The organism is Nonomuraea guangzhouensis (assembly GCF_019396345.1).
In the GTDB taxonomy this organism is placed as follows: Bacteria; Actinomycetota; Actinomycetes; order Streptosporangiales; family Streptosporangiaceae; genus Nonomuraea; species Nonomuraea guangzhouensis.
Window position 1 is genome coordinate 1 of record NZ_JAHKRM010000012.1, and the last position, 230686, is coordinate 230686.

The 230686-nt window shown below is 69.3% G+C and carries 187 protein-coding genes and 3 pseudogenes (1 of these 190 cut by a window edge); 107 read left to right on the forward strand and 83 right to left on the reverse strand.

What is annotated here, in order from left to right:
* The 5 genes from KME78_RS24820 to KME78_RS24840 all read left to right on the forward strand — a co-directional run.
* A partial coding sequence (locus KME78_RS24820) for a condensation domain-containing protein (RefSeq protein ID WP_246651833.1) occupies positions 1 to 3146 on the forward strand: 3146 nt, incomplete at its 5' end.
* A complete protein-coding gene (locus tag KME78_RS24825) occupies positions 3143 to 3994 on the forward strand; it encodes a 3-hydroxyacyl-CoA dehydrogenase family protein (protein ID WP_219531684.1) in 852 nt (283 codons plus the stop codon). The genes KME78_RS24820 and KME78_RS24825, both read left to right, overlap by 4 nt.
* Positions 3991 to 4242 carry an acyl carrier protein gene (locus tag KME78_RS24830; RefSeq protein WP_219531686.1) on the forward strand — a complete coding sequence of 84 codons (252 nt, stop codon included), beginning with the start codon at positions 3991 to 3993 and terminating at the stop codon, positions 4240 to 4242. The genes KME78_RS24825 and KME78_RS24830 overlap by 4 nt, the downstream gene beginning before the upstream one ends.
* Positions 4235 to 5332 (forward strand): acyl-CoA dehydrogenase family protein, encoded by a 1098-nt coding sequence (locus KME78_RS24835; protein WP_219531687.1) that lies wholly within the window; start codon positions 4235 to 4237, stop codon positions 5330 to 5332. Before KME78_RS24830 ends, KME78_RS24835 begins: the two co-directional genes overlap by 8 nt.
* Positions 5329 to 6408, forward strand: a complete 1080-nt coding sequence (locus tag KME78_RS24840) for an HAD-IIIC family phosphatase (RefSeq protein WP_308127123.1) — start codon at positions 5329 to 5331, stop codon at positions 6406 to 6408. The genes KME78_RS24835 and KME78_RS24840 overlap by 4 nt, the downstream gene beginning before the upstream one ends.
* 195 nt (positions 6409 to 6603) lie before the next feature.
* On the opposite strand, the gene KME78_RS24845 is transcribed toward KME78_RS24840, so the two are convergent.
* From KME78_RS24845 to KME78_RS24855, 3 genes are read right to left on the reverse strand one after another with little or no spacing between them, the layout of a single operon-like run.
* On the reverse strand, positions 6604 to 7326 hold the full coding sequence (locus KME78_RS24845; protein ID WP_219531691.1) for a sulfotransferase-like domain-containing protein: 723 nt from the start codon (positions 7324 to 7326) through the stop codon (positions 6604 to 6606).
* Positions 7327 to 7331: 5 nt separating this feature from the next.
* Positions 7332 to 8315 carry an aldo/keto reductase gene (locus KME78_RS24850; protein ID WP_219531693.1) on the reverse strand — a complete coding sequence of 328 codons (984 nt, stop codon included), beginning with the start codon at positions 8313 to 8315 and terminating at the stop codon, positions 7332 to 7334.
* The gene (locus KME78_RS24855) at positions 8308 to 9519 is read right to left on the reverse strand and encodes an argininosuccinate synthase domain-containing protein (RefSeq protein ID WP_219531695.1); all 1212 of its coding nucleotides are present in this window, start codon (positions 9517 to 9519) and stop codon (positions 8308 to 8310) included. Before KME78_RS24855 ends, KME78_RS24850 begins: the two co-directional genes overlap by 8 nt.
* A gap of 802 nt (positions 9520 to 10321) precedes the next feature.
* On the opposite strand from KME78_RS24855, the gene KME78_RS24860 reads away from it, so the two are divergent.
* The 9 genes from KME78_RS24860 (at position 10322) to KME78_RS24900 (ending at position 23318) form a co-directional block, all read left to right on the forward strand.
* Positions 10322 to 13402 carry a non-ribosomal peptide synthetase gene (locus KME78_RS24860; protein WP_281428853.1) on the forward strand — a complete coding sequence of 1027 codons (3081 nt, stop codon included), beginning with the start codon at positions 10322 to 10324 and terminating at the stop codon, positions 13400 to 13402.
* Positions 13403 to 13407: 5 nt separating this feature from the next.
* The gene (locus tag KME78_RS24865) at positions 13408 to 13584 is read left to right on the forward strand and encodes an MbtH family protein (protein WP_219531699.1); all 177 of its coding nucleotides are present in this window, start codon (positions 13408 to 13410) and stop codon (positions 13582 to 13584) included.
* 17 nt (positions 13585 to 13601) lie between these two features.
* The gene (locus tag KME78_RS24870; protein WP_219531700.1) at positions 13602 to 16895 is read left to right on the forward strand and encodes a non-ribosomal peptide synthetase; all 3294 of its coding nucleotides are present in this window, start codon (positions 13602 to 13604) and stop codon (positions 16893 to 16895) included.
* A complete protein-coding gene (locus tag KME78_RS24875) occupies positions 16895 to 17725 on the forward strand; it encodes a thioesterase domain-containing protein (RefSeq protein WP_219531702.1) in 831 nt (276 codons plus the stop codon). The genes KME78_RS24870 and KME78_RS24875 overlap by 1 nt, the downstream gene beginning before the upstream one ends.
* On the forward strand, positions 17722 to 18858 hold the full coding sequence (locus KME78_RS24880; RefSeq protein ID WP_219531704.1) for an acyl-CoA dehydrogenase family protein: 1137 nt from the start codon (positions 17722 to 17724) through the stop codon (positions 18856 to 18858). Before KME78_RS24875 ends, KME78_RS24880 begins: the two co-directional genes overlap by 4 nt.
* Positions 18855 to 19871, forward strand: a complete 1017-nt coding sequence (locus KME78_RS24885; RefSeq protein ID WP_219531706.1) for an acyl-CoA dehydrogenase family protein — start codon at positions 18855 to 18857, stop codon at positions 19869 to 19871. The genes KME78_RS24880 and KME78_RS24885 overlap by 4 nt, the downstream gene beginning before the upstream one ends.
* 55 nt (positions 19872 to 19926) lie before the next feature.
* Positions 19927 to 21258 (forward strand): aspartate kinase, encoded by a 1332-nt coding sequence (locus tag KME78_RS24890; RefSeq protein WP_219531708.1) that lies wholly within the window; start codon positions 19927 to 19929, stop codon positions 21256 to 21258.
* Positions 21221 to 22651, forward strand: coding sequence for an MFS transporter (locus KME78_RS24895; protein WP_219531710.1), 1431 nt, complete (start codon positions 21221 to 21223; stop codon positions 22649 to 22651). Before KME78_RS24890 ends, KME78_RS24895 begins: the two co-directional genes overlap by 38 nt.
* A 61-nt stretch (positions 22652 to 22712) precedes the next feature.
* Entirely contained in the window at positions 22713 to 23318 is a 606-nt protein-coding gene (locus KME78_RS24900; protein ID WP_219531712.1) for a CGNR zinc finger domain-containing protein, read from the forward strand.
* Between the two features lie 25 nt (positions 23319 to 23343).
* Here the strand turns inward: KME78_RS24900 and KME78_RS24905 are convergent, their stop codons facing one another.
* Entirely contained in the window at positions 23344 to 23928 is a 585-nt protein-coding gene (locus KME78_RS24905; RefSeq protein WP_219531714.1) for a GNAT family N-acetyltransferase, read from the reverse strand.
* Positions 23929 to 24060: 132 nt separating this feature from the next.
* Between KME78_RS24905 and cysD the strand changes: the two genes are divergently transcribed.
* From cysD to KME78_RS24960, 11 genes and pseudogenes are all read left to right on the forward strand, one after another.
* A complete protein-coding gene (cysD, locus tag KME78_RS24910) occupies positions 24061 to 24993 on the forward strand; it encodes a sulfate adenylyltransferase subunit CysD (protein WP_219531715.1) in 933 nt (310 codons plus the stop codon).
* 8 nt (positions 24994 to 25001) lie between these two features.
* Positions 25002 to 25604: pseudogene (locus tag KME78_RS68045) on the forward strand (GTP-binding protein); the annotation flags it as partial.
* A gap of 88 nt (positions 25605 to 25692) precedes the next feature.
* On the forward strand, positions 25693 to 26841 hold the full coding sequence (cysC, locus tag KME78_RS67280; RefSeq protein WP_219531716.1) for an adenylyl-sulfate kinase: 1149 nt from the start codon (positions 25693 to 25695) through the stop codon (positions 26839 to 26841).
* 121 nt (positions 26842 to 26962) lie between these two features.
* Entirely contained in the window at positions 26963 to 28066 is a 1104-nt protein-coding gene (locus KME78_RS24925) for an enolase C-terminal domain-like protein (protein ID WP_219531717.1), read from the forward strand.
* A gap of 11 nt (positions 28067 to 28077) precedes the next feature.
* Complete coding sequence (locus KME78_RS24930) at positions 28078 to 29649, forward strand: ABC transporter substrate-binding protein (protein ID WP_219531719.1); 1572 nt, start codon at positions 28078 to 28080, stop codon at positions 29647 to 29649.
* 9 nt (positions 29650 to 29658) lie between these two features.
* Complete coding sequence (locus tag KME78_RS24935; RefSeq protein ID WP_219531723.1) at positions 29659 to 30606, forward strand: ABC transporter permease; 948 nt, start codon at positions 29659 to 29661, stop codon at positions 30604 to 30606.
* The gene (locus KME78_RS24940; protein WP_219531725.1) at positions 30606 to 31478 is read left to right on the forward strand and encodes an ABC transporter permease; all 873 of its coding nucleotides are present in this window, start codon (positions 30606 to 30608) and stop codon (positions 31476 to 31478) included. The genes KME78_RS24935 and KME78_RS24940 overlap by 1 nt, the downstream gene beginning before the upstream one ends.
* Positions 31475 to 32203 (forward strand): SMP-30/gluconolactonase/LRE family protein, encoded by a 729-nt coding sequence (locus KME78_RS24945; RefSeq protein ID WP_219531727.1) that lies wholly within the window; start codon positions 31475 to 31477, stop codon positions 32201 to 32203. The genes KME78_RS24940 and KME78_RS24945 overlap by 4 nt, the downstream gene beginning before the upstream one ends.
* A gap of 1 nt (position 32204) precedes the next feature.
* Positions 32205 to 32945 carry an SDR family NAD(P)-dependent oxidoreductase gene (locus tag KME78_RS24950; protein ID WP_219531729.1) on the forward strand — a complete coding sequence of 247 codons (741 nt, stop codon included), beginning with the start codon at positions 32205 to 32207 and terminating at the stop codon, positions 32943 to 32945.
* On the forward strand, positions 32942 to 35011 hold the full coding sequence (locus tag KME78_RS24955) for an ABC transporter ATP-binding protein (protein ID WP_219531731.1): 2070 nt from the start codon (positions 32942 to 32944) through the stop codon (positions 35009 to 35011). Before KME78_RS24950 ends, KME78_RS24955 begins: the two co-directional genes overlap by 4 nt.
* A gap of 8 nt (positions 35012 to 35019) precedes the next feature.
* A complete protein-coding gene (locus KME78_RS24960; protein ID WP_219531733.1) occupies positions 35020 to 36240 on the forward strand; it encodes an ROK family protein in 1221 nt (406 codons plus the stop codon).
* Here the strand turns inward: KME78_RS24960 and KME78_RS24965 are convergent.
* Complete coding sequence (locus KME78_RS24965; RefSeq protein ID WP_219531735.1) at positions 36213 to 37430, reverse strand: ROK family transcriptional regulator; 1218 nt, start codon at positions 37428 to 37430, stop codon at positions 36213 to 36215. The genes KME78_RS24960 and KME78_RS24965 overlap by 28 nt on opposite strands.
* A gap of 78 nt (positions 37431 to 37508) precedes the next feature.
* A complete protein-coding gene (locus tag KME78_RS24970; RefSeq protein WP_219531736.1) occupies positions 37509 to 39500 on the reverse strand; it encodes an alpha-L-arabinofuranosidase family protein in 1992 nt (663 codons plus the stop codon).
* Between the two features lie 178 nt (positions 39501 to 39678).
* On the opposite strand from KME78_RS24970, the gene KME78_RS24975 reads away from it, so the two are divergent.
* Entirely contained in the window at positions 39679 to 41643 is a 1965-nt protein-coding gene (locus KME78_RS24975) for a sulfatase-like hydrolase/transferase (RefSeq protein WP_219531737.1), read from the forward strand.
* 170 nt (positions 41644 to 41813) lie between these two features.
* Entirely contained in the window at positions 41814 to 44396 is a 2583-nt protein-coding gene (locus tag KME78_RS24980) for an ABC transporter substrate-binding protein (protein ID WP_219531738.1), read from the forward strand.
* 191 nt (positions 44397 to 44587) lie between these two features.
* Here the strand turns inward: KME78_RS24980 and KME78_RS24985 are convergent, their stop codons facing one another.
* The gene (locus KME78_RS24985; protein ID WP_219531740.1) at positions 44588 to 45703 is read right to left on the reverse strand and encodes a methyltransferase domain-containing protein; all 1116 of its coding nucleotides are present in this window, start codon (positions 45701 to 45703) and stop codon (positions 44588 to 44590) included.
* Positions 45704 to 45756: 53 nt separating this feature from the next.
* Between KME78_RS24985 and KME78_RS24990 the strand changes: the two genes are divergently transcribed.
* A complete protein-coding gene (locus KME78_RS24990; RefSeq protein WP_219531742.1) occupies positions 45757 to 46056 on the forward strand; it encodes a hypothetical protein in 300 nt (99 codons plus the stop codon).
* Between the two features lie 181 nt (positions 46057 to 46237).
* On the opposite strand, the gene KME78_RS24995 is transcribed toward KME78_RS24990, so the two are convergent.
* The 4 genes from KME78_RS24995 to KME78_RS25010 form a co-directional block, all read right to left on the reverse strand.
* Entirely contained in the window at positions 46238 to 46762 is a 525-nt protein-coding gene (locus KME78_RS24995; protein WP_219531744.1) for an NUDIX domain-containing protein, read from the reverse strand.
* 40 nt (positions 46763 to 46802) lie between these two features.
* Complete coding sequence (locus KME78_RS68530; protein ID WP_504740163.1) at positions 46803 to 47513, reverse strand: NsdA family TPR-like regulatory protein; 711 nt, start codon at positions 47511 to 47513, stop codon at positions 46803 to 46805.
* A gap of 20 nt (positions 47514 to 47533) precedes the next feature.
* Complete coding sequence (locus KME78_RS25005; protein WP_219531748.1) at positions 47534 to 47950, reverse strand: ATP-binding protein; 417 nt, start codon at positions 47948 to 47950, stop codon at positions 47534 to 47536.
* A gap of 74 nt (positions 47951 to 48024) precedes the next feature.
* A complete protein-coding gene (locus KME78_RS25010; protein ID WP_219531750.1) occupies positions 48025 to 48336 on the reverse strand; it encodes an STAS domain-containing protein in 312 nt (103 codons plus the stop codon).
* 333 nt (positions 48337 to 48669) lie between these two features.
* On the opposite strand from KME78_RS25010, the gene KME78_RS25015 reads away from it, so the two are divergent.
* The 7 genes from KME78_RS25015 to KME78_RS68050 all read left to right on the forward strand — a co-directional run bounded on the left by KME78_RS25015 (position 48670) and on the right by KME78_RS68050 (position 58185).
* Positions 48670 to 49719, forward strand: a complete 1050-nt coding sequence (locus KME78_RS25015) for a LacI family DNA-binding transcriptional regulator (RefSeq protein ID WP_219531752.1) — start codon at positions 48670 to 48672, stop codon at positions 49717 to 49719.
* A gap of 111 nt (positions 49720 to 49830) precedes the next feature.
* A complete protein-coding gene (locus KME78_RS25020; protein ID WP_219531754.1) occupies positions 49831 to 51984 on the forward strand; it encodes a CBM35 domain-containing protein in 2154 nt (717 codons plus the stop codon).
* Positions 51985 to 52494: 510 nt separating this feature from the next.
* The gene (locus KME78_RS25025; RefSeq protein ID WP_219531756.1) at positions 52495 to 54606 is read left to right on the forward strand and encodes a glycoside hydrolase family 36 protein; all 2112 of its coding nucleotides are present in this window, start codon (positions 52495 to 52497) and stop codon (positions 54604 to 54606) included.
* Between the two features lie 17 nt (positions 54607 to 54623).
* Positions 54624 to 55946: an ABC transporter substrate-binding protein gene (locus KME78_RS25030; protein WP_219531758.1), complete on the forward strand. Its 1323-nt coding sequence runs from the start codon at positions 54624 to 54626 to the stop codon at positions 55944 to 55946.
* 14 nt (positions 55947 to 55960) lie between these two features.
* Complete coding sequence (locus KME78_RS25035; protein ID WP_219531760.1) at positions 55961 to 56839, forward strand: carbohydrate ABC transporter permease; 879 nt, start codon at positions 55961 to 55963, stop codon at positions 56837 to 56839.
* Positions 56836 to 57708, forward strand: a complete 873-nt coding sequence (locus KME78_RS67285) for a carbohydrate ABC transporter permease (RefSeq protein WP_219531762.1) — start codon at positions 56836 to 56838, stop codon at positions 57706 to 57708. The genes KME78_RS25035 and KME78_RS67285 overlap by 4 nt, the downstream gene beginning before the upstream one ends.
* A gap of 24 nt (positions 57709 to 57732) precedes the next feature.
* On the forward strand, positions 57733 to 58185 hold the full coding sequence (locus KME78_RS68050; protein WP_372454941.1) for a cupin domain-containing protein: 453 nt from the start codon (positions 57733 to 57735) through the stop codon (positions 58183 to 58185).
* Here KME78_RS68050 and KME78_RS25050 read toward each other — a convergent pair.
* Both KME78_RS25050 and KME78_RS25055 read right to left on the reverse strand, forming a co-directional pair.
* Entirely contained in the window at positions 58081 to 59064 is a 984-nt protein-coding gene (locus tag KME78_RS25050) for an MvdC/MvdD family ATP grasp protein (protein WP_219531764.1), read from the reverse strand. The two genes, KME78_RS68050 and KME78_RS25050, sit on opposite strands and share 105 nt — an antisense overlap.
* 167 nt (positions 59065 to 59231) lie before the next feature.
* Positions 59232 to 59627, reverse strand: coding sequence for a hypothetical protein (locus KME78_RS25055; RefSeq protein WP_219531766.1), 396 nt, complete (start codon positions 59625 to 59627; stop codon positions 59232 to 59234).
* Between KME78_RS25055 and KME78_RS25060 the strand changes: the two genes are divergently transcribed.
* Positions 59626 to 59856: a hypothetical protein gene (locus tag KME78_RS25060; RefSeq protein WP_219531768.1), complete on the forward strand. Its 231-nt coding sequence runs from the start codon at positions 59626 to 59628 to the stop codon at positions 59854 to 59856. The two genes, KME78_RS25055 and KME78_RS25060, sit on opposite strands and share 2 nt — an antisense overlap.
* A gap of 111 nt (positions 59857 to 59967) precedes the next feature.
* Entirely contained in the window at positions 59968 to 61107 is a 1140-nt protein-coding gene (locus tag KME78_RS25065) for a tetratricopeptide repeat protein (RefSeq protein ID WP_219531770.1), read from the forward strand.
* Here KME78_RS25065 and KME78_RS25070 read toward each other — a convergent pair.
* From KME78_RS25070 to KME78_RS25115, 10 genes are all read right to left on the reverse strand, one after another.
* Positions 61089 to 62948 carry an ABC transporter ATP-binding protein gene (locus tag KME78_RS25070; protein ID WP_308127124.1) on the reverse strand — a complete coding sequence of 620 codons (1860 nt, stop codon included), beginning with the start codon at positions 62946 to 62948 and terminating at the stop codon, positions 61089 to 61091. The two genes, KME78_RS25065 and KME78_RS25070, sit on opposite strands and share 19 nt — an antisense overlap.
* An 87-nt stretch (positions 62949 to 63035) precedes the next feature.
* Positions 63036 to 65438: an ATP-binding protein gene (locus tag KME78_RS25075; protein WP_219531772.1), complete on the reverse strand. Its 2403-nt coding sequence runs from the start codon at positions 65436 to 65438 to the stop codon at positions 63036 to 63038.
* Positions 65439 to 65751: 313 nt separating this feature from the next.
* A complete protein-coding gene (locus KME78_RS25080; protein ID WP_219531774.1) occupies positions 65752 to 66030 on the reverse strand; it encodes an SbtR family transcriptional regulator in 279 nt (92 codons plus the stop codon).
* Positions 66027 to 66380 (reverse strand): TetR/AcrR family transcriptional regulator, encoded by a 354-nt coding sequence (locus KME78_RS25085; RefSeq protein ID WP_219531776.1) that lies wholly within the window; start codon positions 66378 to 66380, stop codon positions 66027 to 66029. The genes KME78_RS25080 and KME78_RS25085 overlap by 4 nt, the downstream gene beginning before the upstream one ends.
* A 400-nt stretch (positions 66381 to 66780) precedes the next feature.
* Positions 66781 to 68124 (reverse strand): alpha-L-fucosidase, encoded by a 1344-nt coding sequence (locus KME78_RS25090; protein WP_219531778.1) that lies wholly within the window; start codon positions 68122 to 68124, stop codon positions 66781 to 66783.
* Positions 68121 to 71162, reverse strand: coding sequence for a glycoside hydrolase family 2 TIM barrel-domain containing protein (locus tag KME78_RS25095; RefSeq protein ID WP_219531779.1), 3042 nt, complete (start codon positions 71160 to 71162; stop codon positions 68121 to 68123). The genes KME78_RS25090 and KME78_RS25095 overlap by 4 nt, the downstream gene beginning before the upstream one ends.
* Positions 71155 to 71982 (reverse strand): carbohydrate ABC transporter permease, encoded by an 828-nt coding sequence (locus tag KME78_RS25100; RefSeq protein ID WP_219531780.1) that lies wholly within the window; start codon positions 71980 to 71982, stop codon positions 71155 to 71157. The genes KME78_RS25095 and KME78_RS25100 overlap by 8 nt, the downstream gene beginning before the upstream one ends.
* Positions 71982 to 72983, reverse strand: coding sequence for a carbohydrate ABC transporter permease (locus KME78_RS25105; RefSeq protein ID WP_219531781.1), 1002 nt, complete (start codon positions 72981 to 72983; stop codon positions 71982 to 71984). Before KME78_RS25105 ends, KME78_RS25100 begins: the two co-directional genes overlap by 1 nt.
* 16 nt (positions 72984 to 72999) lie before the next feature.
* Entirely contained in the window at positions 73000 to 74289 is a 1290-nt protein-coding gene (locus tag KME78_RS25110; RefSeq protein WP_219531782.1) for an ABC transporter substrate-binding protein, read from the reverse strand.
* A 2-nt stretch (positions 74290 to 74291) separates the two neighbouring features.
* Positions 74292 to 75272: a carbohydrate kinase family protein gene (locus KME78_RS25115; protein WP_219531784.1), complete on the reverse strand. Its 981-nt coding sequence runs from the start codon at positions 75270 to 75272 to the stop codon at positions 74292 to 74294.
* Between the two features lie 142 nt (positions 75273 to 75414).
* On the opposite strand from KME78_RS25115, the gene KME78_RS25120 reads away from it, so the two are divergent.
* From KME78_RS25120 to KME78_RS25130, 3 genes are read left to right on the forward strand one after another with little or no spacing between them, the layout of a single operon-like run.
* On the forward strand, positions 75415 to 76167 hold the full coding sequence (locus KME78_RS25120) for a DeoR/GlpR family DNA-binding transcription regulator (protein ID WP_219531785.1): 753 nt from the start codon (positions 75415 to 75417) through the stop codon (positions 76165 to 76167).
* A complete protein-coding gene (locus KME78_RS25125; protein ID WP_219531787.1) occupies positions 76164 to 77504 on the forward strand; it encodes a 6-phospho-beta-glucosidase in 1341 nt (446 codons plus the stop codon). The genes KME78_RS25120 and KME78_RS25125 overlap by 4 nt, the downstream gene beginning before the upstream one ends.
* Positions 77505 to 77512: 8 nt before the next feature.
* Complete coding sequence (locus KME78_RS25130; protein ID WP_219531788.1) at positions 77513 to 80572, forward strand: alpha-mannosidase; 3060 nt, start codon at positions 77513 to 77515, stop codon at positions 80570 to 80572.
* Positions 80573 to 80607: 35 nt separating this feature from the next.
* Here the strand turns inward: KME78_RS25130 and KME78_RS25135 are convergent, their stop codons facing one another.
* Positions 80608 to 81177 carry a carboxymuconolactone decarboxylase family protein gene (locus KME78_RS25135; protein WP_219531790.1) on the reverse strand — a complete coding sequence of 190 codons (570 nt, stop codon included), beginning with the start codon at positions 81175 to 81177 and terminating at the stop codon, positions 80608 to 80610.
* A gap of 79 nt (positions 81178 to 81256) precedes the next feature.
* Here KME78_RS25135 and KME78_RS25140 point away from each other — a divergent pair, with 79 nt between their 5' ends.
* The 3 genes from KME78_RS25140 (at position 81257) to KME78_RS25150 (ending at position 83651) form a co-directional block, all read left to right on the forward strand.
* Positions 81257 to 81598 (forward strand): winged helix-turn-helix transcriptional regulator, encoded by a 342-nt coding sequence (locus KME78_RS25140; RefSeq protein ID WP_246651835.1) that lies wholly within the window; start codon positions 81257 to 81259, stop codon positions 81596 to 81598.
* 257 nt (positions 81599 to 81855) lie between these two features.
* The gene (locus tag KME78_RS25145) at positions 81856 to 83340 is read left to right on the forward strand and encodes an RCC1 domain-containing protein (protein ID WP_219531791.1); all 1485 of its coding nucleotides are present in this window, start codon (positions 81856 to 81858) and stop codon (positions 83338 to 83340) included.
* Positions 83341 to 83402: 62 nt separating this feature from the next.
* Entirely contained in the window at positions 83403 to 83651 is a 249-nt protein-coding gene (locus KME78_RS25150; RefSeq protein WP_219531792.1) for a hypothetical protein, read from the forward strand.
* A 120-nt stretch (positions 83652 to 83771) separates the two neighbouring features.
* Here KME78_RS25150 and KME78_RS25155 read toward each other — a convergent pair whose 3' ends face one another.
* A complete protein-coding gene (locus KME78_RS25155) occupies positions 83772 to 84263 on the reverse strand; it encodes a TetR/AcrR family transcriptional regulator (protein WP_219531793.1) in 492 nt (163 codons plus the stop codon).
* A gap of 85 nt (positions 84264 to 84348) precedes the next feature.
* On the opposite strand from KME78_RS25155, the gene KME78_RS25160 reads away from it, so the two are divergent.
* On the forward strand, positions 84349 to 85407 hold the full coding sequence (locus KME78_RS25160; protein WP_219531795.1) for an FAD-dependent monooxygenase: 1059 nt from the start codon (positions 84349 to 84351) through the stop codon (positions 85405 to 85407).
* 69 nt (positions 85408 to 85476) lie between these two features.
* On the opposite strand, the gene KME78_RS25165 is transcribed toward KME78_RS25160, so the two are convergent.
* Complete coding sequence (locus KME78_RS25165) at positions 85477 to 88623, reverse strand: S8 family peptidase (RefSeq protein WP_219531797.1); 3147 nt, start codon at positions 88621 to 88623, stop codon at positions 85477 to 85479.
* 256 nt (positions 88624 to 88879) lie between these two features.
* Positions 88880 to 89626, reverse strand: a complete 747-nt coding sequence (locus tag KME78_RS25170; RefSeq protein WP_219531798.1) for a phosphotransferase family protein — start codon at positions 89624 to 89626, stop codon at positions 88880 to 88882.
* A gap of 194 nt (positions 89627 to 89820) precedes the next feature.
* Here KME78_RS25170 and KME78_RS68055 point away from each other — a divergent pair.
* A pseudogene (locus KME78_RS68055) lies at positions 89821 to 89952 on the forward strand (IS5/IS1182 family transposase); the annotation flags it as partial.
* A 112-nt stretch (positions 89953 to 90064) separates the two neighbouring features.
* Here KME78_RS68055 and KME78_RS25180 read toward each other — a convergent pair.
* Positions 90065 to 90595, reverse strand: a complete 531-nt coding sequence (locus KME78_RS25180) for an NUDIX domain-containing protein (RefSeq protein WP_219531799.1) — start codon at positions 90593 to 90595, stop codon at positions 90065 to 90067.
* A gap of 55 nt (positions 90596 to 90650) precedes the next feature.
* Between KME78_RS25180 and KME78_RS25185 the strand changes: the two genes are divergently transcribed.
* The 3 genes and pseudogenes from KME78_RS25185 (at position 90651) to KME78_RS25195 (ending at position 92757) form a co-directional block, all read left to right on the forward strand.
* Positions 90651 to 90860, forward strand: coding sequence for a hypothetical protein (locus KME78_RS25185; RefSeq protein WP_219531800.1), 210 nt, complete (start codon positions 90651 to 90653; stop codon positions 90858 to 90860).
* Positions 90861 to 91013: 153 nt separating this feature from the next.
* A pseudogene (locus KME78_RS25190) lies at positions 91014 to 92186 on the forward strand (ISL3 family transposase); the annotation flags it as partial.
* Positions 92187 to 92475: 289 nt separating this feature from the next.
* Entirely contained in the window at positions 92476 to 92757 is a 282-nt protein-coding gene (locus tag KME78_RS25195; RefSeq protein ID WP_219531802.1) for a hypothetical protein, read from the forward strand.
* 251 nt (positions 92758 to 93008) lie between these two features.
* Here KME78_RS25195 and KME78_RS25200 read toward each other — a convergent pair whose 3' ends face one another.
* Positions 93009 to 93998: a hypothetical protein gene (locus KME78_RS25200; RefSeq protein ID WP_219531804.1), complete on the reverse strand. Its 990-nt coding sequence runs from the start codon at positions 93996 to 93998 to the stop codon at positions 93009 to 93011.
* A gap of 362 nt (positions 93999 to 94360) precedes the next feature.
* Between KME78_RS25200 and KME78_RS25205 the strand changes: the two genes are divergently transcribed.
* The 11 genes from KME78_RS25205 (at position 94361) to KME78_RS66315 (ending at position 110934) form a co-directional block, all read left to right on the forward strand.
* Positions 94361 to 95098: a DUF6461 domain-containing protein gene (locus KME78_RS25205; protein WP_219531806.1), complete on the forward strand. Its 738-nt coding sequence runs from the start codon at positions 94361 to 94363 to the stop codon at positions 95096 to 95098.
* A 522-nt stretch (positions 95099 to 95620) separates the two neighbouring features.
* Positions 95621 to 96535 (forward strand): hypothetical protein, encoded by a 915-nt coding sequence (locus KME78_RS25210; RefSeq protein ID WP_219531808.1) that lies wholly within the window; start codon positions 95621 to 95623, stop codon positions 96533 to 96535.
* Positions 96536 to 96903: 368 nt separating this feature from the next.
* Positions 96904 to 97716 (forward strand): SAM-dependent methyltransferase, encoded by an 813-nt coding sequence (locus KME78_RS25215; protein WP_219531810.1) that lies wholly within the window; start codon positions 96904 to 96906, stop codon positions 97714 to 97716.
* Positions 97717 to 98432: 716 nt separating this feature from the next.
* Positions 98433 to 99305, forward strand: coding sequence for a Sco1979 family transcriptional regulator (locus KME78_RS25220; protein ID WP_219531812.1), 873 nt, complete (start codon positions 98433 to 98435; stop codon positions 99303 to 99305).
* 80 nt (positions 99306 to 99385) lie between these two features.
* Positions 99386 to 99631: a DUF6192 family protein gene (locus KME78_RS64610; protein ID WP_219531814.1), complete on the forward strand. Its 246-nt coding sequence runs from the start codon at positions 99386 to 99388 to the stop codon at positions 99629 to 99631.
* 190 nt (positions 99632 to 99821) lie between these two features.
* The gene (locus tag KME78_RS25230) at positions 99822 to 102143 is read left to right on the forward strand and encodes a TIM-barrel domain-containing protein (protein ID WP_219531816.1); all 2322 of its coding nucleotides are present in this window, start codon (positions 99822 to 99824) and stop codon (positions 102141 to 102143) included.
* Entirely contained in the window at positions 102140 to 103447 is a 1308-nt protein-coding gene (locus KME78_RS25235) for an ABC transporter substrate-binding protein (protein ID WP_219531818.1), read from the forward strand. Before KME78_RS25230 ends, KME78_RS25235 begins: the two co-directional genes overlap by 4 nt.
* On the forward strand, positions 103437 to 104303 hold the full coding sequence (locus KME78_RS25240) for a carbohydrate ABC transporter permease (protein WP_219531819.1): 867 nt from the start codon (positions 103437 to 103439) through the stop codon (positions 104301 to 104303). Before KME78_RS25235 ends, KME78_RS25240 begins: the two co-directional genes overlap by 11 nt.
* Positions 104300 to 105112 carry a carbohydrate ABC transporter permease gene (locus tag KME78_RS25245; protein ID WP_308127125.1) on the forward strand — a complete coding sequence of 271 codons (813 nt, stop codon included), beginning with the start codon at positions 104300 to 104302 and terminating at the stop codon, positions 105110 to 105112. The genes KME78_RS25240 and KME78_RS25245 overlap by 4 nt, the downstream gene beginning before the upstream one ends.
* Before the next feature lie 10 nt (positions 105113 to 105122).
* The gene (locus KME78_RS25250; protein WP_219531820.1) at positions 105123 to 108050 is read left to right on the forward strand and encodes a glycoside hydrolase family 3 protein; all 2928 of its coding nucleotides are present in this window, start codon (positions 105123 to 105125) and stop codon (positions 108048 to 108050) included.
* Positions 108051 to 108228: 178 nt separating this feature from the next.
* Positions 108229 to 110934 carry a cellulose binding domain-containing protein gene (locus tag KME78_RS66315; RefSeq protein ID WP_219531821.1) on the forward strand — a complete coding sequence of 902 codons (2706 nt, stop codon included), beginning with the start codon at positions 108229 to 108231 and terminating at the stop codon, positions 110932 to 110934.
* Positions 110935 to 110976: 42 nt separating this feature from the next.
* Here the strand turns inward: KME78_RS66315 and KME78_RS25260 are convergent, their stop codons facing one another.
* The 3 genes from KME78_RS25260 to KME78_RS25270 are packed head-to-tail and all read right to left on the reverse strand — an operon-like array spanning position 110977 to position 114525.
* A complete protein-coding gene (locus tag KME78_RS25260; protein ID WP_219531822.1) occupies positions 110977 to 111873 on the reverse strand; it encodes a carbohydrate ABC transporter permease in 897 nt (298 codons plus the stop codon).
* On the reverse strand, positions 111870 to 112886 hold the full coding sequence (locus KME78_RS25265) for an ABC transporter permease (protein ID WP_219531823.1): 1017 nt from the start codon (positions 112884 to 112886) through the stop codon (positions 111870 to 111872). Before KME78_RS25265 ends, KME78_RS25260 begins: the two co-directional genes overlap by 4 nt.
* Positions 112873 to 114525 (reverse strand): type 2 periplasmic-binding domain-containing protein, encoded by a 1653-nt coding sequence (locus KME78_RS25270; protein WP_219531824.1) that lies wholly within the window; start codon positions 114523 to 114525, stop codon positions 112873 to 112875. Before KME78_RS25270 ends, KME78_RS25265 begins: the two co-directional genes overlap by 14 nt.
* 303 nt (positions 114526 to 114828) lie before the next feature.
* Here KME78_RS25270 and KME78_RS25275 point away from each other — a divergent pair, with 303 nt between their 5' ends.
* The 3 genes from KME78_RS25275 (at position 114829) to KME78_RS25285 (ending at position 120098) form a co-directional block, all read left to right on the forward strand.
* On the forward strand, positions 114829 to 116013 hold the full coding sequence (locus KME78_RS25275) for an ROK family transcriptional regulator (protein ID WP_219531825.1): 1185 nt from the start codon (positions 114829 to 114831) through the stop codon (positions 116011 to 116013).
* Positions 116014 to 116169: 156 nt separating this feature from the next.
* Positions 116170 to 119031, forward strand: coding sequence for a glycoside hydrolase family 3 C-terminal domain-containing protein (locus KME78_RS25280; RefSeq protein ID WP_219531826.1), 2862 nt, complete (start codon positions 116170 to 116172; stop codon positions 119029 to 119031).
* On the forward strand, positions 119028 to 120098 hold the full coding sequence (locus KME78_RS25285; RefSeq protein ID WP_219531827.1) for a LacI family DNA-binding transcriptional regulator: 1071 nt from the start codon (positions 119028 to 119030) through the stop codon (positions 120096 to 120098). The genes KME78_RS25280 and KME78_RS25285 overlap by 4 nt, the downstream gene beginning before the upstream one ends.
* An 8-nt stretch (positions 120099 to 120106) precedes the next feature.
* On the opposite strand, the gene KME78_RS25290 is transcribed toward KME78_RS25285, so the two are convergent.
* Both KME78_RS25290 and KME78_RS25295 read right to left on the reverse strand, forming a co-directional pair.
* A complete protein-coding gene (locus tag KME78_RS25290) occupies positions 120107 to 120754 on the reverse strand; it encodes a TetR/AcrR family transcriptional regulator (RefSeq protein ID WP_219531828.1) in 648 nt (215 codons plus the stop codon).
* Positions 120755 to 120798: 44 nt separating this feature from the next.
* The gene (locus tag KME78_RS25295) at positions 120799 to 121986 is read right to left on the reverse strand and encodes a cytochrome P450 (protein WP_219531829.1); all 1188 of its coding nucleotides are present in this window, start codon (positions 121984 to 121986) and stop codon (positions 120799 to 120801) included.
* A gap of 216 nt (positions 121987 to 122202) precedes the next feature.
* On the opposite strand from KME78_RS25295, the gene KME78_RS25300 reads away from it, so the two are divergent.
* Both KME78_RS25300 and KME78_RS25305 read left to right on the forward strand, forming a co-directional pair.
* A complete protein-coding gene (locus tag KME78_RS25300) occupies positions 122203 to 123591 on the forward strand; it encodes a glycoside hydrolase family 43 protein (protein WP_219531830.1) in 1389 nt (462 codons plus the stop codon).
* A gap of 25 nt (positions 123592 to 123616) precedes the next feature.
* Positions 123617 to 124876 (forward strand): hypothetical protein, encoded by a 1260-nt coding sequence (locus KME78_RS25305; protein ID WP_219531831.1) that lies wholly within the window; start codon positions 123617 to 123619, stop codon positions 124874 to 124876.
* A gap of 38 nt (positions 124877 to 124914) precedes the next feature.
* Here KME78_RS25305 and KME78_RS25310 read toward each other — a convergent pair whose 3' ends face one another.
* The 6 genes from KME78_RS25310 to KME78_RS25335 are packed head-to-tail and all read right to left on the reverse strand — an operon-like array spanning position 124915 to position 133412.
* A complete protein-coding gene (locus tag KME78_RS25310) occupies positions 124915 to 126417 on the reverse strand; it encodes an Ig domain-containing protein (protein ID WP_219531832.1) in 1503 nt (500 codons plus the stop codon).
* Positions 126417 to 128327 carry an Ig domain-containing protein gene (locus tag KME78_RS25315; protein ID WP_219531833.1) on the reverse strand — a complete coding sequence of 637 codons (1911 nt, stop codon included), beginning with the start codon at positions 128325 to 128327 and terminating at the stop codon, positions 126417 to 126419. The genes KME78_RS25310 and KME78_RS25315 overlap by 1 nt, the downstream gene beginning before the upstream one ends.
* Before the next feature lie 12 nt (positions 128328 to 128339).
* Positions 128340 to 129242: a carbohydrate ABC transporter permease gene (locus KME78_RS25320; protein ID WP_219531834.1), complete on the reverse strand. Its 903-nt coding sequence runs from the start codon at positions 129240 to 129242 to the stop codon at positions 128340 to 128342.
* Complete coding sequence (locus KME78_RS25325) at positions 129239 to 130120, reverse strand: carbohydrate ABC transporter permease (RefSeq protein ID WP_219531835.1); 882 nt, start codon at positions 130118 to 130120, stop codon at positions 129239 to 129241. The genes KME78_RS25320 and KME78_RS25325 overlap by 4 nt, the downstream gene beginning before the upstream one ends.
* Positions 130120 to 131484, reverse strand: a complete 1365-nt coding sequence (locus KME78_RS25330; protein ID WP_219531836.1) for an ABC transporter substrate-binding protein — start codon at positions 131482 to 131484, stop codon at positions 130120 to 130122. The genes KME78_RS25325 and KME78_RS25330 overlap by 1 nt, the downstream gene beginning before the upstream one ends.
* A 14-nt stretch (positions 131485 to 131498) precedes the next feature.
* Positions 131499 to 133412 carry a glycoside hydrolase family 127 protein gene (locus KME78_RS25335; protein ID WP_219531837.1) on the reverse strand — a complete coding sequence of 638 codons (1914 nt, stop codon included), beginning with the start codon at positions 133410 to 133412 and terminating at the stop codon, positions 131499 to 131501.
* Between the two features lie 115 nt (positions 133413 to 133527).
* Between KME78_RS25335 and KME78_RS25340 the strand changes: the two genes are divergently transcribed.
* Positions 133528 to 134541 (forward strand): LacI family DNA-binding transcriptional regulator, encoded by a 1014-nt coding sequence (locus tag KME78_RS25340; protein WP_219531838.1) that lies wholly within the window; start codon positions 133528 to 133530, stop codon positions 134539 to 134541.
* A 285-nt stretch (positions 134542 to 134826) separates the two neighbouring features.
* Here KME78_RS25340 and KME78_RS25345 read toward each other — a convergent pair whose 3' ends face one another.
* Together KME78_RS25345 and KME78_RS25350 are read right to left on the reverse strand one after the other, a co-directional pair.
* Positions 134827 to 135171: a histone-like nucleoid-structuring protein Lsr2 gene (locus KME78_RS25345; protein ID WP_214643165.1), complete on the reverse strand. Its 345-nt coding sequence runs from the start codon at positions 135169 to 135171 to the stop codon at positions 134827 to 134829.
* Between the two features lie 124 nt (positions 135172 to 135295).
* Entirely contained in the window at positions 135296 to 135772 is a 477-nt protein-coding gene (locus KME78_RS25350; RefSeq protein ID WP_219531839.1) for an Lrp/AsnC family transcriptional regulator, read from the reverse strand.
* A gap of 156 nt (positions 135773 to 135928) precedes the next feature.
* Between KME78_RS25350 and KME78_RS25355 the strand changes: the two genes are divergently transcribed.
* Together KME78_RS25355 and KME78_RS25360 are read left to right on the forward strand one after the other, a co-directional pair.
* Complete coding sequence (locus KME78_RS25355; RefSeq protein WP_246651837.1) at positions 135929 to 139510, forward strand: indolepyruvate ferredoxin oxidoreductase family protein; 3582 nt, start codon at positions 135929 to 135931, stop codon at positions 139508 to 139510.
* On the forward strand, positions 139507 to 140646 hold the full coding sequence (locus tag KME78_RS25360; RefSeq protein ID WP_219531841.1) for an acyl-CoA dehydrogenase family protein: 1140 nt from the start codon (positions 139507 to 139509) through the stop codon (positions 140644 to 140646). Before KME78_RS25355 ends, KME78_RS25360 begins: the two co-directional genes overlap by 4 nt.
* A gap of 1567 nt (positions 140647 to 142213) precedes the next feature.
* Here KME78_RS25360 and KME78_RS25365 read toward each other — a convergent pair.
* From KME78_RS25365 to KME78_RS25380, 4 genes are all read right to left on the reverse strand, one after another.
* Positions 142214 to 142759, reverse strand: a complete 546-nt coding sequence (locus KME78_RS25365) for a hypothetical protein (RefSeq protein WP_219531842.1) — start codon at positions 142757 to 142759, stop codon at positions 142214 to 142216.
* A 130-nt stretch (positions 142760 to 142889) separates the two neighbouring features.
* Positions 142890 to 143561 carry a DUF4276 family protein gene (locus tag KME78_RS25370; RefSeq protein ID WP_219531843.1) on the reverse strand — a complete coding sequence of 224 codons (672 nt, stop codon included), beginning with the start codon at positions 143559 to 143561 and terminating at the stop codon, positions 142890 to 142892.
* Positions 143562 to 143566: 5 nt separating this feature from the next.
* Positions 143567 to 144652: an AAA family ATPase gene (locus KME78_RS25375; protein WP_219531844.1), complete on the reverse strand. Its 1086-nt coding sequence runs from the start codon at positions 144650 to 144652 to the stop codon at positions 143567 to 143569.
* A 199-nt stretch (positions 144653 to 144851) separates the two neighbouring features.
* A complete protein-coding gene (locus KME78_RS25380; protein WP_246651838.1) occupies positions 144852 to 145799 on the reverse strand; it encodes a helix-turn-helix domain-containing protein in 948 nt (315 codons plus the stop codon).
* Between the two features lie 111 nt (positions 145800 to 145910).
* Between KME78_RS25380 and KME78_RS25385 the strand changes: the two genes are divergently transcribed.
* Positions 145911 to 146966 (forward strand): saccharopine dehydrogenase family protein, encoded by a 1056-nt coding sequence (locus KME78_RS25385; protein WP_219531846.1) that lies wholly within the window; start codon positions 145911 to 145913, stop codon positions 146964 to 146966.
* Positions 146967 to 147316: 350 nt separating this feature from the next.
* Here the strand turns inward: KME78_RS25385 and KME78_RS25390 are convergent, their stop codons facing one another.
* From KME78_RS25390 to KME78_RS25425, 8 genes are all read right to left on the reverse strand, one after another.
* The gene (locus KME78_RS25390; RefSeq protein WP_219531847.1) at positions 147317 to 148366 is read right to left on the reverse strand and encodes a VWA domain-containing protein; all 1050 of its coding nucleotides are present in this window, start codon (positions 148364 to 148366) and stop codon (positions 147317 to 147319) included.
* On the reverse strand, positions 148367 to 149335 hold the full coding sequence (locus KME78_RS25395; protein WP_219531848.1) for a VWA domain-containing protein: 969 nt from the start codon (positions 149333 to 149335) through the stop codon (positions 148367 to 148369). It abuts the gene before it with no gap.
* Positions 149336 to 149407: 72 nt separating this feature from the next.
* A complete protein-coding gene (locus KME78_RS25400; RefSeq protein ID WP_219531849.1) occupies positions 149408 to 150292 on the reverse strand; it encodes a DUF58 domain-containing protein in 885 nt (294 codons plus the stop codon).
* A gap of 3 nt (positions 150293 to 150295) precedes the next feature.
* Positions 150296 to 151285 carry an AAA family ATPase gene (locus tag KME78_RS25405; RefSeq protein WP_246651839.1) on the reverse strand — a complete coding sequence of 330 codons (990 nt, stop codon included), beginning with the start codon at positions 151283 to 151285 and terminating at the stop codon, positions 150296 to 150298.
* An 80-nt stretch (positions 151286 to 151365) separates the two neighbouring features.
* On the reverse strand, positions 151366 to 152160 hold the full coding sequence (locus tag KME78_RS25410; RefSeq protein WP_219531850.1) for a S1C family serine protease: 795 nt from the start codon (positions 152158 to 152160) through the stop codon (positions 151366 to 151368).
* Between the two features lie 120 nt (positions 152161 to 152280).
* A complete protein-coding gene (locus KME78_RS25415; protein ID WP_219531851.1) occupies positions 152281 to 153891 on the reverse strand; it encodes a hypothetical protein in 1611 nt (536 codons plus the stop codon).
* A gap of 214 nt (positions 153892 to 154105) precedes the next feature.
* Positions 154106 to 155101 carry a hypothetical protein gene (locus KME78_RS25420; RefSeq protein WP_219531852.1) on the reverse strand — a complete coding sequence of 332 codons (996 nt, stop codon included), beginning with the start codon at positions 155099 to 155101 and terminating at the stop codon, positions 154106 to 154108.
* 59 nt (positions 155102 to 155160) lie between these two features.
* A complete protein-coding gene (locus KME78_RS25425) occupies positions 155161 to 155889 on the reverse strand; it encodes an SDR family NAD(P)-dependent oxidoreductase (protein WP_219531853.1) in 729 nt (242 codons plus the stop codon).
* Between the two features lie 82 nt (positions 155890 to 155971).
* Between KME78_RS25425 and KME78_RS25430 the strand changes: the two genes are divergently transcribed.
* Positions 155972 to 156901 (forward strand): AraC family transcriptional regulator, encoded by a 930-nt coding sequence (locus tag KME78_RS25430; RefSeq protein ID WP_219531854.1) that lies wholly within the window; start codon positions 155972 to 155974, stop codon positions 156899 to 156901.
* Positions 156902 to 157025: 124 nt separating this feature from the next.
* On the opposite strand, the gene KME78_RS25435 is transcribed toward KME78_RS25430, so the two are convergent.
* Positions 157026 to 158204, reverse strand: coding sequence for an extracellular catalytic domain type 1 short-chain-length polyhydroxyalkanoate depolymerase (locus KME78_RS25435; RefSeq protein ID WP_219531855.1), 1179 nt, complete (start codon positions 158202 to 158204; stop codon positions 157026 to 157028).
* A gap of 150 nt (positions 158205 to 158354) precedes the next feature.
* Positions 158355 to 158957: an AAA family ATPase gene (locus KME78_RS25440; RefSeq protein WP_246651840.1), complete on the reverse strand. Its 603-nt coding sequence runs from the start codon at positions 158955 to 158957 to the stop codon at positions 158355 to 158357.
* A 228-nt stretch (positions 158958 to 159185) separates the two neighbouring features.
* Between KME78_RS25440 and KME78_RS25445 the strand changes: the two genes are divergently transcribed.
* From KME78_RS25445 to KME78_RS25455, 3 genes are all read left to right on the forward strand, one after another.
* Positions 159186 to 159953, forward strand: a complete 768-nt coding sequence (locus tag KME78_RS25445; protein WP_219531857.1) for an alpha/beta fold hydrolase — start codon at positions 159186 to 159188, stop codon at positions 159951 to 159953.
* A 194-nt stretch (positions 159954 to 160147) separates the two neighbouring features.
* Positions 160148 to 160660 (forward strand): RNA polymerase sigma factor, encoded by a 513-nt coding sequence (locus KME78_RS25450; protein ID WP_219531858.1) that lies wholly within the window; start codon positions 160148 to 160150, stop codon positions 160658 to 160660.
* Positions 160657 to 161553, forward strand: a complete 897-nt coding sequence (locus KME78_RS25455) for a hypothetical protein (protein WP_219531859.1) — start codon at positions 160657 to 160659, stop codon at positions 161551 to 161553. The genes KME78_RS25450 and KME78_RS25455 overlap by 4 nt, the downstream gene beginning before the upstream one ends.
* A gap of 62 nt (positions 161554 to 161615) precedes the next feature.
* On the opposite strand, the gene KME78_RS25460 is transcribed toward KME78_RS25455, so the two are convergent.
* Together KME78_RS25460 and KME78_RS25465 are read right to left on the reverse strand one after the other, a co-directional pair.
* Positions 161616 to 161957, reverse strand: a complete 342-nt coding sequence (locus tag KME78_RS25460) for a hypothetical protein (protein ID WP_219531860.1) — start codon at positions 161955 to 161957, stop codon at positions 161616 to 161618.
* 42 nt (positions 161958 to 161999) lie between these two features.
* Positions 162000 to 162260, reverse strand: a complete 261-nt coding sequence (locus tag KME78_RS25465; protein WP_219531861.1) for a hypothetical protein — start codon at positions 162258 to 162260, stop codon at positions 162000 to 162002.
* A 418-nt stretch (positions 162261 to 162678) separates the two neighbouring features.
* On the opposite strand from KME78_RS25465, the gene KME78_RS25470 reads away from it, so the two are divergent.
* The 12 genes from KME78_RS25470 (at position 162679) to KME78_RS25525 (ending at position 174976) form a co-directional block, all read left to right on the forward strand.
* Positions 162679 to 163725 (forward strand): SDR family oxidoreductase, encoded by a 1047-nt coding sequence (locus KME78_RS25470; protein ID WP_219531862.1) that lies wholly within the window; start codon positions 162679 to 162681, stop codon positions 163723 to 163725.
* Positions 163726 to 163832: 107 nt separating this feature from the next.
* Positions 163833 to 164816, forward strand: coding sequence for a TIM barrel protein (locus tag KME78_RS25475; protein ID WP_219531863.1), 984 nt, complete (start codon positions 163833 to 163835; stop codon positions 164814 to 164816).
* Positions 164816 to 165703: a transketolase gene (locus tag KME78_RS25480; RefSeq protein WP_219531864.1), complete on the forward strand. Its 888-nt coding sequence runs from the start codon at positions 164816 to 164818 to the stop codon at positions 165701 to 165703. Before KME78_RS25475 ends, KME78_RS25480 begins: the two co-directional genes overlap by 1 nt.
* A complete protein-coding gene (locus tag KME78_RS25485; RefSeq protein ID WP_219531865.1) occupies positions 165700 to 166653 on the forward strand; it encodes a transketolase family protein in 954 nt (317 codons plus the stop codon). Before KME78_RS25480 ends, KME78_RS25485 begins: the two co-directional genes overlap by 4 nt.
* Positions 166646 to 168151, forward strand: coding sequence for an FGGY family carbohydrate kinase (locus KME78_RS25490; protein ID WP_219531866.1), 1506 nt, complete (start codon positions 166646 to 166648; stop codon positions 168149 to 168151). Before KME78_RS25485 ends, KME78_RS25490 begins: the two co-directional genes overlap by 8 nt.
* On the forward strand, positions 168148 to 168792 hold the full coding sequence (locus tag KME78_RS25495; protein WP_219531867.1) for a DUF2291 family protein: 645 nt from the start codon (positions 168148 to 168150) through the stop codon (positions 168790 to 168792). Before KME78_RS25490 ends, KME78_RS25495 begins: the two co-directional genes overlap by 4 nt.
* The gene (locus tag KME78_RS25500) at positions 168789 to 170303 is read left to right on the forward strand and encodes a sugar ABC transporter ATP-binding protein (RefSeq protein WP_219531868.1); all 1515 of its coding nucleotides are present in this window, start codon (positions 168789 to 168791) and stop codon (positions 170301 to 170303) included. The genes KME78_RS25495 and KME78_RS25500 overlap by 4 nt, the downstream gene beginning before the upstream one ends.
* A complete protein-coding gene (locus KME78_RS25505) occupies positions 170300 to 171406 on the forward strand; it encodes an ABC transporter permease (protein WP_219531869.1) in 1107 nt (368 codons plus the stop codon). Before KME78_RS25500 ends, KME78_RS25505 begins: the two co-directional genes overlap by 4 nt.
* Before the next feature lie 28 nt (positions 171407 to 171434).
* Positions 171435 to 172448 (forward strand): D-ribose ABC transporter substrate-binding protein, encoded by a 1014-nt coding sequence (locus tag KME78_RS25510; RefSeq protein ID WP_219531870.1) that lies wholly within the window; start codon positions 171435 to 171437, stop codon positions 172446 to 172448.
* Between the two features lie 122 nt (positions 172449 to 172570).
* Positions 172571 to 173524 carry a sugar-binding transcriptional regulator gene (locus tag KME78_RS25515; RefSeq protein ID WP_308127126.1) on the forward strand — a complete coding sequence of 318 codons (954 nt, stop codon included), beginning with the start codon at positions 172571 to 172573 and terminating at the stop codon, positions 173522 to 173524.
* Between the two features lie 86 nt (positions 173525 to 173610).
* A complete protein-coding gene (locus KME78_RS25520; RefSeq protein WP_219531871.1) occupies positions 173611 to 174105 on the forward strand; it encodes an ATP-binding protein in 495 nt (164 codons plus the stop codon).
* 109 nt (positions 174106 to 174214) lie between these two features.
* Complete coding sequence (locus KME78_RS25525) at positions 174215 to 174976, forward strand: maleylpyruvate isomerase family mycothiol-dependent enzyme (protein WP_219531872.1); 762 nt, start codon at positions 174215 to 174217, stop codon at positions 174974 to 174976.
* Positions 174977 to 175019: 43 nt separating this feature from the next.
* Here KME78_RS25525 and KME78_RS67290 read toward each other — a convergent pair whose 3' ends face one another.
* Both KME78_RS67290 and KME78_RS25535 read right to left on the reverse strand, forming a co-directional pair.
* Entirely contained in the window at positions 175020 to 176921 is a 1902-nt protein-coding gene (locus tag KME78_RS67290) for an LCP family protein (RefSeq protein WP_308127127.1), read from the reverse strand.
* A 135-nt stretch (positions 176922 to 177056) separates the two neighbouring features.
* Positions 177057 to 178040, reverse strand: coding sequence for a neutral zinc metallopeptidase (locus tag KME78_RS25535; protein WP_246651843.1), 984 nt, complete (start codon positions 178038 to 178040; stop codon positions 177057 to 177059).
* A 576-nt stretch (positions 178041 to 178616) separates the two neighbouring features.
* On the opposite strand from KME78_RS25535, the gene KME78_RS25540 reads away from it, so the two are divergent.
* Complete coding sequence (locus KME78_RS25540) at positions 178617 to 179486, forward strand: LysR family transcriptional regulator (RefSeq protein ID WP_219531874.1); 870 nt, start codon at positions 178617 to 178619, stop codon at positions 179484 to 179486.
* Between the two features lie 75 nt (positions 179487 to 179561).
* Here the strand turns inward: KME78_RS25540 and KME78_RS25545 are convergent, their stop codons facing one another.
* Both KME78_RS25545 and KME78_RS25550 read right to left on the reverse strand, forming a co-directional pair.
* On the reverse strand, positions 179562 to 180908 hold the full coding sequence (locus tag KME78_RS25545) for a sensor histidine kinase (RefSeq protein WP_219531875.1): 1347 nt from the start codon (positions 180906 to 180908) through the stop codon (positions 179562 to 179564).
* The gene (locus KME78_RS25550; protein ID WP_219531876.1) at positions 180901 to 181575 is read right to left on the reverse strand and encodes a response regulator transcription factor; all 675 of its coding nucleotides are present in this window, start codon (positions 181573 to 181575) and stop codon (positions 180901 to 180903) included. Before KME78_RS25550 ends, KME78_RS25545 begins: the two co-directional genes overlap by 8 nt.
* Before the next feature lie 127 nt (positions 181576 to 181702).
* Between KME78_RS25550 and KME78_RS25555 the strand changes: the two genes are divergently transcribed.
* From KME78_RS25555 to KME78_RS25565, 3 genes are read left to right on the forward strand one after another with little or no spacing between them, the layout of a single operon-like run.
* A complete protein-coding gene (locus KME78_RS25555; RefSeq protein WP_219531877.1) occupies positions 181703 to 182866 on the forward strand; it encodes a LolA family protein in 1164 nt (387 codons plus the stop codon).
* Positions 182863 to 183846, forward strand: coding sequence for an ABC transporter ATP-binding protein (locus KME78_RS25560; RefSeq protein ID WP_219531878.1), 984 nt, complete (start codon positions 182863 to 182865; stop codon positions 183844 to 183846). Before KME78_RS25555 ends, KME78_RS25560 begins: the two co-directional genes overlap by 4 nt.
* The gene (locus KME78_RS25565) at positions 183833 to 184816 is read left to right on the forward strand and encodes an ABC transporter permease (RefSeq protein WP_219531879.1); all 984 of its coding nucleotides are present in this window, start codon (positions 183833 to 183835) and stop codon (positions 184814 to 184816) included. Before KME78_RS25560 ends, KME78_RS25565 begins: the two co-directional genes overlap by 14 nt.
* Before the next feature lie 51 nt (positions 184817 to 184867).
* On the opposite strand, the gene KME78_RS25570 is transcribed toward KME78_RS25565, so the two are convergent.
* The gene (locus KME78_RS25570) at positions 184868 to 185596 is read right to left on the reverse strand and encodes a YcnI family copper-binding membrane protein (protein WP_219531880.1); all 729 of its coding nucleotides are present in this window, start codon (positions 185594 to 185596) and stop codon (positions 184868 to 184870) included.
* Positions 185597 to 185646: 50 nt separating this feature from the next.
* Entirely contained in the window at positions 185647 to 186201 is a 555-nt protein-coding gene (locus tag KME78_RS25575) for an MFS transporter (RefSeq protein ID WP_308127128.1), read from the reverse strand.
* Between the two features lie 146 nt (positions 186202 to 186347).
* Between KME78_RS25575 and KME78_RS25580 the strand changes: the two genes are divergently transcribed.
* On the forward strand, positions 186348 to 186785 hold the full coding sequence (locus tag KME78_RS25580) for a hypothetical protein (protein ID WP_308127129.1): 438 nt from the start codon (positions 186348 to 186350) through the stop codon (positions 186783 to 186785).
* Here the strand turns inward: KME78_RS25580 and KME78_RS64625 are convergent.
* The 5 genes from KME78_RS64625 to KME78_RS25600 all read right to left on the reverse strand — a co-directional run bounded on the left by KME78_RS64625 (position 186779) and on the right by KME78_RS25600 (position 189879).
* Positions 186779 to 187219 (reverse strand): MarR family winged helix-turn-helix transcriptional regulator, encoded by a 441-nt coding sequence (locus KME78_RS64625; protein WP_308127130.1) that lies wholly within the window; start codon positions 187217 to 187219, stop codon positions 186779 to 186781. The genes KME78_RS25580 and KME78_RS64625 overlap by 7 nt on opposite strands.
* Positions 187216 to 187428: a hypothetical protein gene (locus KME78_RS64630; protein WP_246651844.1), complete on the reverse strand. Its 213-nt coding sequence runs from the start codon at positions 187426 to 187428 to the stop codon at positions 187216 to 187218. Before KME78_RS64630 ends, KME78_RS64625 begins: the two co-directional genes overlap by 4 nt.
* Before the next feature lie 66 nt (positions 187429 to 187494).
* Positions 187495 to 188256, reverse strand: coding sequence for an ABC transporter ATP-binding protein (locus tag KME78_RS25590; protein WP_219531883.1), 762 nt, complete (start codon positions 188254 to 188256; stop codon positions 187495 to 187497).
* A 2-nt stretch (positions 188257 to 188258) separates the two neighbouring features.
* Positions 188259 to 189047, reverse strand: coding sequence for an ABC transporter permease (locus KME78_RS25595; RefSeq protein WP_308127131.1), 789 nt, complete (start codon positions 189045 to 189047; stop codon positions 188259 to 188261).
* Positions 189040 to 189879: an ABC transporter permease gene (locus KME78_RS25600; RefSeq protein WP_219531884.1), complete on the reverse strand. Its 840-nt coding sequence runs from the start codon at positions 189877 to 189879 to the stop codon at positions 189040 to 189042. Before KME78_RS25600 ends, KME78_RS25595 begins: the two co-directional genes overlap by 8 nt.
* 166 nt (positions 189880 to 190045) lie before the next feature.
* Here KME78_RS25600 and KME78_RS25605 point away from each other — a divergent pair, with 166 nt between their 5' ends.
* Positions 190046 to 191020, forward strand: coding sequence for an alpha/beta hydrolase (locus KME78_RS25605; RefSeq protein WP_219531885.1), 975 nt, complete (start codon positions 190046 to 190048; stop codon positions 191018 to 191020).
* 156 nt (positions 191021 to 191176) lie between these two features.
* Positions 191177 to 192010, forward strand: coding sequence for a siderophore-interacting protein (locus KME78_RS25610; RefSeq protein WP_219531886.1), 834 nt, complete (start codon positions 191177 to 191179; stop codon positions 192008 to 192010).
* A gap of 63 nt (positions 192011 to 192073) precedes the next feature.
* Here the strand turns inward: KME78_RS25610 and KME78_RS25615 are convergent, their stop codons facing one another.
* Positions 192074 to 192532 (reverse strand): hypothetical protein, encoded by a 459-nt coding sequence (locus tag KME78_RS25615; RefSeq protein WP_219531887.1) that lies wholly within the window; start codon positions 192530 to 192532, stop codon positions 192074 to 192076.
* A gap of 89 nt (positions 192533 to 192621) precedes the next feature.
* On the opposite strand from KME78_RS25615, the gene KME78_RS25620 reads away from it, so the two are divergent.
* Together KME78_RS25620 and KME78_RS25625 are read left to right on the forward strand one after the other, a co-directional pair.
* Complete coding sequence (locus KME78_RS25620) at positions 192622 to 194856, forward strand: serine/threonine protein kinase (RefSeq protein ID WP_219531888.1); 2235 nt, start codon at positions 192622 to 192624, stop codon at positions 194854 to 194856.
* A gap of 2 nt (positions 194857 to 194858) precedes the next feature.
* Complete coding sequence (locus KME78_RS25625) at positions 194859 to 196805, forward strand: serine/threonine-protein kinase (protein WP_219531889.1); 1947 nt, start codon at positions 194859 to 194861, stop codon at positions 196803 to 196805.
* Positions 196806 to 196898: 93 nt separating this feature from the next.
* Here KME78_RS25625 and KME78_RS25630 read toward each other — a convergent pair whose 3' ends face one another.
* On the reverse strand, positions 196899 to 198524 hold the full coding sequence (locus tag KME78_RS25630; RefSeq protein ID WP_219531890.1) for a DHA2 family efflux MFS transporter permease subunit: 1626 nt from the start codon (positions 198522 to 198524) through the stop codon (positions 196899 to 196901).
* A gap of 307 nt (positions 198525 to 198831) precedes the next feature.
* Positions 198832 to 199236: an ArsI/CadI family heavy metal resistance metalloenzyme gene (locus KME78_RS25635; protein WP_219531891.1), complete on the reverse strand. Its 405-nt coding sequence runs from the start codon at positions 199234 to 199236 to the stop codon at positions 198832 to 198834.
* A gap of 85 nt (positions 199237 to 199321) precedes the next feature.
* On the opposite strand from KME78_RS25635, the gene KME78_RS25640 reads away from it, so the two are divergent.
* The 3 genes from KME78_RS25640 to KME78_RS25650 are packed head-to-tail and all read left to right on the forward strand — an operon-like array spanning position 199322 to position 200876.
* Positions 199322 to 199705 carry an ArsR/SmtB family transcription factor gene (locus tag KME78_RS25640; RefSeq protein WP_219531892.1) on the forward strand — a complete coding sequence of 128 codons (384 nt, stop codon included), beginning with the start codon at positions 199322 to 199324 and terminating at the stop codon, positions 199703 to 199705.
* On the forward strand, positions 199702 to 200430 hold the full coding sequence (locus KME78_RS25645; RefSeq protein ID WP_219531893.1) for an aquaporin: 729 nt from the start codon (positions 199702 to 199704) through the stop codon (positions 200428 to 200430). Before KME78_RS25640 ends, KME78_RS25645 begins: the two co-directional genes overlap by 4 nt.
* A gap of 8 nt (positions 200431 to 200438) precedes the next feature.
* On the forward strand, positions 200439 to 200876 hold the full coding sequence (locus KME78_RS25650) for an arsenate reductase ArsC (protein ID WP_308127132.1): 438 nt from the start codon (positions 200439 to 200441) through the stop codon (positions 200874 to 200876).
* 137 nt (positions 200877 to 201013) lie between these two features.
* Here KME78_RS25650 and KME78_RS25655 read toward each other — a convergent pair whose 3' ends face one another.
* Positions 201014 to 201187: a hypothetical protein gene (locus KME78_RS25655; RefSeq protein WP_219531894.1), complete on the reverse strand. Its 174-nt coding sequence runs from the start codon at positions 201185 to 201187 to the stop codon at positions 201014 to 201016.
* Positions 201188 to 201871: 684 nt separating this feature from the next.
* Positions 201872 to 203158 (reverse strand): isocitrate lyase, encoded by a 1287-nt coding sequence (gene aceA, locus KME78_RS25660; protein ID WP_219531895.1) that lies wholly within the window; start codon positions 203156 to 203158, stop codon positions 201872 to 201874.
* A gap of 267 nt (positions 203159 to 203425) precedes the next feature.
* On the opposite strand from aceA, the gene KME78_RS25665 reads away from it, so the two are divergent.
* From KME78_RS25665 to KME78_RS25685, 5 genes are all read left to right on the forward strand, one after another.
* Complete coding sequence (locus KME78_RS25665; protein WP_372454937.1) at positions 203426 to 204907, forward strand: helix-turn-helix domain-containing protein; 1482 nt, start codon at positions 203426 to 203428, stop codon at positions 204905 to 204907.
* A gap of 461 nt (positions 204908 to 205368) precedes the next feature.
* Positions 205369 to 205650: a metal-sensitive transcriptional regulator gene (locus tag KME78_RS25670; RefSeq protein WP_219531896.1), complete on the forward strand. Its 282-nt coding sequence runs from the start codon at positions 205369 to 205371 to the stop codon at positions 205648 to 205650.
* 18 nt (positions 205651 to 205668) lie between these two features.
* Entirely contained in the window at positions 205669 to 205881 is a 213-nt protein-coding gene (locus KME78_RS25675) for a heavy-metal-associated domain-containing protein (RefSeq protein WP_219531897.1), read from the forward strand.
* Positions 205878 to 206822, forward strand: a complete 945-nt coding sequence (locus KME78_RS25680; RefSeq protein ID WP_219531898.1) for a DUF8832 domain-containing protein — start codon at positions 205878 to 205880, stop codon at positions 206820 to 206822. The genes KME78_RS25675 and KME78_RS25680 overlap by 4 nt, the downstream gene beginning before the upstream one ends.
* A 29-nt stretch (positions 206823 to 206851) precedes the next feature.
* On the forward strand, positions 206852 to 209083 hold the full coding sequence (locus KME78_RS25685; protein WP_219531899.1) for a heavy metal translocating P-type ATPase: 2232 nt from the start codon (positions 206852 to 206854) through the stop codon (positions 209081 to 209083).
* 211 nt (positions 209084 to 209294) lie between these two features.
* Here KME78_RS25685 and KME78_RS25690 read toward each other — a convergent pair whose 3' ends face one another.
* A complete protein-coding gene (locus tag KME78_RS25690; protein ID WP_219531900.1) occupies positions 209295 to 209882 on the reverse strand; it encodes a TetR/AcrR family transcriptional regulator in 588 nt (195 codons plus the stop codon).
* A 79-nt stretch (positions 209883 to 209961) separates the two neighbouring features.
* Between KME78_RS25690 and KME78_RS25695 the strand changes: the two genes are divergently transcribed.
* Together KME78_RS25695 and KME78_RS25700 are read left to right on the forward strand one after the other, a co-directional pair.
* Positions 209962 to 211293 carry an MFS transporter gene (locus KME78_RS25695; protein WP_219531901.1) on the forward strand — a complete coding sequence of 444 codons (1332 nt, stop codon included), beginning with the start codon at positions 209962 to 209964 and terminating at the stop codon, positions 211291 to 211293.
* A 136-nt stretch (positions 211294 to 211429) separates the two neighbouring features.
* Positions 211430 to 212638 (forward strand): acyl-CoA dehydrogenase family protein, encoded by a 1209-nt coding sequence (locus KME78_RS25700; protein ID WP_219531902.1) that lies wholly within the window; start codon positions 211430 to 211432, stop codon positions 212636 to 212638.
* Here KME78_RS25700 and KME78_RS25705 read toward each other — a convergent pair.
* The 4 genes from KME78_RS25705 to KME78_RS25720 all read right to left on the reverse strand — a co-directional run bounded on the left by KME78_RS25705 (position 212635) and on the right by KME78_RS25720 (position 216457).
* Positions 212635 to 212937, reverse strand: a complete 303-nt coding sequence (locus tag KME78_RS25705) for a cytochrome P450 (RefSeq protein ID WP_246651845.1) — start codon at positions 212935 to 212937, stop codon at positions 212635 to 212637. The genes KME78_RS25700 and KME78_RS25705 overlap by 4 nt on opposite strands.
* The gene (locus tag KME78_RS25710; RefSeq protein WP_219531903.1) at positions 212934 to 213083 is read right to left on the reverse strand and encodes a hypothetical protein; all 150 of its coding nucleotides are present in this window, start codon (positions 213081 to 213083) and stop codon (positions 212934 to 212936) included. Before KME78_RS25710 ends, KME78_RS25705 begins: the two co-directional genes overlap by 4 nt.
* A gap of 212 nt (positions 213084 to 213295) precedes the next feature.
* Complete coding sequence (locus KME78_RS25715; protein WP_219531904.1) at positions 213296 to 214750, reverse strand: non-reducing end alpha-L-arabinofuranosidase family hydrolase; 1455 nt, start codon at positions 214748 to 214750, stop codon at positions 213296 to 213298.
* 93 nt (positions 214751 to 214843) lie between these two features.
* Positions 214844 to 216457: a glycoside hydrolase family 43 protein gene (locus KME78_RS25720; protein ID WP_219531905.1), complete on the reverse strand. Its 1614-nt coding sequence runs from the start codon at positions 216455 to 216457 to the stop codon at positions 214844 to 214846.
* A 359-nt stretch (positions 216458 to 216816) separates the two neighbouring features.
* Here KME78_RS25720 and KME78_RS25725 point away from each other — a divergent pair, with 359 nt between their 5' ends.
* Complete coding sequence (locus KME78_RS25725) at positions 216817 to 217872, forward strand: LacI family DNA-binding transcriptional regulator (protein ID WP_246651847.1); 1056 nt, start codon at positions 216817 to 216819, stop codon at positions 217870 to 217872.
* A 165-nt stretch (positions 217873 to 218037) separates the two neighbouring features.
* Here KME78_RS25725 and KME78_RS64635 read toward each other — a convergent pair whose 3' ends face one another.
* Both KME78_RS64635 and KME78_RS25735 read right to left on the reverse strand, forming a co-directional pair.
* On the reverse strand, positions 218038 to 219915 hold the full coding sequence (locus KME78_RS64635) for an RICIN domain-containing protein (protein WP_246651848.1): 1878 nt from the start codon (positions 219913 to 219915) through the stop codon (positions 218038 to 218040).
* Positions 219916 to 220060: 145 nt separating this feature from the next.
* Positions 220061 to 222013: an alpha-L-fucosidase gene (locus tag KME78_RS25735; protein ID WP_219531906.1), complete on the reverse strand. Its 1953-nt coding sequence runs from the start codon at positions 222011 to 222013 to the stop codon at positions 220061 to 220063.
* Between the two features lie 590 nt (positions 222014 to 222603).
* Between KME78_RS25735 and KME78_RS64640 the strand changes: the two genes are divergently transcribed.
* The 3 genes from KME78_RS64640 to KME78_RS25755 all read left to right on the forward strand — a co-directional run bounded on the left by KME78_RS64640 (position 222604) and on the right by KME78_RS25755 (position 227173).
* Positions 222604 to 223731, forward strand: a complete 1128-nt coding sequence (locus tag KME78_RS64640; protein ID WP_246651849.1) for an SGNH/GDSL hydrolase family protein — start codon at positions 222604 to 222606, stop codon at positions 223729 to 223731.
* A 139-nt stretch (positions 223732 to 223870) separates the two neighbouring features.
* A complete protein-coding gene (locus KME78_RS25750) occupies positions 223871 to 225439 on the forward strand; it encodes an RICIN domain-containing protein (RefSeq protein ID WP_219531907.1) in 1569 nt (522 codons plus the stop codon).
* A 345-nt stretch (positions 225440 to 225784) separates the two neighbouring features.
* The gene (locus tag KME78_RS25755) at positions 225785 to 227173 is read left to right on the forward strand and encodes an endo-1,4-beta-xylanase (RefSeq protein ID WP_246651892.1); all 1389 of its coding nucleotides are present in this window, start codon (positions 225785 to 225787) and stop codon (positions 227171 to 227173) included.
* 68 nt (positions 227174 to 227241) lie between these two features.
* Here KME78_RS25755 and KME78_RS25760 read toward each other — a convergent pair whose 3' ends face one another.
* Positions 227242 to 230022 (reverse strand): glycosyl hydrolase family 95 catalytic domain-containing protein, encoded by a 2781-nt coding sequence (locus tag KME78_RS25760; RefSeq protein WP_246651850.1) that lies wholly within the window; start codon positions 230020 to 230022, stop codon positions 227242 to 227244.
* Between the two features lie 212 nt (positions 230023 to 230234).
* Positions 230235 to 230686, reverse strand: partial view of an RICIN domain-containing protein gene (locus KME78_RS25765; RefSeq protein WP_219531910.1) — the 3' end only. 568 nt of this gene lie beyond the right edge of the window; the window shows 452 of its 1020 coding nt (coding positions 569–1020); its start codon lies off the right edge, out of view; its stop codon occupies positions 230235 to 230237.

Here is a 230686-nt window from a genome sequence, read left to right on the forward strand (position 1 = left end):
GCGCGCGCATGTTCCGCAGCGGGGACCTGGCGCGCCGGCGCGCCGACGGCTCGCTGGAGTTCGCCGGCCGGCGCGACGGGCAGGTGAAGATCAGGGGCCTGCGCATCGAGCTGGGCGAGATCGAGACGGTGCTGTGCCGGCACCCCCACGTCGCGCAGGCCACGGTCGTCGGCGGCGAGGACGGCCGAGGCCTGGTCGGCTACGTGGTGCGGCGCCCGGGCCGCTCCGTCGACCCGGGGGAGTTACGCGAGCACGTCGCCGCCCACCTGCCCGGCTACATGGTGCCCACGTCGATCGTGGCGCTGGCCGTGATGCCGCTGACCCCCAGCGGGAAGGTCGACCGCGCGGCGCTGCCCGCTCCGGAGCCGGCAGCCGCCGCCGGACGCGGGCCGGCCACGCGGCGCGAACGTGTCCTGTGCGAGTTGTTCGCCGGTGTCCTCGGGGTCGCCGAGGTCGGCGCGGACGACGGCTTCTTCGCCCTCGGCGGCGACAGCATCATGGCCATCCAGCTGTCCAGCCGGGCGCGGGCCGCCGGGCTCGGTTTCGCGCCGAGCGACGTCTTCCGGCACCCGACCCCGGCCGGACTGGCCAGAACAGCCGGGAAGAGCGCCGCACGTCCGCCCCTCCGTGACCGGGCCGGCCACGTCGGGCCGACGCCGATGATGCGGTGGCTACGGCGCCTCGGCGGCTCCATCGACGAGTTCAGCCAGGCCATGCTGTTCGAGGTGCCGCCCGGTATCGGCGGGGACGACCTGGCGCTGGCCGTGCGACACGTCCACGATCACCACGACGCGCTCCGGATGCGACTGCTGGACGACTGGTCGGTGGAGATCGCTCCGCCCGGCCGGTCGCCGCACGTACGCCGGGTGGACGCCGCCAGCGCCGACCTGCGCGAACTGGTGTCCACGGAGGCCGCCCGAAGCAGGGCGGAACTGAACCCCCGTACCGGGGACATGCTGCGGGTCGCGTGGCTGGACACCGGCCCGGGCGAGCCGGGACGCCTGCTCGTCACCGTGCACCACCTCGCCGTGGACGCCGTGTCGTGGCGGATCCTGCACGAGGACCTGTACCAGGCGTGGCGTGCCGTCGCCGCCGGGGAACGTCCCCGGCTCGAACCGGTCGGCACGAGCTTCCGTGCCTGGGCGGCCGATCTCGCCCGGCCGGACGCGCACGCGGCGAAGCAGGACGAGCTCCCGCTGTGGCGCTCCATGGTGGAACCCGCGCGCGGCGGGCTCGACCCGGAGCGGGACACCATGCGCGACGCACGAACGATGTCCTTCGTCCTGCCCGCTGACCTGACCGAGCCCCTGCTGACAACCGTGCCGGCCACCCTGCGTGCCGGCGTCGACGACGTGCTGCTGACCGCACTGGCCCTGGCGGCCGGCGAGATCACGGTGGATGTGGAGCGCCACGGCCGGCACCAGTTCGCGGACCTGTCCAGGACCGTCGGGTGGTTCACCGTGATCCACCCGGTACGGCTCGATCCCGGTGCCGGCCGCGATGCCGGCACGGCGCTGCGTTCGGTCAAGGAACACCTGCGTGCGATCCCCGATCACGGCATCGGCTACGGTCTGCTCGCCGACACCGATCCGGTGCTGGCCGCCGCGGGCGCGCCACCGATCGGGTTCAACTATCTCGGCAGGCTGGACACGGTTGGCGGCAAGGACGGGTGGCGGCCGGCCGCCGAGTCCGACGCGCTCGGCAACGGAATGCCACCGGACATGCCTTTCCCGCACGCGCTGGAGATCAGCGCGGCAGTCAGGGAGGGGCCCGAACTCGTGGTCACGCTGATGTGGCCGGAACGGGTCCACTCACCCGACGGGATCCGGGAGTTCGCCGACGCCTGGCGGGCCGCGCTGGCCGAACTCGTGCGCTACTCCGCGCACCCGGACGCGAGCGGCGCGGTGCCGTCGGACTTCCCGCTGGCCGACCTGACCCGGCCGGAGCTGGACCACGTCCTGGGCCAGATCGGTGATCCCGCGGACATCCTCCCGCTCTCCCCGCTGCAGCAAGGGATGCTGTTCCACCACCGGATGAGCGCCGCGTACGGCCCGGACGCGCCTGACGTGTACGCCACCCGGCTCCACATCGACCTGTCCGGCTCCCTGAACCTCCCGGCGCTTCGCGACGCCGCCGACGCGTTGCTGACCCGGTACCCGAACCTCGGCGCCGCGTTTCTCCACAAAGGACTCGACCGCCCGGTGGCCGTCATCCCGAAACAGGTCTCGGCGCCGTGGGGCGCGGCGCGGCCGTTCGATCCGACGTGCCCGCCGCTGCTCCGCTTCGATCTGGCCGGACTCGGCGGCGACCGGCACCGGCTGACGCTCGCCATCCACCACATCCTGTTCGACGGCTGGTCGATGCCGTTGCTGGTGCGCGATCTCTTCCGGCTGTACGCCGGGCACCGGCTCCCGTCCGTGGCGCCGTACCGGGACTATCTGGCGTGGCTGGCCTGTCAGGACCACGCCGCGGCGGAGACCGCCTGGTCGGCCGCGCTGGCCGGCGCCGAGCCGACCCTCGTGACGGGCGGATGCGATCGCGCGCCCTGCCTGCCGGTCCGGCGCACCTTCGAGTGCCCGGCCGAGGAGACGGCCGCGCTGAGTGCTCATGCCCGCCGGGCCGGGGTGACCGTGAACACCCTGGTCCAGGTGGCGTGGGGAAAGGTGCTCGCCGAGGCGACCGGCAAGGACGACGTGCTGTTCGGGGCGGTCGTGTCCGGGCGGCCACCTGAGTTGCCCGGCGTGGAGACCATGGTCGGCCTGTTCGCGAACACGGTGCCGGTCAGGGTACGGGGCGGACCGGCACGGCGGCTCCAGGAGGAGCAGGCGCGGTTGCAGCCACACCACTACCTCGGACTGGGCGAGATCCACCGGCTCATGGGGACCGCGGAGCTGTTCGACTCGCTCGTCGTCTTCGAGAACTACCCACTCTCCGACCTTGCCGCACCGCAGGAGTGCGGGGTGCGGATCACCGCGGTGGACGGCCTCGACGCGGCGCACTACCCGCTCACCCTGATCGTGTCACTCGGCACGACGCTGCGGGGCAGGTTCGAGTTCCGGTCCGACGCCGTCACCGAGGACGCCGCGGCCCGGCTGCTCGATCGGTTCCTGGCCCTGCTGCGGCCCGACAACGGGGAGGTTCGATGACCGGCGACCGAATCGCGGTGCTGGGCGCCGGCGTGATGGGCACCGGCATCGCCACCCTGGCGGTCGGCCGGGGCCTGCCCGTGGTCCTGGTGGATGCGGACCCGGACACGGTCGCCGCGGCGCGAACCCAGGTGTCACGGCAGCTCCGGCTGGCCCGGCTGATGGGACACCTGCCGAGGGAGGAGACCGCGGGCGAGCTGACGACCACGACCCGCGTCGCGGACGTCGCGACGGCGACGGCGGTCATCGAGGCGGTCACCGAACGGATCGGGGCGAAGACCGCGGTGCTGACCGAGGCGGCCGCCGTCACGCGCCCCGGCACGCCGCTGATGTCGAACACGTCGGCGATCCCCATCGGCGAACTCGCCGCATCGGTGCCGCGGCCGGCGGATGTCCTCGGCGTGCACTTCATGAACCCGCCCTATCTCATCAGGACCGTCGAGGTGGTCCGCGGCCCGCGCACGGGGGAGGAGACGATGGCGAAGACCACCGCGCTCCTGGCCGCGCTCGGCCAGGAGGGGGTGATCGTGGGGGACGGGCCCGGGTTCGTGATCAACCGCATCCTGCAGCGCATGATCAACGAGGCCGCCCGGATCGTCGAGGAGGGCGGAGCGTCGCCGGAGTCGGTGGACACGCTCTTCCGGCGCTGTCTCGGACACCGCACCGGCCCCCTGGCCACGGGCGACCTCATCGGCCTCGACAACGTCGTCGACGCGCTGCGGGTCCTGCACGAACGAACCGGCGACGACGGCTACCGCCCGGCCGACCTGCTGCTGGCCAAAGTGCGTGCCGGAGAGTACGGACGCAAGACCGGGCGGGGGTTCTTCGACCACGAAGGGACACCATGACGGACACGCAGATGATCAGCGACGCCCTGCTCGCATTCCTCGACCGGCGAACCGGAACCACCTGGACCGAGGACGCCGACCTGTTCGACTCCGGTGTCGTCTCCTCGCTGTTCGCCCTCGAACTGGTCCTCCACATGGAGAAGAGCTTCGGGGTCAGCGTCGGCGGCGCGGATCTGGCGGTGGAGAACTTCCGCACGGTGAACGCGATGACCGCGCTCGTGCTGCGGCTGCGTGATCCGGATGAGTGAAGTGGCGGACAGCGAAGTGGCGGACATGGTCACCGCCGTCGTGGGTGACCGTGCGGACGGCTGGGACCGGGCCGGACGGCTGCCCGGCGACGTCCTCCGGGAACTCGGCGCGAAGGGCGTGCTGTGTCCGCAGGTCCCGGCCGAGTACGGCGGTCTCGGTCTCACGAGCTTGTGCGCCGGCGAGCTCACCGCGTACGTGGGCAGCCTGTGCGGGTCGCTGCGCAGTGTGATGACCGCGCAGGGCATCTCCGCGTGGACGGTCCAGCGGTTCGGCTCGCCGGCGCAGCAGGCGGCCTACCTGACCAGGCTGGCCTTCGGGGAGGTGGCCGGCGTCGCGTTCAGCGAGCCGGACGCGGGTAGTGATCTGTCCGCGATGGTCACCCGTATCCGCGACGACGGTGACTCCGTGGTGGTCGACGGGCACAAGGTGTGGGTGACCGGTGCGGCCTACGCCGACCTGCTGGTGGTGTTCGGCAGGTACGGTGGCGGCGCGGCCGCCGTCGTGGTCCCGACCTCCGCCACCGGTGTGGCGGTCGAGCGGGTGCCCGATCCGCTCGCGTGCCGTGCGGCAGGGCACGCCGACGTCCGGCTGGACTCGGTGCGCGTGCCGGCCGACTGCCTGCTCGGCGGTGTCGGCCTGGTGGACTCCGCGTTGACCTACGGCAGGTTGTCGGTGGCATGGGGATGCGTCGGCATCCTGCGGGCCTGCCTGTCGGCCACCGCCCGGCACGCGAAGTCCAGACGCCAGTTCGGCAAGCGGCTCGCCGACCACCAGCTCGTCGCCAGGCAGCTGGCCGAGCTGTTCGTCGCCGAGCAGGCGGCGACTCGGGTCTGCGAGCACGCCAGCCGGTGCTGGGACGCCGGTACGCCGGACCTGGTGACGGCCGCGCTGCTCGCCAAACACCTGTGTGCGGGCCACGCCGCTCGCGGCGCCTCGTCGGCCGTGCAGGTGCTGGGGTCGGCGGGCGTCCGCGACGGCGGTGCGGTCGCGAGGGCGTACCGCGACGCCAAGGCCATGGAGATCATCGAGGGCAGCAACGAGATCTGCCAGCTGGCCCTGGCCGAACACGCGTTGGGAGTGTGGTCGTGAGCGGCCTGGTGAAGTGCCTGGTCTGGGATCTCGACCAGACCTTGTGGCGCGGTGTGCTGCTCGAGGACGGCGAGGTCGAACTCCCCGAGGAGATCCGCGCGGTGATCGTCGAACTGGACGCCCGCGGCATTCTCCAGTCGGTGGCCAGCCGGAACGATCACGACAAGGCGTGGGCGCGGCTCGCGGAACTCGGCATCGCCGACTTCTTCGTACTGCCCCGCATCGGCTGGGGACGCAAGTCCGATGCCGTGCGCGAGATCGCCGACGCGCTCGGCTTCGCATACCGGACGATCGCCTTCATCGACGACCAGCCCGCCGAGCGCGCGGAGGTCACCCACCACCTGCCCGACGTCCGGAGCTACCCGGCGGAGCGGGCGACGGGGCTGCCGGCGCTGCCGGAGTTCACACCGCCGGTGGTCACGGCCGACGCCGCCGCCCGGCGCCGGAGGTACCAGGCCGGTTTCCGGCGCGAGGCGGCGCGGATCGCGTTCACCGGCCCCGACGAGGAGTTTCTCCGCACTCTGGACATCGTCCTGCGGCTCAGCAGGGCGACTCACGCGGACATCGCGCGACTCGAGGAGCTGACCTTACGCACCAGCCAGATGAACGCGACCGGCGTGCACTACTCCGAAGAGGCGTTGCGGGAGCTGGTGACCGACCCGGGACATGAGGTCCTCGTGGCCACCATGACCGACCGGTTCGGCGCACACGGTCCAGTCGGCGTACTGCTCGTCGGGAAACACCCCTCGGTGTGGCACCTGAAGCTGCTCGCCACCTCCTGCCGGGTGGTGCCGTTCGGTGCCGGTGCGGTGCTGTTGAGCTGGCTCACCGACCAGGCGGCCCTGGCGGGCGTCCACCTGCTCGCGGATTTCCGGAAGACCGACCGCAACCGGATGATGGAGGTCGCCTACCGGTTCGCCGGCTTCGCCGAGCAGCCGTGCGACTGCCGCACCACCGTCGGACACGACGCCGGCGGCACTCAGCGGCTGCACCTGACGCCGACCAGGCAGCCCCAGCCAACGACGATGCGCGTTGACGCACCCACTCTGAGCAACGACGCCGGCCGGACGAAGTAATGGGGCGGACAGACCGCCGGCGATGCCGAAGAAATGTGCCGGTCTCCCTGGAGGAGGCGGCTCAGGTGGACGGGTGCGGCCGGATCCGGGCGTTCCGCGCGGTCGACAAGCAGGATGTCGCGCTGCCGTTTCCGCCCAGGCGTGAACGCCCGCGGGTCCACGACAGATCGCGCTGAACACGCCGAAACCCCACGCTCAGCGTGATATTCCCAGGCGATGGCGGGCGAGCGAGTCGTAGAACGGTTGGTGGTGCTCGGCGACACGGCGCAGATGCTCGTTCGTGTCGGGCGTCTCACGCCGCTTGGGCGCCTGGGCCACGACCCCACTACTCTCGGCCACCTCCGCGTGCCATCGGGTCGTGCTCCGCCAGTTTTCCCGCTGACCGGGATCCCAGCGCATCGCGTCGGCCTTGAACTCGAGCCCGACCCGCTCGCAGTATGCCCGGACCATCGGTTCCGGATCGGCTACGAGGTCGTCGCCATCGATCACCAGCGGGGCCTCGCCGGTGGCCGACCGTACGGCGTCGAAGATGACGTGCAGGTATTCGAAGCCGTACTCGTCCAGTGTGGCCTGGGGGTTCTTGGCGTAGTGCGAGGAGATCGCGCCCCGCGGCTCCCGGATCATGAACGTGTTGGTGACGTCGCGGAACAGGCGCTCGTCTTTGAGCAGCGGTGTGTAGGTGTAGTCGGAGGTCTCCTTGGCGAACACCCGGCGCTCTTTGGCGTTGACCTCGAGCATCGTGTCGAGCAGTTCGATCGGCGAGGTGACGTGTCTGCCCGCGAGCTCGAAGTGGCCGTCCGTCTGCAGGTACGAGAACGGCTCGTGGGCCACCTCGAGATCGCCGCGCTCGAGCATGATGCGCAGGAACGCGGTGGACCGCGATCGAGGCACCGCCCACAGCATGATGGGCTTCGGCACGGCACTCATTGCGACCACGCGGTGGGCCGGCGGTCCCAGCGATGTTCGCGCAACCGCGCCATCAGCTCCTCGCTCAGTGGTTCGGCGTCGCCGGCGGCGACGTTGGCCCGTACGTGCTTGAGGTTGCGCATGCCGGGGATCACGGTGGCGACGTCGGGGTTCTGGAGGATGAAGCGCAGCGCGAGTTCGGGCATGGTCATGCCCTCGGGCACGATCTTCGCCAGCCGTTCGGCGCGCTCCACGCTCGGGATGAGGTTCTCGGGCACGAAGTAGGTGTTGCGCCAGTCGCCTTCGGGCCAGCGGGTGTCGCGGGTAAGGGTGCCGGTGAGGGTGCCTTCGTCGAAGGGCACCCGTGCGATCACCGCGACGTCCAGCTCACGGCACGCCGGGAACAGTTCGTCTTCGGGGGCCTGGTCGAAGATGTTGTAGATGACCTGCACCGAGTCGATCAGTCCGGTGCTCAGGGTCTGCAGGATGTTCCAGGGTTCCCATCGGTTGACGCTGATCCCGACGCCTTCGATCAGCCCGCGTTCCTTCATCTCGGAGACGGTGTCCTGCCAGGCCGCGTCGTGTGCCCAGGCGTCCTCCCAGACGTGGAACTGGAACAGGTCGATGGACGGCCTGTCCAGCCCTTCGAGGCTGCGGTTCAGGTATTCCCACAGGTGATCCGGTGGGTACACATCGGCCAGTTGGGAGTCGCGGGTGGACGGCCAGGTGCGATCCTTGGGCGGGGGCTTGGTCGCGAGGTGGAGGCGGCGGTCCGGGTGCCGCTTGACCAGCCGCCCGAGCATCTCTTCGCTGTGTCCGCGGCCGTAGATCCAGGCGGTGTCGAAGAAGTCGCACCCGTACCGTACGGCCTCGTCCAACGCGGTGTCGCCGGCCTCGTCGTCGACTCCCGTCCATCCGCCCTCGCCGCCGGCTATCCCCCACATCCCGTAGCCGACGTCGCTGACCTTCCACCCCAACCGGCCGAATCGACGCTCACGCATCCCTTTGCCCCTTCCCTGTCTGTACGGCGGTCTGTACGGCGGTCTGTACGGCGGCTGCCTGGCTCCAGCGGTTTCCGCCCGAGCCGAACCGGGTCTGCCGCACCACGCCACCGGCGACCTTCATCCGCTCGCCCTGGACGACGCCCCGGTGGACGGACAGCGTCACGCTGCCGCCGACCTCGCCGACCAGCCGGTCGATCGCCTCCCGTGCCGCCTGCGCGGCGGGCTCGAGCCATCGCGCCTCGTACATCGCGGCGCCCAGAACGGTGGCCATCCGGTCGTAGAGTTCGCGGCTCGCCGCGTCGAGGCTGGCCTGAAGGAGACGGGTCCACGCGCGGCCGAGCAGTTCCAGCCCGGGCGCCTCGTAGATGCCCCGGCAGACCGTGCCGATGATGCGCCGCTCGACCACGTCGCGGAGCCAGACGCCATGCCGCGCACCGATCTCGTTGGCCCGCGTCATCCACTCGACCGGCTCGGGCCCGCTGCCGTTGACGTCGGCGACCCGTCCGTCGCGGAAGGTGACCGTGACGATCTCCGGCTCGTCCGGGGTCTGCCCAGGCCACTTGCTCCACCGTGGATCGAGCCGGGTGACCGGCGTTTCGAGGTCTTCCAGTTCGGCCGACTCGTGCGAGATGCCGGCGAGGTTGGCGTCGGTGGACCGCTCGGCGCTGCTGCCCGGGTCGAGGTGCAGTCCGTGCTCGACGACGGCCGCGAGCATGGTCTCGCGATCGGGGAAGCGCTCAAGCGCCCGCGCGTTTGTCCACGGCTCGATGATGGGCAACTCCGGTGCGACCTGGGCGCCGTAACGCGCGAAGCGGCGCTGGTCGTTGCCCCCGCCTACACAGCCATGAGCGAGCGTCCGGCATCCGTCCGCCCGCATCACCGGCGCGACCTCGCTGACCAGCACGAAGCGCGCCGCACCGGTGGTATTCCAGTAACCGCCGTCGTGGCAGGCGCGATACCGCAGCAAATCCGATGCCACGGCGGCAATGGAAGATCGTAAATCCATGACGACGGCTTCGGCGCCGAACTGTCGTAACGAAGAAGCGAGCGCGGCCACCTCCGCGGGAGCCGCCTGGCCGATGTCGGCTATATAGTGCCTCGTCGGAGTGGACAGTTCATGAAGCCAGACCCCGACGGCCAGGGCGGAAAGTCCGCCCGATTGGAATATTCCGACACGTGCGTTGTCATTGGCTTGCCGCACAGCCTTCCCCTAACGCTGGTGGATGGGATGCGATGCCGGGATCAATACGCCGACCGCCCCGGGCCTACCCACGGACGGCGCGTTCTCACACTTGCCGCGCAAAGGATCTCAGAATCGAAGTCCGCTGCTCCGGTCGGTGCTGGTAAGGGCTGATTCGGCCTATCTGGAAATCCTTATTTCCCCCTTCTCGAGGGTCGCCAGGTGATCATTTTCTATTCTTGATCAGGTTGCCCCGATGAACACGTCCGTGGATTGACAGGAGTTTGCCGGGGTAAAGCCGGGCATGCCTCTCGCGCCTTCTCCAGGCTGCGGTCCTGGACTCGCCTTTTGTCCTGCCGGAGCCGCACTCCTTTTGCGCCGCAGGCCAAGCGATCAGCCCGGGAACTCGTCGGCCGCACGCAGATCCGCGTGCGAATCAACGACATATCCTCGCAGGCCATAGCCCCTGACGCGGAGGTCTCCGCGCCGACTGCGGCGGCACTCGGGGTTGCGAATCCCGGCGACCTGTTCCAGGATGAAAGTAACCTGTAAGACGCCTGATACCAGTTAGTCGATATGACGCAACATCCACGTCGGCCGAGTTGGAAGGGAGGAACTTCGGTCATCGAGGCGCATTAAGCGCTCCCGCCTGCGCACATTCACCGGAGCCCGGGAACCAGCGTTTCACGCGGCCGCCAATACTTCTTGGACACCCTCGTCATGCTCGCCGAGGGCCGGTCCAGGCCGCCTGAAACTCACAAACCTGAATAGTGACCGAGCTGCCCGCACCAGGATCTGTTGCCGGTCGAGACTACGGAGCACGATGCCACGCCATCAGCAGACGCACCTGAGCGAACACGTTCTAACCGCCATTAACTTATCGCTGGGACCGCAGCATGCGTTCCCCCGGCGCAGCACAGTCCTCGACCTGTTCCGCGAACAGAAAGAGGCCGGACCCGACCGTCCCGCCCTCCGCTACCGGGGCACGTCGATGAGCTACGCCGATCTCGATGCCGTGGCCAATATCACGGCCCATCGACTGATCGGCAGCGGCGTATTGACGCGACAATTGATACCCGTACTCATAGCGGACGGGCCCGAATTTCCGGCATCACTCTTCGGGGTGATGAAGACAGGATCGGCGTTCGTGCCGTTGGATCCGGCTTGGCCGATCGACCGTCTCAGCGCGATCATGGCCGAACTGTCGCCGCCCGCCATCGTGGTGTCGCCGACGACCGTGGCAGCCATCGCCGAGCTGGAACCGGCCCTTCCCACGGTCATCGTCGACTGCGCGGAGCCGGGCGATCCGGCTGAGCGGACACCCCCGCCGACGGACCGCGAACCCGGACCCGAAGACCTGATCTACGGGTTTTACACCTCCGGCTCGACCGGCACGCCCAAGTGCGCGATCAACCATCACCGCGGTCTGGTCAACAGGCTGACCACGATGTCGCGCCGGTTCGGTGACGGGGCCGAGCACGTGACGCTGCAGAACAGCCGGTCTACGTTCGACTCCTCGATGTGGCAGGTGTTGTGGCCTCTGGTGTCCGGTGGGCAGGTCGTGCTGCCGCACCGCGACGGGATCCTCGACCTCGAGGAAACCGCGATGACCATCGGCCGCTATGGCGTCACGATGACCGACTTCGTACCGTCCGTGCTCGAGGCGTTCGTGTCGCTGCTGGAGGTGCGCGAGGACCTGCGTGACGCGACGTGCGGCCTGCGGCGCATGCTGATCGGTGGGGAGGCGGCCGGCCCCGGCCCGGTGCACCGGCTGCGCGCGCTGTTGCCCCACCTCAAGGTCACCAACACGTTCGGGCCGACGGAGTGTTCGATCGGGTCGGTGTTCCACGAGGTCACAGACGCCGACGCCGATCGGATCCCCATCGGGCGCGCCATCGACAACACCGCCGCGATCGTGCTCGACGACGACCTCAACCCCGTCCCGGTGAACACGCCCGGCGAGCTGTATCTCGGCGGTGAGTGCGTCGGAGGCGGCTACCTCAACGATCCCGAGCGCACCGCGCGGGTGCTCGTGGCCAACCCCTTCCCTCAGATCCCCAGTGAAGAGCTCTATCGGACAGGAGATCTGGCGCGGGTCGGCGAAGACGGCCTGCTGTACTTCATCGGCCGGCTCGACGAACAGGTCAAGATCAATGGGGTACGGGTGGAGCTCGGTGATGTCGCATCGGCCGTGGCCGGCCATCCGCTCGTCGGCAACGCGGTGGCGGTCGTGCTCGGTGAGCCGCCCGAGTCCACCTTGGCCTGCTGCGTCACGCCGCGATCGCCGGCCGATTCACCGGCTCCGGAGCAGCTCCGCGAGTATGCCGCGGAGAAACTGCCGGCCGAGCAGGTCCCGCACCAGATCGTGGTGCTCGACGCGCTTCCGCTCAACCACAACGGCAAAGCGGACCGCAAGGCGTTGGCCGCGCTCATCGTGGCCGAGCCGGCAGGCAAGCCCCGCCGGGACGAGCAGGTCGAGCCGCCGGCCAACCCGATGGAGGAACTGGTCTGCTCGGCGTGGCGCGAAGTGCTCGAGCTGGACCAGGTCTCGGTGGTCGTACCGTTCTCCGCCTACGGGGGCACCTCGCTGATCGCCTACCGGCTCACCGCCGCCGTCGGCGAGCGGCTGGGCAGGCCGGTACGTCCCAGAGATCTGCTCGTCGCCTCCACCGTGCGCGCCCAAGCGGAGCGGCTGACCGAGAGCGTCGATGACGACAGCGCCGAATTGGCCTACATCAAGCACGACCTGGCCTGGCGCCCGCCGCAGACCCTGCTGCTCACCGGCGCGACCGGTTTCGTCGGGGCGCACATCTTCGCCGAGTTGCTGATGTGCTCCGATGCCGGGCTGATCTGCCTGGTACGGTGCTCCGACCCCGCTGACGGAGCCCGGCGGCTGGCCGAGGCCCTCGAGCAGTACGGGCTGACGACCGCCTGGCAGCAACTGCCCACGGCGCTCAGGACCGGACGGGTCGAGGCGGTCCCCGGCGACCTGGGCGGCGAGCTGCTCGGCCTGCCGCAGTGGCGATTCGACGCGATCGCGTCGGCCGTGTCCGGTGTCGTCAACGCCGCGGGCGCGGTGAACTTCCTGTCCGACTATCTGGACCACCGCCCCGCCAACGTGCTCGGCGTACAGGAGCTCATCAGACTCGCCTCGGGCGGCGCCCGCGTGCACACCCTGTCCACGTTGAGCATCTTCCCGCCCGCCGGGCCGGCCGCCCCGCGCATCACCGAGGACCAGATTCCGGAGACGGAGCAGGTCGCCGCGGACGGCTACAACCGATCGAAGTACGTCGCGGAAAGCCTGCTCGCCGACGCGCACCGGCGTGGCGTCAGCTCGGTGGTGTACCGGCTCGGCGAAGTCTGGCCGCATCGGGCGACAGGCATGGCCAACCCGGATTCGCTGGCGCACAACCTGCTGTACGCGTGCGCGCGCACCGGATGCGTGTTCCCGACCGAAGCCGAGACCGACGTGACGCCGGTGGATGTGGTCGGCCGGTTCGTGGCCCGCGCCGCCACCGGCGACATCAAGGTGCCCGACGGCGCGATGCACGTGCTGTGGCCGGCCAGGCTGCGCTTCGCCGAGGCGTTCGGCGTGCTCGCCGACCGGTGCGGGCTCGACCGGGTCGGCTATGGGCGGTTCCGCGGCCGTCTGGAGGCCATCGCCGAGCCTGACAAGAGGCTCTCCGGGTTGTGCGCGCTGCTGCCGCCCGCGGCCGCCGACCATGACGCGGCGCCGGCCGAGTTCGACCGGCTGTTCACCGACGGCTCGCGGTACTTCGACACCCAGCGGTTCAGCCGGCACGCGGGCTCGTTGGCGCCGCCGCGGGCGGACGGGCTCAAGGTGCTCGACCGCTACCTCAGTGAGCTGACCGGCATCCACGCCTTCGTACCACAGGAGAGGTAGACGCAATGGAAGAGCGATTCGCCGTGGTCGTCAACCACGAGGAGCAGTACTCGATCTGGCCCGCCGGCCGGGAGATTCCGACCGGCTGGCGCGCGGCCGACGTCGAGGGTGGCAAGAGCGAATGCCTGGACCATATCGCTCGGGTGTGGACGGATCCGCGCCCGCTGAGCGTGCGACGGTAAAGGAGGAGACCGAGATCATGTCCACACCCGACAAAGGTAATGTCGCCGAGATCCGGCGCGCCCTGCTGGAGCGGAAGGTCCGCCAGCGGGTGGCGGAGAAGGCCGAGCGGGAGCGGATCGTGGCCGTCCCGCGTACGGACAAGATGGCCATCGCCGAGCAGCAGCGCTTCCTGTGGTTCCTGCACCAGATGGTCGCGGGCGCCCCGGTCTACAACGTGCCGTTCGCGATGCGCCTGCGCGGCCCGCTCGACGTGGACGCGCTCTCCGAGGCGCTGCGCGGGATAGTCGCGCGGCACGAGAGCCTGCGCACCCGGTTCGGCGACGAGCACGGCGTGCCCTTCCAGCGGGTCGATCCGCCACCCGAGACGTGGGACCTGCCGGTGACCGACGGGACCGAGGAGTCCGTGCAGGACTGGATCGACGGGCAGGTGCGGGAGGAGTTCGATCTGCGCAACAGCCCGCCGTACCGGTTCGCCCTGTTGCGCCTGGGCCCGGATGACCACGTGCTGTCCATCGTCTGGCATCACATCGTCATCGACGGATGGTCCTCGCGTCAGTTCGCCGAGGAGCTGACCGCCCGCTACAGCGATCCGAGCGGCGCGGAGTTCCCCCCGCTGACCCTGCAGCCCGCCGACTTCGCGGCGTGGCAGCGGCTCTGGCTGCTCAGCGAGGAGCCGGCCAAGCAGATCGACTACTGGCACGCCGCGCTGGACGGGATGGAACCGCTGGAGTGGCGCACCGACCGGCAGCGCCCGTCGGCACCCACCGGGGCCGGCCGTATCCACGAGACCCGCCTGCCCGACGATCTCGCACGGAAGATACGCGATCTGGCCCAGGCCGAGGGCGTCTCCCTGCTCGCCCTGACGATGGCCGGGTACCAGGTCGTGCTGAACCGCTACACCGGCCAGAACGACATCGGGCTCGGTTCGGTCCTGTCCGGACGGACGCGCTCGGAAACCGAACCCATGATGGGATTCTTCGCCAACACGGTGGCGGTCCGCGGCGACCTCGAGGGCAATCCCGTGTTCCGCGACCTGGCGCACGCCGCCAACGACAACATCCTCGAGGCGATGGCCCATCAGGACGTGCCGTTCGGCCGCCTGGTGGAGGAGCTCAAGCCGGAGCGGCTGCCAGGACGGAACCCGCTGGTCGCGCACCTGTTCACGCTGCTTCCTGAGTCGATGATCGCGCGCTGGCGCCTGCCCGGCGTCGAGGTCGAGATGCTGACCCCGCAACCGGGCACGACCCGCTTCGACCTCACGTTCCAGATCAACGACCTGCCGGACGGCGGCCTGGGCGTGTGGATCGAGTACTCCTCCGAGCTGTTCGACCACGAGCGGGTCGAGCAGTTGGTGGAGCACTTCACCACGGTCATGTCCGACGCGCTGTCCAGGCCGGACGCCCGGGTGGACGCGCTGGACATCATGCCCAACGACGAATACCTGCACGTGCTCACCGAATGGAATCCCGCGCCCGGTGAGCTCGACGAGCGGCTGCTGCATGAGCTGTTCGCGGCGCGCGTGGCCGAGGCGCCGCACGCGGTCGCGATGCGGTTCGCGGGAGAGGACCTGACCTACGCGCAACTGGACGAGCGGTCCAGCCGGCTGGCGCACGCGCTCGTCGAGGAGTTCAAGGTGGCGCCAGGGCACGTGGTCGGCGTCCTGCTCGAACGCGGCTTCGACCTGCCGGCCGCCGAACTCGGCGTGCTCAAGGCGGGCGGGGCCTGGTTGCCGCTGGACCCGCAGTACCCGCCCGAGCGGCTGGCCTACCAGCTCGGCGACGCCGACGTGGTGGCCGTGGTGACGACGTCGGATCTCGTCGAGCGCGTGCCCGCGGACGTGGGACGGATCCTGCTGGACACGGACGCGCTCGACGGGCGGCCGGACTCGGCTCCTTCGGTGCACGTGGCCCAGGAGGACACGGCATACGTCATCTACACCTCGGGCTCGACCGGTACCCCCAAGGGGGTCATGATCCCCCACCGGGCAGTGGTGAACTTCTGCACCACTTTCCAGCGGATGTTCTCGGTGACGCCGGACGACCGGATCCTGCAGTTCTCCAACCCTGCCTTCGACGTGAGCGTGTCGGACGTGTTCTCGACGCTGACCGCCGGCGGGACCATCGTGGGCGCGCCGCGCTCCGAGCTGCTCGACCCGGAGACGTTGCAGCGGCTGCTGGCCGGCGAGCGGGTGACGATGGTGGACATCCCGCCCGCTGTGCTGGGGCTGCTCGATCCGTCCACTCTGGACGATCTGAGAGTGTGCTTCATCGGCATGGAGCCGTTCGGCGCCGACCTGGTCAACCGGTGGAGCAAGCCGGGGCGCGAGTTCCACAACGGATACGGGCCGACAGAGGTCACGGTCACCTGTGTCGACTACCTGTGTCCGCCGGAGCCGTTGGACGGACCGCCGCCCATCGGCCGGGCGATGGCCAATCAGCGAGCCTACGTGCTGGACAAGGGACTGCGGCCCGTACCGGTCGGCGTGCCCGGCGAGCTGCACATGGCGGGCGCCGGTCTGGCCATCGGCTATCTCGGGCGGCCCGACCAGACCGCCGAGAAGTTCGTGCCCGACCCGTTCGCCGTCACGCCGGGCGAGCGCATGTACGCCACCGGCGACCTGGTGCGCTGGAACGCCGACGGCAACCTGGAGTTCCTGGGCCGGGTCGACCGCCAGGTGAAGCTTCGCGGGCTGCGCGTGGAGCTCGGCGAGATCGAGCACGCCATCGAGAGCTTCGCCGGCGTGCGGCAGTGCGTCGTGACCGTACGCGACGCGGGCACGGCCTCGGCCTGGCTGGCCGCCTTTGTGGTCGGCGAGTTCGAGCCGGACGAGCTGCGCGAACATCTGAGCGGGCTGCTGCCCCTGCACATGGTGCCCACCGACTACGTCCGGCTGGAGCAGCTTCCGCTGACCTCGACCGGAAAGGTGGACCACGCGCGGTTGCCCGATCCTCGCCCCGACGGCGGCGTGGGACAGGTCGAGCTGACCACCGAGACGCAGCGCCGGGTGGCCGGGATCTGGCAGAGCCTGCTGAGCCTCGACCCCGACAGCATCGGCGCGCAGGACAACTTCTTCGTCCTCGGCGGCAACTCCCTGCAGGTGACCCAGATGATCTCGCGGGTGCGCGACACCTTCCAGGTGACGCTCGACCCGCGGCGGCTGTTCAGCTACCCGTTGCTCAGCCAGTTCGCCGCCCAGATCGACGACGCGCAGCGCGCGCTGCTGGGCGAGGAGGAGGTGGCGCGGCTGGAGGCTCAGGTCGCCGATATGCCGGAAGAGGAGATCGATCGGCTGCTGAAGGAGTCGAGCTGATGACCGGCTCGCCCCCCTCCGCTCTGGAGGAGAAACGGCGCGAGCTGCTGCGCCTCCGGCTACGGCACAGAAGGGAGGAGGCCCTCGCACGGCGGAGTGCCACCTCCGCCACGCCGGAGGGACGGCCACCGTGCTCCGGCCGGCTGCCGATGTCTCCGCTGGTGCCGCTCAGGTCCGCGGGCACGAAACCGCCGCTGTTCCTCGTGCACGCGGCCGGCGGCTCGGTGGCGCCCTATGTCGCGCTGGCCGCGCTGCTGGGCGACGACCAGCCCGTCTACGGGCTGGAGGATCCGGGCCTGCACGGCGGCACGATCGGCGAACGTCCCATGGCCGGCCTGGCGGACACCTATCTGGCCGCGGTCCGTGAGGTTCAGCCCGACGGGCCGCTGCGGGTGGGCGGCTGGTCGGTCGGCGGAGCGGTGGCACTCGAGATGGCGCGCCGGGACGGCGATGTCGCGTTGACGTTGGCACTCGACACCGCCATCCCAGACGAGCCCTCCCGCCCCGGCGACGACGAGCTGAGGGCGTGGTTCGCCGCCGACGTCGCGGAGATGGGCGCGGAAGCGAGCCAGGACGAGCTGGCCGAGCGGTTTCCGGTGTTCGCCGCGAACGTACGTGCGCTCCTGATGTTCCGCCCGTCGCGGGTGGACGGGCGGGTGGTGCTGCTGTGCGCCGAGGACTCCGAGCCTGGACGGATCGACCGATGGCCCGCCTACGCCGATGAGATCCAGGTGGTGCGCGGCGACCACTACACCATGCTCCAACCCCCACACATCGAGGCGCTGGCGGAAGCCATGCGCGACAGACTAGGCGAGGTGAGTGTCCGATGATGCCGGCCTTCACGCCGAAACAGGACAGCTTCCGGGAAGAGATCCGCGAACTGCTGCGCGAGGACGCGGTGCGCGCGGAGATCGCACAGTCCCGCCGGATGCCGTACGGGCAGGAGAGCGGCCTGCTCGCCGTGCATCGGCGGCTGGGCAAGCTCGGCTGGCTCGCGATCAACTGGCCCGAGCGTTACGGCGGAGCGGACGCCACGATCGTGGAGAAGGCGATCCTCACCGAGGAGATGATCCGCCACGGCGTGCCCGACAACGTGCACTCGCTGGGCATCGACATCGTCGGGAACGCCATCCATCTGTTCGGCACACAGGAGCAGAAAGAGCGATACCTGCCCGGCCTCGCACGTGGCGAGACCACGGCCAACGTGCTGTTCAGCGAGCCGGACATCGGATCCGACCTGGCGTCGCTGACCACGCGCGCCGAGCCGGACGGCGACGGCTGGCGCCTGTACGGCCGGAAGATCTACAACATGAAGGCGCAGCACAGTGATTTCGCGCTGTGCGCGGCCCGCACGTCGACCGGCCCGGTGAACTTCGCCGGGATCACCCTGTTCCTGATCCCGCTGCAGAGCATGGGCGTGGTCATCGAGCCGGTGTGGAACCTGTCCGAGGAGCGGTTCGACCTGGTGACGCTCGACGGGATCCGGGTCGGACGCGAGAACGTGCTCGGCGAGCTCGACGACGGGTGGCAGGTGCTGGGCAAGGTGCTTCCGCTGGAGCGCACCGGACTGGACCACTCCGCCAAGGCGGAGCGCACGCTGGCCGCGCTGCGTGAGCACGCACCGCCCGGCTGCGAGCAGCGGCTGGTGCAACTGGAGACGCGGGTACGCGCGGCGCGGCTGCTGGCGTGGCGGTGTGTGGCCAACCTGCACGATGGCCGGCCCGACGAAGTGCACTCGGCGACCGCCAAGTGGTACACGTCGGAGACGGCCAAGGAAGTGTCGGTGGCGGCGGTCGAGCTGCTCGGACCGCGGGCGCTGCTGGACGCACGCGACCCCGAGGCGATCGCCGAGGGGGTCTTCGACGCCGCGCTCCGGGAGGCTCCGGGGCTCACGCTCGCCCAGGGCTCTTCGGAGATCATGCTCTTCTTTGTCGCCACGTCGAAATTGGGGCTGCCGTCATGACCGCAGTGAAGACCACGACGATCGCCGGCTTCTTCGACGAGGACCTGGCGCCGCTGGTACGGCGGATGGCCGATCGGCCGCGTGCGGAGGGCGGGGACGGCGACCAGGACAGTCGTGAGATCCGTGCCATGGTGTGGCAGGGGCTGGCCGGGCTCGGTGCGCTCGACGCCGCCAACCCAGCCGCCAACCCAGCCGCAGACCCAGCCGCAGACCCAGCCGCAGACCCAGCCGCAGACCCAGCCGCAGACACCGTGCGGCTGGCCGAGCTGCTCGGGTCGGTGCTGTATCAGGGGCCGCTGCTCGACACGCTCACCGCGCTGGAGCTGTTCGGGAACGACGACATCGGCCAGGCGCCGGTGGCGCTGGCGGTCGCGGACGAGCCATGGTCGTCCGGGCCGGACGGTGCGATCTCCGCGCGGCGGGCCTTCGTCGGTTTCGCGGCGGAGGTGGACTACTTCGTCGTGGGCGGCGCCGACACCGGCGGACCGCGCCTGGCGCTCGTACGTGCCGGCCATCCGTCCATCACGATGCGGCGATACGAGGAAACGAGCCGGGGCGAGGCGTACGAGGTCGAATTCACGGACACCCCCGTGGCCGCGTGGGCCGCCACCGGCTGGGAGGCGGCGCTGGCCAACGCGCGGGTGCGCCAGGCGGCGTATCTGGTGGGGCTCGCCCAGGCGGCCCTCGATCACGCCGTCGGCCACGCCAAGACGCGCCGCCAGTTCGGCCGGCCCATCGGTAAGTTCCAGGGCCTGGCGTTCCGGCTCAGCGAGTTGTCGATGCACATCGACGCGACGCGCCTGCTGGTCCACGACCGCGACGCGGCCGCGCACGCGGCGGCCGACCTCGCGGCGGCCTCGGATCTGGCCCGCACCGTCACGACGCAGACCATGCAGGTCAACGGTGCCGCGGGCATGCGGTCCGACAACGACGCCCAGTTGTACTACAGGTGGGCGGCGGTCGAATCGGTGCGGCTCGGCACGCCGTCCCAGCTACGACGCGAGAGCTGGTGACAGAAGGCGCGGCGAACGTCCGGCCGACCATGGCCGGACGGTTTGGAGTAAACCAATGAACCTGGTGATTCACAAGTACGGCGGAACATCACTAGGTGACCCGACTAAGATCGCTCGCGCGGCGGAGCGCATAGCCGCCGCGGACGAGTCCGTGGTCGCCGTGGTCTCCGCGATGGGCAGGACCACGGACACCATGCTCGACCTGGCGCGCAACCTCACCGACACGCCACACGAGCGGGAACTGGACCTTCTGCTCAGTACCGGTGAACAGGCCGCCGCGGCCGCACTCGCCATGGCGCTGCACGAACGGGGCGTACCTGCCCGCTCGTTCAGCGCCCGCGACGGCGGCATCATCACCGATGGAGTGCACGGTTGCGCTCGTATCGTCAACGTTGATCCAGTGCGCATCCGCGAATGCCTCCAGAACGGCCTCGTCCCCGTGGTGACCGGTTTCCAGGGCATCGCCGCGGACAGCGGCGAGCTCACCACTCTGGACCGAGGCGGCTCCGACACCACCGCCGTCGCCCTGGCGGCGGCGTTACGGGCCGAGGCCTGCGAGATCTTCACCGATGTCGAGGGCGTGTTCACCGCCGATCCGCGACACGTCGCCGACGCCCGCAAACTGGACCACCTCTCCTACGAGGACATGGCCGAGCTGGCCGCCTGTGGCGCCACGGTGCTCGCCCATTCCAGCGTGGAGTACGCCAGCACCCATCGCGTTCCCCTCCACGTCCGGTCCAGCACGACCGAGACCGCCGGCACCTGGGTGACCTGCTTCCGCTCGGCCGCCCCCCTCGACGGCGAGCGATTCACCGCCGTCGGCGTCGCCCATCGGACCGGTCAGCTCGGCTGCCGGCTCGACGGAGTCGCCCCCACCGCCCTGACCGCGATCGCCGCCGCCCTGGCCGATCCGATGGCGCCCGTGGACATGCTCGACCACCAGAGCGCTGACACCGCTTGTTCGCTCCGGTTCATCGTGAACGCCACCGATCGGGACCAGATCGACGGGGTGCTGGCCGGCCTGTACGCGGCCAAGGCCTTCACCGGTCGCCACTGGTCCGGGCCCATGGCGAGAGTGTCGTTGGTGGGCCGCGGTTTCCGCACCCACCATCCCCAGGTGCGACTCCTGCTGGACACGCTCAAGACCCACGGCGTCACCGTGCGGGACGTGACCGTCCATGCCCGGCGAATCTCCATCACGTGCGCCGAGCACGACGTACTCCATGCCGTAACACACCTTCACCGCATATTTCTTGGCTCCGGCGCCCACCCGCGTAAAGGTCACCGCCCCGCGGAACCCCACGCTCCCGCATCGAGACCCCAGCGGGCAGAAGCGAAAGGACTGCGAAATGAAGGAAGCCTCGCCGGGCGCGACCGGAACGCTTGAGAGTACATTCCGGTCCCGGCAGTTCTGGCAGCTCACCGTCATCTGCGGCACCCAGTTCCTGGTCGCTCTTGACTATTCAATCATCAACGTCGCCGCCCCGAGCATTCGCGGGTCCATGGGCTTCTCCTCGGGGGGCGGCGTCGCCTGGGTTCTTTCCGCCTATCCACTCGCCTTCTGCGGTTTCCTTCTCCTCGGGGGCAGGATCGCCGATCTGTACGGAAGAAAGCGGGTGTTCATCTGGAGCCTGTTCGGTTTCCTGCTCGCTTCGCTCCTCGCGGGCCTTGCCTGGTCGCCGGCGACTCTCATCGCGGGCCGCGCCCTGCAGGGGGTCGCCGCCGCGTTCATCGCTCCGGCGGGTCTGGGGCTGCTCCAGGCGGCCATCCCGGAAGGATCGCCACGCGAACGTGCTCTCGGCATCTACGGGTCGGCACTGTCGGCGGGGTTCGTGTCCGGCATGGTGCTCGGAGGCGTGCTCACCGAGTATGTCGGCTGGAGGTCCGTCTTCCTGATCAACGTGCCTGTCGTTCTGGTCTTCGGCCTGCTCGCGAGGGCCCATCTCGATGAGAGCCGGGACAGGCACGCGTCCCGCCACCTCGACCTCGCCGGTGTCGCCTTGGCGACCATGGGCATGGTCGCGCTGGTGTTCGCCCTCACAGAAGGGGAGGAGTACGGCTGGTCGTCGGTTCCGATCCTGCTCTCCGCTGTGATCGCGGTGCCTGCCGTCGCCCTCTTCGGCTGGGTGGAGTCCCGGAAGGACAACGCCCTCGTGCCGATCTCCATCTTCCGCAGAGCCGCCATCGGCGCGGCCAATCTGGTCAACGTCCTGTTGATCTGCTCCTACGGTGGAATGCTGTTCATTCTCACCCTCTACCTGCAGACACATCTCGGTTTGGGGGCGCTTCCGACCGGCTTGACGTTCTCGCTCTCCGGCGCGATCGCGATCGTCACGGGGATCTATGCGGGCAAGCTCGTCGAGCGCTTCGGGCTCTATCGGGTTCTCCTTTCCGGGATCGTCATCGAGACGTTCGGCATCCTGATCATGGTGGGTCTGCCGGAGGAGCAGGGGCTCGCTCTCGTCTTGATCGGCACCTCCGTGAACGCCTTCGGCCACATCATCGCTCTGATCACGACGAGCATCGCCGGCACGAATGGCGCCGAGGAGGGGCGGCAGGCCACGGCCGGCGCTCTGATCAACGTCTCCCAGCAGCTCGGGCTGGCCGTGGGCGTGGGAGTAGTGACATCGGTGGCGGCTCACTTCGCCGCGGCCTCCGGTGGAGCCGCCGCCACCCTCGAGGGCTGGCGCTGGGCTCTTTGGTGCTCGGTCGTGTTCGCGGTCGGGGCGATCACCACGACGGTCCTTCTCCGGAAACGTTTCAAGGGAGAAGTCACGTAGCTCGAGCTGTGGCCGACCTGAGCGCTGGCCAAAGGCCGAGAAACCATTTACATTAGGTAAAATGGTTACTCTGGCCATCAAGGCCCAGGCGCCCTGGCAGGACGCCCATTTCATCGGCGGCCACCCGGTCCTGGACCTCACGAACACCGTCTTCGATCGGACACAGCCGGCGGAGGACGGCGAGCTGCTGAGAACGCCCTCCGACATTGTGACGTGGTGCGCGTCCGCGGGTCTGTTCGAGGAGATCCCGACTTTGGCGGCGGCGTCCGTGAGTGGTCTCGTGCCAGAGGTTCAGGCCGTTCGCGAACAGGCGTGGGCCGTGTTCAGCGCGATCGCCCATGGTGAACCGGTGCCGACCGCGCCTTTCGGTGCTCTTCTTGAGCGGGCCGGGAAAGGTGTGCGAGCCGACCGGGTTCAGCGGATCGGTGCCGCGCTCGACCGCCTCACCGTGGACTGGACCGCGCCGGGAGCGATTCCCGCGGCCCTGTCGTTGCTGGTGGTCCATGCGGTGTTCACTCTTCCGCCCGACCGGATCAGAGCATGCGGGAGATGCGGCTGGTTGTTCCTGGATTCCTCACGGGGCGGACGTCGCCGCTGGTGCAACATGAGTATTTGCGGAAATCGCGAGAAAGCGCGCCGTCACCGTCAGGGGCGAACGCACCGCTGATCGGCCGGGCGCTTTCTCGTCGGCCTTACTTACCGAGCTTCCGCCGCATGATCGGCCGATTCTCACGCGGGCGGGCCACCTCGGAGAATCCGGCGTCGAGGAAGGCGCTGGCTATTCCCGTCATGGCCGTGTCCGCGCCCGCGCGTTTCCCGGCGGCGGGCTCGATCGGATAGCCCTCGGCGGTGGGGTAACCGGCGGCGGCCGCGTACTCGCAGACGGCCTCGAGAAGGGTCGGCAGCATTCCGGAGCCACGATGCTTCTTGTGGACGAAGACGCACGCGATCGCGCAGACCGGCTCGTCATCGAGGCCGGAGAGGAGCGGCGAGCGTTCAAGTCTCGGGAACGAGGAACGTGGCCCGAGCGAGCACCATGCCACCGGCGTATCGCCCTGATAAACGATGACGCCGGGCGCCGGTGCACGCTGGGCGAGACGGCTCATGGCCTTCTTGTTCCCCTCGCCCTTCCCCTCCGTCCATTCCGCGATGGACAGCCGCCAGTGCATGCACCAGCACCCGCGGGCACCTCCGTTGTTTCCGAGAACCGCCTTGAAGTCGCTCCAGGTCTTCTCGGACAGCTCTTTGACCGTCAGGGACCCGGACGCTTTCCGCATGCTGCGAGCGTTCATCGCCGTACCGCCGATCTGGTTGGAAGGCTTGATGTGCTTGAGCTCTTCCCCGGACGGCTTGGATAATCACCCAACTAATAACCGTTATGAGGTTTTTATAGGTTACTGCAGGGCAGCATGACCGCGACTTGCCAAGCGACGACGACGGAGGGCCGTGACGTGGCCGAAGAAGACGTCCTGGACATGCTCGAAGCCGAGGCGATCCACGTGCTGCGCGAGGTCGCCGGCGCGTTTCGCCGGCCGGTGTTGCTGTACTCGATCGGCAAGGACTCCTCGGTGCTGCTGCATCTGGCGATCAAGGCGTTCGCGCCCGGCCGGATGCCGTTCCCCGTGCTGCACATCGACACCGGCTGGAAGTTCCGCGAGATGATCGCCTTCCGGGACGAGACGGCCAGGCGGCTGGGGCTCGACCTGCGGGTACACACCAACCCGGAGCGGGCGACGCCGTTCACCCACGGCGCGCACGAGTACACGCGGATCATGAAGACCGTCACACTGCGCCGAGCGCTCGATGACAGCGGGTTCGACGCGGCGATCGGCGGCGCTCGGCGCGACGAGGAGCGGTCGCGCGCCAAGGAAAGGATCTTTTCGCTGCGTGAGCCCGGCCATCGCTGGGAGCCGCGCTCGCAGCGTCCGGAGTTCTGGTGGCGGGCGAACACCGAACTGGCCGACGGCCAGTCGATGCGGGCGTTCCCGCTGTCGAACTGGACGGAGCTGGACGTCTGGCGCTACATCAGACGGGAGGGCATCCCGGTGGTACCGCTGTACTTCACCGCACCACGCCCGGTGGTCGAGCGCGACGGTTCGTTGATCATGGTGGACGACGAGCGTCTACCCCTGTCGCCCGACGAGCAGCCGCAGCGGCGCTGGGTACGGTTCCGCACGCTCGGCTGCTACCCGTTGACCGCGGCCATCGAGTCGAAGGCCGGGAACGTCGATGAGGTCATCGATGAGATGCGGCTCGACCGCAGGTCCGAACGCGCCGGCCGGCTCATCGACGGTGAAGGTGGCACATCCATGGAGAGCAAGAAGTCGGAGGGGTACTTCTGATGATTTCGATGCTTCGAGTGGTCGCGTGCGGCTCGGTCGACGACGGCAAGTCCACCCTGATCGGCCGGCTGGTCGCCGGCACCGGCGGCGCCACGGAGGATCAGCTCGATTATGCGCGGCGGACCAGGCGCGGCGGCTCCACGATTCCGGCCGGAGCGGTGGACTACTCGCTGCTGACCGACGGGTTGGAGGCAGAGCACGAGCAGGGCATCACCATCGACGTCGCCCACCGCTTCCTGGACCTGCCGTCCGGCCGCCGGGTGATCATCGCCGACGCCCCCGGACACGAGCAGTACACCCGCAACATGGCGGTCGCGGCGTCCACCGCGGACGTCGCCGTGTTACTCGTCGATGCCACCAAGGGGATTCGCGAGCAGACTCACCGGCACCTGACGATCTGCGCGCTGATGGGCGTGCGGGCCGTCCTCGCGGTGGTCAACAAGCTGGACGCGGTGGATTACGACCAGGCGGTGTTCGACAAGCTCGCGGGCGAGGTACTGGCGGCGGCGGCCGGCCTGGACATGGTGGCGGACGTGATCCCGGGCAGCGCGCTGAGCGGCGACAATGTCGCCGAACCAGCGCCGAACCTGCCCTGGTACGACGGGCCGACGCTGCTCGGCGCGCTGACGGCTTGGGAACCGGCCGGCCGGCCGGTCGCGACCGGACGATGCCGGCGAATACCGGCTGCCCGTCCAGTACGTGATCCGGGCGGACGACTTCCGCGGTTTCGCGGGCACGGTGGTCGGCGGCCCGGTCCGACCGGGGGACACCGTCGCGGTCGCCGGCAGCGGCGTCGTTTCGACGATCGATCGGCTACTCGGCCCCGGTGGCGGCACGTTCGACGAGGCCGGCCCCGGCACTCCGGTGACGGTGACGCTGGCCGACGACGTCGACGTACGACGCGGAGACCTGCTGACCACGCCGGGCGCCCTCGGCAACGGGCTCTCCCCGGCGAAGGCATACTCCGCCACGCTGGTCTGGACCTCCGAGGAGCCGCTGCGACATGGCCGCTCCTACCTGCTGCTGGCCGGGTCGCGGACCGTACCCGCTGTGGTCACGACGGTGCGCGGCCGGCTGGACGTGGTGTCCGGCAAGCAACTCGCCGCGCGTACTCTCGGCCTCAACGACATCGGCACGGTCGAGCTGACCACCGACACCCCGGTCTGTCTGGACCGCTACCAGGAGTGCCGGGACACGGGCAGCTTCCTGCTCGTGGACCGGGCCGGCAAGGAGACCGTGGCGGCGGGCATGGTCCGGCACGCGCTGCGGCGCGGCCGCAACGTCGTTCCGCACGCGTACACCGTCGACCGGGACGCGCGGCAACGGCTGAAGGGGCAGCAGGCCAAGGTGTTGTGGCTGACCGGCCTGCCGGGCGCCGGCAAGTCGACGATCGCCAACGCGCTGGAGCGCCGGCTGCACGCCATGGGACTGCACACCTACGTGCTCGACGGCGACAACGTCCGAAGCGGACTGAACAAGGACCTCGGTTTCACCCTGGGCGACCGCGCGGAGAACGTGCGTCGGGTCGCCGAGCTGACCCGCATCCTGCTGGACGCCGGCCTGATCGTGATCGTCGCGCTGGTCTCGCCGTTCCGGGCGGACCGCGCGGTGGCCAAGAGCCTGTTCCAGCCGGGCGACTTCGCCGAGGTCTGGGTGAACACCCCCGCCGAGGTGTGCGCGCATCGGGACCCGAAGGGCCTGTACGCCCAGGCGAAGGCCGGCACGCTGCCGAACATGACGGGGCTCGGCCAGGCCTACGAGCCGCCGGAGCATCCCGACATGGTGGTCGACGGCTCCGGTTCGCTCGATGACGTGACGGACGAGCTGTGTGCGCTGCTGCAGGGCTGAGGCCTTCTGGCCGGTCGAAGAGGAGGCCAGGCACACCAGGCGACCTTGACCCGATCGCGTGACCATTGACACCTCCCGTATTTAGTTTCTACTGTTTAGCAAATCGGGAGGTCATGTGAGGATGCGGCGCACGTTGGAGCTGGTCGAGGCTGAGGTCAGCGCGAGGAGCCGATGGCACTTCCTCGTCCTGCGACACGGCGATCGTGTCGCGGTCGGCGAGTGTTCGGACGCGGGGCACCCCGCACGGCTGCTCGAACAGGTGGCCGCCGTACGTCGCCGCCTCGCCGGCCGGGACCTGGTCGCCGACCGTCAGGAGGTTCTCGCCGACCTGGCGGACCAGGTGTCACAGTCGGACCCGGACGACAGGCTCGTCGTTGCCACGCTCATGGGCGGGCTCGAGCAGATGATGGTCGACCACGCCGCACAGGCGGCCGGCGAGCCGGTGTGGAAGTGGCTCGGCGGCTCGGCGCCCGACTCCATCCCGGTGTACGCGAACATCAACCGCATGCCGGGCGGCCGGTCTCCCGAGGACGTCGCCGCGATGGCCCGCCGCGCGGTCGCCGCGGGATTCACCTCGGTCAAGTGCGCGCCCTTCGACGTCAGCGTTCCGGGGGAGCCGCTGGCGGCCACGGGGATGGCCCGGCTCAGGGCGATCCGCGCCGCCATCGGCGACGAGGCCGAGCTGAAGGTCGACTGTCACGAGCGCCTCCCCGCCGAAGAGGTGCACCGGCTCCTCCCCGGTCTTGAGGACCTGGGGATCGCCTGGTTGGAGGACGCCGTCAGCATCGGTTCGGTGGCGGAGCTGCGTGCGCTTCGAGCGGCGACCACCCTTCCGCTCGCCGGCGGGGAGCTCATGTTCGAGCCCGAGGAGGCCCGCGCCGCGGTCACCGGCCGGCTGATCGACGTCCTCATGCCGGACGTCAAGCACGCCGGAGGCGTGGAACGCGTGCTGCGCATCGCCCGCACGGCTCCGGATCTGGCGATCTCCCCGCACAACCCCTCGGGGCCGGTCGCCACCGCGGCCAGCGCCCACGCGTTCGCCGCATGCTCCAACGCCACCGTGCTGGAGTACCAGTTCGGCGAGACATCATGGCGCTCCGAGCTCGTCAGCGGGCTCGAGCGCGTCGTGAACGGACGGCTCTACCTGAACGACCGTCCCGGCCTCGGAGTCACCCTCCAGCCGAACCATCCCAGTTGTCGAGTCCTGTGGTCCGCAAACATCTAGGACGGCCATCGATGCCCCAGCAGTTCATCCCTCGTCTCCGCGGCCGATCCAGTCTGACGATCACCGCACTCGTCGCCTGCGGCGCGCTCGCCCTCTCGGGCTGCCGGTCGGCGGTCAACACCGCGCCGGACGTCTCCGGGCCGCAGAAAGGCGGCGTCCTGAACATCGTGCAGAGCGCCGACATCGCGCCCGCGACCTTCCTGTCCCAGAACAACCCGAACTTCAGCGTCATACGGTCGGTCTTCAACATGCTCACCGCCTACGACCATCGCTCCCTCCAACCCCAGCCCGAGCTGGCCACGAGCTGGAAGATCACGCCGGACAAGAAGACCGTGACGCTGAAACTGCGGGACGGCGTCACCTTCCACTCCGGCCGCCCGTTCACCGCCGACGACGTCATCTTCACCCTCGAAGCCATGACGCGCCAGGACGTGCCGTCGCAGCTCAAGCACGTGGCCGCCGCCATCACCGAGATGAAGGCCGACGACGCGCACACCGTGACGCTCCGGCTGGCACAGCCCGTGTCCAACCTGTTCGACCTGTTCGAGGTGATGCCGATCGTCGACAAGGACACCTTCGACGACCTCCTCGCCGGGAAGAAGTTCGTCGGCACCGGACCGTTCCAGGTCGAGAAGTACACGCCCGGATCCGGTGCCGATCTCAAGAGGTACGCCGGTTACTGGCAGCAGGGCCGCCCGTACCTGGACGGCGTGCACATCAGTGTGCAGAGCCAGTCGCAGTCGATGCTCGCCTCGCTGCGCTCGGGGCAGACCCAGCTCGCCCTCGACCTGGCGCCCCTGGACACCGCCGCGATCAAGAACGATCCCGCGTTCGAGGTCATCGCCTCCGACGCGAACGACGCGACGTACTACGTGGGCTCGAACGTCAAGATCGCCCCACTCGACGACCGTGAGGTCCGGCAGGGCATCGCCTGGGCGATCGACCGGAACCGCATACTCAAGCAGGCTCTCGGCGACATCGGACGGACCGGTTCCCTGCCGTGGTCATCGTCCTCACCAGCCTTCGACCAGGGGAAGGCCGGTACCTACGCGCAGGACCTCGCCAAGGCAAAGCAGCTCATCGACCGGGCCGGGGCCACCGGCAAGACGGTCCAGGTCGCCTTCAACTCCGGGTTCGCGACGAACAAGGCCATCGCCGAGATCGTCCAGTTCGACCTGAAGGCGGCCGGCCTGCGAGCACAGCTCGTACCGCTTCAGGCGCCCGACTTCTTCGCCAAACTCGGCAGCGGCGACATGCCCGGCCTGTTCGTCAACGTGCACGGCTTCGGCCAGCTCAGCCCCGCGACCCTCGTCAAGGGCGCCTTCCCGTTCAACGCCGACAAGAACGCCTCCAGCTTCGACTCCGACGAGTACCGCGCCATCGCGAAACAGCTCTGGACGCCGGCGGACGACGCCGCCGCCAAGGCCGCCTACACGCGGATCAACGACTTCCTGCTCGACCAGCAGTTCGTCAGCGACCTCGTCGTCAGCGCGCACACCTTCACCATCTCCACGAAGCTCAAGGGCCTGCGGTACACCATGTACGACTACCTCGACCTCGACGACGCCTACCTGACGAAGTGATGCCGACCGATGATCAGATACGCACTGAGGCGTGTCCCATCCGCTCTCCTCGTGCTGGTCGTGGCATCGGTGCTCGTCTTCGCCGTCCCCCGGCTCGCGTCGGGCGACGCCGCGGACGTCCTGGCGGGCCCCGACTCCACGGCCGCCACCCGGGAAGCGGTCCGGCACGACCTCGGCCTCGACCAGAGCCCCTTCCTCCAATACGCGCAGTGGGCCCGGGGCCTGCTGACCGGCGACCTCGGCACCTCCTACATCCGCAAGGAACCGGCGTCACACGCGATCGGCGCCGCGCTCGGCCAGACGGTCACCCTGACCGTGGCCGCGCTGATCCTGGCCGTCGTGCTCGGCGGCCTCGCGGGCGTGGTGCTCGGCACCGGCCGGCGCCGGCTCGTCACCCGACCGGTCGGCGCGCTGGTCTCCCTGGCGTTCGCGCTCCCGCCGTACGTCAGCGGCGTCCTGCTGGTGCTGCTGTTCGCCGTCACGATCCGGCTGCTACCGGCGACCGGGTACATGCCGCTGTCGCAGAGCCCCGACCTCGCGGTGCAGTACCTCCTCATGCCGGCGCTGTGCCTCGCGCTGCCCACCGCGGCCACGCTCGCCCGCTTCCTGGCCGCCTCCGTACGGCAGGTGAACGACGAGGACTACATCCGTACCGGCGTGGCCAAGGGCCTGACCTCCTCTCGCCTGGTCCGCGCGCACGTCGTCCCGAACGCCCTGCCGCCGGTGCTCACCGTGCTGGGCATCCAGATCGGGCAGCTGCTCGGCGGCGCCATCGTGGTGGAGGCCATCTTCGCCTGGCACGGCATCGGCGACCTGCTGGTCAACTCGGTGCTGGACCGTGACTACGTCCTGGTCCAGGACCTCCTCCTGTTCGCTGTCGCGGTGTTCGTGGTCGTGCAGACCCTCACCGACCTCGTTCACGCGGCGATCGACCCCCGCATCCGGCTGGAGGCCTGATGACCGCCATGTCCACCGCGGCTCCCACGGCGGCTACAGTCGCCTCCCGGCCGCAGCGTTCCCGCTGGTCGCGGGCCCTGAGATTCCCCGAGACCGGCGCGGGGCTCGCCATCGTCGCCGTCCTGTTCGTGCTCGGCGCATTCGCTCCCTGGATCGCGCCGTACGGCTTCGACGCGCAGAGCAGTGACAGCTTCGCCGGGGTCAGCGCCTCGCACCTGCTCGGCACCGACGAGTTCGGCCGCGACGTGTTCACCCGGGTGCTGTTCGGCATCCGGCAGGACGTCGTGGTGGCCGGCCTCGCCGTACCGATCGGCGGGTCGCTGGGCGTCGCCCTCGGTCTGCTGTGCGGATCGCACCGGATCGTGGACGCCATCGTGCAGCGGATCTTCGACGTGCAGCTCGCCTTCACCGCTCTCGTCCTCGGCGTCGCGGTGTCGGCCACCGCCGTCGGCCCCGGGATGACGGCCATCGTCGTCACCTGCGTCGTCGTCAACGTCCCGCTCTTCGGGCGGCTCACCCGGTCGGCGGTCCAGGCGCAACGTTCGCGCGACTACGTGGTCGCGGCCGAGGTCGTGGGCGCGAGCCGCGGCCGTGTCCTGCTGCGCCACATCCTGCCCAACGCGCTGGACACGCTCATCGTGCAGGCCGCCCTCAGCCTGTCGACGGCGGTGTTCATCGAGGGCGCGATGAGCTTCGTGGGCATCGGCATCCGCCCGCCGTCCCCGTCGCTGGGTTCGCTGCTGCGGACCAGCGTCAACTTCCTCGACCAGAATCCCTGGTACGCGCTGGGCCCCATCATCGTCGTCACCGCTCTGGTGCTGGGCTTCAACCTCATCGCGGACGGACTGAACAGAGGACTGCTACGCCGATGATCTCGACTCCACAACCCGTAACCGGCGCGGGCTCCCTGCTCGGGGAGGGCCCGATCTGGGACGAGGACGCGTACCGGCTGCTCTGGGTCGATATCTGGGGCGGCCTGTTGCACGCCACCTCCCCCGAGGGCGAGACCACCTCCACCGACCTGGGCGCGCCCTTGTCCTCGGTGGTGCTCAGCACGCGGGGCACGCGCGTCGTCACCGCCGGGCTCTGCGTGCTCGAGTTGACCGGCGAGGGTGCTCGCCACCTCGCCGACATCCCGGAAGACCCGTGCATGCGGGCGAACGACGCGGCCGTCGACCCGGCCGGACGCCTCTGGATCGGGACCATGACGATGCCCCACCGCCCCACCCGCCCCGGCGGTCTGTGGCGGCTCGACCCCGGGAGCCACGTCCCGGTCCGGATCCTGGACGACGTCCGGCTCGCGAACGGACTCGCCTGGAGCCCGTCCGGCGACACCCTCTACTTCGTCGACTCCCTGCGCCAGGAGGTGAACGCCTACGCGTTCGACCCGGCCGAGGGTTCGATCGGCGCGCTGCCCACCCGCTTCCCGATGAGCTGCGCGTTCGGCGGCCCTGACCTGCGAGAACTTTTCATCACCACGGGATCGCGGCCCGTCGCGCCGGACGAGAGACCGGGGGAGATCTCCCGGGGCGCCGGTGCGCTCTTCCGGTTCGGCACCGGCGTACGCGGCCTGCCGGCCTCCCGGATGGAGCTCTGACATGCCGACCGTGAACGTCGTCACTGGCGCGGCCCGTGGCATCGGACGTGCCATAGCGATGCATTTGCGCGCTTTGGGCGGTCACGTCGTGGCCGTCGACATCGACGAAGCCGTCGCCGGACCCGACGACGGCCGGTCGTGGCGCGCGGTCGTCGGCGATGTCACCGACCCGGCCGTCCAGGACGTGTGCCTGGCCGCGGCGCAGTCTCTGCCCGGCGACCTCGGTGTGCTCGTGAACTGCGCGTTCACCGAGGAAAGGGCCCCCCTGCTCGACGGGACCACGACGGGATGGGACCGCACGCTCGCCGTGTCGGTGGGGGCCCCGGTCGAGCTGAGCCGCAGGTTCGTGACGGCTCTGGACTCACGGCCGGGAGCGATCGTCAACGTCGTGTCCGTGCACGCCTTCCGCGCGGCACCCGAGTTCGGTGCCTACGCCGCCGCGAAGGCGGCACTGACCGCCTTCACCCGGACCGCCGCGGTGGAGTGGGGCCCGCTCGGCGTCCGGGTCAACGCGGTCGCCCCCGGATTCATCGCCGTGGAGCGCAACGCCCACATCTCCCGCGATCCCGCCCGTCTCGCCGCGGCCATCGGCGGGGCAGCGCTGCGACGCCCCGGCCGCCCCGAGGAGGTCGCCCGATGTGTGGCCTTCCTCGCCGGTCCCGACGCCTCGTACGTCACCGGAGCCGTCCTCGCCGTGGACGGAGGCGTCCTCGCACGACTCCCGGAAGGAGATCGGCCATGAGCCAGTCAGTCCTCCAGGTCCGTGACCTCGTCACGCGCTTCGACTCCGAGCGCGGACAGGTACGGGCGGTGAACGGCGTCTCCTTCGACGTCCGCGCCGGTGAGACGCTCGCCATCGTCGGCGAGTCCGGATCGGGCAAGTCGGTGACCGCCATGTCCCTGCTCCGGATGGTGCGTCCACCCGGCCGGATCGAGTCGGGGGAGATCCGCTTCCAGGGCCGCGACCTGCTGACCTTGGACGAGAAGGAGATGCGCGAGGTCCGCGGCGGCGGCATCAGCATGATCTTCCAGGACCCGATGTCCTCGCTGAACCCGGTGATGAAGATCCGCACCCAACTCGTCGAGGCGATGCTCAGCCACGGCAAGTTCACCGGATCGCAGGCGCGCGGGCGCGCGGCCGACCTGATGGGACGGGTCGGCATCCCGGACGCCGACGCCCGCCTCGCCGACTACCCGCACGCCTTCTCCGGCGGGATGCGGCAACGCGTCATGATCGCCATGGCCCTGGCCAACGACCCCGAGGTCGTCATCGCCGACGAACCCACCACGGCCCTGGACGTGACCATCCAGGCGCAGATCCTCGACCTCCTCGCCGAGCTCAACCGCGACCTCGGGACCGCGATCGTCCTGATCACGCACAACCTCGGTGTGGTCGCCCGATCGTGCCGGCGCGTCGCGGTGATGTACGGCGGGCACATCGTCGAGGAGGCGCCGGTGGACGAGCTCTTCACCGCCCCCCGCCACCCCTACACCCGAGCCCTGCTGGCCGCGACCCCACGCCTGGCCGCTTCCCGCCGGCTGCCGCTCGTGCCGATCGAGGGCCGCCCGCCGGACCTGGTCGCGCCGATACCCGGTTGCCCGTACGCGCCACGTTGCGACGTGGCGGAGGAACGCTGCCACGAAGAGCACCCGCCGACCTACTCCGACGAGCGCGCGGGCCGGGACTGGAGGTGCTGGGTCGCCGGACCGGACGGCGGGCTGCCGCCGGCCGCCGAGCCTGACGCGCCCGCGTCGCGGGAGCACCCGGCAGGGCCTGAGACTCCGCTGCTCGAGGTCGACGCGCTGGTGAAGACCTTCCCGGTCAAGCGGCGCACCTCGCCGTTGCGCCGGACCACGCGGTACGTCAGCGCCGTCGACGGCGTCAGCCTGTCGATCGCGCCCGGCGAGACGGTGGGGCTGGTCGGCGAGTCCGGCTGCGGCAAGTCGAGCGTGGCCAAGGCGCTCCTCGGCATCCACCCGGCCACCTCGGGCACCATCCGGTTCGACGGCCGGGACGTCGGAGTCCTGCGGGGCGCCGACCTCGCCTGGTATCGCAGCCAGACGCAACTGGTGTTCCAGGACCCCATGTCCTCGCTGAACCCCCGCCTCACGGTCGGCGACGCCGTACGAGAACCCCTTCTCGTCCACGGCCTCGCCAAGGGGGAGCGGGCGCGGCACCGCGTCGCGGAGCTGCTGGAACTCGTGGGTCTCGACCCGGCGGTGGCCGCCCGCTATCCGCACGAGTTCTCCGGCGGCCAGCGACAGCGCATCGTCATCGCGCGCGCTCTCGCGGTCGATCCCCGGCTGCTCGTCTGCGACGAAGCGGTGTCGGCTCTCGACGTCTCCCTGCAGGCACAGATCATCAACCTCCTTCAGGATCTGCAGCGGCGGCTCGGCCTGTCCTACCTGTTCATCGGGCACGATCTGGCGACCGTCCGCTACATCTCGCACCGCATCATGGTCATGTACCTCGGACAGATCGTGGAGTCCGGCCCGTCCGAGGAGATCACCGCCAACCCCCAGCACCCGTACACCGCCAGCCTGCTGTCCGCCGTGCCGGAGCCGGATCCCGCCCGCGAGCGGCAGCGGGAACGCATCGTGCTCGGCGGTGACGTGCCCAGCCCGATCGACCCGCCCCCGGCGTGCCGTTTCCACAGCCGCTGCCCGATCGGGCCGCTGACCAACCCCGGCCGCACCGTCTGCGCCACCGAGCGGCCGCCCCTCCGGGAGGTCGCCCCGGGCCAGTACGCCGCCTGCCACTTCCCCGGCGAACTACGCCGAAGCGGCCTCGACAGCGCGGCCCGGTGAGCGGGCTCGTGAGCGGGCTCGAGAGCCTGCGCCGCAGGAACACGGCGCAGGTCGCCCGGGCACTCCTCCATCACGGCGCCTGTGGCCGCGCCGAGATCGCCCGCATGACCGGACTCAGCGCCACCAGCCTCACCAAGATCACTGCGTACATGATCCGGATGCGCATGATCCGCGAGCTGTCCGTCGTCACGGGAGGAGAGACCGGCCGCCCACGGGTACCGGTCGCGCTCGACACCTCTCACTACCGCTTCATCGGCCTGCACATCGGACTGCGACGGACCACCGGCGGCCTGCTCGATCTCGCGGGCGACGTCGTCGTGGAGCATGCCGTCACGCACCGCCGGCCGACCCGCTCCGGCATTCTCGCCGAGGCACGGGACCTGCGCGCCGAACTGCAGGCGGCCGCCGGGGGAGCCGACCGGGTGCTCGGTACCGGCATCGTGACGGGTGGACGCGTCGACCCGGCCCGGGGGGTCGTCGTCGAGCATCCGCTGCTGGGCTGGAGAGACGTGCCGCTCGTGACGGAGGTAGGGCCGGCCGGTCATCCCGTCCTGGTGGACAGCAGCGTTCGTGGCCTGGCCCTGGCCGAGACCTACCTCGGTGCCGCGCGCGACACGGGTTCGTCGGTCTTCCTGTTCATCGGCAACATCGTCGGCGCCGGGCTCATGATCGACGGCCGGCTGAGGAACGGCCGGGACGCCGCGGCCGGCACCATCGACCATCTGCCGCTCGGCGCCGACGAGTCCGGCGAACGGTGCCGCTGCGGCCGTCACGACTGCCTCGCGACGCTGGCCAGTGACGTCGCCGTCCTGGCCAAGGCGCGCAGCGCCGGTCTGGTACAGCCACACGCCTCGTTCGAGTCACTGGTCAAGAAGTCACGCTCCGGCGATCCGGCGGCGGCCGGCCTCCTCCGGACCCGCGCCGAACTGGCCGGAGTGACCGCGGCCACGCTCCTCGACCTGCTCGACCCCGACCTCCTCGTGCTGGGCGGCGGCCTGCTCCAGACGCCGGAGCACCTTGGCGCCCTGCGCTCCGCCGCCGCTCGCCGGCTCACCCGTCCGGACGCCGCGGACCGCATCGTGCCGACCGGTCTGGGCGAGGGCTCCCTCGTACGTGGATCGGCCAGTCTCGTCCTGCACGCCTTCTTCACCGACCCGGTCGGCATGCTGCCGGCTCAGCCGGCCGGAGTGGCGAGCGACGGCTATGGCCGGGCGAGAGGATCCGCGTAGAAGGCATCGAGCACCGGGGTCGCCGCGCCCTGGACGAGCCCCGACGGCCCGATGAGGACCGCGGGCTGGATCGGGGTCGGCTCGCGCCCGCCGACCACCCGCCCGCGGGCCGCCGACACGACCTGCTCGAACCGCTCGGCGGACGAGACGACCTCCCCGCCGCCGATGATCGCGAGGTCCGGGTCGTGCACGTCGATCAGCGCGGCCACGGTCGTGCCGACGCGCGTGGCCCTGCGTTCGAGCATCCGGCGCGCCGTGCGCTCCCCGGAGATCTTGACGAGGTCGTCGATGGTCGTGCCGTCCGGCAGCAGCCCGCGCCGCTGCGCGTCGAGCGTGAGCGCGGCGTCGCTGGCCACCGCCCACAAGCAGTCATGGCGCCCGCACATGCACGGGACGGCGGACCGGGAACCGGAGCTGACGTGGTCGATGAGCCCGGCCGCGTCGTGCTGTCCGCGCGCGATGTCCCCGTGCACCACGTGCGCGCACCCGATGACGTTGCCGACGAAGACGTAGAGAACGTTCCGCGCGCCCTCGGCCGCCGCGAGCCGGGCCTCGGCCAGTGCCAGCGCCCGAACGGTGGACTCGACGCGTGGCAGGGGAAGGCCGTCGACCCGGAGCCCCTCGGAGAAGGCCACGTCGTGCCAGCCCAGTCCCTCGAAGGCGCGGACGGCGCCGGACTCGGGCGGCACCCAGCCGCCCGTGCAGGCGCCGTAGCCCACCACGTCCTCATGTCGTACGCCGGACTGCTCGATCAGCTCGCCCACCAGGCGGGTGGCGGCCGACAGCACGGTCCGGGGCGCGGCGCCGCCGTGCTTGCGGGACCGTAGCGCGACCACCTGGCCGGCCAGGTCGACGAGCCCGGCGGTGACCCTCTGCAGCCCGACGTGCACGCCCACGAACCGATGGCGGTCCAGATCGAGGGTGAGAGGCCGGCGTGGCCGGCCCCGCCCCCGCGCCTGCGTCGACGCCGGCTCGGTCTGCGGAGCCTCAGTGACGTACTCGGCGCGCTCCAGCTCGATGATGATCTTGGTGATGGCGGCGGCGCTGAGCCCCACGCCGGCCGCGATCTCCGAGCGTGACACCGCGCCGCGGGCCCGAATCTCGGACAGGACCGCGGCGGCGTTACCGCGCCGAAGACTGTCGAGCTGCTGGCCCAGCTGGCGGCCCTCCACCGGCGTTCGCGTCGTCACGAGGCTCCTTCCCGCACCGGCCGGACCCGTTGATCCTATGTGTGTCCGGAACCCCGGAAGGCGCAGGTCCGGGCGAGCTCAGGAACCGCAGGCACGCCCCTGCCCGGTGAACCGCAGCAGCGTCACGCTGTGCGGCTCGAACTCGTGGCTCAGGACGCCCTGGTCGGCTTTCTCCCGCGACACGCGCACGCTGATGTCGCGCGGATGATCGGGGGCGTTGTACGACTCGACCGAAGCGCCGTTCACCGTCGACACGCTCACCGTGCCGGTGACGCCTTTGCCGGGCAGTGCGACGTCGGCCGGCACGGTGTGCTCGGCGTCGCGGTTGACGACCATGGTGCGGATGACGCCGCCGTTGCACGTGGACACCACGCGCAGTGCGGCGTACGTGCCCGCCGGCGCCGTAAGGGCCGGGTTGCCGGTGACGGCGCTCTTGACGACGTGACCGCCGGCCATCGTGGCGTACAACCCCAGCATGTGGGCCCGGCCCGTCATGAGGAAGTCCGGCGGGCTGCCGAACAGATTGGCCGGGTCCGGCGACCCGTCGTCCTGAGGCAGGTCGGCGGTGTTGGAGTTGATCGACACCCGGACGTCGTTCTCCAACTGGCCGGCGACCTGCGCGGCCAGGTACAGGACGTGAGCGAGCCGTGCCTCGTAGGCGGGCGCGGGCGTGTTGAGCGTCCCGTACTCGGTGACGAGCAGGTCCGGCCGGGTGGCGGCGTCAGGGAAGTGACGCGCCATCCGGTCGCGCAGGTCACTCAGGTCGGCGTCCCGCCGCGCGGCCGCGACCTGCAGATTGCCGTAGCGCGTGAGCGTGCCGTCCGCCAGGGGCGTGCTGTAGGAGTGCGTGCCCAGGCAGTCGTACGGGCGCGAGCCCATCGCCTCGACGAACTCCGGGCGGCCCCAGCCGGAGCAGACCTCGATCGAGGGATCGACCGCCTTCATCGCCTTGCGGAAAGCGACATAGCCCTGGTGGATGCCGCTGGTGTACTCGATCGACAGGGATGCCCCCGCGGGCGGAACGGCTCCGTGGGTTCCGTCCCCGAACCGGACGATCCCGTCGGCCTTGCCGACGGTGTAGACGTGCGCGTCAGACGCCTGCCCGGCGAGACTCGCGACCCGCTGCCAGGGGCTGCCCGCGACACGGAGCACAGGCTCGGCGATCGGCCCGTCGCCGACGCCGGCGGCACCCTCGTCGTCACCGGGCAGCGCGATGGGAGCGAACCTGACCCGGTACTCCTGGTTCGGCTCACCCGTGCCCTGGCGGCGAGTCGCCAGGTCGCAGCCGCGGAACAGGCCGTCATTGTCCTGGTAGGAGGCGTCCTTCGCGGTCTGCCGCTGCCAGCCGCCCTCGATGAACTGCTGGAGGCGGGCCGTCGCCTCACCCGACCACCAGTAGTGCTGGCCGACGAGGTACGGCTCGTTCCCGAACTCCCAGTAGCGGATGCCGTAGGGCTTGGGGTGGCCGTTGCGCGCGCGTACGTCGCCCCAGTTCACGCCGCCGTTCGGATTCGTCCCCTTGCCGTCGGCGGGAGCGTTCATGTACTCGACGAAATCGGCGGCGTCGGCGGCGGACTGGTTGATCGCCGACACCATCATCATCGTCTCACCGCCGATGGAGCGGACGTACTTCTCGTTCTCATCGGGACCGAACCGGCTGTCGGTCGAAGCGAAGCGGCCGTTCGCGAAGCCGCCCGACGTCTGGCACTTCCGCTGGTCCTGCGGGCCGATCGCCCGCCTGAAGTCGAAGAGGTTGGCGACCGTGCCACCGGGATAGCGGAGCATGTCCAGGCCCGCCTGTTCACTCAGCCGGACGATCCCGTCGGCCGCCCGCCCGGCGGCGGAGTTCCAGATCCCTTTGCCGTCGTCGGGCCACCGCTGGTTGGCGCCGACGATCGCCGCGGGAACCTCCCCGACCGGGCGGCCGTCCGTCGTCACGTAGCGCTCCTGGGAGACGGTGATCCTCGTCGCCGCCGTACCCGTCCTTTCCGAGTGCGCTTGAGCCGGGGACGACGGAAGCCCGGCCACACCGGCCAAGGCGATGAGCACGGCCGCGGCCGGCAGGCGCACCGATCGATGCGGTCGCCCCCGAGGACTGTCTTCGAGATTCCCGAACATGTGTTCCTCTCTTGCCGCCTCCGTTGCGTGGAGGCGGATCAGCCGACGCCGGCCGGCGCCGATGGGTCGACTTTAGAGAATTTATTCAATAGTGTGAAGTAAATAGCGATGCCTGGTGGTGACCTGACCCGTGAACCGCACCCGAACCGGCGCCTTGGCCGCCGGCCTGCTCGCCGCGTCCCTGACCGGCGTCCCGGCCAAGGCCGCGACACCGCCGAACATCGTCCTCGTCGTCGCCGACGACCTCGGCTACGACCAGACCTCGCTGTACGGCCGCTCCGGCGCGATCGCCACGCCCAACCTGGAAGCGATGGGCGACGACGGAGTGCGCGTGAGCCAGGGCTACGTGGCCTCCCCGGTCTGCAGCCCGTCCCGCAGCGCGCTGCTGACCGGACTGGAGCCCGCTCGCGTCGGCGCGGACAGCAACCAGCTGACCCGGTCCCGCCCCGAACGCATGCCGACCGACACGATCATGAAACAGCTACCGGCGGCTTACACGTCGGCGGCCATCGGCAAGTGGGACCTCGCCGGAGCGCAACCCTTCGACGCCAAGCACCTGCCGGCCGCCATGGGCTTCGACGTCTTCTACGGATTCTTCGGCGGCATGCACGACTACTGCCCCGGCACCGAACTCAGGCAGTACGACCCCGGCACCCAGACGTACGCCAACCGGTCGAGCGCCCGCTATCTGACGCAGGAGTTCACCGACCACGCCGTCGACTACATCGGCGACCACGCGGCGAACCCGTTCTTCCTGTACCTGGCCTACAACGCGCCGCACACGCCGCTGGAGACGCCCACATCGTGTGCCGGCGGGGCCCAGCAGTCCGACGAGGAGCGCTTCGCCGAGATGGTCCGCACCATGGACGACGGCATCGGCCGGGTCCGCCAGGCCCTGGAGGACAACGGCGTCGCGGACAACACGCTGCTCGTGTTCCTGTCGGACAACGGCCAGCAGTCCGACTACTTCACCGGACCGACCCGCGGCGGCAAGTACAGCCTCTTCGAGGGTGGCATCAAGGTGCCCTTCGCCCTCACCTGGCCCGCCGCTCTCCCGTCCGGCACCACCTACACCGGGCCGGTCAGCAGCCTCGACCTCCGCCCCACGATCCTCGCCGCCGCGGGCAGCGCGGCTTCCGCACCGCCCGGCGCCTCGGGTGTGGACCTGGCCCCGTATCTCACCGGCGGGCGGACCGGACCGCCCCATTCCCAGCTGAGCTGGCGCTATGTCGTCGACAAAGCAGAAGAGGGACACCAGGGCACCGTCATCGCGGCCCAGAGGTCAGGCGACCTCAAGTGGATCAGCAGCACCACGCCCGCCACTGCCCCTGTCACCACCGACTATCTCTTCGACCTCGCGGCCAACCCCGGCGAGGACGACGACGGAAATCTATGGCCCGACCCGGTGACGAGCGGCCCGATCGTGGCCGCGCACAACGCCTGGAACGCCGCGAACCGAGTCACGGAGAGCTTCGAGAACCCGCGCTCGGCAACGGACATCCGGGCGAACAAGCCCGACGGGTACATCGAGGCCGGCGGGACCTGGACCGTGGTCGACACCGGCTCGGGGGACAAGTCATACCGCGGCGCATCAACCGGTACGGCCGGCAGAAGCATGCTGGAGCTGAGCCACTTCGACGACGTGAAAGCCTCCTCCACCGTGCGGCTGCAGGACCCGGGGCAAGCCGGGGTGATCGTACGTGGCAGCGGAGCCGGGCAGAGCTTCAACGGGTACACGGCCTCGATCGCCATCCCGCAGAACGGCAGCGCGTGCGCCGGACCGGCCCCCCAACCGGGCGGCGGCAGCGCGCGGCTGGTCCTGTCCAAGGTCGCCGACGGGGCCGGGACACAGGTCGCCTGCAAGGACCTCCCGCTGACGACCGGCACGGACCACACCATCGTCGTCCGCGCCATGGGCCCGAGCATCTCGGTCGACCTGGACGGCACTCGGCAGCTCGCGTGGTCGGACACCGCCGCATCCGCGTTCTCGGGCGGACGCGTCGGGCTACGCGTGGCCGGAACGTCGCAGGCGCAGCCCACCCGCGCTCTGTTCGGGACGTTGAACGCGGTGGCCTGCTCCGGGAGCTGCCCCTGATGCCGTCGGTTGAATTCACGGACTTGGAACAATCGCCCGCAAGTTCGATTTCTTGGCCTTTTTTGGAGATATGTGGACGTGCCAGGCGGAAATTAAAATTGTCGATGTAGCCAGCAAATCCGCAGCCTATAGTGCCAACAAACTTGACCATCCGTTAACCGGGAGAACAAGTGTTGGACAAGGTGCTGGCGCAGCTGACCTTGCGGCGCAGGTTCACCCGGAGGGCGGTCCGGTTCGAGCGCGGGCGCGGGGCGCTGATCCTCCAGATCGAAGGTGATCCCCCTCAGGTCACGCCGTGGCTTCGCGCGCTGTTCAAGAGCTACCGGGCCGTCGTACCCGTCAACAACCCCAGCGGGGTGCAGACGGAGCAGTCCGAGGATCTGCAGGTCCTGGAGCAGTTGCAGGCGATCGTCGAAGGATGCGGCTACGGGGGCAGGGTGGCCCGCGGCCTGCCCATCGTCTTTCCCCGGTTCGCGGCGGCCCGCACGGCGCTCTACGACTGGCACTCCACGGAAAGGCTGCCGCCCAGAAGGGCCAGAGACCTGAAGAAACACATCAAGGACGCCATCATGGCCGAGCGGCAGCACACCCTGCAGGACGTTCGTCCGCGCGTGGCCCCGCTGGTGGAAGACGAGTTGGTCACTCGGCAGTTCGGCGGCGCGGTCGGCCTTGGGCTGAAGGCGGCCAATATGCTGCGATTCCCTTACTACAGGACCGTCCGCTGGAATCGCACCAGGCGATTCCCCGACGCGCGTACCTTCGACGTGGTGTGTGAGCGGCTGGACGAGATGAATCGGGCCTCCGCGCGGGGAAAGCAGCTCCTGCTGGTCGAGGCCCTGCTCGCCGATATCGACGCGCATTACCGCCTCTTCCGCCGTCTCAACAGGGCACGCCGCCCGGTCATCCTGCTGCCGGACGTGGACCGGGTCCCCGCCCGGCGGATCATCAGGGACCGTCTGCTGGAGGCCTTCGACGACCCTGCCCAGGATGTGTACGTGTACCCGGTGGTCATCACGACCTCCGAGCCTGACCGAGCCACGCCCGCCAGGGGCGCGCGGGACGCTGTACAGGCAGAGGATCTCGCGCGGGCCATAGCCGACCGGTACCAAGAACGCGAAACCCTCGCCGAGCTGCGGGCGCAGGGGAAAACGGATGAGCCGCTGCCCAGCCGGCTCTTACGCGTCAGCTTGGGGGAGGTTCCGGAACCCCGGGCGAACAGCGGGAGGAGGATCCTGGGGCCGGTGACGCTGCTCACCTCGGTCGCGGTCCTCGCCACCGCCGGTTTCGTCGTGTCCCGCATGCCGGAGAGCTGCGGTGACGCCCTGGAGGTCAAGGATGGCGAGTGCGTCGGCGTCTCCGACGGCTCCGACGTGTTCATGCCCGCGGTCCGCGGCATGAAGGAGGTCTCCGCCCGTATCGCCGAGCAGAACAGGGCAGTCGAGGGGCAGACGCACGCGACCGTGGCGCTCATGATCCCCACGGAGTCGGACAACCCCGCCGTACAGCGGCAGATCCTCAGCGAGATCCAGGGCGCCTTCCTCGCTCAGGCCGAGGTCAACCAGCCGGCCTCGGCCAAACCCGCCATCCGGCTTGTCCTGGCCAACCCCGGTCGCGGCTACGGCCACTGGGGGTTCACGCTCGACAAGCTGGTCGAGCGTGAGCCGGACCTGCGGGTCGTGGCCGGCTTCAACCTCAGCCTGACGGCGACCAAGCAGGCCCTCACGTACGTGACCAACACGCTGAAGATCCCGGCCGTCGCGAGCGTGGTGACGGCGGACGACTTCGCCAATCCCGAGGACAAGGATCCCGCCCCGTTCCCCGGCCTGGCCCGCGTGGTCTCCACCACCGCGGACCAGGCCCGCGCGTTGCTCGCCTTCGACTCGAGCCTGGCGGGCGCCGAGACCGCCCTCGTCGCGGACGAGCGGCCGGACGACAACTACAACCGGTCTCTGCGGGACGCCTTCGCCGCGGCCAGGCGGAAGCAGGGCGGCGGCGCCGTACAGGACATGCTGTTCGATTCGCCGGGCGTGGAGATGGCGGGCTATACACCGAACGAGTTCGAGGACTTCGCCGGCAACATCTGCCGGTCGAACGCGAGTGTGGTGTACTTCGCCGGCCGGGCCCTGCACCTGAAGCTCTTCATCGAGAAGCTGGCCGGCACCTACTGCCGCGAGAAGAAGTCGTACACGGTGATCACCGGCTCCGACGCCACGACCCTCGACGAGCGGCTGACACCCGCGGACCGAGCCCTGCTCAAGGGAGATTCCGGATCGGGCAAGCCGGCGGTGACCATCCGTTACATCGCTCCCGCACACCCCGGCGAATGGAGCGCCGCACCGGGTAAGTCGCCCGCTCCGCCGTACGTCACGGAGTCCCGGGACGCGATGAACAGCTTGCAGCGCGGCATCGAGGCCAATGGCCCCATCGGCCCGGTGAGCCTCAACGACGGGCGGACCATCGTCACCCACGACGTCATCCTGACAGCCTCGCGGGCCCTGGCCCGCGCGGTCCACACCAGCGGGCAAGAGGTGCCCTCAACCGACCGGATCCGGCGGGACCTGCGCAAGCTCAACTCCGACCTGCGCGTGCGCGGCGCAAGCGGATGGATCTGTCTCAGCAACGCGGGCAACCCGTACAACAAGGCGCTGGTCGTGGTCCGCCTCGAGCCCGGCGCGAGCCGGCTGACGCTGGAGGGCGTGGCGTGGCCGACCGGGCATCCCCCGAAGCGGGACGACCAGTGCGTCGTTCACTGAGCGAAGAGCTGACAACAGGACACCGGTCGACGCATTCGCCCATCGTGCAGACGACAAAGAACCCGCTCGGTGGCGGGCCATCGGGTCTCCGCTGATCACAGGATCGCGTTCGCGAAGGTCAGTGCCAAGCGCCTCATCCAGGAAACGACTCGGTGATCATGTCGTCGTGGTTGACGTTCAGGTCTGATGTGTCACGCGGCGGCCGACCGTCGGCGCGGGCCGATCGTGGCCTCGGGTGCGTCGAGCCAGAGCTGCTGGCCGTCGGAGGTGACGGTCATGCCGAACCGATCGAGGCCCGGCTCACCCCTGCTCACCCACGCGAAGTAGGCGTTGGTGACCTCTTCCCAGAGGTGACGGTCGCCGAGCTCGTACACCCACGGTTCGCCGTCGGGCTCATAGCCGGCGGCGCCCCACCGACCAGGGTCGCCGGGGTCGACGAGGAACAGCCTCTTCTCATCGTCGAGCCGCATACGCAGACCAGTCAGGGCCGACATGACCAGGCCCGCGCCGGCCGGTGCGTACGTGATCGTGCGGGGATCCACGGCGGTGGTGAACCGTCGTCCGCTACCGTCGTCCGGGGCGCCCGGCGTAGCGCCCTGGGAGCGCATCATCATGTACGAGGCGTAGCCCGGGAACCTCCCGACAGCGCTGCCATCCGGCATGACGACGAGCCGTAGCGAATGGTCGGTGTCGAACCCGGGCGAGTACGGCGTGACGATGACCGCGCCGGGACGGCATTGCTCGATCCAGGCGTACGGAACGGTATGGACGGCGCACGTGACGTGCACGCGGTCGTACCGGGTTCCCGCTGGCCAGCCGGCCGCCCCATCGCCAACGATCAGGTGCGGGTGCACGCCGGCTGCGGCCAGCGCCTTTGCCGCCTGCTCGCCGACTGCCGGATCGACCTCCATCGATGTCACGCGAGCGGCGTCGCCGACCAGGTGGGACAACAGCGCGGCCGTCCACCCGGTACCGGTGCCGACCTCGAGTATGCGGTGCCCGGGATCGGGATCGAGCAGCGTGAGCAGGTCGACCACTGTGCCCGGGGCCGAGTTGGAAGAGGTGTAGCGCCCTTCCACGTCGCGGATGTCCGTTGCACCCTTGTCGAGTTGCGTCACGATGGCGGATGGTCCGTACACGGCCGCCCACCATGCCTCTGGGTCGCGGCGCCGGTCGATCAGCTTGGGGCCTGCGTGGGTCAGAGCCACCCCCAACGAGGGCACGTACAGGTGCCTTGGCACCGCATGTAGCGCGTTGGCGATCGTGCCACGGATCGGGGCCCGAGTCCCGCTGATCGCAGCGATCATGCCGTCGACGCTTGCCTCGAGGTCGGGCATCACTTTTGCTTTCCGTCCCCCTCATGCTTGCCGCCACTGCCGTCCCCATCGCCCGTGTTCTTGTCATGCTTCGGGAGCTCGAGCGGTTTCGACTTGGGCTTTTCGCCTTCGTGCTTGCCCATGCGGAGAGCCTTTCCTCGCTCGAAAAGAACCGTCTCCGCGACCATATGACTACCATCCGTTATCGACAAGTGACCAACATGGCCACCGCCGCCAGCAAGGAGCTGGATCTCGACCCCGCCAACTACTCCGACAGCGTCAAGATCTGCGACCCTGAGCCTTTCTGTCCGTACTGCATCAAGGGAGCCGGACAGAAGGCCTAGTAACAGGACGCTGGCCGACGCATTCGACCGGAAAGCGCCCCTGCCACCGATCGCCTTGTGGCAGGGGCGCGGTCGTCCAGGCCGGGAGCCGGGCGCCACGGAGATCACTATCCATCGCTTACCGTGCTGGCTCAAATACACGAAGCGGTTTGAGGGTCTGCGGCACCACGGCCGTGAGCCGCTATGCCTCCGTGAGGACGTAGAGCAGGGCGTTCATGCTGGTTCCGCTGACGAGGTCGCGCTTGTCGATCAGGCGGCGGATGTCGGTGAGTGGCACCCACTCGATGCGCTCGGCCTCCCATGCCTCGGTGGGCGGCCCGATGTGCTGGGCGCTGTCGGCGCGGAAGATGTGGTGCGCGGAGTCGGAGATGCCGTTGGTCGGCTGGGTGTACAGCAGCGGCCGCAGGGGGCCGGGCCGCCAGCCGGTCTCCTCTTCGACTTCGCGGGCGGCGGCTGCGATCGGCTTCTCGCCCTCCTCGATCTTGCCGATCGGGATCTCCCAGCCCCAGGTGTCGGTGATGAAGCGATGCCGCCAGATCAGCAGCACCCGGTTCTGCTCGTCAGTGACGACTGCACCGGCTCCGGGCGCGGTGCGGATGAGCCGATGATCGAGATGCCGTCCGTCCGGCAGTTCTACATCGGCCACGCGGACGTCGAGCCAGCGGTCGGTGTAGAGCGGGTCTTCCGAGTGGACCTGCCAGCGCATGCGGCTGCTCCCCTGGGTGGATGCCTGGACCGGCACCACGTTACAAGGGGATACCCGCCTGCTGCCTCGCGCGAGCGACGAACGCCTTGACCGGCTGCGTCTCGTAGGCGCTCAGCGCGGTTGTCACGGACTCGATGCGCTCGGCAAGGCGCTCGGACTCCATGCCTTCGGTGCGGTCGAGCATGCTTTCCGCTGTGGAAGCGGCCTGTTCGAGCTCTCCGCGCTCGGCCAGGATCAAGGCGAGAGTGGCCTGCCGGTGAGCCTGGCCTCTCAAATGGCATGTGCCCGCCAGACGCAGAGCTTCCTCCGCGTACTCCTGAGCAGGCGCCAGGTCCCCGAGCCGCCGCCGGGTTTCCGCGTGTTGGCACTCGAGCAGGCCCGGTTGTACGTAGCCGGTCTCCGGAGGCTCCGCTCCGTGTCGGATCTGCCCTGCCGTGGCCTCCGACAGGCGCATGTGTGCGTGGCAGTTCGCTCGATCGCCGGCGCGGGCGTATGCCTTCGCCTGGAGAATGTGCAGGTCTGTCGAGAGAGCAGGACTCAGGTGGCCGCGCGCTCCCCGCAGAGCCGCCCCCTGCCGATCTGCGGCTGGTCTCTGCCGTTCGCACTGACCTCTCGGCGCGCCTGCGCCCGATGCGCGGTTTTGCTGGCGCCTCTGTCTTGACCACCGCACACGAGCCCTGACCGACCGCTGGATCGACGCACGGCCAGGCCGTCCCCGCCCCCGATGATTATCTTCACCAAGCCCCACCACGCATCGCTAAAGGATCTTGCTCAGCGGTGGTCCGGCTGCGGCGCGGCGGCCTCCAGGGTGACGCTGGTGCCGTTGGAGTCGCTCTCGATGGTCAGGCGGTTGACCCACTGCCGGGCCAGCCACAGCCCCCGGCCGCTACTGCTGCCCGGCGGCACGGGACGATGGCCGTGCTCGTACGGCCGAGGCAGGCCGGGTCCGCTGTCGGTGACCCGGCAGTAGAGCCGGCCGTCGGCCTGCCACAGGCTCAACCGCCCGCCCCCGCCGCCGTGACGCACCGCGTTGGTGGTGATCTCGTTGACCGCGACCACGAACCGGTACAGGTCCGGCCCGGCGAGCCCATGTCGCGCCGCGTACCGGTTCACCAGTCGCCGCAGCATGACGAGCGTGCCGAAGTCGAAGTCGTACTCCAGCTTCGGGGCTTCGTCGGGCTCACTCATCGGCGCGTTCCTCCGGAGCGGCGCCGGGCGGGATGGTGCCGCAGGGCAGAGGCCACAGTGGCACTCAGCCGCCCTCAGCCCAGGCCGAACGCGGTGAGCAGCCCCGTTATGCGCAGTTGGTCGAACACCCGGGGAGTGGGATGCCCCACGCTGAAGGCCGCGCCGACCTCGGTGGACGCCTTCATCGCGTCCACCAGCACGCCGATCCCGGAGGAGTCGAGGAAGGCCACCTCGCCCATCTCGATCCGCACCACGGAAGGACGCTCGTCGATCACGGCGGAGGCCACGGTCTTCCGCACCCAGGCCGCGTTGGTGAAGTCGATGTCCCCGCGCAGCACCACCTCCAGCAGACCATCGGTTACGGTGCCGACCGACACCACGTCCATGCACATGTCCTTCCTCTGCCGAGCACGGCGGGCTCACCCCGTGACGCACTCCGGCCCGCCGGTCGGGTATGGCCGGCTGCTCGCACGAACCATTGTCCCGGTATATACGGGTATCTATCACCGGCTCGCCCGCCACGCCACCCACCGGACGGTTCTCAGCGACCTGTTCACAGGCGCCGTCCGTCCGGCTGCGGATCCGCGGGCGGGCGAGCCGGGTCGGCTGTGGGGCCGTCCGGCAGGCGATCCGTGGGCGGCGGAGTCGCCGTTCGGCGGACGATTCCCGACGGGCCGAGCCCGGCGGAGGTGTGGTTCGGGGCGGCTTACCATGTGATCGTGAGTTTCAGCCCCCGGCGTGAGCCGCGCTCCGGCGCCCGCAAAGGGGCCGTGCCCAGCATCCGCGACGTCGCGGCCGCGGCGGGCGTCTCGTACCAGACCGTTTCGCGGGTGCTCAACGACTCGCCCCGGGTGCGCCCCGACACCAGGGCCGCGGTGCTCGCGGCCATCGAGACGCTGGGGTTCCGCCCCAACCGGGCCGCGCGGGCGCTCGGTCTCGGGCGCGCTCCCGGCATCACCGTGGTGACCGCCAACACCATGCTGTACGGCTACGCGTCCACGCTGCAGGGCATCGAGGAGGCCGCGCGGACCGAGGGCCTGGCCGTGGGCGTCAGGGTCGTGGAGTCGGACTCGCTCGCCGAGGTCAAGCAGACCGTCGACTACGTGAGCGACCCGAGCGCGGGCGGACTGATCATCATCGCGTTCGACCCGGCGGGCACCGCGGTGCTGGGGGCGCTGCCGCCGGACATCCCGGCGATCGCCGCGACCGAGCCGGTGGCGCCCGACACGGGCAGGGTCGCGATCGCGCTGGACGAGCGGCGGGCCGCCGCCGACGCCACCGAGCACCTGCTGGCGCTGGGCCACCGGACCGTACACCATGTGGCGATCCCGTCCGAGGGGCGCTCCAGCGGCAGGCAGGCCGGCTGGTGCGACGCGCTGTCGCGGGCGGGCGCCGAGATCCCCGAGGTGATCGGCTCCGGCTGGGACATCCGCGCCGCCTACCTGGCCGGGCAGCGGCTGGCCGGTGATCCGGACGTCACGGCGGTGCTGTGTGGCAACGACGACATCGCCCAGGGGGTGCGCCGCGCCCTCTACGACGCGGGCAGGGACGTGCCCGGTGACGTGAGCATCGTCGGGTTCGACGACATCCCCGGTTCGGCGTTCTGGATCCCCGCGCTGACCACCGTGCGGATGGACTTCGTCGGGCTGGGCCGGGCGTGCTTCCTGGCGGCGGTGGCCGAGCTGACCGGGCAGCCGCAACCGGAGCCCGAACTCACCCCGCCCCGCCTCATCGTGCGCGAATCCACCGCCCCGCCACGCCACGCCTGAAATCGGCACGTAACAATCCGGCAAAGGACCCTTCCGTTCACGGCATGTGACCGCTCACACTCCATGTGACCGGTCACATGACCGCCCCTCTCCCGGCAGGAGGTACTCCCGTTGACATCGCTCCGGCTCCTGGGTGTCACGACCATCGTCTGCACGCTGCTCTGCGCCGCCGTCCCCGCGCGGGCCGCGTCCCCTGCCCTCGTCGTCGACCTCGCCACGGACACGGGCCCGCTGAAGTACGGCGCGACCGGCTTCCTGTACGGCCTGGGAAACGACGGGATCCCCACCGACACCATGCTGGCGGCGCTCAAGCCCCAGGTCACCGCGCAGAAGGCGCCCGACGGCCTCCAGCACCCCAACGGCGACGCGCTCCAGGTCGCGCCCATGTTCAAGCGCGCCGGCGGCCGTGACATCCAGGTCTACATGCAGGACATCTACCGCGAATGGCCGTACGAGAACCTCGGCATCGACGACTACCTGGCCAAGGTCGACACGATGGCCCGCAAGATCGTCGCGGACCCCTACCGGACGTCGTACGTGTACGTGCCGTTCAACGAGCCCGACCAGATCTGGTACCAGGGCAACCTCAACGGCCTGCTCGACGCCTGGAAGCGCGTCTACCAGAAGATCCGCTCGATCGACCCCGCCGCGCGCATCGCCGGCCCGAACTTCGCCTCCTACCGCGCGGCCGACTACCGCACGTTCTTCACCTACGCCAAGACCAACAACGTGCTGCCCGACGTCACCACCTGGCACGAGCTCGGCAACGACTTCTTCACCAGCTGGTACGACCACCACGCCGACTACCGGGCCATCGAGACGAGCCTCGGCATCAGCCCCCGGCCGATCGCGATCAACGAGTACGCCCGCTTCTCCGGCGACCTCGGCGTGCCCGGGAACCTGGTCCAGTACGTGACCCGGTTCGAGAACAGCAAGGTGGACGCCTGCCTGGCCTACTGGACCACGGCCGGAGCGCTCAACGACCTGGTGACCAGGAACAGCCAGGCGACCGGCGGCTGGTGGCTCTACAAGTGGTACGGCGAGCTGAGCGGCCACACGGTCACCGTCACCCCGCCCACCAGGAACGGCTCCCTCCAAGGGCTGGCCGCCCTGGACCCGGCCAGGAAGCAGGCCCGGGTGATCTTCGGCGGCTCCCTCAACGTGACCGACACCTACTCCACCGACGTCGTGGTCAAGAACATGGGTGCGGCCTCCTACCTCGGCGGCTCGGTCCACGTGACGGTCTGGGGGGTGAACAGCACCGGCCTCAACGCCTCCCCGGGCCCGGCCCTGATCCACGAGGGCGACTACACCGTCTCGGGCGGCCAGATCACCGTCCCGCTCACCGGCCTGAACGGCGCCGCCGCGTACCAGCTCATTGTCACCCCGAACACCGACCTGACGCCCGCCGGCCCGGCCACCCGCTACCAGGCCGAGTACGCGGCGCTCGGCGGGACCGCCCGCGTCACTTACGGCCCCAACACCGGCTACTCCGGCACCTCCTTCTCCGAGGGCTACGGCGGCAGCAGCACCGCCGCGACCACGTTCGTGGTGACCGCGCCCGGTGACGGCTACTACAACCTGGGCCTGCGTTACTCGGCGGGCCCGTACACCGGCGCGCCGCAGAACCGGGCCGCCCGCCTGGTGCTCAACGGCAGCGCGCTGACCGACCTCACCCTGCCGGGCACCGCCGACTGGAACACCTGGAACACGGTGACGACCAAGGTGTTCCTGCAGGCGGGCGTCAACCGGATCGGCGTGCACGCCTTCACCACCGACGACCGCGACGCCGTCAACCTCGACTATCTGGACGTGACGGCCACCACCGGCACCATCACCGCCTACGAGGCCGAGAGCGGCGCCAACGTCCGTGGCGGCACGGCCGTGATCGGCGCCAACAGCGCCGCGTCCGGCGGCTCGTACGTCGGCTACATCGGCAAGGGCGCCGCCAACATCTTACGTTTCACCGGCGTCAACGCTCCGGCCGCCGGGCGCTACCGCGTGGTGATCACGTACGCCAACGGGGAGCTGGGGGAGGGCGCGACCAACTACAACTCCAACATCGTGGACCGCTACGCCGACGTCAGCGTCAACGGCGGGGCGGCCACCCGGGTCTACTTCCGCAACACGCTGGGCTGGTCGAACTTCCGCACCACCGTGATGACCGCCGACCTCAGGGCCGGCGCCAACACGATCGAATTCGGCAACACCACCGCGTACGGCCCCGACGTCGACCGAATCCAGATCGCCGCGGCACTCGGCTGACCCACCCCGCCCGCGCCCAAAGCGCCGCGAATGATCGACCCGCCAGATCCGCCGGCCCCAACCCGACCCGCCCGACCTCGGCCCGCCCGGCCTGCTCGACCTGACGGACCTGCCTGACCTGGCGGACTCGCCGGACCCGCCAGGTCCGCTGGCCCCCGACCCGCCCGACCTCCGACCCACGTGACCCCCGGACCTCTTGGCCTCCGGACTCCCGGGACCGGCGCCCGGGACCCGGATCCCCTGGACTGCGCCCTCGGGACCGGTGCCCCGGACCGGACCTGCAGGCCAGACCCCCGAGGCCGGACTTCCCGGACCGCCTCTCGGGACCGGCCCCAGGACCCCGCCTCTCGGGACCGACCTCGGGACCGACCCCAAAAGCCAGACCTCCTGACCAAACCCCCGTCCGATCCCCGGGATCGGATCTCCCGGTCCCCCTGAAGATCCCCGCAGATCGCGGCCGACCTCTATGCCCGCCCTGCGGACACCCGCACACCCGAAGGAGATTCCTTGATGCCTGTCGACGTGGTCAAGACCCTGCGCTGGGGACATGACGCCCTGGCGGCGGTGGTGGAGATCCACCCGGACCGGCCGGTGGCCCTGCAACGGCTGGGCCCGCCCGGCGAGCAGCCGCGAAGGTTGTCGCAGCCGCTGGTCGAAGTGCTGATCCCCGGCGAGGGCCGGGCCAAGGCGTCCCAGCGCCTGTCGGAGACGGCCGTCGGCTGCCGGTTGCGGTACGCGGGTGCCGAGCAGGGCCGCGACGGCGGCTGGCACACGCTGCGGATCGCGCTCAAAGACGAGGTGTCCGGGCTGGCGGCCGAGGTGACGCTGCGCTCGTTCGACGGGGTCGCCGCCTGTCAGATCCAGGTCAAGGTGACCAACCAGGGCACCGACCCGGTGCTGCTGCTCGCCGTGTCCTCCTTCGCCGCCGGGTTCCTCGGCCGTCCCGTGAGCGAGCTGGACGTCCTGTCCGCCGACAGCGAGTGGCTGGGTGAGAGCAGGTGGAGCAGGCGGCCGCTCGGCGACCACATCGCCGACCTCAACCTGGCCGCGCACGGCCAGCACGGGCGCGGCCGGTACGCGCTGAGCAGCTCCGGCACCTGGTCCAGCGGGCGGCACGTGCCGATGGGTGGCCTGGCCGACCGGCGTACCGGCCAGACCTGGCTGTGGCAGATCGAGCACAACGGCGCCTGGGGCTGGGAGACCGGCGAGCGGCTGGACGGCGTGTACGTTGTGGCCACCGGCCCGACCGACGCCGACCACCAGTGGAGCCAGACCCTGGCAGCGGGGGAGTCCTTCACCACCGTGCCGGTCTCAGTCGCGGTCTCCGCCGAAGCCGACGGCGACGGCGACGGCCTGGAGCGTGCCGTCGCCGCGCTCACCGCGCACCGCCGCGCGCTGCTGCGCCCGCACCCCGACAGGTCGACGCTGCCGGTCGTCTTCAACGACTACATGAACACCCTGATGGGCGACCCGACGACGGCCAAGCTGCTGCCGCTGGTGGACGCCGCCGCCGCGGCCGGGGCCGAGATCTTCTGCATCGACGCCGGCTGGTACGACGACGACGGCGCCTGGTGGGACAGCGTCGGCGAGTGGGAGCCGTCCCGGACCCGCTTCCCCGGCGGCATCCAGGAAGTGCTCGATCACATCAGGGAGCGCGGCCTGACACCGGGGCTGTGGCTGGAGCCCGAGGTGATCGGCGTACGCAGCCCGATGGCGGACAAACTGCCCCCGGAGGCGTTCCTCCAGCGCGGCGGCCACCGCCTGACCGAGCACGGCCGCCACCACCTGGACCTGCGCCACCCCGCGGCCGTCGCGCACCTGGACCAGGTGGTGGACCGGCTGGTGGAGGAGCTCGGCGTCGGCTACTTCAAGCTCGACTACAACATCAACCCGGGCGTCGGCACCGACCGGGACGCCGACAGCGCGGGCGCCGGGCTGCTGGCCTGCAACCGGGCCCACCTCGCCTGGCTGGACGGCGTTCTGGACCGGCACCCCGGGCTCGTCCTGGAGAACTGCTCCTCGGGCGCGATGCGCATGGACTACGCGCTGCTGTCGCGGCTGAACCTGCAGTCGACCAGCGACCAGCAGGACTTCCTCCGCTACCCGCCGATAGCCGTGTCCGCGCCGCTGTCCATGCTGCCGGAACAGGCCGCGAGCTGGGCGTACCCGCAACCGGAGATGACGGACGAGGAGCTCGTCTTCACCATGTGCACCGGCATACTGGGGCGGCTCTACCTGTCCGGCAACCTGCACGCCATGAGCGCCGCCCAGCTCGACCTGGTGCGGGCGGGCGTGCGCGCGCACCGCGACCTGCGCGCCGACCTGGTGCGCGCGGCCCCGTGCTGGCCGCTCGGCCTGCCCGGCTGGGACGACCCCTGGCTCGCCCTCGGCCTGCGCGCCGGGGACACCACCCATCTCGGACTGTGGCGCCGCCCCGGCGCCGCCGAGACCGCGGTCCTGTCCCTGCCGCACCTGGCCGGGCGCCCGCTGCGGATCGAGACCGTCTACCCGGGGTACGCGGAAGGCTGGGGGCACTCCTGGGATCCGTTGACCGCCGAGCTGTCCGTGACCAGCGCCATCACCGGACCGACCGCCCGAATCCTGAAAGTCACCCCCCGATGAACAAAAGGAAGCACACCGTGAAAATCACCGCGATCACGGCCGCGGCCGCCACCGCGTTCCTGGCCCTCACCGCCTGCAGCGACCCGGCCTCCGGACCGGCCGCCACCCCGGCGGGGAGCGGGCAGCCCGCCGCCTGGGCCGCGCCCACCGGCAAGCTCGACGGCACCACGCTCACCATCTGGGCCGCGCAGAACAGCAACACCGTGCCCAAGCAGGTCATCGACGGGTTCACGAAGGCCACCGGCGCCAAGGTCGACGTCGTCACCATCCCGGACCCGTACGAGCAGGGCGTGCAGACCAAGGTGGCCACCGGCGACAAGCCCGACCTGGCCTTCTGGCAGCCGACCGCGTCCATGCTCACCGCGCTGAACGCCAGGACCAACCTGCAGCCGCTGGACGGCGCCCCCTGGATCGCTTCGATGACGCCCGAGCTGCGCGACATCACCGGCCTGCTGGACAAGACCCGCTACGCCGCCCTCGTCACCAGCCCGGCCGTCGAAGGCGTCTACTACAACAAGGAGGTCTTCGCCGCCAACGGCGTCACCGCGCCGCCCAAGAACTTCGACGAGATGGTGGAGATCGCCCGCAAGCTCAAGGGCAAGGGCGTCACCCCGTTCTTCGAGATGGCCGGCGACAAGTGGGCCACCCAGTGGTGGGTGCAGGTGCAGCTCGCCGACGCCGCCCGCGACGGCCTGTGGGACCGGGTCAACACCGGCAAGGAGACCTTCTCCGACAAGACCATCCTGGACGCGATCAAGAAGTACAAGGCGCTGATCGGCGAGGGCCTGTTCAACTCCGACATCAAGACGGCGACGTTCGAGGACCAGGGCGCGGCGCTGCTGTCCGGGAAGGCGGCGATGGCCGTCCAGGTGAACTCGTTCTTCGGCCAGCTCCAGGCCAAGGCCGACACCGCGACGCTGGACAAGAAGATCGGGTTCTCCCCCATCTCGCCGTCCGGCAACGTCGGCACGTTCATCCCCGACCAGAGCAACGCGCTGGTGGTCTTCAGGACCGGCGACGCCAAGCGCGAGGCGGCGGCCCGGCAGCTGCTGTCGTACTGGATGGGCCCCGGCTACCAGAGCTTCATCGCCGACCGGAAGACCGTCTCGCTGCGCGCCGACGTGCCCAGCCCGGCCGGGGTGCCGCAGGCGCTGCTCGACGTGCACAAGTCGCTCGGTGACGCGGTCGGGTCGATGCAGGCGCTCGCCGTGGCCAACCCCGACCTGTACCTCAACCTGGCCGACATGATCACCGGCAGCCTGACGCCCGAGCAGGTGGCCGCCGCGACCCAGAAGCAGTTCGCCCAGCTCGCGAAGGCTGCCGGCGCCTCCGGGTTCTGACGGGTCCTGACCACATGACCGACACCAGCGCGCGCCGTACGCATCCGATGTGGTTCCTCGGCCCGGCCTTCGCGATCCTGTTCGTCTTCTTCTTCCTGCCGACCCTGTTCAACTTCATCTACGCCTTCACCGACTGGTCCAGCTTCAAGAGCGAGATCCGCCCGGTGGGGCTGGACAACTTCACCGACCTGCTGTCGGACGGCACGCTGTTCGCCGCGCTGCGCATCACGGTCGTGTACGCCGTCCTGGTGGCGTTGTTCCAGAACCTCTTCGGGTTCGGCCTGGCCGTGCTGCTGGAGCGCGACACCTGGCTGAACCGGGTCGCGCGGCTGTTCTTCCTCATCCCGGTGCTGATGTCGGCCCTGGCGGTCGGCTACGTCTTCCAGGCGCTGCTGAAACCCCACGGCAGCCTGAACGGCCTGCTCGGCGGCCTGCTCGGCCACCCGGTCAGCATCGCCTGGCTCGGCGACACCACCTGGACGCTGGTCGTGGCCTCGGTCATCCACGCCTGGAAATGGATGGGGCTGTCCATGCTCATCTACCTGGCAGGGCTGAAAACCGTACCGGAGGACATCACCGAGGCGGCCAGGATGGACGGCGCCTCGCCCTGGCAGGCGTTCTGGTCGATCCGCTTCCCCTTGCTCGCGCCCGCGGTGACCTTCAACGTGGCCACCGCGCTGCTCGGCTCGATGAACGGCTTCGACATCGTCCAGGCCACCACCGGGGGCGGGCCGGCGCGCAGCACCGAGATCCTCAACATCTTCATCTACCGCACCTTCGGTCAGGGCCTGTTCGCGCAGGCCACGACCATGAGCCTGGTGCTGTTCCTGCTGGTCGGGCTGCTGGCCTTCCCCGTCATCCGGACCCTGCGCAAGCGAGAGGAGATCCTGTGACCATCCCCGCGTACGGCGTCCGGAGCCGCCGGGTCCGGCCGCCCCGGGCGACCGGCCTGGCGGCGCGGCTGCGGCCGTTCGCCGTCGTCGCGCTCGTCGTCACCGTCATGGGCGTGCCGCTGTGGCTGATCGTCTCGACGGCGGCCAAGTCGCAGGCCGAGGCGCTCTCGCCGGACCTGTCGCTCCCGTCGCGCTGGCGGCTCTGGGAGAACCTCGCCCAGGTGTGGACCCAGGGCGACATCCCGGCGGCGTTCCTCGGCAGCGTGCTGATCGTGGTGCCGGCCGTCGCCCTGGTGCTGACGTTCGGCTCCATGGCGGCGTGGATCCTGGCCCGCCGGGCGAGCCGGCTCACCGCCGTCCTGTACGCGCTGGCCATCAGCGGCATCGTGCTGCCACCCGCCGTGGTGACGATCGTGCTGCTGCTGCGCCAGCTCGGCCTGGCCGGGACCCTCACCGGCATGATCGGCGTGTACGTCGGCATCTACCTGTCGACCGTCGTCTTCTTCGTCACGGGCTTCGTGCGTACGGTGCCGCTGTCGATCGAGGAGGCCGCGCGCATGGACGGCGCAGGCCCGGTGCGGGTGTTCGTCTCGGTCATCCTGCCGATGTTGCGCCCGGTGCTCGCCACCGCCACGATCCTCATCTGCCTGTACGTGTGGAACGACGTCTTCTACGCGTTCTTCGTCATCGGCGGACGGATGGACACGTTGCCCCTGAACCTCTTCCAGGTGGCCAACGCCGGGCTCTACCTCAACAACTGGCACTTGATCTTCGCCTACATCATCCTGATGAGCCTGCCGCTGCTGGTCGTCTTCGCCGTGGCGCAGCGGAAGATCATCTCCGGGATCACCGGGGGCGCGGTGAAGTGACTGCAGAGGGCTACGAGATCAGCCCTGCCACGCTCCGGCGGTGGCCGCCTCCTTCACAAAACGGGCGACGCCTTACCGGACATCCTCGTCATCGCCGACGACGAATGTTGTTTTCCCCTGGTCACCTTGGTGGCGGCGGAAGTGGTAGGGGACAGGCCGGGCCAGCGGGCGGCGGTCAACCGCCTGCTGGACCTGATGCTCGTCACCACGTTGCGCGCCTGGTTCGACCGCCCGCAGCGGCACGCCCCCGTTTGGTACCGCACAAGGTCGGCTACGCAGCCAGATGTCTTGAAGCTCCGTCAGGCGCAACTCCGCCGGGAAAGCGCCCGACGGCGGAGGCAGCGGATCGCTCGCCGTCGATCGGAACGTCCGTCATCCCCGCCCGGCGCTGAGGTACTTCGCCATCCGTTCGGAGAGCTGGATGCCCGGGACCTCGTCGTCCAGCCACGCGAACTGTCCGGACGGATTGACCTCTAGGAAGTAATGCTCAAGATCATTGGTTACGGCCATGTCGACCGCTCCGTACTCGAGACCAAGTAGGTTCATGAGCGTGAGGAGCCTATCGGCTATGTCACCGGGAAGATCATACCCGCTGTAGCCGATCTCGCCTTCGATCTGCCCGCGCCAGTCCGTGGCGGAAACCGGGCCGGTGTCGATTCGCACGGAAGTGATCGAGGACCCGATAATGGTCACTCGCAGGTCGAATGCTTTGTCGACGTACTTCTGAAATATGCATGGCGCATACCGCACGCGGGCGAGAAGTTCGTCGCTCAATGAGATCATCCTGGTTGTCAGCAGTCCACCCGGCCACCCCCCGGGCTCCTCGATCAGACCGCTCCCGAGCGCCTTGTAGATGATCGACCCGTCGAACTTGTCATAGAACGAGCGGACCTTACCGGGCTCGTTGGTGATCAGGGTCTCCGGAATGAGCAGACCGATTTGATGCGCCAGTCGCAACTGCAGCGGCTTGTAGTCGGCGCGCGCCTCCAGATCGGGCCGGTTCACCCACAGTGCCGGTATGCCCAGAAGTACACCGCCAAAGGCATGGGCGGACTCGCGCATCACGAATTCCCGATGGGTCGCAGACAGTGAACCGTCTGGCCTGAACGCCGTCGGCCTCCGGTACCAGATAGAGGTGACATTCTCGAGATCCACGGACCGTTGATCGTACTTGTTGTCGGTGAGCACGGTCGCCCAGCCGATCGGAGCACTCTCATACGAGAGGGTGGAGTCCGCCGGAAAGTAGCTGGTGTCGTAACGAAAGACCCGCACGGCCATCTCGTTCAATACCTTGACAACGCAGTCCGCGGTCAGATCGAACTCTTCGGTAAGGATAAGGACGGTGGACGCGGTCATGTTCGCAAATCCCCTTTGCAACCGTTGGATGCTCTTTTACTGGTAAGCGACAAGAAGCCCCGGGCATGCTGCTCCCGAAAGCGCAATAGTTCATCCCCAATTGCTGCGTCGTATCCGCAATTCAAATGATCGCGGATACGACGAATTGGGCCTATCGGTTCACGCTTCTAGCAATTCGCGTCGATCGGGTTGTCGAAATGGGAGTCTGGGCCGGTCGTCGGGCAGGTGGCCGTCAAGTGCGGAGTTCTGATGGCGATCCCTCCCATGTTGATGCCGAAGTGCGACGTCGCCCAGATCTGGGCGTACGGATCGTAGCGATATTCTCTCGCCCCGCTCAGGATCGCCGACTCCACGGTCATCGATTCTTCGGGATCCACGATGGTCTGGAACTCATACCCGAACGGCTTTGTCTCGTCCGGCATCATCGCGAACGCGTGACGCTGGCGGGCGATGTCTTCGAGAGAGTAGAGCCTGTCGAGCTCCAACAGGGAACGCCCCAGCCTGAACGGTGGCTGGTAGAGAGCCCTGGCGCTTTTTTCCTGCACCACAAGGTCGAAGGCCATGACCATTCCTTTCTGGTTGGCGTCTGAGACGCCTGCCGATTATTCGACCGATTCGTTTACCGGCGGCCCTCTTTGCCGCCACCCTAGGATGATCATTTTCTATGGACGGAACACCGGTGCCGCAACCTATGATCTCAATTCGGATGTCGAGTTCGTGAACTTCCGGACAAACCTGGACAAGTCTGGACGGGCCTGGCCGAAGCACGTCTGGCATCGTCCGCCGCTATGAACGGCCCGGTGCGACAACTTAGTCGCCGATTAGGGTGGTTCCCGCACCGAGACGAGTGGACCGAAACAACCGTACGAACACCCTCGACAGAGCGAACCGGGAAGGAATGTAATGAACGATCGGCAAGACGCGAACTCCTGCCTGCCGGGCGATAAATCATCGTTGTCGGCTATAGAAATTCTCTATACCGAAAGTCACTCTGGAGCGGAACTCGACTCCGAAGAGGAGCTCTGCCGTACGGGGCTCGAACTGGCAGGCTCGACAGACCCCAAAGGACAGGCCGAGTGGCTGTGGCGTCTGGGCCTGATCGCGCAGAACAGAAAGGATCAGCTGACCGCGCAGGTCCTCTACAACCAAGCCCTGAAACGCTTCTCCGCAGAGGCTGACGTACGCGGAATCGCGAGATGCCACCACCAGCTCTCAATGATTCTGGAGACGCTCGGAGACTTCCCCGGAGCCCTTCAGCACATCCGCCGATCTCACATCCTTTTCCGCGAGATCGGTGATCTGCAAGGCATGGCAACGAACCTTCACGAGTTGAGCATGATCCACGAAGGTCTCGGCAACCACCGGGAGGCGGCCGATCACGCGAGACAAGCCCTTATGCTCTTCGAGCAACTCGGCGAGCCCAGGAACATCGTCGTCGGCCGCCGCCGGCTCGGCAGCCTGGCACAGAACGCGGGCGACCTGGGGGCGGCCGCAGGCCACCTGCGCGCTGCTCTCGACGTGCTCGGCCCTGATGGCGACCGGCGCAGCGTGGCCACCCTCCACCACAACCTCGGTCTGATCGGCTACGCCGCCGATGACCATAGACGGCTCAGTGATCACTTCCAACAAGCTCTGGACATCTTCGACGAGGTCGGGGATCGGAGTGCGGTGGCCAGAGTCCTCCACGAACTCGGCATGATCCACTTGGTTCTCGGTAATCACAGTAAGGCGACCGACTGCACGACGCGTGCGCTGGAAATCTTCGAGCATCTCGGCGACTTACCGAGTATGGCCACAGGTCATCGCCAGCTTTCGGCTATTTTCACGCTGAGCGGCCGTATTGACGCTGCGACGGCCAGCGGGACAATCGGCCTGGAAATGTCGAGGCAGCTGGGCCTGCCGATCAAAGAAGACCTTTTCTGGTTGCGGAGGCAGGCTGAACTGGTCGGCAGGACGGCATTTCAGCAGAACCTGCAGCAGGCGGGATCTGAGCAGATTCTCCCGTTGGTCTTCGGTGACGGTTATCACGAAGACGAATCCTGATAACCGTTGGCCTGCAATGTGAACAGGCGCGCATAAACCCCTTTGGCCGCCAGCAGACTCGAGTGATCTCCCCGCTCGACCACTTCGCCCTCCTCCAGCACTATCAACAGGTCGGCGTCGCGGACAGCGCTGAGCCGATGGGAGATCAGCAGGCTGGTCAGGCCCGACCGGTGGGTACGCAGTGCGGTGTGGATCTCGACTTCCGCCACAGCGTCGAGGCCGGAACTCGGTTCGTCCAGCACAAGCAGGTCTGCCTGGTCTCGCAGCAGCGCACGAGCCAGAGCCAGCCGCTGCCACTGCCCGCCGGACAAGACCACCCCGTCCCCATCGCCATCGGAAAGACCGAAGAAGATGCGGGTGAGCGGAGTGTCATAGCCGCTCGGCAGGCTCGCCAGCCTTTCGTGGACGCCGGCTCGCGCCGCGGCCCGCTCGATCGCCTGCCGGTCGCTTCCCAGGTCACCGATCCCGATGTTCTCGGCGGCGGTGAGGTCATACTGCATATAATCTTGAAACACCGTCCCGATGCGCCGGCGAAGCGAGGCCGGATCCAGATCTCGCACATCGATGCCGTCCCAGAGAATCGTTCCGCGATCCGGGTCGTACAGTCTGCACAGCAGTTTGACCAAAGTGCTCTTACCGGCCCCATTGCGACCGATGAGGGCAACGGACATGCCAGCCGGAATGGTAAAGCTCAGGTCCTTCAAAGCCCACGGATGGTCCGGCGAATATCGAAACCACACGCCGCGAAACTCGATCCCGGTACGCAACGGCCCGGCCTTCAGCGGCTGTGCCGCCACGACAAGATCGGGAACGCTCCGGGTGACCGCCAGATAATGTGAGAAGGCCAGAAGCTGCTGATGGGCCATCATGAGCTCGTTGATCAACAGCACCACAGTCGCCTGCACGCCTGCGACAGCGCCCGCCAGCAACGCGACATCACCTACTGTCACCCGTCCCTGTCCGGCGGCGAGCAACGTCCACCCCAGGCAGGCGACGGTGACGGCGGCCGAAATGAAACCCAGGGCCACTTGGACGGCCAGTTCTCGCACATCCATTCCCCGTCGCTCGGCGTCCGCGCTCCTGCGCTCGGCCGACATGCGGTGCCGGAAGTAAGAACCGGTGCCGAACAACCGGATCTCTTTGGCGGCCTCAACGCTGGTGAGCAACAGCCGGTAAAAGATCTCCCGACGTTCCAGCGGGCCGATCCGCCACATCAGCGCCGCCCGTTTGCGTGACAGTTGCCACTCCGCCAGCAACGCGGGGATCGCCGCCGCCAGGACGGCGACCGCCAGCCACCGGCTGACGGCCATTAGAGCGCCGATGAAACCAGTCACCGTTACCAGCCCCCTGGCGACCGCCAGCACACCGGAGACGACCAGGCCCGGAGTCATCCCACCCGACTGGTGGGCCAGGCTGAGGCGGTCCAGAAAATGCGGATCCTCAAAGCGCTTGATCCCTACGAACCGTTCGACGACCTCGAACAGCCGATCCTGGGCCAGAAGCGCGATCCTGCGTTCCAGCTCGTTCTTCAGGAAACGCTCACAGGCTGGCAGCACCGCGGCGACCAGAGCGGTGACCGCGAATCCGACGATCACTCCCGTGAGAGATCCGCCGCCCGCGACCCTGTCCAAGGCGAGTTTCGTCAGCCAGGCCACGGTCACGGGTATGGCGGCCTGGCTCACCACGGCGAGCCCATAGGGGACAAGCAGCTGCGGTCCCGCGCGAACCGCCAGACCGAACACGGTCGCCAGGCCCCTTATCGAGACTCTTTGGTCCCTTATCGGATCATCCATGTGCCGAACCCACACCGGGAACAGGAAGCAAGAGCGATAGAGATCCACCCATCCTGCCGGTGTACACACCCGCCACGGGCGCCGACAGGCGGCGTCCCCGAACAGCGCCGGGCTGGATCTGAGGCGATGCCGGATTCACCACGTGTCATCGGCCGATCGCTTCGCCCTGGCCGCCTCGCGTTCGTTGCCGATCTGTTCGGCGAGCGTCAACGCCCGGCCACGGTAGCTCCGGGCAGGGTGGTGATCGCCGGTCGCCTGATGGGTGTCGGCGAGGTTGTTGAGTACTTGGCAGATCAAGTTGGGCGCGTAGAGCCGTTCACTGAGCTGGAGCGCCTGCTCGTGGTGGGAGACGGCTTGGAGGTAGTGACCGGTGCGGGCGCGGACGTTGCCGATCCCGGTCAGGGACATGATCTCGCTGGGACGGTCGCCGACTTGCCGGCTGGCGACGAGCGCCTGCTCGTAGTGCGTGAGCGCCTGCGCATAGTCGCCCATGAGGAGATAGGTCGTCGCCAGCTCGGCTTCGGTGAGCGCCTGGCTCTGCAACCCCCCTGTCTGCCGGGCGAGGTCCAGAAGGTCGTGCTGGTATTTCAGCGCTTCGCCGTAACGGCCTTCCCGGGAGTAGACCCTGGCGAGGCCCCACTGGGCGAGGACCTCTCCGAACATGTCATTGCTCTCCCGCGACAGCTCCAGGGCCTGCTGGCAGTGGTCCTGTGTCTCCGAAAGCCGGCCCAAGTGGAAGTAGGCGTCACCGAGGTAAACGTGCGCCACCGTCTCACCGTGGCCGAACCCGATCCGCTGATAGAGCGACAATGCCTGACGCCGGTAGTCCAGAGCCGTGTGGTTGTCGCCTCGGCGAGAGTGGGCCGCCGCGAGACTGGTCATGGTGACGGCCGCGCCAAGGGCGTCATCGGCGCGAACCGCGGCGCCCAGAGCGAGGTGATGGGTTTCCAGCCACTCATCGCCGTAACCACGAAGGAAGAAGTAATGAGCCAGGGCGTGGGAGATCCTCCACGCGTGGACCTCGCTGTGCTCTGCTTCGGCCTGCCTGATGGCGGGCACCAGATTGCCCCTTTCCGCGTCCAGCCAGGCCAGCGCGTCCGTCACATCGGTGAAGTGCCGCATCGGGACGACCGGCGCGAACTCGATGGGGGGCAGGAACGGCGGCCGGAACCACTCCAGCTTGTCGGTGGCCGCGTGGACGGTATGGGCATACCAGTCCAGCAATCGGATGAACGCCGCAGATCGCAGCGGTGCGCCGTCCTCACGGCGAACCTGCTCGCCGGCATAGACGCGCAGCAGGTCGTGCAGGGCATATCGGCCCGCGTAGGGTTCCTCTATCAGGCAGCCGCGATGGAGCACGCTCAGCAGCCGTTGCGCCTCGACCAGCGTCAGGTCGGCGAGATTGGCCGCCGAGTAGGCGTCGAAGTCCACTCCGGGGGCCAGCCCGAGTAATCGGAACAACCGGGCGGCGGCGGGGGGCAGGGCGTGGTACGACCATGAGAAGACCACACGGGCGTCTGTGGACCGGTCGCCACCGGCGTCGAGCAGGTCCAGACGACGCTCTTCGCTCCTCAGCTCGCCGACGAGTGCGGAAAGCGTGGCATGCGGGTGGTGGACGATCCGCTCGGCCGCCACGCGCAGGGTAAGGGGAAGCCCCGCGCACAGAACGTTCAGCTCCGCGCATGCCTTCGGCTCAGCCGAGGCACGCTCCGTGGAGAGAAACCGCCCAAGCAGGTCGGCGGCCTCGTCCTGCGACAGCCTGTCGACGACGAGGCGGTGGGCGCCCTCGCGGGCGACCAGCCCGCTCATGCTGTCGCGGCTTGTCACCACCACCACGTGCCCGGCTGTCCCGGGCAGCAGCGGGCGGACCTGCTCGGCCGACCGGGCGTTGTCCAGCACGATGAGCATTCGCCTGCCGGCCAGCGCGTCGCGATACAGCGCACCGCGTTCGTCAGGGTCAGCGGGGATCGTCTCCCCGCCGAGGGCGCGGATCAAGATGCCCAACGCCACCTCCGCCGACATCGGTTCGGCTAAGTCGTAACCGCGCAGATTGAGGTAGATCTGACCGTCGGGAAACCGGTCGGCGACGCGGTGCCCCCAGTGCACCGCCAGAGCTGTCTTTCCCACCCCGGCGGTCCCGGTCAACACGATCGTGACCATGGCGACCGGCTGGGCACCGGCCGTCGTCACGATGCCGTCGAGCGCGGTGAGCTCATCGGCCCGTCCGCAGAATCCGGGCACCACGGCAGGTAACAGGTGCGGGGACGGCCTCGTCACGACCGGATGCGACCGCTGGTCCACGGCCCGCTCCCACGCCGTGATCCACCGTCGGGTCTCCTCCGCTCCCGCACCGAGCGCCCGCACCAGCGCTTCCAGGACATCGCTCGGCATGAGCGTGGCCCCCGACAGATAGTTGGCCAGACTGCTGCGCGGCACCTTGGTGGCCTCGGCCAGATCACGCAGGGAGAGACGTACCCTTCCCGTTCCCCGGGCGGCGGCGACCCGTCGCCTGTCGAGCTCATTGAGAAAGTCTGTCACCGATGAGTGCTCAGCCAGCTGTGGGACGGTATCCGAAGGATCACCCATACGCGAAGCCTGTCACAACGCCCCGGCCCAAGTCAGCATAGATCGTCTATGGCTCGGTGGAGAGTCTGATGTTCCCATCCCTGGGCATAGCCGCCCACTTCTTCTATGGGCGATAGTAGTAGCCGCTCAGCCTCCCGTCAGTTGTCAGTGCGGGACGACACCGTCGGCCGGCACCCGGCGATATGAGACGCCGGGACGATAGCTTGATCGGCGGTCGGTCCGCTGGACTGTAGCTCCTTCCGCCTCTTTCGCGAACGGGGCGTGGTCAGAGGGGCCAGTTGGCCGGACGCCGTAGCTCTAGCGCGGGGGCCGCGGCCGGCAGTGGACTGGCCACGTCAGGAGACAGGGCGTCCACGACGAGCGCGAGGTAGCGTTGCCGGCCGTCGCTGTTGGGGTTCATGGTCCACAGCAGGCTCACGAGCATGACCATGATCCTGGGCATGTCGTCCGGAACGAGATCGGCGCGGATGAGGCCGGCCTGCTGTGCCCGGTTGGTCAGCAGGGTCAGTGACTCGAAGAAGCGGGCGCTGGTTTCGGCGGTCATGGCGCCGGCGTTCCTGGCGGCGGCCAGGGTGTTGTATTCGCGGGCCGCCAGGACAGCGCGGCATCGAGCACGGTGACCATGCCTCGCCTGGGGTCGTCGTCGTCCAGGGCCTGTTCGATGGCGGGAGCGATGTCCTCGGTGAAGCTCTGGTCGAGGGCGGCGCGGACCAGCACCGCCTTGTCGGGGAAGTGGCGGTAGAGCGTGGCGATGCCCACGCCGGCGCGGTTCGCGATCTCTTCGAGCGACGCGTCAGGGCCGACTTCGGTCCAGACCTGCCGGGTCGCGTGCACGATCTTCTCGGAGTTGCGTGCGGCGTCGGCGCGCAGTGGACGGGAATCAGCGGTGGTCACTCGACTGCTCCCTCACGACGGCCGGAACGACAAAACGACATATTCCTGGAGTAAAGCCCGGCTAGGGGAACCCGGCCTGAGTCTCGGCATGGGCTCAGGTGGTGAAAATCCAGGTCAGAAGCCATCTCAGGGGGCAGGCTCAGGGCATTCGATGGGTTGTAGCCGTGGAGAGCGGGGTCAGTATCCCCGCTGACACCAGAAATTCCACGGAGAACACTGTGTCTATCTTTCGCTATCTCGGTCTGACGCGCCAGCCGGTGCCCATGCCTCCGGATATCTTCGGCGGCAGCTCTGGTGCGGAACTCGCGCGCCGTCGGCGCCGTCACCGCCGCCACTGAGTTCAACGCTCAACCCAAAAGACGCTCGGCGGGGAGCCCCCTCGCCGGGCGTTTCGCTGCGATCATTCCCGGTGCGATTGACCGGCGTCCACGGACCTGCTTGTCGTGAGGGCGAATCGGACCACCGTGGGCAGCGGTGCGCCGAGTTCGGCGGACGTGACCACGATGCCGTCCGGCACGGCGTCGGCCCGCACCGGACGGCCGTCCAGGCGGACCGCCGTGGCGGGATCCAGCATTCCCGGGCCGGTCTTCAGCAGGACCTGGCCGCGGGCCGAGTCCGGGACGTCGGCCAGGAACGCGTAAGCATGATCGTCGTCTCGGGTCCAGCGGATCCACGGGGTTCCGTCGTGAGACATGGCGGCACCGGGATCCAGCGGTCTGGTCGCGTACACGGCGCCGGCGTGGGCGGCTGTCCACGACGCGATGCCCTCCAGGACGGCGCGCTGCTCGCCGGGCAGGGTGCCATCGGCTTTCGGGCCGACGTTGAGCAGCAGGTTGCCGCCGCGAGAGACGACGTCCACCAGCAGGCGGACGGCGGCCGCCGGGTCCAGCAGGTGCTCCGGGCCCTCGTTGCGGTTGAAGCCGAAGGACAGGCCGATGCCCCGGCAGTTCTCCCAGTGGGCGGCCGCCTCGTTCTGGCGGTTCGCCTGGTATTCGCTGGTCAGGTAGTCGGCGTGGGCACCGTCCCAGCGGTCGTTGACCACGCCCTCCGGGACGGTGGCGTAATAGTGGGCGAACAGGTCCGGCAGGTCGGCCATGCCCGCGTCGGGCCAGCCGATGTCGTTCCACAGCACGTCGGGCCGGTAGCGGTCGATCAGGTCGCGCACCTGACGCAGCGCGTACGCGGCGTAGGCGGCCTCGTGGGGACGGCCGTAGTCGTCGATCAGATCCTCGTGCCGGATGACGGCCCGGCGTCCGGCGTACCAGTCGAGGCCGCCGGAGTAGTACGCGCCGAAACGCAGTCCCCGGGCCCGGACGGCGGTGGCGAGATCGGCGATCAGGTCACGGTGCGGGCCGCGGTGGACCGTGTTGCGGGTGCCGGTGCCGGGAGCGTCCCACAAGGCCACGCCGTCGTGATGCTTGGTGGTCGCCACGACGTAGCGGGCTCCGGCGCGGGCGAACAGCTCGATCCAGTCCGCGGGGTCGAAGGACTCGGCCTGCCACGCGTCAAGGAAGTCGTCATAGGGGCGGCCGCCGTGGACGGTGCGGTGGTGCTCATAGGCGGGGCTGCCCTCGATCTGGCTGGTGTTCCAGTACCACTCGGCGTACGGGTTGTGGGCGAACCACATCTCCGGGTCCACGGCCCCCAGCTCACCGGTGGGCTCGGCCCACGCCGGGACCGAATACGGGCCCCAGTGGATGAACACACCGAACTTGGCCTCAGAGAACCAGCCGGGAACGGTCATGGCGCACCCCTTTCTTCATCAGCCCAGGACAGGAACCAGGACCATCGGTGGGCCCCGGCCCCGATGCGGTACTGCGGCGACGTGTCGGGGCCGCAGGAGGCGGTGCCCAGGCCGCGGTGTGCGGCGTCGATGTGCACCACGCACCGCTCGCGCCTGACGAGCTCGTCATGGTGGGCGGCCGCGGCGAGGTCGGACGTCCGGAAGCGGGTGATGCCGACCTGCCGCGGCTCGTCAAGGTGGACCGCGATGCCCCGCCCGCTCCCTCTCAGCTCGAACCGGCGTACGGCGTGCCGGCCACCGCTCTCCTGCGGCCGAAGGTATGGCGTGAAGAGGTCGTCGACGCGGGCCCGGTAGCCGCCGACCGGCGCTCCGGCGCACCGATCGGGGTAGCTCTCCCACGGGCCCTGTCCGAACCACTCGACCTCGTCGAACCCGGCCACCGTCTCCCAGACGACGCCCACGCGGGCCACGTCGTCGAGATCGTCCGGCAGGACGGCGAGCTCATGGATGAGCAGGCCGTCGCGTAGCGGGACCAGGACCTGCTCGTGCGGGACGACGATCCCGGCACCGGTCCGGTAATCAGCACGAACGGTGATCTGGCCGCCCTGCCGTACGACCTCGACCAGGGAGCGGGACAGCTCGGGCAGTCCCTGCGCCGCCCAGCGGGCGGCGTGCCCGCCGAGGCGGTCGTTGTCGGTCGGCGCGCGCCAGAGGCTGAGCACCGGAGGGCTGGCGAGCAGCGGATGCGCGATCAGCCCGTCGCGATCGACCTCGACCCGCCAGGGAACACCGCTGTCGCGGGCGTGGACCGTCCCCGCCCTGGTCGGCAGGTCACGATCCTCCGCCCGCAGGCGGATCTGGGGCATACAGACGACGCTTCCCGCGCCTGCCCAGAGCTCGTCATCGCGGGTGGTCGCCACGAGCGTGAGCCAGGCTTCGCCCCGGGCGGGCAGCGCGGCCATCAGCTGGGCGGGCAACTCGACGGTCGCGGACGCGCCCGGTGGGATCGCCGGCAGGTCGGCGGCCCACGTCAGGTCATTCCCTGGCCGGTCGGGTGCGTCCGTCACCAGTTTCCATTCGCCCACGAGCCAGGACAGGTCGCGGAAGTGCTGCTGATTGCGCACGCGCACGAGGCCGTCGCCGGCCAGCGTCAACCGGATCGGCGTGGCCAGTTCCCGGTGCTCGTACATCACCGGCTTGGGCGTGCGGTCGGGGAAGACCACACCGTCGGCGCAGAAGCCGCCGTCGTTGGGCACGTCGCCGAAATCTCCCCCGTACGCCCAGCGATGGCCGGGCGGGGCGACGCCCTCGGCGCCTCCACCGGCATCGGGTTCGACGCCTGGGCGGCCGTCCGACAGCCGCTGCGACAGGCCGTGGTCCCAGAACTCCCAGATGAAACCACCCTGCAGGCCGGGCGTCGTCTCGATCGCCGTCCAGTAGTCGGCGAGGGAGCCATTGCTGTTGCCCATCGCGTGGGAGTACTCGCACAGGATGAGCGGCCGGGTCTGCCGGCCGGACCGGGCGTGGCCGACGATCTCCTCGATGGAGGCGTACATGGGGCAGACGATGTCGCTGGCCGCCGCGCCGGCGGTGAAGTCGTACTTGATCGCGCCTTCGTACTGCACGGGCCGCGTCGGGTCATGGTGGCGCAACCATCCGGCCGCGGCGGTGTGGTTGGCCCCATAGTCGCTCTCGTTGCCGAGCGACCAGATGATGACGCTCGGGTGGTTGCCGTCCCGCAGGGCCATCCGGGACACCCGGTCGAGGAAGGCGGGCAGATAGGCCGGATCGCCGGCGAGCTCGACGGCGTGGGCGTGGCTTTCGATGTCGGCCTCGTCCACGACGTACAGACCGAGCTCGTCGGCCAGATCGAGCAGCGCCGGATCGTTCGGGTAGTGCGAGGTGCGCACCGCGTTGAAGCCGAAACGCTTCATGGTCACCAGATCGGCCCGCATGTCCTCGACGGACACCACGCGCCCGGTGACGGGGTGGAAGTCGTGCCGGTTGACGCCCCGCAGGAGGACCCGCGCGCCGTTGACCAGCAGGTCCCGGCCGGCGATCTCGACGTTCCGGAAGCCGACGCGCAGGCGGGTCTCGTCCGCGACGGTCCCGTCGGGACGGTGCAGGCGCACGGTGAGGCCGTACAGCACGGGGGTCTCGGCCGACCAGGGCTGGACGCCCGGCAAGCAGGCACGCAGCCGGGTCCGCCCCAGCCACGGAGAGTCCTGCTCACGCTCGGCGAGCAGCGCGGCGAACTCCTCGTCCACCCGCAGGTACACGCGCTCGGCATTACAAGGGCCCGCGGGCCGAACGGGACCTGTCAGCGACGCGGCGGCCCACCAGCCTTCGGGCAGCGGCCCGGCCGCCGAGCGCGCCGTCGCCTCCACCGACAGCTCGCCGTCGGAACGGGCGGTGACGCGCACGTCGGCGAGATAGAGGGGGTCGGTCGAGTAGAGGAACACCGAGCGGGTGATGCCGCCGTGCCACCACTGGTCCTGGTCCTCGATGAAGCTGGCGTCGGACCATTTGACGACCGTGAGCCGCAGGGTGTCGACCTCGCCAGGTCGTACGACTCCTGTGACGTCGAACTCCGCGGCGAGGTGGGAGTCCTTGCCGATTCCCACCTGAACGCCGTTCACCTGGGCGATGAGCACGCTCTCCGCCGCGCCGACGTGCAGCACGATCCGCCGCCCGGCCCATTCGGCGGGCACCTCCACCGTACGTTCGTAGACGCCGGTCGGGTTGGCGGCCGGAGGTGTCGGCGGCAGATCGGGCCAGGGCATGGTGACGTTGGTGTACTGCGGCAGATCTCTGACACCGTGAAGGTCGTCGTAGTCGCACATGGTCCAGCAGGACGGCACCTCGATCGACGTCCAATCGGCCGACAAGGGTGCCTCGGGGCACGGCAGCAGCTGGAACCGCCACCGGCCGTTCAGCGACGTCCCCGTCCGCGGGACCGCGTGGGCGGGCAGCCGCCGCAGGCCCGTGAGCTCAGGCGCCGACCACGGGCGGGCCGGTCCGGCATCGAGATCACCCACGCAGCGCGCCTTTCATGGCGTCGCGGATGAAGCCTCGGGCGAACAGGACGAACATCACCGCGAGCGGCACCACGCCGAGCAGCGCTCCCGTGAGGACCAGGCTGTAGTCCAGGGCGTGCACGGTGTTCAGCTGGGAGAGCGCGACCTGCAGGGTGAGGTTCGACGGGTCGACCAGGACGATGAGCGGCCAGGTGTAGTCGTTCCAGGCGCTGATGAACGTGGTGATGCCGAGGAAGGCCAGGCCGGGACGGATGGCCGGCAGGGCCACGTGCCAGTACTGCCGGAAGAAGCCGCAGCCGTCGATGCGCGCCGCGGCGAGCACCTCGTCGGGCACCGCCCCCGTGATGTACTGGCGCATCCAGAAGATGCCGAACGCGTTCGCGGCGGCCGGGATGATCAACGCGTTCAGCGTGCCCACCCAGCCCAGCTCCACCATGATCACGAATTGCGGGATCAGGGCGAGCTGCATCGGCAGCATGTACGTGAGCAGGAGCAGGCCGAACAGGATCCGCCGCCCGGGAAAGTGGTACTTGGCGAAGGCGAAGGCGGCGAGGGAGTCGAAGAACAGGACCAGAGCCGTCGTGCAGCACGCGACGATCAACGTGTTCAGCATCGAGCCGAAGAAGTCGATGGAGCCGAGCAGCCGCCCGATGTTCTCGAACAGGGCCGGGCCGAAGGTCACCTTCGGCGGCATCCGGTACATGTCCTTGGTGGTGTTGGTCGCCATGACGGCGGTCCAATAGAACGGGAACAGCGAGATGAGCGCCCCCACGACCAGGCAGAGGTGCAGGGCGGCGCCCCTGAGGCGCGTCGCGGTCATCACAGGCCCCGTTCCCGGCGCTGCACGAGGCGCCAGTTGATCGCGGTGAACAGCAGGATGACCACGAACACGGCCCACGCGATCGCGGCGCCGTAGCCGTAGTCGTTGTCGTTGAACGCCTCGCGGTAGAAGTACAGGATCGCGGTGAGCCCGGCGCCGCCCGGCCCGCCCGAGCTGGCGTTGGTGGCCGAGTTGATGCCGAACAGCACCTGCGGCTCGGTGAAGGTCTGCATGCCGTTGATCGTCGAGACGACCACCGTGAACAGGATGATCGGCCGCAGCATGGGGACCGTGATGCGGAAGAAGAGCTGCACGGGGCCCGCGCCGTCGATCCTGGCGGCCTCGTACAACTCACTGGGCACGGCCTGCAGACCGGCGAGGTAGATGATCGCGTTGTAGCCGGTCCACTGCCAGCAACTGATCGCGGCGATCACCATCTTGATCGTCCACTCGTTGACCAGCCACGGGACCGGCGAGGCCGACAACCACTGCAGGATGGCGTTGATCAGGCCGAAGTTCGTGCTGAACACCGAGCCGAAGAAGATCGTGACCGCCACGACGGAGGTGACGTTCGGCACGAAGTAGGCGATCCGGTAGAACCCGCTCAGCCGGACGGCCGAGTTGAGCATGTTCGCCACGAGGAGGGCCAGGAACAGCGTCGGGATCGTGGACATGAACCAGATCAGGAACGTGTTCTTCAGCGATAGCCAGAACGTCTGGTCCTGCATCAGCGACTCGAAGTTCTGCAGGCCGACGAACTTCATCTCGCCCAGACCGTTCCACTTCTGGAACGCCAGATAGAACGAGAACAGCACCGGCACCAGCATGAACACCGCGAAGAGCAAGAAGAACGGCGAGATGGACAGGTACTGCGGCCAGTACCTGCCCAATGACCCCTTCGGCCGGGTCCGCCGGGCATGGGCGGGGCCGCCGCGGCCGGACGCGGCCGCGGCGGGGTCCGGCAGGCCGGCGGACGCCGGCGCGGATGTGCGGGCGGACATGGGGGACACCGTCCTCTCAGCTCACGCCCTGCCGCCCGGCGATCTGTTTGGCCGCGCTCACCGCGTCGTTCCACGCGGTGGTGGAGTCCTTGTTCTTGGTCCAGATGTTGACGATCTCGTCCTTGAAGGGCTGGGCCACGGCCGCGTCAGCGGGCGCCTCGTACTGGATCGGGATCTTCTTCGCGGCCGGCCCGAACACCTCGATCGTCTTCTGGCCCCCGAAGAACGGGTCCCCGCCGGTCAGCGCGGGCATGTCATAGGAGGCGGGTGTGGAGGGGAACAACGCCGCGTCGGTGAAGCCGCGGGCCTGGTTCTCCGCGTTGAGCAGCCAGGTGACGATCTGGAACGCCAGCTTGGGATCCCGGCAGTCCTTGGTCAGCGCCAGGAACGACCCGCCGATGTTCGCCGGTCCTCCCGGCATGGGGGCCACCCGCCATTTGCCCGACGTCGCCTCCACGCCGCTCTTGAGGTCCAGCGCGAACCAGGCGGCGCCGACGGTCCCGGCCACCTTGCCCTGCGCGGCGGCGGCGTTCCAGTCCGGACCGTCGTATTTGGGGGCGACGATGCCCATCTCATTGGCCTTGACCGTCATGTCCCAGACCTGGCGGATGTGGTCCTGGTCGCCGATGAACTTGTTGCTCTCGTCGATGAAGCGCTTGGTCCCCTGGCCGAGCATCTTGTCGAACAGCCCCTCGGCCGAGTCGATGATGAACGCGTCCGGGTTGGCCTTCTTCAGCTTCACCCCGGCCTCGAAGAACGCCTCCCAGGTGGACATGGACGAGCCGACCTCGGCGGGGTCCGCGGGCAGGCCGGCCTTGTCGAAGATGTCGTGGCGATAGAACAGTGCGGTGGGTCCGATGTCGATCGGAAAGCCGATCAGCTTGCCGTCGGTGGTGGAGCCCTGCTTCCACTTCCACTCGACGTACTGTGAGGCCAGCTTGCCGGCGCCGAGGCTGTTGAGGTCGATGAACCGGTCGGGCTCGGCCAGCAGGGAGGCGATGTTCTCGCCCTTGATCCCGGTGATGTCGGGCACGAACTTGCGGCCGTTCATCGTGGCGATCAACTTCTGCTTGAAGTCGCCGCCGATCACCGACGGCTTGATCTTGGTCTGGGCGAACTGTTTGACGGCGTCGGCCACGACCTTGTCGCTCAGGCCGCCGCCCCAGTACCAGAGGGTCAGTTCCGCGGCGGTGCCACCGCTCGCGGCGCCGCTCCCTGAGCCGCCACAGGCGGCCGTGCTCCCGGCGCCTGCCGCCGCGAGGGAGAGCAGCCCGGCACGAATCAGCCCTCTGCGCGAAAGTTCCATTTCTAACCCTCCGGGTTATGGGGGATGACATCGAGGATGAAGCCGTAGTCGCGGCGCAGCCGCTGGTCGGTGAGGTTGCGCAACCAGCCGGCCACGTCGGCCCAGCGGGGCGCGGAGGGTGCGCCGCCCACCCGCCGTACGGACAAGGCCGCGACGAGGTTGGCGAACCGGATCCGTTCGGCGAGCGGCCAGCCGGCCAGGGTCGCCGCGACGAGGCCGGCGCCGAAGACGTCTCCCGCGCCGGTGGGGTCGCGGACGTCCACCGGCAGCGCGGGGATGTCCGCCGCCTCACCGGTGGTCGCGTCGACGGCGAGGACGCCGTCGCCGCCGCGGGTGACGACCGCGAGCGGCACCAGGTCCCCCAACCTGGACAGCGCCGCCGCGGGGGTGTCCGTTCTGGTGTAGCTCATGGCCTCGTAGGCGTTGGGCATGAAGGCGTGGCACCAGGCGAGCTGCTCGAGCATCGCCGACGACCACTCCTCCGTGGGATCCCACCCCACGTCGGCGAAGACCAGACCACCGGTCTTCGCCGGCCACGCGACGGGCTGCGGGCCCAGGTGGACGATCGCCGCCCGGGCCGCCGGCGGATCACCGATCATCTCGTCGGGCCCCATGGGCGGGGGGAAGCCGTGGGTCACCAGCGCGCGGTCGCCTTCGTAGGCCAGGGAGGCGGTGGTCGGGGTGGGCCAGCCGGGCAGCAGCCGCGACCGGCTGAGGTCCACGCCCTCCTCTTCGCCGAGCGCCGTCCAGCAGTACCGGCCGAAGGGATCGTCGCCGAAGGCCGCCGCGACACCGGTCCGCAGGCCGAGCCTGGCCAGCGTGAACGCGAAGTTCGCGATCCCGCCGGGCCCCGAGGCCATTTCGGTGGTCCAGATCTCCGTTCCCGGCTTGGGCCCCTGCTCCAGACCGGCGAAGGCCAGGTCGAAGAAGAGCAGGCCGGACACGAAGACATCGAGCTGTGGTTGGTGCGCGTGGTCTGGCATTACTTCGCCTACTTCCGGCGCATTAGCACCTTTCGAATTAGGCAGGATCGTGCACCCTCGGTGAGCGACTATGCAAGAGTTCGCTCGAAAATTTTCCAATTTCCTCTGGTGATGATCGAGTTTGCGCGCTACTGTCCGTGTCATGCTCCGGGACCGACGCCACGAACTGATCGTGCACATCCTTCGCTCAGAGGGCACCGCCACTGTCGAGGCGCTGGCCGAGCGCCTCGCCGCCAGTCCCGCGACGATCCGCCGGGACCTCGTCCAGCTGCACGACGACGGCCTGCTCCGGCGGGTGTACGGCGGCGCCATGCCGATCGACGAGCGAGACGATCCGTTCGTCGACGTGGCGGCGGTACGCGGAGCGGAGAAAGACAAGATCGCGCAAAGGTGCGCAGAGATGGTCAAAGACGACGAGACCGTGTTACTCGACATCGGCACGACCGCGCACCGCGTCGCCACCCACCTGCGCGGCCGATCCCTCACGGTCGTCACCAGCAGCCTCGCCGTCTTCGAGGAGCTTCAGGACGAGGAGGACATCCAGCTCATCATGCTGGGCGGCATGGTCCGTCGCGACTACCGGTCGCTGGTGGGCTTCCTGACCGAGGACAACCTCCGCCAGATCAAGGCCGACCGGCTCTTCCTCGGCACCAGCGGGGTGCGTCCCGGCGGGCACGTCATGGACACCACCGTGGTGGAGGTGCCGGTCAAGCGTGCCATGATCGCGGCGAGCGACCAGGTGATCCTGGTGGCGGACGTCGGAAAGTTCCCCGGCACCGGGATGGCCCGGGTCTGCGGCCCGGAAGATCTCGATGTCATCGTCACCAACGCCCCAGGTGACCAGGAAACGCTCACCGCCATGCGGGAGGCGGGAGTCAAGGTGATCACAGTATGAGGCTGACCATTCTCGGGGGCGGCGGGTTCCGCGTCCCGCTCGTCTACCGCGCCCTGCTCGCCGACCGCGGCAAGGGCCGGGTCACCCACGTGACCCTCCACGATCTCGACGCCTCCCGGACAGCGGCGATCCGGCGGGTGCTGTCCGAGCTGGCGGAGGGCGTGCCCGACGCGCCCGAAGTGCACGCCACCACCGACCTGACCGAAGCCGTCACAGGGGCCGACTTCGTCTTCTCCGCCATCCGGATCGGCGGTCTCGAAGGCCGGGCCATCGACGAGCGGGTGGCCCTCGACGAGGGCGTACCCGGCCAGGAGACCGTCGGCGCCGGCGGCATCGCGTACGGCCTGCGCACGGTCCCCGTCGCCCGCGAACTCGCGAAGCGCATCGCCGAGGTGGCCCCCGAGGCATGGGTCATCAACTTCACCAACCCGGCGGGCATGGTCACCGAGGCGATGTCCCACTACCTCGGCGACCGGGTCATCGGCATCTGCGACTCGCCGATCTCGCTGGGTCGGCGGGCGGCCTGGGCGCTCGGCGTGGACCCCGCGACGGTGTGGCTCGACTACGCCGGGCTCAATCATCTCGGCTGGCTGCGCGGCCTCCGCGTCGAGGGCCGCGACCTGCTCCCCGGCCTCCTGCGCGATGACGACGCGCTGGGCTCCTTCGAGGAGGGCAAGCTCTTCGGCGCCCGGTGGCTGCGGGCCCTCGGCTGCATCCCCAACGAATACCTGCATTACTACTACTTCACCAGGGAGGCGGTGGCCGCCGCGCGCGCCGCCCGGCAGACCCGCGGCTCCGTGCTCATCGAGCAGCAGCGGCGGTTCTACGCGGACACCGGCGGCCCGGCGCTGACCGCGTGGGAGAGCGTCCGGCTGGAGCGGGAGGTCACCTACATGGCGGAGGCCCGCGAGGCCTCGGGTGTGGGCGAGCGGGCGCCCGGCGACCTTGAGTCCGGCGGCTACGAGCAGGTCGCCCTGGCCCTCATGCGCGCGATCGCGCTGGACGAACGGACCACGCTCATCCTCAACATCCGCGGCCGCGGCGCGATCGGCGTCCTCGATCCGGACGCGGTGGTCGAGGTGCCCTGCTTCGTGGACGCCAACGGCGCCCGCCCCCTCTCGGTCGATCCGCTCCCCGGCCACGCGCTCGGCCTGGTGTCCGCCGTCAAGGCGGTGGAGCAGGCGGTCATCGAGGCGGCCGCCACAGGCTCCCGGGCGGCGGCGCTACGCGCCTTCGCCATCCACCCGCTGGTCGACTCCGTCGCGGTGGCCGACCGCCTCCTCGACCGATACCAGCGCGAGCACCCCCAGCTCGACTACCTCCGTGGAAGGAGCTGACGTCCCCGATGCACGACGACAGGAAACTCGTCGAAGAGCGGATCGACCGGGTGCTCCGGGAACGCGTCACACCCGCCCTGTACGCCGAAACCAGCCCGCTGGAGCTGGCCGCCTGGCACGTCCCCGACGAGCCGGTGCCCGTCGAGCAGGCGCTGGCCGCCCGCTACGAGCCGTTCGAGGTGGGCACACGCTGGGGGCGGCCCTGGTCGACGACCTGGCTGCGGGCCACCGGTTCCGTCCCGGCGCGGTGGGCGGGACGACGGGTGGAGGCCGTCTTCGACCTGGGCTTCGTTGGCGACTGGCCGGGCAACCAGGCCGAGGCGCTCGTGTACGACCTGGCCGGCCGGCCGATCAAGGGCATCGAACCGCGTAACCAGTACGTCCCGATCGCCGGGGACCAGGTGGGGCTGCTGCTCGAGATGGCCGCCAACCCCGACATCCTCGCGAACGGCTTCCTGCCGACCCCCCTGGGCGACAAGGCCACGGCCGGCGACGAGCCGCTCTACCGCCTCGCCCGCGCCGAGCTCGCCGTCCTCGACGAGGAGGTCTGGCACCTGCGGCTGGACCTCGAGGTGCTGCGCGAACTGATGGCCGAGCTGCCGATCGGCGATCCCCGGCGGCACGAGATCCTCCGCGCCCTGGAACGGAGCATGGACGCCCTCGACCTCCACGACGTGGCCGGCACGGCGGGGGCCGCCCGCTCCCGCCTGGCCGCCGTGCTGTCCTCGCCCGCCCATGCCAGCGCCCACACCATCTCGGCGGTCGGCCACGCGCACATCGACAGCGCCTGGCTCTGGCCGATCCGGGAGACCAAGCGCAAGACCTCGCGCACCTTCGCCAACGTCACCGCCCTGGCGAAGGACTATCCGGAGTTCGTCTTCGCCGGGCCGCAGGCCCAGCAGTACGCGTGGGTCAAGGAGCGCCACCCGGAGATCTTCGAGCGCATGCGCGAGGCGATCAAGGCAGGGCAGTGGGTGCCGGTCGGCGGCATGTGGGTGGAGGCCGACGGCAACCTGCCGGGCGGGGAGGCCCTGGCCCGGCAGCTCGTGCACGGCAAGCGGTTCTTCATGGAGGAGTTCGGGGTGGAATGCCGCGGCGTGTGGCTACCCGACTCCTTCGGTTACACCGCGGCCTACCCGCAGATCGCCCGCCTCGCCGGGATGGACTGGTTCCTCACCCAGAAGATCTCCTGGAACCAGACCAACAAGTTCCCGCACCACACCTTCTGGTGGGAGGGCATCGACGGCACCCGCATCTTCACCCACTTCCCGTCGGCCGACACCTACAACGGCACGTTCGAGGGCGCCGAGCTCGCGCACGCCGTACGCAACTATGCGGAAAAGGGCGCGGGCACCCGCTCGCTGCTGCCCTTCGGGCACGGCGACGGGGGCGGCGGTCCCACCCGGGAGATGCTCGAGAAGGCACGGCGGCTGCGCGACCTGGAGGGCTCCCCGGCCGTCGTGATCCAGAGCCCGGACGAGTTCTTCGCCGCCGCCCGTGCGGAGCTGGGGGACGCGGCCGTCTGGTCCGGTGAGCTCTACCTGGAGCTGCACCGCGCCACCTACACCAGCCAGGCCAGGACCAAGGCCGGCAACCGGCGCAGCGAGCATCTGCTGCGCGAGGCCGAGCTGTGGGCGGCGACCGCCGCGGTGCACGCGGAGTTCCCATACCCGTACGCGGAACTGGACCGGCTGTGGAAGACGGTGCTGCTGCACCAGTTCCACGACATCCTGCCGGGCAGCTCGATCGCCTGGGTCCATCGTGAGGCCGAGGCCACCTACGCCCGCGTACGCACGGACCTTGAGGAGATCATCACCGCGGCCGTCTCCGCCATGGCCGGCGACGGCGAGGCGACCTGGGTCTGCAACGCCGCGCCACGGCCGCGCGCCGAAGTGGTGACCGCCCCCGACGGCTCGGCCGTCTTCGTCGAGGTCCCGGCATCGGGTGCGGTCCGCCTCAGCGCGGCACCGTCCTCGGCTCCCCCTCCCGTCACCGCCACCACCAACGGGACCGAGACAGTGCTCGACAACGGCCTGATCCGCGTCGAGTTCGACGCGGCCGGTCTGTTCTCATCGGTCCTCGACCTGGTCACCGGCCGGGAACTCCTCGCCGCCGGCACCCGGGGCAATCTGCTGCAGTTGCACACCGACCTGCCCAACGAGTGGGATGCCTGGGACATCGACGCGCACTATCGCCGTCAGCGCGTCGACCTCACCGAGGTCGACGCGATCACCATCGTCGACTCGGGCCCGCTCATCGGCGCGGTACGCGTCGAACGATCCTTCGGGGCGTCCAGGATCGCCCAGACGATCCGCCTCACGGCCGGCAGTTCCCGGCTGGAGATCACCACCGAGATCGACTGGCACGAGCGGGAGAAGATCCTCAAGGTCGCCTTCCCGTTCGACGTCCATGCCGACCGCACGGCCGCCGAGATCCAGTTCGGCCATGTCTTCCGGCCCACGCACACCAACACCAGCTGGGACGCGGCCCGGTTCGAGATCTCCTGCCACCGCTGGATCCATCTCGGGGAGCCGGGGTACGGCGTCGCGCTGGCGAACGACGCCACCTACGGCCACGACGTGACGCGCACCACGCGGGCCGATGGCGGCACCACGACCACGGCGCGGCTGAGCCTGGTCCGGGCGCCGCGCTGCCCCGATCCGGAAGCCGACCAGGGCCGCCATGAGATGACCTACGCGCTGGTCCCCGGCGCCGCGATCGGCGACGCCGTGGCGGCCGGCTACGCGCTGAACCTCCCGCTCCGCGTGACGAGCGGCGGCGCGGTCACGCCGCCGCCACCGCTGGTGACGCTCGACGGCACCGCCGCCTGCGTCGAGGCGGTCAAGCTCGCCGACGACCGGTCCGGTGATGTCATCGTCCGGGTCTACGAGGCGCTCGGCGGCCGGGCCACCACCCGGCTGCGCGCTTCCTTCCCGGTCACCGGTGTGACGATCACCGACCTGCTGGAACGTCCCCTGCCCGGACAGCCGGTCGCCGTAGAGGCCGACGGCGCCGTTCCGATCTCCCTACGGCCGTTCCAGGTGCTCACGCTGCGGCTGTCCCGGTGACCGTCCAGCGAGCCGTCCCCTCCCGCGACGCACTCTCAGCTCGCGGGAGCGAAGTCGGCGAACCTTGGGGTATTCGGCTCGTGGGGCACGCGTGCCGCGGTGGCGGCGAAGCTGATCGCGTGGTACCAGCCGCAGAGCAGGAGGAGATCGAGGAACTGGCTGTCGTCCATGACCTCCGCGAGCCGGGCCCACAGGGCGTCGTCGATGTCGGAGGTGGCGTGCAGGGCGTCGACGGTCTCGATCAGCAGGCGTTCCCGCGGGGACTCCCAGCACGGATCGTCGGGCGTCCCGTGCGTCAGTGAGACGATCTGTGCGGTGGTCAGCCCGGCCCGCTCGGCGAACATCGACACATGGACGCCCCACTCGTACTCGCAGCGGCATCGCGCACACGTACGGGTGATCGTGATCTCCCGCTCTCGCATGGTCAGCGTCAGCTGACGCCCCAGCTCGTACCGGCCCCATCCGTGCATCGCACCGGTCATCGGAAGATTGCGGGCGAACATCCTGAACAGCCCGATCGGCGGAACACCCGCCGGCATCATGCTCTCCAACTGCGCCCCGACCTCGGGCTCGTACGGCGGTTCCACAAGCGCTATGCGCGACATCCACCCTCCCAAGGTGTTTCGGAAATCGAAACGGCCGCCTCGATGCTAATGTTTCGAAAAACGAAACACAAGGAGGGATATGGCCACGAATCGGACTCCACTTCCTGGCCGGCCCGTCCGCGGCTCCAAGACCGGTCGGCCGCTGATGGCCGCCATGGACCTGCTGAGCCGCCGCTGGGCGCTGCGGATCATCTGGGAGTTGCGGGAGGGTCCGCTCGGCGCGCGCCCGCTGCTCGCACGCTGCGAAGGGCTGTCCTCCAGCGTCCTGTACCAGCGCCTCGACGAACTGACGACCGCCGAGCTGGTCGCCCCCAGCGAGGCCGGCTACACGCTGACCGCCGTGGGGAGATCCCTCGGCCCCGCCCTCCAGGAGCTCAACGTCTGGGCCGACACCTGGGCCGAGGCCATCCACGCACGCTGAGGCATTGCCGGAATGCGCAGCGATGTCACGGGGTGGAACGTGCTGTCACGCCGTTAGAGCACGGGGCCGTCCGGCTCCGGCCGCGTTGAGCGCGGTTCGGCGCGCCCAGCCGTCCGGAAGACGGATGGATCCGGCTGGCCGTCGACGCCTCGTGCGGTGCGATCCTTTCGAGGGAGAACATCACGATGTTCAGCTCACGATCATGTGGGGAACGGGTTCGGGACGGCTCCCGAACCCGCTCCCCGCGCCGACGGCCGATGTCCACCCTCGTGGCCCTGGCGTTGGCCGCCGCCTCCGCCACGACGATGATGGCGGCCGGAACGCCGGCACTCGCCGATCCCACCGACCAGATCCTCACCGTCGCCTGGGGCCACAACGAACAAGGCCAGCTCGGCGACGGCACCACCCAGCAAGCCAATACCCCGGTCACCGTGGCCGGGCAGATCGCCTTCACCAAGGTCGAGGCCGGCACCTCCCACACCCTGGCCATCGCCGCCGACACCACCATCTGGTCGTGGGGCACCAACGGTTTCGGCGGGCTGGGCGACGGCACCACCACCCCCAGCCTCACCCCTGTGCACGTGCCAGGACTGACGAACATCGTCGACGTCTCCGCGGGCGCGGGCAGCAGCTTCGCCATCGACTCCAGCGGCAGACTGTGGGCCTGGGGCTTCAACGGCTCAGGATTCGGCAACCTGGGCCTGGGCGACAATGTGCCCGCGACCAACCCCGTACCCAAGCAGGTTCTCGGCCTGCCGCCCATGGCCGATGTCGAGACCAGCCAGCGCTCGGTCGTGGCGCGTGACGTCAATGGCGAGGTGTGGACCTGGGGCAGCAACAGTGACGGCCAACTGGGCAACGGAACGGTCGGCGGCTTCCGCGCCACTCCGGCCAAGCTGGCGGGCCTGACCTCCATCATCGACGTCGCCGCCGCCGACTTCGACGGTCTGGCCCTGCGCGCCGATGGCACGGTGTTCGGCTGGGGCGACAACGGCGTCAGCCAACTGGGCCCTGGCGGCCCCGGCGACCGCCTCACCCCGGGATTCACCGCCGGCATCACCGGCCTGACCCAGATCGGCATCGGCTCGGGCAACGTCAGCGCGCTACGCAACGACGGAACGGTGTGGAGCTGGGGCATCAACAGCCGCGGCGAGCTGGGCATCGGTACCATCTCCGCCCCTGTCTATCCCCCTGTGGCCACCGCCGTCAGCGGCGCCACCCAACTCGCGGTCGGCGCGGAGAACGGCTACGCGCGCCGCGGCGACGGCACGGTGCTGGCGTGGGGCGACAACCGCCTGGGCGGCTTGGGCACCGGATCCACCGCGCCCAACAACCCCAACCCCAGCCCCGTCCTCGGGGTGAGCCACGCCATCTATCTCGGCTCGGGCGCGACCGCGCTGCACGCGCTGGCGATCCAGGCGATCCCCACCGACTTCTCCATCGCCCTCGACCCCAAGCTCGGCTCGGTCCAACCGGGCGGCTCGACCACCACCGTGGTTTCCCTCACCCCGTCCAAGGGCTTCACCTCCAGCGCGGCGGTCAGCGTCACCAACCTGCCGCCCGGGGTCACCGCCACCTTGTCCTCTCCGAAGGTGAGCGAGGACCACCCGGTCACCATCACGCTGCACACCTCGATCAGGACCCCGCGCGGCCAATTCCGCATCCTGATCACCGCGGCGGCAGACTCGATCACCAGGGCGGCGCCGTACACCCTCACCATCGGCAACATCACCACATCCTGAACAGCCCTGGCCTGGAGCTTTCTCTCCAGGCCAGGTGATCAGGCGTCGAGGCGAACGCTGGGGTGCCGTCAGGAGCCGACCTGCGCGCCGCCGGACGCGCTCTCGCGACGGATCGTCAGATCCGGCTGGATTTGTCCGACGACGACGGCAAGAGCTGGCGGTCTGTTCCGGTTACCCGCACCGAGTCGGGCTGGACCGCCGGGGTGCCGAACCCGAGTACGGCCGGGTTCGTCTCCCTGCGCGCGGTGGTCACCGACACCGCCGGTAACGGGGTGACCCAGACGATCACCCGCGCCCACGCCGTCGGCTGACCGGCGACCACACCTACCTGCCCCTCACCGGCCGGGCCTGGGAATCCGCCGACCTACCTCCCGGCGGATGTGCGCGCACTTGACGAAGCCCTGACGGGGTGGTGGTCGCGCTTACCAGAGTCAGAGTTCGGTGGCGAGCGATCGAAGCTCGGCGATCACGTCCGCGCCGGTGGGCGCATGGTCTGGGTCCACCAGCCACTGCAGCATCAGACCTGTCAGCAAAGCGAGCGGTACCGAGCCGCCGAGTCCCTCCCGTCCCTCGCGCTGCCCTCTGGCGAGGTGTTCGCGTACCTCCGGTGACCGCTCGGCCTGCACCGCGGCCTCGAGCTGGGCCACCCACAACGCCCGATGGGTGGTGAAGCTGTCGATCAGCGCCTGCCAGCGCTGCTCTGGCTCGTCGGACGGAGCGCGACCGGCGAGTTCGTCGCCGAGCTCGTCGACCGCTTCCACCAGGGCTTGGGTGAGCAGGGCGTCCTTGGAGCCGAAGTGGTAGCCGATAGCGGCGTGGCTGACCCCGGCGGCCGAGGCGATGTCCCGGACGGTCGTGTGAGCCCAGCCGCGTTCGATCAGGCACCGCTTGGCGCCGGCCAGCAGATCCTCTCGGTTTCCCATGCCGAGCAGCATATCGGAGGACTTGACCGTACGGTCTATCCATATGGTTTGACCAAATGGGCAAGACCTGGCTACGGTCTTGCCCATGACCAAGACGAAAGTTCTGATCTCGGGCGCGAGCGTGGCCGGACCCGCCCTGGCCTACTTTCTGCAGCACGACGGGTACGACGTGACCGTGGTCGAACGTGCGCCGGAGCTGCGCGACAACGGCTACGCGGTGGACTTCCGCGGCGAGGCGCTCGACGTACTGGAGGAGATGGGCATCCTCGCCGAGCTTCGCGAGCACGACCCGAAGATGACCGGCACGACCCTGATAGACGAGCGGGGTGTGGAGACCGGGCGACTGCCCGCGGAGGCGTTCGCCGGCGAACTGGAGGTGCCGAAGCAGGCTCTGACCCGGATCCTGCATCGCATCACCGCCGGCGGTGTGAGGTACGTGTTCGACGACTCGATCAGCGCGCTGAGCCAGCACGAGTCCGGCGTCACGGTCGAGTTCAAGCGCGGCGCCGTCAGCGAGTTCGACTTGGTGATCGGAGCCGACGGCGTCTACTCCAAGGTTCGGCAGCTGGCCTTCGGCCCGCACGCCGACGCGCTGCGGCACCTGGGTCTTTCCGGAGTCGGCTTCAGCACCGCCAACTACCTCGGCCTGAGCCGCAGCGGACTGCTGCGGCAGACCCCGGACACGGCGATCTACCTGTTCAGTCTCGGCACGGCGGAGCGCCTCACAGTCAGCCTCTCCTTCGCCACCACCTCATCCGCGCTGGACCGACGCGGCCGAGACGAGCAGGAGCAGGCAGTACGCGCCGCCTTCGCCGGGCACGGCTGGGAGACGCCCAGGCTGCTCGAGGCGATGAGCGAGGCGGACGACTTCTACTTCTCCTCGACCTGCCAGGTCCACCTGGACCACTGGTCACGCGGCCGGATCACGCTGGTCGGCGACGCGGGCTACTGTGCGGCGCCGACCAGCGGCATGGGCACCTCACAGGCACTGATCGGCGCGCGGACCCTCGCCCGCAACCTGGCCTCGGCGGGTGGCGACCACGCGAGCGCGTTCGCCACGTACGAGGCGGAACTGCGGCCCTACGTCGCGGAGAACCAGGAGAAAGGCCGGCAGACCGCGAAGATGTTCGGCGGTGGAGCCTAGTTCGCAGGCTCATGGGTGGGTTCCCAGGCCCGGCCGGGGAGGGGCCGGGCCTGGGTGAGTGGTCGCCGGTCAGCCGACGGCGTAGGCGCGGGTGATCGTCTGGGTCACCCCGTTACCGGCGGTGTCGGTGACCACCGCGCGCAGGGAGACGAACCCGGCCGTACGGGGGTTCGGCACCCCGGCGGTCCAGCCCGACTCGGTGCGGGTGACCGGGACAGACCGCCAGCTCTTGCCGTCGTCGGCGGACATCTCCAGCCGGATCGACTTCGTCTCCGCCTTCGCGGCGCCGGGGTTGCGCTCGATCCGGACGGGCAGGCTGGTCACGCTGCCCGGCTTGGCGCGGTTCGAGGTGTCCAGGCCCTGCGGGCTGTAGCGGACCGCGGTCAGGGGCAGCGGCTGCTCCTTGGCGGTGGTCGCGGACGGGAACGTCCAGGCCGTGTTCACCTCCGTGGAGAGCGTGGCCGGCCGGCGCATCGACGCGGTCAGCGTGTACGAGCCGCGCCCGGCGGGCAGGTCGGCGCGTAGCTGACACCCTTCCTGCTCGTAGATCCAGCAGCCGGCGAGATCGGCCGTGGCCAGCACCTGCCCGTCCTTGGCGAGCGTGGCACTGCCGGTGGCAGCGGTGTCCGACCCCGTCCTGTTCGCGCCCCCGTCGGCGAACAGCCCCACTCCGGAGAAGGTCAGCTTGTCGCCGGTACGGTTACCGCCCGGCAGCAGGAACGACGGCCCGGTGACCGCGGCGTTCCAGACCTCACTGGTCTGGCCGCGCTTGGCGGGCCGGCCGCCGTCGAACATCAGCGAAGTGCCGACCTCGAGCCCGCTCTCGAAGGTCAGCCCGGGGGTGCGGTAGGAGATGAGCGTGCCGGGCAGGGTGATGTCGCCGACCAGCGACGACAGGGCCGAGCCGGGGAAATCAGGGTCGCGCAGTCCGCTCAGCGGCGCACCCGTGGCCGCCACTCCTGAGGCCCGGTAGGTCGCGGTGACCTTCGCCAGATCCTGCTGCCTGGCATCGTAAACAGGATCCTCGGGGAAGCCGTCGGTGCGACGGTCGACGAGTTGGTAGACGTACGGGCTGGGGGAGGCGTCCTTGCTGAGCCACGTGGTCTCCAGACCGTAGGTCAGACCTGGCCGGCGGCTGGGAACGACGAAGAATTCGGTGTTGACGTTGCCATTTGTCGACCACCAGGAGTTCCACGCGCCGTGGGTCAGCCCGAGGGCGTAACCGCGCTGGAGTTCGGCGCTCGGATCGTCGAGCGTGATCTTGGCCGCCTTGCCCTGGCGCGCGTCCACTGTCAGCTGCTGGTCGCCGCCGTCGATCTTCAGCGCGGGGTCGGCGATCGTCGTGAGCCAGTTTCCGTCGATCTTCTCCAAGGTCTCGGTGTAGAAGTTCCACTCGCCCTCGGGTAGTCGTACCTTGGCCACGCCGTTCCGGAAGGCCGGCTGGTGGATGGTGCCGGTCTTCGCGTCGTAGATCTGGCTCTGCCTGGGGTTGATCGGCTGGCCCTGCTTGCCGATGACGGTGAGGGTGACGTCGTAGGACTCGGGCTCGACGTAGGCGCCGGCGAGCGTGCGGACCACCGTGTCGCCTGCGCTGGCGGTGACCGTTCCCGGGTAGTCACCCGGGGCCTTGCCGGTGGCGTCGATGGTCAGCGTGACCGAGGCCTCGCCCTTGGCCGGGACCGTGACCTGGTCGGTCGGCAGCTTCAGTACCTCGCCCTGAGCCGACAGGTCCAGGGTGACCGGGGCGTCGCTCGCGTTGGCGTACGTGATCGTTTTGGTCGTCACCCGCTTGCCCGCGGCGTTCCAGGGGAAGGGCGCCCAGACGTTGCCCTGCTCGGCCACGACCTGCTGCTTCAGCGCGCGTACCAGGTCGATCAGCCCGGCTCCCTGCTGATAGAGCGTCGGGCCCTGGGCGGGTGCGGCGCTGCCGATCAGTGCGGCCTTGAGCTGCGCGCCCGTCCAGTCCGGATGGCGCTGCGCCAGGATCGCCGCCGCCCCCGCCACGTGCGGGCTGGCCATCGAGGTGCCGCTCATCACCCGGTAGCCGCCCCCGACAGCGGCGGCCGTGATGTCGACCCCGGGCGCGGTCACGTCGGGTTTGATCGCATGGTCGCTCACGCGCGGCCCCGGGCTGGAGAACACGGCCAGCTGACCCTTTTTGTCCACCGCGCCCACTGTCAGCGCCGCGTCAGCACTACCGGGGCTGAGCACCCTGTCGTCAGCTCCGCCGTTTCCCGCCGCCGCGACGAACAGCGTGCCGGTCCGCTCCGACAGCGTGTTGACCGCCTGCTCCAGCGGGTCCAGATCGGGGCCGTCCGTGTCGCCGAAGCTCATGTTGACGACCTTGGCCTTGACCTCGGTGGCCGCCCACTCCATGCCGGCGAGGATGGCCGAATCGGTCGGCCCAGCGGCGCCGCCCACCTTCCCGATGGCCAGCGTCGCCTCCGGGGCCACGCCCCGATACTTCCCATCCCTACCCGCCACGATCGAGGCGACATGGGTGCCGTGGCCGATGGTGTCGCGGATGTCGGGGTCGTCGCTGAAGTTGCGCTCCTGTGCGACCGCGTCCTTCAGATCCGGGTGGTCAGGGTCGTAGCCGGAGTCGAGGACCGCGACCGTGACGCCTTTGCCGGTTATGCCCTGTTGCCATGCCTGGGGCGCGCCGATCTGCTTGACGCTCTCGTCCAGCGAGAACGTTCTGCGGCCGTCCAGCCACAGCTTGGCCTGGCCTGCCGTCAAGGTGCGGGCGCCAGTCAGCTCCTTCCACGTCCGGGCAGCGCTCGCCTTCGGCACGCGGACCACGCTCATCCCGAGGCCGGACAGCTGCCGGACCCGTTGGGCACCCTGCGGTGCGATGGCCTGCCCGCTGATCCCTTGAGAGATGACGGGGATGTCGGGCGTGTCGGCGTCGCCGTATTTCCAGGCCAGGAGTTGGGTGATGTCGAACAGCCGCCGGTCCAGCACCCCCTGGGCGATCAGCGGGGCGGCGTCGGCGGGTATCACGTACAGGTGGCCTCCAAGCACCTGAGTCGTGAAGTCCACCTGCCTGCCGGGACCAGGCTTGACCTGGTGCCCCTGCCCGGTGACCACGACCCGGTCACTGGTGATCAGAGTCACCCCGTTCTCCTGCTGAGGCGGGGCCTGCACGGCCGACGCCGGTGTGGCACTGATTGCTCCCGCCGCGAGAGCGGCGATGAGCGACTTGCCTAAAGTCACGGTCTACCTCTTAGACGTAGGAGAGTGATCTTCCTCTCCTGTATTCGCCGAAGACCGCATTCGTCTTCTCGGCCGCCACATGCGTCCTCGCCCTCAGCGCGATGCGCGCTCTGACCAGGGCCGGCCGCCGGATCCTCGACGACATCGAGGACGCCCGGGATCTTCGAGAACCATGATCTCGTCGGTCCGGAAGACGACGCGTTTCAGGAGGTCGATGCGGCAGAACGGCACTCGTGGCCGTCGGGCTGGCGCGGCCTCACATCCGGGATCTCAGCACGTCGACCTCGCAGCCTGGCGCGGACGGGTCGAAGCCGTGCTCGATCAGCCAGCGGATCGCCAGCAGGCTGCGCAACGACCACCACGCGCGGATCACGTCGAGGTCGACGTCGGTGCCGTAGCCGGCGACGACGTCGCCAAGGCGCTCCTCGTGTCCGAGCGTCAAGATGGCGAGGTCGAACAGGGCATCGCCCTGGCTCGCCTCGGACCAGTCGAGCACGCCGGTGATCTCGTCACCGTCGACGAACACGTGGGTGATCTGCAGGTCGCCGTGCGTGAACACCGGTGTCCACGGCCGGAGCGCGGCCTCGGCCACCCGGCGGTTGCGCGTGACCAGGTCGGTGGGAAGGACGCCGTTCGTGACGAGCCACTCGCATTCGCCGTCGAGGCGCGCTGCGATCTCGTCGAGGCTCCGGCCGGGCCAGGGCGGCAGCGGCGCTTCGTGCAGCTTCCGTACGGCGGCACCCGCCGCGGCCCACGCCGCCGACGACGCGGTCGACGGCTCGCCGAGGCGGCCGAGCGCCGTGCCGGGGAGGGCGGCGAGCGCGAGCACGGGCGGCTTGCGCCACAGGACCTCCGGAGTCGGGATCGGCGCCATAGCCATCGCCTCAACCTCGACGTCGGTGCGCGTCTGATCAGCGTCGATCTTCAGGAACACGTCGCCGACGCGCAGAGTCGCGCGCTCGCTATGGGCGACGACGACCTCGACCTCCTCCACGTCGGCCATTGTCGCGGGGATGACCACCGATGTCGCCGGGTTTTTCGCGGGCGACCGCGCGGCTGACCGCGTCCCGCGGCCCGGCGGCCTCGCGCACGACACCGACCGCCGACGGATCGAGCCGTGAGCTATGTCATCCGTCGCCACCGCACCGCCAGCGGCTCACGATGGCGCGGGCTCACCCCTGGCCAGCAGGCATGACCGGAGTGAACGTGCAGGTCCTGGCTGATCCGGCCTAGCGTCTGGTGTGGGCCTCGCCCGCGCTGCCAAGCAGTACCCACGACCTGACCGCAGCCCGCGCCGTCGGACTGATCGACGCGCCGACCACGGCGAACGCGAACTCGCCACCTTGAAGGCCGGAAGATCCTGGCGAAGTGCGCTGCTGTCCGCACCGCATCACCACGATCGTGCAGGCCATCAACATAGGTCGCTGCTCAGGACGGAAGGTCACTTCCAGATGTAGTTGTTGTCCGTGATGGGTGGGAGCCAGGCGTTGGCGGTGGGGGATCCCGGCGTCGGGAGGGCGGTCAGTGCGGGACCGATCAACGGGAACAGCGGGAGCGTGGCGGTCTTGCGGTAGTTCACCCACTCGATGACCCCGAGCTCGTGGCCGCCATCGGGGAGGTTGTCGTACTCGACTGTGGCGAGCCGCTGTCTGACCTCGGGCGTGATGTGACATCGGAAGATCAGGTGGATTTTGCGTGGTGGTGGAGTAGGGCCGGGTCGGACGACCATTTGATCCTGGATCCAGCACAGCTCCGGCGGGGTCGCGTCGTCGAGGTCGAGCTGGAGTTCCTCGGCAAGTTCCCTGTGCAAGGCCTCGTGGATGTCCTCGCCCGGCCGGACGTTACCTCCAGGCGCCGTGTAGTGGGATCCGGTGGGGCGGTCGCGGCGGATCAGCGCGACGTCCTCGCCGCAGAACACCACGGCGCCGGAGCGGATCTTCACGCGGGAGAAAGGGGCGGTCGGATCGGTCATGCGGGAAGTATTGTCCGTGGGGACCGGTGCGCGGATGGCCACAACGGGAGTGTCGATGTCGGTCTGGGCAGTCGCCGAGCAGGCCTTGTTACCCAAGCGGGCCGGAGCAGGTGAAGATCGGCTGGTCGTGCTCGCCGATGACGACATGCTCGACGGCGCCCAAGCCACCACCTATCCCGGCATGCCGTGGGAGCCGAAGGAAGCCTTCCACACCCTCGCTCGCCACTATGCGAGCCGGACCACGACCGCGACGACATCGCCCTGATCGCCACCACCGTGCCATCACATAGGACTTACTGTAGGTTCCGCAGTTCCGTGTCGGCTGGCAACGTCTGGACCTGCGTTTGGGGACTGTACGGTTTTCGGCTCTGTCTCGTAATCGGTGGTAGCGCTGAGTGCTCACCTGCCAGGCTGGGCCGTGCTGAAGATCGACGATCTTGTTGGTGTGGTGTTTGCGGGGCTGTCTGCCCTGGTCATCGAGGATGTACAGGACGAGGAACACCTCATCCGGGTGATGGCCCGTACTCGCGGCGAGTCGGTGCCGTGCCCGGTGTGAGGGGCGCCGACCGGTCGGGTGCACGGCTATGCCGGCCGGACGGTCACTGATGTCCCGGTCGATGGGCGGCGGGTGGTGGTGTCGCTGCAGGTACGGCGTCTGGTCTGCCCGGTGCGGGGATGCCCTCGGCAGACGTTCCGTGAGCAGGTGCCCGGGCTGCTTGAGCGCTACCAGCGTCGGACAAGCAGGCTCACCGGGCAACTGGGCGAGGCGGTCAAAGAGCTGGCCGGCCGGGCAGGGGCTCGGCTCTCGGCGGTCCTGGCCGTCGCGGTATCGAGGTCCACGGCACTGCGACTGCTCATGCGGCTGCCGCTACCGTCACTGCGGACCCCGCGCGTGCTGGGCGTCGATGATTTCGCGCTCAAGCGCCGTCATCGTTATGCCACCGTCCTCATCGACGCCGAGACGGGCGAGCGGATCGATGTGCTGCCCGGCCGCGGTGCTGACGTCCTGGAGACGTGGCTGCGCTCCCACCCCGGGTTGAGATCGTCTGCCGCGATGGGTCGGGCGCCTACGGCGAGGCGATTCGACGCGCCCTGCCGGACGCGGCGCAGGTCAGCGACCGATGGCATCTGTGGGCGAACCTGTGCGACAAGACCCTCGCCGAGGTTCGTTCCCACAGCGCCTGCTGGGCCACGGTCAACCCGCCCCGGCCCGCCGGCGTCCGCGAACAGACCACTCGCCAGCGTTGGCAGCAGATCCACGACCTGCTGGATAAGGGCGTCGGCCTCCTGGAGTCGTCGATCCCTACCGCGATCACCTGCGTGAACGGCGCACACACCGGCAGCCTCAACCTGCTCTACCGCTATATCACCCAAGGTCGAGCCGAAGGAGAACGGCCCGTCACCACCCCCGCGCCGCCTGGCCCGTCTCCTGCTCACCCACCCCGACCGGCTGCGTGACAGCGACACCCAGCTGGTGCAGGAACTCACCGCTGCCTGCCCTGAACTGACCGAACTCGCCCGCCATGTCCGCAGCTTCGCCGCACTCCTCACCCCAGCCGCAGGCAACGATGCCACGCTCACCGCCTGGATCAAAGGAGGCACCGCCGGACTCCCGCGTGTGGACGATCGCCCCGAGCACCGCCACGCCGAGCACCGCGCCGATCTGCCGGGTGGTGCTGCTGACGCCTGAGGCGAGGCCGCCTTCCTGCGGGCTGACCGCCTGCATGGCGGCCCCGGTCAGCGGCGACATGGGTCAGAGCGAACCCGATACCGACGACCGCCAGCCGCCACCACACGCCCCGTAGCCGGTATCGGCGTAGACGAAACCCAGCGCCAGGCCGATGCTGACGACGACGCGGAAGCCGTTCTTGTGCTACTCGATGAGAGGAAAGCGGCATGGGACGGCGGGGCTACCCGCCGGAGTTCCGGCGCAAAGTGCTGGACCTGGTAGAGGCGGGCCGCACGGCCACCGACCTGGCGCACGATCTAGAGATCAGCAGCAGACGATCTACACCTGGTGGCGGCAAGACCGCATCGACCGCGGGCTGGAGCCGGGTCTGACCAGCAGCGAGAAGGCCGAGTTAGCGGCCGCCAAGCACCGCATCGCCGAGCTGGAGACCGAGCTGCAGGCCACCCGCCGGGCGATCGAGCTCATCCGGTAGGCGGCACCCGCCAAAGGCGGTTCGAGGCCATCGCGGTGATGGCTGGCGAGAGCATCCCCGTCAAGGTGGCCTGCCGCGTCCTGGACGTCTCGGTCTCGGGCTACTACGCCTGGCGGGCCGCCTTGGGAGGATCGACCCGCGGTAAGCAGGTCGGTCGGCCGCGCCACCACCGGCATCACGTGATGAGCCTCGCCCATCCGTCCGTGGCCTTGCCTCCCGCGGTCATGGAGCAGGGCATGACCCGGCGTCGATCAGGTCACCGAGCGAACCGGCCGGCGCGGGGCCGGCGAGCCGCCGGCGGCGAGGACCGCCCGGACCGCCGCCGTCGTGGCGGCCATGAGCAGGGCCAGGGCACCCAGCGTCTGGCCGTCGGGGTGAATCAGCGCCTGGCCGCGCAGCGCCTGCCAAGTCACCAGGACGATCAGACCCGCGTACGCCGCGGCCGCCACGATCATCAGGCCCGCCCGGGTCCGCTCGTCGCGCAGCCGGGTGACCCGGCTCGCCAGCAACCCGAGCACCAGCGCCACGACCAGCATGACCTGCAACCCGTGCAGGCCGACGAAGTGCGGGATGCGCAGGTCGCCGCCAACCGTGCTCCAGCCGGTGAGCGGCAGCCCGGGACCGCCGTCCGGGACGCCCACGTTGTGCTGGGCGGCCAGGGGGATCGCGTGCCCGGCCGCGTCCTTGGCCATCCACACCTCGTTGGACCTCACCGGTATCAGGAGCCCGAGGCCGATCCCAGCGATCACGAAGGTCAGACCCGCGCGAATCGCCCAGGTGAGCACCCGGTCGCCGACCCTTTGGAAGATCAGAAGCCCTGCGAGGACGAAGTTCGCCAGCATGAGCAGCTGCACGCCCACGCTGAAGATCAACTGAATGACGTTGTTGAACGGGTCGTCCGCCTGATTGAAATGGCTGAACGTGCCGCGCGCCGCCTGGACCACGACGACGCCGACATCGAGCATGCCGGTGACGGCCAGCAGTGTTGCCATCCACCAGGTCCAGCGGCTCGCCCTGTGCGGCAGCGTCAGCAACCAGGCCAATGTCAGGCCGTACACGATGAACGACACGGCGAACTTGAGGGGCTTCCCCCAGACCGGCGCGCCGAGCAGGACACGGTCGTCGGCCACCATACCCACGGCCGAGACGACCAGCAGCAGCGCCATCGAGGCGACCATCAGCAGAAGCGGGCGATGCAGCCGGTGGACCGCCGTACATGCTGGTTCGAGGACTGCGGACATCGGCACGCCTTTCGAAGCGGAAGCCACGATGAGGAACAGTCCCGACGTTAGGCATGGGCTTGGTTCCGCCCCAGCCTGGCGACCCCCGAGCCAGAGGACGGCCAGCCGTCCCACGGGTGGTAGGGCGAGCCGTACCAGGGTGTTTGACCTGCTTTTGTGGTGGTCCGTGGTGGGCCATGGCGCAGCACGGGGTCCTTACTGGTGGAGTCACCTATTCGACTATCGTGAGTTCTCGAAGCCCAGGGCCGTGGTGGTGACTTTCCGTGATGTCGGCGGCAACAAGCCGGGCTCTCGGGCAGGAGGTGCGCGCGGAAGGGTGAAGTGGGCCTGATTTTGTCGGTAGGGCCTGCCAAGATCGCGACATGACCATCGATGCGCTGACGCCGTTCCGCTGGCTGCAACCGCCGTACGGCGATCGGGGCAACCTGCTCGGCGAGATCTACTGCGTGACCTTGCTGCGCGGGCTCGACCCGGCCGAGGTGCTGCGCAGGTTCGGCGCCCGCACGAGCACGCAGATGAGCTTCGCCGAGCTGAGGCTGGCGGTCTCCGACTTCACGGTGGCGACCGACGGCGGTGACGGAGGTGGTTACGTCGGAGTGGTCGCCACCGGCGATGGGTGCGCGGCGGTGGAACCGTACGGCTGGTCGGGGACGGAGATGCTGGCGCGGCTGTCGGCCGGCACCGACGTGGTGTCCGTCCTGCGGCATGACTATGCCTGCGACTACTTTCATTACGCCGCGGACGGCATGGCGCTCACGGCTTTCGACCCGAGTTTTCCCGAGCGTCGCTCCGGTGCCGACACTGACCGGCTCGCCGGCCTCATGCACGAGTTCGGCCTGCCTCTCGAGGAGAGCTCAGATGAGGACTGGGACCAACGCTACGACGACCTGTCCGGATCTGGCCTCGCGCGGATGTTCGCGATGGCGGCCCGCCTCACCGGCGTGACGTTCACCGCCGACCTGCTGGACGGACCACTCCTGGTGGGCGCGATCGCCGACCTGCCACCGCCACAAGAGCCTCAGCCCGGCAAGAGCCTCGGCGCTATACTCGAGCAACTGAAAGCGGTAAGCGGCCCTGAGTCTGATCACGACGCCGCTTGACCCCCATGGGTCTCCGGTACTGACTGGTGGGCTCGCCTGTTCAGCTGTCGTAAGTTGTCGTTCCTGAAGGCTTTATGGTGACGTTCCGTGTTCCCCGGCGGCGTAGCGGTTCCACCCTCCGCCACCTTCTCGAAGGAGTCGGGCGGTGGTCTTGTCGTGGTAGCTGAGTGCGTCGGCGACGACGGGGGCAGGCATCTCCAGGAGTTGTTGCCCGATGGCAGCGCCGCGGGCGGCGGCTGCTGGAATGCCGATCTCGTTGTCTCTCGTCTGTGTGCGGTCATCGACGTCGGCGAGTCTCGCGTCCGCCGAGGCCGAGCTCGATGCCTCTCTTCGCTCCGATCAGCTCCGGATCCTGGCTCATGCCGCGACCAAGGGAGTGGTTCCTGGTGCGGCGAGTTTTGACGATCGCGCCTATGTGAGGTTGGTCAGGATCCGGTAGGTGGCATCACGGCGGTGCCCTTGTCAGGCGGCGGGCCGTGGACGAAGATCTCCCCGACGGCTATCTGGCGGGGGTGGCGGGACGTGAGCAGCAGGTTATGGACGGTAGCGGCCCTGGTGGCGGTCACCGTGACCATGTCGTCCTGTGACGCCGATACCGCGCCGAAGGACACGCCCAAGCCCTCCGCCACGAACGCAACGGGCGCCACGAACGCCGAGAGCTCCGCGAGCTCGCCGAATCCACCCCCGTCCCCGGCTCAGCCGACCACCTGGGCGGCCGGGCTCTGTCTCGACGTTCAGATGCCCAAGCCGGACAGCCAGCTCCCCGGACTCGCCGACTGCTCGCTCGCGACGGCCGGGGCGCAGATCACCAAGCTCGTCTACCAGGGCAACGGACCGGTGGAGTGCCCGAAAGACACCGACGGGATGCTGGACACACCGACCGGTCAGCAGCCGCCCCGTACGGCCTGCCTGCGCAACCGCCGCGCCCCGCACCCCGGGGACGTCGGCAAGGGCGGTGGGATCCTGCGGGTCGGTGACTGCACGCTCATCGAGAACGAGCCCGTCGTCAGTGTCGAGGAGCGGGCCTGCTTCGACGGCCACGGCCCCGGCAGGGTCAGGTCCTTCACCAAGACGAAGAAGGCGTGTACGCGCAAGATCTGGTCCTACGCCTACAAGTGGCAAGGGTCCTACGTGTGCGTCGGCCCGGGGGAGGACGCCAAGAAGGTCGGCCCCCAGTACGAGCTCGCGACCTGCCTGACCGCGCCCAAGACCAAGAAGCGCAAGACGGTCTTCGGCACCGAGAACGCCATCGTCGGCGGGCTGAAGAAGGTGTCCTGCAAGGCCAGGAAGGCGTGGGGCAAGGTAGTCGGGTACGTCAGCATCGAGTTCGAGTGCAGGCGGCCGGCCGACTACTCGGTGACGAGCTCGACCACCACGTACGGGCTGCCTTTCGGCCTCGATCCCTACCCGGCGATCACCTGCATCCGGAGACTCTGACCCGCGCGTACGGCGCGTGACCTGTTGAGTGCCAGAAGAATGTCGGCCCCGCTCAAGGCCGGATCATCAAGGAATCGCACCGGCGCGACGAACTCGCCCCCGTCGTCCTCCAGAATTTATTCGTCTTCGTCATCGATCCGAGCGTCGCGTGGATGGACGCCCACGCCTGCGGAGCGGAGAAGTCCGTACGGATCGCCAGCGCTTCATCACTCGACGACAGAATGTTCGACGTTGCCGCGTCCGGGGCACGCACGTCGCGGAGCGCCATCGCCAAAAGCGCGGGACACGCTGCCGCCGTCACGTTCAGGAGCGCCCTGTGCGACTACGTTAAGGGGTGACAATTAAGGACCAAACGTAGGAGATCCCCCATGACCGACACCTCGGGCCAGGAGCTCTTAGCCAAGATCGACACCACGAGGCCGCATTCAGCGCGAGTGTGGAACTATCTCCTCGGGGGCAAAGATTTCTACCCCGTCGACCGCGAGGCCGCCGACCAGTACAAGAAGACCTTCCCCGGGATCGTCGACATCGCCCGCACCGACCGAGCCTTCCTCGGCCGGGCCGTACGCTTCCTCACCGGCGAAGGCATCCGCCAGTTCCTGGACATCGGAACCGGCCTGCCAACGATGGACAACACCCACGAGGTCGCCCAGCGGGTCGCCCCAGAGTGCCGCATCGTCTACGTCGACAACGATCCGCTGGTCCTGCTGCACGCCGAGGCGTTGCTGAAAAGCTCCGACGAGGGGGTCTGCGACTACATCGACGCCGACCTACGCGACCCCGAGAAGATCTTGGAACGGGCCGCGCAGACGCTGAACTTCGACGAGCCAGTCGCGATCATGCTGCTGGGCATCTTGCATCTTGTCCCGGACTTCGCCCAGGTGCACCAGAGCGTGATGCGGCTGCTGGACGCCGTGCCCTCGGGCAGCTACCTGGCGATCACCCACGCCACCCTCGATTTCGACGGCGAGACGACCGCTCAGGCCGAGGCCCAGCAGGAATGGAACAAGAAGGCCGACCCGATGACCCCCCGCACTCGCGCCGACATCAGCCGCTTCTTCGACGGCCTGCGGATGGTGGAACCCGGCCTGGTCTCGATGTCACGGTGGCGGGTCGAGGCCACCCCCTGGGGTGAACCCGCCGAGGTGGCCGGCTTCTGTGGAGTCGGCCGAAAGCCCTGAAGCCATTGGCTGCTCCGCTGTCCCCCGAGACCGGAGAAGAGGCCGGCGCCCAAGATGTGACCGGGCCGCCCGCACCGCGGCCCGCCCGCACTGCGGCCCGCCCGCACCGCAGCCCGCCCGCACCGTGGCCCGCCCACCAGGCACTGCGTCACCCGCACCCCAGTCCTGCCCCCGCACGCAACCGCGCCATTGCGTCGGCGTGGGCGGCTGTTCCGCACCGCTCGAACAGCCGCAGGTCGAGCTCGTCCGCGTCGGTGTTTGCCGGCCTGGAGATCTGCTTCGGTCTTGGGGCCCGGCGAGGCTGCACCTTGGACGGGTAAATCGATATCACTGAGGTCAGGTTCTCTCGGTGTAACGCGTGAAGGGCATCGCGTCGAAAGTGTGCCGTATCGGTTTAGTCACCGTGCGTGGTTTTCTTGGCGAACTGGAGCCATGGGCAGAACGGTCAGAAGTCGCTCCGTCATATGCGGCCGGGAATTCCCGCTACTGGGAATTTCCGCTGGTCAGAGGCTTTCGAGACGAGTCGGCTGGGCCGTGTATGGGAAGTTTCCAAAGCCCAGTGCCGGGTGCGGCGCTTGACGAGGAAGAGGCAGCGGGAGATCACGTGGAATATGGTGTTCTAGTCGGCTGCCGTGGCAGGATTATCGACGGTCATGCCGGGGCAATTTAACGATTTGGGAGCATATATGCCAACTGCTCGCGGTGTAGCCGACTTGATGCGAATCCCCGACGGTGATTTGCGTCGGTCCGGGCCGACGGCGTTACGGATGTTGGTCGGCGCGCACCTGCGCCAGTTGCGCGAGTCGCGGGAGATCACTCGCGAAGCCGCCGGATATGTCATCCGGAGTTCGCATTCCAAGATCAGCCGCTTGGAGTGCGGGCGGACCAGTTTCAAGCTGCGTGATGTGGCTGACCTGCTCACCCTGTACGGCGTGGACGAGGCCGAACGCCAGACCGTCCTCATCATGGCCAAGCAGGCCAACGCGCCCGGCTGGTGGCAGGACTACCGAGATGTACTCCCCGACTGGTTCGACGCCTATCTTGGGCTGGAGCAGGACGCGGCCATCATTCGCACCTACGAGGTCCAGCTCATCCCTGGCCTGCTGCAGACCGAGGACTACGCCCGCGCGGTCATCGCGGACGGCCACGAGAACGCCTCTGCCGAGCAGATCGAGCGCCGGGTCGCGGTGCGGATGCGCCGCCAGCAGATCCTGACGCCACCCACGTCGCGCAAGCTTTGGGTGGTGATGGATGAGGCGGCGCTGCGCCGTCAGGTCGGCGACAGCGCGACGATGCGCGCCCAACTCGAACATCTCCTGGAGATGGCCGTGTTGCGTCATGTCACCATCCAGGTTCTTCCCTTCAGCTCTGGCAGCCGCGTCGGAGGTGTCGGCCCCGTCACCCTTCTTCGGTTCGCCCAGACAGAACTGGATGATGTGGTCTATCTTGAACAACTCGCTAGCGCGCACTATCTGAGCAAGGAATCCGACGTTCGCCCGTACCAGCATTTGCTGAACCAGCTCGGTGTCCACGCGCAGTCCGCGGCCGAGTCCCGGACGACTCTCCGCCAGATCATCAGCACCTTGTAGATCGCTGCTCCGGCCACCAGTGGCTCGGTGGGCCGAGGTCGGTGCTCGGGCCGGCTGGTGTGCCGGGCCCAGCGCCATGCGTGAGGGGAGCGGACCATACCGACGATGATCGGTCACCGCTGCCGGTTCCAGCTCCGGGGCAAGGGGCTGGACATCGACACAGCCGCGACTTCCTGGAGCTGATCGGCGCCTGCGCGGCGTTCGGCACGATCGGCGGCCGGGTCGTCCCGGGCCTGCGCGGTCACCGGTTCACCGCCGACGAGCGTGCTGCCGTGGCCGGGAACGTGGCCCGGGTCTGCTTGGTCGGCCATCCCGGAACGGCCTGAAGCCTCTCGGCGTCACCGCCGTTGGCTTGCCAGGAACCTGTCGCAAGAACACTTGCCGCTCCGCACAAGGGCCTCGCCTCCGTTTGTTTGGCTGCCATCTAAACTAACCGCCGACCGTTGACGTTTGTTCGTTGGGACGGAAAACTAACTCGCGAGCAGCAGCCTGCGCCCGTTAGTTGAAGGAGCTTTCATGCCCTACCGCCCGCCCTTGGTCGCGCACGAGTACTTCGTCGCCGACCCGCCGGAGCTGCCGGTCCGTACGCGTGGCGAACAGGGCCTGTCCGCGTTGACCGCCGCCGAGCCGGTGGCGGTGGACGACTCGGGGGTGACGCTGAAGGGCGTGACCTCGGCGGAGGAGAGCCTGGTCGTGCAGGTACGGGTGGCGGGCGAGGGGGTGATCCGGGTCCGGCTCGGCCAGGACGTGGACGCCCGTACCCGCTCGGCCCGGGCGATCTCCCTGGTGACCCCGGGCACGTACCCGCAAGCCCGGGTGGAGACCCGGTCCGGCGGGCTGACCATCGACGCGGGCTCGTTGCGCGCGGAGATCACCCTGGACCCGTGGCGGCTGCGGTTCACCGACGCGGCCGGTGCCACGCTGGTGGAGCAGGACCCTGGGCACACCGACATCAGCGGGCGGATGCGCACGCTGCCGTTCGGGCGCTCCCACGCAGACGGCGTCACGGTGGCCTACCACGAGAGCTTCGCGGCGCCGGCCGACGAAGCGTTCGCCGGGTTCGGGGAGTCGTTCACCCCACTCGACAAGCGTGGGCAGCGGCCCGTCATGTGGAACTTCGACGCCTTCGGCGCCGAGTCGCAGCGCGCCTACAAGAACGTGCCCTTCTACCAGTCGAGCAGGGGATACGGCATCGTCGTCGACAGCGGGACGCCGACGGAGTTCGACGTCTGCCAGTCCACGCACAGCGTCGTGCAGATCGTCGTCCCCGACGACCTGATCGACTACTACGTGCTCGCCGGGCCGACGCCGCCGGAGATCCTCGACCGCTACGACCGGCTGACCTGCCGCCCGGCGCTGCCGCCGAAGTGGGCGTTCGGCACCTGGATCTCCTCGGGCTTCTTCGTGGACAGCCAGGAGCGGGTCATGACGCGGGCCCGGAAGATCCGCGAGCGCGGCATCCCGTGCGACGTGCTGCACCTGGACACCTACTGGCAGACCGACGGCCACTGGTCCGACATGCGCTGGGACGAGGCCCGCTTCCCGGACCCCTCCGGGATGCTCGACGAGCTCGACGGGATGGGCTTCAAGGTCTGCCTCTGGATGAACCCCTACATCTCCCACCTGAGCCCAGCTTTCGCCCCCGCCGCCGAAGCCGGATATTTCCTGAAAAATCCGGACGGCGAGGCGTACGTCGCCGACTGCTGGCACGGCTCCTACCCGCAATGCGGCATCGTCGACTTCACCAACCCGGCCGCTGTCGCATGGTTCAAAGACCTGCTCCGCCCCCTGCTCCAGCAGGGCGTACAGGCGTTCAAGACCGACTTCGCCGAGGGTGTGCCGCACGACGCGACGGCCTTCAACGGCATGACCGGCACCGACCTGCACAACGTCTACACGCTGCTGTTCAACGACGCCGTCGCCGAGGTGACGCGCGAGATCAACGGGCACGGCCTGGTCTGGGCCCGCTCGTCGTTCCTGGGCGGCCAGCGGCACTCGGCCCAGTGGAGCGGCGACACCTTCACCAGCTACCCGGCGATGGGCAGCACGCTGCGCGGCGGCCTGGCCCACGGCCTGTCGGGGGTGCCGTTCTGGAGCCACGACGCGGGCGGCTTCACCGGCCGCCCGGCCGACGACCTCTACGTCCGCTGGACCCAGTTCGGCGCGCTCTCCCCGCTGCTGCGGCTGCACGGCACCACCAGCCGGGAGCCGTGGGAGTTCCCCGAGGTGGAGGCCGAGGCGGTGGCCGCGCTGCGGCTGAGGTACCGGCTCATGCCGTACCTCTACTCGGCGGCCGTGGAGGCCGCGCGGACCGGTGCGCCGATGATGCGGGCGCTGTGCGTCGACCATCCGGGCGACCCCGTCGCCTGGCAGGCCGACCTGGAGTATCTGCTCGGCCGTGACCTGCTGGTCGCGCCCATGACCTCGCCCGACGGCACTCGGCAGGTGTACCTGCCCGAGGGCCGGTGGGTCGACTACTGGACCGGGGAGGTGCTGGAGGGCGGGCGTTATCGCGCCGTCTCCGCGCCGCTGGACCACATCCCGCTGTTCGTCCGGTACGGCGCGCTCATCCCGGTCACGGCGCCCGGGAAAACGTCCGAGGACACGCCGGGGGGCACCGTGGACGTCCCCTCGGAGATCACCCTTGTCGCCTTCGGGGGCGGCGACAGCCGTACCACAGTCCACGATCTCGACGGCGAGACCGTCGTCGACGCCACCCGCGACGGCGACACCCTGCACGTCACCGTCACCGGGCCGAAGCGGATCGCCGGGGTCGAGTTCGCCCCCGTGGCGGGTGCTCCGGTCCGTGCGGTCATCACCTCCCAGGAGACACCATGATCAAGCTGAGAAGTGCCGCGGCGGCGCTCGCCGTCGCGGCATTGACCCTGACCGCGTGCGGCTCTGGTGACGACGGGCAGCAGCCTGCCGCCGGCGGCCAGCCGCGCGTGCTCAAGCTGTGGCACTACGAGAGCGCCGAAGGCGCGATGGGCAAGGCCTGGGCGGCGGCGATCAAGAAGTTCGAGTCGACCCACCCGGGCGTGACGGTGAAGTTCGAGGAGAAGGGCTTCGAGCAGATCCAGAAGACGGCCAGCATGGTGCTCAACTCCGACGAGGCGCCCGACATCATGGAGTACAACAAGGGCAACGCCACCGCCGGACTGCTGTCGAAGCAGGGCCTGCTGACGGATCTGTCGGAGCAGGCGACGAAGCGTGGCTGGGACAAGCTGCTGTCCGCCAGCCTGCAGACCACCGCCAAATATGACGACCGGGGCATCATGGGCTCGGGCAAGTGGTTCGGGGTGCCGAACTACGGCGAGTACGTGATGGTCTACTACAACAAAGACCTGTTCGAGAAGAACGGCGTCACGGTGCCGACGACGTTCGACGAGTTCACCGCCGCGCTCGACAAGTTCGCCAAGGCCGGCGTCACGCCGATCTCCACGGCCGGCGCCGAGTACCCGGCCCAGCAGATCTTCTACCTGCTCGCGCTGAGCAAGGCCAACCGGGCGTGGGTCGACTCCTACGAGCTCTACAAGGGCAAGGTCGACTTCCACGGTCCCGAGTTCACCTACGCCGCCGACACCATGGCCGACTGGGTGAAGAAGGGCTACATCGCCAAGGACTCGGCCGGGATCAAGGCCGAGGACATGGCCACCGCGTTCATCGGCGGCAAGTTCCCGATCATGGTGTCCGGCAGCTGGTGGTACGGCCGGTTCCAGACGGAGATCAAGAAGTTCCAGTGGGGCTCGTTCCTGTGGCCCGGCAACCAGCTCGCCCCCGGCTCCAGCGGCAACATCTGGGTCGTCCCGGAGAAGTCCAAGCAGAAGGACCTGGCCTACGACTTCATCGACATCACGATGAGCAAGGAGATCCAGAACCTGCTCGGCAACTCCGGCGGCGTCCCGGTCGCGGCCGACGCCGCCGCCATCACCGACCCCAAGAGCAAGGAGCTCATCGACAACTTCAACAAGCTGACCTCGCAGGACCAGCTGGCCTTCTACCCCGACTGGCCCGCCCCCGGCTACTACGACGTCCTCGTGGCCGGCGTCCAGAACCTCATCAACGGCAGCAAGCCCCCGGCCAAGGTGCTCGACGAGATCGCCCAGCCGTACACCGAGAACCTCGCGGACCTTGGCAACTAGAGCGGCACGCGGCTACTGGCCGTACCTGATCCCCAGCGCGGTGCTGTTCACCGCGGTCATCGTCGTGCCGTTCGTGATGAACGTCGCGACGAGCTTCACCCGCTGGTCGGGGGTGGGCACCCCCACCTGGATCGGGGTGGACAACTACGCCCGGCTGTTCCGGGACGAGCGGTTCTGGACGTCGTTCGCCAACAACGTGGCGCTGATCGTCGCCATGGCGATCATCCCCACGGTGCTCGGTCTGGTGCTGGCCGCCGCGTTGTTCGACTACATCGGCAAGCGGTTCGGCCCCCGCACGGCCTCGGCCCTGCGGGCGGCCTACTACCTGCCGCAGGTGCTGCCCGTCGCGGTGGCCGGGGTGGTGTGGGGCTGGATGCTCCACCCGACCTACGGCGCGGTGAACCAGATCTTCGGGCTGAAGGTCAACTGGCTCGGCGATCCGGACTACGCGCTGGCCACCGTGATGGCGGTGATGGTGTGGTTCCAGCTCGGCTACCCGGTCGTCATCTTCATGGCCGGGTTGCAGCGGGCCGATCCCGCGCTGCACGAGGCGGCGGAGATCGACGGGGCCTCGTGGTGGCGCAGGTTCTGGCACATCACGATCCCGCAGATCCGTCCTGAGATCTTCGTCGTGCTGCTGACCTGCACGATCGCCGCGCTCAAGGTGTTCGGGCCGATCTTCGTGCTGACCAGGGGCGGGCCGGCCAACGCCACGATGGTGCCCTCGTACTTCTCGTACCTGAACTTCTTCCAGAAGTCCAACGTCGGGTACGGCTCGGCCATCGCCACCATCCTGGCGCTGATCATCGTCGTGGTGACCTTCGCCTTTCTGCGGGTCCAGGAGCGAGAGTCGTGAGACGCTACCCGATCCTGGCCGCGATGACGGTGCTCGCCGCCGTCATGCTGTTCCCGTTCGTCATCGTCACGTTCAACGCCTTCAAGACGCCCGCCGAGTATTCGGCGGGCAGCCCGCTGAGCCCGCCGCAGGGCCTGAACCTCGACGGGATCATCGCCTTCTGGACCCGGGTCGACTTCGGCGAGAAACTGCTGAACAGCCTCGTGATCAGCGGCTCCGTCGCCGTGCTCGCCGTGGTGCTGTCGGTGCTCAACGCCTACGCCCTCGGCATCGGCCGGGTCCGGGGGCGGCTCTGGATCCTGGTGCTGTTCCTGGTGGCCAACACGCTGCCGCAGGAGGCGCTGGCCTACCCGCTCTACTACCTGGCCAAGGCGGCCGGCCTGTACGACTCCAAGCTGGCGGTGATCATCGTGTTCACCGTCATCCAGGCTGCCTTCGGCACCTACCTGCTCAGCGCCGTGCTCGGCCAGTTCCCGCGCGAGATCCTCGAGGCGGCGCGGATGGACGGCGCCGGGCGGTTCCTGGCGCTGTGGCGGATCGTCGTGCCGATCAGCCGGCCCACGCTGTCGGTCCTGGTGATCTTCTTCTTCATCTGGACCTGGAACGAGTTCTTCCTCCCGCTCATCTTCCTGGTCTCCAACGACACCCAGACGGTCCCCGTCGCCCTCGGCGTGCTGCAGGGCGAGAAGTACATGGACGCCACCATGTCCAGCGCCTCGGCGCTGCTCGGCATCGTCCCGGCCGTCGCTTTCTTCCTCATCTTCCAGCGGACGCTGACCCGGGGCATCACGGTCGGCGCCATCAAGTAGGAGCTTCCTGATGAAGCGAGTCCTAGCGGCCGTCTTGCTGGCGGTCACCATGGGCGGGGCGCCCGTCAACGCGGCGCGTGCCGCCGACGTCCTGCCGTACCAGAACCCGGCCCTGCCGCTCGACCAGCGCGTCGGCGACCTGCTGGGCCGGCTCACCCTCGACGAGAAGATCTCGCTGCTGCACCAGTCGCAGCGGGCGATCCCCCGGCTCGGCATCCCGTACTTCAAGGCCGGGACCGAGGCCCTGCACGGCGTCGCCTGGTCCAACGACCACAACGACGCCTGGAACCAGAAGCTGGCGAGCGGCACGGTCTTCCCGCAGGCCGTCGGCCTGGCCAGCACCTGGGATCCGGAGCTGATCAAGCGGGTCGGCTCGGCCGTGGGCGACGAGGTGCGCGGCTACAACGCGATCGACCCGGTCCTGTGGGGCACCCAGGTGTGGGCGCCGGTGGTCAACCTGCTGCGCGACCCGCGCTGGGGGCGCAACGAGGAGAGCTACTCCGAGGACCCGCTGCTGACCGGCGCCATCTCCACCGCCTACGGCAAGGGCCTGTCCGGCGACGACCCCGTCTACCTCAAGACCGCGCCGGTGCTCAAGCACTACCTGGCCAACAACAACGAGTACCTGCGCGGCCTCACCTCCTCCAACCTGCGGCCCAGGGTCAAGCACGAGTACGACGAGGCCGCCTTCAAGCCGGCCATCTCCGCCGACGCCGCCACCGGCGTGATGGCCTCCTACAACCTGGTCAACGGGCGGCCGAACACGGTCAACCCCGACCTCGACGACGTCGTGCGCTCGTGGACGCACAAGGACCTCTACAACGTGAGCGACGCCTGGGCGCCCGACGCGCTCCAGGAGTACGAGCACTACTACGAGACCAAGCCCGAGGCCGTCGCCGCGACGCTCAAGGCCGGGCTCGACAGCTTCACGATCAACAACGACGACCCCGCGCCCATGACCGCGAACCTGACCGCCGCCCTCTCCCAGGGCCTGATCACCGAGGCCGACATCGACCAGGCCGTGCGGCACGTGCTGTCGATCAGGATCCGGCTCGGCCAGCTCGACCCGGACGGCGGGCCGTACGCGAAGATCACCAAGGACGTGATCAACTCGGCGGCGAACCAGCGGCTCAACCGGGAGACCGCGAGCAAGGCGATGGTCCTGCTCAAGAACTCCGGCAGGACGCTGCCGCTCTCGCCCGGCCTGAAGAAGGTCGCGGTGCTCGGGCCGCTGCAGGACACCCTGTTCAGCGACTGGTACGGCGGCACCATGCCCTACCAGGTGACCCCGCTCGACGGCATCAAGGAGCGGCTCGGCGCGAAGGCGGCGGTGACCGGCGCCGACGCGCTGGACCGGATCGCGCTCAAGGACGTGGCCAGCGGCAAGTACGTCACCGCGACCGGCACCACGGGCCAGAACGTCGTCGTGTCGGACACCGCGCCCGCTGGCGCCTCGACCTGGGACCAGACCGACTGGACCGGTGACGTCTCGACCCTGCGCAACGTGGGCAACGGCAAGCTGCTGACCGGCAACTTCGGGCCGTACGTCACCAACTCCGACATCCCGGGCGGCTGGTTCGTCCAGCAGCAGTTCCGGCTGGAGCGGCAGGCGGACGGCACGTACCTGATCCAGTACGTCGGCTACGAGGTCAACGAGGGCTGGTGGCCCTTCCCCGAGCACTACGTGACCGTCGGCGCGGACGGCACGCTCGGCACCGGGACGAAGGCCGCCGCGGCGCACTTCGCCAGGGAGGTCGTCCAGAGCGGCGCCGAGACCGCGGCGGCCGCGGCCAAGGGCGCCGACGCGGCGGTGGTCGTGGTCGGCAGCAACCCGTTCGTCTACGGCCGCGAGAACCACGACCGCGCGAGCCTCGCGCTCGGCCAGGGCCAGCAGGACCTGATCAAGGCCGTCCGGGCGGCCAACCCCAACACCGTGGTCGTCCTGGAGGACAGCTACCCCACCACGATGAACGTGGACACCCCGTCCCTGCTCTGGACCACCCACGCGGGCGCCGAGACCGGGCACGCGCTCGCCGACGTGCTCTTCGGCGACCGCGACCCGGGTGGCCGGCTGACCCAGACCTGGTACCGGTCCGACGACCTGCCGGACATCCTCGACTACGACATCACCAAGACCGGGATGACCTACCTCTATCACCGGGGCGACCCGCTCTACGCCTTCGGCCACGGCCTCAGCTACACCACCTTCGGCTATCAGGGCTTGAAGGTGACCCCGCGCGGCGACTCCTACGACGTCACCGTCAAGGTCACCAACACCGGCTCGCGGGCCGGTGAGGAGGTCGTCCAGCTCTACACCCACCAGCAGAGCTCGCGCGTGACCCAGCCGGTCAAGCAGCTGCGCGGCTTCACCCGCGTCTCGCTGCGGCCCGGCGAGAGCCGTACGGTGAAGCTGACCGTGAAGAAGGCCGACCTGGCCCTGTGGGACGTCACCCGCGGCAAGTGGGCCGTGGAGACGGCCACCCACGACGTCCTGGTCGGCTCCTCCTCCTCGGCCATCAGGCAGCGCACGACGCTCCAGGTGGCCGGCGAGCGGATCCCGCCCCGCGACCTGACCAGGAGCACCCGGGCGATCGACTTCGACGACTACTCCGGCGTCGACCTGGTCGACACGTCGAAGGAGCGCGGCGAGGCGATCGGGGCGTCCGCGGGCGACTGGCTGAAGTTCGCCGGCACCGACCTGCGCGGCGGGCTCACCGGCATCACCGCCGGCGTGTCCTCGGTGGCGGGCGGCTCCTTCGAGGTCCGCTCGGGCTCTCCGACGGGCGCGCTCCTGGCCACCGTGGCGGTCCCGGCCACGGGCGGCATCTACCAGTACGGCACGGCGTCGGCGACGTTGTCCGGAGCCACCGGGGTCCGGGACCTCTACGTGGTCTTCAAGGGCGACCTGCGGATCAAGGATTTGACGCTCACGAAGTAAGTTTGGTTAATAACCAAACTATTGACCTCACTCGGAGGCTGTGTGAGCCTCTGAGTGAGGTTTCGGGGCCTCGATACCATGCGCGCTGGAACGGCGACGGCAGGGTCCTGTAACCCGGTCGTGCATGGCGGTCATCTGCTGCTGTGGGGCCCGCACGCCCCGGAGAGGGAAACCGCTCATGCGAAGAAGGTTGTTCAGCCTGCTCGCGATGGCCGCCGTCGTCGTGACGATGGTGGTCGTGCGGATGGCGCCGGTCGGCGCCGTCGCCGCGGATCCGTACGCGTTCAAGGGAGTGAAGATCGGCGGCGGCGGCTTCGTCCCCGGCATCATCTTCAACCAGAAGGAAAAGGACCTCATCTACGCCCGGACCGACATCGGTGGCGTCTACCGCTGGGACAAGACCAAGTGGGTGCCGCTGCTCGACTCGATCGGCTGGGACAAGTGGAACTGGGTCGGCGGCGTCAGCGTCGCCACCGACCCCGTCGACCCGAACCGGGTCTACGTCGCCACCGGCATGTACACCAACGACTGGGATCCCAACAACGGCGCGATCCTGCGCTCCACCGACCGGGGCGCCACCTGGGCCGCCACCGAGCTGCCGTTCAAGGGCTTCGGCAACATGCCGGGCCGCGGCATGGGCGAGCGCCTGGTCATCGACCCGAACAAGAACAACATCCTGTTCTACGGCACCGCCAACAAGAACGGCCTGTGGAAGAGCACCGACTACGGCGTCACCTGGGCCAAGGTCACCGGCTTCCCGAACGTCGGCAACTTCGCCCAGGACCCGAACGACACCACCTACAACTACAACACGATGACCCAGGGCATCCCCTGGATCACCTTCGACCCGCGCACCGGCTCGGCCGGCACCGCCACCAAGACGATCTACGCCGGGGTGGCGGACAAGGACAACAACGTCTACCGCTCCACCGACGGCGGCGCCACCTGGAGCCGGGTGGCCGGCCAGCCGACCGGCTACATCCCGCACAAGGGCGTGCTCGACGCGGTCAACGGCTACCTCTACCTGGCCACCGGCAACACCGGAGGCCCGTACGTGGGCGAGGACGGCGAGGTGTGGCGCTACGCCACCGCCACCGGCACCTGGACCGAGATCACCCCGACCCCCGACGCCGACCGCTACTACGGCTTCAGCGGCATGACCATCGACCGGCAGAACCCGAGCACGATCATGGTCGCCAGCCAGGTGTCGTGGTGGCCGGACAACATCATGTTCCGCAGCACCGACAGCGGCGCCACCTGGACGCGGATCTGGGACTGGAACGGCTACCCCAACCGGACCTTCCGCTACACCCAGGACGTCTCCTCGCACCCGTGGCTGGCCATGGGCAACCCGCAGCCCCCCGAGATCACCCCCAAGCTCGGCTGGATGACCGAGGCGATGGAGATCGACCCGTTCGACTCCAACCGGCTGCTGTACGGCACCGGCGCCACCATCTACGGCACCACCAACCTCAAGCAGTGGGACGCCGCCGGCGGCAAGATCACCATCAAGCCGTTCATCGAGGGGCTGGAGGAGACCGCCGTCCTCGACCTGATCAGCCCGCCGTCCGGGGCGCCGCTGCTGTCGGCGGTCGGCGACATCGGCGGCTTCGTGCACAGCAACCTCGACGCCGTGCCGCCCATGATGTACACCCAGCCCAACCTGGTCACCACCAGGAGCATGGACTACGCCGAGCTCAGCCCGTCGAACATGGTCCGCGCCGGCGACACTGACACGACCGGGGTGACCCGCCTCGGGTTCTCCTCCAACGGCGGCGCCAACTGGTGGCAGGCCAGCAGCGAGCCGGGCGGGGTCACCCAGGGCGGCAGCGTCGCGATCTCGGCGAACGCCGGCGCCACGGTGTGGGCGCCCACCGGCGGCGCGGTGAGCCGCTCGACCGACTCGGGCAGCTCGTGGACCGCCTCCAGCGGCATCCCGGCGGGCGCGCAGGTGCGCTCCGACCGGGTCAACCCGAACAAGTTCTACGGCTGGTCCGGTGGCAGGTTCTACGTCAGCACCAACGCGGGCGCCACCTTCACCCAGTCCGCCGCCACCGGCCTGCCCACCGGCGCCGCCACCGTCAAGTTCAAGGCCGTACCCGGCAAGGAGGGCCACATCTGGCTGGCCGGCGGCTCCCCGTCGACCGGCAAGTACGACCCGGCGGGCACGTACGGCCTGTGGCGCTCGACCGACTCCGGCGCCACCTTCACCAGGCTCGCCAACGTCACCGCGGCCGAGAACGTCGGCTACGGCAAGGCGGCGCCCGGCGCCTCCTACATGTCGATCTACCTGGTCGGCCTGATCGACGGCGTGCACGGCCTGTTCCGCTCCGACGACGCGGGCGCCTCGTGGGTGCGGATCAACGACGACAAGCACCAGTACGCCAACATGGGCGAGGCGCTCACCGGCGACCCGCGTATCTACGGCCGCGTCTACTTCGGCACCAACGGCCGCGGCATCATCTACGGCGACCGCACCGGCCCCAACCCGACCCCGACCCCGACGCCCACCCCGACTCCGACGCCGACACCCACGCCCACCCCGACACCCACGCCGACGCCGACGCCGGTTCCGGGCAAGTCGTGCGCGGCGACCTACGCGCCGGGCACCCAGTGGCAGGGCGGCTTCTCGGCCGGGGTGACGGTGAAGAACTCCGGCACGGTCGCCATCACCGGCTGGACGGTCAACTGGACCTTCCCCAACGGCCAGACGATCACCCAGCTCTGGAACGGCGTCCACACCCAGACCGGCGCCGCGGTCAAGGTCGTCAACGCCGGTTACAACGGCGCGCTGGACTCCGGCGCGAGCACGACGTTCGGCTTCAACGGCAGCTGGACGACCGCCAACAACCCACCCACCACGGTCACCTGCACGCCCGCCTGACACCGTGAGGAGGGAGGGGCCCGTCCCGGGTCCCTCCCTCGATCAGCCTTTGACGGCCCCGATGATGACGCCCTTGGTGAAGTGCTTCTGCACGAACGGGTAGATCACCAGCACCGGGAGCAGCGCCAGCGTCACGATGGCCATCTGGATGGCCAGGCTCGGCGGCAGCGCGTGCCCCCCGACGGCGGTGTCGCCCGTCTGGCCGACGAACATCGACTGCCCCTGCAGGACGAACTGCCGCAGCACCACCTGCAGCGGCCATTTGCTGTTGTCGTTGAGATAGAGGGTCGCGTTGAAGAAGGCGTTCCAGTAGCCGACCGCGTAGAACAGCCCGATCACCGCCGTGACGCCCTTGGACATGGGCAGCACGATCCGCCACAGGATGCGGAACTCACTCGCCCCGTCGATCCGCGCGCTGTCGGTGACCTCCTCCGGGATGTTCATGAAGAAGGCCCGCATGACGACCAGGTTGAACGCGGTGACGGCGGTCGGCAGGATCAGCGCCCAGTACGAGTCGATCAGCCCCAGCGAGCTGACCAGCAGGTAGCTCGGGATCATGCCGGGCCCGAACAGGAAGGTCAGCAGCACCAGGAACAGCATCGGCCGGTGCAACAGCGAACCGGGCCGCGACAGCCCGTAGGCCGCCAGGACCGTGACCGCGAGGCTGAGCAGGGTCCCGACGACGGTCACCCCGAGGCTCACCCCGATCGACCGGGTCACCACCCCGCCCGCGAACAACTGCTCGTAGGCGCCGAAGGACAGCTCGCCCGGCACGGTGACCAGGCCACCCGCCTTCGACACCGTCTCCTGCGTGGACAGGCTGGTCAGCACGACCATGTAGATCGGGAACAGCACCGCGGCCACGATGAGGGCCAGCACCAGCCCCTTGACGCTCGCGCCGAGCCGGGTGGGCCGCTCGGCCCAGACAGGCATAGTCATGATCGTTTGTAGATTCCCTGCTCGCCGAACCGATGGGCGACCTTGTTGGCTATGAGGATCAGGATCAGCCCGGCCACGCCCTTGACCAGGCCGGCCGCGGCGCCGTAGCTCCACTCGCCGGTCAGCAGCGTGCGCCAGTACACGAACGTGTCGAGCACCTCGGCGGCGTCCCGGCCGACGGCGTCGCGCTGCAGGAAGAACTGCTCGAAGCCGACGTTGAGCGCGTCGCCCAGCCGCAGGATCAGCAGCAGCACGAACACCGGGCGCAGGCCGGGCAGCGTGATGTGCCACAGCCGCCGCCAGCGGGAGGCGCCGTCCACGGCGGCGGCCTCGTAGAGGTGGGGGTTGATGGCCGCCAGCGCCGCCAGGAAGATGATCGTCCCCCAGCCCGCGTCCTTCCAGACCGACTCGGCGGTGACCAGCAGAATAAACGTGTCCGGATTTGTCATGATGTCCAGGCCGGAGAAGCCGTGGTCGCGCAGGATCTGCGCGAGCAGCCCCGCACCGCCGAACATCTGCTGGAACAGGGTGACGACCAGCACCCACGAGAAGAAGTGCGGCATGTACACGATGCCCTGGATGAACAGCCGCAGGCGGGGACGTACGACACTGTCGAGCAGGATGGCCAGCAGGATCGGCAGCGGAAAGTAGAAGATCAGCTGGAACGTGGTGATCGACAGCGTGTTGATCGTCGCGTCCCAGAAGCTCTGGTCGAACATCAGCCACTGGAAGTTCGACATCCCCACCCACGGGCTGTCCTTGATGCCGACATAGGGGGAGTAGTCCTGGAAGGCGATCACGTTGCCGAGCAGCGGCACGTAGTGGAACAGGAGCAGCAGCCCGATCGCCGGCACGGTCATGAGCAGCAGCTGCCAGTCGCGCCGGAACCGGCTCCGCAGCGAGCCGCGCTTGGCCCGCTCCTGAGCCCTTGCCCGGGTGGTGCCCGGGCGGCCGGGGGAAGCCGGATTCCCGGCCGGGGAACGCTCGACCGCGACGTGGTCAGGCGCGGCCATTGTCCCGCAGGACCTTCATGTAGAACTCGCGCGCCTCGTCGCCGCCGTCGCGCCGCCACTCCGCCGCGATCTGCTTGGCGTCGCTGACCGGCCGGCGGCCACGCATGATGTCGGTGTACTTGTCCTCGGTCGGCACCTGCAGGCCCGCGTACTTGGCGGGCCGCTGGATCCTGATCCCGTCGAACGGCGTCTTCTGGATGTACTGGAAGGAGGCGTTCTGCCACTCGATGTTGGCCTTGGCCGCCTCGGGGAAGGGCCAGTCCACATAGAGGGGGCGTCCGCCCAGGAAGCCGTAGGTGTAGGCGACCTCTTTGCGGCCCAGGTCCGTGTTCTGCGGGATGCCCTTGGCGTCCAGGGTGAAGTGCTTGCCCTTGATCCCGAAGTTGGAGAGCTCGTACTCCTTGGTCCCGTACGGCGCGGCGCACCAGTTGAAGATGGACAGGATCTCCTCCACCTTCTCCTTCGGCAGCCCCTTCTTGATGAAGGTGAACATGCCCGCCGCGTTGTTGTGGTACATGATCGGCGTGCCGCCGTCATGCGCGAACAGCGGGAAGACGCCCAGCGCGAAGTCGGGGTTCTTGCCGGTGTGCTGCTGGAGCAGTTCCTTCCAGGCGCCGAAGCCGTCCCGGTAGATCGTGATCTGGCCCGCGCCGATCAGGTCCTTCTCGTTGGCGCCTCTGCTGGCCAGGTTCGGATGGATGAGGCCCTCGGCGAAGAGCTTGCGCATCCACGCCAGCATCTCCTCGAACTCCGGCGTCTCGTACTTGTTCACCAGCTTGCCGCCCTCGTAGCGCCACTCCTGCGGGACGCCGAAGATGGGCCAGGCCATCTCGTGGATGTCGCCGAACGCCCAGCGCTTGGCCTTCGGGTCGGTGATCGTCTTGCCGAGCTGGTAGAGCTCGTCGGCGGTCTTGGGGTTCTGGTTCCAGCCGTTCTTCTCGAACAGGTCCTTGCGGTAGAGCAGGCCGTACGGGAAGGGCTCGGTGGGGTAGGGGACCGCCATCAGCTTGCCGTTCCACACCGACCACTCCCACGAGGCGGTCGGCAGGTTGGCCAGCAGCGGGTACGCCTTGACCTTGTCGCCCTGCAGGTACGGGGTGAGGTCCTCGAACGCCTTGTCCACGGCGGTGTTGAAGTCCGCCATCTTGTCGATCTCCCAGTTCGGGAGGGCGAAGATGTCCGGCAGGTCGCCGGAGGCCAGCCGGGCGATCGCCTTGTCGGCGTAGGTGTTGCCGTCGGCGATCTGGAACTCGAGCGTCGCGCCGATGTCGGCGTTGACCGCCTGGAAGTAGGAGTTGCTCGCCAGTCCGGGCGGCGGCGGGCCCCACAGCGGGGTCATCGCCTTGTAGCTGCCGCCCTTACCCGCCTTCTGGGTGAGCGCCGCGGCGGGGCTGGCCGGATAAGTGGTGAAGCCGCCGGCGATGCCGGGCACCCCCGGCAGGTTGGAGACCGTGCCGGCCAGGTCGGGCTTGACGCCGGCGAACTCGACATAGGCCGGCGCCAGCTTGCTCAGCTTGTCCGCGGCCGCCGCGGTCGCGCCGCTCGTGCCGGGCCTGGTCCCGGTCGGGGCGGAGCAGGCGGCGAGTGTGGTGAGACCGGCCAGGCCGAGAAATCCACGGCGAGTCATCGACGGTGTCATGACGGCTCCCTTCGTTCGTCGGAGCAGGATGAGGGGTGTCGGAACCGGATGCCTACGGGCTAGAATTAGTTCGTCTAATGACCAAACAAACTAAACCCGAGGCGGTGCTGACCACAAGGTGTGCCACCGGTCACAGATTGATGTCGTGAGTGAGATGAGATTCCCTGACGGCTCCCCCCGGGGAGCCGCCGCCGCCAATGGGGGCCCGCCCGGCTCTCGCCGATGGCGTGGGGACACCGGGGAACGGCGCACACTGGTAGCGCGGCATGACCGCCCGCGACGGCCTGACGGACGGGACAGACTTTGATCACCTCATCGACCGACCCGCAGCCGGCCGACTTCGCCGATGTGCGGGCCACCAACCTGGCCGTCGTGCTGCGCTTCGTCCGCGAGCACGCGCCCTGCTCCCGGGCCGACATCGCGGCCTCCACGGGCCTGAACAAGGCGACCGTGTCGAGCCTGGTCGCCGACCTGATCGACCGCCGGCTGGTCCGGGAGACCGGCCTGACCGAGAACCGGGTGGGGAGGCCGGCCACGATGCTGGTGCTCGACGGCTCGCCGTACGCGGCGATCGGGCTGGAGATCAACGTCGACTACGTGACGGCCGTCGCCGTCGACCTGGCGGGGGAGCGGCTGCTGTCCTGGCGGCGTGCCTTCCCCGGCTCCGTGGCCGCCGTGGCCGCGATCGTCCGGCGGGTGGTCAACCGCATGGCCAAGGAGGACAAGCAGATCCTCGGCCTGACCGTGGCGGTGCCCGGCCTGGTCGACGGGCAGGGCGTCGTGCGGGTGGCGCCCAACCTCGGCTGGCTCGACACCGACGTGAGCGGCGACCTCGCCAAGGCGCTGCGCGATCCCGGTTTCCCCATCCAGGCCGACAACGACGCCAACCTTGGCGCCCTGGCCGAGCACCGGTTCGGCCCCCATGGGGCGGTCTCGGACCTGGTCTACCTGACCGGTGAGTTGGGCGTGGGCGCCGGGGTCATCCTCGACGGGCGGCTGCGGCGCGGTGGCCGCGGCTACAGCGGGGAGATCGGTCACATCCAGATCGACCCGCAGGGCCCGCAGTGCCGGTGCGGCCGGATCGGCTGCCTCGAAGCGGTGGCCGGCATCGGCGCGGTGCTGGAGCACGCCTCGCCCTCGCCGGTCGAGGTGGAGCTGGAGATCGAGGAGGTCGTCCGGCGGGCCCGCGCGGGCGACGCCCGCACCCTCGCCCTGCTCGGCGGCGTCGGCCGCGACCTCGGCCGCGGGGTGGCCATCCTGGCCAACCTGCTCAACCCCCAGGTGGTGATCCTCGGGGGCTACTACGTGCCGCTGGCGCCCTGGCTGCTGCCCGCGGTCGAGGCCGAGGTACGCGAGCGCACGATCGCGCCGGAGGCCGGCGGCTGCCAGGTGGTGATGTCGTCCCTCGGCTATGACGCGGCCGCGCTCGGCGGGGCGGCCCGGGTGCTCGACTCCGTCGATTCAGGAAGATTGCCGCGAATCTCTTGACCCCGCTCGCGGACGCGTGCACCCTTCAGAAGAACTCCGTTCCGAAACACTCGTGTAACCGGACGGGGTTTTTCTGGACCGGCTATCGAAGCGCTTCGACAGAGGCGCCCCCCGCCCGCTAGTCGAAGCGTTTCGACGCTCTCAGAGGATGGCTCCATGAACGAACCGTTCCGCGACCCGGACCTCCCCCTCGCCGAGCGGATCGCCGATCTGCAGGCCCGGCTGACCGTGACCGAGAAGCTCGGCCTGCTCCACCAGTACCAGGCGCCGGTCGAACGGCTCGGCGTGGGCGCCTTCCGCACCGGCACCGAGGCCCTGCACGGCCTGGCCTGGCTGGGTCCGGCGACGGTGTTCCCGCAGGCCGTGGGTCTGGCCTCGACCTGGGACCCGGAGCTGGTCCGCAGGGTGGGGGAGGCCGCGGGCGAGGAGGTCCTGGCCTTCCACCACAAGGACCCGTCGGGCGCCGGGCGCAACGTGTGGGCCCCCGTGGTCAACCTGCTGCGCGATCCCCGCTGGGGTCGCAACGAGGAGGGCTACTCCGAAGATCCGTTACTGACCGGGGTCATGGCCACGGCCTACGCGCACGGACTCCGTGGGAGCGCTCCCGTGATGCGGACCGCGCCCACCCTCAAGCACTTCCTCGGCTACAACAACGAGACCTACCGCTGCGTCACCTCCAGCAACCTGCCGCCGCGGGTGCTGCACGAGTACGAGCTGCCCGCCTACCGGCCGGCCCTGGAGAGCGGCGCCGCCGTCGCGATCATGCCCTCCTACAACCTGGTCAACGGCCGCCCGGCGCACCTCAGCCCGCTGATCGAGCAGGTGCTGCGGGCCTGGGCGCCGGACGACCTCCTCGTGGTCAGCGACGCCTACGCCCCCGGCAACCTCACCGGGCTGCAGGGCTACTACGACGACCCCGCCGAGGCGTACGCGCACGCCGTACGGGCCGGGCTCGACAGCTTCACCCAGGACGACGACCGCGCCGAGGCCACCCTCGGCCACCTGCGCGCGGCGCTGGAGCGCGGCCTGCTGACCGAGGCCGACATCGACACCGCCGTGCGGCACACGCTGTCGATCCGCTTCCGGCTCGGCGAGTTCGACCCCGCCACGCCGTACGACGACATCACCGAGGCGGTCGTCAACTGCCCCGAACACCAGGCACTGGCCCGGCGGGCGGCCCGCGCCTCGATCGTGCTCCTGAAGAACGACGGCCTGCTGCCCCTGGCGGCGCCGGCCCGGATCGCGGTGATCGGCCAGCTCGGCGACACCCTGATGGAGGACTGGTACAGCGGCACGCTGCCGTACGAGGTGACCGCCCGCGCCGGTCTGGCCGAACGCGGCGAGACGATCTTCTGCGAGGCCGTCGACCGCGTCACACTGACCGCCGACGCGGGCCCGGTGGTGGCCGGCCTCGACGGCGGCCCCCTGGGCATCGGCACGCCCGGCGGCCGGTTCGACCTGTTCGACTGGGGCGGCGGATCGTTCGCGTTCCGCGCGGTCGCGACCGGCCGCTTCCTGTCCGTGGACGACGACGGCGTGCTGGTCAACGACCAGCCGGGCCCCAACGGCTGGGAGGTGCGCCAGACGTTCCGGCTGGAACAACGCACCCGCGGCGCCGTCGTGCTGCGCCACATCTCCACGGGCCGCTACATCGGCCTGGCCGCCGACGGGGTCTTCCGGCTGGTGGACGACGCCGACGCCGCCACCTGGCTGACCGTGGACGTCGTCGAGAGCGGCGCCGCGGCGGCGGCCCGGCTGGCGGCCACCGCGGACGTGGCGATCGTGGTGGTGGGGGACCACCCGCTGGTCAACGGCCGCGAGACCGAAGATCGTGCGGACCTGGCCCTGGCCCCCGCCCAGGACGCGGTCGTCCGGGCGGTACGGGCGGCCAACCCGCGCACGGTCATGGTGATCACCAGCGGTTACCCCGTCACCTGGACGGACCCGGACGTGCCCGCGGTGCTCTGGTCCTCCCACGGCGGCCAGGAGTACGGCCACGCGCTGGCCGACGTGCTGTTCGGCGACGCAGACCCGGAAGGGCGGCTCACCCAGACCTGGTACCGCTCGGCCAGCGAGCTGCCCGACCTGCTCGACTACGACGTCATCGCCACGGACGCCACCTACCTCTACTACCGGGGCACCCCGCTCTACCCGTTCGGCCACGGACTCAGTTACACGAGCTTCGACTACTCCGGCCTGACCGTCGCCGTCGACGGCGAGAGCGTCACCGCCACGGTCACGGTCACGAACACCGGCCCGCGCCCCGGCGCCGAGGTCGTGCAGTTCTACACCCACCAGCGGCGTTCCCGGGTCAAGCAGCCGCTGCGCCGGCTGCGGGGCTTCGAACGGGCGCGCCTGGCGCCCGGTGAGAGCCGTGCCGTCACGCTCACCTTCCCCGTACAGGACCTGGCCTTCTGGGACGTCACCCGCGGCAGGTTCGCCGTCGAGGACGCGCCGCACCAGCTCATGGTCGGCCGCAGCGCGACCGACCTGCGGCTGAGCGCGGCCTTCCACGTCGAGGGCGAGACCATCCCGCCCAGGAGGGGCGCGCTGCCCGCGGCGGACCACGACGCCTACGACGCGGTCGCCTTCGTCGACGCGGCCAAGGTGGCGGGCGACGCCGTACGGTCCGAGGCCGAGGGGGCGTGGATCCTGTTCCGCGACGTCGAGCTCACCGGGGCCGCCTCGTGCCTGATCGAGGCCGCGAGCACCGAGGGCGGCGTCGTCACGCTCCGGCTGGACGACCTCCTGCACGGCCCCACGTTGGGCGCCATCCCCGTGCCCCCCGCCGGGCGCTACGCTCCGGCGGCCACCTCGGCCGAGCTTGCGGAAGCCTCGGGGGTGCACGATCTTTATGTCGTGTTCGAGAACGTGGGCATCACGCTGGGCAGGCTGGAACTGACCGGCACCGGACGGGCGGCCGCCCGATCGGCCGGCGCCGTACGCGCCGACCGGGGACGAGCGGGCAGAGGGCGCGTGGGCAGAGGCCGAGCCGGCACCGGACGGGCGGCTACATGACGGACGGCCACGTGCCAGGTGGTCACGGGACAGGTGACCCGACGAGTGGGCACACCGACGGCGGGCACGCGACCGGCCGGGCGGTCACCATCGTGGAGGTCGCCCGGCACGCGGGCGTGGCCGTCAGCACGGTCTCCTACGTGCTCAGCGGCAAGCGGGCGATCTCGGCGGACACCCGGCGGCGGGTGCTCGACAGCGTGCGGACGCTCGGCTACCACCCCCACGCCGGCGCCAGGGCGCTGGCCAGCAAGCGGGCCAACGTGATCGCGCTGGTGCTGCCGCTGCGGGCCGGGATGCACGTGCCGGTGCTGATGCGCTTCGCCACCTCGGTGGTCACCGCGGCCCGCCACTTCGATCACGACGTGCTGCTCCTGACCGCCGACGAGGGCCTCGACGGGCTGCGCAGGGCCGCGGCCAGCGCGCTGGTCGACGGCCTGGTGCTGATGGACGTCGAACTCGACGACCCCAGGGTGCCGCTGCTGCGCCGGCTCGCCGAGCCCAGCGTGCTGATCGGCTTCCCCGCCGACTCCGCCGGGGTGACCTGCGTGGACCTCGACTTCGCCGCCGCCGGGGAGCTGTGCGTGGCGCACCTGGCCGAGCGCGGGCACCACGAGGTGGCCCTGCTCGGCGCGCCGTCGGTGGTCTACGAGCGGGGGACCGGGTTCGCCCGCCGTACGCTCGAAGGCTTCACCGCCGCCCTGGCCGAGCACGGGCTCGACGGCACGGCGCTGCCGTGCGAGGAGACCTTCGACGAGGTGCACGCCACCGTGAGCGGGCTGCTGGCGGCCCGGCCCGGCCTGTCGGGGCTGGTCGTGCACAACGAGGCGGCCGTCAACCACGTGCTGAGCTCGCTGCGGCAACTGGGCCGCAAGGTGCCGCAGGACCTCGCGGTGGTGGCGATCTGCCCCGACGACATCGCCGAGCCCGCCCGGCTCACCTCGGTGCTGATCCCGGCCGAGGAGGTCGGCAGGGAGGCGGTCGGGCTGCTGATGGAGAAACTGGCGGGCCGCACGGTGCCGCCCGCGACCCTGCTGGTCCCGCGCCTGACCGTACGCGCGAGCACCTGAGCATCAGCTCAGCGGTGGCGGGTGGCGCCCTTCGCCGGGCAGCGTTCCGTCGCCTCGGGGGGAAAGAGGGAGACGGGGGAGGGCAGGGGGAGCGGCACGTCCGACGGGCGGGTGCCGTCGAGGAGGAGCGCCAGGTAGCGCTGCTGGTCGGCGCCGTCGTCGGCCCCTCGGTGGACGGTCGTCGCCATCACCATCACCACGATCGCCGCCAGGTCGCGGACCTGCAGATCGTCGCGGACCAGCCCGCGCTCCCGCGCGGTGGCCAGCACGTCGCCGAGCGGCCCCATGAACCGCTCGGCGATGCCGATCGTGAACGCCCCGGCCTCCTTCGCCGCGGACAGGAGCGACCGGTGGCCGGCCAGCGTGCCGACCGTGGCCGCCAGCGCGTCGGCCAGCCCCTGCCTGGGGTCGGCGGCCACGCGGGCGGCCTGGACGACCGGCTCGATCTCCTCGGCGAAGTAGGTCTCGAAGGACGCCCTGATCACGCCGTCGCGGTCGCCGAAGCGCCGGTAGACGGTGGCGATGCCGACCCCGGCGCGGCGGGCGATCTCCTCCAGCGGGACGGCCGTGCCCGACTCGTGCAGGGCCGTGATCGCCGCCCTGACGATCCTGTCGGAGTTACGCAGTGCGTCCGCACGACGTCGCTGCTCTGGCACACGCCGAACGCTAGCAGCATCCACGCGGTCACTCCACGGCAGCGTTACCAGGCCACCTCGAGTGACGCCACGCCGTACACGAGGTGGAAGGAGCGGAAGTCCGCGACCGGCGTGACGGCACGGAGCTTGGGGAAGCGCTGGAACAGGGCGGGGAAGGCGATCCGCATCTCCATCCGGGCCAGCGGCGCGCCCAGGCAGTGGTGCACGCCGTGGCCGAAGGCGAGGTGGCCGGGCGCGCCGCGGGTGATGTCCAGCCCCTCGGCGTCCTGCATGAAGGCCGGGTCGCGGTTGGCGAGGGGCAGCGAGCAGACCACCACCTCGCCGGGCTTGATCGTCTGACCGGCTATCTCGGTCTCCTTGGTGCACACCCGGGCCAGGCTGGCGTGCAGGATGCTGAGCCAGCGCATCAGCTCCTCCACGGCGGCGTCGATCCGCTCGGGCTCCTTCAGGAGCAGCTCGAGCTGGTCCGGCTGCCGGAGCAGGGCCAGCGTGCCCAGGCCGAGCATGTTGGAGGTGGTCTCGTGCCCGGCGATCAGCAGGAGGTTGCCGATGCCGATCAGCTCGTTCGTCGTCAGGTCGTCGCCGTGCTCGCGCACCAGCATGCCCAGCAGTTCCTCGCCGGGGTCGGCCTGGATGCGGGTGACCAGATCGGTCATGTACGCGCGCGACTCCAGCTGCAGCTTGAACCGCTCGTCCATGGGCAGCGACACGTCGAGCAGCCGGCCGGTCCTGCGCTGGAAGTCCGCACGGTCCTCGTACGGCACGCCCAGCAGCTCGCAGATCACCAGCGACGGGATCGGCAGCGCGAACGACTGCACCAGGTCGACGGGCGAGCCGGCCTGTTCCATGGCGTCGAGGTGCTGCTCGACGATGTCCTTGATCCGCGGTTCCAGCCGCCGCATCCGGCGGATGGTGAACTCCGGCGTCAGGAACCGGCGCAGCCGGGTGTGCTCGGGCGGGTCGAAAGCGAGCAGGTTGCCGGCGCGGAGCGCGGCGATCTCCTCCTCCGACGCGCCGGGCGGCTGGAAGAAGGTCTGACGGGCGCTGCTGAACCGCTCGGCGTCGCCCAGCACCGCACGCGAGTCGGCGTAGCGGGTCACCATCCAGGCTTCGATGCCGAAGGAGGTGGTGACGCGGGTGATCCCCTCCTTCTCCCGCACCTCCGCCAGCTCGGGAACGGGATCGAACTGCGCTCGCCGCATGTACATGGGCAGCGTCGAGATGTCGCTCATACAACCCCCAGGAATGACCAGTCGTCATGAAGTGCCCTGACAAGAAACGATAGCAACCTATCGCTTAGCCGCAAGACCATCGGGGGTAAACATTGGGCCTTGACGACCTTTGTGGTATCGCAAACACTCAACGCGCCCAGAAACCGCCACATATCCGGCAGGCAAAATGTTAGCGCTAACCAAACTATCGCTAGCTTAAATGAGGAGTGCGTTGCCATGTTTCGCCTCAGAGCCGTGACCCTCGCCGCGGCGGCCGCCGCCGGGCTGGTCCTCATCACCGCAGCTCCGGCGCCCGCCGCCGCGCCGATCACCACCTCGATCTACACCGCCGACCCGGCCGCCCTGGTGGTCGGCGACACGATGTACCTCTACACGGGCCACGACGAGGCCCCCGCCGGCGGCTCGAACTTCGTCATGCGCGACTGGCACGTGTTCACCTCCGGCGACGCGACGGCCTGGACGGACCAGGGCGCGAAGCTGAAACTTACAGACTTCTCGTGGGCGGGCGCCGACGCGTGGGCGGGCGAGGTCGAGCCGCGGGGCGGCAAGTACTACTGGTACGCCCCCGTCAACGGCAACGGCGCCGGCTGGATGGACATCGGCGTGGCGGTCGGCGACAGCCCGCTCGGCCCCTTCCGCGACGCCAAGGGCGGCCCGCTGATCAGCGACAGCACCCCGAACTCCTCCCCGCTCAACATCGACCCGACCGTCTTCACCGACGACGACGGCCAGGCCTACATCTACTGGGGCTCCTACTACGGCCTGCGCGCCGCCAAGCTCAAGCCCGACATGATCAACCTCGACGGAGGCGTGATCACCCCGAGCGGCGTGTCGAACTTCTGGGAGGCCCCCTGGATGTTCAAGCGCAACGGCACCTACTACCTCGCCTACTCCGCCAACGACTCGGCCTGCTCCGCGCCCGGCTACGCGTGCATCCGCTACGCCACCGCGAGCAACCCGCTCGGGCCGTGGACCCACCGGGGCGTGGTGCTCGACCAGGTCACCTCGACCACCAACCACCCGGCGATCATCGAGTTCAAGGGCCAGTGGTACATGGTCTACCACAACGCCAACAGCCCGGGTGGCGGCAACTTCCGCCGTTCCGTCACCCTGGACAAGCTCTACTGGAACGCCGACGGCACCATGCAGAAGGTCGTGCAGACGACCGGTCCGGCGAGCTCGAACCTGGCGCTGAGCGCGACGGCGTCCACCTCGTACGTCTCGCCGTGGGAGACCCTCGGCGCGATCAAGGACGGCTTCACCCCGGCGAACTCGGCCGACCACAGCCACGGCGCCTACGGCAACTGGAGCCATCAGGGCACCGAGTGGCTGGAGTACCAGTGGCCGTCCGCGCAGACCGTCGGCCGGGTCGGGGTCTACTGGTTCGACGACGACCAGGGCATCGACCTGCCCGCCTCCTGCAAGGTCCAGTACTGGAACGGCAGCGCGTACGTGGACGTGCCGGGACAGTCGGCCTGCGGCGTGGCGGCCAACACCTTCAACACAGTGACATTCCCGTCGATCTCGACGACCAGGCTCCGGCTCAGCATCACCTCGAAGAGCGGCTTCTCGACCGGCGTCCTGGAGTGGACCGCACAGGCGTGACCCTCTCACCAGCACTGGAGGTGCGATGAAACTGCTTCTTCCCCTCTTACTCGCCGCCTTCTTCCTCACCCCGTTGCAGGCAGCGCAGGCCGCCGAGGTCAACCTGGCCACCTCGGCGATCCCGAGCGCGTCGTACACCTCCTCCTGGGAGAGTGTCGCGGCGATCAACGACGGCATCGACCCGCCCAGCTCGAACGACACCGTCAACCGCCGCTGGGGCACCTGGCCCAACACCGGCCAGCAGTGGGCCGAGCTGACCTGGGCCCAGGCGCAGACGCTCCGGGTCGCCCAGGTCTACTTCTTCGACGACAACGGCGGCGTGCGCGTCCCGGCCTCGTGGAAGCTGCAGTACTGGACCGGCAGCGCCTACAACGACGTGCCGAACGCGAGCGGCTACCCCACGGCGCTCAACGCCTACAACAAGGTGACGTTCGGCCAGGTGAGCACCACGCGGCTGCGCGTCCTGCTGCAGAGCGGCCAGGGCTCCGTCGGGCTGCTGGAGGTCAAGGCGTTCACCAACGATCCGGGCGGCGGTGGTTCCACCACCACCTGGAACCCGCCGGCGAACCTGGTCACGCCGCTCAACGAGGTCTGGCAGCATGTCGAGAGCACCTATCCCAACCTGTACGGCTTCCGCAACTACGGCTGGGACCAGGTCATGGCCAACCGCGGCTCGATCAACTACTGCGTGCGCTGGGACAGCAGCGCCACGGTGACCGCCGCCCAGCGTGACCAGATCCACGCCGCGCTGGCCCGGCAGTTCAAGAAGTGGATGGACGTGATGGCCGGTCACAACGCCTGGCCGTACGCCACCGTGCCGCTCAAGGTCGTCGGCTGGGCGGTGCGCGACCGGGCGCAGCTCCAGTGGAGCGACACCTCGGTGGACATCTACGTGAACAACATCCGCGAGAACGCGCCGCAGTGCGCCGAGCCGTGCGGCCGCTTCTTCAACCAGGGCGGCACCTACCCGAACTGTCCCGGCGGCGCCTCCCACCACTACGACATGTCACTGTGGCTCACGGCGGGCTTCGGCGGCGGCGCGGGCGGTGACTGGGGCCAGCGCATCGGCAGCGAGTACTACACGAGCAACCTCAACACCGACAACATCCACATCCTGCTCCATGAGATGGGCCATTCGTTCGGCCTGGACGACTTCTACGACTGGACTCCCACGGGGCAGTGCTGCTTCCTGATGAAGGCGGGCAGCGCGACCTCGATCACCGAGTTCGACGCGTGGATGTTCCGCGACTGGTGGCGGCACCTGAAGAACCGCTACGGGCTGTAGAACCGGGAAGGGCGGCGGCAACGGGGCCGCCGCCCTTCTCAGGCGTTGACGGTGAGCGAGTACTCGCGGGTGACGGGCGTGCTCAGCTTGTCGTAGTCCCTGAGCTGGACGGTGAAGGCCGACGTCCCCGCCTTGACGGGTTTGCCGGTGATCGCGCCGGTGAACCGGTCGAGCGTCAGCCCCTCGGGCAGCGCGCCGCCGGTGACCTGCCAGTCGTAGAACGGCACGCCGCCCTTGGCCTGGAGCCGCTGGTCGTAGGCCGCGCCGGCCTTGCCCGCCTTGACCGAGGCGGTCTCGATCGAGGGCTTGAGGAACGGGGTCAGCTTCTTGTTCAGCTTCCAGCCGGCGTTCTCCGCGATCAGCAGCGTCAGCTTGGTCAGCTCCCACTGCCTGGTCGGGAAGACGTGCCGCCAGCCGCCGCTCTGGCCGCTCAGCCGGTCCCAGTACGGCTCGTCGCCGGGCACGTGATAGCTGGTGTCGAGCGGGACCGGGTAGCCCTGGTAGTCGATGACCTCCTGGTCGTCCCTGCCCTTGCTCTCGACGTACTTCGCCATGCCCGCCCAGTCGCTGTGGAAGGCGACCGCGTGGCCGTACTCGTGCATGACCAGGCCGTGCACGTCGATGACCTGGCCGAGGTCGGTCTTGTACCAGTCCTCGTCGGCCAGTGAGCTGACCAGCTTCATGAGCTGCTCGTCGTACTCCAGGATCATGCTGGTCGAGCGGTGGTAAGGAGTGGGCTTGCCGTTCTGGGTGTGGAACTTGCCGTTGATCGTCGGGTAGCCGGTCGAGTACGGCGTCTGGATGCCGCGGAAGAAGACGTACATGCCCTTGTACGGCTTGGCGTTGGTGGCCTCGACCTCGTTCTGCCAGTCGTCGCCCGGCAGCTTGTTGACCTCGTCACCCGCCGGCACCGTGTCGAACGGCTTGAGGTCGAAGAAGGCGAACCAGTTCCGGACCGCCGTCTCCGCCGCCGCGCGCACGCCCGGGTCGGCGAAGTAGCGGGTGATCGTGTCGTAGCGGTAGTCGAAGTCGATGGGGATCGTCGGCTCGAGCTTCTTCTTCTCGTCCTGCTGGACCATGATCGGCATGCTCTGGGTGATCGTCGCACCGGTCGCGTCGGTGGTCCGCATCACCCATTTGTGGCGTTCGTCCTGGCCGGGGCCCTGCTTGGAGTGGATGGCCAGCCGGACGACCTCGCGGTCGGCCGGGCCCGTGAGCGTGAAGGTCTTGGTCGCGCCGGTCGCCGTCAGCTCGCTCGGCATGTTGAGCATCAGCCGGGAGGTGCCCTCGGCCTTCAGGTCCACGGTCAGCGGGTAGGCGATGCCCGGCGTCTTGGGCGCCCTGACCGTCAGCTCGACGTACGGATTGGCCAGGTAGCCCTGCCAGTCCACGAGCTTGACGCCGTAGTCCTTGACGTTGCGGTAGAAGATGTCGAACACGTCCAGGGCAGGAGCGGCCTGGCGGGCCGCCAGGCCGGGAGCGGGCACGGAGAGCGCGCCCGCGAGCCCGGCCAGGGCGGTGACAACGGCGATCTTCCTCATCAAGCGAAAGCCTTCACTTCCAGGAGTCCGACGGACGCTTGTCCGCTCTGCAGGGCCACGCGCAGCCGCGTGGTGGAGACGGGTCCGAAGTTCACGTGGTTGTAGGCGTTGAGCGTCGTGGGGTAGGTGCCGGGGACGTCCACGTACGCGGTGCCGTTCCAGTACTGGAGCTTCCAGGAGGCGGGCAGGCGCACGCCGTCGTTGTCGTCGAAGAAGTACACGTCCGCCGAACGGATCGTCTGCGCGGCCGGCCAGGTCAGCTCGGCCCACTGCGCGCCGGTGTTGGGCCAGGTGCCCCAGCGGCGGTTGACGGTGTCGTTCGAGCTGGGCGGGTCGATGCCGTCGTTGATCGCCGCGATGCTCTCCCACGGCGAGGTGTACGAGGCGGACGGCGTCGCGGTCCTGGCCAGGTTCGTCGGGGTGGTGGTGCCGCCGACCTGGAGCTGGAACGACCTGGTCACCGGCGTGCTCCGGCTGTCGTAGTCACGCAGCTGCACGGTGAACGTCGAGGTCCCGGCCGTGGTCGGCGTGCCGCTGATCGTGCCGGTGAACCGGTCGAGGCTGAGCCCGGCGGGCAGCGAACCGCTGGTCACCTGCCAGTCGTAGAAGGGCACGCCGCCCTTGGCCGCCAGCGTCTGCTGGTAGGCGGTGCCCGGCGTGGCCTGGGGCAGCGAGGTGGTGACGATGGACGGCGCCAGGAACGGGGTGAGGTTGCGGTTGAGCTTCCAGCCCGCGTTCTCGGCCACCAGCAGGGCGAGCTTGGTCAGCATCCACCTGCGGGTCGGGAACAGGTGCGTCCAGCCGCCGCTCTGCCCGCTGAGCCGGTCCCAGTTGGGCTGGTCGCCGGGGATGTGGTAGCTGCTGTCCAGCGGCACGGCGCGGCCCTGATAGGCGACGACGTCGGGGTCGTTGCCGCCGCCGGCCACGTAGGAGCGCATCCCGGCCCAGTCGCTGTGGTAGGCGACCGCGTGGCCGTACTCGTGCATGACCAGGCCGTGCACGTCGAGTACCGAGCCGGCGATGTCCGTCTTGTACCAGTCCTCGTCGGCCAGGGAGGTGAACAGCTGCTTGTTCGCCTCGTCGTACTCGAAGATCATCGCGGTGGACCGGTGCATCGGGCCCGCGACCTGCTGGCCGCCCCGGGTGAAGTACTTGCCGTTCGCGGCGGGGTAGCCGGTCGAGTAGGGCGTCTGGATCCCGCGGAAGAAGACGTACATGCCGTTGTAGGCGGCGTTGTTGGTGACCGTGATCTCGTTCTGCCAGTCGTTGCCCGGCAGGTGGTTGTTCTCCGCCCCGGCCGCCACGGTGTCGAAGGGGGCCACGTCGAAGAACCGGAACCAGTCCTTGACGGCCTCCTCGGCGGCGGTCCTGAAGGCCGGGGCGTTGAAGTAGCCGGTGATCGTGTCGTAGCGGTAGTCGAAGGTGATGGGGATCGTCGGCTGCAGGGCGGTCTTCTCGTCCTGCTGGACCCTGATCGGCATCGACTGCTGGAGGGTGGCGCCGCTCCCGTCCCTGATCGCCAGCCGCAGCGTGTGCAGCTCGTCCTGGCCCGCGCCGCGCTTGGAGGCGATCTCCAGCTTGAACGTCTTCTGCTCCGACGCGTTCGCGAACGTCAGCGTCTTGGTCGCGCCCGTCGCGGTCAGCTGGCTGGGCAGGTCCATCATCAGCCGGGAGGTGCCCTCGGCCTTGAGGTCGATCGTGACGGGGAACTGGGCGTCCTGCGGGGGTTTGACGGTCAGCTGGATGTACGGGTTGGCCAGGTAGCCCTCCCAGTCCACGAGCTTGACGCCGTAGGTGTTGACGGTCCTGCCGAACATGTCGACGACCTGGGCCGCCGACAGGGCGTGCGCGGGCTGCACTCCGACGAACAGGGAGCTCAGCAACAGGAGCGCGACGGTTAATCGCTTCATGGCGTGCACCTTTCAGTTCTTGATGCCGGTGAGCGTGACTCCCTCGATGAAGTAGCGCTGGAGGAAGAAGAACAGCGCCACGATGGGCACGATGACGGCCGCCGAGGCCGCCATCAGGTAGCCCCACTGCGTGATGAAGACGCTCTGGAACGAGGCCAGCCCGAGCGAGAGCGTGTACTTCTCCTCGTCCTGCAGATAGAGCAGCGGGCCGAGGAAGTCGTTCCACGTGCCGATGAAGGTGAAGATGGTGACCACGATGATCGCCGGCTTGGACAGCGGCATGACGATCGTCCAGTACACCCGCCACGGCGACGCCCCGTCGATGTAGGCGGCCTCGTCGAGCTCGAAGGGGATCGTCAGGAAGAACTGCCGCAGCAGGAACACGTTGAACACGCCCCCGCCCGCCCCGGCGAACCAGGCCGGCACCGTGAGCGGGACGAACGTGTCCAGCGCGCCCAGCTCCTGCCACATGACGAACGTCGGGATGATCGTCACCGCGTACGGCAGCATCACGCCGCTCAGCAGCAGCGCGAACACGACGTTCCGCCCCCGCCAGCGCAGCCGCGAGAAGCTGAAGGCGGCCACCGAGCAGGTGAACACGGTGCCGAGCACGCAGATCACCGCGATGATCACCGTGTTGACCAGGTAGAGGCCGAACGGCTGGGCGGTGAGCGCCTCGCTGAAGTTCGACCACTGGAACGGGCGCGGGATCCACTCGGGCGGCGCGACGAACATCTGGCTGTCGGCCATCAGCGCACTGCGCACCAGCCAGACGAACGGCAGCAGCGTCGGGATCGAGCCCGCCACCAGTGCCACGTACAGCAGCACCCTGCCGTATCTGCGCGGCCGCCGCAGGCCCTGGGTCGGCGCCACGCCCTTCGCGCGGGTCCTCTCCCGCGCCGCCAGCGTGGTCATCGGGCACCTGCCATCTCGTAGTAGACCCAGCGGCGGGCGTTGCGGAACATCAGGAACGTCACCACCATGATGATCATGAAGAGCACCCACGCGAGCGCGCTGGCGTAGCCCATCTCGCTCTCGGTGAAGGCCTTGCGGAAGAGGTAGTAGACGTAGAAGAGCGTGGCGTGGTTGGGGCCGCCCTCGGTCATCACGTACGCCTGGTTGAACACCTGGAACGTGCCGACCACGCCCACTACCAGGTTGTAGAAGATGGTCGGCGTCATCATCGGCAGCGTCACGTGCCAGAAGCGGCGCAGCGGCCCGCCCCCGTCGATCGAGACCGCCTCGTACAGATGGCGCGGCACGCCCTGCAGGCCGGCCAGGAAGATCACCATGGTGTTGCCGAAGCCCCAGGTGCTCATGATGATCAGCGACGGGATGGCCATCTGCTCGCTGTAGACCCACTGCGAGGTCGGCAGCCCGCCCTGACGCAGCAGCGAGTTGAGCAGCCCGAAGTCCGGGTTGAAGATCCAGATCCAGAGCACCACGTTGGCGATCGCCGGGACCAGCGTCGGCAGATAGAAGATCGTTCGCCAGAGCGACAGGCCACGCGCCTTCTGGTTGAGCAGCATGGCGACCGCGAAGCTGACGATCAGCGTGAGCGGCACCGCGCCGAGCGTGTAGTACGTCGTGGCGCTCAGCGACTTCCAGAACAGCTCGTCGTTCACCATCGTGGTGTAGTTGTCCAGGCCGACGAACGACGGGCTGCCGCCGATCTGCCAGTCGGTCAGGCTGAAGAAGAACGAGGCGATCATCGGGCCGATGGTGAAGATGGCGAACCCGAGGATGGCCGGCAACGCCATGAGGATGCCCCATCGCGTCTCGAACCTGCGCATCAGAGCGCCTGCGTGTGCTGCAAGCCTTGCATCATCCCGGTGATCTTGGGCGCGGTGGCCTTGAGCACCTCGGCCGCCGGGCGCTTGCCGGACTCGATCTCCTGCAGGGCGGGGGTGAGCACGTCGGTGCTGATCGCGGACATGTTCTTGATCTTGTTCCGGAGGTCCGGCACCCCGTGCTCGCGGGCGTAGTCGACGACCGCGGTCCTGAACTCCGGCGGGTGCACCTCGTTCTTCGTCCAGGAGTCGATGGCGGCCTGGTCCTCGTAGTACTTCTTCTCCTGCGGCATCCACAGGCCCTGCTTGTAGAGGTCGACGTTCTGCGGGTCGATGTGGAAGGCGAACAGCTCGACCGCCTCCTCCACGTGCTTGGTCCCGGCGAACACCGCCGACGCGCCGGCGACCTGGCTCGTGGTGAACGGCTCCCCGTACTTGGGCAGCACGCCGATGCCGTAGTCGGCCTTGCTCTCGTTCATGTCGAGCAGCGACCAGTGGCCGTCCACCACCATGGCCACCCGCTTGGTCTTGAGCAGGATGTTCGTGCCCGGCACGTCGTCGCCGGTGGCCGCGAGCTGGCCGGGGCCGGGCATGACCCGGTGCTTGTAGATGAGGTCCTGCAGGTTCTGGAACACCTTGATCGCCTCGGGCGAGTCGAGCAGGCACCGCTTGCCGCTCTCGTCGGCGAAGTCGCCGCCGTTGCTGCGCAGGAAGCCGTACCAGGCCGCGCCGTAGGTGATGCTGCTGGAGATGCCGAACTGCTTGATCTGCTTGGGGTCGAAGCCGGACTCGTCGGGATGCTTGCCGTTCTGGTCGATGGTCAGCTTGTAGGCGTTCTGGACGAGCTGGTCCCAGGTCCAGGCGGAGGCGGCGTCGGCCGGCGGGGGAGCGATGCCGGCGTCGGCGATGGCCTGCTTGCCGTACCAGAGCAGCTCGATCTCGTTGGCCGTGGCGACGCCGTGCAGCTTGTCCTGGCCGTACCAGAGATAGGCGTCCGGCAGGTATCCGGCCAGCTGCGGATACTTCTTCAGGTACGGGAACAGGTTGACCAGCTTGCCCTGCTCGGCCAGGCGGAAGGACATGGACATCGGCACGTAGCCGACGTCCGGCACCCGGCCGCTGGCCACCAGGGTGTTGAGCTTGACGTCGTACTCGTCGGGGGTGAACAGCGCCTTGACCTTGATGCCCGGCTTCTTCTGCTCGAACTGCCTGAGCATCTTCTCCACGGCCTTCTGCTCGAAGGTGGAGCCCCAGTACATGAACTGCAGCTGCGTCGCGGCGCTCGATCCGCCGCCGCTCCCGCACGCGGACGCCGCCGCGCCGAGGGCCGCGAGACCGCCGATCTTGAAGAGGTCACGTCTATTCATGGGGGGTGCTTCCTTTACGCGAGGGGGATCCAGACCCGCATTCCGCGGCCGTCCCGGTTGTCCCACTGGTAGTAGGGGATCGCCGTGGCGGTAACGGGGGAGCCGGTCGCGAGTTCTGCGGGGGGTGTGGTGGTGTACGGCAGGCCGCCCACGGGCTGGGAGACGGCCAGGGCATCGGTCTCGATCAGCACGGTGCGCCCGATGCCGTCGAGGTCGTCCTTGTCCAGGACGCGGAGCTCGGCCCCCGGGGCCAGCGCCAGGTCCGGGAGGTGCACGCCTTCGGGCTGGTCGGCCTGCTCGAAGGCGTAGACGAGCGGTCCCCGCTCGACGGCGACGCATCCCCTGACGGCGTCGAGGTTGCGGTGCGGGTGGACCAGCCTGGGCGCCATGTCCAGCTCCAGCTCGACGGTGTCGCCCGCCCGCCACTCGCGGGTCAGCACGACGTAGCCGCGCTCGTCCGGTACGGCGGCCACCGACTCGCCGTCGATCGTCACCGTGGTGGCGGCGCTCCACGCGGGCACCCGCAGCGCCAGCGACCACGGGGTCCCGGGTGCGCGCTCCACGGTGAACGTGACGCGACCGTGCCAGGGGTAGTCGGTGGCGACGGCCAGCGTGAGGTCGCCGTCGGAGACGGTGCCCGGCACGTACTGGTGGACGAGCAGGGTGTTCTCGGCGGATGTCGCGACGTAGCCGCCGAGGGAGGAGACGAGCCGCATGACGTTCGGCGGGCAGCAGGCGCAGGCGAACCACTCGCGCCGGCGACCGGCGTAGGCTCCCTCGACATGGTCGTCCCTGCGCTGGAGCGGGTTGACGTAGAAGAAGCGGATGCCGTCCGCCGAGGTCGAGGCGGCGAAGGCGTTGTAGAGCGTGCGCTCGATCAGGTCGGCGTAGCGGCCGTGGCCGGTGGCCAGGAGCAGCCGCCAGTTCCAGTGGATGCTGGCGATGGCCGCGCAGCTCTCGTTGTAGGCGCGGTCCGGCGGCAGCTCCCAGCGGTCGCCGAACGCCTCGTCGGAGTGGCGGCTGCCCATGCCCCCGGTCAGGTGGGTCTTGGTGGCGACCAGGTCCTCCCAGCGCCGGACCGAGCACTCCAGCAGCGACTCGTCGCCGGTCTCCAGGTAGACGTCGACGATGCCCGCCTCCAGGTACAGCTGGCGCACCGCGTGCCCGACCGCCGTGTCCGCCTCCCTGACCGGCAGATGGTCCTGGGCGTACAGGATGCCGAGCCCGCTGTCGCGGATGTGCCCCCTGCCCCTGTTCTCGATCAGCTTCGTGGCCAGGCACAGGTAGGAGCGCTCGCCGGTGAGCCGGTAGAGCTCCACCAGCGCGGTCTCGACCTCGGCGTGCCCGTCGATGCCGTCGTTGCCGCCGCGCAGGAAGACGTCCGCCAGCTGGTCGGCGAACTTCCTGGCGACGTCGAGCAGCTCCGTGCCGGTGCCCGCGCGGGTGGCGGCGACCGCGGCCTGGAACAGGTGGCCCGCGCAGTACATCTCGTGGCTGTACTCGAGCTCGGCGTAGATCTTGTCCGGCTTGACGATCTGGTAGTGGGAGTTGAGGTAGCCGTCGGGCCGCTGCGCCCGCTTGAGCACCTCGGACGCCTGCTCGACGAAGTCGGTGTACTCCGCCGACGGTCTCCTGGCGTGCTCCCAGGCGACGGCCTCGAGCTGCTTGTACAGGTCCGAGTCCTGGAAACGGTACCCGCGGAACTCACCTCCTCCCTCGGCGCCCGCGCCGGCTCCGGCCAGGCGCAGGTTCGGCAGGCTGCCCGCCTGCTCCATCTGCTCCAGCCCGAGCGGGATGCTCGCCGCGCGGTTGACGCTCTGCCAGCGCCCGAACGGCCCACCAGTGATCACCACGTCATGGATGCCCAGCGGCCGCTGCACGGCCTTCGATTCTGCGGTCGGTACGGCGGGGCCGCAGGCCTGGTCCATCGAACTCCTTGCACAGGGAATAGGCTTTCCTCCGCGAACAGTAAGGTGTTACACATCACTGGTCAAGCCTCCATGGAGTTGTATCCTGACCAGGACCTAAGAGAAGGGAAACCGTTTGTCTGAGTTTTCCCGGCGGGCCGTGACCATCCGCGAGGTCGCCGCGGCCGCCGGAGTGTCGATCGGCACGGCGTCCAAGGCGCTCAACGGCCAGGGCCGGCTCCGCGAGGAGACCAGGGCGCGGGTGATGGCCGCAGCCGAACGTCTGGAGTTCCGGCCGAACAAGCTCGCCCAAGGCTTGCTGCACGGCCGCACGTTCACCGTCGGCCTGGTGACGTGCGACAGCTTCGGCCGCTTCAGCATCCCCGTCATGCTCGGCGCCGAGGACGCGCTGGGCGCCGGCCAGATCTCGGTGTTCATGTGCGACACCCGGGACGACCCGATCAGGGAGCGGCACTACGTCGAGCGCCTGCTGGCCAGGCGGGTCGAGGGCATCATCGTCACCGGCCGCCGCACCGAGCCCCGGCCGAGCATCGGCGCCGACCTGCCGGTCCCGGTCGTCTACGCCATGACCCAGTCGACGGAGCCCGCCGACTTCTCGGTGATCCCCGATGATCTGGGCGGGAGCATGCTCGCCGTACGGCATCTGCTGGCCACCGGGCGGCGGCGGGTCGGCCACATCACCGGGCCGCAGCGGTTCCTGGCCGCGCGGACCCGGGCCGAGGGCTTCGCCGACGCGCTGGCGGAGGCGGGGGCGACCGCCGCGGGCGATCCGCTGTTCGGGGAGTGGTCGGAGGAGTGGGGACGGCAGGGCGCCGACATCCTGCTCCGCACGCAGCCGGACGTCGACGCGGTGTTCTGCGGCAGCGACCAGATCGCCAGGGGGGTCGCCGAGACGCTGCGGGACCGTGGCCGGCGCATTCCCGATGACGTGGCGCTGGTGGGTTTCGACAACTGGGCGCCGATGGCGCTCGGCTCCCGGCCGCCGCTCACCACGGTCGACCTGAACCTCGGGGAGATCGGCCGCGCCGCCGCCACGCACCTGCTGGACGTGATCGGCGGTGTGCCGCACCAGGGCGGCGTCCGGCGCATGCCGTGCAGTCTGGTGCTGCGGGAGTCGACCCGCGTCTGAGTCGGGTGTCGTCGTCTCTGCGTTTCGGAGCCGGCCTGAGCATGTCTGGGCACGGTCGTACGGCGGCTGCGCCACCGGTCCCCTCGCCTGGACCGGCGGGCCGTACGGGCCTCGAAGGCAGCCGGCCGACTCTGATCGTCATCCTCCCGATACGGCTCCGGCGGCGATGCCGCGGAACCTGCCGCGAACCCGCCATCGCGGCGGCCAAAGGCCGGTGGGCGGGCCGCATTTCGAATTCAGGAGGTGACGGTCATTATCGCCGTCATGATTGCCGGAGCGGCAATCTCAGTGAGCCGCCTCGTACTGCTCCACGATGGTCGCGGCGATACGGCCGCGCTCGCTCACGGGTAGTCCCGCCTGCTTCGCCCACTGGCGAATTTCGGTGGACTTGTCGCGGCTCACCGAGCGCGCCGAACCGACTCCGCGACGGACCTTGCCACCGCGCTCCTTGCGGACCTGACGGGCCTTGACCAGGAACGGGGCAAGCGCTTTGCGCAACTTCTCCTCGTTCTTATCCGACAGGTCGATCTCGTAGGCAAAGCCGTCGAGTCCGAACCTGATTGTGTTCTCGGATGACAAGGCGCTTCCGTCGAGGTCGTCAAGGAAGATCTCTTGAATTTGCTTGGCCATGCTGGTGCTCCGAATTCAGAGGCGAGAAGACAATCAGTACTGTAGCGTATGGCGTCGTTGTTCGGCGCACCCCGGGGACGGCGGGTGGCCAGGACAAAGAAAGCTCGCCTAATTGTTAGCGCGGCTATTTCATTCCCGCTATCCGGGACGCTCGTGGCGCGGGCGCGTCACGGCTCCACGAGCCCAGCACCAACAGCGTTTTGGTGCCCGTGACGTTCCCGGCGTGGCGCAGATGATCAATGACCTGCTGGAGATGGCCGAGGTCGCGGACACGGACATGGATCAGCGCGTCGGGGTCGCCGGCGATGGTGAACACCGTCTGCACCTCCGCCACGTCGGTGGCCGTGCGGACGATCTCACTCACCGGTGTCGCACCCGCGTAATGCAGTTCGGTGAACGCCTCGATGGCCCACCCGAGCTTGCCGTAGTCGATCTGCACGGTGAAACCGGTGATGACACCGAGCTCTTTGAGCCGGTCCACCCGCCGCTTGACCGCGGCGACGGAAAGGCCGATCGTGCCCGCCATCTCCGAGAAGGTCCGGCGCCCGTCCTCGCGCAGCAGCCGCAACAGCCGATGATCAATCTCGTCTATTTCCGGCATACGGGCACTCCTTGGCTTTTGGTGGAAAGAACCTTAGCGAATGAGGCCGAAGCCGCAAAGGTTTTGCGTCTTTCTCGCGCCTTCTTGGGTGATACTTGCGCGATGCCCGCCCGCGTTGCTGTGCTGGGGTTCCCCACGAACCTCAGGGAGGCCCGCATGAGCGTCGCTCTCGACGACAAGTACACGGCCACGGACGGCCGCGTGCTCATCTCGGGCCTCCAGGCCCTCGTGCGGCTGACGCTCGAACAGCGCCGCCTGGACCGGGAACGCGGGCTGGACACGCGCGTGTTCGTCTCCGGCTACCCGGGCTCGCCGCTGGCCGGCGTCGACCTGGAGATGGGCCGGGCCGCCCGGCTGCTCGAACCGGCGGGCGTGGTCTTCCAGCCGGCGCTCAACGAGGAGCTGGCGGCCACCGCCGTGGCCGGAACGCAGCTCCTCGACCGCCTGCCCGGCCGGCGGCACGACGGCGTGGCCGGCTTCTGGTACGGCAAGAGCCCCGGCCTCGACCGGGCAGCCGACGCCATCAGGCACGGCAACCTGGCCGGCACCGCCGCGCTCGGCGGCGCGGTGGCCTGGATCGGCGACGACCCCGGCAGCAAGTCCTCGACCGTGCCCAGCTCCTGCGAGCCGATGTGCCAGAGCCTGTGCGTGCCGCTGCTCGCGCCGGGCTCGGTGGCGGAGATCATCGAGTTCGGGCTGCACGCGGTCGCCCTCTCGCGCGTCACCGGCCTGTGGACCGGCCTGAAGATCGTCGCTGACCTCGCCGACGCGTCGGCCACCGTCGACCTCGGCTCGCTGCGCGACGGCATCCCGGCCCCGGACCACGCGGCCCGCGCCACCCCGGCCGCCCTGGTCGGCCCCGCCGCGCTGGACGCCGAGCACGACATGCTGACCCGGCGCCTCGACCTGGCCCGCGAGTACGCCCGCGCGCACGGCCTGAACCGGGTCATGTCCGGCTCCCCGCGGGCCCGCCTCGGCATCCTCGCCTCCGGCGCCTCCTTCGCGGTGGTCCGGCGGGCGCTGGCCGACCTCGGGCTGGACGAGAGCGCGATCGAGGACCTGGGCCTGCGGCTCATCCGGCTCGGCATGCCGTACCCGCTGGCGCCCGGCGACCTGGCCGCCATGACCGCGGACCTCGACCGGGTGCTCGTGGTGGAGGACAAGGTCCCGTTCCTGGAGGGCCAGCTGAAGCAGGCGCTCTACGGCGGCGAACGCACCCCCGCCGTCGTCGGCCGCGAACTGCTCACCGCCCGCGGCACGCTCGGCGCGGAGGACGTGGCCAAGGCACTCACCACCTTCGCCGGCCCGCTCCCACGGACCGCCGTCACCTTGGCGCCCGCCCCTAAGGCGCGTCGTCTGCTGCCGATGGTCGCCGCGCGCACGCCGTACTTCTGCTCGGGCTGCCCGCACAACACATCCACCCGCACCTCGGACAGCACCCTGGTCGGCGTCGGCATCGGCTGCCACGCCATGATCGCCCTGGACGGCGACGGACGCGGCAACCAGGTCGGCATCACCCAGATGGGCGGCGAGGGCGCCCAGTGGATCGGCCTGGCCCCCTTCACCGGCGACCGGCACTTCGTGCAGAACCTCGGCGACGGCACCTTCCACCACTCCGGCTCACTGGCCGTCCGCGCCGCCGTCGCGGCCGGGGTGTCGATCACGTACAAGCTGCTCTACAACGACGCCGTCGCCATGACGGGCGGCCAGCGCGCGGAGGGCCGCCTCGACGTGCCCGCGCTGACGCGGTCCCTGGCCGCCGAGGGCGTCCGCCGGATCGTGATCACCACACCCGAGCCGGAGACCTACCGGGGCGTCCGGCTCGCGCCGATCGCCACCGTACGGCACCGCGACGGGCTGGCGGCGGCCGAGCGGGAGCTGGCCGAGCTCGGCGGGGTGACCGTGCTGATCCACGACGACCGGTGCGCGGCCGAGGAACGCCGCCTGCGCAAGCGCGGCAAACTGCCGGTCCCGGTGGAGAAGGTCGTGGTGAACGAGCGGGTGTGCGAGGGTTGCGGAGACTGCGGCGAGGCGTCGACCTGCCTGTCCGTGCAACCCGTCGAGACCGTGTACGGCCGCAAGACCCGGATCCACCAGCCCTCGTGCAACTCGGACCTGAGCTGCCTCAAGGGCGACTGCCCGTCGTTCCTGCTGGTCAAGCCGGGCAGGCGGTCGGCGCTCTCGGCCGAGCCGAGCACCCGGAAGGCTGGGGCGGGGCCCTTGCTTGAGCCGGGAACCCGGCAGGCGCGGACGGTGCTGTCGCCGCCGGTGGAGCCTGCCGAGCCGGTCGCCAGGTTCCCCGGCCGGGAGGTGCTGCTGCGGATGCCCGGCATCGGCGGCACGGGCGTGGTCACCGTCTCGCAGATCCTGCAGATGGCCGCCCACCTCGACGGCCTGCACGCGGCCGGCCTCGAACAGACCGGGCTGGCCCAGAAGGGCGGACCCGTCGTCAGCGACGTCCGCATCTCCCCGCACCCGATCACCGGTTCCCCGAAGGCGGCGCGCGGCACCGCCGACGTGCTGATCGGATTCGACCTGCTCGGCGCGGCGGCCGACGCCAACCTGGCCACCGCCGCGCCGGACCGTACCATCGCCGTGGTCAGCACCGCCGTCGTACCGACCGCCGCCATGGTGACCGGCCGCGCCGCGGTGCCGGACTCGCCCGTCGACGCGATCACCCGCGTCGAGTCGGCCACCCGGAGCGCCGACAACCTCTACCTCGACGCCCACGGCCTCGCCGAGACGCTGTTCGGCGACCACATGCCCGCGAACATGCTGCTCGTCGGCGCCGCCTTCCAGCACGGCTGCCTGCCGCTCTCGGCCGAGGCCGTCGAACGGGCCATCCGCCTCAACGGGGCCTCGGTCGAGCAGAACCTCGCGGCCTTCCGCTGGGGCCGCGCCGCCGCCGCCGACCGCCGCGCGGTGCTGGCGGCCATCGAGGCCCCGGCTCTGGAGGCGGAATCGTCCGAGCCCCTGGCCTCGGAGGCGGAATCCTTCGAGCAGGCTCTGGTCACGCGGGTCGCCGATCTGACCGGCTACCGAAACGCGGCCTACGCCGCCGAGTACGCCGAGGACGTGCGCCACGTGGCCGCGCTCGCCGCCGACCGCGCGGGGGAGGAGGGCGCCGCGCCGATCGCCCTCGCGTACGCCAAGGGCCTGCACAAGTTCATGGCCTACAAGGACGAGTACGAGGTCGCCCGGCTGCACCTGGACCCGGCCGAGCGGGCCAGGCGGGAGCGGGAGTTCGGCGCGGACGCGGTCGTGTCGGTGCTGCTGCACCCGCCGCTGCTGCGGGCGATGGGCATGAAGCGCAAGATCAGGCTGCGCCGCTCGGCGGACGTCGTGTTCCGCGTGCTGCGCGCCGCCAGGTTCCTGCGTGGCACGCCGTTCGACGTGTTCGGGTATGCCGAAGTACGCCGAGTCGAGCGGGCGCTCGTCACCGAGTACCGTGACCTGATGCGTGACGCTCTCGCCCGGCTGAGCCCGGCCACCGCCGGCGCCGTGGCCGCGATCGCGGCGCTGCCGGAGGCGGTTCGCGGGTATGAGGACATCAAGCTCGCGTCGGTCGCGAAGTTCCACGACCGAGCCAGGACCGCTCTCGCGGAGCTGAGCGAGCCCGCTCTCATGGAGCCGGGCGAGTCTGTCCTTGCGGAGTCAGGCGAGTCCGCTCTCGTGGAGCCGGGCGAGCCCGTCCTTGCGGAGTCGAGCGAGCCCACCGGAACCCTGGAGAGAATGTGACCGTCGATCGTCTGTTGCCCACCGAGGACGCCGAGGACCTCATCGCCCTCACCCGGGACATCGCCGACAAAGAGCTGGCGAGCCGGGTCGACGAGCACGAGCGCGCCGAGACCTACCCCGAGGGCCTGTTCGCCACGCTCGGCGCCGCCGGGCTGCTCGGCCTGCCGTACCCGGAGGAGTTCGGCGGCGGCGGCCAGCCGTACGAGGTCTACCTGCAGGTGCTGGAGGAGCTGGCGGCCCGCTGGGCCGCCGTCGCGGTGGCGACCAGCGTGCACACGCTCGCCTGCTTCCCGGTGGCCACCTACGGTACGCCCGAGCAGCGCGAACGCTGGCTGCCCGACATGCTGGCGGGCCGGCTCATCGGCGGCTACAGCCTGTCCGAACCACAGGCCGGATCCGACGCCGCCGCCCTCACCTGCAAGGCGGAGAAGGTCGAGCACGGCTACCGGATCACCGGCAACAAGGCGTGGATCACCCACGGCGGCAAGGCCGACTTCTACGCCCTGTTCGCCCGCACCGGGGAGGGCAGCCGCGGCATCTCCTGCTTCCTGGCCCCCGGCGCCGCCGACGGCCTGACCTTCGGCCGCCCGGAGGAGAAGATGGGCCTGCACGCCATCCCCACGACCAGCGCCCACTGGGACGGCACCGTCATCGAGGCCGACCGCCTGCTCGGCGAGGAGGGGCAAGGGCTGCCCATCGCCTTCAGCGCCCTCGACTCGGGGCGGCTCGGCATCGCCGCCTGCGCGACCGGCCTCGCCCAGTCCGCACTCGACGCGTCGGTCGCCTACGCCAAGGAGCGCCAGACGTTCGGCCGCAAGATCATCGACCACCAGGGGCTGGGCTTCCTGCTCGCGGACATGGCCGCCGCCGTCGACAGCGCCCGCGCCACGTACCTGGACGCCGCCCGCCGCCGCGACGCCGGTCGGCCGTACGCGCGACAGGCGAGCGTCGCGAAACTGGTGGCAACCGATGCCGCGATGAAGGTCACCACCGATGCGGTGCAGGTGTTCGGGGGGTATGGGTATACGCGGGAGTTCCGGGTCGAGCGGTACATGCGCGAGGCGAAGATCATGCAGATTTTCGAGGGCACGAACCAGATCCAACGCCTGGTGATCAGCAGACATCTGGCCCGCTGACCAGTCCTTACTCGATTCGGTGGTTGGCCGTCTGATGCCCACCCCGCTCCAAAGGGCCTTCGCTCCGCTCCGGGCGTTCTTCTGAGGGCGCCTTCGGCGCACAATGGCCTTCGCTTTTGGGGCGCTTCGCGCTTTGGGGACTCAGGCGTTGCTTCCAGCCGGGCCAAAGCCCCGACCCCTGAAGGGCCTCGCTTCGCGAGGTCGTCCTCCCCGGCGCAGGCTTCGCCTGCGAAGACCTTGTTGACCTTTGGCGAGCCCATGGATGGATGACAGGCCCGCGCTTGGGGTCTTGGGGCGGCGACTTGTCGTTAGTTATGTAGCCCACTGTCGTGCTCTCTGAGGAAGCGTCGTGGAGCCAGGCACCGCGCAGATCCCGTGCTGCGGCGGCGACCAGGTCTGGTGAGCTGATTTGCTGGGTGGCGAGGAGTTCCCTTTGTACCGCCTGCCCCGTGGCAGGCGCGCATCATCAGTGCATTGGCCTGTCGGTGTCGGTGTCGGTGTCGGTGTCGGTGGCGGTGTCGGTGGCGATGGCGATGGCGGTGGCGGTCAGTTTCGTCGTCTCTTGATTCGACGAGAGGGCGGGTGGACCTGTGCCACCGGCGGGAAACTGCCAGTCAGCGGACACGCATTACCGCAGGTCGGGCAGCCCAGATAGTCGATCAGGGGGCAACGCAATGGTGGCGCCCATCACCGAACGTCGGCAGAACGTGATCGCATGATCGCCATGCCTCTCGCGCGACTTCCTGCCCTCTGACCCTGACGGTCTTGTTGGTCCGGACCGCTTGCCGCCGAGTGAAGTAGTGACTCGACTCCGACGGCTTCAGGGATAAGCGCGGGGCGATCTTGCAGATGGCGCTGGTGCTGGTGCTGGTGCTGGTGCTGCGAAGCATCTGCGCAGTTCGGAGTATACGAGCAAGCCGCACAGCCACCGCTCTCCTACCGCGGGGCATTGCCTGTTGAAACGGCAGCGGGAACTTGTTCGATTCCACTTGTCCTGGATGTGCCGGTCGTAGTAACCCGCAGGACAGCAGCCCAGGCAGTGCGTACGCTCGATGGGTCAGGTGGGCTTATAAGTCCTAGCAGAATAATCTTCATTTCTACAGGTTTCGATCATTGCTCGAATCGCTCACCGCTTTCACTGAGGTGGGCGATGATAGGACCCAGGTTCTCGTTCGTCGAGAAAGACTTCCACAGCGCCCACTTCCCTCCCTGGCCTTCCCTGACCGATAGATTTGGCACAGGAATCTGCCGATCGTGCTCTTCCCCTGACCGGGGCCTCCGATCACGACGAACCTGCCGCTCCATGGGAGGTTGTCGCCCGGCGCAGCCCGTTGATCGAGACCCTCGATGAGCGCGGCGCAGGTTCTGATCTTCTTTGACGCCTCCGGCAGCCCTGGCGCCTCGCTCGGTACGTCTACAAACACCTCGGCCAGACGCACCTTGAGATCGTCCGTTGCTCCTGCCTGGTGGACGTCGGCGTAACGCTCGCTCTTGAGTATGGTCGCCAGATGTGTGCTCAGCGCATCGGCCGTCTCCTGATCATGTGTCGCGAGCTTCTCGAAGACGCTCAGTAGCAGGTCAGCGGTGACATAGCCGATGACCTGACTCGGTGGTGACGGTCCAGGAGCTTTCCGATCTCGTCGGCCGACCACAGCAGGGCATCGTGCAGTGCGATCTTCCGCGCGCCTTCTCGAAGCAGCTCATACGTGTAGTCGCTGGGACCATCGAGTGTCACGTTGGTGATATAGAGGACTTGTCTCACCTTGTGCGCGGAGTAGCCTATCTCGCCGAGGTCGTCCCTGATTCGCTGGCGGAGCCACGAGATTCCCGTATCGCCATGTTCTGAAGGCGTATGGAAGGCTACCTGGACGCGCGTCCCGGGGCCCCACTTGATCCCGCGTTCCTGGAACCTGAGTTGCTCGGCGAGCATAGCTCCAACGGAATGTTTGCCGGAATAGCCGTAGAACCCCCAGGTGGGCTCCCCTCCGATGCCCAGTTCCGCCTGCAGCACTTTGGTTATGAGCCCAAGAAACCGCGCGTTACCCAGCCGGACGAGGTCATAGCTGCCACGCATGACCGCAGTATGCTCTATTTTCCCAACGAAGTCCGTCACATCGACTAGGAGGGTGAGGTTATGTCACACCGCCGAACGTGTGGGCCCGCATCCGGCGGATCGGCAAGTCCTGAATTTGAGGCCTGCGCCACCTGTTCGCCGGTGTCACCTTCACTCACGCCTTTTCGTGTCAGGGTTCTTGCTTCAGCACGATATTCACTGCAGAGAACCAGGCGTCAGCATGAGGGCAGGCACTCCTGATGGCGTCGATGCCGATCTCGGCTATGACGAGTGGGCCGTCAGAGGTCTTGCGGTACTGCGGATATAGACGCAGTAGACGCTTGGAGGGGGCTGTGTTGATCCCGTCGTTGACCAGTTCAGCACCTTGGGCTTGCACCACCATCGCTTGGACGGATTGGGCGAGTGCGTCATCGCCGGTGAGTTCGCCGAGCGCCTTGTGGCCCAGCAGGACCCACGCCTCCAGTTCGTGGAGTACCAGGTGAGGCAGGAAGCGAGGGTCGCCGATGGTATCGGCCATAGCACGCTCGACGTGAGTTACACGGTCATGTGGCGAACTTGAGGGGCGTGTCGCCATGCCGGGCACGTCGGTGGGGAGCCCGTAGTAGTCCAGCATGGTCGTCAGGACGGTGATGGAGGAATCGCCCAGGAGCAGGCGGATCTCTGAGGCGAGTTTGCCCCACGTGGACAGGCCTCCCCTATGCGAAGGGCCACCTGCGGGACGTTTGGTCGTGAAGATGGACCAAGTGACGTAGACATCGGAACAGAGCAGGTAGGGCTCGATGACTTCGCGTACCACGGTCTCTTCGGTCTGGCCCTCGCACAGGATGTGCAGTCGGCGCATTGCCGTCACCGCGACTCGGCCTGCGGCCTGCCACCGAGCAGGTTCTTCTCCCACAACTCGCCCAAGGAGTACTCCGCCAGCCAGTCGTCCAGCCCGGCGGGGTCGAGGCGATTGAAAACCGACGCTCCCCCGGCGCGCTCGACGACGATGAGATCGTCTACCTCGAACTGGTTCATGAGCGTCACCGACTGGGTGGCCATGAGGACCTGACTGGCGCTGCTTGCGGCACGCAGCATGTCGGCCAGTTGGACGATGGCATACGGGTGCAGACCGAGCTCCGGTTCGTCCAGTACGACGAGGTTGGGAAGATCGGGCAGGCTCAGCAATGTGGTGAGGCAGATGAAGCGGAGTGTTCCGTCCGACAGCGCGTCCGCGGGGAAGACGACGTCCGAGCCCTCTTGTTGCCACCGCAGTCGGAGCCGGCCGGTCTCCTCGATGAGCACGAAGTCCCTGAAGAACGGCGCGACCTGTCGGATGGTTCGGACGATCCTCCTATATGTGGCGTGGTCTTCCCGCTGAAGGCGAAGCAGGATGGCGGCCAGGTTTCGGGCATCAGGGTGCAGCGCGATGTTGTCGGAGGCGAACCCTGTCTGCTTGACTGGGGCGTTCGCGCTGGTGTCGTGGAAATGGAAGACTCGACAGCCTCGCAGTGTGTCAACTACATGTTCGGCCACGGACGACAAGCCTGGCTCGTCGATCTCATCCAAGAGGCGGGTCTCCCGGTGCCCCCGTCCCAGGACATGTCCTTCGCCACGCAACTCGATGTCTTCAGTGCCGAAGATCAGCTCGTCGCGAGCCGCCGGGATGAGCTTGGCACGATAGTCGGTGGTCGCGAATTCCAGACGCAAGAAGATCTCTGGGATGGTCTTACTTCCGCGATAGCGCAGGGCGGAGGCCCCACCCGCTTGGCCGACGAACAGGTTCAGCTCCTCGTCGACGATCCGGCCGAGTAGGGCAAGGACAGAAATGAAGTTGCTCTTGCCCGCACCGTTGGCACCGATCAGAACATTGAGATCACGCAACTCCACCTCGGCGGAGCGGATCGAGGCGTATCCCTCAATCCTGATCGACTGCAATCTCTGCGGCGCCATGTGCCCAGCTTAGAGTGATCCACCCATGCGGCGCGTCCACCCTCCTGCAGTCGGAGAGTGAGCGCACCACTGCTCGACTCGATGACCCGACAGCAGAGCCGTCGGTGTCTTCCGATGGGCAAGCAGGCCCTGGCAGCGGGGGTGCCGGAGACCCGACGGCTTGTGACGGCACCGTGCATGGGCGCCGGGGACCACAGCCTCACACCCGGAACGTACGGCGATAGGCATCCGGCGGCACGCCTATGGTGCGCTGGAAATGGCGGCGCAGCGTAGTCGCCGTCCCCATCCCCGCAGCCGAAGCAATGCTGTCGATACTGTCGTCCGTCGTCTCCAGCAACTCCTGCGCCCGCCGGATCCGCTGCGTCAGCAGCCACTGCAGCGGGGTGGTGCCGGTGACCGCGTGGAAGTGGCGGGCCAGGTGGCGTGAGCTCATGTTCGCCTGGCGGGCCAGGTCCTCCACGGTGAGCGGCTGGTCCAGTCGCCGCATCACCCAGGGGAGCAGTTCGGCGAGGGGATGGCCGTCCTGGGCGGGCACCGGTGTGGTGACGAACTGGGCCTGGCCGCCGGCCCGGTGGGGCGGTACGACCAGGCGGCGGGCTACCACGTTGGCGATCGCCGAGCCGTGGTCGCGGCGGACCAGATGCAGGCACAGGTCCATCGCCGCGGCCTTGCCCGCGGAGGTGAGCACGCTGCCGTTGTCGACGTAGAGCACGTCCGGGTCGACCTCCACCCGGGGATAGAGTGCGGCCAGTTGTTCGGTGTGGGCCCAGTGCGTGGTCGCGCGCAGCCCGTCCAGCAGGCCGGCGGCGGCGAGTACGAACACGCCCGTGCACAGGGAGACCACCCGCGCGCCCGACTCGTGGGCCGCGCGGACCGCCTCGACCAGGTCGGCCGGCGGGTCCTCGTCGACGTTCGCCAACGCGGGAACGATCACGGTCTCGGCGTGCGCCAGCCGGTCGAGCCCGCAATCCGGTTCCACCATGAACCTGCCTGCCCGGACGGCGTGCGCGCCGCACACCTTGACGTCGTACCAGGGGCCTGGCACGGCGTCCGGGGCGGAGCCGAAGACCTCGTAGGCCAGCGCCAGCTCGAAGTGCAGCATTCCGTCGGTGGCGGCGACCGCGACGGAGCGCGGGAAGGAGCTCATGTCGGAAATTGTACGGGTCATGTCGTTCCAGACACTGGGCACAGGTGGGCCAACAGGACAGGATTCACGCACTGAAGCACTTCGAGCACTTCGAACACGCAAGGAGCAGGCATGGGATCGGGTCGGAACGTGGCGGTGTTCGGCGCGTACGGGCACACCGGGCGGTTCGTGGTCGCGGAGTTGCGCGAGCGCGGATACGTTCCGCTGCTCGTCGGTCGCGACCAGGACAAGCTGATGGCGCTGGCGAAGGCCCAACCGGGGCTTGAGACGCGGCAGGCGTCGGTCGACGATCCGGCCGCGCTCGACCGCGCGCTGAAGGGCGCGGCCGCCGTGATCAACTGCGCCGGGCCCTTCGCCACGACCGCCGCCCCACTGGTCGAGGCGGCCCTGCGCGCCGGCATCCCGTACGTCGACGTGGCGGCCGAGATCGAGGCGAACGTTGACACGTTCGCGCACTTCGCGGAGCGCGCCCGCGCCGCGGGCACGCTGGTGGTCCCGGCGATGGCCTTCTACGGCGGCCTCGGCGACCTGTTGGTCACCACCGCGATGGGCGACTGGACGGCGGCGGACGAGGCGCACATCGCCTACGGCCTGAGCAGTTGGCACCCCACCGCCGGAACGCTCGCCGCGGGCGTGGTCTCGGGGCAGCGACGGGGTGGCCGCCGGGTCCGCTTCACCGGCGGACGGCTGGAGTACCACGACGACGCCCTGCCGACCCTGGAGTGGCCCTTCCCGGCTCCGCTCGGGCCCCAGAGCGTCATCGGAGAGTTCACCATGGCCGACGTCGTCACCGTTCCCAGCCACCTGGCCGTCCCGGAGGTGCGTACGTACATGACCGCCAAGGCGGCCGCGGACCTGTTCGCTCCTGACGCCTCGGCACCGGCCGCCGTGGACGAGCGCGGGCGCTCCGCGCAGACCTTCGTCGTCGACGTCCTCGTCCGGTCCGGCGGCCGGGAACGCCGCGTGGTCGCCGCCGGTCAGGACATCTACGCCATCAGCGCGCCGCTCGCGGTGGAGGCCGTCGACCGCATCCTCACCGGCCGGACCAGGACCACCGGCGTCGCCTCCGCGGGCGCGGCCTTCGACGCTCCGGACTTCCTCCGCGCCCTGTCCGCACATGTCTCGCTACACGATCCGCTGCCCGTCCCGCTTGGCACAGGCGGCTGACCGGCGACCGGTGCCGGGATCCAGACCGCGGTCAGTGCGGTCGACGGACAAACAGACCACCCGTCCGGGCCGAGGTACTCGAGTCCGCCTCTGTCAGCAGGGCCGGAGCCAGGAAATCAGCTGGAGAGAGCTGTGTGCCCGCCGGCCTCCTGGGGCCGATGCCGCCGTGTCCGGTCGTGCGGTCCAGGCCCCACCACCGGACGTGAACGGCCGCTAACCGGCCGGGGACCGCTGAGGCGTTCCGGCTCCAGGTGCTGTCAGAGGGCCAGGCTCCGGGGCGGTTCCACCGGACCAGGCGCTGTCAGCGGGCCAGGCTCCGAGGGGTTTCATTAGACCGGCTACAGGTACCGTCAGCGGACCAGGCCCCGGGGCCGGTTCCACCAGAGGGACAGGGACAGGGCCGCGGCGATGAGGACGGCGCCGCCGGCGGCGAAGGCGGCGGCTGTGTCGACCCGCTGGCGGATGACGGTGAAGCTGCCGGGCAGGGCGTTGAGGGCGCTCTGGAGTTGGTCGGCGTTCTCAGCGCGGTGGTAGGAGCCGCCGGTGGTCTGGGCGATCTGCTTGAGTGCGGGTTCGTCGATGGTACGGGGGTTGCGGCCCCTGTCGAAGCCGGCGCGGCCGCCGAAGCCACCACCGCCCCAGCCGCCGTCGAACTGTGAGTTGTCGCAGACCATCGGGGCCGGGTTCGTGGTGCCGAAGCCGATGGGGAAGACCCGGACGCGGCGCAGGGCCGCCTCCTGGGCGGCTAGTTGCGGGTCGACGCCCTGGGTGTTGGCGCCGTCGGTGAGCACGACGATCGCGGCACCGGCGTACCCGGCCCCGCCGCCGCTGGGCTTCGCCCCGGTGGGGGCGACCGAGGGGTCGACCTCCGCGATCGCGTCGATCGAGGCGAGCATGGCCTGCCCGATCGCGGTGCCGCGGGACACGGTGAGGTTGTCCAGCGCCTCGATCAGCGACTTGGTGTCGTCAGTGGGAGGGACGAGCAGACCCGCGGTGCCCGCGAAGGTGACCAGGCCGATACGCGGCCCGCCCTGCTGCGACTCGATGAAGTCCGCAGCGGCCTTCTTCGCGGCGGTGAGGCGATTGGGGTCGACGTCGGTGGAACACATGGAGCCGGAGGTGTCGAGCGCGAGCAGGATCGTCGCCGACGTCTGCGGCACCGGCACCGAGGCCTGCGGTCGCGCGGCGCCGACCGCGAGCAGGGTGAGCCCGGCGACGAACAGCGCCGGAGGGATCTTCCGGGTCCAGCGCGTACGACCGGGCAGGGCACTGCGTACGAGCGCGATGGAGGTGACGCGTACGGCGGCCCGTCGGCGGCGGCGCCGGGCCCACTCGCGGATGGCCCAGATCAGCGGGATGACCAAGACCGACAGCAGCGCCCACGGCCATGAGAACGACATTCAGATCACCCGTCCAGACCGGAGCACGGTGAGCGCCGCGCCCCCGGTGAGCAGCGCGAGGGCGAGCCCGATCAGCCCGCCGGCGAGGGGCAGCGGCTCGTCGGAGACGGTGAGTCGCAGATTGATCGTGTCGGCGATGCCGTCGAGCCGCGCGGCGTCGGCGGCGGGGTGGTAGGCGCCGCCGGTGGTCCGCGCGATCAAGGTGAGGGTGTCTTCTTCGAGCGAGGTCTGCAGGAGGTAGCCGTTGACCTTCACCGTCGCCCCGGCCGTGGTGCCGACTCCGACGGTGTGGATGTGCACGCCCGCCTTCTGGGCCACGGCGGCGGCCTGTTCAACGTTCTGGTCCTGGTTCTGGTCCTGGCCGTGGTTCTGGCCGTCGGTGAACATCACGATCGTCGCCGATGGCCAGTAGCCGATGTCGGGTGCGGTGCCGTCGCGGCCGATGGCCACCGGCTTGCCGGTGATCGCCGACAGCGAGGCGGTGATGGCCGTCCCCAGTGAGGTATTGCCGGTGATCTTCAGCCGGTCGATGGCCTTGAGCGCGACGGAGTGGTCGGCGTCGGGCCGTGCGGTGATGAGCGCGCCCTGCTCGAACGCGACAACTCCGATGTCGACGCTGCCGGGCTGCGCCGCCACGAACGCGCGGGCCGCCCGCTGCGCCGCCGCCAGCCGGGTGGGCGCGACGTCGTCGGCGCCCATGCTGTTGGAGACGTCCATGGCCAGGATGACGGTGCCCGCGGTCCGCGGGACCGGCAGCATGGCCGTCGGTCCGGCGGTGGCGATCGCGAGTACCGCGACGCCGGAGATCGTCAGGCCGATGCCGAGATGCGTACGTCGGCCGCCCGGCACGGCGACACCGGCTGCGGCGAGCGCGGCCGTCCGGCGGCGCGCCGAGACGACGGCCGCCCAGGCGAGCGCCACCGTGACGAGCAGCCCGACGGCCAGCAGCAGCGGGGAGGACAGGGTCATGGCGACCGCTCCCAGATACGGGCGACAAACTCGGTCATGGCGACCGCTCCCAGGCACGCGCGACGAACGCGGTCATGGCGACCGGTCCCGGGTTCGGGAGACGACCTCGACGAGTGCCTCGGCCAGGTCGCGGTCGGTGTCGATGCGGTGGACGGGCACCCCGGCCCGGCGCATGCCGGCCGCCAGCCGGGCGTCGCGGGCGTCGACGGCCTCGCGGAAGCGGACCCGGAGCAGCGGGTCGGCGGAGTCGACGACGAGTTGCTCGCCGGTCTCGGCGTCCTCGACCACGATCAGCCCGGCTTCGGGCAGTACGTCGTCGGCGGTGTCCACGATCCGCAGGGCGACCACCTCGTGCCGCCGGGCCAGGCGCTGGAGCGCGCGTTCCCAGTCGCCGTCGCCGATGAAGTCCGACAGGACGACGACGAGTGCGCGGCGCCGCGCGAGCCGCCCGGCCGCGTCCAGCATCTCCGCCAGGTCGGTGGTGGCGCCGCCGCGTACCGTGGAGGTGCGTTCCAGCTCGGCGCCGATCCGCAGCGCGTGCCGCCGGGAGGTGCCGGGGGGCACGACGCGCAGCATCCCGGTGTCGAACAGCAGGGCGCCGACGCGGTTGCCGCCCCGGCCGAACAGCCGGGCCAGGACGAGCGCGAGCTCGGCGAGCACGTCGTGCTTGCCACGCCCCGGCCGTCCGGCCGCCATCGACGCCGACCGATCCAGCACCAGCCACACCGTCAGCTCGCGATCCTCGGTGAACACCCGCAGGTGCGGCTCGTCCAGCCGCGCGGTCACGTTCCAGTCGATGTGCCGGGCGTCGTCGCCGTCGCTGTACGCGCGCAACCCGGTGAAGTCGATCCCGGAGCCGCGGTGCGCGGTGCGGTGGGCGCCCTGGAGCCGGCCGTCGAGCCTGCGGACGACCTTCCACTCCAGGCGGAGCAGGAGCCTGTCGGGGGCGGTGGCCATGGCTCAGCGATTCTGCAGGACGACGTCGGGCGCCCGGACGGCCCCGAGCACCCTGGTGATGATCGTGTCGGCGTCGACGTCGTCCGCGAGGGCCTCGTACGACAGCACGAGGCGGTGGCGCAGCACGTCGAGCGCGAGCTCGGACAGGTCGTGCGGCAGGGCGTAGTCGCGGCCGCGCAGGAACGCCAGCGCCCGGGCGCCCTTGACGAGCGCGATGGACGCCCGCGGGCTCGCCCCGTAGGTGACGTACCGTTCCAGCTCGCCGAGCCCGGCCGTCGCGGGGGAGCGGGTCACGGCGACCAGCCGTACCGCGTAGTCGACGATCGCCGGATCGACGTACACCTCCTGAGCGCGGGCGCGCATCGCGATCAGGTCCTCGGCCGTCGCCATCGGCTGCGGCGGCTGCGGCGGACGCAGTGCCCGGTCGACGATCGCCTGCTCTTCGGCCTGCGTCGGATAGTCGACGACCACCTTCATCATGAAACGGTCGACCTGCGCCTCGGGCAGCGGGTAGGTGCCCTCCGACTCGATCGGGTTCTCCGTCGCCATGACCAGGAACGGCTCGGGCACCCGGAACGTCTCCCGGCCGATCGTCACCTGATGTTCCTGCATCACTTCCAGCAGGGCGCTCTGCACCTTGGCGGGGGCGCGGTTGATCTCGTCGGCCAGCAGCAGGTTCGCGAACACCGGGCCGAGTTCGGTTCGGAACTCCCCGGAGTGCTGGTGGTAGACCCGCGTACCCACGAGGTCGGCGGGCACCAGGTCGGGGGTGAACTGCACGCGCTGGAAACTCCCGGCGATCGCGGCGGCCAGCGACCTCACCGCGAGCGTCTTGGCCAGGCCCGGCACGCCCTCGACGAGCAGGTGACCGTCGGCGATCAACGCGACGGCCATGCGCTCCAGCAGCACGTCCTGTCCGACGATCGTGTGTTTGACCTCGAACAGCACATGTTCGAGCGGATGGGCCGACTCGGGGGATCTGGTCGAGGTCATCTGCTGTTCCTTCTCGTGACGCTTCGTCGTGACGCTTCGTCGGGGCGGTTCGCCGGGGCGGTTCGGTCGTGGCGCTTCGGTCAGATCTGGGGCCCGCCCGGCGGGCCGTCGTCGTCGTCGCCCAGGGCCACGCCGATCGGCACCGCGAACGCGATGCCGGCGAACGCCTCGTCGCCTCCCGGGTCGGCCATCGAGACGACGATCCCGATGACCAGGCCGCGAGCGTTCAGCAGGGGACCGCCGGAGCTGCCCGGGTTGACGGAGGCATCGAACTGGATGAGCCCGCCCAGGTCGCCGTCATCGGCGGTCCGGTCGGCGGTCCGGTTCAGGCCCGACACGACGCCGGTGGAGACGCTGTAGGTCAGGCCCAGCGGATTGCCGATCGCCACGACGGGCGCGCCCACGGCCACGGCGCCGCCGAGCGTCGCCGGCACCACGATCTCCGGCAGCTTGGCGGGCTTGAGGGTCGCGACGTCGCGCTTGGGATTCGACGACACGACAGCGGCCTTCGCCTTGGTGCCGTCAGCGAACGTCAGATTGATGTCCTTCGCGCCCTTGATGACGTGGTGCGCGGTCAGAACCGTCCCATCCTCGGCCGCGATCACCCCGGTACCGAACGACTTCCCGGCCTGGATGACCACCACCGACGGCCCGACCCTCTTGTAGACGTCGGGCACCGTGAGCGTCGCACTGGGCGTCGGCGTCGCGCTCGGCCTGGGCGCGGCTGCTTCGCCGTTCCCGCCGCTACTTCCCAGCCAGTACGCCAGCACCGCCACGACGACAAGTGCGCCGCCCCCAGCGACAAACCGCCGAGCCCTCCCGGCCACGGCTCCCTGGGCCTCGGCCGCACCAGCCTCCTGCGGCACGCGCTCCATCGCCCCATAGTCATAAATCTCGGTCGAAAGTGCTACAAACTCCGCCTGTGAAGTCCCTGGGAACTGGTCCCGGCAGCCCGTTGCCTGACGAAGCCTTCGCCGCGGCGCTCGCTTACGTGGCTAGCCGTTGCTGCTCCGCACCGTGACGAATTGGGCGTTCTCCGCCCCGCTTGCGGCATCGTCCCCCATCCAATCGACGGTGTATATGTAGATTCCCTGCTGATCAGGGCGATCCTGGAAGCGGAACGACCCGCTCCTGGAGACCCGCACCGTGCCGAGTTCTGTGCTGACGCCGTCGGGGCTCGCACGTATCACCGTCACCGAGGGGCGTGTGGTAGGCGCCTTGTCACCGAACTTCAACTCGCCCGCGAAGCGGAGCCGCTTCCCGACGACCCCGTCAGTAGGTCCAGTCAAAGTGAGCGACGCCGATTGTTGGACGACCTTGACGGACACCGATGCGGTGCTGCCCCGAACGTCGGTGGAGCCGCCCCAGCTCACGTCGTAGGCAACCGTCCCGGAGACAGGCGGAGCGTCGGTGATGGTGAACGTACCGTCTGCCGCTGTTCGCGCGCGGCGGAGCGTCGCGCTGGTTCCGTCCGGCAGCCGGCGGGTCACCTCGAGCCGTTGCCTCCCCTGAGTCGCGCCGTCGGGCACGGTGAGCCGGCCGGTCAGGGTGAGCGGCTCCAGCGCTGTCCCCCTTTCCGGAGCCGTCAGAGTCACGTTCGACGGCAGCAGGGTGGCGTCTTCCAATCGCCACAGGCGAAGCCGGCCGGTGCTGGGGTTCAACAGCACGCTGAAGACGTCATTGCCGGCGATGGTGATGCTTCCACCGAGGATTCTGGGGGTCGGCCATCCGCTGGGGATCTTCTTCGTGTACGTGGTCGCCCTCGTGGCCACGTCGTACAGTTCGATGCCTCGATCGCCCAACCACCACCCGCCTGCGATGTGGGTGCCATCCGGGCTGACCGCCACGCCTACCACCTGGCCCTTGGCCGACGCGTCCTTGCCGTATTCTCGGACCTTCGTCAGGCTCGTGGTGTCCCAGGCCTCATACCCGTTCGAGAACGCCAGGACGGCCGTCGAGCCGTCCGGTGTGATGGCGAGGTCCCGCGGGCTGGGCAGACCGTAGGTGTCCCCGTCGATCTCACCGCGCAACGTGGCGGAACCGTTGCTCACGTCGTACACCAGGACATCGGCCAGATCATGGCGGGGGTCGCCGAGCACCAAGGTGTTTCCCGCGATGGCGATCAGAGGTGCGGTGGGCCGCCCGGTCACGAGCGAGACCGGTTGCGGCGCCGAGGCCGACACATCGAGACTGGCGACACCGCCGGTGTCCGGGTCGCACCCGTAGGCCGTCCAGAGCACCTCGCCGGACAGTGCCAGCTTGGTGGGGCATGGGTACGCCGCGAAGTCGATCCGCCGGGTGACCACGAGGGTCGCGGTGTCGATCTCGACGACCTCGTGCGAGTCATGCAGCGCCGCGAACACATGAGTGCCATCCGGTGCCGCCGCAAGACCTGCCACACCCGGCAGATCGGTGACCGCGCCGATCAGCGCACCATCGGTGTCCGTGACCACGATGCGGTCCTCGGCGGTCACGAAGACCTTGCCTCCTCCCGCGACCACATCACTGGGCGCGGTGATGCCGACGGACACGCCGAGGTCTGTTATCGAGTCGGCGGCCGAGGCCACAGGCGCCACGGCGATGACGAGGCCGGCCGTCATGGTCATGGTGCCCAGGAGGGCGCCTAATCGGCGTATGGACCGGACGACATCGGACCGTTTCGAGGGTGAGAAGCGCACGTGTACTCCACTCCGAGCATGACAAAGAAGAAACGAGGACGCCATGATCAAGCCAGAGAACCCAGGTCCGGTCAAGATCCATAATCAGTCACCGCTCAATCACGCGCGGGGACGCCGCACGCACGCGTATGTCGTTGCCCTCCTACCGCGTCGGTGTGAAGGACGAGGCGATCAGCCAGACGCCGCCGGCCACGATCACAACTGCGACCGCGAGATCCTTCGCCCGTCCGGGAACCATGCCTTTCCACTGTCCGCGGATCATGCTTCGCGCTAGGCGGACGGTCCCAGCCCAGGAGATCCGCACCCAGGGACTCCAAGCGGCCCACGCGACGAGGACCGCCGCGACAACCAGCGGCCACCGCACCGAATCGGCGAAAGACAGCTCGAAGTCGCCGCTGTCCTGGCCGACGTACATCGCGACGTCGAGCAGCGGAAGGAGGAGGAGAGACGCCGCGGCCGCGGTGCCACCCCAGCGTCCCCAAGCGGCGGCTCTCGCGGCCGCCGCCAACGCGACGAGGACAACCGGTAAGCCGATTCGGTCGGCCTCCCCCAATCCCCACGCGAGGTCGTCCCAGAACGACTCCGAAGGCTCCAGGTAGAAAGCGTCGGCCACCAGCATGTCGTATGTGACGATGCAGCGGTGGAACATCGCCGCCCACGCCGCCGCGCTCACGGCCCCCGCCCACAGGACGATCCCGTACGGTCTGCGGTGCAGGGGTGACCGAGCCGCCAGGAGCAGTGCCCCCGCGGCCACCGGATAACAGGCGATCAAGGGCCAGGGCGGTACGACCGCGCGTTCCTGCCCGGTGCATGGATCGGGGCCAGGCAGCAGAAACGCGGTGACGAGCCCGAACGCGAGTACGGTGCCGACCGCGGCGACAGCGGTGAGCGTGGCCCGACGCGACCCGCGCAGGAGAAGGCCGGCCACGACGGCCGGCAGCAGGAGAACGCCCCAGAACAGCAGCTCTCCCGGCACATTCTCCAGCGCGTACGGACCTTCCACCGGATAGGGCGCGGGGCCCGTCGCGGAACAGAACCACCCGACGCTCTGCCTGCCCACCCCGAAGGTCGTCAGGATCACCGGCCCGGCCGCGGCCGGAACGGCACCGAAGCGCAGCGCCGCCGCGGATCCCTGCATCACGGCACCTTCTCCCGGAAACGATCAATCCGGGTCAGGGTAGCGGGTGGCGTGCGGTGTCATCCGTCCAGGACGCCGGTGGGGACGACGGTTTCGTGCCGATTCCGCCGGGTGTGCATGTCCCAGAGGATCTCGGCCAGTTCGGCGGGGTCGGCGGCGGGCAGGTCGGGCACGGGTTCGCCCTGGGCTTGGCGCCGCTGGTAGTCGGTGTCGAAGGGGGTGCCCGCGATGCGTGCGCCGATGTACAGCATGCCGACGTAGACGCCCTTTCCGGAGACCTCGGCCGCGAGTGACTGGAGGTAGTTCCGCTGGGCGGCCAGGACCGTGGGCCAGCCGCTCATGTTCGGCCGGCCACGGACGGCGGCGGCCCCTTGGGCGCTGAGGATGGCGCCGTCGCGCCGTTCGACCATGGCGGGCAGGAACTCCCGGACCAGGGCCAGGAGTGTGTACAACGTGATCGGCATGCGGTCCTGAAGCCGCTCCGGGGTGAGGTCGACGGCGGGAACGAAGCCCGGGTCCGTGGGGACCGGGCCGTAATAGAGGGCCGTGGGGTTTCCGACATTCGCGCGGATCCGCTCGGCGAGCTCCGGGACGGCGCTGGTCCGGTCGAGGTCGGCGGTGATCACGTGGGCGGTGATGCCATCGGCGGACAGATCCCGGGCGAGCAGGTCCAACGGTTCCCGGCGGCGGGCGACCAGGACGACGTCGTAGCCTTCCTTTCCGTATCGGCGGGCGACGGCCTGGCCGACACCTGGACCGGTGCCGAACACTGCGATGGATTTCGTCATGCCGCCCAGCCAACCTCACCGGCGCCAAGACGATCCATGGGAGAACATCTGCAATACCTTTGTGATCGTCTACGCTGAGTGAGTGGACGTGCTGACGGACTTGCTGCACCGGGCCCACGCGCAGAACGCTCTGGTCAGACGGCTGATCCAGCGGCCTCCGTGGGGGATGACGTACGCCGACGCGCCGCCGCTCACGGTCGCAGCCACGCTCGGCGGCCATGCCTCGATCCGGCTCGGGGACTCCGCTCCCACACGTCTTGCCGCGGGGGACATCGCCCTGATCACCGACCCCGGCGGCTACACGATCTCGGACGCCCCGGCGACCGCGCCTCAGTTCGTGATCCGGGACGGGCGAAAGTATCTCCCTACCGGCGCACCGGTGGACCCCCGCCCGATGGCGGTCCCTCGCACGTACGGCGCCGACGTGCCCGGGGCCACCATCATGCTCCGTGGCGCGTACGAACTGCACGGCGACGTGGCCGCCCGTCTGCTGGGCCTGCTTCCGCCGCTGGCGGTCGTGCCCGCGGGGCCGCGTACCCGGGCCGCCCTCGATCTGCTCTCCGCCGAGGCCGCCCGCGACGAGCCGGGCCAGGACGCGGTTCTGGCCCGGCTCCTGGATCTGATCTTCGTGATCGCGTTGCGGGCCTGGTGCACCAGGCCGGAGGTGACGCCGCCCGCGTGGTACCGGGCGCTGACCGACCCGGCGATCGGCGAGGCGCTGCGCCTCATGCACGAGGAACCCGCCCACCGGTGGACGGTCGCCTCGCTGGCCGCCAAGGCCGGCATGTCCCGCGCCGCCTTCGCCCAGCGCTTCGCCACCCTGGCCGGTCAGCCGCCGCTCGGCTATCTCACCGACTGGCGCATGACCCTCGCGGCCGACCTGCTCCGCGACACCCGGCAGACCGTCGCCGCCGTGGCCCGCCAGGTCGGCTACCAGGATCCGTTCGCGTTCAGCGTGGCGTTCAAGCGCGCCCGCGGACGCACGCCCTCGGCCTGGCGCGGCTCGTTCTGATCAGCCATCGGTCGCCGTTTCTGTATACGGTGTAATCGTTAGTGTTTGCGGTGCAGACAGGGCGCCGGGCACACGCAGGAGTGGAACACCGACCGCGCCCGCTACGAGACGTACTGGGGCCCGCTCAGCATGCCGAGCCGACCACCTCGTAGTAGTTCTGTCCTGTTTGCCGCAGCGTCGTGGTGACGAACGTGTTCCACAGCCCCATCGCCTGGCCGGAGCCGTTTGCGTAGGCGTAGCCGCCGGACTGGTAGGCACGGCCCGCCTGGGTGTGCGCGTAATTGGTGGCGGTGAAGCAGGGCTGCGGCGACGGGGTGGGAGTGGGGGTCGGGGTCGGCGGCGCTCCGGTGTCGAGGCCGAAGAAGCGGGTGTCGTAGTACGCGGAACAGATGGTGTCGAGGAAGTAGGCGCCCGCCGTGCCGCACTGCTCCGCGGCGCCGCCCGGATCGACCGGCGTGCCGTGACCCATCCCGGCGATCCGGTAGAAGCGCACCTCACCGCTACCGTAGGTCTCCATCGTGGTCCCGCCCGGCAGGCTCGTCGTCGAGGCGGGCGTCTGTGACAGGCCGAGTACGTCGGTGAACTGGTCCCGGAGCTCGACGCCGTTGGCCTTGTTGACCACGTAGTCGGCCTGGCCGTGCCAGATGCTCACTCTCGGCCGCGGCCCGGTGTAGCCGGGGTAGGCGCCGCGTACCAGCGCTCCCCAGTCCTGCGGGGTCTTGGTGACCGGGCCGTTCATGCACGTGCTCGTCGAGGCGGGCGGGGAGCAGCGGTACGGCAGGCCGGCGACGACGGAGGCCGCGTCGAACAACTCCGGATACGCCGCCACCATGACCGCGGTCATCGCGCCGCCCGCGGACAGGCCGGTGATGGAGATCCGGCCGGCGTCGAGCTGGTAGGTGCTCGTCGCGTACGTCACCATCTGGGCGATGGACAGCGCCTCACCCTGGCCGCGCCCGATGTCGCCTTCCTGGAACCACTGGAAACAGTTCGACGGCGGCGTGGTGGCCTCGGGGAAGACCAGCGCGAAGCCGTACAGATCAGCGAATTTCCGCCAGCCCGAGTTGGTGTAGTAGGCGTCGGCGCTCTGCGTGCACCCGTGCAGCGCGACGACGGCGGGGGAGCCCGCGGGCAGGCCGTTGGGGCGGTAGACCCACATGTTCAGGGCGCCCGGGTTCGAGCCGAACCCCGTGACCCTCGTCAAGGAGGCCGCCCGGGACGGGCGGGCGACGGCGAGTACGGCGAGGACGAGGACGAGCGCCGTCATGGCCCTGACGACGGTCCGGCTGGGGAGCGGAAACATCGGCGACTCCGGAGTTCACACGCCTGGCGATTGCCCGTGACGGTACGTTCCGGGCGAACAGCCTGATATGTGGCACGCACCAGATTTCGCGGAGCCGGACATGTGCGTCCGGCCCATGCCACCCTTACCTGGAGGTCGGCGGGGATCCCGTCAGCGGACGTCGAAGTGGATGCCTTCGAGGAGGTCGGCGGTGGGCCGGTCCAGGACGTACGCGCCGGTGGCCGGGCCGGTCCGACCGCCCCGGACCCGCGTCAGCAGCGCCTCCCAGCGGCGATGGTGCTGCGCGAACGTCCGCGTCGTGACGACCCGCCCTCTGGCCTGCTGACCGGCCAGTGCGTCCTCGGGAGGAGCGTCCAGCAACAGCAGGTGGAACGGAACCGCCGACCGTCGTGCCAGCCAGGCGAACCCGTGCAGCACGACCGACCCGCAGCCGCGATTGTGCGCGATCACCGCGGACCCGCCCCGCAACGCCCGGCCGATGCGCCACACGTGCGTCGTGAACACCACCGCCGTACGCACCGGCTTGGGCGCCCAGCCCAGGCTCGTGCTCCACCGCAGCCGCGACTGCGCCGAGTCGATCACCACCACCGAGCCCGCCACGACCGGGCGGCTCTCGGTGCCGTCCAGTGCGTACAGGCGGCGCAGCAGTGTGGTCTTGCCGGCACCGGGCAGGCCGGTCAGGATCACCAGGGATCCGGCCGGATAGCGCAACGTCCCAGCGGCCTCCGGAGCCGCCGGCACCGAGATTGCCAAGATCCTCTCCCTCACCCCGATAGGACGGACACCCGCCTTGGTCACATTTTGCTGCATGTCAGGCCATAAGAGTGCAGCATTGGCGACCCTGCTCCTCTTGGGTACCGATCCCAGCGAGAGGCCGGGCTCGTTGTCGGGCCGCGTCGGGCTCTCCGGACGGAGGGCCGCTAGTATGGCTGGAAAGCGCTTTCAAGGAGGGCGTCCCATGATCCGCCAGGACTCACACTGATGACCCCCGTAACGCTGTGCCACACCGATCGCGGTGAGGGCGAGACCCTGCTGCTCGTGCACGGCTGGGGCGGTCATGCCCGTACCTGGGATCCCATCGCCGACGCGCTCCAGCCCGGCCACCGCGTGATCGCCGCCGACCTGCGGGGGCATGGGAAGTCGCCCGTGACCCTGGACGGCTACCGGCCCGCCGACCTGGCGGGCGACCTCGTCGCCCTGCTCGACCGCCTCGGCGCCGGGCCGGTCGTGGCGGTGGGGCACTCGATGGGCGCCCAGGTCGTCACCGCCATGGCCGTGGAGCACCCCGAACACGTCTCGGCGCTGGTCGTCGTCGATCCCGCCTACGGGGCCGACGCCGCCGAGGAGCGGCTGTTCGCCAAACGGCTGGCCGCCTTGCGGGCCGACGGCGCGCGGGCCGCCGTCCGTCAGCTCGGCACCTTGCCCGCCGCGGTACGCGACCAGTTGCTCGCCACGCCCGGCCATGTGCTGGCCGCCTGCTACGAGGGCATGTACCTGGGCCCGGACGCGTTCGGCGCCCGTCCAGCGACGCGCCGGTACCTGGCCAGGCGGACCCGCCCGGTCCTCTGTGTCCGCTCACTGAGCGAGCCGGCCGCCTGGGAGTCCTCGATCCCCGCGCCTTCCGGGTCACAGATGGTCACCTGGGACGGCACGGGGCATTTCCTGCATCTGGAACGCCCTCAGGCGTTCGTGGGCCTCCTCGGCCGTTGGCTCTCCACCCTGCGCCCCCACGCCCGCATCCGCGCCTGACCTGCCGTCGCAGAACAGCTCGCCGTTAGTCGCCTTCTCGCTGTCGTGCCCCGGGATGGGCGGTGACACCGAGTGCGCCACGTTGCTGATCCTTGTCCTGGACAGTCGAACGACAACTCCTGGGCGATCTGCAACGCCCCGAAGGGTGCCGGACACTAACCAGGGTGTCCGGCACCTTTCGGCAAGGAGACTCTGTGACACACCGAGATCGCTTCGAAGCGGTCTATGACGCGTACTACCCGGCGATACATCAGTACGCCGCCCGCCGTACCGGCTCCCCCGACGACACCGCCGACGTCATCTCCGAGACGTTCCTCACCGCCTGGCGGCGTATCGGCGAGGTGCCCGAGGGGGAGCGGGCGCTGTTGTGGCTGTACGGCGTGGCCCGCCGCGTGCTGGCCAACCAGAAACGCGGCGCCTCACGCCGGGCCGTGCTCGCCGAGCGGCTCCGTGACGAACTGGCCGCCGCCCGGCCGGGCACACCGGTCGATCTGGAGTACGTCCGCACCGCCTTCAACGACCTGTCCGAGCGGGACCGAGAGGTCCTGGCGCTGGCCTGCTGGGAGGAACTGACCAGCGAGCAGATCGCCAAAGTCGTGGGATGTACGGCGATCGCCGCCCGGACCCGGCTGCACCGGGCGCGCAAACGGCTGGCGACGACGCTGGAGCGGCAGCCGTCCTCGACGATCGTGATGGGGGAAGCATGAAGAACATCGACCACCTGGTGAAGGCCATCGATCCCACACCGTACGCGCCGGAACAGGGGCCTGGCGCGCGCGAACTACGTGCGGCGATCATGGCGACCTCACCTCCGCGTCGCCGGCTGTCCTGGCTCCCCGGAGCGGGGGCCCTTGGTCGCTGGCCCGTCCTGATCTCGGCGGCCACCGTCCTGGCCGTGGCCGTCGCCATCGGAGTCGGTCTGCCGTCCGGCGGTCCGGCCACCGAGTACGCCAACGCGGCCGTCTCCATCAAGAAGGCCGACGATCATTTCAGCGTCACCATCACCGACCCCGCGGCCGACTACCGGCGCTTCGAGGAGGCGTTTCGCGCGGTCGGGCTGGACGTCAGGGTGAAGGTCATCCCCGTGGCGCCGGACGAGGTGGGCACGCTGATCGGCCCGATCGTTCCGGAGGGCTTCAAATGGCACGGGAGCATCGGAGTACAGCAGGTGCGGCCTTGCGCGTCCGTCTTCTGCGGCAAGGTCTGGATGCCCGCCGACTTCCCTGGCCGGGTCGTCCTCGGAGTAGGACGCCCCGCCAGACCGGGAGAGCCCTACGCCGACAGCGATGACTACGCTCCCACCGACGAGGCACTGGACGGCTACAAGGTCCATGGCAAGACGGTCGCGGCGGTCCGCGCCGAACTGCACCGGCGTGGGCTGAAGGTCGGCTACCGCCTGCTGTGGGGCTATCGCGATGGCGGCTTCTTCCAGCAGGTCGTCACCGTGGACCGCGTCAAGGACGACTGGATCGTCGACGGCTCCCGCGACCACAGCTCGGACACGGTCGATCTCTACGTCGTCCCCGGTCCTGGTGCCGGGCCGGCTCCTGACCCGTTGAAGATCGGCTCTCCCCATTGGTACGACGACCTCACCGAATGAGAGGAATCACCGAGGTGCCTTCTGCGGCAAGCAGCCGCAGAAGGCACCTTTTCGTCCGGTGATCAAGCTCGTTGCCAGCCTTCAGGAAGGCCGGGAAGAGTGGCTCGCTGCTGGCTGGGCGCCGAGTCGTAGTAAAGGAAGAGCGCCCAGTCCCGCCCGTTGGTCGCGCAGGCCGAATGGTCCCACGTCCACCAGCCCTGACTGGCGCCCCATCTCCGCTGCGCCTCGCAGGTTCCCTCATCCGGATAGAAATTGAAGATGTACCAGACTCCTGGTGCCGCCGTATCCGAGCTCACGGCGGACGGAGCGCTGTCCGCCCACGTGGGCGCGGCCAGGGTCAGGCCGCCGGTTGCCAGGGCGGCCATGATGGCGAGCGTCGTCGCGGCTTTCTTGGGTTTCCGCATGGTTCTCTCCTGAATTGTCGCGTCGTAGGTCAGCGTCGTACGTCAGGGGGAAGGGTCATAGATGACCCAGAGAGCCCACCGGCCGTCGAGCGGCCGGCAGGTGAATCCGATCGCGCCGTTCCCGTGCACGTAGTCCCGGCCGACTTCGGCGCAGGCTTGCGCGCTGGAATACCAGCCGCCCCATTCTTGATGGCTGGCCACCTGCGCGGGGCCCGCCGAGCTGCTCTGCGCCGCGAATGCCGGGATTACTGGCGTCAATGCCAGGGCCAGGCCGACTGCACCGGTGGCTACGCGTCTTGCCATGCGATCGAGCATGTTTTCTCCCTTTTTTCGGTCAGCTGGGGATAGAGACGCTCAGACGATCTCCTACCTGTTCGGGAATCTGACGACCAGCGACGATCCCTGGCGAAAGAATCAGCGTTCCCGTGGCGGCGTCCGCGGGTGCCGCGAAGAGCGCCATGCCTGCGGCCAGTGCTGTCATCGCGATTAACCGGGCTGTCATTCTCAAGGCGGACCGTCCTTTCGTCGCGGATCTCTCCAGGATTTCTTATGTGGCGGCCATTCCGAGGCCACTCGCCGAAATCGTGGTCGCTGATCTGACTGTCGTGTTACTGACATGGGCCTGGCGCGGACTGGTTATGCGATGAAATGGTGTCTTAAGCCGGGAAAAAGCCGAATAAGTCGTCTCGGCTCGCCTGCCACAGTGACCGGGGAGGATGCCGTGAACGACGACACCGTGCTGGTGACCGGGGCGTCGGGTTTCCTGGCGGGCCACTGCGTCGCTCGGCTGCTCCAGGAGGGCTACCGCGTGCGGACCACCGTGCGTTCCGCCGCCCGGGAGCGGGAGGTCCGCGAGGCCATGGAGGTCGCCGGGGTGGCGGCGGGGCACGCGCTGTCGTTCGTGCTCGCGGATCTGACATCGGACGCGCACTGGGCGGAGGCCGTCGAAGGCTGTGCCTATGTGCTGCACGTCGCCTCGCCGTTGCCCGCCATCGCCCCGAAGGACGAGAACGAGGTGCTCGTCCCCGCCGTGGAGGGGACACTCCGGGTGCTGCGCGCGGCACGGGACGCCGGCGTACGGCGAACGGTGGTCACCTCCTCCTTCACCGCGATCGGCTACGGACACCCCGCCACCGACCGCGCGTTCACCGAAGAGGACTGGACCGACACCGGCGGCCCGAGCGTCACCCCGTACGTCAAGTCCAAGGTGCTGGCCGAACGCGCCGCCTGGGACTTCATCGACCGTGAGGGCGGCTCGCTGGAGCTGGCCGTGGTCAACCCGGTAGGCATCTTCGGGCCCGTACTCGGCCCGCACCTGGCCACCTCCGTCGGCCTGATCAAGAGCCTGATGGACGGGCGGCTGCCGGGCGCGCCGGACCTGTCCTTCCCGGTGGTCGACGTCCGTGACACCGCCGACCTGCACCTACGGGCGATGATCGATCCCGGCGCCGCCGGCCAGCGGTTCATCGCCACCGCCGGGGACACCGTCTCCCTCCACCAGATCTGCCTGACCCTGCGGCAGCGGCTCGGCGAGGGCGCCCGAAAGGTCCCGGCCCGCACGTTGCCGAGCTGGTTAATCCGCTTCGCCGCCCGCTTCGCGCCCGCGCTGCGCGGGATCGCCGGCGACCTCGGCCTCGTCCGGCACGTCGGCAACGCCAAGGCCCGCACCGTCCTGGACTGGCGGCCGCGCTCCAGCGAGGACAGCGTCACCGCGACCGCCCAGAGCCTGCTCGACCTCGGCCTGGTCAAGCAGGCCAAGCGTCCCTGACGGACGGGCACCGGTAAGTCTCAGGTTGCGCGCGGATTTCATTGACATGGCGGTGGCGTAATCGTACGGTCTGTCGTATGTCTAGTCAGTCGCGAATAGATATTCAAATGCCCTTGTTCGGTGCCGGCATCTGGCACTTCGGCCGGTACGTCGACCGCTACGCGACCGACGGCTACGGCCCGCCGGTGGACACCCTCGGCGCCATCGAGCTGGCCGGGCAGGTGGGCGAGCTGTCCGTCGTGGACCTGACCTACCCGTTCGACCCGGTGGACCTCCCGGTCGAGCGGGTGGAGGAGGCGCTCAAGGGCAACGGGCTGCGCGCCATCGCGGTGACCCCCGAGATCTACACCCGGCGTTTCTCCCGTGGCGCGTTCACCAACCCCGACGAGGGAGTACGCCGCCAGGCGATCGACTTGGTGTCCGAGGCCGCCGAGGTGGCCAGGCGGCTGGGCTGCGACTACGTGAAGCTGTGGCCGGGACAGGACGGCTGGGACTACCCGTTCCAGGCCGACCACGCCGAGCTGTGGCGCCTGTCGCTGGACGCGGTGCGCGAGCTGGCGACGAACTTCCCCGACCTGCGTTTCGCCATCGAGTACAAGCCGCGCGAGCCGCGTAACACGATGGTGTTCTCCTCGGTGGCCAAGACGTTGCTGGGGATCGAGGAGATCGGCCTGCCCAACGTCGGCATCCTGCTCGACTTCGGCCACTCGCTCTACGGCGGCGAGTCGCCCGCCGACGCGGCGCGGCTGGCGATCTCGCGCGGGCGGCTGTTCGCCATCGACGTCAACGACAACTACCGGGGCTGGGACGACGACATGGTCGTCGGCTCGGTGCACCTGACCGAGACCTTCGAGTTCTTCCACGCCTTGCGCGAGGCCGGCTGGGACGGGGTGTGGCAGCTCGACCAGTTCCCGTTCCGTGAGGACTCGGTCGAGGCGGCCCGCGCGGGGATCCGCGTGATGAAGGCCATCCACCGCGCCCTCGGGATCGTCGACCGTGAGGCCCTGGCCGCCGCGCAGCGGGCGCAGGACGCGCTGGCGGCCCAGCGCATCGTCCAGCGGGCGCTGCTGAGCGTCATGGCGGATCAGTGATGGCCCTGCTTCCCCCGGACGCCGCGCGGTCGGCCGGCTACCGCGAGCTGACCGCCCGGATCCGGCGGGCCGCCCAGCCCGACCGCGAGGCGGAGCTCGCCCGGGTGGCCACCGACGTGCGCCGGAGCGTCGTCCGCATGATCGACCGCGCCCGCATGGGCCACATCGGCGGCGACCTGTCGGTCACCGACATCCTGGTGACCTGCTTCTACGGCGTCATGTCAGTGGACCCGGAACACCCCCACTGGCCCGGACGCGACCGTTTCGTGCTGAGCAAGGGCCACTGCGCCGCCGCCCTGTACTCCACCCTGGCTCACTGCGGCTTCTTCGACACCGCCGAGCTGGACACCTTCATGGCCCCGCTGTCGGCGCTCAACGGGCACCCCAACAAGGTCAAGGTGCCCGGCGTGGAGACCAACACCGGCGCCCTGGGCCACGGCCTGCCCGTGGCCACCGGCTGCGCGCTCGCCGCCAAGATGGACGGCGCGTCCTGGCGCACCTTCGTGGTGCTGGGTGACGGAGAGTTGCAGGAGGGCAGCAACTGGGAGGCGGCGATGGCGGCCGCGCACCACGGGCTGTCGTCCCTGACGGCCGTCGTCGACCGCAACCGCCTCCAGCAGGGGGCCAGGACCGAGGACACCAACGCCCTGGACTCGCTGCCCGACAAATGGCGCAGCTTCGGCTGGGAGGTACGCGAGGTAGACGGCCACGACCACCTGGCCCTGCTGGAAACCATGAGCGGCTCGTCCACCGGGCGTCCGGTCGCGGTCATCGCCAACACGATCAAGGGAAAGGGCGTGTCGTTCATGGAGGACCGGGTGGAGTGGCATCACAAGGTGCCCACCGCCGAGCAGGTCGAGACGGCGCTGGCGGAGCTGGCCGGATGACCGTGACCGACCAGCGGGCGACGTTCGACTGCCGTCAGGCCTTCGCCGAGGAGCTCATCTCCCTGGCGAGCCAGGACGAGCGGATCGTCGCCGTCTGCAACGACTCCGTCGGCTCCAGCAACCTCGTCGGCTTCCGCGAACGCTTCCCCGAGCGCCTCATCAACGTCGGCATCGCCGAACAGGACCTCGTCGGGGTGGCGGCCGGGCTGGCCAACGGCGGGAAGATCCCGTACGTCTGCGCCGCGGCGCCGTTCCTCACCGGCCGCGCCCTGGAGCAGATCAAGGCCGACGTCGCCTACAGCGAGGCGCACGTCGTCCTGTGCGGTCAGAGCCCCGGCATGGCGTACGGCGAGCTCGGGCCCACCCACCACTCGATCGAGGACCTGTCCTGGGTCCGCGCGGTCGCCAACCTCGACGTCATCGTCCCCTCGGACCCGGTGCAGACCCGCGCCGCCGTCCGCTGGGCCGCGTCGGCGCGACGGCCCGTCTACCTGCGCGTTCCCCGCTTCAAGGTGCCGGAGGTGACGCCTCCTGACGCGCCCTTCGCGCCGCGCAGGGCCGTACTGCTGCGGGACGGGCACGACGTCACGGTGATCGCCATCGGCTCGCTCACCTCGCGCGCGCTCGAGGCCGCGGACCGGCTGCGGGACGAGGGCGTGTCCGTACGCGTACTGAACACGCCCTTCCTCGACCCGATCGACGAGGACGCGATCATCGCGGCGGCCAGGGAGACGCGCGGGATCGTCACCGCCGAGGAGGCCACCACCAGCGGCGGCCTGGGCGCCGCGGTCGCCGCGGCGGTCGTCACCCATCAGCCGTGCCCGATGCGGATCCTCGGCGTGCCGCGCGTGTTCGCGCCCACGGGGGACACCGCGTTCCTGCTGGATCACTTCCGGCTGTCGGCCGACGGGATCGTCGCGGCGGTGAAGGACGTGCTCGGTCATGGCTAGCGGCCCGCTCATCCTGGCCATCGACCAGGGCACCAGCTCCACCAAGGCGCTGCTCGTGGACGGGGGCGGCCGGGTGGTCGCGCGCGGCACCGCGCCGCTCGCCGAGCGGCAGCCCCGGCCCGGCTGGGTGGAGCAGTCGCCGGACGAGCTCTGGGAGAGCGTACGGCTGGCGGTGAAGGCGTGCGTCGACCCGTCGGAGGCGGGCAGGATCGCCGGGGTCGGCATCAGCAACCAGCGCGAGTCGCTGGTGCTCTGGGAACGCTCCACCGGCCGGCCCGCCGGCCCGCTGATCAGCTGGCAGGACCAGCGGACCGTCGCCCAGTGCCGAGAACTGGCCGCCACGGGCGCCGGTGACCTGGTGCGCTCGGTCAGCGGGATGCCGCTCGACCCGATGTTCTCGGCGCTGAAGGCCCGCTGGCTGCTGGACGCCTACGACCCCGACCGGCGCCGGAGCCTGGCGGGCGAGCTGTGCCTGGGCACGGTCGACTCCTGGCTGCTCAGCCGGTTCGGCGGCGACCACGTCATCGAGGCCGGGAACGCCTCCCGCACCCAGCTCCTCGACGTGCGGGCCGGGCAGTGGGACGAGCGGCTCCTGGAACTGTTCGGGGTGCCGCGGCAGGTGCTGCCCCGGGTGGTCGCCTCGAACGGTGACTTCCCGGCGGTGCGCGGGCTGGACCCGGTGCCCGACGGGGTGCCGGTGCTGGCCGTGCTGGGCGACTCGCACGCGGCGATGTTCGCGCACGCGGGGTGGCGGCCGGGCGTGGTGAAGGCCACGTACGGCACCGGCTCGTCGGTGATGGCCATCGGCGACGGCGGCGACGCTGCCGGGCTGTGCCGGAGCATCGCCTGGGACCTCGGCGGCCGGGTGCTCGCCGTCGAGGGCAACATCCGCGCCACCGGGCGCGCGGTCAGCTGGCTGGCCGAGCTGTTCGGCGTCACCTCCGAGCGGCTGCTGGCCGAGACCGGGGACGACGAACCGGGCGGCGTGCACCTCGTGCCCGCGTTCGGCGGGCTGGGCGCGCCCTGGTGGGAGCCCGACGCGACGGCGGTGCTCACCGGCCTGACCGCGGGCACCCGGCGCGGGCAGCTCGTGGCCGCCGCGCTGGAGTCCGTCGCGTTCCAGGTGGAGGACGTGGTGGCGGCCGTCGAACGGGCCACCGGGCAGGTACGGGTGCTCCTGGCCGACGGCGGTCTGACGCGCAGCGCCCGGTTGATGCGGTCGCAGGCCGAGATCTCCGGCCGCGTGGTCGTCCGGTCCGGCGAGCACGACCTGTCCTGCCTGGGCGCCGCCGACGCCGCCGCGCTGTCGGCCGGGCTGTGCACGTACGGCGAGCTGGAGGCACGGCCACGGCCGGCGGAGGAGTTCCGCCCGGAAGGCGACCCGGGCGAACGCGCCGCGCGCCTGGCCGCCTGGCACGAGGCCGTCGACCGCGCCCGCCCGCCGGGCCCGCGCCCGGCAGGAGACAGGCCGGCCCATGGGGAGAGGAGCAGCACATGACGGGCACATCGCCAGCCGCGCGCCGCCGATGGCCGGTGCGGTGGATCGCCACCGGAGCCGTCGCCGCCCTCGTGGTGGCCATGGCGCTGAGCACCGAGTACCGCTCCGCGGACTCGGCGAGCGCGGCGGCGCCGAAGACGTTCGACCCCGCCACGTTCGGCGCCGAGAACTACGAGGCCAAGGTCGTCCCCGCCATCCAGAAGAGTGCCGTCGAGTTGCCCGTCCTGCTGAAGGCGATCACCGCCGACAAGGACGCGGCCGGCGCCAAGTACGGCAAGCGCCAGGGCACCAGCCCCTACAACTTCGCGGTGAAGGCCACGGGCGTGGCCGGCGAGGCGAGGTCGGGCCTGCTGCCGGTGACCGTGGACGGGCTGCCCGACGGCACCCGGGTGTCGATCCAGATCGGCCCGGCCATCAACGGCACGGCCCTGCGGGACGCCGCCGGATACATCACCTTCGGCCAGTTCGTGAACCAGGTGGAGTACGCCGACGCCGCGACCGCCCTCAACAACCAGATGCGGCAGAAGCTGCTGACCGGCCTCGACGCCGCCGCGCTGAAGGGCAAGAAGATCGCCTTCACCGGCGCGTTCAGCCTCCTCACGCCCGCCACCGTGACGATCACCCCGGTGGCGATCTCGTGACCGGCCACGTGCTGCGGGCCTGCGACGTCACCAAGGTGTACGGCGGGACGCACGCCCTCAAGGGGGTCGATTTCGGCGTCGCCGCCGGGCGGGTGACCGCGCTGTTCGGCGAGAACGGCGCCGGCAAGTCCACGCTCATGAAGATCCTCGCGGGCATCGAGCACCCCACCACGGGCTACGTGGAGCTCGACGGCCGCCCGGTCGAGCTGGTCTCCTCGCGCGACGCCGCCGACCACGGCATCTCGATCATCCACCAGGAGCTGAGCCTCTGCCCGAACCTCAGCGTCCAGGACAACCTGTTCCTGGCCCGTGAGCTGCCCGGCCGGTTCGGCGCGGTCGACAGGAAGGCCCAGCGCGAGGCCACCACGGCGGTCCTGCGCCGCCTGGAGGAGGACGTCGATCCCGACGGGCTCGTCGGCGACCTGCGGCTCGGGCAGCAGCAGATCGTCGAGATCGCGCGGGCCCTGCTCCAGGACGCCCGGGTGCTGATCATGGACGAGCCCACGTCGGCGCTCACCGCACCCGAGGTGGAGGTGCTGTTCCGGGTCATCAGGGAGCTGACGGGCAGCGGCGTCGCCGTCGTCTACATCTCCCACCACCTCGACGAGGCGCTCGACATCGCCGACGACGTGGTGGTCCTGCGCGACGGCCGCCTGGTCGCCACGGCCGGCGCCGCCGAGGTGGACATCCGCTGGATCGTCGAGCGGATGGTCGGCCGCGACCAGGACGCCCTGTTCCCACGGCGCGAGCCGGTGCTCGGCGAGGACCTGCTGACCGTGCGCGACCTCATGGTCGCCGACCCCGCGAACCCCGACCGGCTGGCGATCGACGACGTCTCGCTGACCGTGCGCGCCGGCGAGATCGTCGGCGTGTACGGCCTGATGGGCTCGGGCCGTACCGAACTGCTCGAAGCGCTCGCGGGCCGGATCGCGCCCGCGTCCGGGCAGGTGGAGCTGGCCGGCGAGGCGCTCGACGGGAGCGGCATCCGTGAGCGCATCGGCAGGGGAGTGGTGCTGGTCCCCGAGGACCGGCAGCGCGACGGCCTGGTCCAGACCATGTCGGTGGGGGAGAACCTGTCCCTGGCGGGCCTGCGCTCGTTCGTCCGCGGGCTGTTCGTCTCGGCCGACCTCGAACGCGGCGCGGTCGAGCGGACCATCGCCGACATCACCGTCAAGGCCAGCGGACCGAAGGCGGCCATCGGCTCGCTCAGCGGCGGCAACCAGCAGAAGGTGGTGATCGGCAAGGCGCTGCTCACCGGCCCCAGGGTGCTGCTGCTGGACGAGCCCTCGCGCGGCGTCGACGTGGGCGCCAAGGCCGACATCTTCGAACTCATGGCGGCCCAGGCCCGGCAGGGTCTCGCCGTCCTGTTCACCACCTCCGACGCCGAAGAGGCCCTGCACATCCCCGATCGGCTGCTGGTGCTCGCCCGCGGCGCCGTCGCAGGGGAGTACCGACGCGGCGAGCTGACCCGGGAGGAACTGATGAGCGTGTCCGACGGCGGCACCGTATGAGCAGCCAGGGAACCACCACCGCCCGCGTGGCCCCGGACCCGCCCCAGCCGCCCGAGGCGGCCGCCAGGGCCCGGCGGCTGTCGCTGCTGAACGTCGCCTTCGAGCTGCGTGCCTTCATCGCGCTGGCCGTCCTCATCGTGGTCTTCGGCCTGCTGTCGGACTCCTTCCTCACCGTGGACAACCTGATCACGATGACCAAGCACGTCGCCATCAACGGCGTCATCGCCCTGGGCATGCTGCTGGTCATCCTCAAGGGCGGCATCGACCTGTCGGTGGGCTCCATCGTGGGCCTGTCCGGGGTCGTCGCCGGCGAGCTGCTGCAGGGCGTCCCGCTCGGCGGCGTGATCGCCTACCCGCCCGTGTGGGTGGTGATCGTGCTGTGCGTCGCGGTGGGCATGGGGGTCGGGCTGCTCAACGGCGTGCTGGTCACCCGGTTCAACGTCGCGCCGTTCATCGCCACGCTCGGCATGCTGTACGTGGCCCGCGGCGCGGCGATGCTCATCTCCAACGGCGCCACCTATCCCAACCTGGGTGGCAACCCCGCCCTCGGCAACACCGGCTTCGACCTGCTCGGCAGCGGGCGGCCGCTCGGGCTGCCCACCTCGATCTGGATCATGATCGTGCTCGCGGCGGCGGCCGTGCTGCTGCTGGCCAAGTCGCCCTTCGGCCGGTGGCTGTACGCGACGGGCGGCAACGAGCGGGCCGCGGACCTGTCCGGCGTGCCGATCCGCCGGGTCAAGACCATCGTGTACGTGGTCTCCGGCGCCTGCGCCGCGATCGCGGGCCTCATCATCGCCTCGGAGCTCACCTCGGCCGCCCCGCAGGCGGGTGAGACGTACGAGCTGAACGCGATCGCCGCGGTGGTCATCGGCGGCGCGGCGCTGAGCGGCGGCCGGGGCACCGTGCGCGGGACGCTCGTCGGCGCCTTCGTGATCGGTTTCCTCGCCGACGGCCTGGTGATCCTGGGCGTCTCGACGTTCTGGCAGATCCTCATCAAGGGCGCCGTGATCATCCTCGCTGTGATGCTCGACCAGGGCCAGCAGCGGTTCAAGCGCAGGGGCGCCGCCGCATCGGCGGTCGCCGCGAGCGTCCGGCCCACCTAGCCCGCCCACCCCTATCTGGAGGTCGTCCATGTCCGCTGCCCCAAGACCGGCCCGCCGCCTGCTCGTCGCCCTGTCGCTCCTCGCCACCGGCTCCCTGCTGGCGGCGTGCGGAGGTGGCGGCGGTGGCGGTGAGCAGAAGGCCGCCGCCCCGTCGTCCGCGACCAGCGCCGGCACGGCCGGCGGGCTCATCGCCATCATCACCCCCTCCCACGACAACCCCTTCTTCAAGGCCGAAGCCGACGCCGCCAAGACCAAGGCCGAGGCGCTCGGCTACGAGACGTCCGTGGCCTCCCACGACGACGACCCCAACAAGCAGAGCGAGCTGATCGACGCCGCCATCTCCCGCAAGGCGAAGGCGATCATCCTCGACAACGCCGGCGCGGACGCCTCGATCGGCCCGGTCCGCAAGGCCGTCACCGGCGGCATCCCCGTCTTCCTGATCGACCGCGAGATCAACGCCACCGGCGTGGCGACCGCCCAGATCGTCTCCAACAACGCCCAGGGCGCGCAGCTGGTCGCCCAGTCGTTCGTGGAGAAGATGAAGAACAAGGGCAACTACGTCGAGCTGGTCGGCAAGGAGTCCGACACGAACGCCAGCGTCCGCTCCAAGGGCTTCGCCGACGTGATCTCCCAGTACCCGGACCTCAAGCAGGTGGCCAAGGAGAGCGCGAACTGGGACCAGCAGGAGGCCTTCACCAAGATGGAGACCATCATCCAGAAGAGCCGTGACATCCAGGGCGTCATCGCCGGCAACGACACCATGGCGCTCGGCGCGGTCGCCGCGCTCAAGGCCGCCGGCCTGCTCGGCAAGGTGACGGTCGTCGGCTTCGACGGCAGCCCCGACGCCATCGCCGCCGTCAAGGCCGGTCAGATGCACGCGACCGCGCTCCAGCCCGCCGCGCTCGGCGCGCAGAGCGCCGTCGAGCAGGCCGACCAGTACATCAAGACCGGCAAGGCGAGCAAGGAGGAGAAGCAGTCCATCGACTGCGAGCTGGTGACCGCCGAGAACGCCGACGACTACGGCGTTTTCGCCAGGAAGTAGCAGCCCCGAGGGGGACGCGCGAGAGTCCCCCTCGGACAGGCCGAACGGTAGGCTGGAACATCGATTCACGGGGTGCGGGGAGGCGGTGGCCGGTGGTCCCGAGTCTGGGACAGGGGCGCGGGGTGAGCACGGAGCATCTGCGGCTCCTGGCCAGGGTGGCCCGCATGTACCACGAGCAGAGCATGCGGCAGCCCGAGATCGCCGCGGCGCTCAGCATCTCCCAGCCCCGCGTCTCCCGCCTGCTCAAGGAGGCGGTCACGCGCGGCATCGTGCGCACGGTCGTCGTCCTGCCCGACGGCGTGCACACCGAGCTGGAAGAGGAGCTGCAGCGCCGCTACGGCCTGCGCGACGTCGTGGTGGTCGACATCGAGGACGCCCGCGAAGACGCCATCCCGTCGCTCGCCTCGGCCGCCGCCGCCTACTTCGACGCCACCTTCACCGGCGGCGACGTCATCGGCATCTCCTCTTGGAGCGAGACGCTGCTGGCCACCGTCGAACGCATGCAGCCCAAGAACACCCAGGTCGCCGACCGGGTCATGCAGCTCGTCGGCGGCGTCGGCAGCCCCGAGGCGCAGGTGCACGCCACCCGGCTCATCGGCCGCCTGGCCGACATCACCCGCGCCCGCCCCGTCTTCGTCCCCTCGCCCGGCGTCGTCGGCACCGCCGCGATCCGCGACGCGCTGCTGGAGGACCCCGGCGTGGTCGACGTCATGGCCCAGTGGCGCGACCTGACCGTCGTGCTGGTCGGCATCGGCAGCCTCGAACCCTCGCCCCTGCTGCTGAGCAGCGGCAACGCGGTCAAGCAGGCCGACCAGGAGGAGCTGCGCTCGCTGGGCGCCGTCGGCGACGTCTGCCTGCACTTCTTCGACGCCAAGGGCAGCGCCGTCGACTCGGCCTTCGACCGGCGGGTGGTCGGCATCGACGTACGGGCCTTCCGGGCCGTCGAGCGGCGCGTCGCGGTGGCGGGTGGCCTGCGTAAATACTCGGCGATCAAGGCCGCGCTGGACGGCGGCTGGGTCAACGTCCTCATCACCGACCTCCACGTCGCCGAGCGTCTGCGTGCCGAGGCGAGCTAGGCCGCGCGATCTATTTTTTCAAGATCCGCCCTTTTTGACCTCTCTTCCGTACACGTTTCGACAGTTGAACGCGGAAGGAGAAGCCAATGACCCCACTGCGATCCGTCCCGCGAACACACCCCCAGCATGCCTGGCCTCTGTGCGACGACGCGCAGGCCGTCCGGTATGCCCGAACGGTCGTCCGTGACGCTCTGACCGGACTGGAACTGAGTCCGGATCTCGTCGATGACGCCGTGCTGATGGCCAGCGAATTGGTGACAAATGCCTTCCTGTATGGAGAGGCACCCTATGAGCTGGTGCTCCACACCGATCCCGAGGAGATCGTGTGCATGGTGGTGGACTGCGGTTCACCGCTACCGGTGGCCCGTGTCGTCGAGGCCGACAGCGAGCGTGGGCGGGGACTGTGCATCGTCGCCGCGCTCTCCGAAGGCTTCTGGGGATGCCATCCCCAGAAGCACGTCACCAGTCCCGGGCGCATCGGGAAGGCGACGTGGTTCGCCTTGCCGTACCGGCGTTCTGGGATGCCGGCCGTACGGCGGGGCGGGATGTCCGTGGCGAGCGGGCCCGGTAGCGCCGCCTAGCGCTGGAGCGGGAGGGGAACGGGCGCTGTGGGGGCGCCTGTTCGATCCGTTGGTCGAAACGCGAGATTAATGCGATGCCGTGGCCGGGAGCCGCGTGGTTGGATGTTCCATGGACGCCTCTCGCTTGATGATGTGCCTGGCAGACGAATACGCGTTGCTCAGAGCCGCGGTCTCCGCCGCGCCGGACGCGGCGCCGGTGCCGAGCTGTCCCGGATGGACCACCGCCGATCTGGTCGCGCACGTCACCGAGGTCTATCTGCACAAGGCCGAGACGATGCTGCGCGGGGAGTGGCCGGAGCCGTGGCCGCCCGATCTGTCCGGTGAGGAGCCGCTGGCGGCGCTTGAGCGGTCCTATGCCGAGTTGGTGGCGGAGTTCGCCGCGCGGACCCCGGACGAGCACGCGCTCACCTGGTACGAGCCCGACCAGAGCGTCGGGTTCTGGATCAGGCGCATGGCGCAGGAGACGGTGATCCACCGCGTCGACGCCGAGCTCGCGGCCGGCTTGCCCGTGACGCCCGCCGCCGCCGACCTGGCCCTCGACGGGGTGGACGAAGGGCTCAAGGTGATGCTCGCGTACGACTTCGCCCTCTACCCCGAGGACTTCGCCGAGGCCGTGCCCGACAAGCCGAAGGGGGCGGCCATCGCGGTCGTCGGCGGGGAGCGCGCCTGGCTCGTCCGATCGTCGCCCACCGAGATCATCGTCGAGGACGAGACCGCCGACCGGGCGGCCGAGCAGGCCGAGACCGTCGTGTCGGGGTCGCCCGACGAGCTGTTGCGCTGGGTGTGGGGCAGGGGCGGAGAGGTGTCGGTCACCGGCGACCCCGGCCATGCCGCCTACCTGCGCAAGCTCGTCTCTCTCGCGACCCAGTAGCACGGTCCCGGCCGCATCGGGTGCGGCCGGGAGGCGGCGGGACTTACAGCCCGCAGAGCTCCGAGAGGCTCTTGGCGGACTTCTGGCTGTTCTGGGTGGGCGTCTGGGTCGGCTTGGCGGCGTACGAGCGCGAGGGCTTGACCGTGGGCGTCCCGGGCGAGGACGTGACGTCCGCCGCCTGCGCGGTCCGAGCCGTCCGGGTCGAGTCGGCGATCGCCTTGGCCGCGGCCAGCCGGATCTTGTGCCAGTCGGGACGCCCCGACAGGAACTCCGGCGGCACGAACTGCAAGCTGGTGATCTTGGCGCTCTTCACCTTGACGGCCAGCCCCACGAGCGGCTCCACCAGCTCCTGCGGGATGTTCGTCTGCGCGAGCCGTTTCGTCGCATCGGCGATCTTGCCGAAGTTCAAAATGATCTTGTCGGGTGTCGCCTGCTGCGCGAACGCGCCGATGACGCAGCGCTGGCGGGCCATGCGGGAGAAGTCGTCGCTGTCCACCCGCGACCGGCCGTACCACAGGGCCTGCTCGCCGGTCAGCTTCTTGTAGCCCGCCTTGATCACGCCCGCGGTGCCGTAGTGGCCGCCCCACTTGATGTCGCGCTCCACGCGGATCTTGAGGCCGCCGATGGCGTCGACCAGGTCCGCGAAGCCGTACATGTTCATCATGGCGTAGTAGTTGATCTTCAGGTTGAGCGTGTAGCCGATGGCGTCCATCAGCGCCCGCGGGCCCCTGTTCTTGCCGCCCATGACCTGCGGGTTGTCAGTGGCGTACTGCCAGACCTCGTTGAGCAGGCCGCCGTTGGGCAGCTCCGCCATGAAGCCGTTGGGGAACTGCTTGCGCAGCGGCGAGGTCGGCGGGAAGTGCACGTGCTGCAGGTTGCGCGGCAGGCTGAACAGGACCGTGTTGCCGGTCTGGATGTCCACGCTGGCGATCGTCATGCTGTCGGTACGCACGCCGGTACGGTCACCGGCCGCGTCGCCGCCGATCAACAGGAAGTTCACCCGGTCCTTGCCGTTCCAGGGATCGTCCTCCTTGACCGGCGCGATGCTCGGGTCGTCCGTGCTCTCGGCGATGGGCTTGAAGATCTTCTGGGAGGCGTTGCGTACGGTCTGGACGGCACTCGCGGTGAGGGCGAAGGGAGCCATGACCGAGACGCAGAGCACGCCGACCACGATGCCGGAGATGATCTGGCCCTGCTGGTTCAGCCGGTTGGGGCGGAGCGCCACGTACGACGTCACGATGATGGCGAACCAGATCAGCGCGAGCACCGAGGCGACGACGATGATCGTCATCTGCCCGTTGGCGCCGGCGAACACGGTGAGGTCGGACAAGTTGCGCGTCAGCCCGTACGCCGCCCCGGCCGCCAGCAGCACCACGTAGATGCCGAGCATGATCATGCCGGTACGGCGCCGTCCGGCGCGCAGGTGGGCGACGCCGGGCGCGAAGGCGGACAGCAGGGTCCAGCCGAGCACGGAGCCCAGGGTGAGCGGCTTGGCGAACTGCGGCGCCCCCGAGCCCGGCCGGGGCCGCGGCTTGGGCCGCCCGGCACCGGGAGACGCGGGACCGTGGGCGCCCGTGCCGCCCGAACCTTTGCCGCCCGAACCCTTGCCACCCGGAGCCTTCCCACCGGGGCCCTTCCCACCTGGAGCCTTCTCGCCCGGACCGGTGCCGCTCGGACCGGTGCCGCCCGGACCGGTGCCGCCCGGACCTGTGCCGCTCGGACCGGTCGGGTGGGCGCCGGCCGGATGGGTGCCGTGGATGCCTGCGGCTGGGGGGCCCTCTGCGGGGGAGTCGTCCTGCGGTCCGTCGTCCGCGTCCGTTTCCTCGCCCGAGGGGCTGGTGCCCGAACCGTTTCCCGTTCCGGCTTCGGATGCTGTGCCCGAGCGGCGGGGAGCGCGCCGTTTTCTGCCCTCGGGCGCGGTGTCCACCCCATCGCGCTTGCTCACACCGGCTCCTTCACACGCCTACCTGGCGAAACCCATGGTTTTTACGCCCCGTAGGGCACAAGATTGCCAGGAGTCTAGCTCCCATATAGGGACATCCAAGACAAGTACCCAACATGAGATGAACATGCCGTGACATCACGAGGTGGTCGACGACGCTGCCATCCACGTGTTGCACTGGAAGGCCTGGTTCTTCTCCCAGCCCTGCCGGAACCACCGGTTGTTGTTCACCCTGTTCCCGTGGTCGCGGGGATATCCGGGATAGTCGCCCACCTGCCCGTAGAACCAGAAGAGGCGGGCGCGGTTCGAGGTGCTGACCGGGTAGGAGGCGGCCACGGACCTCATCCACATCCCGCCGAAGCAGGTCGCCTGGAGCTCCAGTTTTCTGCTGAGTGCCAGCTTGCCGCTCTTGCTGCTCGAGTCGACGGTCTGCTTCCACCAGGAGTCCATCACGCCCGAGATGTTCTGGACGTGGTGCCCGTACTCGTGGGCCAGCATGCTGATGATCCCGCCGTGCCAGGAGATGATCTCCCCGTAGCCGCGCGCGTTGCCGTTGCCCTTGGCCATGGCCGAGGTGGAGGCGTAGATGGTGTTGTTGCGCGGGCAGTAGTACGGCACCATGCTCCCCGGCGACGGGTAGTCGCCGCAGGCGCCCCTGCCGCGCGTGGCCACGATCGCGTAGCTCGGCGGCGAGAACTGGATGCCCTGCTTCTGCATGATCGGCCCCCATGCCCGGTCCATGCACCTGCCGGTCTTGAGGATCAGCGCCTTGAGTTGGCTGTGGCTGAAGATGTTCGCGCCGCCGGCCGGGCAGCTCACCCTCGGCAGGGCGCCGGCCCGGTACAGGGTGTTGTTCCTCGTGCTCGTGTTGAGCGTGGCCCGCGTCGGCGTCTCCTGCTCGGCGGACCGCGTCGCCGTCGGCTCGCTGGAGTGCGACGGGCCATCCGATTCGTCCGGGGAGGGCGTCTCGTCGTCGTCATACGAGTACGAGGAGGGGATCGCGACCGGCGTGCTCGTGTCATGCCTGGACGAGCCCTTGAGCATCGCCGCGCCGATCACCAGTAACACGAACAGCGCCGCCATGGACCCGAACACCGCCCCGAGGACGCCGGCCACCCCCATGCCCGACTTCTTCCTCGGCGGCGGCCCCCACTGCCCCGGTGGCATCGGCGGACGCGGCGGGGGAGGCGGCGGCTGCTGAGGCTGCCACGGCCCACCCTGTGGCGGTCCGTACGGCCCGCCCTGCTGATACGGCGGCCCCTGAGGCGGATACTGCGGCGGAGGCGGGTACGGCTGCCCCTGCGGCGGATACACGGGCCCCTGCGGGGGCGGCGGGTATGCCGGGGGCGGTGCCGGCTGTCCCGGCACCGGGTACGGATGGCCGTAACCCTGAGGCTGCGGCTCCCGGTGACCCGGCGGCGGCCACGGGCGAGAGGGGGGCCGCTGGGGCTGACCTGGCCCTTGCGGCGGGGGTGGATGCTGCCCGTTGCCTGTCACCGTGTATCCCCCTTTACTCGGTTGTCCTAAATGGGCGACTTGGGACGCCACCCCGCTGGTATTTGCCGAATTTTGGGCAGAAGCATACCGATTTATCACCCGTCACAGAAGTCGCAGTGCCCGGCTACGGTCTGAAATCATTCGAGGTGATCTCCGCTATGTCCCGGACCGAGCGGCAGGTGGTGTCCTAGCTTCTTTGACATGAACCTCCAGCAGCTCCGCTACGTGGTCGCGACGGCGGAGCACCGCACCATGACCGACGCGGCCAGATCGCTGTATATCGCGCAACCTGCGCTTTCGCGCGCGATCCGCGATCTGGAACGGGAACTCGGCATGACGCTCTTCGCCAGGTCCGGACGCGGTGTCGTCGTCACCGCACAAGGCCGGCGAGTGGTCAAACTGGCAAGGGAGGCACTCGGCGCCGTACACGAGATCGAGAGCCTCACCAACCAAGGCAGCACAGGGGAGGCGGAGCTCCGCATCGCCTCCACACCCAGCCTCGAACCCGGCCTGGCCGGACGGCTGCTGCCCGCCTACACCGCCGAGCACCCAGGTGTCCGCGTGCACATCGTCCGTTGCGACGGCCGTGACGCCGTCGTCAACGCCATCAGGGATCAGCGGGCCGACCTCGGCCTGACCGATCTCCCCGTACCCACCGATCTGATCACCCATCCGCTCGAACGCCAGGAGATCGTGCTGATCTCCCCGCCCGGCCTCGACCTGCCCGATCCCGTACCCATGGGCAAGCTCGACGGGATGCGCCTGGCCCTGCCCGCACGGGGCAGCGTCCGGCGCAGGGAGCTCGACGCGATGTTCGGCAAGTACGCCGTCAGCCCGGTCGTGGTGCTCGAAACCGACGAGCGCAACGGCTGGCTCAACGCCGTACGCAACGGTCAGGCGTCACTGCTGTGGTATCGCGGCATGGCCGACCAGGCCGGCCGGGCGGGCCTCGTGGTCCGTTCGCTGGAACCCGCGGTCCGCCGGGTCATCGCCGTCGTGCACGCCCGTCGCCGCCTGCCGCTGATCGCCCAGGACTTCCTGGCCACCGCCGAGAAAGGCACGGCGGCCTAACCCCCGTCCTGCGCCTATCGCCTTCGGCCGCTACCGCGCCCGGCCGGATGCGAGACCCTCACCCCTCACCTCAACTCACCTCACCACCGGCAGTCGCACGACCGCCCGCAACCCCGGTGAGGCGTCCTCCAGATGGACCCCGCCCCCGTGGGCCCGCACGGTCTCCCGCACGATGGCCAGGCCCAGCCCGGCGCCGCCCTCGTCACGGCTGCGACCCGAGTCGAGCCGCGTGAACCGGTTGAACACCCGCTCGCGATCCTGCGCGGGAATGCCGGGCCCGTCGTCGGTCACCGTCAGCACCCCGTCGGCGGTCAGCGCCACCTCCACCTTCGACGAGGTGTGCCGTACGGCGTTGTCCACCAGGTTCGTCAGCACCCGGCTCAGGTCCAGCGCGTCGCCGCGGACCACGACGGGATCGCACACGGTCAGCCGCGCCTCGCCGTACCTGTCGACGGTCTGGCGCACCACCTCGTCGAGATCGACCGGCTCGCTCCTGGCGGGCACGCCGCCGCGCTCGTCCAGGCGGGCCAGCGCCAGCAGGTCCTCGGCGAGCCTGGACAGCCGCATCGCGTCCTCCATCACGCCCTCGGCCGTCTCGGGCCAGTCCTGGCCCTCCGGATGGCCGAGCGCCACCTCCAGCTGCAGCCGGATGCTGGCGAGCGGGCTGCGCAGCTCGTGCGCGGCGTCGGAGACCAGTGCCCGCTGCCGCTGCTCGGCCTCCTCCAGCCGGGCCAGCATGTCGTTGAGCGTGGTGGCCAGCGAGTGCACCTCGTCGCGCGACTCGGGCACCGGCAGCCTGCGTGACCTGGCGGTGTGCGTGATCTCGGCGGCGCCCCTGCGCAGCGCGGCGATCGGCCGCAGCGTCCGGCCGATGATCAGCCAGCTGGCCACGGCCAGCAGCACGATGAGCATCGGCGTGCCGATCAGCAGGATCCGGCCGGCCGTACCGAGGCTGGTCTGGATCTCGCCGATGGGCCGGGCCGCGATCACGGTCCGGCCGTGGTCGGCGCTGATGACCACCACGCGCAGCGGCCCGGAGATCGCGTACGGCCGGCCGTCCAGGAACGTGGCCTGGCCGTCGCGCAGCACCTCGGCCCGCGCCCGCGCGTCCAGCAGCGGGACCAGCCGGTCGGCGCCGTAGGTGACGTCCGTGATGCGGCCCCGCTCGTCGATCACCTGCACGATCGTGCCGTCGTGGGTGGCGATCGGGCTGGTCAGCGTGCCCGCGTCGGCCTGCACCCGGACGGTCTGGGCCTGCTGCCGCGTCGAGTCGTCCACGGTGCCGATCAGCGCCCGGTCGAGCACGGTCAGCAGCACCGACGCCGAGATCGCCAGCGCCAGCGCGAGCACCGCGGCGGCCACGACCGTCAGCCGGAAGCGCAGCCCCTGGCGCCGCCACCAGACCAACGGCGAGTCAGCCACCGTCGCCCGCCAGCCGGTAGCCCGCGCCCCGCACGGTCTGGATCGCGTTCCTGCCGAACGGGGAGTCGACCTTGCGCCGCAGGTAGCCCACGTACACCTCCACCACGTTCGGGTCGGTGTCGAAGGTGTCCCATACGTGCTCCAGGATCTCCGACTTCGACACCACCTCGTCGCGCCGGCGCATCAGGTATTCCAGCAGCGCGAACTCCCTGGGCGTCAGCTCGATCGCGCTCTCGCCCCGCTGCACCCGGCGCCGCGCCGGGTCCAGCGACAGGTCGCCCGCCGCCAGCACGGCGGGCCGCCGCCCGGAGTCGCGCCGCAGCAGCGCGCGCAGCCTGGCCACCAGCACCACGTACGAGAAGGGCTTGGTCAGATAGTCGTCGGCGCCCAGGTCGAGCCCGTCGGCCATGTCGTACTCGCCGTCCTTGGCGGAGAGCATCAGGATCGGCACCCAGTTCTCCTCGGCGCGCAACTGCTTGCACACGTTGTAGCCCGACAGGCGGGGCAGCATGATGTCGAGCACCACGATGTCGTAGTCGCCGTGCCGGGCATCGTGCAGCCCCTGTTCGCCGTCGTGGGCGAGGTCCACGGCGAAACCCTCGGCCTGGAGCCCCCGCTGTAGCGCGGCCGCCATCCGCCGCTCGTCCTCGACGACAAGTACTCTCATGTGGCGATTCTCCATTTCCTGCCCTGAGACCACGCTGAGAAGGCTGAGAGCCGTCTCAGCCGGTCTCAGGCTCGCCTAAGCATGCATGACGCAGGCTCTGGTCATCGACATACCGTTAAGGAGTGAGATGCGCAGAGGCACGTTCGTGAGATGGGGAGTTCCGATCGCGGCCGCGGCCGTGATCGCCGGAGCGATGGGGGCCGGCCCGGTCATCGCCGCGGTGAGCGGCGATCCCGTGCTACCCGAGCGTACGGCGCAGCAGTTGCTCGCCGACGCCGTGGCGGCCACCAAGGACAAGGCGCCGCCGCCCATGTCCGGCACCGTGCAGCAGACCGCGTCGCTGGGCCTGCCCGCACTGCCGGACATGGGCGGGGCGTCACCGCTGAGCCTGCTGTCCGGCTCGCACGAGGTGAAGCTCTGGTACGGCGGCGGCGGCAAGATGCGGGTCGCCATGCCGACGCAGTTCGACGAGTCCAACCTGATCGTCAACGGCGACCAGGTCTGGTACTGGGACAGCGGCGACAACACCGCCACCAAGATCAAGATGACGGGCGACGCCACAGCGCGGCACGCCACGCCCACGCCGGGGCCGGCGGACGTGACCCCGCAGCAGATGGCGGAGAAGCTGCTGGCCAAGGCCGACGAGCACACCGCCATCCGGGTGACCAACAACGCCCAGGTGGCCGGCCGGTCCGCCTACCAGCTCGTGCTCGCCCCCAAGGACGAGGGCTCGCTGGTCCAGGAGGTGCGGCTGGCGCTCGACGGTGAGACGTACGTGCCGTTGCAGGTCCAGGTCTACGCCAAGGGCTCGGCCGAACCGGCCTTCCAGGTCGGCTTCACCCAGGTGACGTTCACGCCGCCCGCGGCCGAGAACTTCACCTTCACCCCGCCCGCCGGGGCCAAGGTGAAGGAGCAGACGATCGGCGGCGGCGACCACAGCGAGCAGCAGGCGGAGAAGGCCAAGGAGACCGCCGAGGGCGTGAAGGTCGTCGGCGCCGGCTGGACCAGCGTCGCCGTCCTGCCCGCCTCGCTGGAGGATCTGACGGCCAAGCCGGAGCAGACGCCGGCCGACGGCCAGTCCCACAAGCCGTGGAAGGGCGGCACGGACGGCGCCGACACGAGCGCGCTGGTCGACAACGTGCTCAAGTCGGCCACCCCGGTCAGCGGCACGTGGGGCTCGGGCAAGCTGATCAAGACCAAGCTCGTCACCGCGCTGCTGACCGACGACGGCCGCCTGCTGGTCGGCGCGGTCACGCCGGAGGAGATCACCAAAGCGGCGGGCACCAAGTGACCGTCGTCACACAGGAAGCGGGGGCGCCCTTCGGGGCGGCCCCGCCCTCCGGCGACTCGGCGATCGTCACCCGGGGCCTGACCAAGCAGTTTCGCGGCGGCCAGATCGCGGTCGACGCACTGGACCTGACCGTGCCGCGCGGATCGGTCTTCGGCTTCCTCGGGCCCAACGGCTCGGGCAAGACCACCACGATCCGTATGCTGCTCGGCCTGGTGACGCCCACGGCCGGCGAGTACTCGGTGCTCGGCCTGCCCCTGGCGGACGCGCTGCCCCGTGTCGGGGCGCTGGTCGAGGGGCCGGCGTTCTACCCGTACCTGTCGGGCGAGGCGAACCTGTTCCGCTTCGACGCCGCCGACCCCACCGCTCCCGGCGGGACCGCCAAGCGGCGGGTCGGCGAGGCGCTGGAGCGGGTCGGCCTGTCCGCGGCGGCGGGGAAGCGGTTCCGCAACTACTCGCTCGGCATGCGCCAGCGCCTGGCCATCGCCGCGGCCCTGCTCGGGCCGCGTGAGCTGCTCATACTCGACGAGCCCACCAACGGGCTCGACCCGCAGGGCACCCGCGAGGTGCGCGCGCTGGTCAAGGAGATCGCCGCCGACGGCACCACGGTCTTCGTCTCCTCGCACCTGCTGACCGAGGTCGAGCAGATGTGCACGCACGCCGCGATCATGCGTACCGGCAACCTGGTCGCCCAGGGCACGATCGCCTCGCTCAACGGCGGTCTGGCCACCCGCGTCAGGGTCGAGACGCCGGACGTCGCCGACGCCGCGCGGGTGCTCGGCACGCTCGGCCTGGCCGACGTGCGCACCGCCGACGGGGGCGCCGCCTCGGTGACGGCTGAGCTGGGCGCGCAGGCGCCCGAGGACATCAACGCGGCGCTGGTACGCGAGGGTGTCGCCGTACGCGGGCTGGCCGTCGTACGGCCGAGCCTGGAGGACGTGTTCGTCGGACTGACAGGGGAAGGATTCGATGTCGACGGCTGAGACGCAGACCCGTCAGACGCCGGGCGAGCCATCGGGCGGCTCGGCGGGGACGCGCGAGCGCCGGACGCCGGGGCTCGTGCCGGTGACCGAGACGATGCGCACCGCCGAGCGGCGCCCGCCCGAGCCGCCCGAGAGCATGGGGCCGCCGGCCCGCCTGCCGTCGGCGTTCTGGCGGCTGCTCGGCTCCGAGCTCGGCCTGACGTTCCGGCGCCCGCGTAACCAGGTGATGCTGGCCGTGCTGGCGAGCGTGCCGGTGCTGATCGGCATCGGGCTGCGCATCGCCAGCGGCGACGAGGCCGTCGGCGGGCTCATCGGCGCCGTGGCGGGCAACAGCCTCATGCTGACCTTCGCCTCGTTCTCCTTCCTGGTTCTGCTGCTGATGCCGATCGCGGTGAGCGTGGTCGGCGGCGACTCGATCGCCGGTGAGGCGGGCGCGGGAACGCTGCGGTACCTGCTCGCCGCGCCGGCCGGCCGCACGCGGCTGCTGGTCGTGAAATACCTCAACGTGGTGGTGTTCGCCTACGCGGTCACCGCGGTGGTGGCGCTGTCGGCGCTGGTCACCGGGCTGGTCCTGTTCCCGGTGGGGCCGGTGACGCTGCTGTCGGGCAGCACGGTCTCGGTGGCCGACGGCCTGCTGCGGATCCTGATCAGCATGGGGTACGTGGGCGCGGGCATGGCGGCGCTGGCGGCCGTGGCGGTGGCCCTGTCGACGTTCACCGAGGTGTCCATCGGCGCGATCGCGGCGACGATGGTCCTGGTCATCGTCACCCAGGTGCTGCGGGCCATCCCGCAGCTCGACGGGATCATGCCCTACCTGCTGCCCACCTGGTGGACCCGGTTCGACGCGGTGCTGCGCAGCCCGGTCGACTTCGCGAACCTCGGTCAGGGGCTGCTGGTCTTCGGGGCGTACATCCTGCTGTTCGGCTCCATCGCGTGGGCCCGCTTCTCGGGCAAGGACATCACGTCCTGACCGGCCCGGGCCGGTGAGATCCGACCCGGGCCCCCGTCGCTTTCGATGACGTTAGGAGGGGCGGCGGCGGAGCGCCAGGATGGCGACCACGATGCCGATGACGCCCACCACGAGCCCCGCGCCACCCAGCAGGCGCGCGGTGCCGTCCGAGGACGAGCCGGACGACGCCTGGGTGACGGACGGGGCCGCCACGCTGCTGGCGGAGGCCGAGGCCGCAGGGGTCGACGCGCCGTGGTGCGAGTCGGACGCGGTCGCGGGCGTCAGCTTGAGCGTCGGAACCGGGTGTTCCGCCTCGCTGCCGTCCGCCTTCGGGGCGTCGGCCCACTTGACCACCTCGCCGCCGGTGTAGGTCTGCGTGGTCGGGAAGGTGAGCTGATCGGTGTCCTCGGGCAGCTGCCCCATGGACACCTCGAACTCCTGGAACTCACCCTTGCCGATCTTCCCGCCCGACCAGACGACCTTGGTGACGGCCTCCTTCAGCTCGCCGTACTCGGTCTTGACCGGCTTGGGCAGCTTGCCCTCGGTGACTTTGACGCTCCATCCCGGAACCGGCTTGACCGAGACGAACGCCAGCGGGTGATCGGTGGGGAAGGCGACCTCGACCTTGACGGTCGAGGCGTCGTCGCGCTCGTTCGGCACCCGGAAGGCGACCTTGGAGAAGCCGCCCTGCTCGGCGGTGCCCGGGTTGATCGTGACATGGGCCAGCGCGGGAAGCGCGAGGCCGGCGGTGATCGCGGTGGCGGCGGCGAGAACGGTCGCGGCACGGCGCACGAAGGACATGGTGAAGCTCCACTGGGAATGATCGAAGGATCGGAAAAGGTGTCAGAGGTTCAGGCGGGCAGTGGAGGACCACGCCTGGCGACACAGTGCAGGAGGACCGGATCGACCGGGACGATCCTGACGATCACGATCGGGACGGCCCGTCGCACGGCCGCGACGGCGACCGGGCGCAGCAGCGCCAGACGGTGGCCGAGGCGGTGCAGCAGCGCCCAGAGCGCGGTCTCGCCGCGCGCCAGCCACCACCCCGTGATCAGCGTGGCCGTCAGGTGGGCCAGCAGCATGCCGACGCCCTCGCTGAGCCCCCGGCCGTGCGGATGCGAGATGACGTAGGCGGTGCCGTCGGTGCCGAACCACTCGTGCAGCCCGAGCTGGGCGCACACCAGCGCGACGTTGATCGTCGGGGCCGAGCGCTCCCGGCCGCCCAGCGCCAGGGCCGCCAGCAGCACGGCGCCGAGGCCGAGCGCGGCCGTGTGCGGCGCGGGCACCGAGCCGCCGCCCATCGCGTGCGCGAGCGCGGCGAGTCCCACGCAGACGGCGGCGAAGGCGGCCGTCCGCGCGAGCCTGAGGGGAAGTTCCGCGCGCATGAGTGTGTCACATGCTCTCACGGGGGCAGGGTCCAGGGTGACCTCTACTCCCATGCTGCGGAAGGCCTGGTCGATTTGCGGCAATTGTCGCTAGGGTCGTGCCGAACCACGTAGACATTGAGGTGAGAACGTTGCGGCACTTTGCGGGATTGCTCATCGGAGTTGTGGTGACCGCAGCAGTGCTGGGCGGCGGCGGTTGGGCCGTGCAGCAGGCGTTGGCCAGTGCGGCGGGCAACCCGGCGGGCGGGCAGAAGATGTGGATCGCGCTCGGCGCGATGGCGGCCGTGGGACTGGTCGTGGGGCTCGTGGTGGCGGGACGGGTGTCTCCGCTGGCCACGTTCGTGCCCTCGATGGTGCTCCTCGCCTGGACGGTGGTCTACTCCCTCGACATGAACCGGGCGCTGTCCCTGATCCCTGACGAGCCGTCGGTGAACCAGATCATCAGAGACGTCGGGTTCGGTGACAAGACCATGCTGACCACGGGCTTCTTCGCCCTGCTCGGCGTGGCGATGTTCATCCCGGTGCTGATCCCGTCCCGCTGGGCGCGACGGGACGAGGACCTGGAGGAGGACTACGAGGAGAGCCCTCAGAGCAGCTACTACTGATCGTCGTCTTCGAGATTGGCGATCATGCGGCCCAGCGTCCGCATGAACGCCTCGATCTCGTCCTGGCCGAGCCCCTCCAGCGCCCGGGCGTTCGCCTCCCGGGCGCCCTGGGTCAGGGTCTTCTCGATCTCGCGGGCGCGCGGGGTGAGCGTGTTGCGCGAGCGCCGCCGGTCGTCCGGGTCGACGGTGCGTACGATCAGCCCGTCGCGCTCCATGCGGCGCAGCGTGTGGGCCATCGTCGACTGGTCGATCCTGACCCGTTCGCACAGCTCCTGCTGGGTCAGCCCGTCCTGCTCGTAGAGGGCCAGGAGCTGGGCGAACTGCCCGGGCGTCACGCCGGTGTCGGAGATCCCGACCCGCAGCCCGTTGCCGAGCAGCCGGGCCAGGTGGTTGATCTGGTAGCCGAGGGATGACTGGCGGCGCAGTGACGTCACACACGTTCCTTCGTACGGATCATGCGGCGGATGCGCGGCCACTGCCACATGGCCATGCCGGACGCCACGAGGACGGGCACGATGAACCAGCGTATCGCCGTGTGCGCGGGGGAGTCGGCGGGCGGAGCGAGGTAGATGTAGATCGTGATCGCCAGCCCGCCGACGAGGTGCACGGCGCGCTGGATGGTACGGATCTGCCTGGCCTTCATGATGCTGCCTCCAATTTATATGGCTTGCCATGAATAATACATGGCAAGCCATATAGCAGCGCGGGCTCAGCGGCTGCCGGTGTAGAGGCGGGTGACCACGTCCTCGATCGTGGACTGCTCGGGGGCCGTCGCCATCAGCTCGTCGAGTGTGCCGTCGAACGCCAGCCGCCCGTGGTCGATCAGCATGACCCGGCGGCAGAGCCGTTCGATGTCGCCCAGGTCGTGCGTGGTCAGCAGCACGGTCGTGCCCTGCTCGGTGTTGAGCCGGCGCAGGAACGCCCGGATGCTCGACTTGCTCACCACGTCGAGCCCGATCGTCGGCTCGTCGAGCACCAGCACGTCGGGCGCGTGCAGCAGCGCGGCGGCCAGGTCGCCGCGCATGCGCTGGCCCAGGCTGAGCTGGCGCACCGGCGTGCGGGTGAAGCCGCCCAGGTCGAGCGTCTCGGTCAGCTCGTCGAGCCGGGTCTTGAAGACATTGCGATCTACTTTGTAAAGGTGCCGGATCAGTTCGAAGCTGTCCCGCAGCGGCAGGTCCCACCACAGCGTCGTCCGCTGCCCGAACACCACGCCGATGCGCCGCGCCAGCGTCGTGCGCTTGCGCGAGGGGTCGAGCCCGGCCACCCGCACCCGCCCGGAGGTGGGCGTCAGGATGCCGCACAGCATCTTGATCGTGGTGGACTTGCCGGCGCCGTTGGGGCCGAGGTAGCCGACGAACTCGCCCGGTGCCACGGTGAACGACAGGTCGCGTACGGCGTGGAAGACGTTCCCTTCGAGCTTGAGGCTCCTCTTCACCTTGAACGAGCGCCCGGCCTGGTCGAGCTCGATCATCCCTAACTCCCCGTGGATCGGTAGTGCCGGATGCCCAGGCGCCAGGCGAACCCGGCGAGCAGGGCGAGGACCAGGGCCGCGACCGGCCCGAGAAAGCGCATGAAGCCCGGGGTGCCGAACGGGTCGTCCCTGTCCAGCACGTAGAGGGCGGGCTGCCAGTTGACGAAGGCCAGCGGAAGGCCGTAGGTCACCCCGCGCACCAGCTCGCGGCCGTAGATGGCGAGCGGGTATTGGGTGAGCTGGCCGGAGCCGTAGGTGAAGGCGTTGGTCACCTCGGACGCGTCCGTCAGCACGAACTGCACCGCCCCGGCCAGCGTCCACAGTGCCGCGAAGATGACCACCCCCGTCGCGATCATGACGGGGATCATCCAGAGCCGCCCGGTGTCGAGGTCGAGGACGCTGATCGAGTAGCCGAGCACGAGCACCGCCTGTAGCACGCGGCCGATGCGGGTCGGCAGGAAACGGTCGGCCGCCATCTGGATCCAGGTGCTCACGGGCCTGATCAGCATGGTGTCGAACGTGCCCGCCTTGATGTGCTGGCTGATCCGGTCGATGTTGCTGACGAACATGTCGCAGAGGCAGAAGGCCACGTTCGCGGTGCCGTACAGGAAGAGCGTCTCCGCGCGGGAGAAGCCGGCCAGAGAGGTGGTGTTGGCGAAGATGATGAGGATCACCGCCACGTCGGTGCCCGCCACGATGAGGCCGAGCACGGACGTCAGGGCGAACGAGGCCGGGTAGGCCATCGCGGCGCGGGTCCAGGTCCAGGCCAGCCGGAAATACGCGCTAACCACCCTGGATCACCACCTTGTGGCGGATGGCCCGCGTGCCGAGCGCACCGGCGGCGAGCAGCACCGCCGCCCAGCAGCTCTGGAACGCCAGGGTCTCCAGGACGGGCGCCTTGCCGAGGTAGAGGTCGGTGGGGGCCTGGACCATCGCGGCCCACGGCAGCGCCCTGGCCAGGTCGCCGAGGATGCCGGGGAACAGGCTGAGCGGCAGCAGCATCCCGCTGAAGAGCGTGGTGAGCACCAGCGAGAACGCCCCCACGCCACGGTCGTCGATCAGCCAGCAGACCGACAGCGCCACCAGGTAGCGCCAGGCGAAGCTGACGATCACCCCGGCCAGGAAGCCGGCGAGGAAGGCGAGCCACTGCCCCGGCTCCGTGGGATGGGCGATGCCGAACAGTGCGGCGCCCAGCAGCATCGGCGGGATGCCGCGGGCGAAGAACAGGTAGGCGGCCCTGCCCAGGTCCTCGGCGAGGGACCAGAGCTGGAGCGAGGCGGGGCGGACGAGGTCGAGCGCGATGTCGCCGCTGCGGATCCGCTCGGGAATGGTGAGACCGGTGCCGAACAGCTGCATCGGGCCGATGCAGGCCTGGGTGATGAAGCAGAACGTGACGGCCTGGGTGACGTCGTAACCGGCCAGGCCGGGCCTGGCCTGCCCGAGGGCGATGAGGATGTAGGCGCGAAGAATGCCGAAGACGCTGTTGGTGAAGGCGCCCGCGACCGTGGCCCAGACGTAGGTGGCGTGCTTGCGGAAGCCGTACCGGACCAGCCGGGCATACAGGGGTATGGTTTTGCACCTCCGGGGAGTGATGGCACGGTGACCAACCGTGCCCGGACCCATACGTGGGTCGGCCGATGGAAGCCTTGAATTATCTGCTCTCCGTTCGGCGCTCCGCAACGCGATAAACGGCGCGCGTGACACATCGCGGAAATAATCCCGTAAGCGAGGAGATACTTACTTGCGAGTAGAGCGATGTTCTAGGGGAAGGATATTCATCGGAGGACACATGGATCTGGACAGGGATGACACTCCCGACTACCCGCTGAGCTGGCAGGCTCGCGCGCTCACCGGTCTGATGCGCGGGACCCTCAAGCCGGCCTCGCACCTCCTGATGCGCCACCCCCTCACGATCGACTGCGCCGCCCGCATCGGCGATCTGGCCCGGCTGCTGCCGCTGCGCCCGCCCGGCCACGTGGACATCGAGCCGGCCGCCTTCTCGGCGTGCGGCGGGGAGTGGGTGCGCGCGGGCGCCGCTCCCGACGAGGGCAAGGTGCTGCTGTACTTTCACGGCGGCGGCTACTTCTCCTGCTCGCCCAGGACCCACCGGCCCATCACCTGGCGCCTGTCCGTCGCGGCCCGCCGCCCGGTGCTCGCCCTCGACTACCGCCAGGGGCCGGTCCACAAGCTGGCCGACTCCCTGAGTGACGCGCTGGAGGCCTACGACTGCTTACTGAACCGCGGGTACGCGCCCGAGGACGTCCTGTTCGGCGGCGACTCGGCGGGCGGGCATCTCACGCTGGCCACCCTGCTCGCGCTGCGCGACCGGGGCCTGCCGCTGCCGGCCGCGGCCGTCTGCCTGTCGCCCTGGGCCGACCTGACGGACCTGCCCAAGCGCGCGAACCGCTGGCAGGACCCCATGCTGGCGGCCGGCCGCATCCGCTGGCTGGCCCGGCGCTGGACCTCCGGCCTTGACCCGCGCGACCCCCTCGTGTCGCCCGTGCACGGCGACTTCACCGGCCTGCCGCCACTCATGATCGTCACCGGCTCGACGGAGGTGCTCCGGGACGAGGCGCGGCGCGTGGCGGTCAAGGCCAGGCGGGCGGGGGTGCCGGTGACGTACGAGGAGTGGCGGCGGATGCCGCACGTGTTTCCGATCCTGGCGGACGTACTGCCCGAGGGGCGGCTGGCCTTCCGGCACATGGCGCGCTTCTTCGCCGCGGTCGCCGCGGCCCGGTCGTCCTCGCTGGAGGACGCGGCCTGAGACCCCCCTTGATGCCCGGGGCTCTTGTGGTGATGCCATGCTGGGGAGATCGCGGCTGGTATCTCCTGAATGGTGCCTCGTCGCCGTGGCCGCTCACCTGCGGACCGGAGCATGACAGTGTAGGTTAGGCATACCTAATATTTCGAGGAGTGACCGATGGCTGACAAGCCCAGAGATCACCACCGCGGCGTCGTGGTCCGTACGGAGCGGATCTCGCCGCACATGATCCGCGTCGTGGTCGGTGGTGAGGATCTGCGTGACTTCGCCACCTCGGGTCTCACCGACCACTATGTCAAGCTCGTCTTCCCGCACGAGGGCGTCGACTACCCGGCTCCCTTCAACGTCCAGCACGTACGCGAGACCATGCCGCGGGAGGTCTGGCCGCGGCTGCGCACCTACACCGTGCGGGCCTGGGACCCCGACGCCCAGGAGATGACGCTGGACTTCGTCTACCACGGCGACGAGGGCATCGCCGGGCCGTGGGCCGCGCGGGCCGTGCCCGGCGACGAGCTGTTCATGCTGGGCCCCGGCGGCGGCTACGTGCCGAGCCCGGAGGCCGGCTGGCACCTGCTCGTCGGTGACGAGAGCGCGCTCCCGGCGATCGCGGCCTCGCTGGAGGCGCTGCCCGACGGCGCCCCCGCCCATGCCTTCATCGAGGTGGACGGGCCGGAGGAGGAGCAGAAGCTGCGGGTCGCCGGTGACACGCGGCTGGTCTGGCTGCACCGCGGCGGCGCGCCCGTCGGCGAGGCGCTGGTGAAGGCGGTGCGTGAGCTGGAGTTCCCCGAGGGCGACGTGCACGCGTTCGTCCACGGCGAGGCGGGGTTCGTCAAGGAGCTGCGGCGTCACCTCCGGGTCGATCGCAAGGTGCCGATGGAGCGGCTGTCGATCTCCGGCTACTGGCGGCTCGGGGCCGACGACGAGGGCTGGCGAGCCGTGAAGCGCGACTGGAACCGCCAGGTCGAAGCCGAGGAGGCCGCGGCGCTCGGCTAGGCCCGTCGTGGCGGGGTAGCGATGGTGAAACGCCACTTCAAGCCATCGAGCCACACCGCTTACTCACCTCAGGGACACGACCGCCTTACCTCTGATACCCCTTCCGACGGAGAATCGGCCCGCCGTGCAGCCGTACGAGAGCGTCGACTCCACGAGGCGCCCTGAGGCCATTCCGACGAGCGGCGTCTCGGCCACGGCGGGGGGCACCGTCGCAGGCACGGCGATCATCTCGCCGCCCCCGATGTCCGCCGGCCGGGTCCGGACGACCGCCCCGATCATCCTGCTCGACCCGTCACCCGACCAGAAAACCGACCGGAAGACCAGCTGGCATCCGCCGGCCACGTACGAACCGGACCCGGGTGGCTGCGCCAGTCCCGCGGCGAAGAGGCGCGGGAACGCGGCCAGGCGCGGCTGCCCGCTCCCGTCGGTGTCCATCACCACGATCCCGCAGGATGGCCCCGGCGAGTCACCGGGCCCGTCGATCACGCCATCGATGCCGGAAACACCCAGCGCGACGCTCACCTGATCTCTGGACAATCTCTGCAATTCCCGGCGACGAGTCACCATAATTGGTGATCTACGGTCTGGTTGTGCCAGGAGGAGAAATCCGGATGCCGGAATTCGAACCGCTGCGCGAGCAAGACCCCATCCAGGTGGGTGAGTACCGGCTGATCGGACGGCTGAGCCCGGACGTGTTCGTCGGACGGGTGGACCCTGACCCGGAAGAGGGCGCTTCGGAGCTCGTCGTGGTGAAGCTGCTGGACCCGGAGGTCGACCAGGAGCGCTTCCTGCGCATGATCGAGCCCTTCCAGGAGGTCTCCGCCTTCTGTACGGCCCAGGTGCTCGGGTCGGGGCTGCTGGATGACCGGCCGTACGTGGTGAGCGAGTACATCGACGGCCCCACGCTGGAGCAGGCGACCGCGGCGGGCACACGGCTGCGGAACGCGGCGCTGCACCGGCTCGCGGTCGGGACCGCGACCGCGCTGGTGGCCATCCACCAGGCGAACGTCGTACACGGCGACATCCGGCCCGGCAACGTGGTGCTCGGCCCTGGCGGGCCCCGGCTGATCAATTTCGGCATCGGCCGGGCGATGGCGGGCACGGCGTCCGCCACGACCCGCAAGGTGGACGTTCCCGCCTTCACCGCGCCCGAACGGCTCGGCGGGGCCGCCGCGGAACCGCCGGCCGACCTGTTCTCCTGGGCGGCGACGTTGGTGGCCGCGGCGTCCGGCCGCTCTCCCTTCGACGGCGGCTCGATGGCGGGCACGGTCAACCGGATCACCAACGGCGAGCCGGACCTGCCCGATCTCGGGGATCTGCGCGATCTGGTGGTGGCCTGCCTGGCGAAGGATCCCGCGCTGCGTCCCACGTCGAGCGACGTGCTGCTGCGGCTGGTCGGGGAGACCAACTTCCTGACCGCGCGGCTGCCGCCGCCGTCCGGGTTGCCGTACAACCTGCCGCCGCCACGATTACCGCCGGACTCGCAGCCGCCTCAGCCACCTCAGCCGCCTCTGTCGCCGGATTCGCCCCGGCGGTCACTGTCGCCCTCGATCCCGCCGGATTCGCCGTCAGCCGGGCAGGGCTCGCCAGTCGGACAGGGATCGCCGGTCGGACAGGGATCGCCGTTGGTCGGGCAGGGCTCCCCGGTCGGACAGGGCTCGTCGTCAGCCGGGCCGGATTCGCCGTCGGTCGGGCAGGATTCGGCCGGTGTCGCGGCCACTCTGCCGGTTCGGCGGGGTCGCGGGGTGCTGATCGCCGTGGTGGCGTTCGTCGCGGGGGCCCTGGTGTCCGGCGTCGGCGTCTACGCGCTGACCCGCCAGCCGATCGTGGTGGCCGCCGGCCCGTCCGCCCCTCGTCCGTCCGGGCCCGTCCGATCCGATGCCGGTACGAGCGTGCCCACCTCGGTCATCACCGCCGCGCCCCCGATCACCCCGAGCGTGACCAGCGCGCCGGTCGCCAGCGTCGCGCCCAAGGCCGACAAGGACGTCAAGCTCGCCGACATCGACGCCATCCTGCACGAGAACTCCGCCGACCCCGTACGGCTGTCCGCCTACCTCCAGGTCAAGAGGCCGTTCAAGGCGTTCGCCAGGGACCGGGCCGGCCAGTTCCAGGAGGTCGGCCTGGCCGAGGAGCCGCGCGTGTCACCCCTGGGCGACTGGGTGGCGCTCAACCCGTGGGTGAAGTTCCAGAGCTCCGACATGGATCACGTGCGGTTCACCAACCTGAACACCAAGGAGTCCTTCACCGTCAACACGGTGCAGAAACCCGCGCAGACCTGGCACGCCTCCTGGTCGCGGGACGGCGGGCGGGTGCTGCTGTCCATCACGAACGCCAAGCGGGACCGGATCACCGGCTTCGTGGTCGTCGACGTCCGGGCGCGGACGGCCACCGTCGTGAAGACGCAGTACACCGACGACAGCAGCCTGCCGTTCGCGTTCACCCCGGACGGCAAGATCGCCAGAGGCTACAGCAGCCCCAAGAGCAATGGCATCGAGACGTACGACATGTCGGGAAAAGTCACGCACAGCATGCACTGGGTGGGCAGGCCCCGCGACGTCTCCTGGTACTCCCCGTCGGGCAAGCAGTTCATGACGGTCTGCCCCACCGGCGAGGAGGTCTGCGTCTGGGATGCCACGACCGGTGACCGTAAGGCCACCGTGCCCTCCGTCAAGGACGGCTCCCTCCTGCTCGGCTGGTTCGACGAGGACCACATCCTGGTGCAGGAGGACGCCAAGAAGGGCCGGGCCCAGGTCAAGATCGTCGACTTCCTGGGCAAGGTCGAGCGGGTGCTCGTGGACCTCGCTCCGCACAACAGCGCCAGGCAGTTCGCGACCAAGGCTCCGTGACCATGGAACCACGCCCCTTGCTCACGGGCGATCCCGCCCAGGTGGGGTCGTACCGTGTCGCGGGTCGGCTCGGCCACGGCGGCCAGGGGGTCGTCTACCTCGGCGAGTCGGCCGACGGGGAGCGGGTCGCGATCAAGCTGCTGACGCGCGCGGCCGGGGAGGAGGACCGGGCCGGGTTCGCCAAGGAGATCGAACTCGCGCGGCGGGTCAAGGCGTTCTGCACGGCGACCGTGCTGGCGACCGGCGAGCTGAACGGCGTCCCGTACGTCGTCAGCGAGTACGTCGACGGCCCCTCACTCGCCAGGGTCCTGGCCGAGCGGGGCCCGCTGCGGCAGGCCGAACTGCGCCGGCTGGCGATCGGCAGCCTGACCGCGCTGGCCGCCATCCATCAGGCCGGTGTGGTGCACCGGGACCTCAAACCGGGCAACGTACTGCTCGGCGGGGACGGCCCCCGGGTGATCGACTTCGGTATCTCGCGGGCGCTGGACGCCAGCGAGCTGACCGGCGACCAACTGGTGGGCACCCCGCCGTACATGGCTCCCGAGCAGTTCGGCGGCGCCGGCTCCGGGCCGTCGGCGGACCTGTTCGCCTGGGCGGCCACGGTGGTGTGCGCGGCGACGGGCAAGCCGCCCTTCGGCTCGGGGGACCTGCCGTCCGTGCTCAACCGGATCCTGACCGCGGAACCGGACCTCGGCGATCTGCGGGGCGACCTGCGTGACCTGGTGGGCCGCTGCCTGGCCAAGGATCCCGCCGCCCGCCCGACGGCCGCTCGCGCGCTGCTCACCCTGCTCGGCCATCCGGTCCCGCCGCAGGTCCTGCTCACCGAGGGCACCAGATCCGCCGCCCCGCCCCCTGCCGCTTCGACGCCGGTTCCTGTCCGGCGCTTCGGGCGGCGGCTCGCGCGAGCCGGGGCGGGCGTCGTCGCGGTGCTGGTGGCTGCCGTCGCGGTGACCGTCACGGTCAAGCTCACCCGTACGACGACCGTGACCGGCACAGCAGGGACCGCCACCACCAGCCCGTTCGTGGAGCCGCCCGGCGCGGCGACGGTAGCCGAAGTGATGCCCACGACCGCGACGACCACGACGAAGATCCCCGGCACGAAGATCACGCTGCACGAGAACCCCGCCGACCCCATCTGGGCCAGCGCCGCCTACGGGTTCCTGCCGGGGAGCGACGGTTCTCCCGCCTACGTCCGCGACGCCAAGACCGGCAAATTCCAGTACTTCGGAAATTTCCAGCGGCCGACGGTTTCGCCGCACGGCACCTACGTGGCCGCCCTGTCCGTCACCACGCTGAGCCGTACCGACTACAACACGATCAGGCTGGTCACCACGGCCACCGGCGAGGACGTGGAGCTCCGCACCACCGACAAACCCGGTGACACGATCGGCGCGGTGTGGAACGAGGATGGCCGTCACCTGCTCATGACGATCTACACAGGCGCGACGGGCTCGCAGACCACGGCGGGGTTCGTGATCGTGGACGCCGCGACCAAGACCGTCCGATCGCGCCTGACGGCCGGAGGGGACAAGGCAGGCTACTTCTGGGGCCCGGACGCCTCGACGCTGATGCGCCAGGAGAGGGACGGCGCGATCAGTTTCGTCGGGCTGGACGGCACGGTGGTCCGCTCGTTCCGCGGTAAAGGCGTCCTTCGTACGAGTGCGGCCAGACTGCGCCTCGGCACGGTGTTCTCCACCACCTGCCCGGGCACGCGCGGAGACATCTGCCTGTGGGACGCGGTCACCGGCACCAGGAAGGCCGTCGTCCCGACAGGCGAGAACACCACCTTCAGCGGCTGGCTGGGGCGCGATCAATTCCTCGCCGTGGTCACCAAGGGTGGCACCAGCCGGGTGGTCCTGGCCGGCCTGGACGGCAAGACCAAGCGCGTCCTCGCCGAGGGGCCCGCGAAGCAGCTCAAGGCGATCACCGTCTGGTACAACTCGAAGTGATCGACACGCGCCTGGGGCGCTGACCAGCTCACCAATGTGGAAGCCCAACCCGATGGTCGCGGCCGTAAGACCGCGACCATCGTCATCGCTGGGTCAGTCCTGCGGTGCGGTTTCGGCTTGCCTCCTCTGAGCGGGATCGGTCGCCGGCTTCTGGTGCCGGCTGAACAGGAAGCAGAGCAGGGCGGCGGTCACCAGGACCAAGGCGCAAGCCACGAGGGTGGTGTGCATGGCGTTGACGAAGCCGGTGGCGAACGTGTCGGCGGTGACGCGTTCGTACAGGCTGGTCGTGGCGGGGTTCAGGCCACCGGGCGGGACAGGGGGACTGTAGTGCCGCGCGGCGGCGGCGCTGTCGTCGATGAACTGGGCGCGCAGACTCTCCGGCAGCTGACCGGCGCGCTGCTCAGCCTCGCCGCGCAGGGTCGAGGAGAGGCGGGCCGACAGCAGGGCGCCCAGCACGGCGGTGCCGAGGACGCCGCCGATCTGCCGGATGGTGCTGGACACGCCAGAGGCCGCCCCGGCCAGCCGGGGATCGACGCCGTGCATGGTGGCCTGCTGCAGCGGCGCGAACGTGGCGCCGCTGGCGATCCCGATGATCGTCAAACCGGGCAGCAGACTCCACGCGCCGCTCGTGGGACCGGTCATGGCGACCAGCACCAGCAGGCCGGCGGCCAGCAGTGTCATCCCGGCCATGAGGATGTACTTGCCGCCGAACCGGTCCGACAGCCGCCCGGCGTAAGCCGAGCCGACCGCGGTGAGCACGGCGCTCGGCACCATCATCAGGCCGGTCTCCAGCGCCGAGTACCCGCGCGCCATCTGCAGGTACAGCACCAACACGAACATGATGCCGATCATGCCGAGCTGGAAGACGAACCCGACCCCGTTGCCGACCGCGAAATCGCGCGCGCCGAACAGGGCCAGCGGCATGAGCGGCTCGTTCCGCTGCCGGTGCTGCCAGAGGACGAACACCGCCAGCAGCACGAGGCCCGCGACGATGACCGAGGCGATGCTGATCGGCCCGATGATGGTGCCCCACGCGTAACGTTCTCCCTCGATCAGGCCGAACACGACGCCGCTCAGCCCGGCGGTGGCCAGCGCGACGCCGATCACATCGAGCCGGTGCCGGCGGCCCGAGCGCATGGGCGGCGCGAAGGTCAGTGCCAGCACGGCGGTGATGATCCCGATGGGCACGTTGACGAAGAAGATCCAGCGCCAGCTGACGTGGGCGAGCAGGAAGCCGCCGGCAACCGGGCCGACGATCGGGGCGAAACCGACGATCGCCCCGAACAGGCCGAACGCGCGACCGCGCAACCGCGGCGGGAAGATCGTCAGGATCGACGAGATGACCTGCGGGAACAGCAGCGCTCCGCCCAGTCCCTGCAGCGCCCGGGCGGCCAGCAACTGGGTCGGTGAGTCGGACAGCCCGCACAGCGCCGAGGCGACGGTGAAGGTGATGATGCCGATCACGTACAACCGGCGGTAGCCGAAGATGTCGCCCAGCCGCCCGGTGGTGATCAGCGGCACCGAGAAGGCGAGCAGGTAGCCGTCGATGACCCACAGCACCTGGTCGTAGGAGGCGTTGATGCTGTGGATCAGCATGGGGACGGCCACGTTGACGATGGATCCGTCGAGTAACGACATGAAGAAGCCGACGCACATGATCGCGAGAACCAGCCACGGACGCTGCGTGGCCGGTTGTTCGGCGGTTTTGATTTCCGGCACTCCGGAGACCTCCCTGTGGGGAACCGTCTGCTGGGTGGTGACGCGGACCAGGCCGCTAACGGCAGAACACGGTTCTCGCAGGGGCTCGAAAAGCACCGGAAAGGTCGACACGCGTCGCCACCATCACAGGACACCCTTTTCCAGGATGTAGTGGGTGACTTCCACCTTCCCCGTGTCATAGGGACTCGGGTGAAGCTGGTTGGCGAGGCGGGAAGCCCAACGGTGAGAAGTCAGCTCGCAGCCTAACACACACAAGATCGCGGCCGAGCTGACCAGCTGACCGGGCCTGCGCCCGGCAACCCGGACATCAGCAGCAGGCCGAGCCGGTCTGCCTGGTCAGGGTGTCGGCGTCGGCCTTGACCACGTACACCTCCCACGGCTCGGCCCCCGGCCCGTGGACCCAGACCTTGTCCTGGAGCGCGTAGCAGCAGGAGGTGTCGTTCTCCTCGAACGTGGCCAGCCCGGCGTCCTTGAGACGCTGGGTGGCGGCCTCGACCTGAGCGGTGTCCTCGACCTCGACGCCCAGGTGGTCCATGCGGGTCGGCTCACCCTCCTCGCCTTCGATGAGCACCAGCTTGAGCGGGGGTTCGGCGATGGCGAAGTTGGCGTAGCCGGGCCGCAGCTTGGCCGGTTCGGTGCCGAACAGCTTGGTGTAGAAGGCGATCGAGCTCTCCAGGTCGGCGACGCGGAGGGCGAGCTGGACGCGGGACATGACGATCTCCCATCAGGGTTGTTTCGATGGATGTCTAAGTAGCTCGAGTTTGCGCCGCTGCTTAGGTATCTGTCAAATTAGAGATATGTCGAAGCAGGAGTTGCCGGTGCTGCCCTCGGAGTGCTGCGCGCCGCTGGTCGCCCAGCCGATCGGCGAGGACGAAGCGGCCGAGCTGGCGCGGGTGTTCAAGGCGCTGGGGGATCCGATCCGGGTACGGCTGCTGTCGCTGATCGGGGCGCACGAGGGCGGCCGCCAGGCGGGCGAGGGTGTGTGCGTGTGTGAGCTGACCGTCGCCTTCGCGGTGACCGCGCCGACGATCTCCCACCACCTCAAGGTGCTGCGCGAGGCCGGTCTGATCGACAGCCAGCGGCGCGGCACCTGGGTGTACTACTGGATCATCCCGGCCACGCTGGAGCGTCTGACCGGCGTGCTCGCCCTGCCCGAGACACTCACCCTGGGCGTCCGGTGAGCCTGGCACGCCGGGGGCTGGCCGAGTTCGCCGGCACCGCGGCGCTGGTCGCCGTGGTGGTCGGCTCCGGCATCATGGCGACCGGCCTGTCGCGCGACGTCGGCGTGCAGCTGCTGGCCAACAGCCTGGCCACCGCCGCGGGCCTGGCCGTGCTCATCGTGATCTGCGCCCCCGTGTCCGGCGCGCACTTCAACCCGGTCGTCTCCCTGGCGTCCTGGATCCTCACCCGCCGCGACGCCGCCCCGGCCCTGCGCGCTCGGGATCTGGCCGCCTACCTGCCCGCCCAGGCGGCCGGTGCCCTTGCCGGAGCAGTGCTGGCGAACGCGATGTTCGGGCTGCCGGCCGTCCAGATCTCGACCCGGGATCGCTCAACGCCGCACCTCCTGCTGGGCGAGGTGGTGGCCACCGCCGGGCTCATCGTGGTCGTCTTCGCTCTGGCCCGGCAGGGCCGCGCCACGCTGGCGCCAGTCTCGGTCGGCGGCTACATCGGCGCCGCCTACTGGTTCACCTCCAGTACGAGCTTCGCCAACCCCGCCGTCACACTCGGCAGGGCCGTCACCGACACCTTCGCCGGGATCGCGCCCGCCTCGGTGCCCGGCTTCATCGCCGCCCAGCTGGCTGGGGCCGCGCTCGGTGCTGTGCTGCTGGCCGCCCTGTATCCGAAGGCCGCGCTGCTCGTCCCCGACGGTGTACGTCAGGCGGCCGCCGCCGACCTGCCTCGATAGGAGAAACGGTGTCCGACCAGCACGACCAGCTGCCGCAGGTGTTGTTCGTCTGCGTGCACAACGCCGGCCGCTCCCAGATGGCCGCCGCCTTCCTCACCCACCTCGCAGGCGACCGCGTCCGGGTACGTTCGGCCGGATCCGCGCCCGCCAAGGCGGTGAACCCGGCCGTGATAGAGGCGATGGCCGAAGCCGGCATCGACCTCTCCGCCGAGACCCCCAAGGTGCTCACCGCCGACGCCGTCCAGGCCAGCGACGTGGTCATCACCATGGGCTGCGGCGACGCCTGTCCCATCTTCCCCGGCAAACGGTATGAGGACTGGGTGCTGGACGACCCCGCCGGGCAAGGGCTCGAGGCCGTGCGGCCGATCCGGGACGCGATCGAGGCCCGCGTACACGCCTTGATCGCCGATCTCACGCCAACTCCCGCCCGGCGGACGGAGGCGTGAGCGTCCTCGCGGACGTGCCAGGCACCGGCCGGTCATCGAGCCCCGTGCGTGCCGCCCACGCCGATCAGGTGCCGCGCCGTGTGAGGGGCGACGAGGAAGGCCCAGCCTAGAGAAAAGCTGGGCTCTTCCTTGTGCGTCTATGGGTGGCGGTTGAAACAGCCGAGCAGCCCCCACAGAACGGCGCCGCCGGCGGTGAGTCCGGTGAGGAGTGCGGCGGGCCACGTGGAGCCGTCCGCGAGCATGAGAGCGGTCGCGATGCTGGTGGAGGCTACTATCGCGAGCGCGATGAGAAGCGCGCGTTGCGTGTCCATAGGAACCAACTCCTATCCAACGAAGAACCCCATCCGAAGCAGGCTCCATGCGCGCGTTACGCAGTGGACGCCGTCCGGGGTGGATCCAGTAGGAGAAGGCCCTCTACCTCGCACGATACGGGGCCCTCACATACATGCCCACGATTTCGCGCAGTTTTGCCATTGGCGTGTCCCAGGGAAAACGGGTCTTACCGAGGCTGGACGCTCGGCATGCTCACGAGCAGGCCGAAGCGGTGATCAAGACACCGCCTGCCTGGTCGCCAGGTCAGCAGGCCCTGACTTCGTCGAGGTAGGACCCCCAGCCGTGCCGGAAGAAGAAAGTCTTGCCCGGCTTGAGCACCTTGCACTCGCTGTCGCCAGGTCGTGGCGCAGTCCGGGGCGCCGTCCAGGGCCGACTCGGTTGACGCTGAAGCGCCGTAGGCGGGCAGCGCGAGCAGAGCGACAGAGGTGAGCGCCGCCATCGCCGCGAGTCGGATCTTTCTGGTCATGCTCATCTTGCGGGTCCCTGCCTCGTTCGGAAATGTCCTGCAGACCGTAGGAGCGGGGACGTTGAAGGCAGGTTGAGGATGTGTTGACCTTGCCGCGCGCACGAAAGGGGGCCGCGCCAGGCCGGGGGGAGTCTGGCGCGGCCCTTCGCCGGGGAACCGTCCCATGCCCTGGAGGTGGCCGGCGAGATCAGCGGATCTAGTGGGCGAACTGCTCTTCCTCGGTGGAGCCGCGCAGCGCGGTCGTCGAGGAGTCGGGCGCGACGGCGGTGCTGATCAGGTCGAAGTAGCCGGTGCCGACCTCGCGCTGGTGGCGGGTCGCGGTGTAGCCGCGCGACTCGGCCGCGAACTCGGCCTCCTGCAGGTCGACGTACGCGGTCATGCCGTCGTTGGCGTACCCCTGCGCCAGGCTGAACATCGAGTAGTTCAGCGAATGGAATCCGGCCAGCGTGATGAACTGGAATTTGTACCCCATGTGCCCCAGCTCCCGCTGGAACTTGGCGATCGTGGAGTCGTCCAGGTGCTTCTTCCAGTTGAACGACGGCGAGCAGTTGTAGGCCAGCATCTGGTTCGGGTACTCGGCCTTGATCGCCTCGGCGAACTCGCGGGCCACGTCGAGGTCGGGTGTGCCGGTCTCCATCCAGAGCAGGTCGGAGTGCGGTGAGTAGGCCAGGCCGCGCGCGATGCACGACTTGACGCCGTTGCGGACCCGGTAGAAGCCCTCGGCGGTCCGCTCGCCGGTGGCGAACGCCTGGTCGCGGGGGTCCACGTCACTGGTCAGGAGCGTCGCGGCCTGGGCGTCGGTCCGCGCGATGATCAGAGACGGGACACCGGCCACGTCGGCGGCCAGGCGGGCGGCGTTCAGCGTCTTGACGTGCTGGCCGGTCGGGATCAGCACCTTTCCGCCCAGGTGACCGCACTTCTTCTCGGAGGCGAGCTGGTCCTCCCAGTGCACGCCCGCCGCACCCGCGGCGATCATGCCCTTCATGAGCTCGTACGCGTTCAGCACGCCGCCGAACCCCGCCTCGGCGTCCGCCACGATCGGCGCCAGCCAGTGCGGCCCGTCCTGGAGGCCCTCCGACCAGGTGATCTGGTCGGCACGCAGCAACGCGTTGTTGATCCGGCGCACGACGGCGGGCACGGAGTTCGCCGGGTAGAGGCTCTGGTCCGGGTAGGTCTGGCCGCCCAGGTTCGCGTCGGCCGCGACCTGCCAGCCGGACAGGTAGATGGCCTGCAGCCCGGCCTTCACCTGCTGGACCGCCTGGTTTCCGGTGAGCGCGCCGAGCGCGTGCACGTAGTCCTCGGTCTGCAGGAGGTTCCACAGCCGCTCGGCGCCGCGCCGGGCCAGCGTGTGCTCCTCCTGGACGCTTCCGCGCAGCCTGATCACGTCCTCGGCGCGGTACGTCCGTTCGACGCCCGCCCAGCGAGGGTCGCTGTCCCATTCATCCTGCAGCTGCTCAGCAGCTCCCTTGAGGCGATCGTTCATTTTTCACTCCTTTGTCGTCCCCTGGGGCCTGTGCCGAGTCTGTGCCCGAGCTGGTGGGGGCCAATAGCCTGATCCGGCCAGAAGAAGCGTCAAATTTCTGCTGAGATGAATACTTGCGGGTATTCAGTAGAGAATAAAAGCCAAGTTTTCCCGATGGACTAGACCAATGTCATGAGGCGGCGACTCGCCTCCGTGGCCCCCCGACACCTCCGGCCCCGGTCCTCCGATGTCTAGAAAATGGCTGGAATTTCTGTCTAAGATGCTCACATGGCGTCCTTGCTAGGCGAAGAACCGCTGTCTTTGACGCAGGAGCTTGATCTCATCGCGTTTGGGCAACGCCTTCGTCACCTGCGCAAACAGCGTGGCCTGACCCTTTCCGACCTGGGGTCGCGGGTCAGCAGGGCGCCCAGCCAGCTGTCGCTGCTGGAGAACGGCAAGCGCGAACCGAAGCTCACGCTGCTCAAATCCCTGGCGGCCGCGCTGGGCGTCCCCGTCGAGGAGCTGCTGCGCCGCCAGCCGCCGAACCGCCGCGCCCAGCTCGAGATCGCGCTGGAAGAGGCCCAGCGCGACCCGATCTACGCCAGCCTCGGCCTGCCCCGGCTCAAGGTCTCCGCGCGCGTGCCGAACGACGTCCTCGAACACCTCCTCGGCCTGTACGGCGAGCTACGCGCGAGGCAGGCACGGGGCACCGCCACCCCGGAAGAGGCCAGAGTCGCGAACGCCGAGCTGAGGCGCCGTCAACGCGAGGTCGGCAACTACTTTCCCGAGATCGAGAAGGCCGCCGCCGAGGCGCTGACCTCGGTCGGCTACCGCACCGGCGCCCTGTCGCAGAGCATGATCCAGGGCTTGGTCACCCATTTCGGCTTCACGGTGCACACCGCCCAAGATCTCCCCAGGTCCGTACGTTCCATCACCGATCTCCGCAACCGCCGCATCTACGTCAAGCACGAGCAACTCGGCATGCACACCCCCCGGACGATCCTGCTGCAGACCCTCGGCCACCTCGCGCTCGGCCACGGCAAGCCACGCGACTTCGCCGACTTCCTGCGCCAGCGCACCGAGGCCAACTACTTCGCCGCCGCCGTGCTCGTACCGGAGAAGACCGCCGCCCTCTACCTGCAGGAGGCCAAGTCGGACCGGGCGCTGTCGGTGGAGGACCTGCGTGACGTGTTCGCCGTGTCCTATGAGATGGCCGCCCACCGCTTCACGAACCTGGCCACCCACCACCTCGACCTGGTCTGCCACTTCGTCCGCAACGACGCGGGCGGCACGATCTACAAGGCGTACGAGAACGACGGGATCGTGTTCCCCGCCGACGAGCAGGGGGCGATCGAGGGGCAGCGGATGTGCCTGCAGTGGTCGGGGCGCCAGGTGTTCTCCTCGCCGGACCGGTTCTCGGTGTTCTACCAGTACTCGGATTCGCCCACGGGCACCTATTTCTGCGTCGCGCACGTGGACCCGTCGCGGGAGCGGGACTTCGCGATCACGCTCGGGGTGCCGTTCAGGGAATCGCGGTGGTTCCGGGGCAGGGAGACCACCAACCGCACCAAATCCAACTGCCCGACCGGCGACTGCTGCCGCCGCCCGCCCACCGAGCTGGCCGAACGCTGGGAGGGCTACGCCTGGCCGTCGGCCCGCGCCAACTCCCACGTCCTGGCCGCCCTGCCGCCGGGATCGTTCCCGGGGGTGGATGAGGCCGACGTCTACACCTTCCTGGAACGGCACGCGGCCGCGACCTCTTCTTCCTGACGTCGTCCTCGTTCGTCTGAGCGCTTGCGCGGCGCTGCCTCGGCGCTCGGCCGGATCGGGAGCCGGCCGACGTCCGCCGCGCCGCACCTCGGCCGGGCCGCTGTGCGGGAGTCGCCGTGGTCGGCGCATCCCGACAGCGGAGTGCCGGTATGCATTCGGCGATGCTTCGCCCTTGGGCTGATGAGATCGCCGCGCCTGACCGGCCGGCCGTGCCTGACCGGCGGCGGCCTGCTGGCCGGCCGCGTCTGACGGGCCGCGCGTGGCCGACTGCGCCTGATCTCGGCTCGCCTCCGTCTACCGTGATCCCGCCGCGATCCCGCCGCCGACCTGCGGGTCGCCCGGGGCCAGGTTGCCGGCTCGTCCCCGCATCCGCAGGCAGAGGCAGGCGCATGAGCCGCACTTTTGCATAGGGTAGGGGGGTATGGTAACTTCCATCGAAGAACAGGGGAGAGGAGAAGCGGATGGCCGGCTACACCCACAACAAGCAGGACCACCAGCTGCGCCTGCGCCGGGTCGAAGGCCAGGTGCGCGGCCTGCAGCGGATGGTCGAGGACGACAAATACTGCATCGACATCCTCACCCAGGTGTCGGCGGCCACCAGCGCGCTCCAGTCGTTCGCCCTCTCCCTGCTCGAAGAGCACCTGAATCACTGCGTCGCCGAGGCCACGCTCAAGGGCGGCCCCGAGGCCCAGGCCAAGGTCAAAGAGGCCAGTGACGCCATCGCCCGTCTTGTTCGTTCCTGACTTGAAAGGTTGATCGATATGAGCACCGCCACCTACACCGTCAAGGGCATGACCTGCGGCCACTGCGTCAGCTCGGTCAAAGAGGAGGTCGGCGAGGTCCCCGGCGTCACAGGCGTCGAGGTCGATCTGGCCACCGGGCTCCTGACCGTTGGAAGTGAGAGCCCGATCGACGAGGCGAAGATCGTCGCCGCGGTCGAGGAGGCCGGATACGAAGTGGCGATTCCCTCGTGAACGCCGCAGCCAAGCTCGGCACCTACGTCCTGGGGCTGGCCGTCATCTTCGGCGGCGCCCTGGGCGTGGGCAGCGCGGTCGGCGAAGTGGCCCCGGCTCCGGCGGAGGAGAGCCACAGTTCGGCTCACTCCACCGAGACGGCGGCCGTGGCGCCAGAGGATACCCCCGGAGGGCTCCAGATGTCCGAGAACGGCTACACCCTCACCCCGCTCACCGCGACGATCAAGCCCGGCGAGCCCACCGATTTCCAGTTCAAGGTGACCGGCCCCGGTGGCGGGCCGGTGACCGACTACCAGACCAAGCACGACAAGAAGCTGCACTTCATCGTGGTCTCCCGCGACCTGACGAGCTTCCAGCACGTGCACCCGGCCGAGGCCGGCGGCGGCGTCTGGACGATCAAGCTGACCCTGCCCGAGCCGGGCGCCTACCGGGCCTTCGCCGACTTCGCCCCCACGGGCGCCGAGGGGCTGACGCTGGGCACGGACGTGCTCGTCGCCGGTGACTACGCGCCCAAGGCGCTCCCGCCGGTCAGCCGTACGGCCACCGTGGACGGCTACACCGTCACCCTCGACGGCGACCTGACCCCCGGCCGGGCCAGCAAGCTCACCCTCAAGGTCAGCAAGGACGGCAAGCCGGTCACCGACCTGCAGCCCTACCTCGGCGCCTACGGCCACCTGGTCGCGCTGCGCGCCGGAGACCTGGCCTACCTGCACGTACACCCCGACGGCGCCCCCGGCGACGGCAAGACCGCCGCGGGTCCGGAGATAACCTTCTATGCCGAGGTGCCCAGTGGCGGCGCCTACCGGCTGTTCCTCGACTTCCAGCACGAGGGCACCGTACGGACCGCCGACTTCACCGCCAAGGCGGCCCCCGCCCCGGCGGGCACGCCGGCCCCCGCACCGGCGACCACCGCACCAGCGACCACCCACGGCGAACACTGACCAGGACGCGACACGAGAAAGGAGAGGTGATGTCTCCCCTCACCGATGACCGGCCACACAACGCGGTCGAACTCTCGATCGGTGGCATGACCTGCGCGTCCTGCGCCAACCGGATCGAGCGCAAGCTCAACAAGATGGACGGCGTGACGGCGACGGTCAACTACGCGACGGAGAAGGCGAAAGTCACGTTCTCCAGCGACGTCGACGCGCAGCAGCTCATCTCGGAAGTGGAGAAGGCCGGCTACACCGCCGCGCTACCCGCACCACCCAAGACCGATGCGGAGACCGCCGACCAGGAGCCGCAGGACGAGCTCCGGCCGCTGCGCAACCGCTTGATCACCTCAGTGGTGCTGTCCGTGCCGGTGATCGCGATGGCGATGATCCCGCCGCTGCAGTTCACGAACTGGCAGTGGCTGTCGCTGACGCTGGCCGCGCCGGTGGTGGTCTACGCGGGCTGGCCGTTCCACAAGGCCGCCTGGACCAACCTGCGGCACGGTGCCGCCACGATGGACACGCTGATCTCGGTCGGCACCATCGCCGCGCTCGGCTGGTCGCTGTGGGCGCTGTTCTTCGGTACGGCCGGGACCCCCGGCATGACGCATCCCTTCGAGTTCACGATTCAGCGCACCGACGGCTCCGGCAACATCTACCTCGAGGCCGCCGCGGGGGTGACCGCGTTCATCCTGGCCGGCCGCTACTTCGAGGCGCGCTCCAAGCGCCGCGCCGGAGCGGCCCTGCGCGCCCTGCTGGAACTGGGCGCCAAGGAGGTCTCGGTGCTGCGCGACGGCGTCGAGATCCGCATTCCCGCCGACCAGCTCCAGACGGGCGACACGTTCGTCGTGCGGCCCGGCGAGAAGATCGCCACCGACGGCGTGATCGAGGAGGGCGCCTCGGCCGTCGACGCCTCGATGCTGACCGGCGAGTCGGTGCCGGTGGAGGTACGGCCCGGCGACGCGGTCACCGGTGCCACCGTGAACGCGGGCGGCCGGCTCGTGGTCCGTGCGACTCGGGTCGGCGCCGACACTCAGCTCGCCCAGATGGCCAAGCTGGTAGAGGAAGCCCAGACCGGCAAGGCGCAGGTCCAGCGGCTGGCCGACCGCATCTCCGGCATCTTCGTGCCCATCGTGATCGGCCTCGCGGTCGCCACCCTGGGCTTCTGGCTCGGCACCGGGGGCGGGGCCGGGGCGGCGTTCACCGCGGCGGTGGCCGTGCTGATCATCGCCTGCCCGTGCGCCCTCGGCCTGGCCACCCCGACGGCGCTGCTGGTCGGCACCGGCAGGGGCGCCCAGCTCGGCATCCTGATCAAGGGGCCAGAGGTGCTCGAATCCACCCGCCGGATCGACACGATCGTGCTGGACAAGACCGGCACGGTCACCGAGGGCAAGATGACCCTCACCAGCGTGCACCTGGCCGACGGCGAGAACCGCGACGAGGTCCTCAGACTCGCCGGCGCGCTGGAGCACGCCTCCGAGCACCCGATCGCCCAGGCCATCGCCAGGGCGGCCGGCTCCGACGCCGTCGTCGAGGACTTCGCCAACATCGAGGGTCTCGGCGTGCAGGGCATCGTGGACGGGCACGCGGTGCTGGTCGGCCGCCCGAAGCTGCTCACGGAATGGTCGCAGCACCTGCCCGTCGAGCTGGAACGCGAGCTGGCCGACGAGCAGGCCGCGGGTCGCACGGCGGTGGCGGTGGGCTGGGACGGTCAGGCGCGCGCGGTGCTCGTGGTGGCGGACGTGGTCAAGCCGACCAGCAAGGAGGCCATCGGGCAACTGCGTGGCCTGGGCCTGACGCCGGTGCTGCTGACCGGTGACAACGAGGCGGTGGCCAGGACGGTCGCGGCCGAGGTGGGCATCGACGAGGTCATCGCGGAGGTGCTGCCCGCCGACAAGGTGGACGTGGTCAAGCGGCTGCAGACCGAGGGCAAGGTGGTGGCCATGGTCGGCGACGGCGTCAACGACGCCGCCGCACTGGCCCAGGCCGATCTCGGGCTGGCGATGGGCACCGGCACGGATGCCGCGATCGAGGCCTCCGATCTGACGCTGGTCCGCGGCGACCTGCGGGTGGCGGCCGACGCCCTCCGGCTGTCGCGCAGGACGCTCGGCACGATCAAGGGCAACCTGTTCTGGGCGTTCGCCTACAACGTGGCCGCTCTGCCGCTGGCCGCGCTCGGCCTGCTCAACCCGATGATCGCCGGAGCCGCGATGGCGTTCTCCAGCGTCTTCGTGGTCAGCAACAGCCTGCGGCTGCGCCGCTTCAGGTAACGACGGTCGAAGGTGGCCGGGGGTGTTCGCCTCCGGCCACTTCGGCGTTTGCGGGCTTTCTGCCGTCTTGTTGCGGCGCCCGGCCCTGTGCGGGCTCAGCGGCCGTATTCCTGGAGGCCCTCAGCCCCGGTCGGCGGGTGGGTCTTCCCGGGCTTGCCGTACAGGAGAAATGTCGTTGAAAACCGCGCGGGCCTTATGACACCCGCGGCCCTTAAGAATGGGGATCTGCCAGGGCGGCGGCTTGGTCTCGTAGGGCACGCTGGGTCTCGGGGGAGTCTGCGTCGTCGCCCAGCATGATGCGCGCGAGCTGCGGCATCATCGACTGGAACAACGCCAGCCCCGTCAGCAGGAACAACCTGCGCGCCGTCGCCGCGTCCGGCTCCTCGCCCCGGGCCTCGGCGAGTGAGGCCGTCTTGCGCGCGCAGCGCGCGACGCGGGCCTCCTGACCGGGCAGCAGGTCCTGGCCGCGGTAGTTGAGCGCCTCCCACATCAGCAGGCGCACCAGGTCGGGGTGCTCGCGGTAGTAGTCGGTCAGCCTGGCCACGTAGTCGGCCGGGTCGGCGCCCGGCAGCGCGATCTGCGCGGTCAGGTCGTCGAGCGCCTCGGTGATGACCGCGTCGAACAGCTTCTCCTTGTTGCCGAAATGGCCGTAGATGCGCTCCTTGTTGACGCCTGCGCGCTCGGCGATGCGATCCACGCGGGCGCCCGCGATGCCGTACGCGGCGAACTCCTCCCGCGCGGCCTCCAGGAGAGCGGCCCGGGTGGCGGCGGTCGAGACCTTGGGTGCCATGAGGTCCATCTTGCCACCACCAACTGGTTGGTTGTAACCCAACTGTCTGGTTGACATCCAACTAGTTGGTTGGCTACCGTCCCGGCACATGACGATTTCCTCTCCTCGTAAGGCTCGCGGCCGGCGCGTCGGCCGCAAAGGTCCGCGTCCGGCATCCACGATCCGTGATGGGGCGACGGCTCCCGCTTCTTGCCATGGCACGTGGAATCCGCACAATCGCGAGCAGCGGACGGCGGCCGCCGGTGTCGCGGCGTTCGGGCGGACGATGGTGGCCTTCGTGCTCACCGCCGTCCTGGTCAGCGGTCAGTTGTACGTCGTGATCCCGCTCCTGCACGACATAGCGGCCGGTTGGGGCGCATCCACCAGTGCCCTGACCTGGCTGGTCACCGCCTTCGGCATCGGGTATGGGGTTGGTTTCCTGGTGTTCGGTCCGTTGTCCGACCGGTTCGGGCGCAGGCGACTGCTCATGCTGGGCCTGCCGCTGGCCGCCGTCGCCACCGCGCTGGTGGCGCTGAGCCCCTCTCCGGAGGTGGCCTTCGTGCTGCGGGCGGTGCAGGGAGTGGTCGTGGCGATGTTCCCGCCGGCGGGTATGGCGTACCTGGTCGAGCGCATCGAGCCGAGGCGCAGGGTGGTGGCGATCGCCGCGGTGACCGGCGCGTTCCTCGCCTCGGCCGTACTCCTGCAGGTGGCCGCGCAGGTGCTGGTGGAGGTGATCGGCTGGCGGGGCCTGTTCGGGCTGTCGGCGGCCGGGTTCGCGCTGGCCGCGCTCGGCTTGCGGGGCGTCATGCTGCCCGACCTGCCCGGTGAGGGGACGGGGTCGCTGCTGTCGGTGTACCGGTCGGTGCCGGGGTTGCTGTTCGACCGGGTGCTGCTGCTGCGGTATGTCGCGACGGTCGTGTTGATGGTTGGCTTCGTGGCCGTCTACACCGGATTGCAGATCTACGGCATGGCGACGCCGCGCGAACTGCTCCTGCTGCGCGCCGGCGGCCTTCCCTCGATCGTGCTCGTGCCGCTGCTCATGCCCTGGCTGGGCCGGGTCTCGGCGACCACGCGGGCGGTGTCGCTGCTGTTCGCGGGGGCCGTCGCGCTGGCCGTCGTCGGCTGGACGGCCGCCGCCGCGCTGGGCCTGGTGCTCCTGCTCGCCGTCTATGTCGCCTCGATCACGGGTGGACTGCCGAGCCTCAATGAAGCGGTCTCCGCGCGGGCGGGGCGAGCGCGTGGCACGGCTCTGGCGCTGTTCTCCTTCGCGCTCGCCGTCGGTGGCAGCGTCGGTCCGCAGGTCGCCGCCGCGTTCGGTGGGTTCGGCCCGCTCATGTACGGCCTGTCGATCGCGATGGTTCTGGCCGCCGTCGCCGTACTGGCCTCGACCCTGCCCGGACGCCCGGCCGCAGCAGAGGCGGCGGCCGTGCACGGACGCTGACGGTAGCGGGCGTCAGCGGGGGCGCCGACTGGCTTCCGGTGGGAGCTACTGGCCGGTAGGGTGTTACCAACGGTAACGGCCTGCGCGCCGTACCGGCGTCAGGCGCCTTTAACGCGATATTTTAGGGAGTAGCAATATGGGCGGCTTCAGTCCGGAGTTGAGCGACGACGTCGCCGAGGTGCGCGACTGGGTGCACGACTTCGCCCTCGACGTGATCCGCCCGGCAGGCGCGGAGTGGGACGAACGCGAGGAGACCCCCTGGCCCGTCATCCAGGAGGCCGCCAAGATCGGCCTGTACTCGCTCGACTTCTTCGCCACCCAGTGGTTCGAGGAGAGCGGCCTCGCGCTGCCGGTGGCGTTTGAGGAGATCTTCTGGGGTGACGCGGGCATCGGCCTGTCCATCGTCGGCACCGGCCTGGCCGCCGCCGCCCTGTCCGCGAACGGCACTCCGGAGCAGCTGGGGGAGTGGTTGCCGCAGATGTTCGGCACGGAGAACGACGTCAAGCTCGGCGCCTTCTGCGCCTCGGAGCCGGACGCGGGTTCGGACGTCGGGTCGATCCGTACCCGCGCCGTGTACTCCGGCGGCGACTGGGTCCTGAACGGCGTCAAGACCTGGGCCACCAACGGCGGCATCGCGAACGTCCACGTCGTGGTCGCCTCGGTGGAACCGTCACTGGGCACCCGAGGCCAGGCCACCTTCGTCATCCCGCCCGGCACTCCCGGCCTGTCGATGGGGCAGAAGTTCCGCAAACACGGCATCCGCGCCTCTCACACCGCCGAGGTCGTCCTGGACAACGTTCGCATCCCCGGCTCCTGCCTCCTGGGCGGCAAGGACAAGCTCGACGCCCGCCTCGCCCGCGTACGCAACGGCGAACGCGCCGGTGAGCAGGGGGCGATGCGGACGTTCGAAACCACCCGCCCCTCGGTGGCCGCCATGGCGGTCGGCATCGCACGGGCCGCCTTCGAGTACGCCAGGGACTACGCGCGGGAACGCGAGCAGTTCGGCCGCAAGATCGGCGAGAACCAGGCGATCGCCTTCCTCCTCGCCGACATGGCGACCCGCGTGGACATGGCCCGGCTGCTGACGTGGCGTGCGGCGTGGATGGCCCGGAACGGCAAGCAGTTCGAGCAGGCGGAGGGCTCGATGTCGAAGCTGGTGGCGGGGGAGACGGCGGTCTGGGTGACGGAGCAGGCGATCCAGATCCTGGGCGGGGCGGGGTATACGAGGGAGCATCCGGTGGAGCGCTTCCACCGAGATGCCAAGATCTACACGATTTTCGAGGGGACGTCGGAGATCCAGCGACTGATCATCGGCCGCGCGGTGACTGGCTTGCAGGTTCGCTAAAAATGTCCGAATCGGGTTGCCGGTCGTGGCGTCAGATGCATGCGGATCCCGTCCGCGGCCCACAGCACGAACCGTTCGACGGGGACGACGTCGTGTCCGGAGACCGGCTGGAAGCGGAATCTTCTCAGGAGGATCGCCAGCACCAGTTCGGCCTCCACCATGGCCAGGCTCGCACCTTCGCAACTGCGCGGCCCGAGGCCGAACGGGATGTAGGCGTAGCGAGGTCGGCCCGCGACCTGGTCGGGGGTGAAACGGCCAGGGTTGAAGGTCTCGGGGTCGGGCCAGTATCGCGGGTTCATGTGGACGGCCCAGAACGGATAGAAGATGGTACGACCGGCCCGTATTCGGCGTGCAGCCGCAGTTGGTAGGCGTGCAGGCCGCCCGCGGTGGCGATGTCCTGCAGCCCGCCGTCACCTCGTACGGCCGGTCCTGGAATCAGCGGCACGTTTCCTCCATGGACACACGGATCTCTTCCACGTATCTCTCGGAAGCGGCTGCTTGGCAAGGTGCGGAGCACCCGAGGCAGCCTCCGCTGACCGTCACAGCCTCGGGTCTGACCCGGTCGCTCGCAGTGGCGGGCTCGGCCTTGCACCGAGCCCGCCACGCCGCCTTTCCCGTGAACGTCAGTGATATCCGAGCCGGACCCGTGTCACGCCATCAGCGCTGCAGTGTCAGCAGACCCGGCCGGTAGGGCAGGAGACCGTAGTCGCCGCCGGAGTTGGGGTTGCGCCCTTGGTAGAGCAACTGCAGGCTGCAGGGATCAACGGTCATGGTCTGATCGGCGCTGGTGCGGACCAGTTCGCCGTGGCTGATGTCATTGGTCCAGGTGGCGCCGCTGTTGACCTTGCCGGCGAACGGGTTGCCCTCGGTCGCGGCCTGCGGCGTCCACGAACCGCCCAGGCTGGTGGCGGTGAACGAGCGGAAGTAGCGGCCCTGCGCGCCGATCGCTTCGACGAGCATGAGGTATTTGTTCTGGTCCTTGAGCTTGTAGACCTGAACGGCTTCGAACAGGTTGTTCGTCGAGTCGCTCATGACCACCGTCGATGTCGAGCCGAAACTGCCCGGGAAGTTCCCGATGGGCATGCTGGCCCGGTAGATCTTGCCGTTGTCCCCGGCGAAGAACAGGTACATGTTCGTGCTGTCACCGATGACCGTCTGGTCGATGGGTCCTGTTCCGGAGCCTGAGATGCTTCCGGAGAAGAGCACCTGCTGCGCTGACCAGCCATTCGGATTGGTGGGGTCGCTGGAGGTCCGGTACGAGAAAGCGGTCCCACCCCACTGGTAGGCGAGCACCCAGATGTTCTTCGGGGCGAAGTAGAGGAGCGTGGGCGCGACAGTGGCGGAGGACATCGTGTTCTGGCTGGCCGAGGCCATGTCGGACCAGTTGGTGAAGAGGCCGAAGTTCATCGAACCCCACCTCGTCCCCGTGTCGTGCGTCGTGGCGTAGACGAGCTGCCTGCCGTTGTAGGGGGCGACGGTGAAGTCCTTGAGCGAGACCCACCCCGACTTCGGATTCGCCAGCTGGCCTGTCGACGTCCAGCGGTACGTCGACGGAAGATCGCACTGACCGGGGTTGCCGCCGCCGTCCACCCGGACGAGTTGCCATTGCTGGTTGGTGCCGCCCCAGTCGTCGTACTGGACGATGTTCGCGCCGTCGGCGGTGGAGGCGCCCTGGACCTCCAGGGCCTTGTTGCTGTGGCGCGCGATGAACCTCACATAGCCGTCCGGGCTGTCGGCCAGCCGCCACTGCTGGTTGGTGCCGTTGCCGTCGGCCCATTGCACGATCGCGCCCCCGTTGGCGGTCGAGAGGTTGTAGACGTCGAGCACCTTGCCGGAGTGGCGGGACTTGATGCGGTAGTAGCCGCCGCCGGAATCGACGAACTGCCATTGCTGCTGGTTCTGGTTGTTCCTGGTCCACTGGGTGATGCGGCCGCCGTCGGCGGTCGAGAGGTTGTAGACGTCCAGGGCCTTGCCGCTGTTGCGGTTGACCAGGACGTACCAGGCGTTGGTGTCGACGGTGGCCGCGTTGGCGGACTGAGTCTGAAGGGCGACGAACAGGCTCGCCAGTAAGGTGACCACCGTCGCGAGGACGGCCCATGATCTGAATTTCATGATGTGTTCCGATCTATCCGACTTGGAGGAGTTGCCGCTGCTGGTTGGTGCCGGCTTTCTGCGTCGGCGTTCGTGCCGGGCGGGTGACACCGATCAGGGGGTGGTGAGATCGAAGCGGCGTACGGTGACCGCTCCGCCGAGGGCCTGGGTGGCGTAGTTGAAGATCCCGAAGCGATAGCCCATGAAGAACTGCCAGGCATTGTTCAAGGTGAAGGCCGGGCCCAGGCTCACGAAGCTGCTGCCGTCGGTGCTGTAGGAGAAGCGGGCCTGCCTGCCGGAACCGGGCCTGATGTCGGCGTTGACCCGTAACCAGAGCCGGCCGCCCGAGATGTTGGCGCTCGCCGCCTCGGTACCGGTGCCGGTGGTCTGCCACGAGCCGTTCATGGTCAGCCCGTTGGTCATCACGACCCGGTTGACGCCGTTGTCGCGTTTGACGCCGATCCAGGCCGACTGGTCGCGCAGCATCGCCAGCCCGGAGCGGTCGCCGTTGGCCATCTGGGAGTAGTCGAGCTCGATCGTCGCCGTCGACGACGGGCCCTGGATGCGGTGGGTCAGCGTGTTGCGGGCGTTGTAGAGGTCGCCGGTGACGGTCGCGGTCTGCAGGCGCAGGCCGTTGCCGGTGGAGAAGCGGCTGGTGTCGGGGTTGTGGTTCCACTCCCAGCGGGGCCCGAGGCTGCCCGAGGTGAAGGTGTCAGAGCCGATCATGGAGGCGACGGTCCGGTTGGTCTGGATGTTCGGCTTCGGGTAGGTGACGCCCCACCCGCCGTTGACGGTCTGTACGGTCGGCCAGTCGTTGGTCCAGGTGATCGGTGCGAGCGCCGGGACGCGGCCGCCGGGGTAGGCGTCGACGAACGACATGTAGTACCAGGCGCCGTTCTGGGTCTGGACGAGCCCGCCCTGGTGCGGCACACCGCCGCCGGAGATGGGGCCGGGCATGTTGAGCAGCACCTGGCGCATCTCGTACGGGCCCCACGGCGACGTGGAGCGGAGCACGTACTGGCCGTTGGCGGGGCGGGTCAGCCAGATGTAGTAGTAGCCGTTCCGCTTGTAGAAGCGGGAGCCCTCCAGCGTGCCGACGTTGCTCGGGGTCTGGAACACCTGCTGGGCGCGGACCTGACTGAGCCCGTCGGCCGAGAGCTGGGCCACACTGATGGTGCTGTTGCCGTAGGCGACGTACATGGTGTCGTTGGTGTCGATCAGCAGGCCGGCGTCGTAGTAGCAGTTGTTGATCTGTGAGCGCTTGGTCCACGTGCCGTCGACGGCGGAGGCGGTGTAGACGTAGGTCCGGTTGAACTCGACGCAGCCGATCCAGTAGTAGGTGCTGTTGCTGGGCCGGTAGTTCAGGGTCGAGGCCCAGATGCCCTTCACGTACGCGCGGCCGCCGTTGAGGTCGTAGGCGCCGGAGTTGAAGTCGAGCCTCGGGACCGAATGTCCGGCGTACTCCCAGTCGACCAGGTTGTAGGAGCGCAGGATCGGCGCGCCCGGCGAGTAGTGCATCGTCGAGGCCGAGTAGTAGTAGGTGTCGCCGACCCGGATGATGTCGCCGTCGGCGAAGTCCTGCCAGACGACCGGGTTGGTGTAGTCGCCGGCCAGGTTCGGGTCGCTGACGTACCACGCCTTGGTGCCGCCCGTGGCGGCCGACGTCGTGGGCGTGAGGAACACGCCCACGAGAAGCAGAGACGAGAGCACCACGAGCACGCGTCTCACAGGAACCTCCAGAGGTTGTCGTGTGTGAATCTCATGGCCCCGGTCACGAAATCTGTTAGCGCTAACAATCTGTTGTGCAGAGCTGCCTGGTCTACTCAGGTAAGTACGTTTTCGCGGAGTACATCCGACTGTCCGAGCCGGCGTCAACAAGGGGCAACCCTGCCGACCTGGGGGCCGCTGCCGGAACGTTGCCCCGCCTGGCCATTCGTCCGGAAGGAGATCGTGCCGCATTGCCCGCGCAGCTGAAAGTTTCACCGTAGTTACCGATAGACCATGAGTTAACTTCAGGGCTTCGGCGTGCGGGAGCCGCGGAAACGGTCTCGATCGGAGACCGAAATGCGCCTGGATAAACTCCCGATATGACCTCGACCGGAGAACCCCCCATGGGCGAATCGGCACCGTTGCTACCACTGACCCTGACTCAGCTGGCTCAGCTGGCGGGTGTGTCCACCGCTACGGTCTCCAAGGTCATCAACGGTCGGTCGGAGGTCGGGCCGGCGACCCGCGCACTGGTCGAGCGGCTCATCGAGCAACACGGGTATCGCCGTCAGCGTCGCCGCATCAAGCCGGCAAGTCTCATCGAAGTCGTGTTCCATGAGCTTGCCGGAGACTACCCCACAGAGATCGTCAAAGGAGTTCAGCGGGTCGCGTGGGCCAATGGCCTGAGCGTGGTGATCTCCGAGCTCGGTGGCCGGCACACTCCCGGGCCCAAGTGGATCGGAGACCTGCTCACCCGCCGTCCCGCCGGTCTGATCACCGTGTTCTCGGGGCCGGAGGACGATCAGCGCGTACGGCTGGCAACCCAGGAGATTCCCCTGGTAGTGCTGGATCCCGCGGGCAATCCGGGGCTCGGTGTGCCGTCTGTGGCCGCCACGAACTGGAGCGGCGGCCTGGAGGCCACCCGTCACCTGCTCGAACTGGGTCACCGGCGCATTGCGATGATCACCGGACCCGCGTTCGCGCTCTCCAGCCGGGCCCGGCTGGACGGTTACCGGGCCGCACTTGAGGCCGCGGGTGTGTCGGTCGACCCCACTCTCATCCGCGAAGGAAACTTTCAGATCGAGGATGGGATCACCCATACTCATCAACTGATGAAACTATCCGATCCGCCCACCGCGATTTTCGCCGCCAACGACGGGCAGGCCATCGGTGTCTACCATGCGGCTCGTGAGCTGCGGTTACGCGTACCCGACGACCTGAGCGTGATCGGCTTCGACGACATGCCGGTCTCGCGCTGGGCGCTACCGCCGCTCACCACCATTCACCAGCCCCTGCGCGAGATGGGTGCCATGGCCGCGACCATGTTGATCAGTCTCGCCGAAGGGGAGACGCTCCAGCAGAAGAGGGTGGAGTTGGGGACTGAGCTCATAGTCCGCGAGAGTACGGCTGCCTTGCGCCATCCTGATCTTGATTAAGTTACTGCCCCATTCATGGTTGAAGACGTCGGATTCTGCGCGACGCCGGCGATGGCGGTCAGGCCAGAGTGCTCGCCGAGGAGCCGCTCGACGCAGGACACGCTGCACGTCGGTCAGGCGTCGGCCGGCGGGGGCCCCGTCCGGTGATCCCCGCGGGCTATCGGGTCAGCTCTTCGCCCATTTCTGGCTGGTCGTGCCGGTGCAGGACCACAGCTGCACCTTCGTTCCGTTCGCGGTCCCGAAGTTGCTCGCTTCCATGCAGAGGCCGGACTGCACGCCGGTGATGGTGCCGTCGCCGTTGACGTTCCACTGCTGGTTCGCCTGCCCGTTGCAGTCCCAGATGATCACCTGGGTGCCGTTGCCGGTGCCCTGCCCCTTGGCGTCCAGGCACTTGTTGCCGTACACCTGCACTTGCTTGGACGAGGTGAGGGTCCACTGCTGGTTGGTGCCGCCGCCGCAGTCCCAGAGCTGGAGCTGGGTGCCGTTGACGGTGCTCGCGTTCGGGACGTCCAGGCACCGGCCGGCGTTGACGTTCCGTAACACCGACGTCGGCCCGCCGCCGGGGCCGGGGTCCGTGGGAGGCAGGAGCGTGATGGTGTAGGTGTCGTCGACGGCGGTGTGCGGTAGGTTGACCGTCGCGCCGTCGCCGGACAGCGTCACCACGGAGTTCTGGACGAGGACCGGGCCCTGGACGGCGCCGCCGCCGTTGTAAGGGATGCGCTCGGCGACGACTCTCACCTGGTTGTTCTGCACGACGCCGCTCGTGGCGTCCAGGCGCCGCAGGTTGACGGCGATGTTGCCGGTCGTGCTGCCGCCTCCCACCAGGATCTTGGCCGTCCCGGCCGCCTTGGTGGCGAACGCGTCGTACGAGGAACTGGGGGTGACGGACACGATCTGGCCGGTCTGAGAGCCGTAGTAGCGGTAGACCCACCATTCGCCCTTCGGCTGGTACTCGCCTGCCGAGTTGCGGACGAGCAGGTTGGCGAGGTCGTTGTGCAGGTTTCCGCCGCCCGCCCAGTTGGCGCGCAGGCCGTCGGCGCCGGCCCTTTCCAGACGGGCGATGTACCAGGATCCGTCACCGGGGTTCTGCTCGTTGGACGCCCCGTATTCGTTGATCTGGTACGGGCGCGGGTGGGGGATGCCGCGGGAGTTCAGCGTGGTGTCGGCCGCCGCCACGTTGGCGACCGGGTCGCCGGGCAGGGAGTGCCAGCTGATGATGTCGGGGACCACGTTGTTGGCCTTGACGTAGTCCAGGTACTGGCCCCAGAACGGGTTCGTGGTCGAGGGCACGCACGCGCAGCTCGGCCCGACGATGAGATGCGTCGGGAACGCGGCCCGGACGCGCTGGTAGGCGCGCCGCCACATCTCGAAGTACTGGGACTGAGGGCGGTTCCAGAACAAGGTGATGTTGGGCTCGTTCCAGAGGTCCCACTGTACGGTGGCGCCCGTCGCCCGTACGTCGTTGATCAGGCGGGTGAGGAAGTTGTCGTAGTCGGTCCAGTTGCCGTTGTCGCCGGGGAATCGCGAGATCGGGTAGCCGTCGGCACCCCACAGGTCGTGGACGAGCAGGATGAACTCCCCGCCCAGCGATCTTGTGCGCAGCAACTGAGCGCGGGTGGAGTTCCAGCGGCGGTCGTACTTGCCCGACACCCAGCCGCCCGGGCTGTCGAGCTGCGCCCCGCCGGCGCGCATGTACCGGAACTTCACGTCGGTGTAGAAGCGGTCCGGTGGTGCCGACGCGTTCTCGGTCATGCCGTAGATCCACCCGGAGGCGCGGTAGGTCGGCGAGCCACCACCGGCGGAGAAGTCGACGGTGATGGCCTGGTCCGCGGCCAGGGCCGGCGTGGCGGCCGTCAGGACGGGGCCGGTGACGAGTGCGCCGACGGCAAGTAAGGCGGCGATCCTGCGGCGGCTTCTGCGCTGTCTGCCCGACGTGGCGTCCACACGTGACTCCTTGGTCACGGAGGGGCGGGGCAGGTGGACCGGCGCCGGTGGTGTGGAACGGCGTAGTCGGGCTCGGCGGATCATGTCGCCGACGTTCATGTCGGACTCCTCACTTGGGGTGCTGTGCTCACATGCGAGCGGCTCGGCTCTTTGAGCTGATGAAGGCGCCGAGCTGATGAAGGCGCTGAGCTGATGAAGGCGCTACCCGCGGGTTCGTGGATCGGCGGCGGAGATGCCCGGTATGTCAGGTGCGGGTCCAGCGTTGGTTGACGCCGCCGTTGCAGGTCCAGATGGTCAGCTTGGTGCCGTTGGCGGTGGCGCTGTTCGGCACGTCGAGGCACTTGTTCGCGCCGACCGCGGTGATGGTGCCGTCGGCGTTGAGTCGCCACTTCTGGTTGTTCTGGCCGTTGCAGTCCCAGATGATCACCGCGGTGCCGTCGGCCGTCCCCGCCCCGTTCACGTCCAGGCACTTGCCGCCGTACACCTTCAGCTCACCCGCGGCGGTCGACGTCCACTGCTGGTTCGACTGACCGTTGCAGTCCCAGATCTGCACCTGCGTGCCGTTGGTCTGTGAAGCGTTCGGGACGTCGAGGCATCTGTTGGCGTTGACGTTGCGCAGCACCGTGGCGGATCCGCCGCCGCCCGAGTTGATCTGCCCGTTGAAGGTGAGCTTCACGACGTACGCGAGGGCGGAGTATGGCTGATTCGGTAACGTGATGTGCAGGCCGCTGGAGTCCTGACCACGCGTCGGCAGGTTGACGTACGTGCCGGCCGTGTCGCCGATCATCTCCACCTTCTCGAGGTTGGTCAGGCTGACCTTGCCGGTGCCCAGCGACGCGAGGTGGAGGGTCGCGCCGTTGCCGGGCCATCCGAGCACTGTCGCGTACAGGACGGTGTTGTCCTTGCTGCGGGTGTAGCGGATGTCCTGCGCCGTGCCGGGACGTGGTGTGGTGAACGAGCCGCCGCCCATTTTGGTCGGGCCTTCGCCGTAGGTGGTCCAGGCGCGGGTGGAGTAGATCGACTCGCCATTGCGCCGCAGGTAGGTGCCGAAGGCGTTCAGCACGTCTTTCTGGCCCTGAGGAATCGTGCCGTTGATCATGGGCGAGATGTTGAGCAGCATGTTGCCGTTCTTGCTCACCCGGTCGATCAGCGAGTGGAGCATCGCGGGCGCGCTGTAATAGCCGATCCCGTTGGTGTAGGACCAGCTCGAGCTGCTGATGGCGTCATCGGTCAGCCAATAGGGGTATTGGAGGTCGCCGGGACCGCCGCGCTCGTAGTCGAAGACCTCGCCTCTGTTGTTGAAGCCGTCCTTGTAGGTGGCCACGACCTCCTTGCCCCACGAGTTGGCCTGGTTGTAGTAGTACGACAGGAAGTTGAGCCGCTGCGCCTCGTCGACCCGGGTGAGGTTGAAGTCCTGCCACAGGATGTCCGGCTGGGCCTTGTCGACGACCTCCTTCAGCTTGTCGTACCAGAGCTGGTTCTCCGCGGCCGAGCCGAGCTGTCCGTAGAGCTTCTTCAGCGACGTGGTGGGCTGCGCCGGCACGTGGTCGTAGTAGCCGGTGAAGTTGTAGGCGTGGTGCATCGCGACCAGCAGCTTCATGTTCTTGGCGCGGATCGCGTCGGCGAACAGCCGCAGCAGATCCAGCTGGGGGCCTCGGCCGGCCGAGTTCCACTCGTTGACCTGGCTGTTCCACATCGAGAAGCCGTCGTGGTGCTCGGCCACCGGACCGGCGAACCTGGCGCCGGAGTCGGCGACCAGTTGGGCCCACTCGTTCGGGTCGAAGGTGCCGCCCGCGGACTTCAGACGTGGGGCGAACTGCACCAAGTTGCCTGCCTTGTCGCGGGCGCCGTCGATGAAGTTGTTGTACGGCCACACGGAGGGGTCGCCGTAGGTGTTCTTGTGAAAGGTGTTGGCGGCCTGCCCCGAGATGTACATGTTGCGCGGATACCACTCGCTGCTGTACTGAGGGGTGGCGAAGGCCCCCCAGTGCCAGTAGATGCCGAACTTCGCGTCCTGGAACCATTCCGGGGCGGCTGGATGCTGGTCCACCGACGCCCACGTCGGCTGGTAGACGGCGGGCGCGGCCATGGCGGAGCCGGTCAGGGCGGGGGCGGTGAGGAGGGCTGCTCCGGTGAGCAGAGCGGTGCCGGCAAGGGCGGTGCGTCTGCGGAGCGCCGACAGCTGGTTGGGGAACACGCTGTCTCCTGGGTTGTGGCGGTGACTGGGTAAGAGAGACATGTGGGGAGACCTCGGTGCTCCACGGCCGGTCCATCGCCGGACGCATCACAGCCGAGGGCTCCTGCCGCTCACCACCGACTCCGGCAGAGGTAGCCGCCTTGCGGACTAAGTGTGGAAATCACCGCGAAACATGTCAAGGCCGCTGACGAATCGATTCGATCGGATGACCGGCGCCCAGGGGCCACGGCGCCACGGGGATGAACGTTTCATCACTTCGGCCCGTCGCGACAGTGCGGCCGCACCGAGTCAGGCCAGATCAGGCCACTTCGGCGCGCGGCGGATCCCGTGACGGAGGAGGTCAGGGCCCTTGACGGATCGTCTCGCGTCATATTTGCTCCGCCACACCACCACCGCAGTCGGCCCGAAGGGAAGGAGCGCTGCATTCACCCCGAGTGATGTTAACGCTAACAAGAGATGTTGAGGAGCCGCCGGCGTGGTGTGCCGGAAACCCTGCCACCCGCGTTCGTTGGCGAGAAGGTTGAGGATGTGGCGTGTTATCGCGAACGGTTCGAATCGATTCAGCCCGCACGACGACATTCGTCGAGCGGTTGAGCAGGCGTACGTGGGGACGATGGTGGGCCGCCGCGCTGATGGTCGTGGCCTTGGTGGTAGCGGGCACGACGATGGGCGCGGGGACCGCCGACGCGGAGTCCAACGGCGGGGTGCGGGTCATGCCGCTGGGCGACTCGATCACCGAGGGCACGCAGGTGCCGGGCGGGTACCGGATCGGGTTGTGGCAGCGCCTGGCCGCCGGCCGCTACACGGTCGACTTTGTCGGGTCACAGTTCAACGGGCCGGGCAGCCTGGGCGACCACGATCATGAGGGCCATCCCGGGTGGCGGATCGACCAGATCGACGCGAACATCGCCGGCTGGCTGCGTACGTACACACCGCGCACAGTGCTGCTGCACATCGGCACCAACGATGTCCTGCAGAACTACAACGTGGCCGGTGCCCCGCAACGGCTGTCCACGCTGATCGACCACATCACCACAGCAGTGCCCAACGCGGACGTCTTCGTCGCCACCATCATCCCGCTGTCCAACTCCGGCCAGGAGTCGGCCGGCCGCACCTTCAACGCGGCGATCCCCGGCATCGTGCAGAGCAAGGTGAACAGCGGCAAACATGTCCACCTGGTCGACATGCACAGCAAGCTGACCACCTCCGACCTGATCGACGGCATCCACCCCACCGCCGGCGGCTACGACAAGATGGCCGCCGCCTGGTACGACGCGCTTCAGTCGGTACCGGGCAGCATCGGCCAGCCGGGGGGCGGCACTCCGACCCCTGGTGCGGGCGCGATCAGGGGTGTGGGGTCGGGCCGGTGTCTTGACGTCTCCGGCGGCTCGCAGGCGAACGGCGCGCAGGCGCAGATCTGGGACTGCAACGGCCAGGCCAACCAGCAGTGGACGGCGACCGCGAGCGGTGAGCTGCGGGTCTACGGCGGCAAGTGCCTGGATGTGTACAACCAGGGCACCGCCGACGGCGCCAACGTCATCATCTGGGACTGCAACGGCCAGAACAACCAGCAGTGGCGCCTCAACGCCGACGGCAGCATCACCGCCGTCGGGGCGAACAAGTGCCTGGACGTGCCGAACTACTCCACCGCCAACGGCGTCAGACTCCAGATCTGGTCCTGCAACGGCGGCGCCAACCAGCGTTGGACCCGCACCTGACCCATGACGGCCGGCCGTCCTCTCCGCGTCCGCGATGTGCGAGGGCAGAGCGACCCGGCCCCTCAGGTGAACCTTCCAGAACCCCCGGTGGAGATCGCCCGGGAGATCTTCACGACACCCCGGTAGGCAGAGGAATCAGATGCGCAGAATTCTTGGCTTAGCAGTGGCGGCGGTACTCGCAGCCGCCTCCATCGTCGCGATCAGCGCTGAGACGGCCGCCGCCCTCGACAACGGCCTGGCCCGCACGCCCCAGATGGGCTGGAACGACTGGAACAGCTTCGGCTGCAACGTCAACGACGGCCTGATCCGTCAGACGGCCGACGTCATGGTCTCCAGCGGCATGGCGGCGGCGGGCTACACCTACGTCAACATCGACGACTGCTGGTCCACCAAGAACCGCAACTCCAACGGTGACCTGGTGCCGGATCCGCAGAAGTTCCCCAACGGCATCAAGGCCCTGGCTGACTACGTCCACTCCAAGGGGCTCAAGCTCGGCATCTACTCCTCGGCCGGAACCACGACGTGCGCGGGGTACCCGGCCAGCCTGGGCAACGAGCGGCGGGACGCGGCCCTGTGGGCGTCCTGGGGTATCGACTACCTGAAGTACGACAACTGCGGTGACCACCAGGGCCGGAACGGGCAGCAGCGGTACACGGCCATGCGGGACGCACTGGCCGCCACCGGTCGTCCGATCGTGTACAGCCTGTGCAACTGGGGGCAGGAGAGCGTGTGGACGTGGGGGATGCCTGTGGGCAACTCCTGGCGCAACACCGGCGACATCGCGGCGAACTGGAACTCGATCACGGGCATCCTGGACCAGCAGGTCGGGCTCGACGCGTACTCGGGCCCGGGCGGGTGGAACGACCCGGACATGCTGGAGGTGGGCGTCGGCGGGGTGACGGGGACCGAGGGCCGCGCGCACTTCAGCCTGTGGTCGCTGCTGAACGCGCCGCTCATCGCCGGAAACGACATCCGTACGATGAGCGCCGACACGCGCACGATCCTCACCAACACCGAGGTCATCGCGGTCAACCAGGACTGGGGCGGCAGGCAGGGCCACAAGATCAGCGACAACGGCAACCTGGAGGTCTGGCGCAAGCCGATGTCGAACGGCTCGGTCGCGGTCGTGCTGCTCAACCGGGGCACCTCCACGTCGACGGTCTCCACCACCGCCTCAGCCCTGGGGTTGGGGTCCGCGTCCTCCTACTCGGTGCGCGACCTGTGGGCGCACACGACGTCCTCCTCATCCGGGACGATCAGCGCGTCGGTCCCCGGACACGGGGCGGCCATGTACGTCGTGACCGGAGGGGGCATCGTCACGCCTCCGCCCACGGGTGCGATCAAGGGTGTGGGGTCGGGCAGGTGTCTCGATGTCTCCGGCGCCTCGCAGGCGAACGGCGCGCAGGCGCAGATCTGGGACTGCAACGGTCAGGCCAACCAGCAGTGGACGGCGACCGCGAGCGGTGAGCTGCGGGTCTATGGCGGCAAGTGCCTGGATGTATACAACCGGGGCACCGCCGACGGAACCAACGTCATCATCTGGGACTGCAACGGCCAGGACAACCAGCAGTGGCGCCTCAACGCCGACGGCACCATCACCGCGGTCGGCGCGAACAAGTGCCTGGACGTCAGCGGCACCGCCAACGGCACCAAGGCGCGCATCTGGACCTGCGCCGGAGGAACCAACCAGCGCTGGACCCGCAGCTGACCTGCCGCACCACCGACGGATGCACAGTGATGAAGGAAAGGGTCTGAAACTTTCAGGTCGACCGTCCCTTGCGACAGGGGCGGTCGAAAGTTTCGGTGCCCATCGTAGATGGCTGGGGGCCTGTAGTGCCGAAGGTGGCAGCCAAATGTATCCGAAACTTTTAGACCCGCCTTGACAATGTTTCGGAAGTATTTCCACACTGAGTCACCAAGCGACGCCTTGGTGGTGGGCGCGTGTTCCCCGTTTCCGTATTTCAGACATGGAGGCTCAGGCATGGGCGCAAATGCCATACCCCCGCCTGGAACCAGGTGGCCCCTGACCGTCGGTGCTCTCTGCGTGCTCGCCATGATCGTGGCGCTGGTGGCGCCGCTTCGCGCCGATGCCGCGGCCAGCACGCTCGGCGCGGCGGCCGCGCAGAGCGGGCGGTACTTCGGTGCCGCCATCAGTGCGGGCCGGCTCGGCGACTCGCAGTACACCACCATCGCGAGCCGCGAGTTCAGCATGGTGACGGCCGAGAACGAGATGAAGATCGACGCCACCGAGCCCAACCGGGGCCAGTTCAACTTCGGCAACGGCGACCGCATCTACAACTGGGCCGTGCAGAACGGCAAGCGGGTGCGCGGGCACACGCTGGCCTGGCACTCCCAGCAGCCCGGCTGGATGCAGTCGCTGTCGGGCGGCAGCCTGCGCCAGGCCATGATCGACCACATCAACGGTGTCATGGCCCACTACAAGGGCAAGATCTACGCCTGGGACGTGGTCAACGAAGCCTACTCCGACAGCGGCGGCGGGCGGCGCGACTCCAACCTGCAGCGCACCGGCAACGACTGGATCGAGGTGGCCTTCCGCACCGCGCGCGCCGCCGATCCGGCCGCCAAGCTCTGCTACAACGACTACAACATCGACAACTGGACCTGGGCCAAGACCCAGGGCGTCTACAACATGGTCCGCGACTTCAAGCAGCGCGGCGTGCCGATCGACTGCGTGGGCCTGCAGTCGCACTTCAACGGCAACAGCCCGTACAACAGCAACTACCGCACCACCATCTCCAGCTTCGCCGCCCTCGGGGTGGACGTGCAGATCACCGAGCTGGACATCCAGGGCGGCTCTCCGCAGACCTACGCCGCCGTGACGAACGACTGCCTGGCAGTGGCCCGTTGCGCCGGCATCACGGTGTGGGGGGTGCGCGACCAGGACTCCTGGCTCGGCGCCGGCGCCAGCCCGCTGCTGTTCAACGGCGGCAACAAGAAGCCCGCCTACGACGCGGTCCTCAACGCCCTCAACGCCGCCAACCCCGGCCCCACGCCCACGCCGACCCCGACGCCGACCCCGACGGCGCCCGGCGACAATAGTCAGATCAGGGGTGTGGCCTCCAGTCGCTGCCTGGACGTGCCCAACGCCTCGACCACGGATGGCACCCAGGTGCAGTTGTGGGACTGCAACGGCCAGACCAACCAGCAGTGGAGCTCGACCTCCGCGGGTGAGGTCAAGGTCTACGGCAACAAGTGCCTGGATGCCGGCGGCACCGGGAACGGCACGAAGGTGCAGATCTACAACTGCTGGGGCGGCGACAACCAGAAGTGGCGCGTCAACTCCGACGGGACCATCGTCGGCGTGCAATCCGGACGCTGCTTGGACGCCACCGGCGCGGGCACCGGCAACGGCACCCGGATCCAGCTGTACGACTGCAACGGCCAGTCCAACCAGAAGTGGACCTGGAACGGAAGTTCCTGAAGCCGCGTCGGTAGGCCCATGACTTCGCCGCAACCGGTAGACCGGTTGCGGCGAAGCGCGCGCCGGGCTCACACGCCCGTGATGGTCCATTGGTTGTTGGTGCTGTTGTTCGGCGTCCACAGGGCCACGGTGGAGCCGGCGGTGCTGTTGCCCATGCCGTCGAGGGCCGTGCCGGTGCCGCGGTTGATGATCTGGTTGCGGCCGTTGCCCGTGCTGTTGAGGCGCCACTGCTGGTTGTTACGGCCGTCCCACGCCGCTTGCCTGGCGTTGGCTCCGTTGGCGGTGTTGCCCCAGCTGTCGGCGACCATGCCGTTGGCACGGTTGACGATGCGGTACCACCCGCCGCCCAGGTCCACGAGCTGCCACTGCAGGTTGGTGCTGCCGTCCCAGTTCCACTGCTTGAGGTTCGCCCCGGAGGCGACATTCCCGCCGCTGTCCAGCGCCAGGCCAGTGGTCGCGTTGGTGATCCGCACGTAGCTCGCCGGCGCGGGGCCGCCGGACCCGGTCATGCGGTACGTACGACCGGCCTGCCCGGTCAGTCTGATGACGTCGTTCTCGGGTTTGGTGACGCTGACGGTGTCGCCGGTCGTGGTGTCGACCACCTGGTAGGTCCCGGCGAAGATCCGGCCGCGCACGTTGACCGTCCCGTCACGGTCGAACCTGATGAGGAGCTCGGTGGCCCCGCCGGAGCTCCACGTCGCGTCCACGGTGTAGCCGCCGCGCCCCCGAAGACCCTGGACCTTCCCGCTCGGCCAGGCCGCCGGGAGCGCCGGCAGCACGTGCAGCTCACCGTTGTGGCTCTGCAGCAGCATCTCGGCGATGCCGGACGTCGCGCCGAAGTTGCCGTCGATCTGGAACGGCGGGTGCAGGTCGAACATGTTGGGCGCGAGCCGGGCCGTCGTCACGAGGGCGCGGACCAGGTCGTGCGCCCGCGTGCCCTCCTCCATCCGCGCCCAGTAGTTGATCTTCCACGCCAGCGACCAGCCCGTACCGTCGTCACCGCGCAGTTCGAGGGTCCGCCGCGCGGCGGTGTACAGGGCGGGGGTGCCGCGCTTGGTGATCTGGTTGCTGGGGTGCAGGCCGTAGAGGTGGGAGATGTGCCGGTGGTTCTGCTCGGTCTCGACCCAGTCGTACAGCCATTCCTGGATGTTGCCGCGTGAGCCGGTCTTCATCGGCGGGAGCCGGTCCCGGGCGGCGAGGACCTGGGCACGGAAGCTCGCGTCCGTGCCCAGGAGTTCGCTCGCCTTGGCGCAGCCGTTGAACAGGTCCCGCAGGATCTGGTTGTCCATCGTGGGTCCGGCGCAGATGCTGACGCCCGCGTGGTGGGGCAGTTCTGGGGAGTTCGACGGGTTCGTGACCAGATATTTGAGGGTCGGTTCCTCCACAAGGGTCTCCAGGAAGAACTGCGCGGCCCCCTTCATGGCCGGGTAGTACTGCCGGAGGAAGTCGAGGTCGCCGGTGAAGAGGTAGTGGTCCCAGATCATGGCGGCCAGCCACGCGCCGCCGGTCTGCCACATGCCCCAGGTAGCGCCGTCGACGACGGAGCTGCCCCGCCAGCCGTCGGTGTTGTGGTGGGTCACCCAGCCGCCGGCGTTGTACTGCACCCGGGCCGTGCGGGCGCCGCTGACCGTGAGGTCGTTGATCATCCTGAACACCGGCTCGTAGCACTCCGACAGGTTGGTCGTGTCGGTCGGCCAGTAGTTCATGGGCAGGTTGGCGTTGAGGGTGTACTTCGAATCCCAGGAGGGGGCCAGGGAGTCGTTCCAGATGCCCTGCAGGTTGGCGGGCTGGGTGCCGGGACGCGAGGAAGAGATCAGCAGATAACGGCCATACTGGAACAGCAGCGCCGAGAACTGCGGGTCGTTGCTGTTGGCGTGCTGCGCGATCCGGACGTCAGTCGGCTGGTCGGCCGCCGAGGTACGGCCGAGGTCGAGCGTCGTGCGCCCGAACAGCCGCTGGTAGTCGGCGACGTGCCGGCCACGCAGGTCGTCGTAGGTCCGGCCGGCGGCGGCGTCGAGATGGCGCCGGGCGATGCCCTGGTAGTCGCCGCTGACGTCCTTGTAGTTCACGTAGCCGGAGCCGATGGAGATCAGCACCGTCACGCTGTTGGCGGACCTTACCTGCAGGGTGCCGCCGGAACTGCTGACAGTGCCGCCTTCGGCAACGGCCCGGGCCAGTGCCAGGAACCTGACCTTGCCGGCCAGGCCCCTCTGGTCGCCGGAGATGCCGTCGAGCGCCGCCGTCGTGCCGTCCGGGCTGGAGCGTGTCGTCCGCTGCGGGCTGCCGAACGTCGCGGAGAACGTGATCGAGCCGGGCCTGTCGGCGGTCAGCCGGATGGCGATCACCTGGTCCGGCGCGCTCGCGAGCACCTCGCGCCGGTACCGCACGCCGTTCTGCAGGTACGTCACCGTGGTGGTGGCCGTGCTGAGGTCCAGGGAACGGTTGTACTCCGAAACTCCGGCGGCGCTGCCGAAAGTGAGCCGTAGATCGCCCACGGGCTGGTAGGCCAGCTGAGCCGAAGGGGTGCCCAGCATGTTCTGGTCGACAACGGTCTGGGCCTGGCTCCACTGGTTCTGGAAGACCAACTGCCGGATCTGCCCCAGCGCCGCCGCACCCTTCGTGTTGCTCTGGTCGTACGGCCCACCGGCCCAGATGGTGTCTTCGTTGAGCTGCAGCCGCTCGGTGTCGATGTTGCCGAACACCATGGCGCCCAGGCGACCGTTTCCGATCGGAAGCGCACGCAGCCACTCCGTGCCGGCGCTCTTGTCGTACCAGAGCGCCAGGTCGTTCGCGGCGCGCACCTCCGGAGGCGCCACCGACCCGGCCCGGGCCGCGGCCGTCCATGGCAACGGTATGAGCGTGGCTCCAGCTCCAGCCGCGCCGAATCTCAGCACTTGTCTTCGCGATAAATCAGCCATTTCGGTTCTCCAAGCCCATGGGGGGTCGGCCTCCGTCGAGTACGAGCACGAGCCCCGCACCGTGTGCGTGCCTGCGTGCTCGTGGCCATCGCCGGGGCGATGGCTCGTCCCGGCGATGGCGTGTGGTCAGCTGTCGTGGGCTGTCAGACGCGGGTCCATTGCTGGTTGGTGGCACCGGTGCAGGTCCAGATCTGCACCCTGGTGCCGTTGGCGGTGCCGTACCCGGACACGTCCAGGCACTTGTTCGCCCCCACCGCCGTGATGCTCCCGTCGGTGTTGAGGCGCCACTTCTGGTTGTTCTGGCCGTTGCAGTCCCAGATGATCACGCTGGTGCCGTCCGCTGTGCCGGCCCCGTTCACGTCCAGGCACTTGCCGCCGTAGACCCGCAGCTCACCGGAGCCGGTGGCGGCCCACTGCTGGTTGGACTGCCCGTTGCAGTCCCAGATCTGCGTCTGCGCGCCGTTGGCCTGGGAGGCTCCGCTGACGTCCAGGCACCGCCCCGCCCCGACACCCTTGAACGCGCCTGTCGCCGGCGGATCAACCGTGGGGGTCGGCGTCGGCGTCGGCGTCGGATTCGGGTCGCTGCCTCCGAACT

Excerpts from the sequence above, each read along its gene's own strand:
- KME78_RS24925 (WP_219531717.1), top strand. The coding sequence starts at position 26,963 with ATGCGGCGCACGTTGGAGCTGGTCGAGGCTGAGGTCAGCGCGAGGAGC.
- KME78_RS24875 (WP_219531702.1), top strand. The coding sequence starts at position 16,895 with ATGACCGGCTCGCCCCCCTCCGCTCTGGAGGAGAAACGGCGCGAGCTG.
- KME78_RS25725 (WP_246651847.1), top strand. The coding sequence starts at position 216,817 with ATGACCTCGACCGGAGAACCCCCCATGGGCGAATCGGCACCGTTGCTA.
- KME78_RS25610 (WP_219531886.1), top strand. The coding sequence starts at position 191,177 with ATGGCTGACAAGCCCAGAGATCACCACCGCGGCGTCGTGGTCCGTACG.
- KME78_RS25330 (WP_219531836.1), bottom strand. The coding sequence starts at position 131,484 with ATGAATAGACGTGACCTCTTCAAGATCGGCGGTCTCGCGGCCCTCGGC.
- KME78_RS24945 (WP_219531727.1), top strand. The coding sequence starts at position 31,475 with ATGATCTCGACTCCACAACCCGTAACCGGCGCGGGCTCCCTGCTCGGG.
- KME78_RS25310 (WP_219531832.1), bottom strand. The coding sequence starts at position 126,417 with ATGAGGAAGATCGCCGTTGTCACCGCCCTGGCCGGGCTCGCGGGCGCG.
- KME78_RS25370 (WP_219531843.1), bottom strand. The coding sequence starts at position 143,561 with ATGCGCCGACTGCACATCCTGTGCGAGGGCCAGACCGAAGAGACCGTG.
- KME78_RS25050 (WP_219531764.1), bottom strand. The coding sequence starts at position 59,064 with ATGACCGCGTCCACCGTCCTTATCCTTACCGAAGAGTTCGATCTGACC.
- KME78_RS25120 (WP_219531785.1), top strand. The coding sequence starts at position 75,415 with ATGCTCCGGGACCGACGCCACGAACTGATCGTGCACATCCTTCGCTCA.
- KME78_RS25220 (WP_219531812.1), top strand. The coding sequence starts at position 98,433 with ATGCGAATCCCCGACGGTGATTTGCGTCGGTCCGGGCCGACGGCGTTA.
- KME78_RS25410 (WP_219531850.1), bottom strand. The coding sequence starts at position 152,160 with ATGGAGCGCGTGCCGCAGGAGGCTGGTGCGGCCGAGGCCCAGGGAGCC.
- KME78_RS25080 (WP_219531774.1), bottom strand. The coding sequence starts at position 66,030 with ATGACCGCCGAAACCAGCGCCCGCTTCTTCGAGTCACTGACCCTGCTG.
- KME78_RS25195 (WP_219531802.1), top strand. The coding sequence starts at position 92,476 with ATGAGAGGAAAGCGGCATGGGACGGCGGGGCTACCCGCCGGAGTTCCG.
- KME78_RS24865 (WP_219531699.1), top strand. The coding sequence starts at position 13,408 with ATGGAAGAGCGATTCGCCGTGGTCGTCAACCACGAGGAGCAGTACTCG.
- KME78_RS25235 (WP_219531818.1), top strand. The coding sequence starts at position 102,140 with ATGATCAAGCTGAGAAGTGCCGCGGCGGCGCTCGCCGTCGCGGCATTG.
- KME78_RS25055 (WP_219531766.1), bottom strand. The coding sequence starts at position 59,627 with ATGGCCTTCGACCTTGTGGTGCAGGAAAAAAGCGCCAGGGCTCTCTAC.
- KME78_RS24850 (WP_219531693.1), bottom strand. The coding sequence starts at position 8,315 with ATGCGTGAGCGTCGATTCGGCCGGTTGGGGTGGAAGGTCAGCGACGTC.
- KME78_RS24825 (WP_219531684.1), top strand. The coding sequence starts at position 3,143 with ATGACCGGCGACCGAATCGCGGTGCTGGGCGCCGGCGTGATGGGCACC.
- KME78_RS25490 (WP_219531866.1), top strand. The coding sequence starts at position 166,646 with ATGGCTAGCGGCCCGCTCATCCTGGCCATCGACCAGGGCACCAGCTCC.
- KME78_RS25510 (WP_219531870.1), top strand. The coding sequence starts at position 171,435 with ATGTCCGCTGCCCCAAGACCGGCCCGCCGCCTGCTCGTCGCCCTGTCG.
- KME78_RS25520 (WP_219531871.1), top strand. The coding sequence starts at position 173,611 with ATGACCCCACTGCGATCCGTCCCGCGAACACACCCCCAGCATGCCTGG.
- KME78_RS24870 (WP_219531700.1), top strand. The coding sequence starts at position 13,602 with ATGTCCACACCCGACAAAGGTAATGTCGCCGAGATCCGGCGCGCCCTG.
- KME78_RS25010 (WP_219531750.1), bottom strand. The coding sequence starts at position 48,336 with ATGGACGTGGTGTCGGTCGGCACCGTAACCGATGGTCTGCTGGAGGTG.
- KME78_RS25350 (WP_219531839.1), bottom strand. The coding sequence starts at position 135,772 with ATGCCGGAAATAGACGAGATTGATCATCGGCTGTTGCGGCTGCTGCGC.
- KME78_RS24940 (WP_219531725.1), top strand. The coding sequence starts at position 30,606 with ATGACCGCCATGTCCACCGCGGCTCCCACGGCGGCTACAGTCGCCTCC.
- KME78_RS25525 (WP_219531872.1), top strand. The coding sequence starts at position 174,215 with ATGGACGCCTCTCGCTTGATGATGTGCCTGGCAGACGAATACGCGTTG.
- KME78_RS25690 (WP_219531900.1), bottom strand. The coding sequence starts at position 209,882 with ATGGACCTCATGGCACCCAAGGTCTCGACCGCCGCCACCCGGGCCGCT.
- KME78_RS25540 (WP_219531874.1), top strand. The coding sequence starts at position 178,617 with ATGAACCTCCAGCAGCTCCGCTACGTGGTCGCGACGGCGGAGCACCGC.
- KME78_RS25590 (WP_219531883.1), bottom strand. The coding sequence starts at position 188,256 with ATGATCGAGCTCGACCAGGCCGGGCGCTCGTTCAAGGTGAAGAGGAGC.
- KME78_RS25475 (WP_219531863.1), top strand. The coding sequence starts at position 163,833 with ATGCCCTTGTTCGGTGCCGGCATCTGGCACTTCGGCCGGTACGTCGAC.
- KME78_RS25130 (WP_219531788.1), top strand. The coding sequence starts at position 77,513 with ATGCACGACGACAGGAAACTCGTCGAAGAGCGGATCGACCGGGTGCTC.
- KME78_RS25320 (WP_219531834.1), bottom strand. The coding sequence starts at position 129,242 with ATGACCACGCTGGCGGCGCGGGAGAGGACCCGCGCGAAGGGCGTGGCG.
- KME78_RS24950 (WP_219531729.1), top strand. The coding sequence starts at position 32,205 with ATGCCGACCGTGAACGTCGTCACTGGCGCGGCCCGTGGCATCGGACGT.
- KME78_RS25205 (WP_219531806.1), top strand. The coding sequence starts at position 94,361 with ATGACCATCGATGCGCTGACGCCGTTCCGCTGGCTGCAACCGCCGTAC.
- cysD (WP_219531715.1), top strand. The coding sequence starts at position 24,061 with ATGACCGCGACTTGCCAAGCGACGACGACGGAGGGCCGTGACGTGGCC.
- KME78_RS25405 (WP_246651839.1), bottom strand. The coding sequence starts at position 151,285 with ATGACCTCGACCAGATCCCCCGAGTCGGCCCATCCGCTCGAACATGTG.
- KME78_RS25415 (WP_219531851.1), bottom strand. The coding sequence starts at position 153,891 with ATGACCATGACGGCCGGCCTCGTCATCGCCGTGGCGCCTGTGGCCTCG.
- KME78_RS25185 (WP_219531800.1), top strand. The coding sequence starts at position 90,651 with ATGTCGGTCTGGGCAGTCGCCGAGCAGGCCTTGTTACCCAAGCGGGCC.
- KME78_RS25315 (WP_219531833.1), bottom strand. The coding sequence starts at position 128,327 with ATGAAGCGATTAACCGTCGCGCTCCTGTTGCTGAGCTCCCTGTTCGTC.
- KME78_RS25265 (WP_219531823.1), bottom strand. The coding sequence starts at position 112,886 with ATGGCCGCGCCTGACCACGTCGCGGTCGAGCGTTCCCCGGCCGGGAAT.
- KME78_RS25170 (WP_219531798.1), bottom strand. The coding sequence starts at position 89,626 with ATGGCCGACGTGGAGGAGGTCGAGGTCGTCGTCGCCCATAGCGAGCGC.
- KME78_RS25570 (WP_219531880.1), bottom strand. The coding sequence starts at position 185,596 with ATGTCCTTCGTGCGCCGTGCCGCGACCGTTCTCGCCGCCGCCACCGCG.
- KME78_RS25455 (WP_219531859.1), top strand. The coding sequence starts at position 160,657 with ATGAAGAACATCGACCACCTGGTGAAGGCCATCGATCCCACACCGTAC.
- KME78_RS25420 (WP_219531852.1), bottom strand. The coding sequence starts at position 155,101 with ATGCAGGGATCCGCGGCGGCGCTGCGCTTCGGTGCCGTTCCGGCCGCG.
- KME78_RS25640 (WP_219531892.1), top strand. The coding sequence starts at position 199,322 with ATGTCGAAGCAGGAGTTGCCGGTGCTGCCCTCGGAGTGCTGCGCGCCG.
- KME78_RS25005 (WP_219531748.1), bottom strand. The coding sequence starts at position 47,950 with ATGAGTGAGCCCGACGAAGCCCCGAAGCTGGAGTACGACTTCGACTTC.
- KME78_RS24955 (WP_219531731.1), top strand. The coding sequence starts at position 32,942 with ATGAGCCAGTCAGTCCTCCAGGTCCGTGACCTCGTCACGCGCTTCGAC.
- KME78_RS25090 (WP_219531778.1), bottom strand. The coding sequence starts at position 68,124 with ATGACCGTTCCCGGCTGGTTCTCTGAGGCCAAGTTCGGTGTGTTCATC.
- KME78_RS25380 (WP_246651838.1), bottom strand. The coding sequence starts at position 145,799 with ATGAGCTCCTTCCCGCGCTCCGTCGCGGTCGCCGCCACCGACGGAATG.
- KME78_RS25495 (WP_219531867.1), top strand. The coding sequence starts at position 168,148 with ATGACGGGCACATCGCCAGCCGCGCGCCGCCGATGGCCGGTGCGGTGG.
- KME78_RS25670 (WP_219531896.1), top strand. The coding sequence starts at position 205,369 with ATGGCCGGCTACACCCACAACAAGCAGGACCACCAGCTGCGCCTGCGC.
- KME78_RS25755 (WP_246651892.1), top strand. The coding sequence starts at position 225,785 with ATGATCGTGGCGCTGGTGGCGCCGCTTCGCGCCGATGCCGCGGCCAGC.
- KME78_RS25260 (WP_219531822.1), bottom strand. The coding sequence starts at position 111,873 with ATGACTATGCCTGTCTGGGCCGAGCGGCCCACCCGGCTCGGCGCGAGC.
- KME78_RS25685 (WP_219531899.1), top strand. The coding sequence starts at position 206,852 with ATGTCTCCCCTCACCGATGACCGGCCACACAACGCGGTCGAACTCTCG.
- KME78_RS25555 (WP_219531877.1), top strand. The coding sequence starts at position 181,703 with ATGCGCAGAGGCACGTTCGTGAGATGGGGAGTTCCGATCGCGGCCGCG.
- KME78_RS25060 (WP_219531768.1), top strand. The coding sequence starts at position 59,626 with ATGACCATTCCTTTCTGGTTGGCGTCTGAGACGCCTGCCGATTATTCG.
- KME78_RS25400 (WP_219531849.1), bottom strand. The coding sequence starts at position 150,292 with ATGGCCACCGCCCCCGACAGGCTCCTGCTCCGCCTGGAGTGGAAGGTC.
- KME78_RS25675 (WP_219531897.1), top strand. The coding sequence starts at position 205,669 with ATGAGCACCGCCACCTACACCGTCAAGGGCATGACCTGCGGCCACTGC.
- KME78_RS25295 (WP_219531829.1), bottom strand. The coding sequence starts at position 121,986 with ATGAGCGACATCTCGACGCTGCCCATGTACATGCGGCGAGCGCAGTTC.
- KME78_RS25390 (WP_219531847.1), bottom strand. The coding sequence starts at position 148,366 with ATGTCGTTCTCATGGCCGTGGGCGCTGCTGTCGGTCTTGGTCATCCCG.
- KME78_RS25100 (WP_219531780.1), bottom strand. The coding sequence starts at position 71,982 with ATGACCGCGACGCGCCTCAGGGGCGCCGCCCTGCACCTCTGCCTGGTC.
- KME78_RS25445 (WP_219531857.1), top strand. The coding sequence starts at position 159,186 with ATGACCCCCGTAACGCTGTGCCACACCGATCGCGGTGAGGGCGAGACC.
- KME78_RS25115 (WP_219531784.1), bottom strand. The coding sequence starts at position 75,272 with ATGCCAGACCACGCGCACCAACCACAGCTCGATGTCTTCGTGTCCGGC.
- KME78_RS24885 (WP_219531706.1), top strand. The coding sequence starts at position 18,855 with ATGACCGCAGTGAAGACCACGACGATCGCCGGCTTCTTCGACGAGGAC.
- KME78_RS25535 (WP_246651843.1), bottom strand. The coding sequence starts at position 178,040 with ATGGGGGTGGCCGGCGTCCTCGGGGCGGTGTTCGGGTCCATGGCGGCG.
- KME78_RS25605 (WP_219531885.1), top strand. The coding sequence starts at position 190,046 with ATGGATCTGGACAGGGATGACACTCCCGACTACCCGCTGAGCTGGCAG.
- KME78_RS25145 (WP_219531791.1), top strand. The coding sequence starts at position 81,856 with ATGTCCACCCTCGTGGCCCTGGCGTTGGCCGCCGCCTCCGCCACGACG.
- KME78_RS25325 (WP_219531835.1), bottom strand. The coding sequence starts at position 130,120 with ATGCGCAGGTTCGAGACGCGATGGGGCATCCTCATGGCGTTGCCGGCC.
- KME78_RS25625 (WP_219531889.1), top strand. The coding sequence starts at position 194,859 with ATGGAACCACGCCCCTTGCTCACGGGCGATCCCGCCCAGGTGGGGTCG.
- KME78_RS64630 (WP_246651844.1), bottom strand. The coding sequence starts at position 187,428 with ATGAAGGCCAGGCAGATCCGTACCATCCAGCGCGCCGTGCACCTCGTC.
- KME78_RS25635 (WP_219531891.1), bottom strand. The coding sequence starts at position 199,236 with ATGTCCCGCGTCCAGCTCGCCCTCCGCGTCGCCGACCTGGAGAGCTCG.
- KME78_RS25465 (WP_219531861.1), bottom strand. The coding sequence starts at position 162,260 with ATGGCAAGACGCGTAGCCACCGGTGCAGTCGGCCTGGCCCTGGCATTG.
- KME78_RS25300 (WP_219531830.1), top strand. The coding sequence starts at position 122,203 with ATGTTTCGCCTCAGAGCCGTGACCCTCGCCGCGGCGGCCGCCGCCGGG.
- KME78_RS25700 (WP_219531902.1), top strand. The coding sequence starts at position 211,430 with ATGGGCGGCTTCAGTCCGGAGTTGAGCGACGACGTCGCCGAGGTGCGC.
- KME78_RS25110 (WP_219531782.1), bottom strand. The coding sequence starts at position 74,289 with ATGGAACTTTCGCGCAGAGGGCTGATTCGTGCCGGGCTGCTCTCCCTC.
- KME78_RS25355 (WP_246651837.1), top strand. The coding sequence starts at position 135,929 with ATGAGCGTCGCTCTCGACGACAAGTACACGGCCACGGACGGCCGCGTG.
- KME78_RS24890 (WP_219531708.1), top strand. The coding sequence starts at position 19,927 with ATGAACCTGGTGATTCACAAGTACGGCGGAACATCACTAGGTGACCCG.
- KME78_RS24900 (WP_219531712.1), top strand. The coding sequence starts at position 22,713 with ATGGTTACTCTGGCCATCAAGGCCCAGGCGCCCTGGCAGGACGCCCAT.
- KME78_RS25695 (WP_219531901.1), top strand. The coding sequence starts at position 209,962 with ATGACGATTTCCTCTCCTCGTAAGGCTCGCGGCCGGCGCGTCGGCCGC.
- KME78_RS25025 (WP_219531756.1), top strand. The coding sequence starts at position 52,495 with ATGCCTGTCGACGTGGTCAAGACCCTGCGCTGGGGACATGACGCCCTG.
- KME78_RS25565 (WP_219531879.1), top strand. The coding sequence starts at position 183,833 with ATGTCGACGGCTGAGACGCAGACCCGTCAGACGCCGGGCGAGCCATCG.
- KME78_RS64635 (WP_246651848.1), bottom strand. The coding sequence starts at position 219,915 with ATGAACGTCGGCGACATGATCCGCCGAGCCCGACTACGCCGTTCCACA.
- KME78_RS25230 (WP_219531816.1), top strand. The coding sequence starts at position 99,822 with ATGCCCTACCGCCCGCCCTTGGTCGCGCACGAGTACTTCGTCGCCGAC.
- KME78_RS25215 (WP_219531810.1), top strand. The coding sequence starts at position 96,904 with ATGACCGACACCTCGGGCCAGGAGCTCTTAGCCAAGATCGACACCACG.
- KME78_RS25505 (WP_219531869.1), top strand. The coding sequence starts at position 170,300 with ATGAGCAGCCAGGGAACCACCACCGCCCGCGTGGCCCCGGACCCGCCC.
- KME78_RS25335 (WP_219531837.1), bottom strand. The coding sequence starts at position 133,412 with ATGGACCAGGCCTGCGGCCCCGCCGTACCGACCGCAGAATCGAAGGCC.
- KME78_RS25270 (WP_219531824.1), bottom strand. The coding sequence starts at position 114,525 with ATGACACCGTCGATGACTCGCCGTGGATTTCTCGGCCTGGCCGGTCTC.
- KME78_RS25035 (WP_219531760.1), top strand. The coding sequence starts at position 55,961 with ATGACCGACACCAGCGCGCGCCGTACGCATCCGATGTGGTTCCTCGGC.
- KME78_RS25600 (WP_219531884.1), bottom strand. The coding sequence starts at position 189,879 with ATGGGTCCGGGCACGGTTGGTCACCGTGCCATCACTCCCCGGAGGTGC.
- KME78_RS25750 (WP_219531907.1), top strand. The coding sequence starts at position 223,871 with ATGCGCAGAATTCTTGGCTTAGCAGTGGCGGCGGTACTCGCAGCCGCC.
- KME78_RS24880 (WP_219531704.1), top strand. The coding sequence starts at position 17,722 with ATGATGCCGGCCTTCACGCCGAAACAGGACAGCTTCCGGGAAGAGATC.
- KME78_RS25620 (WP_219531888.1), top strand. The coding sequence starts at position 192,622 with ATGCCGGAATTCGAACCGCTGCGCGAGCAAGACCCCATCCAGGTGGGT.
- KME78_RS24860 (WP_281428853.1), top strand. The coding sequence starts at position 10,322 with ATGCCACGCCATCAGCAGACGCACCTGAGCGAACACGTTCTAACCGCC.
- KME78_RS25125 (WP_219531787.1), top strand. The coding sequence starts at position 76,164 with ATGAGGCTGACCATTCTCGGGGGCGGCGGGTTCCGCGTCCCGCTCGTC.
- KME78_RS25715 (WP_219531904.1), bottom strand. The coding sequence starts at position 214,750 with ATGAAATTCAGATCATGGGCCGTCCTCGCGACGGTGGTCACCTTACTG.
- KME78_RS25285 (WP_219531827.1), top strand. The coding sequence starts at position 119,028 with ATGACGGACGGCCACGTGCCAGGTGGTCACGGGACAGGTGACCCGACG.
- KME78_RS25140 (WP_246651835.1), top strand. The coding sequence starts at position 81,257 with ATGGCCACGAATCGGACTCCACTTCCTGGCCGGCCCGTCCGCGGCTCC.
- KME78_RS24935 (WP_219531723.1), top strand. The coding sequence starts at position 29,659 with ATGATCAGATACGCACTGAGGCGTGTCCCATCCGCTCTCCTCGTGCTG.
- KME78_RS25375 (WP_219531844.1), bottom strand. The coding sequence starts at position 144,652 with ATGGCGCCGCAGAGATTGCAGTCGATCAGGATTGAGGGATACGCCTCG.
- KME78_RS25705 (WP_246651845.1), bottom strand. The coding sequence starts at position 212,937 with ATGAACCCGCGATACTGGCCCGACCCCGAGACCTTCAACCCTGGCCGT.
- KME78_RS25460 (WP_219531860.1), bottom strand. The coding sequence starts at position 161,957 with ATGCGGAAACCCAAGAAAGCCGCGACGACGCTCGCCATCATGGCCGCC.
- KME78_RS24930 (WP_219531719.1), top strand. The coding sequence starts at position 28,078 with ATGCCCCAGCAGTTCATCCCTCGTCTCCGCGGCCGATCCAGTCTGACG.
- KME78_RS25250 (WP_219531820.1), top strand. The coding sequence starts at position 105,123 with ATGAAGCGAGTCCTAGCGGCCGTCTTGCTGGCGGTCACCATGGGCGGG.
- KME78_RS25065 (WP_219531770.1), top strand. The coding sequence starts at position 59,968 with ATGAACGATCGGCAAGACGCGAACTCCTGCCTGCCGGGCGATAAATCA.
- KME78_RS25105 (WP_219531781.1), bottom strand. The coding sequence starts at position 72,983 with ATGTCCGCCCGCACATCCGCGCCGGCGTCCGCCGGCCTGCCGGACCCC.
- KME78_RS24995 (WP_219531744.1), bottom strand. The coding sequence starts at position 46,762 with ATGCGCTGGCAGGTCCACTCGGAAGACCCGCTCTACACCGACCGCTGG.
- KME78_RS24990 (WP_219531742.1), top strand. The coding sequence starts at position 45,757 with ATGCTTGCCGCCACTGCCGTCCCCATCGCCCGTGTTCTTGTCATGCTT.
- KME78_RS25280 (WP_219531826.1), top strand. The coding sequence starts at position 116,170 with ATGAACGAACCGTTCCGCGACCCGGACCTCCCCCTCGCCGAGCGGATC.
- KME78_RS25435 (WP_219531855.1), bottom strand. The coding sequence starts at position 158,204 with ATGTTTCCGCTCCCCAGCCGGACCGTCGTCAGGGCCATGACGGCGCTC.
- KME78_RS66315 (WP_219531821.1), top strand. The coding sequence starts at position 108,229 with ATGCGAAGAAGGTTGTTCAGCCTGCTCGCGATGGCCGCCGTCGTCGTG.
- KME78_RS25385 (WP_219531846.1), top strand. The coding sequence starts at position 145,911 with ATGGGATCGGGTCGGAACGTGGCGGTGTTCGGCGCGTACGGGCACACC.
- KME78_RS25395 (WP_219531848.1), bottom strand. The coding sequence starts at position 149,335 with ATGACCCTGTCCTCCCCGCTGCTGCTGGCCGTCGGGCTGCTCGTCACG.
- aceA (WP_219531895.1), bottom strand. The coding sequence starts at position 203,158 with ATGAACGATCGCCTCAAGGGAGCTGCTGAGCAGCTGCAGGATGAATGG.
- KME78_RS25200 (WP_219531804.1), bottom strand. The coding sequence starts at position 93,998 with ATGTCCGCAGTCCTCGAACCAGCATGTACGGCGGTCCACCGGCTGCAT.
- KME78_RS25155 (WP_219531793.1), bottom strand. The coding sequence starts at position 84,263 with ATGGGAAACCGAGAGGATCTGCTGGCCGGCGCCAAGCGGTGCCTGATC.
- KME78_RS25160 (WP_219531795.1), top strand. The coding sequence starts at position 84,349 with ATGACCAAGACGAAAGTTCTGATCTCGGGCGCGAGCGTGGCCGGACCC.
- KME78_RS25345 (WP_214643165.1), bottom strand. The coding sequence starts at position 135,171 with ATGGCCAAGCAAATTCAAGAGATCTTCCTTGACGACCTCGACGGAAGC.
- KME78_RS24830 (WP_219531686.1), top strand. The coding sequence starts at position 3,991 with ATGACGGACACGCAGATGATCAGCGACGCCCTGCTCGCATTCCTCGAC.
- KME78_RS25135 (WP_219531790.1), bottom strand. The coding sequence starts at position 81,177 with ATGTCGCGCATAGCGCTTGTGGAACCGCCGTACGAGCCCGAGGTCGGG.
- KME78_RS25665 (WP_372454937.1), top strand. The coding sequence starts at position 203,426 with ATGGCGTCCTTGCTAGGCGAAGAACCGCTGTCTTTGACGCAGGAGCTT.
- KME78_RS25305 (WP_219531831.1), top strand. The coding sequence starts at position 123,617 with ATGAAACTGCTTCTTCCCCTCTTACTCGCCGCCTTCTTCCTCACCCCG.
- KME78_RS25655 (WP_219531894.1), bottom strand. The coding sequence starts at position 201,187 with ATGGACACGCAACGCGCGCTTCTCATCGCGCTCGCGATAGTAGCCTCC.
- KME78_RS24905 (WP_219531714.1), bottom strand. The coding sequence starts at position 23,928 with ATGCGGAAAGCGTCCGGGTCCCTGACGGTCAAAGAGCTGTCCGAGAAG.
- KME78_RS25180 (WP_219531799.1), bottom strand. The coding sequence starts at position 90,595 with ATGACCGATCCGACCGCCCCTTTCTCCCGCGTGAAGATCCGCTCCGGC.
- KME78_RS25425 (WP_219531853.1), bottom strand. The coding sequence starts at position 155,889 with ATGACGAAATCCATCGCAGTGTTCGGCACCGGTCCAGGTGTCGGCCAG.
- KME78_RS25485 (WP_219531865.1), top strand. The coding sequence starts at position 165,700 with ATGACCGTGACCGACCAGCGGGCGACGTTCGACTGCCGTCAGGCCTTC.
- KME78_RS24835 (WP_219531687.1), top strand. The coding sequence starts at position 4,235 with ATGAGTGAAGTGGCGGACAGCGAAGTGGCGGACATGGTCACCGCCGTC.
- KME78_RS24985 (WP_219531740.1), bottom strand. The coding sequence starts at position 45,703 with ATGATCGCTGCGATCAGCGGGACTCGGGCCCCGATCCGTGGCACGATC.
- KME78_RS25480 (WP_219531864.1), top strand. The coding sequence starts at position 164,816 with ATGGCCCTGCTTCCCCCGGACGCCGCGCGGTCGGCCGGCTACCGCGAG.
- KME78_RS24895 (WP_219531710.1), top strand. The coding sequence starts at position 21,221 with ATGAAGGAAGCCTCGCCGGGCGCGACCGGAACGCTTGAGAGTACATTC.
- KME78_RS25550 (WP_219531876.1), bottom strand. The coding sequence starts at position 181,575 with ATGAGAGTACTTGTCGTCGAGGACGAGCGGCGGATGGCGGCCGCGCTA.